Origin of the sequence: Pseudonocardia kujensis (assembly GCF_021283305.1) — a bacterium.
GTDB classification, from domain to species: domain Bacteria; phylum Actinomycetota; class Actinomycetes; order Mycobacteriales; family Pseudonocardiaceae; genus Pseudonocardia; species Pseudonocardia kujensis.
This window is the reverse complement of sequence record NZ_JAJSOK010000002.1, coordinates 1-226056: the sequence shown is the minus strand read 5'-3', so window position 1 is coordinate 226056 and position 226056 is coordinate 1. Positions and strand designations below refer to the sequence as shown.

Annotated in this window: 210 protein-coding genes, 5 tRNA genes, 1 other RNA gene and 2 pseudogenes (1 of these 218 only partly in view); 118 read left to right on the top strand and 100 right to left on the bottom strand. The window is 73.5% G+C overall.

Features of this window, described 5'->3' with window-relative positions:
• On the top strand, window positions 1-878 hold the final stretch of the coding sequence (locus LWC35_RS02715) for a gamma-glutamyltransferase family protein (protein WP_232868253.1). 958 nt of this gene lie to the left of the window's left edge; the window shows 878 of its 1836 coding nt (coding positions 959-1836); its start codon lies beyond the left edge, outside the window; the stop codon is at window positions 876-878.
• A 127-nt stretch (window positions 879-1005) separates the two neighbouring features.
• Here the strand turns inward: LWC35_RS02715 and LWC35_RS02710 are convergent, their stop codons facing one another.
• From LWC35_RS02710 to LWC35_RS02700, 3 genes are read right to left on the bottom strand one after another with little or no spacing between them, the layout of a single operon-like run.
• The gene (locus LWC35_RS02710; protein WP_232868252.1) at window positions 1006-1803 is read right to left on the bottom strand and encodes a YceI family protein; all 798 of its coding nucleotides are present in this window, start codon (window positions 1801-1803) and stop codon (window positions 1006-1008) included.
• The gene (locus tag LWC35_RS02705; protein WP_232868251.1) at window positions 1800-4619 is read right to left on the bottom strand and encodes an MFS transporter; all 2820 of its coding nucleotides are present in this window, start codon (window positions 4617-4619) and stop codon (window positions 1800-1802) included. Before LWC35_RS02705 ends, LWC35_RS02710 begins: the two co-directional genes overlap by 4 nt.
• Window positions 4616-5125 carry a MarR family winged helix-turn-helix transcriptional regulator gene (locus LWC35_RS02700; protein ID WP_232868250.1) on the bottom strand — a complete coding sequence of 170 codons (510 nt, stop codon included), beginning with the start codon at window positions 5123-5125 and terminating at the stop codon, window positions 4616-4618. Before LWC35_RS02700 ends, LWC35_RS02705 begins: the two co-directional genes overlap by 4 nt.
• 151 nt (window positions 5126-5276) lie before the next feature.
• Here LWC35_RS02700 and LWC35_RS02695 point away from each other — a divergent pair, with 151 nt between their 5' ends.
• From LWC35_RS02695 to LWC35_RS02625, 15 genes are all read left to right on the top strand, one after another.
• Complete coding sequence (locus LWC35_RS02695; protein WP_232868249.1) at window positions 5277-6524, top strand: cytochrome P450; 1248 nt, start codon at window positions 5277-5279, stop codon at window positions 6522-6524.
• A gap of 37 nt (window positions 6525-6561) precedes the next feature.
• On the top strand, window positions 6562-7092 hold the full coding sequence (locus tag LWC35_RS40075; RefSeq protein WP_232868248.1) for a cupin domain-containing protein: 531 nt from the start codon (window positions 6562-6564) through the stop codon (window positions 7090-7092).
• Between the two features lie 129 nt (window positions 7093-7221).
• The gene (locus LWC35_RS02685; RefSeq protein WP_232868247.1) at window positions 7222-7662 is read left to right on the top strand and encodes a hypothetical protein; all 441 of its coding nucleotides are present in this window, start codon (window positions 7222-7224) and stop codon (window positions 7660-7662) included.
• The gene (locus tag LWC35_RS02680) at window positions 7662-8543 is read left to right on the top strand and encodes an Fpg/Nei family DNA glycosylase (protein WP_232868246.1); all 882 of its coding nucleotides are present in this window, start codon (window positions 7662-7664) and stop codon (window positions 8541-8543) included. The genes LWC35_RS02685 and LWC35_RS02680 overlap by 1 nt, the downstream gene beginning before the upstream one ends.
• Window positions 8544-8548: 5 nt before the next feature.
• Window positions 8549-9754, top strand: a complete 1206-nt coding sequence (locus tag LWC35_RS02675; protein ID WP_232868317.1) for a sensor histidine kinase — start codon at window positions 8549-8551, stop codon at window positions 9752-9754.
• A gap of 98 nt (window positions 9755-9852) precedes the next feature.
• Complete coding sequence (locus LWC35_RS02670; protein ID WP_232868245.1) at window positions 9853-10749, top strand: S49 family peptidase; 897 nt, start codon at window positions 9853-9855, stop codon at window positions 10747-10749.
• Window positions 10750-10941: 192 nt separating this feature from the next.
• Window positions 10942-11820: a LytR/AlgR family response regulator transcription factor gene (locus tag LWC35_RS02665; RefSeq protein ID WP_232868244.1), complete on the top strand. Its 879-nt coding sequence runs from the start codon at window positions 10942-10944 to the stop codon at window positions 11818-11820.
• Between the two features lie 34 nt (window positions 11821-11854).
• Window positions 11855-13237: a hypothetical protein gene (locus LWC35_RS02660; RefSeq protein WP_232868243.1), complete on the top strand. Its 1383-nt coding sequence runs from the start codon at window positions 11855-11857 to the stop codon at window positions 13235-13237.
• Between the two features lie 35 nt (window positions 13238-13272).
• Window positions 13273-15000, top strand: a complete 1728-nt coding sequence (locus LWC35_RS02655) for a sodium/solute symporter (protein ID WP_232868242.1) — start codon at window positions 13273-13275, stop codon at window positions 14998-15000.
• Window positions 14997-16775: a sodium/solute symporter gene (locus tag LWC35_RS02650; protein WP_232868241.1), complete on the top strand. Its 1779-nt coding sequence runs from the start codon at window positions 14997-14999 to the stop codon at window positions 16773-16775. The genes LWC35_RS02655 and LWC35_RS02650 overlap by 4 nt, the downstream gene beginning before the upstream one ends.
• Window positions 16776-16916: 141 nt before the next feature.
• Window positions 16917-17252, top strand: a complete 336-nt coding sequence (locus LWC35_RS02645) for a DUF485 domain-containing protein (RefSeq protein ID WP_232868240.1) — start codon at window positions 16917-16919, stop codon at window positions 17250-17252.
• The gene (locus LWC35_RS02640) at window positions 17249-18862 is read left to right on the top strand and encodes a monocarboxylic acid transporter (RefSeq protein WP_232868239.1); all 1614 of its coding nucleotides are present in this window, start codon (window positions 17249-17251) and stop codon (window positions 18860-18862) included. The genes LWC35_RS02645 and LWC35_RS02640 overlap by 4 nt, the downstream gene beginning before the upstream one ends.
• A 156-nt stretch (window positions 18863-19018) precedes the next feature.
• Window positions 19019-19345 (top strand): rhodanese-like domain-containing protein, encoded by a 327-nt coding sequence (locus LWC35_RS02635; RefSeq protein ID WP_232868238.1) that lies wholly within the window; start codon window positions 19019-19021, stop codon window positions 19343-19345.
• Between the two features lie 10 nt (window positions 19346-19355).
• Window positions 19356-20348 carry a DUF4328 domain-containing protein gene (locus tag LWC35_RS02630; RefSeq protein WP_232868237.1) on the top strand — a complete coding sequence of 331 codons (993 nt, stop codon included), beginning with the start codon at window positions 19356-19358 and terminating at the stop codon, window positions 20346-20348.
• Window positions 20348-21286, top strand: coding sequence for a DUF5926 family protein (locus tag LWC35_RS02625; protein WP_232868236.1), 939 nt, complete (start codon window positions 20348-20350; stop codon window positions 21284-21286). The genes LWC35_RS02630 and LWC35_RS02625 overlap by 1 nt, the downstream gene beginning before the upstream one ends.
• 112 nt (window positions 21287-21398) lie before the next feature.
• Here LWC35_RS02625 and LWC35_RS02620 read toward each other — a convergent pair whose 3' ends face one another.
• Complete coding sequence (locus LWC35_RS02620) at window positions 21399-21932, bottom strand: ferritin (protein WP_232868235.1); 534 nt, start codon at window positions 21930-21932, stop codon at window positions 21399-21401.
• A gap of 24 nt (window positions 21933-21956) precedes the next feature.
• Entirely contained in the window at window positions 21957-22763 is an 807-nt protein-coding gene (locus LWC35_RS02615) for a CPBP family intramembrane glutamic endopeptidase (protein WP_232868234.1), read from the bottom strand.
• A 308-nt stretch (window positions 22764-23071) separates the two neighbouring features.
• On the opposite strand from LWC35_RS02615, the gene LWC35_RS02610 reads away from it, so the two are divergent.
• A complete protein-coding gene (locus LWC35_RS02610) occupies window positions 23072-23590 on the top strand; it encodes a hypothetical protein (RefSeq protein WP_232868233.1) in 519 nt (172 codons plus the stop codon).
• Between the two features lie 23 nt (window positions 23591-23613).
• On the top strand, window positions 23614-23970 hold the full coding sequence (locus LWC35_RS02605) for a DUF3817 domain-containing protein (protein WP_232868232.1): 357 nt from the start codon (window positions 23614-23616) through the stop codon (window positions 23968-23970).
• Window positions 23971-23988: 18 nt separating this feature from the next.
• Here LWC35_RS02605 and LWC35_RS02600 read toward each other — a convergent pair whose 3' ends face one another.
• Complete coding sequence (locus LWC35_RS02600; protein ID WP_232868231.1) at window positions 23989-24795, bottom strand: DUF2470 domain-containing protein; 807 nt, start codon at window positions 24793-24795, stop codon at window positions 23989-23991.
• Window positions 24796-24911: 116 nt separating this feature from the next.
• On the opposite strand from LWC35_RS02600, the gene LWC35_RS02595 reads away from it, so the two are divergent.
• The 3 genes from LWC35_RS02595 (at window position 24912) to LWC35_RS02585 (ending at window position 27842) form a co-directional block, all read left to right on the top strand.
• Window positions 24912-25814: a hypothetical protein gene (locus LWC35_RS02595; RefSeq protein WP_232868230.1), complete on the top strand. Its 903-nt coding sequence runs from the start codon at window positions 24912-24914 to the stop codon at window positions 25812-25814.
• Window positions 25815-26199: 385 nt separating this feature from the next.
• Window positions 26200-27159: a prephenate dehydratase gene (gene pheA, locus LWC35_RS02590; protein WP_232868229.1), complete on the top strand. Its 960-nt coding sequence runs from the start codon at window positions 26200-26202 to the stop codon at window positions 27157-27159.
• Window positions 27156-27842 carry a histidine phosphatase family protein gene (locus LWC35_RS02585; RefSeq protein ID WP_232868228.1) on the top strand — a complete coding sequence of 229 codons (687 nt, stop codon included), beginning with the start codon at window positions 27156-27158 and terminating at the stop codon, window positions 27840-27842. The genes pheA and LWC35_RS02585 overlap by 4 nt, the downstream gene beginning before the upstream one ends.
• Window positions 27843-27902: 60 nt before the next feature.
• Here the strand turns inward: LWC35_RS02585 and LWC35_RS02580 are convergent, their stop codons facing one another.
• Both LWC35_RS02580 and LWC35_RS02575 read right to left on the bottom strand, forming a co-directional pair.
• Complete coding sequence (locus tag LWC35_RS02580) at window positions 27903-29267, bottom strand: DHA2 family efflux MFS transporter permease subunit (RefSeq protein ID WP_308194443.1); 1365 nt, start codon at window positions 29265-29267, stop codon at window positions 27903-27905.
• Window positions 29264-29848 (bottom strand): NADPH-dependent FMN reductase, encoded by a 585-nt coding sequence (locus LWC35_RS02575; protein WP_232868227.1) that lies wholly within the window; start codon window positions 29846-29848, stop codon window positions 29264-29266. Before LWC35_RS02575 ends, LWC35_RS02580 begins: the two co-directional genes overlap by 4 nt.
• Before the next feature lie 64 nt (window positions 29849-29912).
• Here LWC35_RS02575 and LWC35_RS40070 point away from each other — a divergent pair, with 64 nt between their 5' ends.
• Entirely contained in the window at window positions 29913-30557 is a 645-nt protein-coding gene (locus tag LWC35_RS40070) for a TetR/AcrR family transcriptional regulator (protein WP_232868226.1), read from the top strand.
• A 15-nt stretch (window positions 30558-30572) separates the two neighbouring features.
• Here the strand turns inward: LWC35_RS40070 and LWC35_RS02565 are convergent, their stop codons facing one another.
• The gene (locus LWC35_RS02565; protein ID WP_232868316.1) at window positions 30573-30911 is read right to left on the bottom strand and encodes a metallopeptidase family protein; all 339 of its coding nucleotides are present in this window, start codon (window positions 30909-30911) and stop codon (window positions 30573-30575) included.
• Window positions 30912-30924: 13 nt separating this feature from the next.
• Window positions 30925-32157 carry a septum formation family protein gene (locus LWC35_RS02560; protein WP_232868225.1) on the bottom strand — a complete coding sequence of 411 codons (1233 nt, stop codon included), beginning with the start codon at window positions 32155-32157 and terminating at the stop codon, window positions 30925-30927.
• 257 nt (window positions 32158-32414) lie between these two features.
• On the opposite strand from LWC35_RS02560, the gene LWC35_RS02555 reads away from it, so the two are divergent.
• Genes LWC35_RS02555 through LWC35_RS02545 form a run of 3 tightly spaced genes read left to right on the top strand, consistent with a single transcriptional unit; the run spans window position 32415 to window position 34751 of the window.
• Complete coding sequence (locus LWC35_RS02555) at window positions 32415-33077, top strand: hypothetical protein (RefSeq protein WP_232868224.1); 663 nt, start codon at window positions 32415-32417, stop codon at window positions 33075-33077.
• A 3-nt stretch (window positions 33078-33080) separates the two neighbouring features.
• Complete coding sequence (locus LWC35_RS02550; protein ID WP_232868223.1) at window positions 33081-34247, top strand: glutathionylspermidine synthase family protein; 1167 nt, start codon at window positions 33081-33083, stop codon at window positions 34245-34247.
• Between the two features lie 57 nt (window positions 34248-34304).
• Window positions 34305-34751, top strand: coding sequence for a DUF350 domain-containing protein (locus LWC35_RS02545; protein ID WP_232868222.1), 447 nt, complete (start codon window positions 34305-34307; stop codon window positions 34749-34751).
• A gap of 6 nt (window positions 34752-34757) precedes the next feature.
• Here the strand turns inward: LWC35_RS02545 and LWC35_RS02540 are convergent, their stop codons facing one another.
• Window positions 34758-35402 (bottom strand): endonuclease, encoded by a 645-nt coding sequence (locus LWC35_RS02540; protein WP_232868221.1) that lies wholly within the window; start codon window positions 35400-35402, stop codon window positions 34758-34760.
• A 28-nt stretch (window positions 35403-35430) separates the two neighbouring features.
• Window positions 35431-36498 carry an FUSC family protein gene (locus LWC35_RS02535; protein WP_232868220.1) on the bottom strand — a complete coding sequence of 356 codons (1068 nt, stop codon included), beginning with the start codon at window positions 36496-36498 and terminating at the stop codon, window positions 35431-35433.
• 57 nt (window positions 36499-36555) lie between these two features.
• On the opposite strand from LWC35_RS02535, the gene LWC35_RS02530 reads away from it, so the two are divergent.
• Window positions 36556-37047, top strand: a complete 492-nt coding sequence (locus LWC35_RS02530) for a MarR family winged helix-turn-helix transcriptional regulator (protein ID WP_232868219.1) — start codon at window positions 36556-36558, stop codon at window positions 37045-37047.
• An 18-nt stretch (window positions 37048-37065) separates the two neighbouring features.
• On the opposite strand, the gene LWC35_RS02525 is transcribed toward LWC35_RS02530, so the two are convergent.
• Window positions 37066-38187 (bottom strand): nucleotide disphospho-sugar-binding domain-containing protein, encoded by a 1122-nt coding sequence (locus tag LWC35_RS02525; RefSeq protein WP_232868218.1) that lies wholly within the window; start codon window positions 38185-38187, stop codon window positions 37066-37068.
• A 76-nt stretch (window positions 38188-38263) separates the two neighbouring features.
• On the opposite strand from LWC35_RS02525, the gene LWC35_RS02520 reads away from it, so the two are divergent.
• The 3 genes from LWC35_RS02520 (at window position 38264) to LWC35_RS02510 (ending at window position 40780) form a co-directional block, all read left to right on the top strand.
• Complete coding sequence (locus tag LWC35_RS02520) at window positions 38264-39088, top strand: HAD family hydrolase (RefSeq protein ID WP_232868217.1); 825 nt, start codon at window positions 38264-38266, stop codon at window positions 39086-39088.
• 232 nt (window positions 39089-39320) lie between these two features.
• Entirely contained in the window at window positions 39321-39860 is a 540-nt protein-coding gene (locus tag LWC35_RS02515; RefSeq protein WP_232868315.1) for a phosphatase PAP2 family protein, read from the top strand.
• The gene (locus tag LWC35_RS02510) at window positions 39860-40780 is read left to right on the top strand and encodes a decaprenyl-phosphate phosphoribosyltransferase (RefSeq protein ID WP_232868216.1); all 921 of its coding nucleotides are present in this window, start codon (window positions 39860-39862) and stop codon (window positions 40778-40780) included. The genes LWC35_RS02515 and LWC35_RS02510 overlap by 1 nt, the downstream gene beginning before the upstream one ends.
• A 36-nt stretch (window positions 40781-40816) precedes the next feature.
• On the opposite strand, the gene LWC35_RS02505 is transcribed toward LWC35_RS02510, so the two are convergent.
• Window positions 40817-41998 (bottom strand): glycosyltransferase family 4 protein, encoded by a 1182-nt coding sequence (locus tag LWC35_RS02505; RefSeq protein ID WP_232868215.1) that lies wholly within the window; start codon window positions 41996-41998, stop codon window positions 40817-40819.
• A gap of 208 nt (window positions 41999-42206) precedes the next feature.
• On the opposite strand from LWC35_RS02505, the gene LWC35_RS02500 reads away from it, so the two are divergent.
• Window positions 42207-43403, top strand: coding sequence for a glycosyltransferase family 2 protein (locus LWC35_RS02500; protein ID WP_232868214.1), 1197 nt, complete (start codon window positions 42207-42209; stop codon window positions 43401-43403).
• 15 nt (window positions 43404-43418) lie between these two features.
• Here the strand turns inward: LWC35_RS02500 and LWC35_RS02495 are convergent, their stop codons facing one another.
• On the bottom strand, window positions 43419-45371 hold the full coding sequence (locus tag LWC35_RS02495; RefSeq protein WP_269803480.1) for an acyltransferase family protein: 1953 nt from the start codon (window positions 45369-45371) through the stop codon (window positions 43419-43421).
• 323 nt (window positions 45372-45694) lie between these two features.
• On the opposite strand from LWC35_RS02495, the gene LWC35_RS02490 reads away from it, so the two are divergent.
• Window positions 45695-46783, top strand: coding sequence for a glycosyltransferase family 4 protein (locus tag LWC35_RS02490; protein ID WP_232868212.1), 1089 nt, complete (start codon window positions 45695-45697; stop codon window positions 46781-46783).
• Window positions 46780-48021, top strand: coding sequence for a lipopolysaccharide biosynthesis protein (locus LWC35_RS02485; protein WP_232868211.1), 1242 nt, complete (start codon window positions 46780-46782; stop codon window positions 48019-48021). Before LWC35_RS02490 ends, LWC35_RS02485 begins: the two co-directional genes overlap by 4 nt.
• A gap of 66 nt (window positions 48022-48087) precedes the next feature.
• On the opposite strand, the gene LWC35_RS02480 is transcribed toward LWC35_RS02485, so the two are convergent.
• Entirely contained in the window at window positions 48088-48678 is a 591-nt protein-coding gene (locus LWC35_RS02480; RefSeq protein ID WP_232868210.1) for a class I SAM-dependent methyltransferase, read from the bottom strand.
• 31 nt (window positions 48679-48709) lie between these two features.
• On the bottom strand, window positions 48710-50686 hold the full coding sequence (locus LWC35_RS02475) for a DUF6541 family protein (protein WP_232868209.1): 1977 nt from the start codon (window positions 50684-50686) through the stop codon (window positions 48710-48712).
• Window positions 50687-50818: 132 nt separating this feature from the next.
• On the opposite strand from LWC35_RS02475, the gene glf reads away from it, so the two are divergent.
• On the top strand, window positions 50819-52012 hold the full coding sequence (gene glf / locus LWC35_RS02470; protein ID WP_232868208.1) for a UDP-galactopyranose mutase: 1194 nt from the start codon (window positions 50819-50821) through the stop codon (window positions 52010-52012).
• A 9-nt stretch (window positions 52013-52021) separates the two neighbouring features.
• Here the strand turns inward: glf and LWC35_RS02465 are convergent, their stop codons facing one another.
• From LWC35_RS02465 to LWC35_RS02455, 3 genes are all read right to left on the bottom strand, one after another.
• A complete protein-coding gene (locus LWC35_RS02465) occupies window positions 52022-52597 on the bottom strand; it encodes an isochorismatase family protein (RefSeq protein ID WP_232868207.1) in 576 nt (191 codons plus the stop codon).
• A gap of 2 nt (window positions 52598-52599) precedes the next feature.
• Window positions 52600-53913: an MFS transporter gene (locus LWC35_RS02460; protein ID WP_232868314.1), complete on the bottom strand. Its 1314-nt coding sequence runs from the start codon at window positions 53911-53913 to the stop codon at window positions 52600-52602.
• Between the two features lie 65 nt (window positions 53914-53978).
• Window positions 53979-54419, bottom strand: coding sequence for a MarR family winged helix-turn-helix transcriptional regulator (locus LWC35_RS02455; protein WP_232868206.1), 441 nt, complete (start codon window positions 54417-54419; stop codon window positions 53979-53981).
• Window positions 54420-54652: 233 nt separating this feature from the next.
• Here LWC35_RS02455 and LWC35_RS02450 point away from each other — a divergent pair, with 233 nt between their 5' ends.
• Together LWC35_RS02450 and LWC35_RS02445 are read left to right on the top strand one after the other, a co-directional pair.
• Window positions 54653-56116, top strand: coding sequence for a hypothetical protein (locus LWC35_RS02450; RefSeq protein WP_232868205.1), 1464 nt, complete (start codon window positions 54653-54655; stop codon window positions 56114-56116).
• 56 nt (window positions 56117-56172) lie between these two features.
• Window positions 56173-58173 (top strand): glycosyltransferase, encoded by a 2001-nt coding sequence (locus tag LWC35_RS02445; RefSeq protein WP_232868204.1) that lies wholly within the window; start codon window positions 56173-56175, stop codon window positions 58171-58173.
• Window positions 58174-58218: 45 nt separating this feature from the next.
• Here the strand turns inward: LWC35_RS02445 and LWC35_RS02440 are convergent, their stop codons facing one another.
• Both LWC35_RS02440 and LWC35_RS02435 read right to left on the bottom strand, forming a co-directional pair.
• The gene (locus tag LWC35_RS02440) at window positions 58219-60141 is read right to left on the bottom strand and encodes a glycosyltransferase (protein WP_232868203.1); all 1923 of its coding nucleotides are present in this window, start codon (window positions 60139-60141) and stop codon (window positions 58219-58221) included.
• A gap of 111 nt (window positions 60142-60252) precedes the next feature.
• Window positions 60253-63156: an arabinosyltransferase domain-containing protein gene (locus LWC35_RS02435; protein WP_232868202.1), complete on the bottom strand. Its 2904-nt coding sequence runs from the start codon at window positions 63154-63156 to the stop codon at window positions 60253-60255.
• Window positions 63157-63338: 182 nt separating this feature from the next.
• Between LWC35_RS02435 and LWC35_RS02430 the strand changes: the two genes are divergently transcribed.
• The gene (locus LWC35_RS02430; protein WP_232868201.1) at window positions 63339-65117 is read left to right on the top strand and encodes an arabinofuranosyltransferase AftB family protein; all 1779 of its coding nucleotides are present in this window, start codon (window positions 63339-63341) and stop codon (window positions 65115-65117) included.
• Here the strand turns inward: LWC35_RS02430 and LWC35_RS02425 are convergent, their stop codons facing one another.
• On the bottom strand, window positions 65118-68309 hold the full coding sequence (locus LWC35_RS02425; RefSeq protein ID WP_232868200.1) for an arabinosyltransferase domain-containing protein: 3192 nt from the start codon (window positions 68307-68309) through the stop codon (window positions 65118-65120). It abuts the gene before it with no gap.
• Between the two features lie 205 nt (window positions 68310-68514).
• On the opposite strand from LWC35_RS02425, the gene LWC35_RS02420 reads away from it, so the two are divergent.
• The 3 genes from LWC35_RS02420 (at window position 68515) to LWC35_RS02410 (ending at window position 72997) form a co-directional block, all read left to right on the top strand.
• Entirely contained in the window at window positions 68515-70680 is a 2166-nt protein-coding gene (locus LWC35_RS02420; protein ID WP_232868199.1) for an acyltransferase family protein, read from the top strand.
• A 64-nt stretch (window positions 70681-70744) separates the two neighbouring features.
• Entirely contained in the window at window positions 70745-71404 is a 660-nt protein-coding gene (locus LWC35_RS02415; RefSeq protein WP_232868198.1) for a class I SAM-dependent methyltransferase, read from the top strand.
• A gap of 93 nt (window positions 71405-71497) precedes the next feature.
• Window positions 71498-72997 carry a hypothetical protein gene (locus tag LWC35_RS02410; RefSeq protein WP_232868197.1) on the top strand — a complete coding sequence of 500 codons (1500 nt, stop codon included), beginning with the start codon at window positions 71498-71500 and terminating at the stop codon, window positions 72995-72997.
• 102 nt (window positions 72998-73099) lie between these two features.
• Here the strand turns inward: LWC35_RS02410 and LWC35_RS02405 are convergent, their stop codons facing one another.
• The 3 genes from LWC35_RS02405 to dprE1 are packed head-to-tail and all read right to left on the bottom strand — an operon-like array spanning window position 73100 to window position 75893.
• The gene (locus LWC35_RS02405) at window positions 73100-73753 is read right to left on the bottom strand and encodes a nitroreductase family protein (RefSeq protein WP_232868196.1); all 654 of its coding nucleotides are present in this window, start codon (window positions 73751-73753) and stop codon (window positions 73100-73102) included.
• Between the two features lie 20 nt (window positions 73754-73773).
• A complete protein-coding gene (dprE2, locus tag LWC35_RS02400; protein ID WP_232868195.1) occupies window positions 73774-74529 on the bottom strand; it encodes a decaprenylphospho-beta-D-erythro-pentofuranosid-2-ulose 2-reductase in 756 nt (251 codons plus the stop codon).
• Entirely contained in the window at window positions 74529-75893 is a 1365-nt protein-coding gene (gene dprE1, locus LWC35_RS02395) for a decaprenylphosphoryl-beta-D-ribose oxidase (protein WP_232868194.1), read from the bottom strand. The genes dprE2 and dprE1 overlap by 1 nt, the downstream gene beginning before the upstream one ends.
• Before the next feature lie 84 nt (window positions 75894-75977).
• Between dprE1 and LWC35_RS02390 the strand changes: the two genes are divergently transcribed.
• Genes LWC35_RS02390 through LWC35_RS02380 form a run of 3 tightly spaced genes read left to right on the top strand, consistent with a single transcriptional unit; the run spans window position 75978 to window position 78291 of the window.
• Complete coding sequence (locus LWC35_RS02390) at window positions 75978-77555, top strand: hypothetical protein (protein ID WP_232868193.1); 1578 nt, start codon at window positions 75978-75980, stop codon at window positions 77553-77555.
• Window positions 77552-77701 carry a hypothetical protein gene (locus LWC35_RS40065; protein ID WP_232868192.1) on the top strand — a complete coding sequence of 50 codons (150 nt, stop codon included), beginning with the start codon at window positions 77552-77554 and terminating at the stop codon, window positions 77699-77701. The genes LWC35_RS02390 and LWC35_RS40065 overlap by 4 nt, the downstream gene beginning before the upstream one ends.
• Window positions 77698-78291, top strand: coding sequence for a DUF1707 SHOCT-like domain-containing protein (locus LWC35_RS02380; RefSeq protein ID WP_232868191.1), 594 nt, complete (start codon window positions 77698-77700; stop codon window positions 78289-78291). Before LWC35_RS40065 ends, LWC35_RS02380 begins: the two co-directional genes overlap by 4 nt.
• Window positions 78292-78326: 35 nt before the next feature.
• Here LWC35_RS02380 and LWC35_RS02375 read toward each other — a convergent pair whose 3' ends face one another.
• From LWC35_RS02375 to LWC35_RS02350, 6 genes are all read right to left on the bottom strand, one after another.
• The gene (locus tag LWC35_RS02375; RefSeq protein WP_232868190.1) at window positions 78327-78755 is read right to left on the bottom strand and encodes a GtrA family protein; all 429 of its coding nucleotides are present in this window, start codon (window positions 78753-78755) and stop codon (window positions 78327-78329) included.
• 35 nt (window positions 78756-78790) lie between these two features.
• Window positions 78791-79714 (bottom strand): galactofuranosyltransferase GlfT1, encoded by a 924-nt coding sequence (glfT1, locus tag LWC35_RS02370; protein WP_232868189.1) that lies wholly within the window; start codon window positions 79712-79714, stop codon window positions 78791-78793.
• The gene (gene wzt / locus LWC35_RS02365) at window positions 79711-80517 is read right to left on the bottom strand and encodes a galactan export ABC transporter ATP-binding subunit Wzt/RfbE (protein WP_232868188.1); all 807 of its coding nucleotides are present in this window, start codon (window positions 80515-80517) and stop codon (window positions 79711-79713) included. The genes glfT1 and wzt overlap by 4 nt, the downstream gene beginning before the upstream one ends.
• Window position 80518: 1 nt before the next feature.
• Entirely contained in the window at window positions 80519-81391 is an 873-nt protein-coding gene (gene wzm / locus LWC35_RS02360; RefSeq protein WP_372462982.1) for a galactan export ABC transporter permease subunit Wzm/RfbD, read from the bottom strand.
• A gap of 88 nt (window positions 81392-81479) precedes the next feature.
• On the bottom strand, window positions 81480-82046 hold the full coding sequence (locus LWC35_RS02355; protein WP_232868187.1) for a bacterial proteasome activator family protein: 567 nt from the start codon (window positions 82044-82046) through the stop codon (window positions 81480-81482).
• Window positions 82047-82063: 17 nt separating this feature from the next.
• On the bottom strand, window positions 82064-83047 hold the full coding sequence (locus LWC35_RS02350; RefSeq protein WP_232868186.1) for an NAD(P)H-quinone oxidoreductase: 984 nt from the start codon (window positions 83045-83047) through the stop codon (window positions 82064-82066).
• 56 nt (window positions 83048-83103) lie between these two features.
• On the opposite strand from LWC35_RS02350, the gene LWC35_RS02345 reads away from it, so the two are divergent.
• Both LWC35_RS02345 and LWC35_RS02340 read left to right on the top strand, forming a co-directional pair.
• Window positions 83104-83754 carry a GNAT family N-acetyltransferase gene (locus LWC35_RS02345; RefSeq protein WP_232868185.1) on the top strand — a complete coding sequence of 217 codons (651 nt, stop codon included), beginning with the start codon at window positions 83104-83106 and terminating at the stop codon, window positions 83752-83754.
• A 95-nt stretch (window positions 83755-83849) separates the two neighbouring features.
• Entirely contained in the window at window positions 83850-84161 is a 312-nt protein-coding gene (locus LWC35_RS02340; RefSeq protein ID WP_232868184.1) for a DUF2695 domain-containing protein, read from the top strand.
• Between the two features lie 9 nt (window positions 84162-84170).
• Here the strand turns inward: LWC35_RS02340 and ypfJ are convergent, their stop codons facing one another.
• Window positions 84171-85115 carry a KPN_02809 family neutral zinc metallopeptidase gene (gene ypfJ, locus LWC35_RS02335; RefSeq protein ID WP_232868183.1) on the bottom strand — a complete coding sequence of 315 codons (945 nt, stop codon included), beginning with the start codon at window positions 85113-85115 and terminating at the stop codon, window positions 84171-84173.
• A 150-nt stretch (window positions 85116-85265) separates the two neighbouring features.
• Between ypfJ and LWC35_RS02330 the strand changes: the two genes are divergently transcribed.
• From LWC35_RS02330 to LWC35_RS02320, 3 genes are all read left to right on the top strand, one after another.
• Window positions 85266-85757 (top strand): MarR family winged helix-turn-helix transcriptional regulator, encoded by a 492-nt coding sequence (locus LWC35_RS02330; RefSeq protein ID WP_232868182.1) that lies wholly within the window; start codon window positions 85266-85268, stop codon window positions 85755-85757.
• Between the two features lie 39 nt (window positions 85758-85796).
• Window positions 85797-85884: transfer RNA gene (locus LWC35_RS02325), tRNA-Ser, on the top strand.
• A 160-nt stretch (window positions 85885-86044) separates the two neighbouring features.
• On the top strand, window positions 86045-86218 hold the full coding sequence (locus LWC35_RS02320) for a hypothetical protein (RefSeq protein WP_232868181.1): 174 nt from the start codon (window positions 86045-86047) through the stop codon (window positions 86216-86218).
• 103 nt (window positions 86219-86321) lie between these two features.
• Here LWC35_RS02320 and atpF read toward each other — a convergent pair whose 3' ends face one another.
• Window positions 86322-86933 (bottom strand): F0F1 ATP synthase subunit B, encoded by a 612-nt coding sequence (atpF, locus tag LWC35_RS02315; protein WP_232868180.1) that lies wholly within the window; start codon window positions 86931-86933, stop codon window positions 86322-86324.
• Between the two features lie 150 nt (window positions 86934-87083).
• Between atpF and LWC35_RS02310 the strand changes: the two genes are divergently transcribed.
• The gene (locus LWC35_RS02310; protein WP_232868179.1) at window positions 87084-88220 is read left to right on the top strand and encodes a pyridoxal-phosphate dependent enzyme; all 1137 of its coding nucleotides are present in this window, start codon (window positions 87084-87086) and stop codon (window positions 88218-88220) included.
• On the opposite strand, the gene LWC35_RS02305 is transcribed toward LWC35_RS02310, so the two are convergent.
• The 4 genes from LWC35_RS02305 to LWC35_RS02290 form a co-directional block, all read right to left on the bottom strand.
• Window positions 88187-88507, bottom strand: coding sequence for a YbjQ family protein (locus LWC35_RS02305; protein ID WP_232868178.1), 321 nt, complete (start codon window positions 88505-88507; stop codon window positions 88187-88189). The two genes, LWC35_RS02310 and LWC35_RS02305, sit on opposite strands and share 34 nt — an antisense overlap.
• A 214-nt stretch (window positions 88508-88721) precedes the next feature.
• Window positions 88722-90140 (bottom strand): amidase, encoded by a 1419-nt coding sequence (locus LWC35_RS02300; protein ID WP_232868177.1) that lies wholly within the window; start codon window positions 90138-90140, stop codon window positions 88722-88724.
• Window positions 90141-90181: 41 nt separating this feature from the next.
• Complete coding sequence (locus LWC35_RS02295) at window positions 90182-91519, bottom strand: MFS transporter (RefSeq protein WP_232868176.1); 1338 nt, start codon at window positions 91517-91519, stop codon at window positions 90182-90184.
• 102 nt (window positions 91520-91621) lie between these two features.
• Window positions 91622-92893, bottom strand: coding sequence for a M18 family aminopeptidase (locus tag LWC35_RS02290; RefSeq protein WP_232868175.1), 1272 nt, complete (start codon window positions 92891-92893; stop codon window positions 91622-91624).
• Window positions 92894-92911: 18 nt separating this feature from the next.
• Between LWC35_RS02290 and mftG the strand changes: the two genes are divergently transcribed.
• The 4 genes from mftG to LWC35_RS02270 all read left to right on the top strand — a co-directional run bounded on the left by mftG (window position 92912) and on the right by LWC35_RS02270 (window position 97961).
• Complete coding sequence (gene mftG / locus LWC35_RS02285; RefSeq protein WP_232868174.1) at window positions 92912-94381, top strand: mycofactocin dehydrogenase MftG; 1470 nt, start codon at window positions 92912-92914, stop codon at window positions 94379-94381.
• Window positions 94382-94457: 76 nt separating this feature from the next.
• Window positions 94458-94829, top strand: a complete 372-nt coding sequence (locus LWC35_RS02280; RefSeq protein ID WP_232868173.1) for a hypothetical protein — start codon at window positions 94458-94460, stop codon at window positions 94827-94829.
• 72 nt (window positions 94830-94901) lie between these two features.
• Window positions 94902-96920, top strand: a complete 2019-nt coding sequence (locus tag LWC35_RS02275; RefSeq protein ID WP_232868172.1) for a M3 family metallopeptidase — start codon at window positions 94902-94904, stop codon at window positions 96918-96920.
• Window positions 96921-97040: 120 nt separating this feature from the next.
• Entirely contained in the window at window positions 97041-97961 is a 921-nt protein-coding gene (locus LWC35_RS02270) for an MsnO8 family LLM class oxidoreductase (protein WP_232868171.1), read from the top strand.
• On the opposite strand, the gene LWC35_RS02265 is transcribed toward LWC35_RS02270, so the two are convergent.
• Entirely contained in the window at window positions 97954-99114 is a 1161-nt protein-coding gene (locus tag LWC35_RS02265; protein ID WP_232868170.1) for a benzoate/H(+) symporter BenE family transporter, read from the bottom strand. The genes LWC35_RS02270 and LWC35_RS02265 overlap by 8 nt on opposite strands.
• A 58-nt stretch (window positions 99115-99172) precedes the next feature.
• On the opposite strand from LWC35_RS02265, the gene LWC35_RS02260 reads away from it, so the two are divergent.
• Window positions 99173-99742, top strand: a complete 570-nt coding sequence (locus LWC35_RS02260; RefSeq protein ID WP_232868169.1) for a helix-turn-helix domain-containing protein — start codon at window positions 99173-99175, stop codon at window positions 99740-99742.
• 142 nt (window positions 99743-99884) lie between these two features.
• Entirely contained in the window at window positions 99885-100211 is a 327-nt protein-coding gene (locus tag LWC35_RS02255; protein WP_232868168.1) for a hypothetical protein, read from the top strand.
• Between the two features lie 18 nt (window positions 100212-100229).
• On the opposite strand, the gene LWC35_RS02250 is transcribed toward LWC35_RS02255, so the two are convergent.
• Window positions 100230-101669 carry a glycoside hydrolase family 16 protein gene (locus LWC35_RS02250; RefSeq protein ID WP_232868167.1) on the bottom strand — a complete coding sequence of 480 codons (1440 nt, stop codon included), beginning with the start codon at window positions 101667-101669 and terminating at the stop codon, window positions 100230-100232.
• Window positions 101670-101980: 311 nt separating this feature from the next.
• Here LWC35_RS02250 and LWC35_RS02245 point away from each other — a divergent pair, with 311 nt between their 5' ends.
• Window positions 101981-102643 carry a response regulator transcription factor gene (locus tag LWC35_RS02245; RefSeq protein WP_232868166.1) on the top strand — a complete coding sequence of 221 codons (663 nt, stop codon included), beginning with the start codon at window positions 101981-101983 and terminating at the stop codon, window positions 102641-102643.
• 88 nt (window positions 102644-102731) lie between these two features.
• On the opposite strand, the gene LWC35_RS02240 is transcribed toward LWC35_RS02245, so the two are convergent.
• Window positions 102732-103004 (bottom strand): GlsB/YeaQ/YmgE family stress response membrane protein, encoded by a 273-nt coding sequence (locus LWC35_RS02240; protein ID WP_232868165.1) that lies wholly within the window; start codon window positions 103002-103004, stop codon window positions 102732-102734.
• Window positions 103005-103311: 307 nt separating this feature from the next.
• Between LWC35_RS02240 and LWC35_RS02235 the strand changes: the two genes are divergently transcribed.
• Window positions 103312-103587: a GlsB/YeaQ/YmgE family stress response membrane protein gene (locus LWC35_RS02235; RefSeq protein WP_232868312.1), complete on the top strand. Its 276-nt coding sequence runs from the start codon at window positions 103312-103314 to the stop codon at window positions 103585-103587.
• A 73-nt stretch (window positions 103588-103660) separates the two neighbouring features.
• Here the strand turns inward: LWC35_RS02235 and LWC35_RS02230 are convergent, their stop codons facing one another.
• Together LWC35_RS02230 and hisC are read right to left on the bottom strand one after the other, a co-directional pair.
• The gene (locus LWC35_RS02230) at window positions 103661-104056 is read right to left on the bottom strand and encodes a DUF4870 domain-containing protein (protein WP_232868164.1); all 396 of its coding nucleotides are present in this window, start codon (window positions 104054-104056) and stop codon (window positions 103661-103663) included.
• Window positions 104057-104132: 76 nt separating this feature from the next.
• Window positions 104133-105182 (bottom strand): histidinol-phosphate transaminase, encoded by a 1050-nt coding sequence (gene hisC, locus LWC35_RS02225; protein ID WP_232868163.1) that lies wholly within the window; start codon window positions 105180-105182, stop codon window positions 104133-104135.
• 60 nt (window positions 105183-105242) lie between these two features.
• On the opposite strand from hisC, the gene LWC35_RS02220 reads away from it, so the two are divergent.
• The 4 genes from LWC35_RS02220 to LWC35_RS02205 all read left to right on the top strand — a co-directional run bounded on the left by LWC35_RS02220 (window position 105243) and on the right by LWC35_RS02205 (window position 108326).
• Window positions 105243-105929 carry a dienelactone hydrolase family protein gene (locus LWC35_RS02220; RefSeq protein ID WP_232868162.1) on the top strand — a complete coding sequence of 229 codons (687 nt, stop codon included), beginning with the start codon at window positions 105243-105245 and terminating at the stop codon, window positions 105927-105929.
• A 67-nt stretch (window positions 105930-105996) separates the two neighbouring features.
• The gene (locus LWC35_RS02215) at window positions 105997-107997 is read left to right on the top strand and encodes an acetoacetate--CoA ligase (protein WP_232868161.1); all 2001 of its coding nucleotides are present in this window, start codon (window positions 105997-105999) and stop codon (window positions 107995-107997) included.
• Window positions 107998-108086: 89 nt separating this feature from the next.
• Window positions 108087-108176 (top strand) — tRNA-Ser (locus LWC35_RS02210).
• 77 nt (window positions 108177-108253) lie between these two features.
• Window positions 108254-108326: transfer RNA gene (locus LWC35_RS02205), tRNA-Arg, on the top strand.
• A 317-nt stretch (window positions 108327-108643) separates the two neighbouring features.
• On the opposite strand, the pseudogene LWC35_RS40765 reads toward LWC35_RS02205, so the two are convergent.
• A pseudogene (locus tag LWC35_RS40765) lies at window positions 108644-108835 on the bottom strand (FadR/GntR family transcriptional regulator); the annotation flags it as partial.
• Between the two features lie 296 nt (window positions 108836-109131).
• On the opposite strand from LWC35_RS40765, the gene LWC35_RS02200 reads away from it, so the two are divergent.
• The 3 genes from LWC35_RS02200 (at window position 109132) to LWC35_RS40060 (ending at window position 111817) form a co-directional block, all read left to right on the top strand.
• The gene (locus LWC35_RS02200; RefSeq protein WP_232868160.1) at window positions 109132-110106 is read left to right on the top strand and encodes an LLM class flavin-dependent oxidoreductase; all 975 of its coding nucleotides are present in this window, start codon (window positions 109132-109134) and stop codon (window positions 110104-110106) included.
• Between the two features lie 281 nt (window positions 110107-110387).
• Window positions 110388-111242: an MBL fold metallo-hydrolase gene (locus LWC35_RS02195; RefSeq protein WP_232868159.1), complete on the top strand. Its 855-nt coding sequence runs from the start codon at window positions 110388-110390 to the stop codon at window positions 111240-111242.
• Window positions 111243-111274: 32 nt separating this feature from the next.
• On the top strand, window positions 111275-111817 hold the full coding sequence (locus tag LWC35_RS40060) for a cupin domain-containing protein (RefSeq protein WP_232868158.1): 543 nt from the start codon (window positions 111275-111277) through the stop codon (window positions 111815-111817).
• A 558-nt stretch (window positions 111818-112375) separates the two neighbouring features.
• On the opposite strand, the gene LWC35_RS02185 is transcribed toward LWC35_RS40060, so the two are convergent.
• A complete protein-coding gene (locus LWC35_RS02185) occupies window positions 112376-112573 on the bottom strand; it encodes a hypothetical protein (protein ID WP_232868157.1) in 198 nt (65 codons plus the stop codon).
• 637 nt (window positions 112574-113210) lie between these two features.
• On the opposite strand from LWC35_RS02185, the gene LWC35_RS02180 reads away from it, so the two are divergent.
• Window positions 113211-113570 carry a MerR family transcriptional regulator gene (locus LWC35_RS02180; protein ID WP_232868156.1) on the top strand — a complete coding sequence of 120 codons (360 nt, stop codon included), beginning with the start codon at window positions 113211-113213 and terminating at the stop codon, window positions 113568-113570.
• A gap of 738 nt (window positions 113571-114308) precedes the next feature.
• Here LWC35_RS02180 and LWC35_RS02175 read toward each other — a convergent pair.
• Complete coding sequence (locus tag LWC35_RS02175; RefSeq protein ID WP_232868155.1) at window positions 114309-114509, bottom strand: cold-shock protein; 201 nt, start codon at window positions 114507-114509, stop codon at window positions 114309-114311.
• Between the two features lie 582 nt (window positions 114510-115091).
• Here LWC35_RS02175 and LWC35_RS02170 point away from each other — a divergent pair.
• Genes LWC35_RS02170 through LWC35_RS02160 form a run of 3 tightly spaced genes read left to right on the top strand, consistent with a single transcriptional unit; the run spans window position 115092 to window position 117117 of the window.
• On the top strand, window positions 115092-115997 hold the full coding sequence (locus LWC35_RS02170) for an SH3-like domain-containing protein (RefSeq protein WP_232868154.1): 906 nt from the start codon (window positions 115092-115094) through the stop codon (window positions 115995-115997).
• 38 nt (window positions 115998-116035) lie between these two features.
• Window positions 116036-116746 carry a thiocyanate hydrolase subunit gamma gene (gene scnC, locus LWC35_RS02165; RefSeq protein ID WP_308194440.1) on the top strand — a complete coding sequence of 237 codons (711 nt, stop codon included), beginning with the start codon at window positions 116036-116038 and terminating at the stop codon, window positions 116744-116746.
• Between the two features lie 26 nt (window positions 116747-116772).
• Complete coding sequence (locus tag LWC35_RS02160) at window positions 116773-117117, top strand: hypothetical protein (protein ID WP_232868152.1); 345 nt, start codon at window positions 116773-116775, stop codon at window positions 117115-117117.
• Between the two features lie 27 nt (window positions 117118-117144).
• On the opposite strand, the gene LWC35_RS02155 is transcribed toward LWC35_RS02160, so the two are convergent.
• The gene (locus LWC35_RS02155; protein ID WP_232868151.1) at window positions 117145-118191 is read right to left on the bottom strand and encodes an HPP family protein; all 1047 of its coding nucleotides are present in this window, start codon (window positions 118189-118191) and stop codon (window positions 117145-117147) included.
• Window positions 118192-118487: 296 nt separating this feature from the next.
• Between LWC35_RS02155 and LWC35_RS02150 the strand changes: the two genes are divergently transcribed.
• Window positions 118488-118733, top strand: coding sequence for a hypothetical protein (locus LWC35_RS02150; protein ID WP_232868150.1), 246 nt, complete (start codon window positions 118488-118490; stop codon window positions 118731-118733).
• Between the two features lie 84 nt (window positions 118734-118817).
• The gene (locus LWC35_RS02145; protein ID WP_232868149.1) at window positions 118818-119258 is read left to right on the top strand and encodes an ATP-binding protein; all 441 of its coding nucleotides are present in this window, start codon (window positions 118818-118820) and stop codon (window positions 119256-119258) included.
• A gap of 9 nt (window positions 119259-119267) precedes the next feature.
• On the opposite strand, the gene LWC35_RS02140 is transcribed toward LWC35_RS02145, so the two are convergent.
• Window positions 119268-120824, bottom strand: a complete 1557-nt coding sequence (locus LWC35_RS02140) for an ArnT family glycosyltransferase (RefSeq protein WP_232868148.1) — start codon at window positions 120822-120824, stop codon at window positions 119268-119270.
• 139 nt (window positions 120825-120963) lie between these two features.
• Here LWC35_RS02140 and LWC35_RS02135 point away from each other — a divergent pair, with 139 nt between their 5' ends.
• The gene (locus LWC35_RS02135; protein ID WP_232868147.1) at window positions 120964-122604 is read left to right on the top strand and encodes a sigma-54-dependent Fis family transcriptional regulator; all 1641 of its coding nucleotides are present in this window, start codon (window positions 120964-120966) and stop codon (window positions 122602-122604) included.
• A gap of 56 nt (window positions 122605-122660) precedes the next feature.
• On the opposite strand, the gene LWC35_RS02130 is transcribed toward LWC35_RS02135, so the two are convergent.
• Window positions 122661-123773: an NDMA-dependent alcohol dehydrogenase gene (locus LWC35_RS02130; protein ID WP_232868146.1), complete on the bottom strand. Its 1113-nt coding sequence runs from the start codon at window positions 123771-123773 to the stop codon at window positions 122661-122663.
• Between the two features lie 225 nt (window positions 123774-123998).
• A complete protein-coding gene (locus tag LWC35_RS02125; protein ID WP_232868145.1) occupies window positions 123999-124460 on the bottom strand; it encodes a carboxymuconolactone decarboxylase family protein in 462 nt (153 codons plus the stop codon).
• An 84-nt stretch (window positions 124461-124544) separates the two neighbouring features.
• Here LWC35_RS02125 and LWC35_RS02120 point away from each other — a divergent pair, with 84 nt between their 5' ends.
• The 3 genes from LWC35_RS02120 to LWC35_RS02110 all read left to right on the top strand — a co-directional run bounded on the left by LWC35_RS02120 (window position 124545) and on the right by LWC35_RS02110 (window position 127389).
• Window positions 124545-125402 (top strand): sigma-70 family RNA polymerase sigma factor, encoded by an 858-nt coding sequence (locus tag LWC35_RS02120; RefSeq protein ID WP_232868144.1) that lies wholly within the window; start codon window positions 124545-124547, stop codon window positions 125400-125402.
• A gap of 194 nt (window positions 125403-125596) precedes the next feature.
• On the top strand, window positions 125597-126643 hold the full coding sequence (locus LWC35_RS02115) for a 2,5-dihydroxypyridine 5,6-dioxygenase NicX family protein (RefSeq protein ID WP_232868143.1): 1047 nt from the start codon (window positions 125597-125599) through the stop codon (window positions 126641-126643).
• Window positions 126640-127389, top strand: coding sequence for a maleate cis-trans isomerase family protein (locus tag LWC35_RS02110; RefSeq protein WP_269803436.1), 750 nt, complete (start codon window positions 126640-126642; stop codon window positions 127387-127389). Before LWC35_RS02115 ends, LWC35_RS02110 begins: the two co-directional genes overlap by 4 nt.
• 21 nt (window positions 127390-127410) lie before the next feature.
• Here the strand turns inward: LWC35_RS02110 and LWC35_RS02105 are convergent, their stop codons facing one another.
• Together LWC35_RS02105 and LWC35_RS02100 are read right to left on the bottom strand one after the other, a co-directional pair.
• A complete protein-coding gene (locus tag LWC35_RS02105; protein WP_232868142.1) occupies window positions 127411-128598 on the bottom strand; it encodes a cytochrome P450 in 1188 nt (395 codons plus the stop codon).
• A 23-nt stretch (window positions 128599-128621) separates the two neighbouring features.
• Window positions 128622-129230, bottom strand: a complete 609-nt coding sequence (locus LWC35_RS02100; protein ID WP_232868141.1) for a VC0807 family protein — start codon at window positions 129228-129230, stop codon at window positions 128622-128624.
• A 109-nt stretch (window positions 129231-129339) separates the two neighbouring features.
• Here LWC35_RS02100 and LWC35_RS02095 point away from each other — a divergent pair, with 109 nt between their 5' ends.
• Genes LWC35_RS02095 through LWC35_RS02080 form a run of 4 tightly spaced genes read left to right on the top strand, consistent with a single transcriptional unit; the run spans window position 129340 to window position 133399 of the window.
• The gene (locus LWC35_RS02095; protein ID WP_232868140.1) at window positions 129340-130044 is read left to right on the top strand and encodes a GntR family transcriptional regulator; all 705 of its coding nucleotides are present in this window, start codon (window positions 129340-129342) and stop codon (window positions 130042-130044) included.
• A complete protein-coding gene (locus LWC35_RS02090; RefSeq protein ID WP_232868139.1) occupies window positions 130041-131027 on the top strand; it encodes an ADP-ribosylglycohydrolase family protein in 987 nt (328 codons plus the stop codon). Before LWC35_RS02095 ends, LWC35_RS02090 begins: the two co-directional genes overlap by 4 nt.
• A 12-nt stretch (window positions 131028-131039) precedes the next feature.
• Window positions 131040-132494, top strand: a complete 1455-nt coding sequence (locus tag LWC35_RS02085; RefSeq protein WP_232868138.1) for a purine-cytosine permease family protein — start codon at window positions 131040-131042, stop codon at window positions 132492-132494.
• Window positions 132491-133399: a PfkB family carbohydrate kinase gene (locus tag LWC35_RS02080; RefSeq protein WP_232868137.1), complete on the top strand. Its 909-nt coding sequence runs from the start codon at window positions 132491-132493 to the stop codon at window positions 133397-133399. The genes LWC35_RS02085 and LWC35_RS02080 overlap by 4 nt, the downstream gene beginning before the upstream one ends.
• Before the next feature lie 256 nt (window positions 133400-133655).
• Here LWC35_RS02080 and LWC35_RS02075 read toward each other — a convergent pair whose 3' ends face one another.
• The 9 genes from LWC35_RS02075 to LWC35_RS02035 all read right to left on the bottom strand — a co-directional run bounded on the left by LWC35_RS02075 (window position 133656) and on the right by LWC35_RS02035 (window position 143081).
• Window positions 133656-134138: an FBP domain-containing protein gene (locus tag LWC35_RS02075; RefSeq protein ID WP_232868136.1), complete on the bottom strand. Its 483-nt coding sequence runs from the start codon at window positions 134136-134138 to the stop codon at window positions 133656-133658.
• A 324-nt stretch (window positions 134139-134462) separates the two neighbouring features.
• On the bottom strand, window positions 134463-135299 hold the full coding sequence (locus tag LWC35_RS02070) for an alpha/beta fold hydrolase (protein WP_232868135.1): 837 nt from the start codon (window positions 135297-135299) through the stop codon (window positions 134463-134465).
• Complete coding sequence (locus LWC35_RS02065) at window positions 135296-135934, bottom strand: isochorismatase family protein (RefSeq protein WP_232868134.1); 639 nt, start codon at window positions 135932-135934, stop codon at window positions 135296-135298. Before LWC35_RS02065 ends, LWC35_RS02070 begins: the two co-directional genes overlap by 4 nt.
• The gene (locus LWC35_RS02060; protein ID WP_232868133.1) at window positions 135931-136437 is read right to left on the bottom strand and encodes a (2Fe-2S)-binding protein; all 507 of its coding nucleotides are present in this window, start codon (window positions 136435-136437) and stop codon (window positions 135931-135933) included. Before LWC35_RS02060 ends, LWC35_RS02065 begins: the two co-directional genes overlap by 4 nt.
• Window positions 136434-138779, bottom strand: a complete 2346-nt coding sequence (locus tag LWC35_RS02055) for a xanthine dehydrogenase family protein molybdopterin-binding subunit (protein ID WP_232868132.1) — start codon at window positions 138777-138779, stop codon at window positions 136434-136436. The genes LWC35_RS02060 and LWC35_RS02055 overlap by 4 nt, the downstream gene beginning before the upstream one ends.
• Window positions 138772-139575: an FAD binding domain-containing protein gene (locus LWC35_RS02050; RefSeq protein ID WP_232868131.1), complete on the bottom strand. Its 804-nt coding sequence runs from the start codon at window positions 139573-139575 to the stop codon at window positions 138772-138774. The genes LWC35_RS02055 and LWC35_RS02050 overlap by 8 nt, the downstream gene beginning before the upstream one ends.
• Window positions 139572-140987: an MFS transporter gene (locus LWC35_RS02045; protein ID WP_232868130.1), complete on the bottom strand. Its 1416-nt coding sequence runs from the start codon at window positions 140985-140987 to the stop codon at window positions 139572-139574. Before LWC35_RS02045 ends, LWC35_RS02050 begins: the two co-directional genes overlap by 4 nt.
• 29 nt (window positions 140988-141016) lie before the next feature.
• Window positions 141017-142282 (bottom strand): FAD-dependent monooxygenase, encoded by a 1266-nt coding sequence (locus LWC35_RS02040; RefSeq protein WP_232868129.1) that lies wholly within the window; start codon window positions 142280-142282, stop codon window positions 141017-141019.
• Between the two features lie 310 nt (window positions 142283-142592).
• Complete coding sequence (locus LWC35_RS02035; RefSeq protein WP_232868128.1) at window positions 142593-143081, bottom strand: MarR family winged helix-turn-helix transcriptional regulator; 489 nt, start codon at window positions 143079-143081, stop codon at window positions 142593-142595.
• Between the two features lie 165 nt (window positions 143082-143246).
• Between LWC35_RS02035 and LWC35_RS02030 the strand changes: the two genes are divergently transcribed.
• Window positions 143247-144530: an MFS transporter gene (locus tag LWC35_RS02030; RefSeq protein WP_232868127.1), complete on the top strand. Its 1284-nt coding sequence runs from the start codon at window positions 143247-143249 to the stop codon at window positions 144528-144530.
• 13 nt (window positions 144531-144543) lie between these two features.
• On the opposite strand, the gene LWC35_RS02025 is transcribed toward LWC35_RS02030, so the two are convergent.
• Both LWC35_RS02025 and LWC35_RS02020 read right to left on the bottom strand, forming a co-directional pair.
• Window positions 144544-144882, bottom strand: coding sequence for a P-II family nitrogen regulator (locus LWC35_RS02025; protein WP_232868126.1), 339 nt, complete (start codon window positions 144880-144882; stop codon window positions 144544-144546).
• Window positions 144879-146249, bottom strand: coding sequence for an ammonium transporter (locus LWC35_RS02020; RefSeq protein ID WP_308194438.1), 1371 nt, complete (start codon window positions 146247-146249; stop codon window positions 144879-144881). The genes LWC35_RS02025 and LWC35_RS02020 overlap by 4 nt, the downstream gene beginning before the upstream one ends.
• A 378-nt stretch (window positions 146250-146627) precedes the next feature.
• Between LWC35_RS02020 and boxC the strand changes: the two genes are divergently transcribed.
• Both boxC and boxB read left to right on the top strand, forming a co-directional pair.
• On the top strand, window positions 146628-148331 hold the full coding sequence (boxC, locus tag LWC35_RS02015; protein WP_232868125.1) for a 2,3-epoxybenzoyl-CoA dihydrolase: 1704 nt from the start codon (window positions 146628-146630) through the stop codon (window positions 148329-148331).
• A gap of 4 nt (window positions 148332-148335) precedes the next feature.
• Window positions 148336-149745 carry a benzoyl-CoA 2,3-epoxidase subunit BoxB gene (gene boxB, locus LWC35_RS02010; RefSeq protein ID WP_232868124.1) on the top strand — a complete coding sequence of 470 codons (1410 nt, stop codon included), beginning with the start codon at window positions 148336-148338 and terminating at the stop codon, window positions 149743-149745.
• 95 nt (window positions 149746-149840) lie between these two features.
• On the opposite strand, the gene LWC35_RS02005 is transcribed toward boxB, so the two are convergent.
• Together LWC35_RS02005 and LWC35_RS02000 are read right to left on the bottom strand one after the other, a co-directional pair.
• Window positions 149841-150653: a crotonase/enoyl-CoA hydratase family protein gene (locus LWC35_RS02005; protein WP_232868123.1), complete on the bottom strand. Its 813-nt coding sequence runs from the start codon at window positions 150651-150653 to the stop codon at window positions 149841-149843.
• Between the two features lie 21 nt (window positions 150654-150674).
• Window positions 150675-151292, bottom strand: coding sequence for a TetR/AcrR family transcriptional regulator (locus LWC35_RS02000; protein WP_232868122.1), 618 nt, complete (start codon window positions 151290-151292; stop codon window positions 150675-150677).
• A gap of 100 nt (window positions 151293-151392) precedes the next feature.
• On the opposite strand from LWC35_RS02000, the gene LWC35_RS01995 reads away from it, so the two are divergent.
• Window positions 151393-154650, top strand: a complete 3258-nt coding sequence (locus LWC35_RS01995) for an ATP-binding protein (RefSeq protein ID WP_232868121.1) — start codon at window positions 151393-151395, stop codon at window positions 154648-154650.
• Between the two features lie 29 nt (window positions 154651-154679).
• Here LWC35_RS01995 and LWC35_RS01990 read toward each other — a convergent pair whose 3' ends face one another.
• Complete coding sequence (locus tag LWC35_RS01990; RefSeq protein WP_232868120.1) at window positions 154680-155339, bottom strand: hemerythrin domain-containing protein; 660 nt, start codon at window positions 155337-155339, stop codon at window positions 154680-154682.
• Between the two features lie 177 nt (window positions 155340-155516).
• On the opposite strand from LWC35_RS01990, the gene LWC35_RS01985 reads away from it, so the two are divergent.
• Together LWC35_RS01985 and LWC35_RS01980 are read left to right on the top strand one after the other, a co-directional pair.
• The gene (locus LWC35_RS01985; protein ID WP_232868119.1) at window positions 155517-156311 is read left to right on the top strand and encodes an IclR family transcriptional regulator; all 795 of its coding nucleotides are present in this window, start codon (window positions 155517-155519) and stop codon (window positions 156309-156311) included.
• A 32-nt stretch (window positions 156312-156343) separates the two neighbouring features.
• Window positions 156344-157519, top strand: coding sequence for a 4-hydroxybenzoate 3-monooxygenase (locus tag LWC35_RS01980; protein ID WP_232868118.1), 1176 nt, complete (start codon window positions 156344-156346; stop codon window positions 157517-157519).
• 49 nt (window positions 157520-157568) lie between these two features.
• On the opposite strand, the gene LWC35_RS01975 is transcribed toward LWC35_RS01980, so the two are convergent.
• A complete protein-coding gene (locus LWC35_RS01975) occupies window positions 157569-158402 on the bottom strand; it encodes an SDR family oxidoreductase (RefSeq protein WP_308194437.1) in 834 nt (277 codons plus the stop codon).
• Between the two features lie 53 nt (window positions 158403-158455).
• A complete protein-coding gene (locus LWC35_RS01970; protein WP_232868117.1) occupies window positions 158456-158824 on the bottom strand; it encodes a VOC family protein in 369 nt (122 codons plus the stop codon).
• Window positions 158825-158939: 115 nt separating this feature from the next.
• Here LWC35_RS01970 and LWC35_RS01965 point away from each other — a divergent pair, with 115 nt between their 5' ends.
• Window positions 158940-159713 carry an LLM class F420-dependent oxidoreductase gene (locus LWC35_RS01965; protein WP_232868116.1) on the top strand — a complete coding sequence of 258 codons (774 nt, stop codon included), beginning with the start codon at window positions 158940-158942 and terminating at the stop codon, window positions 159711-159713.
• 18 nt (window positions 159714-159731) lie between these two features.
• Here the strand turns inward: LWC35_RS01965 and LWC35_RS01960 are convergent, their stop codons facing one another.
• The 6 genes from LWC35_RS01960 to LWC35_RS01935 all read right to left on the bottom strand — a co-directional run bounded on the left by LWC35_RS01960 (window position 159732) and on the right by LWC35_RS01935 (window position 165544).
• Window positions 159732-160790: a 5-methyltetrahydropteroyltriglutamate--homocysteine methyltransferase gene (locus LWC35_RS01960; RefSeq protein WP_308194436.1), complete on the bottom strand. Its 1059-nt coding sequence runs from the start codon at window positions 160788-160790 to the stop codon at window positions 159732-159734.
• Window positions 160787-161749, bottom strand: coding sequence for a quinone oxidoreductase family protein (locus LWC35_RS01955; protein ID WP_232868115.1), 963 nt, complete (start codon window positions 161747-161749; stop codon window positions 160787-160789). The genes LWC35_RS01960 and LWC35_RS01955 overlap by 4 nt, the downstream gene beginning before the upstream one ends.
• 34 nt (window positions 161750-161783) lie before the next feature.
• The gene (locus tag LWC35_RS01950; protein WP_232868114.1) at window positions 161784-162644 is read right to left on the bottom strand and encodes a dioxygenase family protein; all 861 of its coding nucleotides are present in this window, start codon (window positions 162642-162644) and stop codon (window positions 161784-161786) included.
• A gap of 35 nt (window positions 162645-162679) precedes the next feature.
• Window positions 162680-163489, bottom strand: a complete 810-nt coding sequence (locus tag LWC35_RS01945) for a citryl-CoA lyase (RefSeq protein WP_232868113.1) — start codon at window positions 163487-163489, stop codon at window positions 162680-162682.
• Window positions 163482-164645, bottom strand: a complete 1164-nt coding sequence (locus LWC35_RS01940; protein ID WP_232868112.1) for a CaiB/BaiF CoA transferase family protein — start codon at window positions 164643-164645, stop codon at window positions 163482-163484. Before LWC35_RS01940 ends, LWC35_RS01945 begins: the two co-directional genes overlap by 8 nt.
• A gap of 80 nt (window positions 164646-164725) precedes the next feature.
• Window positions 164726-165544, bottom strand: a complete 819-nt coding sequence (locus tag LWC35_RS01935; protein ID WP_232868111.1) for an IclR family transcriptional regulator domain-containing protein — start codon at window positions 165542-165544, stop codon at window positions 164726-164728.
• A 204-nt stretch (window positions 165545-165748) separates the two neighbouring features.
• Here LWC35_RS01935 and LWC35_RS01930 point away from each other — a divergent pair, with 204 nt between their 5' ends.
• Window positions 165749-167182 (top strand): amidohydrolase family protein, encoded by a 1434-nt coding sequence (locus LWC35_RS01930; protein ID WP_232868110.1) that lies wholly within the window; start codon window positions 165749-165751, stop codon window positions 167180-167182.
• On the opposite strand, the gene LWC35_RS01925 is transcribed toward LWC35_RS01930, so the two are convergent.
• Window positions 167152-167601, bottom strand: a complete 450-nt coding sequence (locus tag LWC35_RS01925) for an SDR family NAD(P)-dependent oxidoreductase (protein WP_232868307.1) — start codon at window positions 167599-167601, stop codon at window positions 167152-167154. The genes LWC35_RS01930 and LWC35_RS01925 overlap by 31 nt on opposite strands.
• A gap of 139 nt (window positions 167602-167740) precedes the next feature.
• Here LWC35_RS01925 and LWC35_RS01920 point away from each other — a divergent pair, with 139 nt between their 5' ends.
• Window positions 167741-168907 carry a glycosyltransferase gene (locus LWC35_RS01920; RefSeq protein ID WP_232868109.1) on the top strand — a complete coding sequence of 389 codons (1167 nt, stop codon included), beginning with the start codon at window positions 167741-167743 and terminating at the stop codon, window positions 168905-168907.
• A gap of 9 nt (window positions 168908-168916) precedes the next feature.
• Here LWC35_RS01920 and LWC35_RS01915 read toward each other — a convergent pair whose 3' ends face one another.
• The 3 genes from LWC35_RS01915 to LWC35_RS01905 all read right to left on the bottom strand — a co-directional run bounded on the left by LWC35_RS01915 (window position 168917) and on the right by LWC35_RS01905 (window position 172936).
• Entirely contained in the window at window positions 168917-170500 is a 1584-nt protein-coding gene (locus tag LWC35_RS01915; protein ID WP_232868108.1) for an MFS transporter, read from the bottom strand.
• An 80-nt stretch (window positions 170501-170580) separates the two neighbouring features.
• A complete protein-coding gene (locus LWC35_RS01910) occupies window positions 170581-170781 on the bottom strand; it encodes a hypothetical protein (protein WP_232868107.1) in 201 nt (66 codons plus the stop codon).
• Between the two features lie 91 nt (window positions 170782-170872).
• Window positions 170873-172936, bottom strand: a complete 2064-nt coding sequence (locus LWC35_RS01905) for an NAD(+) synthase (RefSeq protein WP_232868106.1) — start codon at window positions 172934-172936, stop codon at window positions 170873-170875.
• A 340-nt stretch (window positions 172937-173276) separates the two neighbouring features.
• Here LWC35_RS01905 and LWC35_RS38855 point away from each other — a divergent pair, with 340 nt between their 5' ends.
• From LWC35_RS38855 to LWC35_RS01895, 3 genes are read left to right on the top strand one after another with little or no spacing between them, the layout of a single operon-like run.
• A complete protein-coding gene (locus tag LWC35_RS38855; protein ID WP_269803433.1) occupies window positions 173277-173399 on the top strand; it encodes a hypothetical protein in 123 nt (40 codons plus the stop codon).
• Window positions 173400-173413: 14 nt separating this feature from the next.
• Window positions 173414-173989 carry an alpha/beta hydrolase family protein gene (locus LWC35_RS01900; RefSeq protein WP_232868105.1) on the top strand — a complete coding sequence of 192 codons (576 nt, stop codon included), beginning with the start codon at window positions 173414-173416 and terminating at the stop codon, window positions 173987-173989.
• A gap of 38 nt (window positions 173990-174027) precedes the next feature.
• Window positions 174028-174756, top strand: a complete 729-nt coding sequence (locus LWC35_RS01895; protein WP_232868104.1) for a GntR family transcriptional regulator — start codon at window positions 174028-174030, stop codon at window positions 174754-174756.
• A gap of 27 nt (window positions 174757-174783) precedes the next feature.
• Here LWC35_RS01895 and LWC35_RS01890 read toward each other — a convergent pair whose 3' ends face one another.
• Window positions 174784-175740, bottom strand: coding sequence for an SDR family NAD(P)-dependent oxidoreductase (locus tag LWC35_RS01890; protein ID WP_232868103.1), 957 nt, complete (start codon window positions 175738-175740; stop codon window positions 174784-174786).
• Window positions 175741-175866: 126 nt separating this feature from the next.
• On the opposite strand from LWC35_RS01890, the gene LWC35_RS01885 reads away from it, so the two are divergent.
• Complete coding sequence (locus tag LWC35_RS01885; RefSeq protein WP_232868102.1) at window positions 175867-176463, top strand: TetR/AcrR family transcriptional regulator; 597 nt, start codon at window positions 175867-175869, stop codon at window positions 176461-176463.
• A 15-nt stretch (window positions 176464-176478) separates the two neighbouring features.
• On the opposite strand, the gene LWC35_RS01880 is transcribed toward LWC35_RS01885, so the two are convergent.
• A complete protein-coding gene (locus LWC35_RS01880) occupies window positions 176479-177438 on the bottom strand; it encodes an LLM class F420-dependent oxidoreductase (RefSeq protein ID WP_232868101.1) in 960 nt (319 codons plus the stop codon).
• A gap of 38 nt (window positions 177439-177476) precedes the next feature.
• Complete coding sequence (locus LWC35_RS01875) at window positions 177477-177944, bottom strand: DnaJ family domain-containing protein (protein ID WP_232868100.1); 468 nt, start codon at window positions 177942-177944, stop codon at window positions 177477-177479.
• Window positions 177945-178025: 81 nt separating this feature from the next.
• Here LWC35_RS01875 and LWC35_RS01870 point away from each other — a divergent pair, with 81 nt between their 5' ends.
• Window positions 178026-178550: a pyridoxamine 5'-phosphate oxidase family protein gene (locus tag LWC35_RS01870; RefSeq protein WP_232868099.1), complete on the top strand. Its 525-nt coding sequence runs from the start codon at window positions 178026-178028 to the stop codon at window positions 178548-178550.
• A gap of 374 nt (window positions 178551-178924) precedes the next feature.
• Here the strand turns inward: LWC35_RS01870 and LWC35_RS01865 are convergent, their stop codons facing one another.
• Both LWC35_RS01865 and LWC35_RS01860 read right to left on the bottom strand, forming a co-directional pair.
• Complete coding sequence (locus LWC35_RS01865; RefSeq protein ID WP_232868098.1) at window positions 178925-180487, bottom strand: long-chain-fatty-acid--CoA ligase; 1563 nt, start codon at window positions 180485-180487, stop codon at window positions 178925-178927.
• An 83-nt stretch (window positions 180488-180570) separates the two neighbouring features.
• On the bottom strand, window positions 180571-181698 hold the full coding sequence (locus LWC35_RS01860; protein ID WP_232868097.1) for an NDMA-dependent alcohol dehydrogenase: 1128 nt from the start codon (window positions 181696-181698) through the stop codon (window positions 180571-180573).
• 312 nt (window positions 181699-182010) lie between these two features.
• Here LWC35_RS01860 and LWC35_RS41215 point away from each other — a divergent pair, with 312 nt between their 5' ends.
• A complete protein-coding gene (locus tag LWC35_RS41215; RefSeq protein ID WP_308194434.1) occupies window positions 182011-182250 on the top strand; it encodes a hypothetical protein in 240 nt (79 codons plus the stop codon).
• 94 nt (window positions 182251-182344) lie between these two features.
• On the opposite strand, the gene LWC35_RS01850 is transcribed toward LWC35_RS41215, so the two are convergent.
• Window positions 182345-183421 (bottom strand): YeiH family protein, encoded by a 1077-nt coding sequence (locus LWC35_RS01850; protein WP_232868096.1) that lies wholly within the window; start codon window positions 183419-183421, stop codon window positions 182345-182347.
• A 163-nt stretch (window positions 183422-183584) separates the two neighbouring features.
• Between LWC35_RS01850 and LWC35_RS01845 the strand changes: the two genes are divergently transcribed.
• Together LWC35_RS01845 and LWC35_RS01840 are read left to right on the top strand one after the other, a co-directional pair.
• Window positions 183585-184949 carry an MFS transporter gene (locus tag LWC35_RS01845; protein ID WP_232868095.1) on the top strand — a complete coding sequence of 455 codons (1365 nt, stop codon included), beginning with the start codon at window positions 183585-183587 and terminating at the stop codon, window positions 184947-184949.
• A 44-nt stretch (window positions 184950-184993) separates the two neighbouring features.
• Window positions 184994-185980: a TIGR03617 family F420-dependent LLM class oxidoreductase gene (locus LWC35_RS01840; RefSeq protein WP_232868094.1), complete on the top strand. Its 987-nt coding sequence runs from the start codon at window positions 184994-184996 to the stop codon at window positions 185978-185980.
• Window positions 185981-185992: 12 nt separating this feature from the next.
• On the opposite strand, the gene LWC35_RS01835 is transcribed toward LWC35_RS01840, so the two are convergent.
• On the bottom strand, window positions 185993-186772 hold the full coding sequence (locus tag LWC35_RS01835) for a nucleoside phosphorylase (protein WP_232868093.1): 780 nt from the start codon (window positions 186770-186772) through the stop codon (window positions 185993-185995).
• A gap of 103 nt (window positions 186773-186875) precedes the next feature.
• Between LWC35_RS01835 and LWC35_RS01830 the strand changes: the two genes are divergently transcribed.
• Window positions 186876-187394, top strand: coding sequence for a VOC family protein (locus LWC35_RS01830; RefSeq protein WP_232868092.1), 519 nt, complete (start codon window positions 186876-186878; stop codon window positions 187392-187394).
• A 403-nt stretch (window positions 187395-187797) separates the two neighbouring features.
• Complete coding sequence (locus LWC35_RS01825) at window positions 187798-188817, top strand: LCP family protein (protein WP_232868091.1); 1020 nt, start codon at window positions 187798-187800, stop codon at window positions 188815-188817.
• Between the two features lie 45 nt (window positions 188818-188862).
• Here the strand turns inward: LWC35_RS01825 and ku are convergent, their stop codons facing one another.
• The gene (ku, locus tag LWC35_RS01820; RefSeq protein WP_232868090.1) at window positions 188863-189813 is read right to left on the bottom strand and encodes a non-homologous end joining protein Ku; all 951 of its coding nucleotides are present in this window, start codon (window positions 189811-189813) and stop codon (window positions 188863-188865) included.
• Window positions 189814-189886: 73 nt separating this feature from the next.
• Between ku and ligD the strand changes: the two genes are divergently transcribed.
• Complete coding sequence (gene ligD / locus LWC35_RS01815; protein WP_232868306.1) at window positions 189887-190810, top strand: non-homologous end-joining DNA ligase; 924 nt, start codon at window positions 189887-189889, stop codon at window positions 190808-190810.
• A gap of 241 nt (window positions 190811-191051) precedes the next feature.
• Entirely contained in the window at window positions 191052-191660 is a 609-nt protein-coding gene (locus tag LWC35_RS01810; protein ID WP_232868089.1) for a putative glycolipid-binding domain-containing protein, read from the top strand.
• A gap of 34 nt (window positions 191661-191694) precedes the next feature.
• Here LWC35_RS01810 and LWC35_RS01805 read toward each other — a convergent pair whose 3' ends face one another.
• The 3 genes from LWC35_RS01805 to LWC35_RS01795 are packed head-to-tail and all read right to left on the bottom strand — an operon-like array spanning window position 191695 to window position 195243.
• A complete protein-coding gene (locus LWC35_RS01805) occupies window positions 191695-192636 on the bottom strand; it encodes a prephenate dehydrogenase (RefSeq protein WP_232868088.1) in 942 nt (313 codons plus the stop codon).
• A 56-nt stretch (window positions 192637-192692) separates the two neighbouring features.
• A complete protein-coding gene (locus LWC35_RS01800) occupies window positions 192693-194006 on the bottom strand; it encodes an amidase (protein ID WP_232868087.1) in 1314 nt (437 codons plus the stop codon).
• A 31-nt stretch (window positions 194007-194037) separates the two neighbouring features.
• Complete coding sequence (locus LWC35_RS01795; RefSeq protein WP_232868086.1) at window positions 194038-195243, bottom strand: M20 metallopeptidase family protein; 1206 nt, start codon at window positions 195241-195243, stop codon at window positions 194038-194040.
• Between the two features lie 79 nt (window positions 195244-195322).
• Here LWC35_RS01795 and LWC35_RS01790 point away from each other — a divergent pair, with 79 nt between their 5' ends.
• The 4 genes from LWC35_RS01790 (at window position 195323) to LWC35_RS01775 (ending at window position 197571) form a co-directional block, all read left to right on the top strand.
• Window positions 195323-195841: a tRNA adenosine deaminase-associated protein gene (locus tag LWC35_RS01790; RefSeq protein ID WP_232868085.1), complete on the top strand. Its 519-nt coding sequence runs from the start codon at window positions 195323-195325 to the stop codon at window positions 195839-195841.
• Between the two features lie 82 nt (window positions 195842-195923).
• Window positions 195924-196388, top strand: a complete 465-nt coding sequence (locus LWC35_RS01785) for a nucleoside deaminase (RefSeq protein ID WP_232868305.1) — start codon at window positions 195924-195926, stop codon at window positions 196386-196388.
• A gap of 34 nt (window positions 196389-196422) precedes the next feature.
• Window positions 196423-196510 (top strand) — tRNA-Ser (locus LWC35_RS01780).
• 86 nt (window positions 196511-196596) lie between these two features.
• Window positions 196597-197571, top strand: coding sequence for an ornithine cyclodeaminase family protein (locus tag LWC35_RS01775; RefSeq protein ID WP_232868084.1), 975 nt, complete (start codon window positions 196597-196599; stop codon window positions 197569-197571).
• A 124-nt stretch (window positions 197572-197695) separates the two neighbouring features.
• Here the strand turns inward: LWC35_RS01775 and LWC35_RS01770 are convergent.
• A tRNA-Ser gene (locus tag LWC35_RS01770) sits at window positions 197696-197783 on the bottom strand.
• 73 nt (window positions 197784-197856) lie between these two features.
• Here LWC35_RS01770 and ffs point away from each other — a divergent pair.
• Together ffs and LWC35_RS01760 are read left to right on the top strand one after the other, a co-directional pair.
• Window positions 197857-197953: signal recognition particle sRNA small type (gene ffs / locus LWC35_RS01765), an RNA gene on the top strand.
• A 58-nt stretch (window positions 197954-198011) separates the two neighbouring features.
• Window positions 198012-199649: pseudogene (locus LWC35_RS01760) on the top strand (DNA polymerase III subunit gamma and tau); the annotation flags it as partial.
• A 2685-nt stretch (window positions 199650-202334) separates the two neighbouring features.
• On the opposite strand, the gene LWC35_RS01755 reads toward LWC35_RS01760, so the two are convergent.
• Both LWC35_RS01755 and LWC35_RS01750 read right to left on the bottom strand, forming a co-directional pair.
• Window positions 202335-204050: a S9 family peptidase gene (locus LWC35_RS01755; protein ID WP_232868083.1), complete on the bottom strand. Its 1716-nt coding sequence runs from the start codon at window positions 204048-204050 to the stop codon at window positions 202335-202337.
• 21 nt (window positions 204051-204071) lie between these two features.
• Complete coding sequence (locus LWC35_RS01750; RefSeq protein ID WP_232868082.1) at window positions 204072-204890, bottom strand: N-acetylmuramoyl-L-alanine amidase; 819 nt, start codon at window positions 204888-204890, stop codon at window positions 204072-204074.
• A 72-nt stretch (window positions 204891-204962) separates the two neighbouring features.
• Here LWC35_RS01750 and LWC35_RS01745 point away from each other — a divergent pair, with 72 nt between their 5' ends.
• A complete protein-coding gene (locus tag LWC35_RS01745; protein WP_081924365.1) occupies window positions 204963-205304 on the top strand; it encodes a YbaB/EbfC family nucleoid-associated protein in 342 nt (113 codons plus the stop codon).
• A 1-nt stretch (window position 205305) separates the two neighbouring features.
• Window positions 205306-205926: a recombination mediator RecR gene (recR, locus tag LWC35_RS01740; protein WP_232868081.1), complete on the top strand. Its 621-nt coding sequence runs from the start codon at window positions 205306-205308 to the stop codon at window positions 205924-205926.
• Here recR and LWC35_RS01735 read toward each other — a convergent pair whose 3' ends face one another.
• Complete coding sequence (locus LWC35_RS01735) at window positions 205927-206742, bottom strand: alpha/beta fold hydrolase (RefSeq protein WP_232868080.1); 816 nt, start codon at window positions 206740-206742, stop codon at window positions 205927-205929.
• Between the two features lie 220 nt (window positions 206743-206962).
• Window positions 206963-207160, bottom strand: a complete 198-nt coding sequence (locus LWC35_RS01730) for a hypothetical protein (RefSeq protein WP_232868079.1) — start codon at window positions 207158-207160, stop codon at window positions 206963-206965.
• A gap of 389 nt (window positions 207161-207549) precedes the next feature.
• On the opposite strand from LWC35_RS01730, the gene LWC35_RS01725 reads away from it, so the two are divergent.
• From LWC35_RS01725 to LWC35_RS01695, 7 genes are all read left to right on the top strand, one after another.
• Window positions 207550-208428, top strand: coding sequence for a helix-turn-helix domain-containing protein (locus tag LWC35_RS01725; protein WP_232868078.1), 879 nt, complete (start codon window positions 207550-207552; stop codon window positions 208426-208428).
• Between the two features lie 14 nt (window positions 208429-208442).
• Window positions 208443-208628 carry a DUF397 domain-containing protein gene (locus LWC35_RS01720; RefSeq protein ID WP_232868077.1) on the top strand — a complete coding sequence of 62 codons (186 nt, stop codon included), beginning with the start codon at window positions 208443-208445 and terminating at the stop codon, window positions 208626-208628.
• Between the two features lie 219 nt (window positions 208629-208847).
• Window positions 208848-210500 carry an ABC transporter substrate-binding protein gene (locus LWC35_RS01715; protein WP_232868076.1) on the top strand — a complete coding sequence of 551 codons (1653 nt, stop codon included), beginning with the start codon at window positions 208848-208850 and terminating at the stop codon, window positions 210498-210500.
• A 101-nt stretch (window positions 210501-210601) separates the two neighbouring features.
• Window positions 210602-211606: an ABC transporter permease gene (locus tag LWC35_RS01710; RefSeq protein ID WP_232868075.1), complete on the top strand. Its 1005-nt coding sequence runs from the start codon at window positions 210602-210604 to the stop codon at window positions 211604-211606.
• On the top strand, window positions 211603-212529 hold the full coding sequence (locus LWC35_RS01705; protein ID WP_232868074.1) for an ABC transporter permease: 927 nt from the start codon (window positions 211603-211605) through the stop codon (window positions 212527-212529). Before LWC35_RS01710 ends, LWC35_RS01705 begins: the two co-directional genes overlap by 4 nt.
• Window positions 212529-213530, top strand: a complete 1002-nt coding sequence (locus tag LWC35_RS01700) for an ABC transporter ATP-binding protein (RefSeq protein WP_232868073.1) — start codon at window positions 212529-212531, stop codon at window positions 213528-213530. Before LWC35_RS01705 ends, LWC35_RS01700 begins: the two co-directional genes overlap by 1 nt.
• Window positions 213527-214672, top strand: coding sequence for an ABC transporter ATP-binding protein (locus LWC35_RS01695; RefSeq protein ID WP_232868072.1), 1146 nt, complete (start codon window positions 213527-213529; stop codon window positions 214670-214672). Before LWC35_RS01700 ends, LWC35_RS01695 begins: the two co-directional genes overlap by 4 nt.
• A gap of 63 nt (window positions 214673-214735) precedes the next feature.
• Here the strand turns inward: LWC35_RS01695 and LWC35_RS01690 are convergent, their stop codons facing one another.
• Both LWC35_RS01690 and leuA read right to left on the bottom strand, forming a co-directional pair.
• Window positions 214736-215380 carry a DedA family protein gene (locus LWC35_RS01690; protein WP_232868071.1) on the bottom strand — a complete coding sequence of 215 codons (645 nt, stop codon included), beginning with the start codon at window positions 215378-215380 and terminating at the stop codon, window positions 214736-214738.
• Window positions 215381-215515: 135 nt separating this feature from the next.
• Window positions 215516-217306, bottom strand: coding sequence for a 2-isopropylmalate synthase (leuA, locus tag LWC35_RS01685; RefSeq protein ID WP_232868304.1), 1791 nt, complete (start codon window positions 217304-217306; stop codon window positions 215516-215518).
• Between the two features lie 295 nt (window positions 217307-217601).
• Between leuA and LWC35_RS01680 the strand changes: the two genes are divergently transcribed.
• On the top strand, window positions 217602-217904 hold the full coding sequence (locus LWC35_RS01680; RefSeq protein ID WP_232868070.1) for a hypothetical protein: 303 nt from the start codon (window positions 217602-217604) through the stop codon (window positions 217902-217904).
• A 19-nt stretch (window positions 217905-217923) separates the two neighbouring features.
• Here the strand turns inward: LWC35_RS01680 and LWC35_RS01675 are convergent, their stop codons facing one another.
• Window positions 217924-219243: a hypothetical protein gene (locus LWC35_RS01675; RefSeq protein ID WP_232868069.1), complete on the bottom strand. Its 1320-nt coding sequence runs from the start codon at window positions 219241-219243 to the stop codon at window positions 217924-217926.
• Between the two features lie 288 nt (window positions 219244-219531).
• On the opposite strand from LWC35_RS01675, the gene LWC35_RS01670 reads away from it, so the two are divergent.
• The 3 genes from LWC35_RS01670 (at window position 219532) to LWC35_RS01660 (ending at window position 222568) form a co-directional block, all read left to right on the top strand.
• The gene (locus tag LWC35_RS01670; protein ID WP_232868068.1) at window positions 219532-220800 is read left to right on the top strand and encodes an aspartate kinase; all 1269 of its coding nucleotides are present in this window, start codon (window positions 219532-219534) and stop codon (window positions 220798-220800) included.
• Window positions 220801-220803: 3 nt separating this feature from the next.
• Window positions 220804-221871: an aspartate-semialdehyde dehydrogenase gene (locus LWC35_RS01665; RefSeq protein ID WP_232868067.1), complete on the top strand. Its 1068-nt coding sequence runs from the start codon at window positions 220804-220806 to the stop codon at window positions 221869-221871.
• A 157-nt stretch (window positions 221872-222028) separates the two neighbouring features.
• Complete coding sequence (locus LWC35_RS01660) at window positions 222029-222568, top strand: beta-class carbonic anhydrase (protein WP_232868066.1); 540 nt, start codon at window positions 222029-222031, stop codon at window positions 222566-222568.
• Here LWC35_RS01660 and LWC35_RS01655 read toward each other — a convergent pair.
• Both LWC35_RS01655 and LWC35_RS01650 read right to left on the bottom strand, forming a co-directional pair.
• Window positions 222546-223631 carry an endonuclease/exonuclease/phosphatase family protein gene (locus LWC35_RS01655; protein ID WP_232868065.1) on the bottom strand — a complete coding sequence of 362 codons (1086 nt, stop codon included), beginning with the start codon at window positions 223629-223631 and terminating at the stop codon, window positions 222546-222548. The genes LWC35_RS01660 and LWC35_RS01655 overlap by 23 nt on opposite strands.
• A 228-nt stretch (window positions 223632-223859) precedes the next feature.
• Window positions 223860-224267 (bottom strand): thiol-disulfide oxidoreductase DCC family protein, encoded by a 408-nt coding sequence (locus tag LWC35_RS01650; protein ID WP_232868064.1) that lies wholly within the window; start codon window positions 224265-224267, stop codon window positions 223860-223862.
• Window positions 224268-224290: 23 nt separating this feature from the next.
• Here LWC35_RS01650 and arsC point away from each other — a divergent pair, with 23 nt between their 5' ends.
• A complete protein-coding gene (gene arsC / locus LWC35_RS01645; RefSeq protein ID WP_232868063.1) occupies window positions 224291-224656 on the top strand; it encodes an arsenate reductase (glutaredoxin) in 366 nt (121 codons plus the stop codon).
• A gap of 15 nt (window positions 224657-224671) precedes the next feature.
• Here arsC and LWC35_RS40050 read toward each other — a convergent pair whose 3' ends face one another.
• Window positions 224672-225739, bottom strand: coding sequence for a GNAT family N-acetyltransferase (locus tag LWC35_RS40050; RefSeq protein WP_232868062.1), 1068 nt, complete (start codon window positions 225737-225739; stop codon window positions 224672-224674).
• Window positions 225740-226056: the final 317 nt, after the last annotated feature.

Genomic DNA, 226056 nt, shown 5'->3' with positions numbered 1-226056 from the left:
AGGCCTGGTATGGCGACAGCGCCCCGGTGCCGATGGCCGACCTGCTGGCGAAGGACTACACGGCGGCTCGCCGCCGGCTGATCGGCGAGCTCGCCTCGCGCGCGCTGCGGCCGGGCTCGCCCGGCGGCCGCGACCCCCGGCTCGCCGCGCTGGCGACCGACCACGACCGGCCGATCGGCAAGGGCACCGAGGGCCCGGGCACCGGCGAGCCGACGGTGGCCCGGCTGGGTGCGGGCGCCGCCACCGGTGAGCCCGCGCCGAGCGAGCCGACGTTGACCGGGCAGGGTGTCGCCCGCGGGGACACGGTGCACATCGACGTCGTCGACGCGGCGGGGAACATGGTCTCCGCGACGCCGTCGGGCGGCTGGCTGCAGTCCTCGCCGACGATTCCCGACCTGGGGTTCTGTCTCGGGACCCGGGCGCAGATGTTCTGGCTGGAGGAGGGCCTGTCCAGCTCGCTGGTGCCGGGCCGGCGCCCGCGCACGACCCTCTCGCCCAGCCTCGGCCTCCGCGGCGGCGAGCCCCGCATCGCCTTCGGTACCCCCGGCGGCGACCAGCAGGACCAGTGGCAGCTGTGCTTCCTGCTCGCCCACACCCGGGCCGGGCTGGACCTGCAGGCGGCGATCGACGCCCCGGCCTGGCACACGACGTCGTTCCCGGCCTCGTTCGCGCCGCGCGGGTGGGAGCCGGCGGGGCTGGTCGTCGAGTCCCGGCTCGGGGCGGAGACGATCGACGAGCTCGCCCGCCGCGGCCACCGGGTCACCGACGCGGGCCCGTGGGCCCTGGGCCGGCTGTCCGCGGTCGGACGGGGGGACGACGGCCTGCTCGCGGCCGCCGCCGACCGCCGCAGCGGCGTGGGCAGTGCCGCCGCCCTCTGATGCCCTCAGACCCCCGCAGTATGGTTCCATGACGCTTCCGCGAGCCCTCTGAGAGCGCGTTGTGGTTCCACAACGCGCCCCGAGAGGCCCCTGAGAACGCGTTCTGGAGCCATACGGCGAGAGGATCTCAGCCCAGGACGGCCTGGATGTCGATGTCGATCCGCAGCGTGCGCCCGATCGCCAGCACGCCGGCGAGGACACTCTGGTTCCAGGAGATCGCGAAGTCGTCCCGGGAGATCTCGGTGGTGGCCGAGAACGCCGCCCGGGTGCCGCCCCACAGGTCCGGGCCGGTGCCGCGGTACTGGACGTCGAGCGTGACCGGTGCGCTCACGCCCTTGAGCGTGAGCACCCCGTCGACCCGCCAGTGCCGGGTGTCGATCCGGACGAGCCCGTCGGACTTGTAGCCGATCTCCGGGTAGACGTCGATGTCGAGGAAGTCGGCGCTGCGCAGGTGCGCGTCGCGGTCGGCGTCGTCGGAGTCGACGCTGCCCGGGTCGATCGTGACCTCGACCGAGCTGTTCTCCAGCGGGTCGGCCACCTGGATGCGGCCGCCGAAGCCGCGCAGCCGCCCGTGGATCCGGCTCATGCCCAGGTGCAGGGCGGTGGCGCGGATGCTCGAGTGGTGCGGGTCGATCGTCCAGGTCCCGGGCATGGGCAGGACGTCCCCGCCCACCTTGGCCAGCTCCAGCACGCCCATCGTGGAACGCTCGCCGGCCACCTGGACCGTGCGCGCGGCGGGCTCGTGCCCGGCCGCCGCGGCGATCACCGTGTACGGGCCCTGGGAGAGCCCCTCGATCAGGAACCCGCCGTCCTCGCGGCTCGAGGCGCGGCCACGCTGCACACCCGTCGCGTCGACGGCCGTCAGCGTGCCCCCGGTGACGGGCCAGCCGTCCGGGGTCATCAGCCTGCCGGTCACGTCGCTCATCGAACTCCCTCCGTCGTCCCGTTCTGCGTCGCCCCGGTCCCCACGGTGCCGTCCTGCGCACCGTTCTGCGCGGTGCCGTTCGCCACGGCACCGTTCCGGGTGGCGCCGGTCCGCGCGGGGGCCGGGAACTCGACGTCGGCCGTGGTCACCCCGCCGGAGCCCACCTGCACCACCGCCGCCACCGGCGCGTAGCCGCTGGCCGTGAGCGTGTAGGTCCCGCCGGGCAGGTTCTCGAAGACGAACGACCCGTCCGGGCCGGTCACGGTCGACGCGACCACGGTGCCCCGCCCGTCGATCAGGGTCGCGAGCGCCTCGCCGACCCCGCGCCCGTCGCTGGCGGCCACCACGGTGCCGACGAGGCGGGCCCGTCGGGGCAGCTCGACGTCGTGGTCGGTCACCGTGCCGGTCCGCAGCTCGACCGCCGCGGCGACCGGCGCGAACGTCCCGCCGGTGACGGTCAGTGTGTACCGCCCCTCGGGGACGCCCTCGAGCCGGTAGCGACCGCCGGCGTCCGGCCGGCCGGTGGCGGCGACGTCGCCCCGCGCGTCGATCAGGGTGATCGTCGCGTCGTCGACCGGCGTGCCCTCGCCGTCGCGGACGAGGCCGCGGACCGCGCAGGTGCCGGCGAGCGGGACGTCGTGGCGCACGGGCCGGTCGGCCACCGCCACCATCGCCGCGTACGGCTGGAAGGCGCCGGAGGTGGCGACGACGAGGTACGTGCCGCCGTTGGCCAGCGGGATGCGGTACCCGCCGTCCGGGCCGGTCACGGCGCGGCCCTCCTGGTGCCCGGCCGGGTCGGTGACGGTCACGACCGCCTCCGGCAGCCCGGTGCCGTCGGCGCGGTGCACGATCCCGTTGACCTCGGGACCGGGGCCGTACCCGGTGGACGCGCCCACACCGGCCGGCGCGGGAGCCGGTTCGGTCGGCAGCGGCGCGGGCTCGCCGGCGAGATGGTGCCGCCCGCCGTCGGGGCCCGCCGCCTGACCGGCGCCGTTGCGGGCGGCCACGGCCGCGCCGACGGTCCCGGGGCCGGCCGGGGCGTGCCCGTTGCCGGCGTGCCCGTTGTGCAGGGCCCGGAACTCCTCGATCGGCTCGACCGCCGCGGTCACGGCCGCGGGGGCGGGCGGGGTGCCGGCCTCCTCGGCCAGCCGGGCCTGGGCGCCGGACATGGTGCGCAACGGCAACTCCTTGATGAACAGCACGATGACGAACGCCAGCGCGATCACGCAGGCGGCGACCAGGTAGGTCAGCGTCATCGAGTCGGTGAACCCGACCAGGAACGGCCGGGCCAGCCGCGCGTCGATCTGCTGCAGGAACGCGGAGTCGTTCAGGACGCCGGAGGCGGCCGACAGGTCGCCGGACCGCGCGCCCTGCACGATCTGCTGGTTGGCCGGGTTCGCCACGAGCGCGGGGTCGGCGAGGGCGGAACGGAAGACCTGCCCGGCGTCGCCCCGGAAGGCGGCCGTGATCTTGTCGCCGACCGTCGAGAACATGATCGACAGGAAGATGGCGGTCCCGAGTGTGCCGCCCATCTGCCGGAAGAAGGTCGACGACGCCGTCGCCACACCCATGTCCCGCGCGGGCACGGCGTTCTGCACGGCCAGGACCAGGGTCTGCATGCAGCAGCCGAGTCCGAGGCCGAACATCGCCATGTAGAGGTCGAACTCCCACAGCGCGATGTCGACGTTGAGCCGGAAGTGCAGGATCACCAGGGCGCCGGCCATCAGCGCGGTGCCCAGGATCGGGAAGATCTTGTACTTTCCGGTGCGCGCGGTGACCTGGCCGGACACCACGGAGGCGCACATGATGCCCGCGACCAGCGGCAGCATGAGGAAGCCGGACTCCGTGGGGGTGACCCCGTGCACGATCTGCAGGAACTGGGGGAACAGCGCGATGCCGCCGAACATCCCCATGCCGATCACGACACCGGCCAGGCTGGTCAGGGTGAACACCCCGTTGCGGAACAGCCGCAGCGGGAGCAGCGCGTCGTCGCCGTAGAGGCGCTCGCACAACACGAAGGCGACGAGGCCGACGGCGCCGATGACGTAGCAGACGATCGCCGAGGTGGAGCCCCAGCCCCACTCCCGGCCCTGCTCCGCGACGATCAGCAGCGGCACCAGGCCGATGGCCAGGGTCAGCGCCCCCGGCCAGTCGATGCGGTGCCGGCGCGAGGTGTGCGGGACGTTGAGGACCTTCGCCACGACGACCAGGGCGACGGCCCCGATCGGCACGTTGACCAGGAAGATCCAGCGCCAGCCGTCGATCCCGGCGATCGTGGCCTGGCCGGAGAGCACGCCGCCGATGACCGGGCCGAGCACGCTCGACGTGCCGAACACGGCGAGCATGTAGCCCTGGTAGCGGGCCCGCTCCCGCGGCGGCACGATGTCGCCGAGGATCGTCAGGGCCAGCGCGAACAGGCCGCCGGCACCGAGGCCCTGCACCGCGCGGAAGCCCGCGAGCATGTACATCGACGTCGAGAACGTGCACAGCACCGAGCCGACGATGAAGATCGAGATCGCGGTCAGGAACAGCGGCTTGCGGCCGAAGATGTCGGAGAGCTTGCCGTAGAGCGGCGTGCTGATCGTGCCGGTGATCAGGAACGCGGTCGTGGCCCAGGCCTGCTGGGAGAGCCCGCCCAGGTCGTCGGCGATGGTGCGGATGGCGGTCGAGACGACGGTCTGGTCGAGCGCGGCCAGGAACATGCCGAGCATGAGGCCGATCAGGATCGTCACGATCTGCTTGTGCGACAGCTCACCGCCCTGGTCGGTCGGGGCGGCCGGCCGCGCGGGCGCGGTGGCGGCGGGTGGGCTGGTCATCGGGGGTCCCCCTCGGTCGTGCGGTGGAGATCGGCGACGAAGCGGCCGAGCAGGTCGGCGAACTGGCCGCGGGACTCGGGGGTCCAGTCGGCCAGGGCGTCGACGAGCTGGCCGGCCCGGCGCCGTCGTTCGGTGTCGAGGACCCGGTGGCCCTCGGTGGTCGCGGCGAGCAGGCTGGCGCGCCCGTCCTCGGGGTCGGCGCGGCGCTCGACGAGCCCGGACCGGACCAGGCCGGCGACCTGCCGGCTGATGGTCGAGGGGTCCGCGCACATCGCCGCGGCGATCTCCCCGGAGCGCTGCGGGCCCTCGGTGGCCAGCCGCGCGAGCAGCGGGAAGGACGCCGTCTCCAGCTCCGCGCCGCGGTAGGCCGGCCCGATCCGCTTGATCAGGCGCATGAGCATCACCAGCTCGTGCACCAGGCGGTCCGCGACGTCGATGTCGTGGTCGTCGACGGTTCGGCCGCCCCGGTCGACGAGCGGGGGCGCGCCGTCGATGTCGGCCGTCATGCCTGCTCCTGATGGTGTCTTTACCTTGACTTTGTGTGTATCACGCAACGAGTTGCTGTACGCAAGCATGGACCTGTGCGTGCCTCCGCGCAAAGCGATTACCCGCTCTACAGTGGTGATCCGCACCACGGCCCCGGGTTACCGTGCCCTCGTGGCGCGGCCGACGGTGGTGGAGAACGTCTTCGATCCCCGGGTGTTCGCCCGCGGCGTCCCGCACGAGGCGCTGGGCCGGCTGCGGGACGAGGCGCCGGTGTCCTGGCAGGAGGAGCACGAGGTCGGCATCTGGCCCGCCGGGCCGGGCTACTGGGCGGTGACCCGCTACGACGACGTCCGGCACGTGCTGCGGAGCCCGGCCGACTTCTCGTCGTCGCTCGGGGCCACCCAGATCCGCGACCCCGACCCGGCCGACCTGCCGTTCATCCGCCGGATGATCCTCAACATGGACCCGCCCGAGCAGGTCCGGCTGCGCACCCTCGTCACCGGCGCCTTCACCCGGCGCCGGCTGGAGCGGTTCGCCGCGACCGTCCGCGCGCGGGCGGCCACGCTGCTCGACGCCGTCGCCGGCCGGGGGAGCTGCGACCTGCCGGCGGACGTCACGGACGACTTCCCGCTGCAGAACCTCGCCGACCTGCTCGGCGTCCCGCCGGCGGACCGCGCGCAGCTGCTGCACTGGACGAACCGGGTGATCGGCTACCAGGACCCCGAGCACGCGCAGGTCGTGCTCGACGCCGACGGCCGGCCCGTCAACCCGCGTTCGCCCGCCCGGCTCGCGGACATGTTCGGCTACGCCGAGGAGCTGGCCGAGGCCAAGCGCCGGCACCCGGCCGACGACGTGATGACCGCCCTGGTGCAGGCGGAGGTCGACGGCGAGCGGCTCACCGACGCCGAGCTGAAGATGTTCTTCTTCCTGCTGGTCGTCGCGGGCAACGACACCGTCCGCAGCGCGCTGCCCGGCGGGGTGCTGGCGCTCGTCGAGCACCCGGGGGAGTACGCCCGGCTGCGCGCCGACCCCGGCCTCCTGCCCTCGGCGATCGAGGAGATGCTGCGCTGGCACCCGCCGGTGCTGACCTTCCGGCGCACCGCCACCCGGGACCTGGAGCTCGGGGGGCAGGCGGTCGCGGCGGGGGACAAGGTCGTCGTGTACCACGTCTCCGCGCACTACGACGAGCGCCGCTTCCCGGACCCGCACCGCTTCGACATCGACCGCACGCCCAACGACCACCTCGCGTTCGGGCAGGGCCCGCACCTGTGCCTGGGCGCCGCGTTCGCCCGGCTGCAGCTGCGGGAGTTCCTCGGCGCGTTCCTCACCCGGCTGCCCCAGGTGGAGCTCGAGGCCGAGCCGCGGCGGCTGACCTCGAACTTCATCAACGGCCTCACCCGGCTGCCGCTGCGCTGGTGACCCCCGTCTAGTCTCCGCCGCAGCGATCACGGGAGGCGTGCCAGTGGGTCGGACGGGCCGGATCGGGAGTGCGGTCACGGGGTTCGCGTTCGTGCTGGCGCTCGCCGCCTGCGCCCAGCCCGGGCAGCTCGGCCAGCCGGCGCCGACGCCCGCGGCGGCCCCGGCCGCGCCCGCGGCCCCCACGGGCCCGCAGACGGTCGGGCGCGGGGTCGTCGACGTCCCGTTGCGCTTCCGGACCCCCGCCCCCGCCGACTACGCCGTGCGGACCCTCGACCTCGCGCCGGGCGAGGCGCTCGGCTGGGAGACCCACCCCGGCACCGAGCTGACCCTGCTCGACTCGGGCCAGGTCACCGTGCAGGAGGCCGACGCCTGCGCCCCGCGGGTGCTCGCGCCGGGCCAGGTCGCCGTCGTGGGCGAGGGGGTGGCGCACGTCGTGCGCAACACCGGCACCGGGCCGGCCCGACTGGTGGTCACCTCCTTCCTCGCGCCGGGCGTGCCCGAGGCGACCCCGGTGCCCGCGGCCTGCCCCGACGAGCCCACCCCGCCCCCCGACCGGACCGCGGGCTGAGCACCGGGTCCGACGGGCGACGACCCCTCGGGACCCGTTCGGGAGGGGGCGTCGAAGGCCCCCGGTGTGGGACGATGGTCCGCGTCGGGGACCCTTTTCGACCGGGCGGAGTGCATGGCGAGGAAGACCGTGACCGCCAACGACGGGCGGACGTGGGAGGTCAGCAGGCGCATCGACTGGTCGCCGCCCGCCGTCGGCGACGAGTTCGAGCACGACGTCGACGGGGGCCGTGGGGCCGTCGTGATGGTCGTCTGCGCGCTGATCGTGTTCGGTGTGGCCATCGTGGCGTGGCCGCTGCTCGCCCAGTCCCAGGTGCACGTGCCGCTGGCCTACTGGTTCGCCGCGATCGTGATCCTCGGCTTCTTCCCGGTCCGCTGGTGGCTGCGCCGGCCGTGGAAGATCGTCGCCGAGACGGACGGGCACTACGGCTCCGACGCCGGCCGCGAGCACTGGGTGGGCAAGGTCCGCGGGGTCAGCCGCGCCCAGGAGGAGATGCGGGTGGTGGTGCTCTCGCTGCGCCAGCGCGGCACCCCCGGGCACGCCGACAGCCCCCTGCAGCCGGTCAACTGATGCCCGAGCTCCCCGAGGTCGAGGCACTCGCCCAGCACCTGCGCGACCACGCCCTGTATCGGCCGGTGGCGCGGGTCGACGTGGCCAGCATGAGCGTGCTGAAGACCTTCGACCCGCCGGTGTCGGCGCTGGCCGGCCGGGTGGTCACGGGGGCGAGCCGGTTCGGCAAGTTCCTCTCGGTGGACTTCGAGGACCGCCAGGACGAGCCGGGCCTGCACCTGGTCACGCACCTGTCCCGGGCGGGCTGGCTGCGCTGGCACGACCAGGCCGCGGCCACCCCGCCGAAGCCCAGCGGGCGGGGTCCGCTGGCCCTGCGGGTGCACCTCGACACCGTGGGCGGGCCGGGCTTCGACCTCACCGAGGCGGGCACGCAGAAGCGGCTCGCCGTGTACCTCGTGCACGACCCGCAGGAGGTCCCGGGCATCGCGAAGCTGGGGCCCGACGCGCTGGAGATCGACCGGGCCGGGTTCGGCGCGCTGCTCGCGGGGCGCACCGAGCGGATCAAGAACCTGATCACCGACCAGAAGGTGCTGGGCGGGATCGGCAACGCCTACAGCGACGAGATCCTGCACACCGCCCGGCTGTCGCCCTACGCGGTGGCCGGGCGGCTCGACGAGGCCAAGGTCGACGTCCTGTACGACGCGGTGCGCGGCGTCCTGGGCGACGCCGTGGACCGCTCCGTGGGGCAGCGCGCCGCCTCGTTGAAGGGGGAGAAGCGCTCCGGCCTTCGGGTCCACGCCCGGACCGGGCTGCCCTGCCCGGTGTGCGGGGACACCGTTCGGGAGGTGTCGTTCGCCGATCGGTCGTTCCAGTACTGTCCGACGTGCCAGACCGGCGGCAAACCCCTGGCCGACCGGCGGCTCTCCAGACTGGTGAGGTGACCACCGTGGCGGACGTGCTGGCCTCGCCGCTGGTGCTCGTCCTCGCGGCGGTCATCGTGGCACTCGTCGTGGTGATCGTGGTGCTCCTGGTGCGCCGGGCCCGCCGGCACACCTTCGCGAGCCCGCTCGAGCGGGCCACCTTCTCCACGCTGCACACCGTGGCGCTCGCCGCGCCCGCGCTGCGGGACGGGCTCAACCCCAACTCCGCCGCGTACGCGCTGCCCTACCTGCGCACGCTGCTGGACACCTGCGCGCTCACCATGACGGACGCCCGGGGCGAGGTCCTGGCCTGGGACGGCGACGCCGACCAGCACAAGCCCGACGTCGTGGCCCTCGCCGACCAGGTGATCTCCACCGGCCGCCAGCAGGTGCTCTCGCACTCGGCCATCGCCTGCCAGTACCCGAGCTGCGACGTCCGCGGCATCGTGGTGGTGCCGCTGGAGAGCGACGGCGCGATCATCGGCACCCTGGCCGCGCTCACCACGCTGACCGCGGGCCCGGTGCTGCTGCGGGCCACCGCCGAGGTCGCGCGGTACGTGTCCAGCCAGCTCGAGCTCGCCGAGCTCGACGAGTCGCGCGCCCGGCTCAACCGGGCCGAGGTCCGGGCGCTGCGGGCCCAGATCTCGCCGCACTTCGTCTACAACGCGCTGACCACCATCGCGAGCTTCATCCGGACCGACCCGGTGCGGGCCCGCGATCTGCTGATCGAGTTCGCCGACTTCACCCGGTACTCGTTCCGCACCGCCGGCGAGTACACGACGCTGTCGGACGAGCTCACCAACATCGAGCGCTACATCGCGCTGGAGAAGGCCCGCTTCGGCAACCGGCTCAACATCAAGCTGCAGATCGCGCCCGAGGTGCTCAACGTCGTGCTGCCGTTCCTCGCGTTGCAGCCGCTGGTGGAGAACGCGGTGCGGCACGGGCTCTCCGGCAAGCCCAACGGCGGCACCATCACGATCACCGCCGAGAACGCCGGCGCCGAGTGCGTGATCATCGTGGAGGACGACGGCGTGGGCATGGACCCCGCCCGCCTCACCGAGGACCTCGACGACGCCCACCTCTCCGGTGCGCACGTCGGCCTCGGCAACGTCGACGACCGGATGCGCTCGGCCTTCGGCGACGACTTCGGCCTGGTCGTGGACACCGCCGTCGGCGCCGGCATGAAGATCACCCTGCGGGTGCCGAAGTTCCGCGCGGGCATCCGGGTCTGAGGCAGCGGATCCGCGCGGCGGACCCGGCGCGCGGGACGGGCGCGCGGGGGCCCACGACGACCACGGCTGCGGCCGGTTCGGATCGGTAGCGTGAGCACATGGACGCCCTCCGCCTGCCCGACCGCCTGACCTCGCGCCTTCCCGGACGGCTCGGCGAGAAGGGCGACGCCCCGGTGGTCCCGCTCGTCCGGCTGCACGGCGTGATCTCGCCGCAGCCCGGTCCGGTGCCGCGCGCGGTGATCAACGCGGCGTCCACGGACAAGGTGCTGGAGCGGGCGTTCGGCACCGAGCGGGTCGTGGCCGTCGGGCTGCTGGTGAACTCGCCCGGCGGCTCGCCCACCCAGTCCGCGCTGGTCGCGGACCGGATCCGGGGGCTCGCGGACGAGCACGAGGTGCCGGTGCTGGCGTTCTGCGAGGACGTCGCGGCCTCGGGCGGGTACTGGCTGGCCTGCGCGGCGGACGAGATCTACGCCCACCCGACCTCCATCGTCGGCTCGATCGGCGTGATCAGCTCCGGGTTCGGGCTGGAGGGCTTCATCCAGCGCTTCGGCATCGAGCGCCGGCTGCACACCGCGGGCAGGTCGAAGTCCCGGCTCGACCCGTTCCTGCCGGAGAAGGACGAGGACGTCGCGTGGCTGCGCGGCCTGCAGGACGAGCTGCACGGCCTGTTCCGGGAGTGGGTCACCGAGCGCCGCGGTGACCGGCTGACCGGCGGTGACGACCTCTTCACCGGCGAGGTGTGGACCGGCGCGCGGGCGGTCGAGCTCGGCCTGGTCGACGGCCTGGGCACGGCGCGGTCCGTGCTCACGGAGCGCTTCCCGGAGGCGAAGCTGGCCCCGGTCGAGGGACGCAAGCCGCTGCTCGCCCGGCTGGGCCTGGGCGCCCCGGCCGCGGCCCGGCTCGGGGACCTCGGTGCAGGCGGTGCGGCGGACGCCGCGCTGGGGCTGGTCCAGGCGGTCGACATCAGGGCGACATGGGCGCGCTACGGTCTGTAGCCTCGCCGGCGGTGGGCGAGCCCGAGAGAACCCCCGGTCCTCACCCGTTCGATCAGTAGCCGATCGGTCGCAGATTGATGAGATGCCCTGGCATCCCGCACCGATCACCGTCACCATGGTCGGCAGGGCCGGGGGCCGCCACCGACGAGGTGCGCGCCCGGCCGCGCACCGGGAACGCAGGATGAGGAGATCGTGGACAGCACCGACAGCTCCGGAGGTCTGGTCGTCCTCGCAGTGGACGACGAACAGCCGGCTCTCGAAGAACTGGCGTTCCTGCTGAACGAGGACCCGCGGGTCGGCGAGGTGCTCAAGGCCTCGGACGCCACCGAGGCCCTCCGCATCCTCAATGCGCGCAGTTCCCGGGAGAGCGTGCACGCCGCGAACGCCGCCCGCGCCGCGGGTGCCCCGCACCCGGCCGCCGGCACCCGCGTGGCGGAGAAGACGGACGTCGACGTCGTCTTCCTCGACATCCGCATGCCGGGGCTCGACGGCCTGGAGCTCGCCCGGGTCTTCTCCTCGATGGCCCAGCCGCCGGAGGTCGTCTTCGTCACGGCGCACGACGACCGCGCGGTCGACGCCTACGAGGTCGGTGCCAAGGACTACCTGCTCAAGCCGCTGCGCGAGGAGCGGCTGGCGGCGGCCCTGGACCGGATCATCGCGAACCGCGCCACCGCGGCCCCCGTCGAGCACGCCCCGCAGGAGCGGGACGAGGACGAGGTCATCCCCGTGGAGCTGGCGGGTACCACGAAGCTGGTCCCCCGCTCGGCCGTCCGGTACGTCGAGGCCCAGGGCGACTACGCCCGGCTGCACACCACCGAGGGCAGCCACCTGGTCCGCATCCCGCTGTCCGTGCTGGAGGACCGCTGGCGCGACGCCGGGTTCGTGCGCATCCACCGCTCGTTCCTGGTCGCGCTGCCGCTGGTCACCGAGCTGCGGCTGTCCGGGTCGGGCTACGTGGTGCGCGTCGGCTCCGGCCCCGACACCGCGGAGCTGCCCGTCTCCCGCCGGCACACCCGTGAGCTGAAGGACCGCCTGGTCCGCGCGACGAAGCAGGCGTGGAGCCAGAGGTGAACCCCGACGACGCACTCTTTCCCGCGGAGGAGGCATGAGTGCTGCCGTCGACGGCACTCCGCCGTCGATGAGCCCCGACCCGGGGGACGGGGAGGGGTCCGACCGGCGCCGGCGCGCGCCGGCCGGCACCGAGGACTCCGGGCCGCTGTGGCTGCAGGAGGAGATGCGCCGGCGGATGGACGCCAACGCCCGCTCCGGCCGCGGCCGGCACGCGCGGGACGAGGCGGACACCGACCAGTTCGGCGTGAGCGAGCTGCGGGCGCGGTTCTCCCGCGACGCCGGGACGCCCGACTACACGGCCTACCCCGACTACGAGGACGACGACGCGGACGACGGCCCCTTCGACGACCCCGAGGTCGAGCGGTTCGAGCGCGTCCTGGGCCCGGCCAGCGTGCCCCTGCGGGTGCCGCCGCCCGAGGTCTACGACGACGGCCGGGGTGACCCGCGGGGCGACGGGCCCCGACCCGGCCCCCCACCGGACCCGCAGGGCCCGCCGGCCGGACCGGGCGGGATGCGGCAGAGCGGCGCCCCCGGCAGCCCGTTGTCGCGGGCGGGCCGGCCCGCGCTCGCGCCGGACTCCCTCGGCGCGCGGCCGCCTGCCGCCCGGCCTCCCGCCGGCGAGTACCCGGCGGCGTTCACCGGTGAGTTCACCCCGGAACCGCCGTCCCGTGCGCTTTCCGCGCCGCCCCCGGCCGCCCCCACGGCGCCGCCGGGCACCCACCCCGGGCTCCCGCGCCCGATGCCGGGCCCCCCGGTTCCGGGCCCCTCGATACCGGACACCGACGCCGAACGCACGGACGTCGGCGTCGTCCCCCCGGTCCCCGCCGACGACCCCGGGTACCCCGAGCCGCCGTTCGAGCAGGCCCGGGCGCCGCTCGCGGCGGCCGCGCCCACCGACGCCACGCCGGCCGTCGACCCCGCGAGCAGGCTCCCTCTCTCCGCCCGCACCGCCGGCGCCCCCTCGCCCGCCGTGGCGCCGACCGCGCCCACCGGCGACACCGGCCCCGGCCGGCCCGTCGGCGCGCGGTTCCGGCCGGTCGAGGAGGAGCAGCCCGAGGGCGTCCCGCGCCGCGTCCGCGTGGTGCTGTCCGAGCGCAAGGGCGTGGCCCGCACCGTCCGCACCGTGGTCGACGTCCAGGAGGGCACCGCCGTCGGCGAGCTGCTGCGGACGAACCTGATCGGCAGCCAGCTCGCGGTCGCGTTGCGCTACGGCGGCCTCGCCCTGCTGGTGCTCGGCGTGCTGCCCGTCCTGTTCGCCTTCTACCCCGAGCTGGGCCGGGTCGACGTGCTGGGGCTGCGGCTGCCCTGGCTGCTGCTCGGCGTGCTCGTCTACCCGTTCCTGCTGGCCCTGGGCTGGCGGCACACCAGGGCCGCCGAGCGGGTCGAGCAGAACTTCGCCGACCACGTCCAGGACTGACCCCCGCCCCCGCCCGTTCCCCAGAGAGCTCCCCGTTGCCCACCCCGTCCGTCATCGCGCTGGTCGCCATCGCCCTCGTCGGCGTGGCGTCCGTCGTCATCGGCTCGCTCGGCGTGCGCGTCGCCCGCAGCACCTCGGACTTCCTCGTCGCCTCCCGCACCGTCGGTGCGGTGCCCAACGCCGCGGCGATCTCCGGCGAGTACCTGTCCGCCGCCACCTTCCTCGGCATCGCCGGTCTGGTGCTGCGCGAGGGCGCGACCGCGCTCTGGTACCCGATCGCCTTCTGCGCGGGCTACCTGGCGCTGCTGCTGTTCGTGGCCGCCCCGCTGCGCCGCTCCGGGGCCTACACGATCCCGGACTTCGCCGAGGCCCGGCTGCACTCGCCGCGGTTGCGCCGGCTGTGCACCGCGCTGGTGCTGCTGATCGGCTGGCTCTACCTGCTCCCGCAGCTGCAGGGTGCCGGCCTCTCGCTCACCACGCTGACCTCGTTGCCCTCGTGGGTCGGGGTGCTCGGTGCGGGTGTGCTGGTGGTGCTGTGCGTGGTGGCCGGCGGCATGCGCTCGATCACCTTCGTGCAGGCCTTCCAGTACTGGCTCAAGCTGACGGCGCTCACCGTGCCCGCGCTCGTCGCGCTCGCCCTGTTCGTGGGGAGCGACCGCGAGCTCGACCGGCCGGTCGCGCCGCAGTTCCCCGAGGCGACCACGATCGACGTCCGCACCCCCGTGGACCTCGAGGTCGTCGCGGACACCCCGCTCGAGGCCCGGGGCGAGGTCGACGGCGCGACCGTCGACGGCCCGCTGCTCTGGTCGCCGGGCCTGCACACCGTCGAGGCCGGGACCGAGCTGCGGTTCGCCGCCGGCACCGGCGTCCCCGTCCCGGTCGGCACCCCCGCGACGGACCGCGCGTGGCTGGAACCGCGGTCCGGGCCGCTCGACCTGCTCGAGATCTACTCGATCCTGGTCGCCGGCATCGCGGGCACGATGGGCCTGCCGCACGTGCTGGTCCGCTTCTACACCAACCCCGACGGCCGGGCCGCCCGCCGCACCACCGTCGTCGTCCTGGCGATGATCGGCGGGGTGTTCGTGCTGGTCACGCTGATGGGGCTGCTGTCGCGCGCGTTCACCCCGCAGCTGCTGGTCGACGGCCGTACGGACGGTGCGGTCCTGCTCGTCCCGACCGCCGCGCTGGGCGACGGCTGGGCGGGCTGGCTGCTCGGCGGGCTGGTGTCCGCCGGGGCCGCGGCGGCCTTCCTCTCGACGTCGTCGGGCCTGGTCGTGAGCCTCGCCGGCGTACTGTTCACCGATGTGCTGAAGGGCAGGCTGCGGGACTTCCGGCTCGCCGCGCTGCTCTCCGCGATCGTCCCGGTGGCGACCGCCCTCCTCGTCGCGCGGCTGGACCTGGCTCTCACGGTGCCGCTGGTCTTCGCGGTCTCCGCCGCCACCTTCTGCCCGCTCCTCGTGCTCGGCGTGTGGTGGCGCGGGCTCACCCCGACCGGGGCCACGGCCGGCCTGCTCGTGGGCGGGGTGCTGTCCGCCGTCGGCGTCGGGTTCGCGCTGGCCGGGACCGTGCCGGAGGGGGCCGTGGGCGTGCTGCTGCTGCGGCCCGCCGCCGTGGCCGTGCCGCTCGCGTTCCTCACGATGGTCGTGGTCAGCCGGGCGACCCGGCGCGGCGTGCCGGTCGACGCCGAGCACACGCTCCTGCAGCTGCACGCCCCCGAACGCCTCGGCCTCACCCGCGACCGGGTGCTCCGGGAACCGTCGTGAGCGCGACGGCCGTCGCTGCGCTCACCGCGATCCTGCTGGTCGCGGTGGCCTCGACGGCCATCGGGATGATCGGCCACCGGTCCCGCCGGACCTCGGACTTCCTGGTCGCCTCGCGCACGGTCAAGCCGGCGGCCAACGCCGGGGCGATCTCCGGCGAGTACCTGTCCGCGGCGTCGTTCCTCGGGGTGGCGGGCCTCGTGCTCCGCGACGGCGTCGACGCCCTCTGGTACCCCGTCGGCTACACCGCGGGCTACCTCTCCTTGCTGCTGTTCGTGGCCGCCCCGCTGCGCCGCTCGGGGGCCTACACGGTGCCGGACTTCGCCGAGCTGCGGCTGCGCTCGGCGTCGCTGCGCCGGATCTGCAGCGTGTTCGTCCTGGTCATCGGCTGGCTCTACCTGCTGCCCCAGCTGCAGGGCGCGGGGCTCACGGTCGAGGTCGTCACCGGGCTGCCGCAGTGGATCGGCACGATGTCGGCCGGCGTGATCGTGGTGCTGACCGTGGTGTTCGGCGGCATGCGCTCGGTGACCTTCGTGCAGGCCTTCCAGTACTGGCTCAAGCTCACCGCCCTGGCCGTGCCCGCGGTGGTCGCACTGGTGTTCTTCCTCAACAGCGGGCACCACTTCGACCGGCCGGAGGCGCCGGACTTCCGCGAGCGGACCACCGTCGGCGTCGACACGGACGTGCAGCTCGAGACGGGTTCGCCGACCCGGGTGCAGATCGGTTCGGCGGGCGCCGTCGTCGACGGCACCGCCGTGCCGCCGGACACCGTGCTCACGTGGCAGGCGGGCACCCGGCACGAGGTCGACGCCGGTTCGGAGCTGGTCTTCCCCGCCGGCTCCCCGGTCCCGACGTCGGCGGGCCGCCCGACCACGGACGCCCGCTGGCTCACCCCGCTGGCCGGCGGCGGGCCCTACCAGCTGCTCGCCATCTACTCGCTGATCGTGGCGACCTTCCTCGGCACGATGGGGCTGCCGCACGTCCTGGGCCGCTTCTACACCAACCCCGACGGCCGGGCGGCCCGGCGCAGCGCTGTGATCGTGCTGGGCCTGCTCGGCGGGTTCTACCTGCTCGTCACGCTCATCGGCGCGCTCGCGCGCTTCTACACCCCGCAGCTGCTGGTGGCCGGCCCCACGGACGCCGCGGTGCTGCTGTTGCCCGAGGCGGTCCTGGGCAGCGGGCTCGCCGGAGCGATCCTCGGCGGCGTGGTCGCGGCCGGGGCGTGGGCGGCGTTCCTCTCCACGGCGTCGGGCCTGCTGGTCAGCCTGGCCGGGGTGCTGTCCACGGACGTGCTGCGCAACCGCGCGGTGGCCGCCGACCGCCGGATGGTCGGGCTACGCATCTCCACGGTCCTGGCCGGCGCGGCGCCGCTGGCCCTCACGCTCGGGGTGGCCCGGCTGGACTTCGCCGAGACCGTCGCCCTGGCGTTCGCGGTGGCCGCGTCGACCTTCTGCCCGCTGCTCGTGCTGGGCATCTGGTGGCGGGGCCTCACCGCGCGCGGCGCCGTCTCGGGACTGCTCGCCGGCGGGCTGCTCTCGGCGGGGGCGGTGTCGGTGAGCCTGGCCGGGATCGGCGGCAGCGGCTGGCTCGGCGTGCTGCTCTACCGCCCGGCGATCGTCACCGTGCCCCTGGCCTTCCTCGTGATGATCGTGGTCAGCCTGGCCACGCGGAAGCACCGGCCGGCCAACACGGACGCCCTGCTGCTGCGGCTGCACGCTCCCGAGCGGCTCGGGCTGTTCCGCGAGTCCGTCGAGGGCGGGCGCCGGCCCTCCGTCTGATCTGGGCGGTTTCACGCTCCGTCATCAGGATGACACGGACGGTTTCAGCGCGGAACCGTCTCGATCGGCGATCCGAGTCGTTCGCCCTGTAGTGGCACCGGCGCCGGAGGAGGGCGCCGGGCACGCACGGAAGGACTACTCATGAGCACCACCGGTGAGCGAAGCGCCGGGGGCACGATCTACCAGCAGGTCCAGGCGAGCCCCGAGTTCGGGGACCTGCGGCGCCGGCTGCGCCGGTTCGTCTTCCCGATGAGCGCGCTCTTCCTGATCTGGTACCTGGTCTACGTCCTGCTGGCCTCGTACGCCCCCGACTTCATGGCGATCAGGCTGTCCGGCAACTTCACCGTCGGCCTGCTGATCGGGCTGCTGCAGTTCGTGTCGACGTTCCTGATCACGACGCTGTACGTGCGGTTCGCGGACCGGACCCTGGACCCGGCGGCCGAGCGCATCCGCCACGAGATCGAGGGGGAGGCGTGACGGTGCAGCTCGCCCAGACCCAGGGCACGGTCGGCAGCGTCGGCCTGAACATCGGCATCTTCGCGGTGTTCGTGCTGCTCACGCTGGTGGTGGTGTACCGCGCCAGCCGCAGCAACCGCACCGCCTCGGACTACTACGCCGCCGGCCGCTCCTTCAGCGGCTCGCAGAACGGCATCGCCATCTCCGGCGACTACCTGTCGGCGGCGTCGTTCCTCGGCATCGCGGGGGCCATCGCGGTCTACGGCTACGACGGCTTCCTCTACTCGATCGGCTTCCTCGTCGCATGGCTGGTGGCGCTGCTGCTGGTCGCGGAGCTGCTGCGCAACACCGGCAAGTTCACGATGGGCGACGTCCTGAGCTTCCGGATGAAGCAGCGCCCGGTCCGGGCCGCCGCGGCCACCTCGACGCTGGTCGTGTCGTTCTTCTACCTGATCGCGCAGATGGCGGGCGCGGGCGGGCTGATCGCGCTGCTGCTGCAGATCCCGAACTCGAACAAGCTCGGGCAGAGCATCGTGATCGCCGTCGTCGGCCTCGTGATGATCGCGTACGTGCTGGTCGGCGGCATGAAGGGCACCACCTGGGTGCAGATCATCAAGGCCGCGCTCCTGGTGGTGGGCGCGTTCGTGATGACCTTCTGGGTGCTCGGCAAGTACGGCCTGAACTTCTCGGCCCTGCTCGGCGGGGCCGTGGAGAAGTCGTCGAAGGGCGAGGCGCTGCTGGCGCCCGGCCTGCAGTACAAGAACAAGATCGACTTCATCTCGCTCGGCATCGCGCTGGTGCTCGGCACCGCAGGCCTGCCGCACATCCTGATGCGCTTCTACACCGTCCCGACGGCCAAGGAGGCCCGCAAGTCGGTGGTGTGGGCGATCTGGCTGATCGGCATCTTCTACCTGTTCACGCTCGTCCTGGGCTACGGCGCCGCCGCGCTCGTCGGGCCGGACGTGATCACCAAGGCGCCGGGCGGGGTCAACTCGGCCGCGCCGCTGCTGGCCTTCCAGCTCGGCGGCGAGGTCCTGCTCGGGCTGATCTCCGCGATCGCCTTCGCCACGATCCTCGCGGTCGTCGCCGGGCTGACGATCACGGCGTCGGCCTCGTTCGCCCACGACGTGTACGCCAACGTCGTGAAGAGGGGTCAGACCACGCCGGGTGCCGAGGTGCGGGTCGCGCGCCGCACGGCGCTGATCATCGGCATCGTCGCGATCGCCGGGGGCATCCTGGCCAACGGCCAGAACGTCGCCTTCCTCGTGGCGCTGGCGTTCGCCGTGGCGGCGTCGGCGAACCTGCCGACGATCCTGTACTCGCTGTTCTGGAAGCGGTTCAACACCATGGGCGCGCTCTGGAGCATCTACGGCGGGCTCGCCGTCTGCCTGGTGCTCATCGTGTTCTCCCCGGCCGTGTCCGGCAGCGAGACCGCGATGATCAAGGGCGCGGACTTCGCCTGGTTCCCGTTGTCCAACCCGGGCATCGTGTCCATCCCGGTGTCGTTCCTGCTCGGCGTGATCGGCACGTTCGTGGGCCGTCGCGAGCGGTTCAACTCGGAGAAGTACGCCGAGATGGAGGTCCGCTCGCTCACCGGCGCCGGGTCGGAGAAGGCCACCGTCGACGCCTGACCCGCCCCTCGCGAACGGCACCCCTGCAAGCGGCGGGGGTGCCGTTCGTGCTTCTCGCCCCGCCGCCGGCCCGCCGGGCGCGTCGCCGGCGACCGGATCGGGCCGGTCCGGGGCCTTTCACCGGCCCGTCACGGGGCCGGGTGCCATCATGGGGGCATGACCAGCGTTCCGTCCGTGCCCGTCGCGGACCTGCCGGCCGACGCCGCGATGCTCGACGTCCGCGAGGCCGACGAGTGGGCCGCCGGCCGGGCCCCCGGCTCCCGGCACCTGCCGATGTCCGAGCTCACCCAGCGCCTCGCCGAGATCCCCGGCGACGAGCCGCTCTACGTGGTGTGCCGCTCCGGCGGCCGCTCCGCGCGCGTCGTCGCCTACCTGGCCCAGCAGGGTTACCCGGCGGTCAACGTCGACGGCGGCATGCAGGCGTGGGCGGGTTCCGGCCGCGAGATCGTCGCCGACCCGGACCGGACCCCCGAGATCATCTGAGCGGGAACGTGTGAGCCCCACCCCGCCGGCCCGCGCCACGGGCGGAACCCCCGCCCGGCCGCCGGCGTGCTCGCGGTGCGGACGGGTCGCGCCGCCCGGGTCCGGGCCGTTCTGCCCGTACTGCGGCCGCTACCTCGCCGCCCTGGCGTGGGTGGCCGAGCCCCCGCCGGACGGGAAGCCGCGCCCGCCGGTGCGGCCCCGCTTCCGCTACACCGGCCCGCCCCGCTACCGCGAGGTGCCGCGCTGGGGCTTCCCGCCGCTGCCGTGGCGCGCCGAGCCCGAGCCGGAGCACGTGTCGCCGCTGGAGCGGGCCCGCCGGATCGCGCACCCGCTCGACGTGCTGCTGCGGGTCACGGCCGGCGTCGCCGTGGTGGCCGGGCTCGCCGAGATCCTCCGCTACGTCCTGCTCGTGCTGAGCCGGTCCGACGCGCTGCCCGCCGGGCCGGTCGCCTTCTCCGACGCCGCCGTCGCGTTCGGCGGCTGGGCCTCGCTCGCCGGGCTGGTCGGCTGCGGGGTGCTGATCGTGCTCTGGACGCTGCGCGCCCGCGAGGCCGCCGCCGAGCGGACCGGTACCGTGCCGGACCGGCCCGCGGCCGCCGTCGTCGCCGGGTGGGTGGTGCCCGGGCTCAACCTGTCGCTGCCGGGCTCGCTGCTCGCCGAGATCGAGCACGCCGGGCTGGACCGCCCGCCCGCGGAGCGCCCGCGCCCGTCGCGGCTGCTGCTCGCGTGGTGGGCGATGTGGGGCGCCGGGGTGGTGCTCGGCGTCGTCGCGTTCCTGTGGTCCTTCCGCGGCGGCGTGCAGGCCATGGCCGACGGGGTCGTCCTGCACGCGGTGCTCGACCTGCTCGCCGCGGCGACCGCGCTGGTCACCGTTCGGGTGCTGCGTCACCTCATGGCCCTGCTGGAGCCGCCGCGCCCGGTCCGGCGCGAGATGCTCGTGGCCGTGCGGGCCCCGGGACCGGCGGCGGAGCGGGCCGCGGGCGGCGCTACGGTGGCGCCCTGATGGCGAAGAAGAACCGCGACAAGAACAGCACCGCCGCCGGCGAGAACCCGCGCCGCCCCTGCCCCTGCGGGTCCGGCAAGCGGTACAAGGCGTGCCACGGCGCCGGCGACGACGTGATCGTCACCCGGCCCTTCGAGGGGCTCGCCGCCGAGCCGGACCTCGTCGCGATGCGCGAGTTCCTGCCGTCGGCCGTCGCCCCGCTCCCGTTGCGCGAGAGCGGCGAGCGCCCGGTCCGGCTGGCCACGGTGCTGCCCGGTGCCTCGGCCGCGCTCGTCCGGCCCGACGGCGAGATCCTGCTGGGCATGCAGGTGCAGACCCGCTCGGGCGACCTGTCCGCCGACCTCGCGAAGGCGCTGCGCTGGGCCGAGGCGGCCGAGCCGGGGTCCGCGCTGCCCGTCGTCGGGCCCGGGGTGGGCGAGGGCGAGCTCGTCCGGTTGCAGGACCTGCTGGTCGCCGACGCCGAGCTCGACCTCGAGCTGCACCAGGACTTCGCCTGGTGGCTGCCCGCGGACGGCGAGGAGCCCGGCGCCGAGATCGCGGCGACGATCGAGCGTGCCAACTCCGTGATCATGCCGACCGAGGCGCTCGGCGGGGAGGGCGTCCGTGCCGCGTACTGGGTCGACACCGGCACCAAGGCGCACGTGCGCTGGGTGCGCCCGGAGGCCGAGGACGCGCTCATGGCGGCCCTCGCCCGGCTCCACGCGGCCGGCGAGCTCGACCTCGGCGAGGGCAGCCGCTACGCCGGCGCCTTCCGTGCCCACGGCCTGCTCGTGCCGGTGTGGGACGTCGACCGGGAGATGCACGCCAAGGAGTGGTCGGCCCCCGCGGTGGCCTTCGCGACGCGCCTGGAGCACGCGCTGGCCGCGACGGTCGAGCTGTCCACCGCCGAGCGCAGCGCCCGGGACGCGCTCGCGGGCAAGCAGGTCACCCTCCGCTGACCGCGGCGGGAACCCTCACCCGCCGCATTCGAGCCGAAATCTGGCGCATTATGGTTCCATAACGCGATTCCTGGGCCGGATTTCGCGCATTATGGTTCCATAGCGCGGGTTCTCAGACGCGGCCGCCGGCGACGGGCGGGGCGGAGGGGTCCGCCGCCTGGCCCTTCGTGAGCTCGCGGGCCACGAAGTCCTCGATGTGGAAGAGGTTGTCCCCGGCCCGGCGCACCACGGTGAGCAGCGTCGACATGGAGGCGACCTCCTCGACCTGTTCCTTGAGGAACCACTGCATGAACTGCTCGCCGAGGTAGTCGCCCTCGTCCCGGGCGGTGCGGGCCAGCGTGGTGATCTGCTCGGTGACCCGCTTCTCCTGCTCGAGCGCCAGCGCGACGACGTCCTCGACGGTCGCGAAGTCGTTCCGCACCTCGTCGATCCCCGGGATCTGCACCTGCTCGTGCGTGTCGAGGATGTACTGGACCATGCTCATCGCATGGTTGCGCTCCTCCAGCGCCTGGGCGTAGAAGTGCGCGGCCAGCTGGGGGAGGTCCTCCCCGTCGAGCCAGACCGCGACGGCCGTGTACTGCTGCGAGGCCGTGAACTCGCTGCGGATCTGGTCCTTGAGCAGGGCGAGGAACTTCGAGTCGGACACCCGGGAAGGGTACCCTCAGGACCGCTAGGGGCGAAGGCTCGCGGGCAGCAGGGCGTACCCCACGAACGCCACGACATCGATCAGCGCGTGCGCCCCCACCAGCGGCCACAGGCGTCCGGTCCGCTGCCACACCCGCCCGAACACCAGCCCCATCACCAGGTTCCCGACGAACCCGCCCAGCCCCTGGTAGAGGTGGTAGGCCCCGCGCAGCACCGCGGCCGCGAGCACCGAGCGGTCGGCGGACCAGCCGAGCTGGCGCAGCCGGGTCAGCAGGTACCCGATCATGACGATCTCCTCGGCCCAGGCGTTCGCCGCCGCCGAGAGGAGCAGGACGGGGGTGCGCCACCAGACGTCGTCGAGCGTGCTGGGGGCGACGTCGAGGCTCACGCCGAGCGCCCGGACCAGCAGGTACAGGCCGAGCCCGGGGACGCCGATCAGCGCGGCCAGCCCGACGGCGCCGAGGGCGTCGCGCCCAGGGCGCGTCCGGTCGAGCCCGATCCGGGCGAGCGGGAACCCGGCGCGGAGCAGCAGGTACGCCGCCAGCGCGCCCCAGCCGACGAGCTGCAGCACCCGGACCAGCTGGAGCGCGAGATCGACGAGGTCCGCCTGCGCCGCCGGCGCGTTCAGCGCGACCTGCTGGTCGGCCAGGGGAGTGGGGGCGAGAAGCGCGTCGATCAGGGACAGGGCGCTGCGCAGCGCGGAGAGCCCGAGCGTCACCGTGAGCACCACGGCGATCTCCAGCCCGATCAGCCGGCGCTCCCGGGGATCGGCGACCTCCGCGACGTCCGACGGCGGGGCCGCGAGCCACCGCCCGACCCGACCTCCCGCCACGCCGCCGACGCTACCGCTCCCGGCGGCGTGGGGTCCCCCGCCCGTGATCGCCGTCCGGGACCGCAGGCGGCCGGATGTGGCGCCGAGCTGTCCCGAGCGGTGATCACGGAGTGGGGCGACCGCACGCGTCCGCCGACGTGCCCCCCATGATCTCCGTCCGGGACCGTCGAGTGCCGGATGTGGCGCCAAGGTGTCCCGAACGGTGATCACCTCGGGTTGGCCGGTGTGCCGCTCGCGCACCTCGGCCCGGGCGGTACCGGCGGCGACGACGGCCGGGGCCCGTCGCCGGGCCGCGTATCCTGGTCGGCGTGTGGCGCGTGGTCCTGTCCCCCCGCTGGATCCTCTGGCACCTGCTGGCGATCCTCGCGGTGGCCGGCTGCGTGATCGCGGCGATCTGGCAGTGGGACCGCGCGGGATCGGCGATGGGGTCCGCGCTGAACGTCGGCTACGGCATCCAGTGGCCCATCTTCGCCGTGTTCTTCGCCTACATGTGGTGGCGGTTCCTGCGCCTGGACCTGCTCGAGCACCGGGGCGCCCCGGCGGCCGGTGGCCCCGTGCTCCCCGCCCCCGCGACGACCGGGAACACCGCGGAGAGCAGGACCCGCCCCGAGCCCGCGCTCGCCGCCGAGGCCGACGACACCCCGCCCGACACCCCGCCCGACACCCCGCCCGACACCCCGCTGCCCTGGGACGCCTCCCCGTTCACCCGCAGCCCGGTCGCCGCGCCGTCCCCCGTCACCGACAGCGAGGCGCCCGGGCTGGCCGAGTACAACCGGATGCTCGCCGGGCTGGCCGCGCGCGACCGGGAGACCGCGGACGAGCGGTGAGCCGGCGCGGTTAGAGTCGAGGCGTGACCAGCCCCAGGACGTCCACCGCCCAGCGCCCCGTCGGGTGGCGGCTGCCGCTGTACCGCGTGTTCGCCTACGTCACGGGCGTCGGGCTGCTGCTGCTCGTGTTCTACGCGATGCCGATGAAGTACTTCGCCGGCGACCCGGGGCCGGTGGCGCTCATCGGCATGCTGCACGGCTTCCTCTACATGGCCTACATCGTGGCCACGCTGGTGCTGGCCGAGCGCGCGCGGTTCACCCCGGTGTTCGCGCTGCTGGTGCTGCTCGCCGGCACGATCCCGGTCTGCTCGTTCATCGCCGAGCGCAAGGTCACCCAGCGGGTGCAGGCGCGGGAGCGGGCCCTGCAGCAGGAGAGCTGACCGCGTACCCGGGGCCGATCAGGCCTCGTCGACCTGCGCGTGCGCGTCGCCGCCGACCTGGCGGAACGGGCACCCGACCAGCAGCCCGAGCTGCACGCGCAGCTCGTCGGCCGTCGTGGCTTCCTGCGGCCACGCGAGCCGGACGTCGTGGTCGCCCTCCGGCGTCTCCACCCGCAGCCGCAGCCCGCAGCGGTCCACCCCGAGCGGCCGGACGCGCGCGCCCAGGGTGCAGCGCAGCGACGCGGGCAGGTGGCGTGCGAGCGCGTCGAAGACCTCGGGGTGGGCCTCCTCGAGGTGCGAGAGCCAGTGGTTCTCCATCCGACAGAAGGGGTCCGGACGGGCGGCGGCGAGGTCGACGGGCGCGAGCGCGGCCGTGCCCTCGGCATCGGCCAGCACGGCCGAGCTGGGGGTGAGCTTGACCAGCGTGGCGCCGTGGCCGAGGTCGAGCAGCCGCGGGTGCGGGGCGACGTCGGCGACCTGCACGGCGGCCCGGCGGGCGGACGTGGGGTCGGGCAGCCGGAGCCAGCCGCTGATCCACAGCAGCGCGCGCACCGGCTCGCGCAGCTCGACCGGCGCGCGGTCGGTCAGCTCGAGCATGACCGGGATCTCGCCGCGGTCGGCCGTGCGGATCGCCTCCAGGACCGGCGACTCGTCGGGCAGCAGCACGACGGCCGAGCCGTCGGCGTGGACGTGGTGCACGAGCGGCACGACGGGCTCCGGTCCGCCCGTCCCGACCAGTGCCGCCTCCCCGCCGCGCGCCGCGACGCTCCGGGCGCGTTCGGCGTCCGCAGGTGCCGGCGGACGCCGGAGCCGGGTCTGTCCCACGTAGCTCACCTCCGAGTTAGGTGAGGCTAAGTTAGCTGCTGGGCGACGGGCCTGTCCAGGGCGGAGCGGACACCCCTTGTCGGGCCCGGGTGAACGGCGGGTTAGCGTGCGTACCCGTGACGACCGTGCCCTCGGGATCCTCCGCCGACCCGTGGCCGATCCGTCCCCTGCTCGCCGGGCTGGTCGACGACGCGAGTCTCGTCCAGCCGCGGATGGTCGCCCCGAGCATCGACGCGGTGGTGGCCCGCTACCTGTCGGCCCGCGACGGGGCCTACGGGGGCATGATCGGTCACCTGGTCTGCCCCGTCTCCCGGCTGCCCGCCCTGGTCACCGAGCTGGCCCGGTCGGCCCCGTCGCGGCCCGTCGACCTCTCGCTGGTCGTCGACACCGGGCTGGGGGCCGTGCCGAAGGCGCTGTCCACCGTCTTCTCCCGGTCCAGCCTGCTGACCCCGCGCACGGTCGAGACCGCTGCGCCGCCGGACGTCGACGCCGTCTGGCTCGAGCGCGTCTCGGAGTTCGTGCCGGACGAGGTCACGCCGGTCGTCGAGCCGCGGCGCCCGCTCGGCGGCAGCGCGGACGAGATCGACGCGTGGCTCGACGCGGTGCAGCGGGTCGCCGAGCACGGCTGCACCCCGAAGCTCCGGTGCGGCGGCCCGCGGCCGTCGGACGTGCCGTCGGTCGCCGAGGTCGAGCGGTTCCTGCAGGTCACCGTCGGGGCCGGGCACGGGTTCACCGCGATCGGGCTGCGCGAGGCGGTCCGCCCGGCGCCGGAGAACGAGACCGACCGGGGCCGCCACGGCGTGCTCAACCTGCTGCTCGCCGTCGCCCGCGAGCTGGGCACCGGCGGCGAGGGCACCGTCGGCGACGCCCTCCGCGAGACGGACGGGCAGGCGCTGGTCGGCGCGGCCGAGGCGCTGTCCGGGCGCACGGTCGACACGGTGCGCGGCCTGTTCCCCTGCTGCGGGATCGACCCCGACCCGATGTCGATCAGCGAGTTCGCCACCCTCGGCCTGCTGTAGGCGCGGCGGGTCGCCGGACCCCGGACGCGGTGTCCGGCGACCCCGGGGCGGCCGGTGCCGAGGATCCCCCGCTCCCCTCGGAGCGCGGCGCCCCGACCTGACGTACGGGCCGGGCGCGCCGTCGGTTCGCGCGGACCGCGAAGTTCCTCCCTCCGGCCCGTCGCGTTGGTCGGGACGGGGCAGCGCGGCGGCCGCCGGCGGCCCGACTAGGCCGTGTCTCCCAACCCGCCACCACCGCTCCCGGCGCCCACGCCGTCCCCGCCGGCGTTGCCGGGCCACCCGAATACGCCCGGTATGAGGGCGGCCCGGCTGCCTTGCCGGGAACGACGTGGATCACCGGGCCCGGCGGCGCCGGATTGAGAGACACGGCCTAGGCTGGTCGATCGTGCCCCGTCCCCGATCCCGCATCGGTTTCCTCGGCCCGCACGCCACCTTCACCGAGCAGGCGTTGCGCACGCTGCCGGAGTCCGAGGACGCGGAGCTGGTGCCGCTGCCGGGTAACCCCGCCGTGCTCCGCGCCGTGCGCGAGGGCACCGTCGAGGCCGGCTGCGTGCCGATCGAGAACAGCGTCGAGGGCGCCGTACCGCCCGTGCTCGACGGGCTGGTCGAGGAGCCGCCGCTGGTGATCGTCCGCGAGGCCGTCATCCCGGTGAAGTTCGTGCTGCTCGGCCGCGCCGGCACGACGCTCGCAGCCGTTCGCTCCGTCGCCTCGCACGGGCACGGCATCGCCCAGACCCGCGGCTGGATCGCCGCGAACCTTCCCGAGGCCGAGGTCCGGGTGGCGACCTCGACCTCCGAGGGCGCGGCGCAGGTCGCGCGCGGCGAGGTCGACGCCGCCGTGTCGTCGCCGCTGGCCGCCGAGCAGCACGGGCTCGAGGTCCTGGCCGACGACATCGCCGACAACGCCGGCGCGGTCACCCGCTTCGTGCTCGTCACCCGGCCCGGCACGCCGCCACCGGCCACCGGCCACGACCGCACCACCCTGGCCCTGACCACGGAGAACCGCCCCGGCTCGCTGCTCGGGCTGCTCACCGAGCTGGCCGTGCGCGGAATCGACCTGACCCGCATCGAGTCCCGCCCGATCAAGGACCGGCACGCGGACTACTGGTTCCACCTCGACTGCAGCGGGCACGTGGCGGACCCGGCGATGGGGGAGGCGTTGGCCGCGCTGCACCGCCGCTGCGACCGCGTCCGCTTCCTCGGCTCCTACCCGCGGGCGGTCGGTGCGCCCGAGCCGGTGGAGGGCGTCGGGGCGCCCGCGGTCCCGCTGCACGGGGCCGACGCCGCGGCGTACCGGGCGGCGCAGGAGTGGCTGACCGGAGTGCGGAACGGAGAGTGGACATGACCCCCGAGGAGCCCGAGCAGGACGAGCTGCGCCTGGTCCTGCTGCGGCACGGCCAGACGGACGCGAACGTCGCGCGGGCGCTGGACACCGTCCCGCCCGGGGCTCCGCTGAACGAGACGGGCCGGGCCCAGGCGTCGGGCGTCGCCGAGCTGATCGCGGACTGGCCGATCCGCGCGGTGCACGCCTCGCGCGCGATCCGCGCCCGGCAGACCGCCGAGCCGGTCGCGCTGGCCCACGGGCTGGGCGTGACCGTGGTCGACGGGGTGCACGAGATCTTCGTGGGCGAGCTCGAGGGCCGCTCGGACAAGCCGGCCCGCCGCGAGTTCGACGAGGTGTACGACGCCTGGTGGGGCGGCGACCTCGCGCGCGCCCTGCCCGGCGGGGAGTCGGCGCTGGACCTGCGCGCGCGGTACCTGCCCGCGGTGGACCGGATCGTCGAGCAGACCGAGCGGGCGCACGGTCCGGGCGGGATGGTGGTCCTGGTCAGCCACGGCGCCGCGATCCGGCTCGCCGCGGCCGCGCTGCTCGGCGACACCGCCGAGACCCGCTACGTGCCCAACGCCGGCCGGGTGGTGCTGCGCCGCGACCGGTCCGTCGAGACCGGGTGGGCGCTGGAGCTGTGGGACTCCGGCCCCGCGCTGGTCGGCGACGTGACGGCGGGCGCGGCCCCCGAGGCCCACTGACGGTCCGGCGCCGTCCCGACGGCCACCCCCGGAGGCCGTCGGGGCGCGCGCTGCAGGTACTCAGCCCTGCGGGACCGGGTCCCGCCGCCGGGCGAGGAGGAGCGCCGGGACCAGCGCCACCACGCCAAGGCCCGCGAGCAGCCAGAACACCGCGGCGAAGGCCGGGCCCGCGCCCAGCGGCAAGAGCGTGGCCAGGGTGGTGGCGACCAGTGCGCCGCCGACCGCCCCGCCGATCCGCTGGAGGGCGTTGAGCTGGGTGGTCGCGTCCGGCAGCTGCTCCCGGCGCACCGCGGCGTAGGCGGCCACGGTCGGCGGGATGGCCGCGAAGCCGATCGCGATCCCGCGCAGCACCAGCAGCACCTGGACGAGCCCGGGTCCCGGGTCGGCGACCGCGAAGGGGACCGCGGTGAGCGCCAGCCCCGCACAGCCTGCGACGGCCACCCTCCCGCCGCCGAAGCGGTCGGTGAGCCTGCCGGCCAGGGGTGTCGAGGCCGCCGTCGCGAGCCCGTAGGAGAGCAGCGCGAGGCCGGTGCCGGCGGAGTCGGTGCCGCGGCCGAGCTGCAGGAGCAGCGGGAAGACCAGCACGGTCCCGAAGAGCGAGGCACCGGTGAGCGTGCTGCACAGGGTCGCGGTGGCGTACCGCCGGTCGACGAACAGCCGCAGGTCGGTGAGCGGGTGCGCGCGGTGCAGCGAGTGCACCACGAACAGGGCGAGCGCGATCCCGCCGCCGAGCACCGTGCCGCCCACCACCAGCGGCGCGCCCTGCTCGCCCCACGCCGTCAGGCCGTACACCAGCGCGGACAGCCCGACGCCCGCGAGGAGCATGCCGACGACGTCGAGCGTCCCCGTGCGCGTGGCTCTCCCGCGCGGCAGCACGCGCATCCCCGCGACCACCCCGACCAGGCCGATCGGCACGTTGACCAGGAACAGCCACGGCCACGACGCCACCTCGAGCAGCACGCCGCCCACGACCGGGCCGAGCGCCGGGCCGAGGCTGACGACCGCCCCGAGCACGGCCATCACGCGGCCGAGCCGCTCCGGCCCGACGGCCTGACCCAGCAGCGCCTGCCCCGTCGGGACCAGGAAGCCGGCGGCGACCCCCTGCAGAACCCGGGCCCCGACGAGCAGCGCGAGGGTCGGCGCGGCGGCGCAGAGCACCGACGCCACCGTGAAGCCGGCCAGCGCGAGCACCCAGAGCCGGCCGGCGCCGATCCGCCTGCCCAGCCACCCGCACGCGGGCAGGGCCACCGCCAGGGCGAGCAGGTAGGAGTGCGCGATCCACTGCGCCGCCCCGAGGCCGGCGCCGAGGTCGCGGGCCATCGACTCCAGCCCGAGCGCGACCACGGACGCGTCGAGCATCGACAGCAGCGCCCCCAGCACCACGACCGCGGCGATCCTCCGGGTTGCCCGGTCCCACACCGTCACGCGGACACCCGCAGGCCTCGCAACGCGCCCGCCCAGGCCGTGACCTCGTCGAGCATCCGGCGCAGGGTGTCCTCCCGGTGCGTGGCCGGGGCGATGCGCCCGACGTCGGTCGGTCCGGTGAGCACGAAGTCGCTCATGAGGTCGACGCAGACCTGGGTGCGGACGTCGGCGATCCCGACCTCGGCCAGCACCGGCCGCAGCGCCTCGACGGCCCGCACGCCGCCCTGCACGCCGTAGCCGACGAGGCCGGCGGCCTTGTCGTTCCACTCGGCGAACAGGTAGTCGATCGCGTTCTTCACCGCGGCCGGGAAGGAGTGGTTGTACTCCGGGACCACGAAGACGAAGGCGTCGCAGGCGGCGACGGCCGTGGCCCACCGCAGGGTGTGCGGGCGGGTGTAGGTGGCGTGGAGGGCGGGGCTCGGCTCGTCGAGCAGCGGGAGGTCGAAGTCGGCCAGGTCGAGGAGCGCCACGGTCGCGCCGTGGGCCTCGGCGACCTGCTGCACCCAGTCCGCCACGATCGCGCCCCGCCGCTGCGGGCGTGTGCTGCCGACGACGATACCGATCCTGATGTCGCTGTTCACGGGCCGTAAAGTACAACGTGCATGGCAAAGTGACAACGCTCGTTGTCTCGGGTAGGAAGTCGGGGTGACGACCGTCGGGAGCCAGCCGCGGCGGGGGCTCGCGGACAAGCGGCGCGCCATCCTCCGCGGTGCGCTCGCGGTGTTCGCGCGCGAGGGCTACACGCGCGCGAGCATCGACCTCATCGCGCGCGAGGCCGGGGTCTCCACGCGCACGATCTACAACCACTTCCGCGACAAGGCCGCCCTGTTCGAGACGGTGATCCAGGAGAGCGCGCAGCGGGTCGCCGAGGAGCAGATCGGCGAGATGGAGCGCCACCTCGGCCAGGTCGCCGAGGGGCCGGAGGCACTGGGGGCGGCGCTGCTCGCCTTCGGCCGGGCGCACGCGCAGCCCACCGCCCGCGAGCACTTCGCGCTGGTCCGGCAGATCCAGGCCGAGGTGCTGCACATCCCCTCCGAGGCGCTCGAGGCCTGGCAGGAGACCGGGCCCCGCCGGGTGCAGCAGGCGCTCACGGGACACGTCGCCCGGTTCATGGCCGAGGGCCGGCTGCGGGAGGCGGATCCGCACCGCACCGCCCGCCACCTCGTGCTGCTGGCGGCGGGCGAGGTGACCAGCCGGTCGTTCCACGGCGCGCTCCCGCTGCCGCGCGAGGAGCTCGACGCGATCGTCGCCACCGGGGTCGACGCGTTCCTGCGCGCCTACGCCCCCTGACCGGCTCGGCGCAGCTCAGCCCCAGCCGAGCTCGTGCAGCGTGTGCTCGTCGATCCCGAAATGGTGGGCGATCTCGTGCACCACGGTCACGGCGACCTCGTGCACGACCTCGTCGTCCGTCGCGCAGACCTCCAGCACGGCGTCGCGGAAGATCGTGATGCGATCGGGCAGGACCCCGCCGTAGTCGCTGGTCCGGTCGGTGAGCGCGACGCCCTCGTACAGGCCCAACAGCTCCGGGTCGTCGGGATGCCGGTCCTCGACCAGCACCACGACGTTGTCCATCGCCGCGGTGAGCCTTCGGGGGATCGTGTCCAGGGCATCGGACACCAGCTCGTCGAACCGGGTCCGGCTCATCTCCACCACGACGTCAGGGTGCCGGAACGGGCACCTCGGGCAGCGGCGCGGCGGGCGGGCCCGCCGACTCCGACGCCGACGGGGGCGCCTCGGCGCTCGGCGGGGCCGGCTCGGACGACGACGGCGGGACGCTCGGGTCCGTGGTCGGGGCGCCGGACTGCGTCGGCGGGGCCGGCACGCCCGGCTTCGGCGTGGTGGTGGCCGGCGGGGCGGGCTGGTCGCCCACCGACACCGCCCCCTTGACCGGCCCGGTGACCGGCGCGAACCCGCTGCGGTCCGGCAGCAGGGCCGCCAGGTTGCAGTTGACCTTGCGGGTGCCCGCGTTCCAGGACTCCTCGGTGATGTTGTCCCAGTACACGGTGAGCTTCTTGTCCGTGATGACCTGCGGGCCGCCGGCGTAGTCGCCCGCGATCCGGCTGCACTCGGGCTGCAGGAACCCGTCCTGGTCGCCCACCGCCGGGAAACCGCCCGGGAACTTCTGGGAGAGGTCGACGACGCCGACCGTCTCCACCGCGTGCGGCCCGGCGCAGTCCGTGGGGTCGCCGACCCGCGGCCCGTCGATCGCCAGGCAGGTCCCGGGCTCGTAGACCCCGGACTGGTCCTGGTCGGCGGCCTTCCCGCTCAGCGGGTACAGCGCGCCGGAGCGCGAGGCGCTCTGCACGCCGCAGCGCAGCTCGCGGTCCCCCTCGTCCCACTTCTTCTGCGACGGCTTGAGCGCGCCCACCCGGAACTTGCCGTTCGGGTCGAACCTGCCGCCGAGGTACTGCAGCACGACCGGCGTGCACCGCTCGTTGACGAGCTGGCGCATGGTCGCGTCGTCCGGCAGGGTCTGCTGGTCGGTGAGCTGGACGGTCCCCGACTGCTCGAACAGGTGCGGCTGCGCGCAGTCGACGACGGCGGTGTCCGCGGCGTCGGCCCGGGCCCAGTTCAGGCAGGTGCCGGGCGTGGTCGGCGGCGGCGGGATGTCCTCGACGTCGGCCGAGGTGCCGTTGGGCGAGGGGAGCGCGGCCAGCGAGCCGAGGACCGGCACGGTGGCGCCGGCGACCGTGTCGAGCGTGGCCACGCCGAGCATCACGCCGGCGCCCACGAGGACGGCCGCGACGATCCGCCGCGCCTGGCGGCGGCCCGGCAGGCGCGCACCCCGGCGGGGTGCCGCCGGCGGCGGGCTCGTCCGCGGGGAGCGGGCCGGGCGGTCGGCGACGGCGAGGGGGGAGCGGCCGCCGGACGGGGTGGGGAGCTCGTCCATGTCGCCGACCATCTTGCCGTCCCCGTCCGGGCGACCCCGATCCGGTGCCGCCGTCGCTCGGTCATCGGTCGGGAGCGTGCTGCGAGGTGTCGTCGGGGGACGACGAGGAACCCCGATCCGGTGATCCTGCGCGGCGGGAGGGCTCCCGGGTCGGGTGAACGGTGTCACGATCTTGGTCGGGTCGATACCGAGCCGAGACCGAGGGCGGTTCCGCACGTACGCCCGGAGCGGATACGGTGCGCGGCGGGGGTGGACGCATGACGGAGCACGACGGCCGGGACCAGCCCGGGCCGCCGGACGAGACCGGGGAGACCCGGCCCGTCGAGAGGGTCCGCGGCCGGATGACGGAGCAGGACGCGTCGACCACGCCCCGTGAACCCACCCTGGCCGAGAAGCGCGCCCGCGAGCAGGGTGCCCGCCGCCGCGCCGAGGAGGCCCGGCTGGCCGAGGAGGAGGCCGGGCGCAAGAAGAAGCGCAAGCGGATCCTGATCGGCTCCGGCGTCGTCGTCGGCGTGGTCGCGCTGATCGCCGTCGGCTACGCCGTGTCCTCGGACGACGAGGAGGTCCAGGCCCGCTGCGTCGACGACAACAACGTCGTCGTCGACGACGCGAACTGCGTCACCCCGGCCTCGGCCAGCAACAACACCTACTACGGGGGCGGCGGGTTCTTCCCGATCTTCATCGGGGCCGGCGGCCGCCAGTACCACTACAACTACGGCGGCGCCGGCAACATCGGCCAGGTCGCCACCGGCGGGACCACGACCGTGCCCCAGAACGCGACCGTCCGCACGCCGTCGGGCAAGACGATCTCGCGCGGCGGCCTCGGCGTGAGCAGCGGCTCGTCCTCCGGCGGGTCGAAGGGCACGTCGGGCGGGTCGTCCTCGTCGGGCGGGAAGTCCGGCGGAAGCAGCGGGAGCTGAGCGGTGCGCCGTGAACGCGGGGCCGCGCGCCCCGGCTGGCAGCAGATCGTCCGTGACCAGGGACTCGTCTACGACGCCCCGGGCCGGGACCGGAACGGGCTCGCGCGGCCGTACTGGGACGAGTCGGTGCACTACGTCTTCGAGATGGACGAGATCCTCTCCCTCGAGGCGGACGTGGAGCTCCTGCACTCGATGTGCCTCGAGGCCGTGGACCACGTCGTGACCACCGAGCGGTTCCGCGACTTCGCCCTGCCCGAATGGGCGTGGGAGAAGGTCGCGGCCTCCTGGAAGCGGCACGACCCGCACGTCTACGGCCGCTTCGACCTGCGCTACGACGGCTCCGGCCCGGCCAAGCTGCTCGAGTACAACGCCGACACCCCGACCACGCTGCTCGAGGCGTCGATCCTGCAGTGGTACTGGCTGAAGGACACCCACCCCGACGACGACCAGTGGAACTCGCTGCACGAGCGCCTGGTCGAGCGGTTCGGCGAGATCAAGGGCGCGCTGCCCAGCTCCGAGGTGCACTTCACCTGGTCCGGCGGCGACGCCACGGGGGAGGACCACGTGACCGTCGGCTACCTGCAGGAGACGGCGGCCGAGGCCGGCCTGGACACCGTGGGCCTGCGGATCGAGGACATCGGCTGGGACGTCGACCTCGACCGCTTCGTCGACCTGGCCGAGGCTCCGATCGCCTCGGTGTTCAAGCTCTACCCCTGGGAGTGGATCCTCACCGAGGAGTTCGGCAAGCACGTCGTGCGCAGCCTGCCCGAGACGCTCTGGCTCGAGCCGCTGTGGAAGACGCTGCTGTCGAACAAGGCGATCCTCGCCGTGCTGTGGGAGATGTACCCCGGCCACCCGAACCTGCTGCCCGCGTACCTGAACGACCCGGGCCTGCTCACCGAGTACGTGCGCAAGCCGCTGCTGGGACGCGAGGGGGCCAACGTCGACATCGTCTCGCCCGGCTCGCAGGTCTCGACCGGCGGCGTGTACGGCGAGGAGGGCTACGTCTACCAGCTCTTCGACCCGCTGCCGGAGTTCGACGGCTTCCGGCCCGCCCTGGGAGCGTGGATCGTGGGCGACGGCTCGGCCGGGCTCGGCATCCGCGAGACCGCGGGTCTGGTGACGGACGACGGCGCCGCGTTCGTGCCGCACCGCATCCCCGAGGACTGACGCCGCGCTCCCCGCCCCGGACCCCCGCTCCCCGTCCCCTTCCTCCCGGAGGACCCCATGACCCTCGCCCTCGATGCGGTGTACTTCGCGAACATCGGCCGCGGCGTCGGTGCGATCCTGCTCTACGCGCTGCTCGGCGCGCTGCTCATGCTCATCGGCTTCTGGGCCATCGACATCACCACGCCCGGCAAGCTGAACCGGCTGGTGCGCGACGGCCGCCCGGGCGCGGTGCTGGTGACGTCCGCCGGGATGATCTCGATGGCGTTCATCGTGGTCGTCGCGATCTGGAGCGCCTCGGGGCTGCTGGCCGAGGGGTTGCTCGCGGCGCTGATCTTCGGCCTGGTCGGCATCGTCGCGCAGGTCGTGGCGGTGCGGCTGCTGGAGTGGGTCACCGGCATCCGGATCGGTGAGGTGCTGGCGGCCGAGGAGCTCGGCGCCGAGGCGTGGGTGGTCGCGGCCGCGCACGTGGCGCTCGGCCTCGTGGTGGCCGTCGCGATCATCTGAGCCGGGTCAGGCGGGCCCGCGGACCTTCTCGACGACGTCCGTCGCCAGCGCCGCCCGGGTCAGCGCCGCCGCGAGCCGGGCGAGCCCGTCGTCGGGGACGAGGGCGGCGAGGTCGTCCGGGTCGGTCGGCAGGCCGAGCTCCTCGGCGCCCTGCCGCGCCTTGCCGTCGAGCGCCGGGCGCAGCTCCGGCCACACGGCCTGCGCCTCGCGGCAGAAGATGTCGGCGCCGGTCGGCCCGAGCCGGGGGAACTCCGTGAGCAGCTCGCGGATGCGGTCTGCGTCGCCGCGGCCCTCCTCCCGCAGCCGGCGCAGGTCGCCCTTCCACCGGTCGAGCAGCAGCTCGGCACCCTCGCCGAGCGCGGTGGCGGTGCTCTCGTCGTAGCGCGCGTAGCGGGCGCGGCCCAGGGCGTCGACGCGGTCCTGCCAGCTCGCCTCGCGCATCTTCTCGGGCGTGCCCATCCCGGAGCGGACGAGCTCGCGCGCCGCGTCGACGGCGATGTCCGCCCGGATGCGGGTCGACAGCAGCACCGCCAGCACCAGCAGCCGGTACAGCGGCGCGGGCGTGTCCTCGAGCGTGATCCCGGCCTGCTCGGCGTAGGTCTCGCCGGCCTCGTCGAGCAGCGCGGTCACGGTGTCCTGTGGCGCACCCATACGGTCGGGTACCCGCGGTTCGGGGCCCTTACGCGGCGAAGGAGCCGGTCTCGGGCGCGGCCGGGAGGACGGCGACGGCCCGGTCCCGGGACCGGCGGCGGCGGGCGCGCAGGCCCAGGACGGCCAGCGCCACCAGCACCCCGACCACCGTCGAGACGAGCCGGTCGGCCAGGAGCGTGGCGGTGGGGACCGGGTGCATGGTCGTACCGACCACCAGGGCGAGGGGCGTGATGAACAGCAGCGCGACGGCGTAGTTGCGCATCACCAGCAGCTCCGCCGCGGTCTGCAGCACGACGGCGGCGACCACGATCGCCCAGCCCGGCAGGTGCAGCGCCAGCAGCGCCGCGGCGACCGCGAGCCCGCCCAGCGTGCCCCCGATGCGCAGCACGCCGCGGTTCACCCGGGCCCGCGAGCCCGCGACCGACAGCGGGACGACGGCCGCGACCAGGGCCCAGTACAGGTGGCCGACGCCCAGGAGCACGGCGAGCGGAGCGGTGACCGCGCAGGCCAGCAGGACCTCGAGCACGATCTCCCGGCGCGCCGCCTCGCCGAGCGGGAGCCTCACCAGCGGCGCCCGGCGGCGGACGTGCCCGGGCAGCAGGGCCCCGGCGCTCCCGACCAGCACCGCGAACGCCGCCGAGCCCGCGGCCACGGCCACGACCTGCAGCGCGGCGGCGAGGCCGAGCGGGTGGGCGCCGGCGAACGCGCCGGCGGCGAACACGAAGAACAGCGGCCCGCCGGGCTTCCACCCGACGACCTCGCCGCCGATCGTGCCGGCGACGGCCACGCCCACCAGGACGAGGAGGGCGAGCCAGGGCGAGGCGGGCAGGTGTGCGGCGAGCAGCCCGACCGCGACGCTCGCGACCAGCCCGAGGCCGGTGACCGCCTGCACCTGGGTGCGCGCCGGCACCGTCAGGTTCCGGCCGTAGATCGCCGCGAAGGCGCCGAAGGTGGCCGCACCCAGCAGGTCCAGCCGGCCGAGCACGAGCAGCGCCAGCATCGGGACGCCCACCGAGACCCCGCACCGCAGCGCGGGGCGGTGCGCCCCGGCGTGGGCCTCGAAACGGACCAGTTCACGGGCCAGCGTCCCCTGCACGCATACTCCTTTCACTGGTGTACAAATTACTTCACCGGTGTACGAAAGGGGAAGCCGGTGGCGGCGAACCGTGACGCGATCGACGACATCCAGGCCATCTGGGCGGTCCGGCGCCCGGACCTCGACACCGGGCCCCTCGCCGTCGTCGGGCGGATCCTGCGGGCCGCGCGGTTCCTGCAGCAGGCCGCCGACGACTGGCTGGCCGACGCCGGGGTGACGCGCGCGGAGTTCGACGTCCTCAGCCAGCTGCGGCGCACCGACGCGCCGCTGCGCCCCGGTGACCTCACCGCCGGCGTCGTCGGCTCACCGGCCGCGACCACCAAACGGCTGCACAAGCTCACGGCGGCCGGCCTGGTCACCCGCACCCCCGATCCCGACGACGCCCGCGCCGCCCGGGTCGCGCTGACCGGGGCCGGGGAGCGGCTGGTCGACGAGGTCCTCCCGCGCCAGATCGCGGCCGAGGCCGAGCTGCTCGAGGTCTTCACGACGGCCGAGCGTGAGTCGTTGGCGGCCCTGCTGCGGACCGCGTTGCTGGCCTGGGAGCCGTGAGCGGCCGCGCCGGCCTCCTCATCCCAGGGCGGCGACGTCCGGCACGCGGGCCTCGGGCGGCGGCATCGCCTCCAGCTCGGAGCGCACCTCGCGGGCGTTGGCGGCCAGCTCGCCGTCGGCGACCAGGCGGCGCAGCGCCTCGGCGGTGACCTTGCCGGACAGGCCCGCCCCCCGCCGGGCGATGAGCTCGGCGTTGTGCCGGCGGTCCCCGGCCCCGGGCACCGCGAGCTGCGGGATCCCCGCGGACAGCGCGCCCATCGCGGTACCGGAGCCGCCGTGGTGGACGATCGCCGCGCACAGCGGCATGCCGTCGACGAGCGGGACCCAGCCGACCGTCCGCACCCGGTCCACCGCGCGCGCCCGGCGCTCGATCCGCGGCTCCGGCCGGACCAGCACGATCTCGGCGTCGACCTCCGCGGCCGCGGCCAGCGCCGCCGGCATGGGGTCGGCGCCCGGACCGGGGGCGGTGCTGCGCGAGACGAGGATGCGCGGCCGGTCCGCCGCGTCCGAGGGCACCCGCAACCAGGCCGGGATCTCGCCGCCGCCGCGCTGGACCGGTCGCATCGGCATCCCGGCGCGCTCGCCCACCACGCTGCGCGGCGCCGTCGTCAGCACCACCTCGGGGGCCGGGAGCCCGCGCTCCTCCAGCCCGTGCCGGCGCAAGGCCCGCCGCATGATCTTCGACGCCGCGGTCACCCGGACCAGTGCGGGGCCGTCGAACAGCGAGTTCTCCAGCAGCACGGTGGGCAGGTCGTACCGGGCCGCGGCCACGGCACCGGCGACGGCGAGCGGCTCGTGGACCACGACGTCGGGCCGCCACTGCTCGACGACGGTGACCAGCCCGTCCGTCAGCTCCTCGTTCACCGCCCCGAACAGCCGGGCGACCATGCGCGTGCCCGCCGTGCCGGTGAGCTCGGCGCGGGCGTCGAGGGGGTGTGCGGCCATGTTCCGCGCGGCGATCCAGGCGAAGGAGACGTCGCGTGCCACGTCGATCACCGGGAGGTCGCCGGTGTCGGCGTTCATCGCGTCGCCGCCGGTGGCGACGAGCACGTCGTGCCCCGCCTCCCACAGCGCCTCACCGAGGGGCAGCATCGGCAGCAGGTGCCCGGTGAGCGGAGCCGACACCAGCAGCACGCGCATACGGGCACGCTAGCGAAGGAGATCGCTCCCACGCTGCCCGTACGCTGGGGGCGTGTCCGGACGGGTGGAGTAGCGCATGGAGGCCCCGCGCCTCGTCGCGAGCGACGTCGACGGCACCCTGCTCGGCGAGGACCACGAGGTCAGCCCGCGCACCGCGGCCGTGATCGGCAGGCTGGTCGCCCGCGGCGTCCCCTTCGTGCTGGTGACCGGGCGGCCGCCGCGGTGGATCCCGCCGGTGGCGACCCAGCTTGGTGTGGTCCGGTACGCGGTCTGCGCCAACGGCGCGGTGCTCTACGACGTCGAGGCCGACCGGATCGTCGGCTCCCGCCCCCTGCACCCGGAGGACCTCGTCCGGCTCGAGCAGGCGGTCGCGGAGGCCCTGCCCGGCGCCACCCTCGGGGTCGAGCGGGTCGGCGAGCACGCGTTCGACGACCAGGTGGCCCAGTTCGTCGCCGAACCGGACTACGAGCACGCCTGGCCGGGCGGCGGCCCGCCGACCGAGGAGCGCGAGCGGCTGCTGGCCCACCCCGCGGTGAAGCTGCTGGTCCGGGCCAAGGGGATGTCGAGCGACGCCATGGCCGCGGTCCTGGAGCCGCTGGTCGGCGACACCGTGGACATCACGTTCTCGCACCCGGGCGGGCTGATCGAGGTGGCGCCGGCGGGCGTGTCCAAGGCCACCGGGCTGCGCGACCTCATGGAGCGCACGCCGGAGTTCGCCGGAATCGCGGCCGACGAGGTCGTCGCCTTCGGGGACATGCCCAACGACGTCGCGATGCTGCGCTGGGCCGGGCACGGCGTGGCGATGGGCAACGCGCACCCGGAGGTGGTCGCGGCGGCGGACGAGACCACGGCGACCAACGTCGACGACGGCCTCGCCCTCGTGCTGGAGCGCTGGTTCTGACCCCGGTCCCGGCCGCGGATCCGGCGTCGGGCTGACCAGCGCGGACGGGCGGCCCGGCACGCCGGACCGGGCCGCGGGCGGCCGCCGCGTAGCATGGCTGCGCCGTACACCCCGCAGATCGGCGCCCGCGGAAACCCCGCCGCGCGCGCGAGGAGGCCTGCCCGTGACCGACCGGTCGCTCGACGTACCGGCCGCGCCGGACGCACCCACGGTTCCCGCCGTACCCGCTCCTGTGCCGTCCGAACCCGTCGCACCGGCCTCGCCCGAGCTGCAGGTCCTGTCCGCCGTGCAGCGCGGGATCGCGCGGCCCCGGACCGTGTCCGTGGCCCGCGGCATGTCGCACTTCGGCGAGCACGCGGGGGGCTGGCTCGCGCTGGGTCTCGTCGGTGCAGCCGTCGACCGGCGCCGGCGCGCCGAGTGGCTGTGGTCCGCCGCGGCCGTCGCCTTCGCCCACGGGGCGTCCATCGGGGTCAAGCGCGTGGTGCGCCGGCCCCGTCCCGAACACCCGTCGGTCGAGGTGCTCGTGGGCACCCCGAGCCGGCTGTCCTTCCCGTCCTCGCACGCCACCTCGACCACCGCCGCCGCCGTGCTCTACGGCCGGCTGCTGCGCTCGCGCGCGCCGCTGGCCGTCGTGCCCGTGATGGCGCTGTCCCGGCTGGTCCTGGGCGTGCACTACCCGACCGACGTGGCGACGGGATCGGCGCTCGGCGCCGGCGTCGCCCTCGCCGCCCGGCGCGTGATCCCGCGCCTGATCCACAGGAAGAAGCGCTGATGACCAGCACGGACGTACCCCCGGCGGTGGAGGCTCCGCAGCGGACCCCGATCGGTCTGGCGGCCGGCGTCGTCAGGACGATGCGCCCTCGCCAGTGGGTCAAGAACGTCCTGGTCCTGGCCGCCCCGTTCGCCTCCGGCGACCTGTTCCAGGGCGCGGTGGCCGTCAAGCTCGCCATCGCGTTCGTGGCGTTCTCGCTGGCCGCGTCGGGCGTCTACCTGGTCAACGACGCGAAGGACGTCGAGGCCGACCGCGCCCACCCGACCAAGCGCAACCGGCCCGTCGCCGCCGGCATCGTCCCGGTCCCGGTGGCCTACGCCGTGGCCGCCGTGTGCTTCGCCGCGGCCATCGCACTGTCCCTGCTGGCCTCGGTGCAGCTGCTGATCGTGCTCGGCGTCTACGTCGGCGTGCAGCTGGCCTACTGCTTCTGGCTCAAGCACCAGCCGGTCCTCGACATCTGCATCGTCGCCTCCGGCTTCCTCATGCGCGCCATCGCCGGTGGCGTCGCCGCGGCCATCCCGCTGTCGCAGTGGTTCCTGCTCGCGGCCGGCTTCGGCTCGCTGTTCATGGTCGCCGGCAAGCGCTACGCCGAGATGATGCTCGCCGAGCGCACGGGCGCGAAGATCCGCAAGTCGCTGGAGTCCTACTCCCCGTCCTACCTGCGGTTCGTGTGGGCGCTCTCGGCCACCGTGCTGATCATGACCTACGGGCTGTGGGCCTTCGAGATCCGCGAGGCGCACCACAACTCGGTGTGGTCGGTGATCTCCATCGTCCCGTTCGTGGTCGCGGTGCTGCGCTACTCCGTCGACGTCGACAACGGCGACGGCGGTGAGCCCGAGGAGATCGCCCTCGGCGACCGTGTCCTCCAGGTCCTCGCGATCGCGTGGGTGGCGATGCTGACCCTGGCGGTCTATCTCTAAGTCCGCCCGGGTCCGGCCCGGCCGTCGATCTGCGCCTCAGGGCGCGGCTGAGCGTCGCGTGCGCCCGTCGACCTCGGCTTCGAGCCGGGCGACGAGTGCCGCCGCCGCTGCGCGGATCGTCTGCGTCCGACTCACCAGCTCGAACCAACCGCGCGTCGCCCGTCGCAGGCTCACATCACCCCGAACGGCTCGGACGATCGCTGCGCCGAGCTCGGCGGGGTCACACGAGCGTGCGATCGTGCCGTTGACCCCCTCGGCGACGAGTTCCAGGGATGCGTTGTCGCCTCCCTCGACGAGGACGACCGGAGTGCCGAAGGCGGCGGCTTCGACGACCACCAGGCCGTAGCCCTCTCGCGCCGAAGGGTTCACCAGGCAGTTCGCCGTACGCACCCCGCCCTCGAGCTCGTCCTGTGACACGAAGCCCGGTAGGCGCACGACATCGCGGAGGTCGAGCCGGTCGATCTCAGCTTTGACCGCGGAGTGCGAGGGGCCGTCACCGAAGATCGTGGCGGTTAGGCCCGGCAGCTCCGCCCGGGCGGCCGAGATGGCCGCCGGAAGTGTCTCGACCCGCTTGTCCGGGATGTGCCGCCCCACGTACACCACTGTCGGGGGAGCGGCGGGTTCGAGTTCAGGTTCGCCGAAAGGGCCGTCGGGAATGAGTCCAGGGCTCACGAGCGGATCACGGCGGAGACCCGCCGCCCGGAGGCGGCTCGCGACGAGCGCGGAATGACAGCTAGCGAGAGGCCCGCAGCAGATCGCGAGCCGCTGAACGAGACCGGCGACGCGGCCGACGACGCGACCGGAGTACGCCCTCCACTGCTCCGGGCGGAAGACCTCCAGCCAGTCGACTGCGAGTACTACGCGAGTACCCACCAGGGCAGCGCGCGCGGCCGGTACGTTGGTAGCTGGCGTGGCGCTGACCAGCACCGCATCGTAGTCACGGTGGTGGCGCCGCAGGTGGACGGCGAGACCGTAGGCGAAGCGGACCGCCGGACCGACCGTTCGCGCACCGTGTGCGTCGTAGATCTCGCGGTCCTCGCTCACGGTGACGACGCGGATCCCCTCCAGCTCCGGAGCCGGACCGTCCCACTGACGACGGGTGAGATAGGTGATCTGGTGTCCCGCAGCGGCGAACTCCTCCGCGAAGACACGGTACTGGCGTTCGCCACCGCCGACCGAGAAAGGGAACAAGCAGTCGTAGGCGATGGCGATGCGCACTCGGAACCTTCGTGGTCGACGGGCTGACGGCCTGGCTCAGGGGCGAGTCCCTGGGCGGTCAAGCGTAGACCAGGCCTCGGACAAGTGGCGGGTCGGCGACGCGCCGCGGTCGTGTGCCGCCTCGGCCCTCACGCTCGCTACCCTGCACGGGTGTTCGTGAGGCCGTGTTCGCCTCCGACAGACCGAATCCGGACGCGATGGGGGCACGATGACGTCGATCTCGATGGCGCAGGAGGATGCCGCCGCCGAGTCCGTGATCCTCGAGCTGACGGTGGTCCTGCCGTGTCTCAACGAGGCGGAGACGTTGGAGACGTGCATCCGTAAGGCACGCGCGTCGATGGCAGAGCTCGGAGTCGCCGGCGAGGTCGTCGTCGCGGACAACGGCTCGACGGACGGCTCGCAGGAGATCGCCGTGTCGTCGGGGGCTCGCGTCGTCGACGTGCCGAAGCGTGGATACGGGGCGGCGCTGACAGCCGGCATTCATGCGGCCAAAGGTCGCTTCGTGATCATGGCGGATGCCGACGACAGCTACGCCCTCGAGGACCTGGGAAGGTTCCTCGAGGGCCTGCGGGGCGGCGCCGACCTCGTGATGGGTAACCGTTTCCACGGCGGGATCGAGCCGGGCGCGATGCCCTTCTTGCACAAGTACCTCGGGAACCCGGTGCTGTCGATGCTCGGGCGGCTGTTCTTCCGGATTCCGATCGGCGACTTCCACTGCGGGATCCGCGGGTTCCGTCGCGAGCGGGTCCTCCAGCTCGGTCTACGCACGTCCGGGATGGAGTTTGCCAGTGAGATGGTGGTTCGTGCGTCGCTGGCGCACTTCCGGATCACGGAGGTACCGACAACTCTGCGCCCCGACGGACGGAGCCGGTCGCCGCACCTGAGGACGTGGCGCGACGGTTGGCGACATCTGCGTTTCCTGTTGGCGTTCAGCCCGCGCTGGCTCTTCTATTACCCGTCCATGACACTTCAGATCATCGGACTCGTCGGGGTAGTCTGGCTCGCATTCGGTCCTCAGCGGATCGGCGGTGTCGGCTTCGACATCCATTCGATGGTCGCCTTCGCGACGATGTTCATCGTCGGCATGCAAGGAGTCGGCCTGGCCGTCATTGCCCGCTCGTACGCCGCCCACCTCGGGCTGCTGCCGCCTCCCTCCGAGAAGGCCGAGCGGATTTTCGCTCGACTCACCCTGGAGAAGGGCCTGGTCGTCGGCGGGCTCCTGATGCTGCTGGGAGTCGCCTGCTTCCTGGTGGCGCTCACCCGCTGGGGCGTCCTCGGATTCGGGGCGCTCGACGTGGTTCAGTCCATGCGGGTGCCCATCGTCGGGATGGTTCTGGCCGTCGCCGGGTTCCAGTTGGTCATCGTGAGCTTCGCCCTCAGCCTGACCCGGATCGGAGAGGACTGAGGCGGCCTCAGGCGCTCAGCGCAGGAGGGCGTCCAGGCGGGGTCCAAGCAGCGGGGCCAGCGAGGTCATGTACGTCGCTGATACGTGGTTGAAGTCCATATACACGAGCACGTTGCCCACCTCGGCCGGGCACAGTTCCGCGTTGCAGAGCAGATCCGCGGTGTCGATGAACGACACAGTAGGCGGAACGCCGACGGCCGAGAGGTACGAGGGCTGGGCTGGGTAGACCTCGGCCCGCTCGAATCCGCAGGCTCCGTCTGCTCGGCGGTGCTCCAGACAGTCTGCGGGGTTGTAGCCCGGGTCATGACGGGGGTTGTCACGCGCCGCGATCACGGGGATCCCGAGGTCGGCGAGGCGCTGCCACTGTGCGACGAAGCCAGGAGGTGTCGACTCGGTGAGCCCGGGCCGTACGTCGTGGCTCGCGAGCGTGAAGACCGCGTCGGGCCGGAGTTCGCTGATCTCGGCGAGAGCGGCCTGGTTGAAGTCGACGCAGGTCTGGCTCATCGAGCCGTCCGGCGGAGGAGCGGAGAACGCGCAGCCGCCCAACGTCATACTGATGATCTGCCAGTTCCGGTCCGCAGCAACCGGGCCGAGGGCAGCGAGGAACTGGGCGGCGTGGGAGTCACCGACGACCACGATCCTCTTCGCCGGGAGCACGGCAGGACCCGGCAGAGGAGAGCTGCACGTCGGATTGGACGGAAGGTGGTCCATCGGACGGCAGTCCCACGAAGTGACGCTCGCGAAGTCCTGAGGCGCGTCGACGAGGGGTGGAAGGAGGTCGGCGTCCCCGCTGCTCCCGCTCGCGAGGGCAGCCGCGCCCGGATGATTCGGATCGCCCAACCAGGCGTTGTCAGCAGCTCGAGCGTGCAGCAGGAGGCTCCAGCACAGGCTGGTCACCAGTACGACGGAGATCAACCCGCCACAGAGACCGAACCGTCGCGCGTCGCTCAGCTTCAGCCTGCGGAGCGGCTCCTCAACGAGATGGTGAGTCAGCACGGCAAGGAGGACGGACATCGCGACGACGGCGAGCCCGCCGCGCAGGCCGACCGCGACCTGGTCACGCAACGCCAGGTAGAGAATCAGAACCGGCCAGTGCCAGAGGTACAGGCAGTAGCTGAGGTCGCCGAGGTAGCGAACCGGGCGCGACCCGAGGAGGTGGTCCGCGGCCAGAGTGGATCCGGTGGTACCGGCGATGAGGACGAGGCTTGCCGCGAGCGTCGGCCACAAGGCCACGAACCCCGGGAAGACGGCGTCGACATCGAGGAGTGCCCCGCACGCCACGAGTGCGACGACGCCGGTCCAGCCGAGCACGATGCGTACTCGCATCGGCGGGGCGAGCGCATCGATCACGAGGGCGAGCAGGCCACCGAGAGCGAACTCCCACCCTCTCGTGAGTGAGTGGAAGTAGGCGAGGGGCTGGTTGCTGATCGTCAGCGTGATGGAGAAGGTCAGCGAGGCAACGCCCACGCCGACGAGGGTCAGGAACAGGCCCAGCCGAAGTCGGCCGTAGGCCCGGCCAGCCACGGCAGCGACGACCGCGACCAACAGGGGCCAGACGATGTAGAACTGGACCTGGATCGAGAGCGACCAGAAGTGTTGAACTATACTCTGTGTGTTGTGCTGGGCGGCGTAGTCGATCGAATCTACGGCCAAACGCCAGTTCTCAAGAAAGAATGCCGAGGCGACCGTCTCGCGTAGGGTCTGGAGCCACCGTGCCTCCGGGAGGAGCACCATCCCCGCCACCGCGCTCGCCACGAGGACCACCGCGGCCGACGGGACCAGGCGAACAGCCTGCCGGGCCCAGGTGCTGCGGAAGCGCAGGGTTCCGGCTTCGGCAGAGCGGGACAACGCACCCGTCACTAGGAAGCCGGAGATTAGGAAGAAGACGTCGACCCCGCCGGACACCCGGCCGAACCAGACGTGGTAGGCGACCACGAGGGTGACCGCGAGCGCCCTCAGTCCTTGCAGCTCCGGCCGGAAGCGACTACGCGTCGGTGAGGCGAGGTGAGCATCCCGGCCAGCGAACCTGGAGAAGGTCCGGTCCGGTGCCGAAGGCGTGTGCAACGTCCGTCACCGGTCCTTCCACAGCTGGTAACTCGAACTCGTCCGCCGCAGAAGGGCGGAGACGCCGCTCGGGGAGGAAGCGGCATCCGTACGTCGGGACGATGGAAGGAATCTAGATCACGCCTTGCCGGTCGCTGACCGAGGGCGATCCGGCACAGGTCAGCGCCGAGACGGGCCGCGGCCGGGTTGGAAGGGGAAACGCACGGACCCTTCCCTACTATTGCCTGGTGTCGCTTCGTGTCGCCGTCGACCTCCTCTACTACACGGGGAGAAAAGGCGGAACCGAGAGCTACGCCCGCGGGCTGTTCGCCGCGCTGGCGGGCCACGACGACCTGACGTTCGTCGGCCTCGGCAACGCGGAGCTGCGTCGAGACCCTCCCGACTGGTTCCCGGGGGAGATCGTGGCGTTGCCGGTCTCGGGGGAGAACCGGGTGGGGTGGGCAGCCGCTGAGGCGCTTGCGGTCGGTCCTGTCGCCCGGCGAGTCGGAGTCGACCTTCTCCACTGTCCTTCCAACTTCGGGCCCGCCGTACGCCTGCTACCGACCGTCGTCACCGTGCACGACATCCTCGCGGAGCGACACCCGGAGTGGGTTCCCGAGGGGCGAGCGCGCGGCGTCCGTCTGCTTCATCGCGCGACGGTCCGCGCCGCCGATCATGTTGTCAGCGTCAGCCGGGCGACTGCAAACGATCTCCACCAGTTGCTCGGGGTGCCGGTCGACAAGGTGACGGTGGTGCCGCCGGGCGTCGAGGTCACCGCCCGCGCCGACCGCAGGGTTGCAGATGATCGCCCGTTCCTGCTCACCGGCGGTAACCGTATGCCGCACAAAAACTTCGAAGGTCTACTTCACGCGTGGGCGCTCCTTCCGAACGCCGACCGGCCGAAGCTGGTCGTCACAGGAGGCCGCGGTGTCGACCCTCTGGGCCCCCTCGTTCGCGAGCTCGGGCTCGAGCACGACGTGGAGCTCCGGGACTGGGTCGACACCGCCGAACTGGAAGACCTCTACCGGCGGGCGACGGCATATGTCTTCCCCACCCTCTTCGAGGGTTTCGGTCTACCCGTCCTCGAGGCAATGGCACGCGGCTGCCCGGTCGTGGGGTCCGACATCCCCGTTCTCCGGGAAGTTGGCGGCGAGGCGATGGTCTATGCGGATCCGCACAACCCGGCGTCCTTGGCCGAGGCGGTCCGGAAGGTGACGGCTGAGGCGGACCTGCGAGATCGCCTAGCGGAAGCGGGACGAGCGCGAGCGTCCGACTTCACCTGGCCCGCAACTGCGCGGTCGATCGCGGCGATCTATCGCTCGGTGGTCCTGGCGTGATCGGCGCCCGGATCCGCACCCCTGCGACGCTGGTGCTCGCAGCCAGCTTCGTCGGGCACGGCGGGAACTACCTCTTCTACTTGGTCGCGGCCCGCATGGTGGCACCGTCCGAGTTCGCCGTCGTCTCGGCGCTCATCGCGTTCGGCACGATCGCGATGATGCCGCTGAACGGCATGCAGTCCGCGGTTGCCCGCGATGTCGCGGTGCTGCTCGCCTCGGGCGGCGAGGCCGAACTCTCGGCATACCTGCGACGAGTCCTCACGCGGACGGCGTGGACGAGCATCGGCATCGCGGTACTGCTGGGCGGCCTGTCCCCAGTAGTCGCGAACTGGCTGAACCTCGGCTCGCAGGTCCTCGTCGTCCTGGCGGGCGTGTGGCTGGCGGGAATGGCGATCCTCCTGGTCCTAACCGGGGTCGCCCAGGGGGCCGAGCGCTTCCCGTTGGTCGCGTTCGCCCTCGGCGGCCCGCTCGGCGCGCTGCGCCCGCTGTTCCTGCCGCTCTGCATCGTGGCGGCAGGTGTGGCCGGAGGGATGTGGGCGATGCTCGCCGCGACAGCAGTGGGAATCGTCGTGTTGGCCAGGCCCGTGCTCCGACTGGCCAAGGTGCGGCCGGCGAACGCGCCACGCGTGGCCAGCACTCCCGTCACCATGGCCACCCTGCTGCTGTTCTCCTCGCTCACGAACGCAGACCAGCTGGTGTCCCAAGCGGCACTGCCGGTGGCCGACCGAGGGGTCTATGCCGGCGCTGTGCTGCTGGGGAAGGTCGCGCTGTTCGCGCCGTCGGCCCTTGCCATGGTGCTGCTGCCCCGCGCCTCCGCTGCCATCGAGCGCGGTGAACGAGCCGACGCCGCCGTGCTGAAGACGATCGGTGTCACTGCTCTGTGCGGCTTGGCGGTCACCGGGGCCCTCTGCGCCATCCCCGCGTCCATGCTTGCGGCGACGTTCGGCCCCGCGTACGTCGGGTCCAAGCCCTACTTGGCTCCGCTTGCCCTCGTCATGACCGCGGCTGCCGTGCTGTGGGTGCACGTGACCTTTGCCATTGCGCGACGAAGCCGCGCGATGGCGTTCGGTCTCGCGCTTGCAGCCGCCTGCCACTGGTCCCTACTCGGGCTCTTCCACGCGTCGCCGGGGCAGGTGATCGCGGCCTCGGCGACTGTGATCGGGGCAACTCTCATTGGAGTCGAACTGTTTTCGTCCGGCGGGGTAGCGCGGATGCTCGTACGCGGCCGGGCTTCCTGAGGGGCCATCGGCGATCGAGGTCGTCTTGCTGCACGCCGGTCGGGTTTCGGAGCGCCTCAGCGCGCCTCAGCCACGCTCGGCCAGGATCCAGACATTGCGGCGCACGACCGGAAGCCAGGCCGCGACACGCAACGGCAGTGGTCGTCGGTGCGAGGGCAGGCGGGCTGCAATGACAGAGGTTCCAGGCATGACCGACTCGTAACCGACCGTGACCGGTTTCAGGCCGTGGTCGGTGAAGAGGCGACGAAACCCCTTGCGAGTAAAGGGGCGCACGTGGGTGTAGTCGTCCCAGACCCATTTCTGCGCGTCCGGGGAAGAGGCGAACACCCGCCCGCCCGGGCGCAGGACGCGGTTGATCTCTCGGACGACCTCGCCGGGTCGTTCGACGTGCTCGAGGAGGTCCTTAGCGATGACACCGTCGAACGTCGCGTCCTCGAACGGAAGCCGCTCCTCGACACTACCTTGGATCACCGTGATGCCACGTTCGGCAGCCGCTTCGACCGCATCACCCGAGGCATCGAGACCGGTGTAGTCCTCGTAGTGCTCGCCGAGCCAAGCCGCGCCGCACCCGAGATCGAGGAGCCGTGTGGAGCTTGGGAAGTGCCGGGTGATGTCGCGGAAGTACCCAGGGGCGCCGTGCCAGTCGAAGTAGCCCATGCGGCGGACCCTATCGGCGGGCGTTCTGAGGTCAGTCCGTCGCCTCCTGCAGCTTGTAGAGCTGCACCTCGGAGTTGGAGTAGACAAGGCGAGCCGAGTGCATGTCGGCCACGTGGACGAGTCCGGGCGCTCGCCTCTGTGCGTCACCACGGATGAAACCCTGGCAAAGCATGACCCAGCGAACGTCAAGGCCTTCCGCCGCAGAACGGACGGTCGGGTCCCAGTCAAGGGTGTCGAAACGCTCGAACAGCGCCTCGCGGTCGTACCCCTGGTCGCCCCAGTCGAACGGTCCGGTAAGTGGGGTCGGGAACACCACGTCCGTTCCGTCGAGCGCGTAGGCCCAGCCACAGCCGTCGTGAGGGTCGTTCATGACTGCGCCCCCGCCGTCCGCTCGCACCCAAGCCGAGGCCTGGTCGACGCCGAGCCGCTCAGTGGGAGACAGAGTCGGGCCGGCACCGTAGGCCTTGGCGACGGTCGCCTCGGTCGTCCGATGGTAGCCGCCGTGCGTGACCACCGCGCCGAGCAGTAGACCGGCGGACAGCAGCGCAACGGGCATCAGCCGAGGTTTACGCCCCGCGAGAGCCCGCCGAAGCGGGCCGCGCCTCAGGGCCGAGGCGACGAGGTCCCGCAGCGCCACCGCGCCGACGACGGCGAGGAGGTAGGCGAGCACTGTGAACGCGGTCCCCAGCCGGTGCCGGTCGTTCCACCACAGCGATGTCACCAGGAGCGAGAGGTCGGTGTCGTAGGCACCGGCGAGCACATAGAGCCAGACGACCACTGCCGCCGTCGCGAGCACAGGAAGCAGAACCCGCAACGTCGGTGCGGCGAACACCGCAAGGACACCGACAGCCAAGAGCGGGGCGAAGGCCACCTGCCGCAATCCCGTGGCGTTGAAGAGGAGCAGGTCGCGAATGGCGCCGCCCGGCGTCGTGTAGGCCGGCCAATCGATCGCGGCCGCAGTGCCGCTCGCTGTCGAGGGAAGAAGAGAGACGATCACCTGGAACGACGCTGCTGCGGCCACCGTGATGAGGACAACCGTGCCGCCGAGCAGCGCGAGGCGGGCTTCGCGTCGAATGACCAGTTGTCGGACGAGCATCAGGAAGCCGACGAGAGCCGCAGGCACCGCCACTTGGGGGTGAGTGTTTAGGAGGGCTGCGGCACCGAGTCCGCTCGCGATACCGCGCCACCACGTGGGCGCTCCGAGGAAGCTGCCGAGCAACGCCAGGAACCCCGGGAACAGGACGACGGCAAGGCCGTAGGGAAGGAGGGCGCCGTAACCAGTCATCTGGTACGGCACCGACGCCAGCGAAGCCGAACCTGCGGCCGCACATAACGCGTGTGCAGGGCGTCCCGTCAGGACGCGGAAGACGCCGACACACCCGACACCGAAGACGAACGGCAGCAGTGCCGCGATCGCGTTGACGACCTCGGGAATGCTTGCGCCGGTCGAGCTCAGGATGAGGGCGCCCGCGACATGGTAGGTGTCAGGCGCGAAGTAGGTCTGCGAGTGGGGTGCCGCCACCGCGGCTAGTGACGCCGGCCGCGGATCCCCTGTCTCGGAGATGTGGCGGATAGCTCCGGCATGGTAGAAGGCATCCCAGGTCTGGTTGACCACCTGCAGACCGCCCGTTGCCCGCGAGACGACCACGACGCCGAGCAATCCGGCGCCTATCAGCGCGATCACGATTGCGCCATGGTGGTAGCGACTCCACGGCGCGCCCCCAGGGCCGCCTTTCGGGGGAGTCGGCGTCCACGCCCGGGTGGCTAGGGTCGTGAGCCCGGTTGCCACGAGGGTCACCAGCAGTACTGCGATCGGAGTCCAGGCGATGTGGGCAATCGGGAGGACGGGAGTTGCGACGGCGAGGAGGCCGAGGGTCAGCAGGGGGGCGGCAGAGGCCAACAGCCACCCGCGGAGCCGCAGCGCGAGCCCCAGCGCGAGACCCGGCCCGAACAGCCACGCCAGCGTCGTGACGAGGAGGGCCGTCACCGCGGCCTCCTCGACAGCCACCTGTACAGCCTCACACCGTTCCTTCCCCGCGACCGCTCGGCAATACTGCCCTGACGGCTCCGCCGCGCCAATTCGCCATACCGATACGGCCGGGTCAGGGCTCCCGCCGGAACCTCGCTACCCTCGGTGCCCGTGACTGACGCACAGTTCGATCTGGTCGTGGTGGGCTCGGGCTTCTTCGGGCTGACGATCGCGGAGCGGGCCGCCGCCGAACTGGGCAAGAAGGTCCTGGTGCTGGAGCGGCGCCCGCACATCGGCGGCAACGCCTACTCGGAGCCCGAGCCGGAGACCGGGATCGAGATCCACCGGTACGGCGCGCACCTGTTCCACACCTCGAACAAGCGCGTGTGGGAGTACTGCAACCGCTTCACGGAGTTCACGGGCTACCAGCACCGTGTGTTCGCGCGGTACCGCGACCAGGTCTACGCGTTCCCGATGAACCTGGCGCTGATCAACCAGTTCTTCGGGAAGTCGCACACGCCCGACGAGGCGCGGGCGCTCATCGCCGAGCAGTCCTCCGAGTTCGACACCGCGAAGGCGGAGAACCTGGAGGAGAAGGCGATCTCGCTGATCGGCCGCCCGCTGTACGAGGCGTTCGTCAAGGGCTACACAGCCAAGCAGTGGCAGACGGACCCGACCGAGCTCAGCCCGTCGATCATCACGCGGCTGCCGGTCCGCTACACCTTCAACAACCGCTACTTCAACGACACCTACGAGGGCCTGCCCGTCGACGGGTACACCGCGTGGCTGGAGAAGATGGCGGACCACCCGAACATCGAGGTCCGCCTCGACACGGACTACTTCGCGGTGCGCGACGAGCTGCCCGCCGGGATCCCGACGGTCTACACGGGCCCGCTCGACCGCTACTTCGACTACAGCGAGGGCGAGCTCTCGTGGCGCACGCTGGACTTCGAGACCGAGGTCCTGCACGACACCGGTGACTTCCAGGGCACCTCCGTCATGAACTACAACGACGAAGAGGTCCCCTTCACCCGGATCCACGAGTTCCGGCACTTCCACCCCGAGCGGGACTACCCGACGGACAAGACCGTCATCGTCCGCGAGTACTCGCGCTTCGCCGAGTCGGGCGACGAGCCGTACTACCCGGTCGGCACGCCGGAGGACCGCGCCAAGCTGGAGCGCTACCGCGAGCTGGCGCGCAAGGAGACCGCGAACCGCAACGTGCTCTTCGGCGGGCGTCTCGGCACCTACAAGTACCTCGACATGCACATGGCGATCGGCTCCGCGCTGACCATGTTCGACAACCGGCTCACCCCGCACTTCGCCGAGGGCAGGGCGCTGTCCGGCACCGAGAGCGAGGACTGAGCCCCGCACTCAGCCGGCGAGCCGCGCGAGGACCTCGTCCGTCGTGGCGGTCTCGCCGAGGCGCGGGAAGATCCGCTCGACGGAGTGCCGGTGCAGGTCGGCGTCCCGGTCGGCCATCGCGTCCGTGACCGTGGTGACGTGGTAGCCGTGCTCGTGGGCCGCCCGGGCGGTGGACTCGACGCCCGCGCTGGTCGCGATCCCGGTGAGCACGATCTGGGTGATCCCGCGCCGGCGCAGCTGCAGGTCGAGGTCGGTGCCGTGGAAGGCGCCCCAGTTCCGCTTGGTCACCACGACGTCCGCCGGGTGTCCCGCGAGCTCCGGCGCGATCTCGTCCCAACCCGTGGGTGGGGTCCGGAGGAGGCGTCCCACCTCGGTCCGGCCGGGAGTGGTGTCCGACCCGTCCGGGCGGAGCGAGACCCGCACCAGCACCACCGGGCGGCCGGCCGCCCGGAAGGCCTCGGCGAGGCGGGCGGTCCGCGCCACCACCTCGGTGGCGCCGTGGGGTTGCGTCGACACCCCGACGATCCCGTTCTGCAGGTCGATCGCGACGAGTGCCGACGTGCGGTCGAGCGCGGTGAGGGCCATGGTCAGTCCTTTCCGGTGGTCGCGCCGATCCGGCGCAGTGAGCGGTCGGCGAGGGTGACCGCGAGGAACGCACACGCCACGACCAGCAGGAATGCCGCGAGGTGGTGCAGGCCTGGCGTGTCGGCCCGGTCGGCGAGGAAGGCGCCGTTGCCGACCGAGGCGACGATCGCGCCGAGGTAGCCGAAGGTCCGCAGCAGGCCGGCCGAGGCGCCGGTCCGCTCGGGGTCGGCCTGGTGGTAGAGGGCGTTCTGGTTGGCCAGGCTGACCAGGCCCTGCGGGATCCCGACGAGGATCGCGAGGCCGACGATCAGCCAGAGCGGCGTGGCGCCACCGAAGGTCAGCAGCGCCGCACAGGCCAGGACCTGCGCCGCGGCCCCGACCAGCAGCTTGCCGCGCACCTCGGGTCGCCGGCCGGTGAGCGCGGAGACCGCGACGGCCGTGACGGACATCGGCAGCAGCATCAGCCCGGCGACCGAGGCCGACAGCCCGCGGCCCTCCTCGAGCCACTGGGTGTAGCCGTAGAGGAAGGCGTAGGCGACGACGTAGCTCAGCAGCGTCCGCCCGTACGTCGCGAGCAGCGGGCCGTTGCCGCCGAAGATGCGCAGGTCGAGGAACGGATCGGCGGTCCGGAGCTCGCGCGCGGCGAACCCCGCTCCGGCCGCGACCGCGACCGGCAGGAGCCACCAGCGCGCCGGCTCCATGAGGAACAGGAGCACAGCGACGAGCGTGGCCGCGAACAGCACGATCCCCGCCACGTCGATCCGGGGCGCCGGTCCCGTCCGCGGGGTGCGGGGCAGGCGCCTCGCCCCCAGGACGAAGGCCACGACCGCAAGCGGAACGTTCACGGCGAACACCGCCCGCCAACCGCCCGCGCCGATCAGCAGCCCGCCCAGTGTCGGCCCGACGACCGAGATCGTCTGGGTGGAGACGGACAGCACGGTGAGGATGCCGGCCGGGCTCGCCAGCCCGGTGCGCCGGGACTCGCTGCGGATCAGGTACATCGCGGCCGGGTAGCCGGCGCAGGTCCCGAACCCGAGCAGCACCCGGGCCAGCACCAGCACCCAGAGCTGCGGCGAGAGCGCGCCGAGCAGCCCGGCGAGCCCGACGAGCGTGGTCCCGGCGAGGAACAGCGGCCGCGGCCCGTAGGTGTCGACCAGCCTGCCGACGACGGGCTGGCCGATCGCCGTCGCGAGGTAGAGCCCGGAGACCAGCCACGCCGTCTGGGCCGGGGGCGCGCCGAACGCGATCCCGATCGGCACCAACGCGACCGCGACCATCGACGAGTTGATCGGGTTGAGGACCGCGCCGAGGATCATCGGGGTGATCAGCCGGCGGTCGAAGGCCCCGTCGTCGCGCCGGCGCAGCCGTTCGACCAGGGCACTCACCGTTCCACCAGCCTCTCCAGGAGGGCTGCCGCCTCGATCAGCGTCTGCCGCTCCCGCTCCGTGAAGTCCTCCTGCAGGCGCCGGGCGAGCCATTCGACGCGCGCCGCCCGGTCGCCGGCCGCGCGCTCGCGCCCCGCGGCCGACAGTGTGATCAGCTGCCGGCGCCCGTCCTCGGGGTCGGGGCGGCGCTCGATGAGTCCGTGCCCGTCGAGCGCGGCGAGGATGGTGGCCATCGACTGCGGCCGGACGCCCTCGGCGGCGGCGAGCACGCTCGCGGACGAGTCCCCCTCCTTGGCGAGCCGGGTGAACACGGCCGTCTGCGACGGCGTCAGCCCCGCACCCTCGGACGCGACCTCGCGCAGCCTCCGGCGCAGCCGTCCGACGACGGTCCGCACGTCCTGCGAGGCCCGCAGTGCCGACTCCGAGATCTCGTCCATGTCGTCGACGGTAGAACTCGACAGCCGAAACTGTCCAGTTTGAGCTGTGTAGTTGTGACTGACGAGTCAGGTCGCGCCGGGTTCGTCCCGGTCCGCCGGCCGGTCGTCGATCGTCAGCGGCCGTTGCCCGACGACGGCCGCTCGGCCGCGCGGGCACCGGCCGAGATCCGTACGGTCGTTCGTATGGCGGTTCATCGGACGTCCACCCGCCGTCGACCGAGCGGTCACCCGCGGTGAGCGCGGCGCGGCTGCGGGCCCTGCGCGCGTTGCCCCGCCGTGCCCGGGCGCAGTTCCGGCGGCTGCGGGAGCTGCCGGTGCAGATGCGGGAGCTCGACCGGCACCTGTCCGCGATCGACGCGGAGCTGCACCGCACCCTCGAGGAGCTGGGCGCGGTCCGGTCGCGGCTCGACGAGGTCGGCTCGACGGTCGAGGGGGCTCCCGACCGCCACGCGGAGCTGCGCGACTCCATCCACCTGGTCGCCCGCCGCGCGGCCCTGCGCCGCACCCCGATCCGGGTGCTGTTCCTCGCGCACGTCCTCGGTTCCTGGGACGCCACGCACCCGCTGGTCGAGGCGATGGAGGCCAGCGAGGACTTCGAGCCGGTGGTCGCGTCGATCCCGCGCCGGTTCCGCGGCTCCGCCGGCTTCTCCGGCGAGCAGGACGTGCACGATGGGCTCACCCGCCGCGGGGTGCCCCACCTCCGCCTCGCGGCCGACGGCGAGCAGGACCTGTTGCAGATGGTCAAGGCCATCGAGCCGGACGTCATCTTCCGGCAGTCCCAGTGGGACGCCGACGTGCCGGAGGAGTTCGCGACCGAGCGCCTCGGCTTCGCCCGGACCTGCCTGGTCCCCTACGAGACGATGAACATCGTCCACAACGTGCCGGACCCGCGCACGCCCAACACGGCCGTCGACGCGCCGTTCCACCGGTCCGCCTGGCTGGTGTTCTGCGCCAACGACCTGATGCTGCAGACGGCGGTCCGCGACGGCGCCCGGGCGGGCGCGCAGTTCCGGGTCGTCGGGCACCCCAAGGCGGACCAGCTACGGGCCGCCTCGCCGCAGTGGCCGCTGTCGGGGGACGGGCCGGGCCGTCCGGGGCGGGTCGTCTGGTCGGCCCACCACACGATCGCGCGGGGCTGGACGGACTTCGGTGCCTTCCATCTCATGCAGGCGGAGATGCTGGAGTGGGCCGCCGGCAGCCCCGGGACCGAGTTCGTGTTCATGCCGCACCCGGCCCTGCTGCCCCTCCCCGACGCGGCCGAGTCCCCGATCAGCCGAACCGAGTTCGACGACTGGATGCGGGCGTGGTCGTCCCTGCCCAACACCGCGGTGCTGTCGGAGACGGAGTACGGCCCGACGCTGGCCGCGTCCGACCTCATGCTCACGGACGGGCTGTCGATGCTGGTCGAGTACCAGCTGTTCGGGAAGCCGCTGCTGTTCCTGGAGCGCGAGGGCCATCGCCCGTTCAACGAGATCGGCCGCCGGGTCGTGCGCGGGGTGCACACGGTGCACGCCGTCGACGAGGCGCGCCGGCTGGCGGACAAGTTCCTCTCGGGCCACCCCGATCCGTTGTCCCGCGTCCAGCGGCGGAACGTGGACGAGCTCTTCGGCGCGGGAAACAGCGCCCAGCGGGTCCTGGCCGTGCTCCGCGAGGAGATCGCCAGGGAGGCGGCCGGTACCCGGTCGTCGGCGTCGTGACGCGGCGTGGCTACCCTCGCCGGTGCCCCCGCCGGTAGCGAGACACCGAGGACCGAGTGACGACCACTGTGCCCACGACCACCTCGGCTGAGAAGCCCGCCTCCGTGCCCTCGCGCGGGGGGACCGCCGACACGCTGTTGCAGCGTGTCATCCTGCCCCGCCCGGCCGACCCGCTGGCGGTGCGCGCGCTCTACGTCGACGAGCGGACCGGCACCGCGCTGGCGCCGACCGACCCCGCGCCGGGCTCGCAGGAGAAGCCGATGACGCTCACCGTCTCGGCGAGCACCGGGCGGGCGCTGCGCGTCACCTCCCGGACCTCGGCCGTGCTGCCGGCGCAGAGCGAGGTGTCCTTCGGGGCGTACTTCAACGGCTTCGCCGCGGGCTACTGGCGGGCCTGGTCGACCCTCACCGACATCCGGCTGCGGCTGGCGCTGGAGGGGTCGGGCCGGGTCGACGTCTACCGGTCGAAGGCCGACGGCTCGCACATCTACGTCATCGGGCAGCGCGTCGAGGGCCGGCAGGAGCTGGAGCTGGCACTGGACCTGCGTCCCTTCGAGGACGGCGGCTGGTACTGGTTCGACCTCACCACGGACGACGGCGAGCTCGTCCTGCACGAGGGCGGCTGGCACGCGCCGACCGCGGCCCCGGGCCGCGCGGCCGTGACCATCGGCATGCCGACCTTCAACCGGCCGGCGGACTGCGTCGCGACCCTCACGGCGATCGGCGAGGACCCGGCCGTGCTCGCGGCCGTGACCGCGGTGATCCTGCCCGACCAGGGCACGCAGAAGGTCCGCGACCAGGCCGGCTACGAGCAGGCCGCGGCCGTGCTCGGCGAGCGGCTGCGGATCGTCGACCAGCCGAACCTCGGCGGGTCGGGCGGTTATGCGCGGGTCATGTACGAGGCGCTCGGGTCGACCGACTGCGAGCAGATCCTCTTCATGGACGACGACATCCTGCTCGAGCCGGACTCGATCCTGCGGGCCGTCGCCTTCTCCCGGTTCTCCCGCGAGCCGATGCTGGTCGGCGGGCAGATGCTGTCCCTGCAGGCGCGTTCGCAGCTGTCGACCATGGGCGAGGTCGTCGACCGCAACCAGTTCCTGTGGCGGGTCGCGCCGGACACCCACCCCCACCACGACCTGGCCGAGCAGACGCTGCGCCGGACCCCGTGGCTGCACCGCCGCGTCGACGTCGACTACAACGCCTGGTGGATGTGCCTGATCCCGCGTGTCGTCGCCGAGGACCTGGGCCTGCCGCTCCCGCTGTTCATCAAGTGGGACGACGCGGAGTACGGCCTGCGTGCCCGCGGCCGCGGCTACCGCACGGCGACCGTGCCGGGCATCGCGATCTGGCACATGTCCTTCATCGAGAAGGACGACTCCAGCGACTGGCAGGCGTACTTCCACTACCGCAACCGGTACGTCGCCGCCGCGCTGCACGGCCCGGACTCGCCGAAGGCGCTGCTCCAGGAGTCGTTCAAGCGCACCCTGCGGCACCTGATGCTGATGGAGTACTCGGCCGTCGCGCTGCAGATCAAGGGACTGAAGGACTTCCTCGCGGGCCCGGAGGCGCTGTTCGCGAAGCTCCCGGTGGTGCTCGGCGAGATCCGGGCCGAGCGCGCGGAGTACGACGACGGTCGCCCCCTGCAGTCCGCGACCGAGGTGCCGCTGTCGCGCCTCGACGCGCTCGGCGCCCAGCTGTTCCCGGAGCCGCCGGTCGGCAAGGTCAAGGTCGGCCTCGGCCTCGCGAAGGGGGTGCTGCGCAACCTCAAGTCGCCGAACCCGGCGCACGGCGAGGTGCCGCAGCGCAACGTGCCGTGGAAGCAGGCCCAGTGGTTCGTGCTGGCCGGGCTCGACTCCGCCACCGTGTCGACGCCCGACGGCCGTGGGGTGACCTTCCGGCGGCGGGACCCCGAGCTGTTCCGGCGGATGGTGAAGGAGTCCTTCGAGCTCCACCGCGAGGTCGCCCGCCGCTGGCCGCTGCTGCGCACCCGCTACACGGACGCGCTGGCCTGGCTGACCAGCGGGCAGACGTGGTCCGAGGAGATCTTCGACAAGTAGGACGCGGGTCCCGGCCGCCCCGGCGAGGGGCGGCCGGAACCCCGATCAGTCCGCCTTCTCCTCGAGCCCGTAGAGCCGGGCCCAGTTCTCCCGGCTCGTCAGCTCCGGCACCGCGGCACGGTAGCGCTCGGCCACGCCCGGGCCCTCGGTGTGCAGCCGGCGCATCGCCTGCAGGCCGCGTCGGGCCAGCGCGATCAGCTTCGCCTTGTCCCGCTGCCGGATGCGGACACCCTGCTCGCCCATGTCCGTGACGACGGCGCGCTCGAACAGTCCGACGTGCCACCAGTGCGCGTCGCCGGCGGGGATGAAGCCCATCGGGTACGGCGCCTTGCCGAGCAGCTGGTAGACGACCCGCTTGACCCAGGTCAGGCTCTCGTTGCTGGGCTCGCCGCCGGCTCGTTGCACGGTGAGGGCCCGGAAGTCCTCGGGCAGGTCGGTGAGCTTGTGGACCGTCGTCTCGGGGTAGTCCGCGCGGACCCGGCGGATCCGGGCCGCGGAGCCCACCGAGCCGTCGCGCAGGATCTCCGGGCCGTCGAGGAAGTCCTCCACGGCCTGCAGCAACGTGGCCGACAGCCCGTAGTGCATGCCGATCAGGTACACCGACAGCAGGTGCCGGACCCGGGCGACGATCGTCTTCGTGGAGAAGCCGGTGTGCAACGCCGCCATGATCAACCCGTTGCGCAGGTTGAAGTAGCGGTGCCACTCGTCCCAGTCCTTCCAGCCGAAGTCGCCGTGCCACACGCCGGCGCCGGGAAGGGAGACGGTGGGGAAGCCGGCGGCGCGGGCGCGGTAGCCGAACTCGACGTCGTCCCACTGGAAGAAGATCGGCAGCGGATAGCCGATCCGGCGGACGATCTCCGCCGGGATCAGGCAGGACCACCAGCCGTTGTACTCGGTGTCGGTGCTCCGCTCCTGGTTGATCGGCAGCAGCCGCTCGTCCAGGCCGAGGAGGTAGGCCTCCTTCAGCGAGCCGGGCGTGGCCAGACCGTTGATCAGATTCTCGGGATCGGCCCGCTCCCCGGAGATGTGCAGGTGCGCCGGGTGCAGCAGGTTCAGCATCTGCCCGCCGACGATCGTCGGCTGCGGTGTGCAGGCCGCGAACGAGGTCAGCCGGATCAGCAGTTCCGGCTCGAGCATCACGTCGTCGTCCATGAGCAGGACGTCGTGGTCCTCCTCCGGCGCCCCGGCGGTGGCCTCGTAGAGCCCACGGGTGAACCCGCCGGCGCCGCCGAGGTTGGGCTGGCGGAGGTAGACGAGCCGGTCGCCGAGCGCCTTCGAGACGGCCGCGAAGCGGTCCCGCGACTCCAACGGGTCGCTGCCCTGGTCGACCACCCGGACCACGCCGATGACCGCGAGGGCCTCGGGGTCGTCCGCGAGCGCCTGCATCGTGTCGAGGCACTCCTCGACCCGGTTGTACGTGCAGATCACGATGTCGGTCGGCGGCACCGCGCGCGGGGACAGCACGCTCCAGCGCACCTCCGACACGGTGAGCTCGCCGGTCTCGGTCGTGATCTCCAGCCACATGCCGCCGCCGTCGAGGAAGCGGTCGATCGGCGCCGACAGCCGGATCTCGCACGTCTCGGGCCCGGCCGCGGTGCCGACCTCGACCGCGTCGACGATCCGGGAGACCTTGTTGGTGTCCGAGGCGAACAGCCGGACCCGGCCCTCGCCGGCGGCGACCGCCGTGACCTCCACCCGGTCGACCGCGGTCCAGCGCTGCCAGTAGGTGGCGTGGAGCCGGCCGAAGTAGGTGTTGGTGCCGACCCGGGTGCCCGGGAGGAGGTGGACCCGCCCGCGTTCGCGGCGCGCCACGCCCTTCTCCACGACCGAGTAGAGGTCCTCGGGGGCCAGCGCGGACGGCCCGAAGAAGAGCCCGCGCTGCACGGTCAGCCGCACCGGGCCTTCCGCGCGACGCTCCGGGGACGCCGGGTCGGCCAGGGGTTCGTCCGGCGTCTCTGTGCGAAGCATGGGTGCGGCTCAGTCCTCCGGTGCGGGGTCGGACCGGCCGGGGCCGGGCCGAGGGGCGTCGGTGAGCCCCATTGTGAGGTATGACGTGCGTCGCAGGTGGGCGGGCGCGCCTCAGCCGACGGGATCGAGACCGGGGACACGGGTGCGCCCCGTGTGCACCCAGCCGCCGACAGTGCGATCGGTGACCTGCGGCGTCGCGGTGGCGAGCGGCCGGACGGGGACCCAGCGGTAGACCTGGGCGGCGTCGCGGGTCGGGTCGCCGGCGAGATAGGTCGCCATCCGCTCCTCGATCACGAGGGTCCGGGCTGCGGCGAACGGTCCTCCGTAGCTCGGCGCGTACGTGATCCCGGCGGAGTCGTCGCTCTGCGGCGGCGCGACCCGCCACTGCGGCAGGGCGGTGGTGCCGAGGGGCAGCGGCGCAGGCGTCAGGCACGGGAACACGAAGGCGACGGGCCAGTCGAGGATCGCCTCGGTCCCGGCCGGGAGGACCTGGTCCATCGGCGTGAGGCGCGGGACCCGGGGCAGGGTCGCGACGGCGGGGGTGTCGGCCGGCTCCCGCACGTCGACGACGAGCCGGACCCGCGTCGCGCCCTCGGGTGCGAGCAGCCGGACGTCGCGCGGGGTCTCGCCGTCTGGTCGAAGTGCTGTGCGGGCGAGGGGCTCGCCGTCGTCGCCGGCGAACTCGGCGGCCAGCGTGTCGCCGGGGCGCAGCGCGCCCGCGACCGTCACGACGACCGGCAGCGCGCGCGACCGCTGGACGAGGTCGAGGGCGAACCAGGCGGTGGTGCCGGAGCCGAGCGCGCGGATCCCCGGCAGTTCGGTGCCGCCCGCGTCGACGGGCTCCGGCGGGAGGTCCGACGGACCGGGGAGGGCGGGAAGCAGCCCCGCCGCCGGGTCGGTCTCCACGGAGAGCCGTTCCTGCAGCCCGCACGGGGCACCGCGAGCGGTGGACACCGCGTCGGACAGGAGGGTGTAGCTGTCCCGGTGCTGCCAGCCGGTGCGCGCGAAGGACCCGACCTGCAGCAGCACCACCGCCACGAGCAGCACGGTCGTGACGGCGGCCGGGCTCGGCAGCCACCGCGGCAGTCGCCCGGTGCGGCCGCCCGAACGTCGCCAGGCCAGCACCAGCAGGGCCGCGGCGACCAGCACGAGCCCCAGCACCAGCCAGACCGGCGCGAGCTCGACGCCCGCCACGACCGGCGGGAGCGTGCTCCAGGTCAGGCCCCACCAGTTCGAGACGAAGGGCCACACGTTCTGCCCGGCCAGGACCAGGGAGCCGGCGACGGCGAGCGCGCCGAGCGCGGCGAGCCACGGCGCCGTCCGGCCGGCCAGGGCGCGTCGCCCCACGGCCACGATCCCGACGAGCAGCACGGCCGCACCGATCCCGGCGAGGTCGCCGAAGTGCTGGGTCCACTTGGTCGGGGTGGCGGTCATCGACGCGAGCCCGAGCAGGAACACCACGGCGATCCGCCGCGTCGGCCCCGGCGGGATCCGGCGTCCGCATGCCGACAGCACGGCCCACAGCGCTGCGACGGCCGCGAGGAGCGTGAGCAGCACCGGCGCGCGCTTGGCCAGCGAACCCTGCATGTCGTCCTGCGTGAGCAGCAGGGCGTAGCGGCTGTACTCGTCGTACCAGGGCTGGCCGCCGCCGATCAGCGTCCGGACCCGGGTGGCCTCCAGCAGGGCAGCAAGGCTCTGGTCGGACACCATGAGGAACACCGCGGCGGCCGGGCCGGCGAGCAGGACGAGCACGAGCGACACCGGGCCGAGGCCACTGCGGCGCAGCGTCCGCAGCACCGGGACCAGGCCGGCGACGACGGGGGCGAACGCCATCAGTCCGCCGGGCGTCACCGCCGTCGTCACCCCCGCGACGAGCAGGGCCAGGACCAGCGGCGTCACCCGGCGCAGCGCGACCGCGCGCTCCACGCCGACGAAGGCCAGCACCGTCCCGACCGCGACCCACGGCTCGGGCCGCAGGCCCAGCGTGTAGGGCAGCCACCAGGCGAGGAAGGTCGGCGCGGAGAGCCAGGCGACCCCGCGGCCGGCGCGCGGCAGCAGCCGGGGCACCACGCAGCGGGACAGCAGCACCCAGGTCACCAGGCCCAGCAGGATCGACGGCAGCCGCATCCAGACCGTCGACGCGGAGACCTGGGACCAGGCGTAGTAGAGGTCGTAGAACCAGCTGAACGGCGCCTCGGGGGCGTTCAGCCACCGGTAGACGTTGCCGACGAACCCGCCGCTGCCGCGGTCGCGGACGATCCCGGCGATGTAGCCGTCGTCGACGGTCACCGGCCCGGACAGCCACCAGAGCGCGAGGGCCGCGGCCACGGCGAGGTCGGGGAGCCGGGGCCGCCACCAGCGGCGGGGCGCCACCCGGACCCGGCGCCGCCGCTCGCCCCGGGCCAGCACGACCACCATCGCGACCAGCGCCAGCACCCCGACGGCGGCGATCGCGGCCTTGAGCGCGGTGATCGAGGTCTGGAAGCGGGTGTCGGCGGTGAGCTGCAGGCGCAGCCCGGACGGGTCGGGGGCGTCGCTGAGGATCGCGGCGACGGCGGGCCGCAGGTCACCGGGGCGGGAGACGACCGGTGCGCCGTTGAGCAGCAGGGTCGTGGCCGAGGTGTCGCTGCGGAACTCGACGGTGCACGTCCCCGCCGGCAGGGGCAGGGGGTCGAGCTCGACACCGGCCGTGGTCACGCGCAGCGACCCGCCGGCCACCGCCATCCGCAGGCCGTCGAGCGGGGTCGCGCGGGGATCGGGCGCGGCGGGGGTGGTCGCGAGGAGCGTGCCCTCGCCGAGCGCGCGGGCGGTGTCGCACGTCGTCGAGGCCGTGAGCGCGACGGGCTGGTAGGGCATCAGCGGCAGCGCGGTCGGCACGGCCCCCGGGCCGCCCCAGTCGTACCGGACCTCGGGCTGGACCACCGGTGCGAACGGGAAGGCGACCGCGCAGACCAGCACGACGAGCCCGAGCAGGGCGGCGAGGACCCCGGGCCGCCGCGGCGGGGCGACGGGCACCGGTGGGTCCTCCCGCCTCGCGTCGGGGGCGGGGCGCGCGGGGGAGACCACCCGGACACAGTGCCAGCCCGGCCGCGACACGCCGCGTTCCGGGGCCGAAGGTCGGTCACGATTCGTGATCGATCCGCCAGAATGTCGCGGCCTGCCCGGGGGAAGGCTCGTTGAGTACGCGTACGCGAGTGATGAGGAGCAGGTCCATCGACACCGTCGCACCGGTCCAGCACGCCCCCGTCGGGCTCCCGCCCGTCCGCACCGACCGCCGGATCCGGCCCGGCCTGTGGAACGGCGCCGTCCTCGTCCTGCTGCTGGTCGTCTTCGCGGCGCTGGTCTGGAACCGCCGGTGGATGAGCGACGACGGCCTGATCGTGCTCCGCACCGTGCGCAACCTGCTGGCGGGTGACGGGCCGGTGTTCAACGCCGGCGAGCGGGTCGAGGCCAACACCTCGACCCTCTGGACCTCCCTCCTCGCGATCCCGGGCCTCGTGCCCGGGATCTCGCTCAACTGGACCGCCGTCGTCCTCGGGCTGCTGCTGTCCGTGGCCGGGGTCGGGTTCGCGGTCGACGCCGCCCGCCGGCTGCACCGGGCCCGCCTGATCCTGCCGGCCGGCGCACTGGTGGTGCTGGCGCTGCCGCCCTTCTGGGACTTCGGGACCTCGGGCCTGGAGACCGGGCTGATCACCGGCTGGCTCGGGCTGGGGTGGTGGCTGCTCGTCCGGCGGCTGCAGGTGCGCCGGGGCGGGGCGGCCGGGAGGGCAGGGTCGGCCGTGCCCCTCGCCGTCGTCGTCGGGCTGGCGCCGCTGGTGCGGCCGGACCTCGCGCTCGCCGGGATCGTGCTGGGCGCCGCGTTCGTGGTGCTGGAGTGGCGCCGGGGCGTGGTCCGGCTGCTCGGTCTTGCCGCCGTGGCGGCGGTGGTGCCGGTCGGCTACGAGATCTTCCGGATGGGCTACTACGGCCTGCTCGTGCCGTCGACGGCGCTGGCCAAGGAGGCGAGCGACTCCCGTTGGGACCAGGGCGGCTGGTACCTGCTGGACCTGCTGCAGACCTACGAGCTGTGGTTCGCGGGGGCCGGTGCGGCCCTCGTCGCGCTCGCGCTGCTGAGCCGGCGCGGCCGGACCGGCCCGGTCCCGTCCGGCACCCGGGGTGCGACGGCGGTGGTGGCACTCGCTCCGGTCGTCGCCGCGCTGCTGTTGGGCCTGTACGTCACGCGGGTCGGCGGTGACTTCATGCACGGCCGGATGCTGCTGCCCGCGCTGTTCTCGCTGCTCCTGCCGGTCATGGTCGTCCCCGCCACACGCTGGGCCCTGGTCCCGGTGCTCGGGACGCTGGTGTGGGCGGCGTTCTGCCTGACGTCGCTGCGCCCGGCCTACGGCGAGCACCTCGGCCCCCACTGGATCGCCAACGAGCGGCTCTACTACGTGCTGCTGCTCGGCAACCCCCACCCGGTCACGGCGGCGGACTACTCGACGCACCCGATGGTCGGCGAGGGCGCCGCACGGCTGGCCGCGGCGCCCGGGCCGTCGCTCGCGATCGTCGGCGGCGGGCAGTGGTACGTCTACCCGGCCGCCGGCGAGCGGAGCACGCTGGTCTGGCTCAACCTCGGCGTGGCCGGCGAGCTGGCGCCCCTCGACGTCCGGGTGCTCGACGGCGTCGGGCTGGTCAACCCGGTCGCCGGGCACGCCACCGGGGTGCCCGGCGGGCGGATCGGGCACGACAAGGACCTGCTGCCGGAGTGGTTCCTCGCCGACGCCGGCGTGCGCGGCGACACCGGCTTCGTCGGGCCGGCCTTCGTCGACGACGCCCGCCGCGCGCTGACCTGCCCGGCGACCCGCGAGATGCTGGCCTCCTACCGGGACCCGCTCACCGCCGACCGGTTCCGGCAGAACCTGATCGGGGCGGTCGAGCGGACGTCCTACCGGTACCCGCGGGACGCGGCGGCCGCCGCGTCCCGCTGCGGGGCCTGATCAGGGCCGGTCGAGCGGCGGGTCCGCCGGGGCCTCGCCCAGCTCGCCCACCTTCTGCCAGCCCCACGTCGTGCGGGTGCCCCGCTCGACGTCAGGGGCGCCCGGCGTCGGGGACCACGGCTCCAGCATCCGCAGCTGGCCCCAGTCGAAGTCCCACTGGCCCTGCAGGTAGGTCGGCAGCACCCGCTGGCGGGCCACGTGGTCGATCCAGCCCTGCGGGCCGCCGGTCGAGGGGAAGCCCCAGTTGTCGCCGACCTCGCGTTGCTGGGTGTCGGCCAGGATCCGGTAGCCCGGCATCTCGGCGACGCCGCGGTGCACCCCGAAGGGACGCAGGCACGGGCTGGGGAAGGCGGTCGGCCAGTCCGTGTAGCCGGCCATCCCCGCGGTCACGGTGGTGAGCGGGGTCAGCCGGGGGACCCGCGGCTCGGCCACGGCGATCCAGCCGTCCTGGCCGAGGGCCCGGTCCGTCGCGACGACCCGCACCGCGTCGGCGGTCGCGGCCGCCCCGTCGAGCGGCAGCCGGACGTCCCGCCAGCCCAGCCCGGACGCGGCGGTGCCGAGCGGGTCGGCCGTGGCGGTCACGGTGCCGGACGCGCCGTCCGGCTCGATCCGGTCGACGACCTGGCCCCCGCGCGCGAACTCCAGGGTCAGCGACGTGCCGCCGCCGACCTGCCCGGCGATGCCGAGGACCAGCGGGACGGAGCCGTCCCGCGCGGCCTGCGGCAGGGCGTACCAGCCGCTGCGGTAGTCGCCGATCGCCTGCGGGTCGGTGCTCCAGCTGCCGGACACCCGGCCGCCGTGCGGCCCGGTTCCGGTGATGCCCGGATCGTGGTTGCCGCGACCGTCGGTGTCGCGCAGCGAGCCGGGCCCGGACGGCGGGAGGCCGTCCGGGGTGAACCCGACGGCCTCCGGGGGGCCGCCCGGCCCGGTCGCCGGCGGGAGTACGCCCGCCTCGGGATCGGTCTCGACGAGCACCCGCCCGGCGAGCCCGCACCGCGACCCGGTCGGGTCCCCGACGATGTCCGCGGCCAGCGAGTAGGTGCCCCACTGCTTCTGCACGCCCTTGGCCAGCGACGCGATCTGGAAGACCACCATCAGCGCACAGATCACGGCGATCGGCGCGTTGTTCAGCCGCGGGCCGCGGCCGTCGGCCGCCAGAGGGCGCGGGATCGCGGGCCCGCGCAGGTGCTCGACCAGCGCGTAGAGCAGCGCGAGGGCCGCCGCGACCAGCAGCAGCGACGTGGCGGAGATCCCGTTCACCGACGGCGGCTTGTCGAACCACGGCACGCCCCAGTTCGAGACGTACCACCAGGTGTTCGGGCCGGCGAAGGCCAGCGCGGTCGTGCCGAGCAGCGCCGCGACCAGCAGCGCCTGGTTGCGCCTCGACCGCAGCACGCTGGTGCCGGTGGCCAGCGCGGCGATCGCCGCCATGCCCGCGCCGAGCGCGGCGAAGGCGCCGAAGTGGTGCGTCCACTTGGTCGGGGTGAACGCCAGCACGACGAAGGCGAGCAGGCTACTGCCGATCAGCCGCCGGGACACGCCCAGGGCGGCTCCCGGGATCCGTCCGCGGCGCAGCAGCACCGCGATGCTGACACCGAGCAGCAGCAGGAGCAGCAGCACCGGGAAGCGGCGCATGAGCGAGCCGTCCCGGCTGTCCGAGAACAGCAGCTGGTAGCGGGAGAGCTCCTGGTACCAGGGCTGGTTCGGGCCGATCTCGGTGCGGACGCGGGTGGCCTCGGCCACCGAGGCCCAGGTCTGGTCGTCGAACACCGCGACCAGCACGATCACGCCGGCGGCCAGCAGCGGCAGCAGCACCACCAGCCAGCCGGCCTTGCGGGCCCGTCCGGCGAGCAGCCGCAGCAGCGGGCGGGCCGCCGCGAGCAGCGGCGCGAAGGCGATGAGCCCGGTCGGCGTGGCCGCCACGGCGAAGGCACCGGAGACGAGGGCACCGGCGATCGGCAGCAGGCGCTGCGTGACCAGGGCGCGCTCGAGCAGCACGAGCGACAGCAGCGCGGCGATCACCACGACCGGCTCGGGGCGCAGGCCGTTGTCGAAGGGGATCCAGAAGCAGAGGAACACGCCGGCCGCGGCCCAGCCCGCCGAGCGGCTCCGGCGCACCCGGGTGCCGAGCCGGGGCAGCAGCGCGCGGCTGATCAGGAACCACGACGCGACGCCCATTGCGAAGGCCGGGATCCGCAGCCACAGGACCGCGTCGCTGACCTCGATCCACTTCGAGTACAGCTCGTAGAACCAGCCGAACGGCGCCTCCGGGACGTCGTACCAGCGGTAGTAGTTCCCGACGTAGCCCGAGGTCCAGGTGCCGCGGGCGATGTTGAGGATGTAGCCGTCGTCGGGCGTCATGCTGCCGAAGACGGTCGCGCCGCCCAGCAGCACGACGACCGCGGAGTCCCGGATCCAGTCGTGCCCGCGCAGCCGCCCGGACAGCCGGCCGGTGTGCACCAGGCGGCGGCCGTCGCGGTCGTCGAGCCGGCGGAGCACGAGCAGGCACCCGAGCAGGGCCGCGACGGCGAGCACCCCGGCCGCCACCTTGAGCCCGGACGGGGCGCTGTCGAAGCGGTTGTCGGTGGCGAACCGGACGTCCGTGCCGGCGACCGGGTCCAGGTTCCGGTCCAGGTCCGACCAGACGCCGACGACCTGCGGCCGGCGGTCGTCGTCGAACGCGGCGAGCTGCCGACCACCGACCGTGACGGCGGTGCTCGCCCAGTCGGAGTGGACGACGAGCGTGCAGTCGCCCGGGGCGAGGTCCGCCTCGGCGATCCGCTCGCCGCGGTCGTCGACGGCGAGCCGGCCGGCGTCGACGCTGACCCGCATGCCCACCGTGGCCCCGTCGGGGGCCCCGGGCGCGGTCGTCGTGAAGACCGTGGCCGCCTGCGGACTGCGCGCGTCGAGGCTGCGCACGGCGGGACAGGGGACGGTGGCGTCGAAGCTCTCGGGGCGCAGGGCGACGAGAGGGGCGGTCACGGGGGCGGTGCCGCCGTCGGCCGTCGGCCAGCTGAGCTGGGCGGTGTTCTGCGACACGGGCAGGAACGGGATCGCGATCGCCAGCACGGCCGACAGCAGGCCGAGTCCGGCGGCGAGCCGTCGCAGACCGGGACGGTGGTGTGGGGGAGCGGAGTCACGCCGGGGAGGGGAGCTGCGGCGTGCCTCGTCCACCGTGTCGGTGGTCAGCACGACGCCCGAGGCTAGCTCCCGCCCCGGCGCGTCGCTCGACCCGTCTCCACGGGTGATCCGGCACACTGTCGTCCGGCTGTCATCCGGTCCGGGCATCAAGAACTACATCCGTGTAGTTCCGCCACTGTGCGTAAGGCATTGGGCCGTTCGGGCGCAGTGTGGGGGACGCCCGTGACGGCTACTCGGGGGCATCGTTGTGGCCGATGTGACCACGACCGCCGAATACGCGACCGTGTCGGACGCCCCCTCCAGCACGGCGCCGAGCCCGGGGCCGGCCCCGGGTTCGCCCCTGGCCGGAGGCGGCGAGCTGCGGGCCCTGACCGGGCTGCGTGCCGTCGCCGCCGCGTGGGTCGTGCTGTTCCACTTCCACTTCACCGCGTTGCCGGGCGTCGCGCTCGTCAGCGGGCTGCTCGGCCCGTTGGTCACGCAGGGTGCCCTCGGTGTGGACCTCTTCTTCGTGCTCAGCGGCTTCGTGATCGCCTACACCTACCTCGAGCAGCTCGGGCCGCGGCTCTCCGCCGCGCGGACCGGCCGCTTCGTCTGGGCGCGGGCCTGCCGGATCTGGCCGGCGTACGCGCTGGTGTTCCACATGTTCGGGATCTGGCTGGTCGCCCGCGCCGTGTACGGGAGCGACCCCGACATCGCCTTCCAGGCGGTGCAGCCGGTGCTGAGCCCGGGCGAGTGGCTGCAGCAGATGGTCATGGTGCAGATGTGGGACAACCCGTACCTCGACGGCGCCTCGTGGGTCGGGTCCACCTGGTCGATCAGCGCCGAATGGCTCGCCTACCTGCTGTTCCCGCTGGTCGCGGTGATCTTCCACCGGATGCGCGACCTGCCGGTCGTCGTGCTGGCCGGCGGCGCCCTGGCGCTGATGACGCCGATCGCGGCGGCCTACCTGACCACCGGGAGCCCCTACTACCCGTGGAGCTGGGTCGTCCGCATCCTCTGCGGGTTCGGGGCCGGGATCCTGACCTACCTCGCCGTGCGCCGGCTGCGGCACCGCGCCGACGTCCGCCGCGCCGCCTCCGTGGTCGCCTCGGCCGTCCCGGTGCTGATCGCGGTCGGCCTGCTGGCCGGTGAGCGCCTCGGTCCCGGCCGGGGCGGCGCCGTCCTGGTGCTCTTCCCGGTGCTGGTCGGCGCCCTGGCGCTGGCCGACGGAGGCGTCCACGGCGGCGTCGCCCGGTGGCTCTCGCGGCCGGCGATGGTGCACGGCGGCCGGATCTCCTACGCGCTCTACCTGATCCACATCCCGATCTTCGAGGTCTTCTGGCTGGCCCTGCGCCGCTACGGCGGCTTCGGGGGCAGCTCCCTCCTCGCGCCCGACGGAGTGCTCGCGCACGTACTCGCGGTCGTCGTGCTGGTCGCGACCGTGCCCGCCGCCCACCTGCTGTTCCGGTACGTCGAGGAGCCGGCGCGCGCCGCGATGAAGGAGCAGCCGGCCGTGTGGCGGCGGCAGCTGGCCGACGTCCGGGACCGGCTGCCCGGGGCCCTCGCCCGTCTCGTTCCCGTCGTGCCGGCCGGGCCCGCGGTGGCGCTGGCCGGGCCCGTGGCGCCCGCGCCGCGCCGGGCGGGGGAGCAGGGCTGCGTGCGCGTCGGCGGGATGCCCGTCCCCCTCGTGCCCCCGGCCCGGACGGCATCGGACCCGCGGGCCGTCGAGCCCGCCCCCGTTCCCGCGGCACCCGACGGGCCGCGTTCCGCTCCCGCCGTCGATCCCGACCCGGAGGAGGCCGTCATGCCGTCCGTCCCGACCGACCCGCAACCGGCCGCCGCCGACGGTCCCGACACCCCGGTCGCGCCGCGTACCGCACCGCTGCCGGCCGTGCCCGCCGTCGACCGCCCCGGGCCGGGCGTGCCGATCGACACCGACGCGGCCCGGCGCGACCCCGTCACCGCGGTCCTGCCGGCGGTCGCGCTGGAGCCGGAGGTCGCGATCGGGCTGAGCGGAGCCGGCTCCTGGCCGGAACGGCCACGGCTACGTCCGCGCCCTGCACCCGCCCCCCGACCCACACCGGCGCCCGAGCCCGCCCAGCGTCCCGCGGCGCTCGGACCGATCGACACCACGGCGGCCCGGCGGGACCCGGCCGCCCGGGCGCTGCCGACCGTCGTCCCCATGGTGCTGGTCGAGCCGCCGACCCAGGTCTTCCCGGCGGTCGCGCCGCTGCCCGCGCAGCCGAGCCCCGTGCGCCGGCTCCTCGACGCCCGCAACGCCGACCTCCGGTCGCCGCACCCCGAGCTGGCCGAGGAGCTGGCGCACCAGCTCGTCGGCGCGCGGCTGGCCCGTGGCAAGCACCGGGTGAAGAACGCCCGCCCGCACGCTGCCCCGCACATCGCCGGCCAGCGTGGACCGGAGCGCCAGGGCCGCGCGCACTGACCGACCACCCGCGCGCCGGAGGGCGGCGGTCTGGACCCTGGTCGCCTGATGCCACGATGCACGGGTGCACGCCGAGCAGGTGACGGAGCCCGTCGATCGGGAGCGCGACCGTGCGCCGCTTCGCTGGTACGTGCGGCTCGTCCTGCGGTACGCAGGTCGCGGCCCGTACCTCGAGGCCGCCGGCGACGGCCGGCTGTTGCGCCGGCTCGCCGAGTACGGCCCTGCGTCTGGTGTCGCCTCGTCACCGGCAATAGCCGCACGGGTCAGGGCCGAGGCCCCCGGGTGTCCCGTCCTTCCCCTCGCCGAGGTCCCCAGCGGATCCTTCCGGTGCCTCGTCGCGATCAACGCACTCGGCCGGACCGACGATCCCGAGCGAGACCGGTCCGATGTCCGCGAGTGGCGGCGGGTGCTGGTCCCGGGCGGACGCGCGGTCGTCCTGGTTCCCGACGCCGCGGGCCGCGGCGCCCGGCTCGCCGGCGAGGTCGAGGCCGACGCCGGATCGTCCGGGCGGTCGCACGCAGACTGGCTCCGGCTCTTCGCCGACGCCGGCCTGTCCGTGCACCGGGAAGGGTCGGACGGCCTGAGCCGGGGTCCCTACGGTCGGATCCCCACCTGGCTCGATCCCCGCACCCTCCCGGCACGGGTCCAGCAGAGGTTCGGTTCCCTGTTCCTGAATCCCGGCGAGGGCGAGAACAGCGTCTTCGTCCTCGAGCGCCCGGGCTGATCGGCACGCCGTGTACTGGACGTTCAACGTCGACATTCGTCACACGATCGGGTTGCTGCATTCCGGGTCGCCCTAGACTTCACGGTCCGCGCTGTGTCCCCTGTGCAGATCGGCGAGGCCGTGACCTTGAAGGATCCTCCGGCTGTACCGGCCGGCTCGACGTTCCTGGTCCGGTCCGGTCGGCGTGCCGACGTCGGCGTCGCGCTCGGAGGAGCGGTGGCGGGTCTCCTGCTGTTCCTGCTTGCCCGTGACGCGCTCATCGACGACGCCTACATCACCCTCGACTACGCGAGGTCGCTCGCCCTGGACGGAGACTGGGCCCTCGAGCCCGGACACCTGGCCAACACAGCGACATCGCCCCTCAACGTCCTCCTGCTCGCCCTGGTCACAGTCGTGACCAGGACTCCGTTCGTCGCCGTCGCGGGGGTGCTGGCAGGGTCGCTGGCGGTTCTCGGTCTCGCCGTCTCGAACATCTGTGCGCGGTTGGGATGGCGCCGGTGGCCGGCCCTCCTTGCCCTGCTGATCGTGGTGGCGAACCCGCTGCTCGCTGCCACGGTCGGCATGGAGACCTACCTCGCGGTGGCTCTGATCGCGTGCCTCGGTTGGGCCGCCATTGCCGGTAGGCCCGGTATGGCGGGTCTGGTCATCGGGCTCCTGGTCCTCACTCGGCCCGACCTCCTGATGTTCGGCCTGGCCTCCGTCGCCGTCCCGTCACTCGCCCGGCGGCCGCATGTCCTTGCGGGAAGCGCGGTAGGGGTCGCGTTGCCGTGGTTCGCGATCAGTTGGTGGGGTCTGGGTTCCGCGTTGCCGGACACCGTGCTGTTGAAGGTCGGTGATCACTGGGGGCCCTGGACGTTCGTGAACGGGCTGCAGTTGTACTTCGGTGTCTACCCGACCGCCGTGGTCCTCTCGGTGGTACCCGCTGTGTGCGGCGCCGTGGCCGCCGCTGTCTGGGTCGTGCGCTGGCTTGCCAGGTTCGCCGTCGGCGGTGCGGCGCTGGCGATCGTGTGGGGAGCGGGCGCAGGCCTGCACGCTCTACTGTTCGTCGTCCTCGGCACGGCGCCCTACCACTGGTATTACGGACCGTCGATCGGATCACTGACGCTTCTCGGCGTGCTCAGTCTCGGCGCGGCGCCAACCGTGATGCGCATGATCGGTCTGCTGGCCGGGGCGGTCTGGCTGGTCGTCACCGTCGCGTTCCTGGTGCAGCGCCCGTGGTCGACGGCTCCGATCACCACCAACTGGGCGACGGCACAGCAGTATCGCGAGGCGGCTCGGCTGGTGCCCGAGGGTGTGGTCGTCCGCTCGCCGGGCGAGATCGGGACGCTGGCGTACTACTGCGACTGCACCGTCGTCGACGGGTTCTCCGATCGGGCGCTGATCAGCCCGTTGATCCAGCAGCGGATCGACCGCAGCGGCTGGCTCGGCAGACGTCTCCTCGAGATGAACTATGCGCGGTTGCGCATCGGGCCGCCCGTGGAACCCGCGCTGCAGTTCGTGGCCGCCCCGGACGGGGCCGGCGTGACCATCTCGACGCCATGGCGTCCTTCCGCGGTACTGCGGGTCGAGCCGGTAACGCCCGACCCGGCGTGACGGTCTTCGCGCTCGCACACCGGACTCGTCGTGCGTGGTCCTCTCGTCGTTGGAGTGCTCTGCGCGACGATGCTCCGACGCGTACAGGGACGAGCAATCTGCTCACCAGCCGTCCACGTGCAGCACCTCGTCGAGGGGCTGCCGCGGAGCCGGCTTGAAGTCGGTGCCCTTGGTGTAGGCGACGGGCAGCAGCACACCCTGCTTCACGGTCGACGGGATGCTCAGCGCCTCGGCGACCTCCTTCTCGTACCGGAGGTGCAGCGTCGTCCAGGCGCTGCCGAGCCCGCGCGCGCGCAGGGCGAGCTGAAGACTCCAGGCCGCGGGCAGGAGCGAACCCCACAGCCCGGCCTGGTTCCCGGCGGGCAGGTCCTCCGTGCCCGTCTCGATCGCCCCGATGACCAGCACCGGGACCTCGGCCATCACCTCGGCGAGGTACTCCGCGCTCGACGCGACGCGCTTCTGCGTGGCCTCCCGGTCGGCGTCCCCCGACGAGTCGTTGGCCGCGTAGCCCGCCGAGTTGCGGTACAGGTCGAAGGAGCGGGCGTAGTGCTCTGCCACGACCTTCCGCTTTGCCGGGTCGGTCACCACGATCCAGTGCCAGCCCTGCTTGTTGCTTCCGCTGGGGGCCTGGAGCGCGACCTCGAGCGATTCACGGATGACCTCGAGCGGCACCGGGCGTTCGAGGTCCAGGCGCTTGCGAACCGAGCGCGTGGTGGTCAGCAGTTGGTCGGGGTCAAGCGGGAGCAGCTCTGCCATCCCCCGACTCTAGATCGCTCCTACAGCGGAAGCCTACGGAAGACCGGGCGCGGGACGTGCCGGAGCGCCGACATCACGAAGCGCAGCGGGGCCGGGGCCCACACCAGTTCCTGCTTGGTCCGCACCGCGTGGACGATGACCTCCGCGACCGCCTCCGGGGTGGTCGACAGCGGGGCGGGCTTGAGGCCCTCGGTCATCTTGGTGTGCACGAACCCGGGCCGGACCACGGTCACCGTCACCCCGAAGGGCCGCAGCGCCTCGGTGAGGCCGGTGTAGAAGGCGTCCAGCCCCGCCTTGGTGGAGCCGTAGACGAAGTTCGACCGGCGCGCCCGCTCGCCCGCGACCGAGGACAGCGCCACCAGGGAGCCGTGACCCTGCTGCTTCAGCCGGTCCCCGAGCGCGACCCCGACGGAGACGGCCGCGGTGTAGTTGACCTGCGCCAGCTCGACGGCCTTCGCGGTGTCCGTCCAGGCCTCCTCGTTGTCCCCGAGCAGGCCGAACGCCACGATCGCCACGTCGACGTCGCCCTCGGCGAACGCCTTGTCGACGATCGCGGTGTGGGTGTCGAGCGCCTTCGCGTCGAAGTCGACGGTCTCGACGGCGCAGCCCTTGGCCTCGAGCCGGGCCTTGGCGTCGGCCAGCCGCTGCGACGGCCGCGCGGCCAGCACGACGCGCATCGGCCGGTCCGAGGCGAACGCCTCGACCGCGGCGAGCCCGATCTCCGAGGTCCCGCCCAGCAGCAGGATGCTCTGCGGGTTGCCCACGGCATCGATCATCAGATGAGCTCCAGTCGTCGTGCGAGGTCGGAGGCGAAGACGCCCGCGGGGTCCACGGCGGTGCGCACCGCGCGCCACTCCTCGAGCCGCGGGTAGCCGCGGCGGATCGCCTCGGGGGTGGTCCGGGACTCCTTGGCCAGGTAGTGCCGGCCGCCGGCGTCGAGCACGATCCGGTCGAGCTCCTCGCAGAGCTCGTTCAGGCCGGGCCCGATCGGGATGTCGACGCAGAGCGTCCAGCCGGGCTTGGGGAAGGACAGCGGGGCGCGGTTGCCCTCGCCGAACCGCTTGAGCACGTTGAGCGCCGAGACCTGCCCGGCCTCGGTCATCCGCTCCAGCACCGTGCGGATCACGTCGCCCCGCTCCGGCGGCACCACGAACTGGTACTGCAGGAAGCCGTGCGGGCCGTACCCGCGGTTCCACTCGCCCGCGATGTCGAGCGGGTGCAGGAACTGCGTGATGTTCTGGATCGCGCCCAGCTTCGTGGGGGACTTGCGGTACCAGAGCTCGCTGAACAGCCTGCCGGTGACCCGGTTGAGCATCCCGGGCGGGAAGACGTCGGGCACGGTCAGCAGCTGCGGCGCGTCGAACTTGAGCGGGTTCTTCCGCTGCTTCGGGGTCAGGTCCGCCAGTGTGGCGTGGTTCGCCCTGGTCAGCAGGCCGCGGCCGAAGTGCTCGCCCGTGGTGACGGCGTCGAACCAGGAGACCGACTCGGCGTACTTCTCGTCGTCGCGGGTCTGGCGCTCCATGAGCTCGGCCAGGTTGTCGATCTGCTCGGTGTCGACCTTGAAGTACGCGGTCTCGACGTGGTGCAGTTTCAGCCGCGCCCGCACGATCACGCCGGTCAGGCCCATGCCGCCCACGGTGGCCCAGAACAGCTCGGCGTCCGGTCCCTCGGGCGTGAGCTCGCGGATCGAGCCGTCGGCCAGGACCAGCGTCATCGCCTCGACGTGGTTGCCGAAGGAGCCGACGACGTGGTGCGCCTTGCCGTGGATGTCCGCGCCGATCGCCCCGCCGATGGTGACCTGCCGGGTCCCGGGCAGGACCGGCACCCACAGGCCGAAGGGCAGCGCCTGGCGCATGAGCGTGTCGAGCGAGACACCGGCGTCGAGGTCGACGACGCCCGAGTCGGCGTCGATCGAGTGGATCCGGGCGAGCCCGGTCATGTCGAGCACGGTGCCACCGGCGTTCTGCGCGGGGTCGCCGTAGGACCGGCCGAGGCCGCGGGCGATGATCCCGCGCCGCCCCGCGGCCTTCACCGCGGCGGCGACCTCCTCCGGTGTCCGGGGTGTGATCACCGTGGCCACGGTGGGCGCCGTGCGCCCCCACCCGTGCAGGGTCCGGGTCTCGCTGGCTGGGCTGGTCATCGGGAGCCAGGCTACCGACGGGGTGAACGACGCGGACTCGTGGGCGTCCGCGATCCGGCCCAGCACCTGTGCCACCCTGCCGCCGTGTCCGCCCCGCCCCGTGTCGCGCCGGCCCTCGCGGTGCGGGCGACGTGGTCGAGCCGGCGGTGGCTCGGCCTCGCGGCGTTGATCTACCTCGGGATCTCGCTGCTCCTGCAGCGCCGCGTGCTCGGTGACCTCGCCGGCAGCGCCGTCGGGCGGGTGTCCACCGACGCCACCGGCTTCACCTGGTGGCTCGCCCACACCGCACACGCGCTCACCGCCGGGGTGGACCCGCTGGTCACGGACCTGCAGCACGCTCCGGTCGGGGTCAACGCCCTGTGGAACACCGCCGTCCCGCTGCTCGGTGTGCTCCTTGCGCCGGTCACGCTGACGGCGGGTCCGACGGCGGCGTTCAACGTCGGGATGGTCCTCGGGCCGGTGCTCTCGGGGGTGGCCGCCGCGGCCGCGCTCGGCGGGATCGTGCGGTCCCGGGCGGCACGCGTCACGGCCGGCGCCCTCTACGCCTTCTCCCCGTTCATGGCCGCCCACCTGCAGGCCGGGCACCTCAACCTCGTCTGGGCGGTGCTGCCGCCGGTCCTGCTCGCGCTGGCCCACCGGCTGTTCGTCCGCGACCTGCGGCGGCCCTGGCTGCTCGGCGCCCTGACCGGGCTCGCGCTGGCGCTGCAGGCGTGGCTCTACACCCAGACGCTCGCGATCGGCGTCCTGATGCTGGTCGTGCTCGCCCTGGTGCTGGCCGCCCGCCACCCGGGCCACGCGGCCGACCGGCTCCCCGCGCTGCTGAGGGCCGCGACGGCCTGTGTCCTGGTGTTCGCGGTCCTCGCCGGATACGCGATGTACTTGGTCCTCGCCGGGCCCGCCCGGCCGCAGGGCCCGCTGCGCTCGCCCGAGTACGGCAGCGCCGACCTCGTCAACACGGTCACCCCCACCTGGCTCACCGCGCTCCGGCCGGTGCCGGCCCCGCCCGAGATGCAGGGCAATCTCGGGGAGCAGGGTGGTTACCTGGGCGTCGCGGTCCTGTTGCTGGTCCTGCTGGCCGTGTGGACGTGCGGGACCGCGGCCCGCGTCGCCGCGACGACCGGTGCCGTCGCCTGGGGGCTCGCGCTCGGGCCGCAGCTGTTCGTGGCCGCGGAACCGACCGGCTTCCGCCTGCCGTGGCGGGCGCTGCTGGGCGTGCCCCTGCTCGGCGAGATCGAGCCCACCGCCTGCAGGTGGTGGTCGCGCTGGTCGTCGCGGTGCTGGTCGGCCTCGCACTCGACCGCTTCCCGCGGCCCGTCGCGCTGGTCGCGATCCTCGCCGCGGTCTCCTGGCTCCCGGCCGACGCCCAGCGCACCACGCCGGCGTCCGCGCAGGCCTTTCCGCAGCTCGTGGGGCAGGTGGTGGAGACGTGGCCCCGGATCACCAGCGACTGGTACGGCGGCGCGGACCCGCTCCGCGCGCAGATCGCGTCGGACTTCGGCTATCGCCTCACCGGCGGCTACTTCCTCGGCTCCGACGCGGAGCATCCCGTGCTGCTCGAGTCCCCGTGGAACCGCTACCAGGCCGGCGCGGCGCTCGCCCAGGACTGGCGGGGGCTCGCCGCCCCGCCGGAGCCCGAGGCCGCGGCCCGCGACCTGCGCGTGACGGGGGTGACCGTGGTCCTCGTCGTGCCGCCGCCGGGCCGCGATCCGGCCCCGGTCCTCGACTGGACCCGCCGCGTCACCGGATCCGAGGGCGTCCCGCTGGAGGGGGCGTGGGCGTTCCCGCTGGCCGCTACCCTGCAGAGGTGACCGTTCCACCCCGCCCGGAGATCAGGATCTCCGACGCCGACCGGGAGCGGGCCGCGGTCCGCCTCCACACGGCGCTGGGCGAGGGCAGGATCACCGTCGCCGAGCTCGAGGAGCGCCTCGCGGTGGTCTACGCCGCGCGGTACGCCTCCGACCTGGTCCCGCCGCTCGCGGACCTCCCCGGCGAGCCGCTCGACGTCATGCAGCCCACCACGCTGTCCACCCCGGTCGGCCCGCCCATGGTGCTGCGGACGGGGATGGGCACGCTGCGCCGCACCGGCCGCTGGGTCGTGCCCGCGCGGCTGCGCGTGCACAGCACGATGGGCTCGGTGCTGCTCGACTTCACCGACGCCGAGCTGACCCACCCGGTGATCGAGGTCGAGCTGGAGCTCGGGGCGGGATCGGCCCGGTTGCTGGTCCCGGACAACGCGAGCGCGGACGTCGACGGCCTGGTCGCCGGCATGGGCACGATCCGCAGCAAGGTGTCGGCCGCGGCGCGCCGGGGCGCCCCGCACTTCCGGGTCTACGGGCGCGCGGGCATGGGATCGGTGACCGTCCGGCGCCGCTACCGCCTGGGCAACTACAGCTTCTGAACGCGGCGGGTCGGTGGCCCGCCGCGGTGAGGGCCTCAGCGGGCCCGGAACACCACGGTCCGCAGCATCACGAAGTTGATCGCGGTGGCGGTGCCCTGCGAGATGACCCAGGCGATCGACGCCTTGTACCCGACCTCGGGCAGCAGGTACAGCGCCAGCGCGTTGACGCCCACCGCGATGCCGAAGGTCGTGGCGTAGAGCAGCACGAACCCGGCCAGCCGGCCGCGGCCGCCCGCGGCGTCGCCGAAGGTGAACCGCTTGTTCAGCAGGTAGGCCGTGGTGGTGCCGCAGATGAAGCTGATCGCACGGGCGAGCCAGGTCGGCGCGTCGAGGGCCAGCAGCAGGTGGTAGATGCCGAAGTCGACCGCGGCCGACAGCACGCCGACCACCCCGAACCGGACCAGCTGGCCCACGAGTCCGTGGCCGGCTGGGGCGGGGGTGGCCTCGGGCTCGGTCGCGGTCACGCGTCGAGGGTAGCGACGCGCGCCCGGGCCGGCGTTCAGGGGGCGCGGTGGAAGCGCTCGGCGCGCCCCTGGTTGAGCAGCCGCAGCCAGTCCCGGAAGCCGCGCGGGTCCTTCTTCGTGACGAGGAAGTACCAGGCGAACCGGGGCAGCTCCAGCAAGCCGATGCGGCGCATGCCCGGCTGACTCATGAGGAACCCACGGTTGCGGTAGGTGTAGTACCGCTTGGTGGGGTCCTCCGGATCCTGCGCGTGCAGCCGCCCGCCGAGCATCGGCTTGAACTCCTCGCCGCCCTGCGGGTGCAGGTAGGTGGCCTGCAGGGCGGTGCCGAAGGGCAGCCCGGAGCGCACCATGCGGCGGTGGGTCTCCACCTCGTCGCCGCGGACGAACAGCCGTAGGTCCGGCACGCCCACGACGTCGAGCGTCGAGGCCCGGAACAGAGCCCCGTTGAAGAACGACGCGATGCCCGGCAGCAGCTCCTGGTCGCCCTCCGGGTCCGCGGCGAGCAGCGCGGGACGGGTGCGGTGCCACGTCAGGCCGCGGCGCAGGGGGAAGGCCAGCCGGTCCGGCTCCGCCTTGTCCGCGACCACGGGCGAGACGGCGGCGAGCCCGCGCCGCTCGGCCAGGTCGAGGAGGGTGGCGAGGGCGGACTCGTCGCCGGCGTGCCCGTCGTCGTCGCCCAGCCAGACCCAGTCCGCGCCCATCGCGAGCGCGTGCAGGATGCCCAGGGCGAAGCCGCCGGCGCCGCCGAGGTTGTGCCAGGAGGGCAGCCAGGTGGCCGGCAGCCCGCAGGCCTCGACCACCTCGCGCGCGGGCCGGTCCGGCCCGTTGTCGACGACGACGAGGTGCGCGATCGGATGGGTCTGTTTGGCCAACGCGGCCAGTGAGTCGACCAGCAGCTCGCTGCGGTGCCGGGTGACGACGACGGCGACGACCGAACCCGGCGGCAGCGGCTCGCTCACGAGGCGGCGTCCTCGTGGGCCGGCTTGTGCAGGCCGTGGACCGGGTGGTCGGCGAGCACGTCCCGCCCCTTGTAGTGGTGCAGCACGTCGCGCAGCGGCCCGAACTCGCGGATCGTGCCGTGTTCCATCCAGATCGCGGTGTCGCAGAGGTCGGCGAGGAACTCGTCCGAGTGCGAGGCGAACACGAGGATGCCGGAGCGCTCGACCAGCTCGTTGAGCCGGTCGCGGGCCTTGGCGAGGAACTCGGCGTCGACCGCGCCGATGCCCTCGTCGAGCAGCAGGATCTCCGGGTCGATGCTGGTCACGACGCCGAGCGCGAGCCGCACCCGCATGCCCGTGGAGTAGGTGCGCAGCGGCATCGACAGGTAGTCGCCGAGCTCGGTGAACTCGGCGATGTCGTCGACCCGGGCCTCCATCTCCTTGCGGGTCATCCCGAGGAAGAGCCCACGGATGATGATGTTCTCCAGGCCCGAGATCTCCGGGTCCATCCCGACGGCGAGGTCGAAGATCGGCGCGACCTTGCCGCGGACGGCGGCCCGGCCCCGGGTGGGCTCGTAGATGCCGGACATCAGCCGCAGCAGCGTGGACTTGCCGGCGCCGTTGTGCCCGACGAGCGCGACGCGGTCGCCCTTGCGCAGTGCGATCGTGATGTCCCGAAGCGCCTCGATGATCGGCACCTTGGCCTCGGTGCCGATCCGCCCGCCCGCGCGGCCGAGGACGGACTTCTTCAGCGACCGCGTCTTGGCGTCGAAGATGGGGAAGTCGACGCAGGCCGCGTCGAGGTCGATGCTCGGCTCGTTCATCTCACACCCAGTACGCCACACGGGCCCGGTAGTTGCGCATGCAGACCAGGCCGACCGCCCAGCCCACGACCGTGATCGCCAGGACCACGTACCAGTACCGCCACACGGTCTCCTGGCCCAGCAGCGGGCGGCGCAGGATCTCCAGGAAGTGGAAGACCGGGTTGAGCTCGACGAGCCGGGCGCGCTCCTGCACCCCCGGGTTGTTGCTGAGGAAGTCCACCGACCAGACGATCGGCGTGAGGTAGAAGACCAGCTGCACGACGCTGCCGATGATCGGCGGGATGTCGCGGAACCGGGTGGCCAGGATGCCCGACAGGATGGCGATCCACCCGCCGTTGATCGCCAGCAGCGCGAACGCGGGGATCGCCAACAGCAGCGACCAGCCCAGCGGGTGCGGGAAGACGATCATCAGGATCACCCAGATGACCATGTTGTGCAGGAAGAACAGCGTCTGCCGCCAGACCAGCCGGTACACGTGCAGGGACAGCGGCGCCGGGAGGAACTTGATCAGCCCCTCGTTGGCGATGAACACCTCGCTGCCCTCGAGGATGCAGCCGGACACGAAGTTCCAGATCAGCAGCCCGACCGCCACGTGCGGCAGGAACTCCGCGAGCGGCACCTGGAACAGCAGCGAGTAGAGCAGCCCCAGGCCGAGGGCGATCACACCCATGCTGATGCTGATCCACAGTGGGCCGAGGACCGAGCGCCGGTAGCGCTGTTTGATGTCCTGCCAGCCCAGGTGCCCCCAGAGCGCCCGCTGCTGCCAGCCCTGGCGCAGGTCGCCGAAGGCGCGCGCCCAGCTCCGCGAGCCGGGCGCGTCGGCGATCACCGGGCGCGCCCGCCCGGCAGTGCTGTCGTCCACGGTCACGGCCACCCGACGAGGGTACCGACGGGTGAACGGTCGGCCGCGAGCGGTGGGCCACCGATCGCGACCTGCACGGACACGGTTCCGGGAGGTGGCCCTAGAGGTACTGGCCCGTGCCGCGGCCGCCGCCCTCCGGCATCTGACCCGGCACCTGGCCGCCGATGCCCGGCGGCAGCCCACGGCGCATCTGCTCGAGCTGCGCACGCGCGGCCATCTGCTGGGCGAACAGCGCCGTCTGGATGCCGTGGAACAGACCCTCCAGCCAGCCGACCAGCTGGGCCTGCGCGATGCGCAGCTCACCCTCGCTCGGGGTGGCGTCGTCGGTGAACGGCAGCGAGAGACGGTGCAGCTCCTCGCGCAGCTCCGGGGCCAGGCCCTCCTCGAGCTCCTTGATCGAGTTCTCGTGGATCTCGCGGAGCCGGGCGCGGGAGGCCTCGTCGAGCGGTGCGGCACGCACCTCCTCGAGCAGCTGCTTGATCATGGTGCCGATCCGCATCACCTTGGCCGGCTGCTCGACCATGCTGCCGATCCCACCCTGCTCGCCGTCGTCGCCGTCGGCCTGGCGGATCTCCGACTGCGACACGCTGGCCATGCCGACCGGGCGCCCGTCGGGTCCGATCACCATGACCTGCTGCTGTCCGTCGTTGTCCTCTGGTGCCGTCATGCCCCCATCATGCCCGCCTACTCGGCGACCAGCAGCAGCTTGCCCACCACGCCGCCGGCCTCCAGCGTGCGGTGCGCCTCGGCGGCCTGCGACAGGGGGAAGCGGGCGTGCACGACCGGCGTGACACGGCCGTCGCCGAACATCGGCCAGATCTGCTCGCGCACCCCGGCGACCACCGCGGCCTTGCCGTGCGCGCCCTCGACCGGGCGCCCGCGCAGTCCCATCGCGGAGACGCTGCCCCGCTTGGCCAGCAACGCGCCGATGTTGATCTCCGCCTTGACGCCGCCCTGCATACCGATGATCATCAGCCGGCCGTCGGACGCGAGGGCGGCCAGGTTCGCCTTGAGCCCCTTGGCGCCCATGTTGTCGAGGATGACGTCGGCGCCGTGCCCGTCCGTCGCCTTCTTCAGCTCCTCCGGCACGTCGGCGTCGTAGTCGATCACGATGTCCGCCCCGAGCTCACGGCAGACGTCGAACCGGGCCGGGTTGGCCGTGGCGGCGACGCGGGCACCCAGCGCCTTCGCCACCTGGATGGCGTGGGTGCCGATGCCGCTGCTGCCGCCCTGGACCAGGAAGGTCTCGCCCTTCGCCAGGCCGGCCCGGTCGACCACGTTCGACCACACCGTGCAGGCCACCTCGGGCAGGCTCCCGGCGGTCACCAGGTCCACGCCCTCGGGCTGCGGCAGCAGCTGGGGCGCCGGCACCACCACCTTCTGCGCGTACCCGCCCCCGGCCAGCAGGGCGCAGACCTCCTCGCCGACCGACCAGCCGGTGACGCCCTCGCCGAGCGCGGCGATCCGCCCGGAGCACTCCAGCCCGAGGATGTCCGACGCCCCGGGCGGCGGCGGGTAGTTCCCCTGCCGCTGCAGCAGGTCGGCCCGGTTGACCGCCGTGGCGACGACGTCGAGCTGCACCTCGCCGGGCCCGGGCTCCGGGTCGTCGACCTCCGTCCACCGCATGTTCTCCGGGCCGCCCGGCTCCGCCACCGTGATCGCGTACATGTCCGGGAACGCTATTCCGTCGTGGCCGCGGACGCAGTCCGGCAGGCTGGTGCGCCATGGTGGGAACGATCCGGCACTGGCCGCAGCGCGATCTCGTCCTGCGCACCCCGCGGCTCGAGCTGCGCCCCGACGACGACGCCGGCCTGGCCGAGCTGGTCGAGGTCGCGTACGCGGGGATCCACCCGCCGGAGCGGATGCCCTTCCTCGTGGCGTGGACGGACGCCGATCCGCGGTACATGGGCCGTGGGACGTTGCAGCACTTCTGGTCCGAGCGGGCCCGGTTCGCACCGGAGGCATGGGCGTTGCACCTCCTCGTGCGGCACGAGGGCCGGGTGATCGGTGTGCAGAGCCTGACCACCACGCAGTTCGCCACCCGCCGCGAGGTGGACTCCGGCTCCTGGCTGGGCCGCGAGCACCAGGGCCGCGGGTTCGGGACGGAGATGCGGGCGGCGGTCCTCGGCTACGCGTTCGACCATCTCGGTGCCCGCCACGCCCGCTCCGACGCCTTCACCGACAACGCGGCCTCGCTGCGGGTGTCGGAGAAGCTCGGCTACGCGCGCGACGGGATCTCGATCGTGGCGCCGCGCGGGGAGCCGGTGGAGAACGTGCGGCTGAGGCTGACCGCGGAGCGGTTCGTGCGGCCGGGCTGGAAGCTGGTCGTCGAGGGGCACGGGCCGGAGCTTGCCGGGCTGCTCGGGGCGGCGTGAGGACCTGTCCACAGGCCCGGGATCCTGTGGACAACTCGGTCGTGGTCCCGGTCCGGACCGCCGGGAACGTCGGTGCCGCGGCCGAGCGTGCGCCCATGACCACTCACGACCGCGACCCCGAGCCCGACCGGACCTCCCTCCCCGGGCACAGGTCCGCCGGCGCCCCTCCCACCTCGGCCTGGCAACGCGTCGTCTGCGTGGTGCTGGGCATGGGCGCCGGACACGTCGCCGCGCTGCGCAGCCGGCTCGCCGCCTGCCTCGCCCTGCGCCGCTGCGACGGCTCGCTGCGCGAGGCGCGGCGGTGGGCCCGCACGCACCGCGTCCCCTGGGACCCGCTGGAGGCCGGTCTGCGCACCCTCGGCGCCCGGTGCGACTGCGAGGCGCTGGAGGTGGTGGAGCGGGAGTGACGGCCGGCCTCAGCCCAGGTTGTTGGTGCTGATCGTGTCGCAGCGGGCGGGGTCGCCGGTGCGGTAGCCGGTGGTGAACCACTTGTCCCGCTGCGCGGACGTGCCGTGCGTGAACTGGCTCCGGTCGACGCGGCCGCCGCCGAGGTTGCTCTGGATGTAGTCGTCGCCGATGCGCGAGGCGGTGTCGAGGGCGGCGGCCACGTCGGCGTCGGTCACGTCGGTGATCAGCGGGCGTCCTGACGCCGTCGGGGTCGTGGTGGCGTGCTTGCCCCACACCCCGGCGTAGCAGTCGGCCTGCAGCTCCAGCCGCACGGAGCCGGAGGTCGGGCCGCTGTCGCCCCCGCGGACCTGGCGGTTGGTGCCGAGGAGGTTCTGGATGTGGTGCCCGTACTCGTGCGCGATCACGTACGCGCGGGCGAAGGGGCCGCCCTGCGCGCCGAAGCGCTGCTCGAGCTCCTGGAAGAAGGAGAGGTCGATGTAGACCTCGGAGTCACCGGGGCAGTAGAAGGGCCCGACGTCGGAGGTCGCGCTGCCGCAGCCGCCGGTGCTGACCCGGCCGGAGAAGAAGTTGGTGCGGGGCGCGGTGTAGGTCTGGCCGGAGCGGGCGAAGGCGTCGGACCAGTAGCCGTCGAGCGAGTTGACCACCGCGGTCACCTCGCAGTCGAGGTTGGAGTTGGCGTCGGCGCCGGTGCGGCAGCTCTGGGCGATCTGCGTGTTGTCGGCGGTCTGGCCGGAGGAGAGCCCGGACAGCCCGCCGGGCAGCGCGGACCCGCCCGAGGTGCCGCCGCCCCCGCCGCCCAGCGAGGACAGCACGAAGAAGAGGATCAGGCCCACGATCCCGAGCCCGCCGCCGCCGAGGGCGACCCGCCCTCCCAGAGCGCCGCCGCCCCCGCCGGACCCGCGCAGGTCGTCGATGTTCGACGTGTCCAGGTCCGCGTTCTCGTCGAACCGCATCCGTGCTCCTCCCCCGGGGCCCGGCGGGCGACCCGCGGACCGACGACGAGATCCCACCACACCGGGCCGCTCCGGGCGACACCACGCGCGGCTCCCGGACGGGCGGCGGCGCGGCCACCGCCCCGAGGTCCCCCAGTAGGGTGCGCAGCCGTGACGGATCATGCGTCGGAAGAGCCGGAGACGTCCTCGACCCCGTGGCTGGACGAGAGCGAGCAGCGCTTCTGGCGGGCGTGGATCCTGTCCTCGACGCTGCTGGAGAACCGGCTCAACCGGGACCTGCAGGAGGGCCACGGGCTCTCGCACGGCGACTACGGCGTGCTGGTCGTGCTGTCCGAACAGGACGGTCACCGGATGCGGATGAGCGCGCTCGCGGACGTGCTGGCGTTGTCGAAGTCGCGGCTGTCGCACCAGATCTCGCGGATGGAGAAGGCGGGCCTGGTCCGCAGGGACGGCGACGTGTCCGACGGTCGCGGCATCTTCGCCTGTCTCACCCCGCAGGGCTACGACCGGCTCGTCGCCGCCGCGCCCACGCACGTCACCGGCGTGCGCAAGTACGTCGTCGACCTGCTCGACGCCGAGGAACGGGCCCAGGCCGCCGTCTTCCTGGAGCGCGTCGCCGCCGGCCTGCGGGAGTGCTCGTAGCCGCGGCCGGCCCCGGGGGCAGCCGCTAGGCTGCCCGACGGAAGCGTGGCAGAGCGGCCGAATGCACTCGCCTTGAAAGCGAGAGACACGAGAGTGTCCGGGGGTTCGAATCCCTCCGCTTCCGCCAGGTCGGAGCCTCCCTCGCCGCTCGTCGTCCGCTCACCTGCGTCGACAGCGACCGCGACGGCGACAGCGACAGCGGACGGCGACGTGGACGGGAGGGCGGGCTTTCCGGGCTAGCCACGCCGAGGGCCGCTGAGTCCGTCGAGGATCAGGCCGAGCATGGGTTGGGAGCGGTCCTCCGGTCCCGTCGACGCCCTCTCGCCATCGAGCTCGACCCCGAGGAGCTCGCCGCCCTCGAAGCTCCCTATACCCCCCGGTACGACTTCCAAGGCGTCTCGGACGAGTCCGAGATGCAGAAGATCCGGGACCGGATCCCCGGGTACGCCACCTCCGCGTGAAGGGCTGCCCGCTCGCTCGACCCGCCTGCCTTTCCTCCGCGTGGGCCGAGAACGACCGGACCCCGCCACAGTCAGGTGCGGCGGGGTCCGGCGACGAGCAGGCTCAGTTCGTGGCGGAGCGCTGCGAGCCCTCCAGCTCGGCCAGGTGGCGGTCGATCGCGGAGGAGCCGCGGGCCGACAGCGTGCTGCCCAGGATGCGCTCGGCCATCTGCGTCGAGAGCGCGCCCAGGTCGGCGTACAGGGCCTGCGCGGCGGTGGCCCGCTGCGCCGCGATCTCCTCGGCGGCGCGGGCGCGGATGGCGGCGGCCTCCTGCTCGGCCTGCGCCCGCAGCTCGGCCTTCACCTCGGCCCCCTCGGACCGGGCGGTGTCGCGGATGCGCGCGGCCTCGGCGCGGGCGTCGGCGAGCTGGTCCTCGTACTGCTTCTTGAGCTCCAGCGCCTCGGCACGGGTGTCCTCTGCGCGGGCGAGACCACCCTCGATCCGCTCCTCGCGCTCGGCGTAGAGCTTCTCGAACTGCGGGAAGACCAGCTTCGTCAGCAGGAAGTAGAGGGCCCCGAAGCAGACCAGGCCGACGATCACCTCGGTGAGGTCGGCACCCAGCGGAGCGCCGAAGCCGGTGATCACGAACACCAGCAGGGCGAGCAGCGCGACCGCCACGATGGCGGACACCACCGTCGCCACGGCCGAGTGCCGGCCCGAACCCTGCGATGACATGCGGCCCCCTGAGGTCGTCGATCCGGGTACGACGTTATGTTGCCCCATCCGGTTCGCGCCACTCCGCACCGGGTCGGGTTCGGGCGGGCACGCAGCCCTGCGGTGTGTTCTCCGACTCACGCGCACCGCTGTGCGGGAGGATGACGGGCGATGCTCCTCGACAGGTCCGGCCGCCGCTACCCGCTCGACGAGCCGCGGTGGCGAGGCGACGACGGCTCCCCGCTGATGGTCGAGCCGTTGCCGGGCATCACCCGCGACCAGGTCGACACCACCGTCCGGTCGCAGTGGCGCTACGCCGCCGCCCTCCCGCGCCCGCTGGACCCGGTGACGCTCGGCGAGGGCACGACGCCGCTGCTGCCTCATCACGTGGACGACCTAAATCTCGGCCTCAAGCTGGAGTGGTTCAACCCCACGGCCAGCTTCAAGGACCGCGGCAGCTCCGTGATGCTCTCGCTGCTGCGCACACAGGGCGTTCCCGCGATCCTCGAGGACAGCAGCGGCAACGGCGGATCGTCCGTCGCCGCCTACGCCGCGGCGGCCGGGATCGCGGCGACGATTCTCGCGCCGGAGTCGACCTCACCCGCCAAGATCCTCCAGAGCCGCGCGCACGGGGCGAGGGTCGAGCTCGTCGCCGGTTCCCGGCAGGCGACCGCCGACGAGGCGGTCCGCCGCTCCGTCGAGGTCTTCTACGCCAGCCACAACTGGCACCCGTTCTTCCTGCAGGGCACCAAGCTGCTGGCCTACGAGATCTGGGAGGACCTCGGCTTCGCCGCGCCCGACGCCGTCGTCCTCCCGTGCGGCGCCGGCAGCCTCGTGCTGGGCTGCCACCTCGGCTTCGGCGAGCTGCTCGCCTCCGGCGCGATCGACCGCCGGCCGCGGCTGCTGGTCGCGCAGCCGGAGCACTGCAGCCCGCTCGTCGCGGCCTTCGAGGCCGGGGAGGACGCCGTCGTGCCCGCCGCCTGGTCCCGCACGATCGCCGAGGGCACGGCGATCACGCAGCCGGTGCGCGACCGCGAGGTGCTCGCGGCCGTGCGCGCCTCCGACGGCGCGCTGGTGGCCGTGCCGGAGGAGGAGATCGGCCCGGCGACGCTCCATCTCGCCCGTCGCGGCCTCTACGCCGAGCCGACGAGCGCGCAGGTCCTCCCCGCGGTCCGTGCGTTCCGGGCCCGCGGCGCCCTGCACCCCGGCGAGCGGGTCGTCGCCGTGCTGACCGGCTCGGCGCTCAAGGCCACCGACGCCGTCGCGGACCTGCTTCAGGCGGGCTCCACGGAGCAGGCGGTGCCGTAGGCGCACACCTCGGACCAGGTGTCGCCCATCTCCGTGGTGTCGAAGCGCATCGCGACCACGGCGTTGGCCCCGTGCGCCTCGGCGGCCCGGGTGAGCCGGTCGATCGCCTCCTGGCGGCTGGACTCGAGGTTCTTCGTCATGCCCTTGAGCTCGCCACCGGCCAGTGACTTGAAGGCCGCGCCGAGCTGCGAGCCGACGTTGCGCGACCGCACCGTGAGTCCGAAGACCTCGCCGTGGACCTGCGTGATCCGGTGCCCCGGCACGTCGTTCATGGTGGTGATCAACATCGTGGCCCCCTGCAGGATCGACGGTCACCCTAGCGCCGCCGGCCCTCCTCAAAGTTGTGTACGCACCTTTCCCACCTGGTGCCGGTTCCGGCTGGGGTTCATGCTGCTCGGGAGCTCGAAGCCGCCGTGCCGAGCTCCGCAGCCGCCGCGTCAGGGGGAGCTGACGCGAATCTCGCCGCCCCCGGCGCCCCACGGGCGCCGGGGGCGACGCACGTCAGGCGACCGGTGGGGGCCTGCGTTCGCCGACCCGGGTGGCCTGCTCGAAGGCGTGGGCGGCCTGCAGCAGCGCCGCCTCGCCGCGGTGCGCGCCCACCAGCTGCAGCCCGACCGGCAGCCCGTCGGACGTGAAGCCGGCGGGCACCGAGATCGCCGGGTGGCCGAAGCTCGAGATCAGGTAGGCCGAGCGCATCCAGTCGAGGTAGGACCCCTGCGCGACGCCCGCGATCTCGGTCGGGTACTCCATCTCCACCGGGAACGGGGGCACCTGCGAGACCGGCAGCGCGAGCAGGTCGTACCGCTCGTAGAACCGTCGCATGCGCTGGAAGAGGGCGGAGTGCAGGATCTCGGCGCGGGCGACGTCGGCGCCGGTGAGCCGCCGCCCCTCCTCGATGTTGCCGACGAGCGTCGCCTTCATCCGGTCCCGGTGCCGGGCCAGCAGCGGCCCCATCGACACCGCGAAGATCCACGCCCGCAGCGTGCGGAACACCTCGTCGGCCCCGCGGAGGTCCGGGTCGGCGCGCTCCACCGTGGCGCCGAGCTCCTCGAGCACCCGCACCTGCGGCTCCAGTGCGGCGGTCACGGCCGCGTCGACCGGGATCGAACCGCCCAGGTCCGGCGACCACGCCACGCGGAGCCCGGTGAGGTCCTCCCGCTCCAGGGGCGCGGCGAACACCGAGCCCGGCTCCTCGATCGCGATCGGGCTGCGCGGGTCCGGCCCGGCCATCACCGACAGGAGCAGGGCGACGTCGGAGACGGTGCGGGCCATCGGTCCCTGCACGTTCACCGTCGAGTAGGCCAGCTCGGCCGGGTAGGACGGCACGCGGCCGGGCGCGGGTCGCAGCCCCACGACGTTGCAGAACGAGGCCGGGTTGCGCAGCGAGCCACCGACGTCGCTGCCGTCGGCGAGCGGGTGCATGCCCGTGGCCAGCGCCGCGGCGGCGCCCCCGGAGCTGCCGCCGGCGCTGCGGCCCAGGTCGTAGGGGTTGCGGGTCACGCCGAAGAGCGGGTTGAACGTGTGCGAGCCGGCGCCGAACTCCGGCACGTTGGTCTTCCCGAGGGTGATCGCGCCGGCCGCCCGGATCCGCTCGATCACGAGCTCGTCCTCCGTCGGCACCTCGTCGGCGAGGATCGGCGAGCCCTTGCTGGTGCGGATCCCGGCGGTGGCGTGGGTGTCCTTGTGCGCCATCGGGATGCCGTGCAGCGGCCCGACCGGCTCGCCCGCCGCGAGCCGGTCGTCGGCCGCCGCGGCCTCGGCGAGAGCACGCTCCGCGACCAGCGTGACGACGGCGTTGACGGCCCCGTTGCACGCCTCGATCCGGTCGAGGTGGGCCCCGACCAGCTCGCGGGCCGAGGTCTCCTTGCGGCGCAGCGCCGTTGCCATGCCGCGGGCGGTCTCGAAGCAGACATCCGTCACGACCACGGACCGTATCCCCCCGGACCGGGGCGGCCCCGCTCCTACCCCTGCTGGACGGCGGCCCGCACCGACCCTGCGTCGACCGACGACGCCCGGCGCGGCATCAGCACCAACGCGATCATGGCGAGCACGCAGCAGATGACGATGTACCAGGCGATCCCCGTGCTGGACCCGGTGTTCTTCAGGATGTACGCGGCGATCAGCGGGGCCGGCCCGCCGGCGATCACCGACGCCAGCTGGTAGCCGATGCCGGCGCCGCTGTAGCGGATGTTCGTGCCGAAGCTCTCCGCGATCAGCGCGGCCTGCGGGCCGTACTGCATGTCGTGGAAGACCAGCGAGATCACGATCGCCAGCAGCACCAGCCCGGCCACCCGCGTGTTGAGCAGGCCGAAGTACGGGAAGGCGAACAGCGCGGTGCACACGATGCCGATGCCGTACATCATCTTCCGGCCGATCTTGTCGGACAGCCAGCCGAAGAAGGGCACGCTGACCAGGCCGACGGCGGCGGCGACGAGCGTGTCGTTGAGCAGCCCGGTCCGTCCCAGCTTCAGCTGCTGGGTGCCGTAGGTGAGCACGAACGTGACGAACAGGTAGAAGGGCGCCTGCTCGGAGAGCCGCACGAAGGCCGAGGTGAGGATCTCCCGCCACTGCGTGCGGAAGGCGTCGACGACCGGCATCTTCACCACGGTCTGCTTCGCCTTGACCTCGGCGAACTCCGGGCTCTCCAGGACGCGGAGCCGGACGTAGAGGCCGACGCCGACGAGCACGAGGCTCGCCAGGAACGGCACCCGCCAGCCCCAGGTGAGGAAGGCCGGACCGGTGGTCGCGGACATGAGCTGCACCAGCCCCGTGGAGATCAGCAGCCCGAGCGGGACGCCGAGCTGCGGCCAGCTCGCCATGAGCCCGCGCTGCTTCGCGTGACCCCATTCCATCGCGAGCAGCACCGAGCCGCCCCACTCCCCGCCGACCGCGACACCCTGCACGATCCGCAGGATCGTCAGCAGGATGGGTGCGGCGAGGCCGATCGCGGCGTACGCGGGCAGCACGCCGATCAGCGCGGTGCCGATCCCCATCAGCAGCAGGGTGATGATCAGTGTCGACTTGCGGCCGATTCGGTCGCCGTAGTGCCCGAAGATCGCCGCGCCGATCGGCCTCGCCGCGAACCCGGCGAACTGGGTCCCGAAGGCCAGCAGGATCCCGACATAGGGGTCCTCCCCGGGGAAGAAGAGCTTCGGGAAGACGAGCGCGGCCGCCGTCCCGTAGAGGAAGAAGTCGTACCACTCGATCGTCGTGCCGACGGTCGAGGCGAACACCGCCCGCCGCCGCTGCGACCGTCGGATGGCCTCGTCGTCGCGTGGGCCGCCCACCGTGCTGGTCATCGGTCTGCTCCCCGTCGTCGTCGTCGCGGATAGACGAGGCCGACGGTGACGCGCGGTAGGTGCGCCGTCAAACGGAAGTGTGACAGGAGACCGGTAAGTCGGTTATGCCGGATCAGCGAGGAAGGCCGCGCCCGCGGCGGCGAGGTGTCCGGGGTCGTCGACGCCGCAGAGTTCGCGTGCCGAGTGCATCGACAGCACCGGGATGCCGACGTCCACGGTGCGGATCCCGAGCCGCGTCGCCACGATCGGCCCCACGGTGGTGCCACAGGGCACGGTGTTCTTGCCGACGAAGAACTGCGTCGGGACGCCGGCGCCGCGGCAGGCCCGCTGCCAGGCGGCGGCGCCCGGGGCGTCCGTCGCGTAGCGCTGGTTGGCGTTGACCTTGAGCGTCGGCCCGCCGTTGGGGATGCTCCGGTGCCCCGGGTCGTGTCGCTCCAGGTAGTTGGGATGCGCCGCGTGGGTGACGTCCACCGAGAGGCAGCGCGAGGCCGCGAACGCGCGCGCCCGGGCGTCGAACCCGCCGGCGAGCCGGGTCAGCAGGGTCTCCAGGAGCGGGCCCGCCGCGCCCGTCGCGGTGCCGCTGCCGATCTCCTCGTGGTCGAAGCCGACGAACACCGGGATCACGCCGGTGCCCGAGCGCGACGCCGCGAGCAGCGCGGCCAGCCCCGCGTGCACGGACGCCAGGTTGTCCAGCCGCGGGCAGGCGAGCAGCTCGCCCTCGCGGCCGAGCCGGGCCGGCGGGGTGAGGTCGTGGACGACCAGGTCGTGCGCCGCGACCTGCCGCGGGTCGATCCCCGCCTCGGCGGCGAGGAACTCGACGAGATCGCCCTCCCGGACGTCGCCGATGCCCCAGACCGGCAGCAGGTGCTGCTGGGAGTCGAGGGTGAGGCCCTGGTTGACCTGCCGGTCCAGGTGGATCGCCAGCTGCGGCACCCGCAGCAGCGGCCGGTCGACGTTCACCGGCACCACGGTCCCGTCGAACAGCGCGAGCCGGCCCGCCAGCCCGAGGTCGCGGTCCAGCCACGAGTTCCACAGCGCGCCGCCGTAGACCTCCACGGCGACCTGCCGCCAGCCCGCCACCCCGGTGTCCGGGCGCGGCTTGACCTTCAGCGTGGGGGAGTCGGTGTGCGCGGCGAAGATCCGCAGCGGCGAGCCCGGCCGCGCGCCGTCGCCGACGTGCCACGCCAGCACCGTGCCGTCGCGCACGAGGAACCGCCCGCCGGGTGCGGTGTCCCACTCCTCCGTCTCGACCTGCTCGGTGAAGCCCGACTCGCGCAACCGGCGGACGGACTCGGCCACGGCGTGGTACGGGGTGGGGGAGGCGGAGACGAAGTCGGCGAGGTCGCGCGCGGCACTGCTGTCCCGGGGGCTCACGTGCGGCATCCTCGCACCGTGACCGACCCCGGGTACGACGTGGTGGTGGTCGGCGCGGGCTCCGCCGGGTGCGCGCTGGCCGGCCGGCTGGCCGAGCGCGGCGACCGCACCGTCTGCCTGGTGGAGGCCGGTCCGGCGTCCCGGCTGCCCGACGTCACCAGCGCCGCGTCGCTCGCCGCCACCGCGCCCGGACACCCGCTGAACTGGGAGTACACCGCCCGGCTGGTGCGCGGCCGGATGGTCTCGGTGCCCCGCGGTCGGGTGGTCGGCGGCTCGTCGGCGATCAACGGGTCGTACTTCGTGCGGGCCGTGCCGCAGGACTTCGCGGACTGGGCGGTCCCCGGCTGGTCCTACGACGACGTCCTGCCGTACTACCGGCGCTCGGAGGCCGACCTCGACGTCGACGGGCCCCGGCACGGCAGGGCCGGGCCGTTGCGGGTGCGCCGGCCTGCGGGCACCCTGCTCGCCCCGGTCACCCCCGCCTTCCTCGCGGCCTGCGAGGCGCTGGGCTACCCCGAGGAGCCCGACAAGAACGCCGGCGGCCCGCCCGGGGCGGGGCCGATCCCGTCGAACGCCGCCGAGGGGGTGCGGATCAGCACGGCGACCGCCTACCTCCCGCCGCCGTGGGGTGCCGCGCCGGAGGCGCCCACCCTGACCGTGCGTCCGGAGGTCCGCGCCCTGCGGGTGCTGCTCGACGGGGACCGCGCCCTCGGCGTCGCGACCACGGCGGGGACCCTCCGCGCCGGGGAGGTCGTGCTGGCGGCCGGGGCCGTCGGCTCGCCGCATCTGCTGCTGCACAGCGGGATCGGACCGGTGCCGGTGCTGGAGCAGGCCGGTGTCCCGGTGCGGGCGGAGCTGCCCGTCGGGCAGGGGTGGTCGGACCACCCGAGCGTCTACCTGCCCTTCCGTTGGCCCGGCCCGCCCCCGCACCCCGACGCGGTCGCCGGGCAGGCGGCCCTGAACCTCGACTCCGGCTCCGACCCGGCCGGCGACCTGGAGATCCTGCTGTTCGCGCGGCCGTTCACCGAGGAGGGCGACGTACACCTGATGTGCGCGCTGCAGCGCCCCGAGAGCCACGGCGCCCTCACGATCACCTCCGCCGACCCGCTCGCGCCGCCGCTGCTCGACTACCGCTACCTGCGCACCGAGGCCGATCGACGACGGCTGCGCGCCGCCGTCCGTGTCGCGGCGGACCTGCTGCGGGTCGCCGACCTCGACCGCGCGGCGCCCGAGGGCTGGGTGCTGGGCAACGACGTGCGGCTCGACGGCTGGATCCGGGACGTGCTGACCACCTCGGTGCACCTCTGCGGCAGCGCGGCCCTCGGCCGGGTCGTCGACCCCGACCTGCGGGTGCGCGGGTTCGCGAACCTGCGGGTCGCCGACACCTCGGTGCTCCCCGCGGTCCCCCGTCGGGGCCCGGCCGCCACCGCGGTCATGGTCGGCGAGCGGGCCGCGGACCTGCTGGCCCCGGTACGCACAAGTACGTAGTGCCCGCCGGCGGCGGGGCGCGTATCCCGGGGGCACGTCCCGCCGCCGGGCGGGGCCGCCCCCGAGGAGGACACCGATGCCGGAGACGGGCAGGACGAACATCGTCGTCATGTGGACGGTCGGCCCGGACGACGTGGCGGAGGGCGACCGCATCTTCGCCAGCCACGCGGAGTTCATGACCGGGCACCCGCGCAAGGGCGAGGAGGCGCTGCTGTCGTACCAGATCTCCAAGGGGCCCGAGCTCTCCGATCCGGTCGACCCGAACTCGGCGCCGACCGGGAACACGATCTTCGTCCTCGACGAGATCTACCAGGGCCCGGCCGGCGTGCCGGAGCACTGGCGGCTGGCGGTCCAGGACTGGGCGGACCTTCCGGCGTTCATGGAGTGGAGCAAGCGGAACAAGGTCTCCACCCTGCACGACGGCGTGGTGGTCCAGTCGCTCTGGTGACCAGGGCCGGCGGGCGTGCCGAGCGCACGTCGTCGGCCCTCCGCCGCCCCGGGCCCGGGCTAGCGTGAGGGGATGGCGAACCCCTTCCTCGCGCCGAGCGAGCTGCCCTACGGCCTCCCGGACTTCGCGGCGATCACCGACGAGGACTACCTGCCGGCGTTCGAGGCGGGGATGGCGGAGCAGCGCGGCGAGGTGCAGGCGATCCTCGACTCCGGCCCGCCGACCTTCGCGAACACGATCGAGGCGCTCGAGCTCTCGGGTCGCACGCTCGACCGGGTCTCGCGGGTCTTCTTCAGCCGCGCGGGGGCGCACACGACCCCGCGGATCGAGGAGGTGCGCGCGGCCGTCGCCCCGATGCTCGCCGCCCACGCCGACGCGATCGCCCTGGACCCGCGGCTGTTCGCGCGGATCGCCGAGCTGCACGGGAAGCGGGAGGAGCTGGGGCTCGACCCGGAGTCGCTGCGGCTGCTCGAACGTCACCACCGCGACGCCGTCCGGGCCGGGGCGGAGCTCGGTGAGGCCGACAAGGAGCGGCTCAGCGCGATCAACGCCGAGCTGTCCTCGCTGTCCACGACCTTCAGCGCCCGGCTGCTCGCCGGGGCGAACGCGGCGGCGGTGCACGTGCACGACGTCGCCAAGCTCGACGGGATGTCGCCGACGGCGATCTCGGCCGCGGCTGCGGCGGCGAAGGACCGCGGGCACGGCAGCGGCTTCCTGATCACTCTGGTGCTGCCCACCGGGCAGCCCGTCCTCGAGTCGCTCACCGACCGCGCGCTGCGCCGCGAGATCTTCGAGGCGTCGATCGGGCGCGGCGCGAAGGGCGACGAGAACGACACCCGGGACGTCGTGCTGCGGCTCGCGGCCCTGCGCGCGGAGCGGGCGCGGCTGCTGGGCTTCCCGAGCCACGCCGCCTACGTGATCGACGACAACACCGCCGGCACGGTCGACGCCGTCGCCACCATGCTCGCCGATCTCGCCCCGCCCGCGATGCGCAACGCCGACGCCGAGGCCGCGGACCTCGCCGCGCTCGCCGGGCACGCGCTCGAGCCGTGGGACTGGGCGTTCTACGCCGAGCGGGTGCGGCGGGAACGGTACGAGGTCGACGCGGCGCTCCTGCGCCCGTACCTGGAGCTGGAGCGGGTCCTGCAGCACGGGGTGTTCCACGCGGCCGAGGAGCTGTACGGGATCCAGTTCCACGAGCGGCACGACCTGCCCACCTACCACCCGGACGTCCGGTACTGGGAGGTCTTCGACGCCGACGGCACCCCGCTCGGCCTCTACGGCGGCGACTACCACGCCCGCGAGTCCAAGCGCGGCGGCGCCTGGATGAACGCGCTGGTGCCGCAGGCCGGGCTGCTCGGCACCCGGCCCGTCGTGATGAACACGCTCAACATCGCCAAGCCGGCCGAGGGCGAGCCCACGCTGCTGACGATCGACGAGGTCCGCACCCTGTTCCACGAGTTCGGGCACGCGCTGCACGGGCTGTTCTCGGCCGTCCGCTACCCGACCTTCTCCGGCACGTCGGTGCCGCGGGACTTCGTCGAGTTCCCGTCGCAGGTCAACGAGATGTGGTTGGAGCGCCCAGAGATCCTCGGCCGATACGCGCGCCACCACGAGACGGGCGAGCCGCTGCCGCCCGAGCTGCTGGAGAAGCTGCTGGCCAGCCGGGCCTACGGCGAGGGCTACCGGACCACCGAGTACCTGGCGGCCTCGCTGCTGGACCAGGCCTGGCACACCCTCAGCGTCGACGACACGGTCGAGGACGTGCTCGCCTTCGAGGCCGAGGCGCTGCGCAAGGCCGGGATCGCGCACCCGCTCGTACCGCCGCGCTACCGCAGCACCTACTTCAACCACGTCTTCGCGGGCGGGTACTCGGCCGGCTACTACTCCTACATCTGGTCGGAGGTCCTCGACGCCGACACCGTGGAGTGGTTCGCGGAGAACGGCGGGCTGCGCCGCGAGAACGGCGACCACTTCCGGCGCGAGCTGCTGTCGAAGGGCGGCAGCGACGACGCGAGGGAGGCCTACCGCGCCTTCCGGGGCCGCGACCCCGAGATCCGCCCGCTGCTGGAGCGCCGCAACCTGACCTGACCCCCGCGAGTCGGCACTTCCGCGCGACCGAACCGCACATCCCGGGAGCTGCCGGGATGTGCGGTTCGGTGACCGAATACCGCGGACTCGCGGGGTGTTGGCAGAAGTGTGCGTCTGTCGTTGCTGGATCGGTCCCGGACCCGGGCGGGCGAGCCGGACTCCGCGGCGGTGCGGCACACCGTGGACCGGGCCCGCCGGGCCGAGGAGCTCGGCTACCACCGGTTCTGGGTGGCCGAGCACCACGCCGTCCCCGGCATCGGCTCGGGAGCCCCGACGGTGCTGATGGCCGCCGTCGCCGCCGCGACCGAGCGGATCCGCGTCGGGTCGGGAGGGGTGATGCTCCCCAACCACCAGCCGCTCGTCGTCGCGGAGCAGGTCGGGGTGCTGGCCGCCCTGCACCCCGGCCGGATCGACCTCGGCGTCGGGCGTTCGCTCGGTTTCACCGCGCCCGTCAGGCGGGCCCTGCGCAGCGCCAGCACCGACACGTTCCGCGAGGACCTCGACGAGCTCCGCGCCTTCCTCGACGGCACCGCACCCGTCACCGCCCGCCCGCGGCTCGACGCGCCGGTGCCACTGTTCGTGCTGGCCACGGGCAAGGGCCTGGCGGTGGCCGGGGACCTGGGGCTGCCGGTCGTCGTCGGCGGTCCGGTGCTGGACGACACCCCGGCCGGAGCCGCGGCGCTCGCCGACTACCGCGACCGGGCCGGGGAGCGGGCCTACGTCGTCGTGTCGCTCGACGTGCTCGTCGGCGACCCGGAGCTCGCCCTGCCGGAGGCCTGGGCCCTGGCCGCCGCGGGCAGCACCGGGGAGTTCCCGCCGCTCGAGCCGCCGGCGCCGGACCGGCCACTGACCGACCGGCAGCGCACCACGGTCGAGGGCGCGCTGCGGCGCACGATCGTCGGCGACGAGGCGACGGTCGCCGCGCGGCTCGACGCCCTCCTCGCCCGCACCGCCGCCGACGAGCTGCTCGTGAGCTCCTCGACCTTCGACCGCGCCGCCCTCGCCGGGTCCGACGCCCGGCTCGCCGCCCTGCTCAGCTGACCGCCCGGGCGCGGCGGCGGTGCAGGAGCAGCATCGCGCCGCCCGCGAGCAGGCCCCAGAACGCCGAGCCCAGGCCGAGGAAGGACACCCCGGCGGCGGTGACCACGAACGTCACGATCGCCGCCTCCCGACCCGCCGGCTGCGCGACGGCCGAAGTCACCGCTCCGGCCAGCGCGCCGAGCAGGGCCAGCCCCGCCACGGCCTCGACCAGCACCGGCGGTGAGAGCAGCAGCAGGGCGGTGGCCAGTCCCGCCCCGAGGCCCAGCACCGCCAGACCCAACCCGGCGGTGACCGAGGCGATCCAGCGACGGTCCGGGTCGGGATCGGCGTCGGGCCCCGCGGCCAACGCCGCGCTGATCGCGGCGAGGTTCACCGCGTGCCCGCCGAAGGGGGCGGCGCCGAGCGTCGCCAGCCCCGTCGCGACGAGGATCCCGCGCAGCCGCGGCACGAAGCCGTACTGCGCCATCACCGCCATGCCCGGTACGTTCTGCGAGGCCATCGTGACCAGGAACAGCGGCAGCCCGATCCCGATCAGCGCCGACGGCGTGAACACCGGCGCGGTCCATTCCAGCCGCGGCGCGAGGTCGATCCCGCGCAGGCCGGGTCCGGTGAGTGCGATGCCCGTGATCGCCACGACCAGCGCGGCCGGCACCGCCCACTGCCGGGCGAACCGGGCCACCAGGGCCCAGACGACGATCACGGGGGCGGCCAGCAGCGGGACGTCGTGCAGGGCCCGGACCGGTGCGAGGCAGAGGTCGAGCAGCACCCCCGCGAGCATCGCGGCCGCGATCGGCCCGGGGATGGCGGCGATGAGCCGGCCGAGCGGGCGGACCAGCCCGGCGACGACGATCAGCGCGCCGCACAGCAGGAACGCGCCCACGGCCGCCGGGAACCCGCCCTCCGGCACTCCCGACGAGAGCAGCAGCGCCGCCCCCGGCGTCGACCACGCGATGCTCACCGGCATCCGGGTCCGCAGGCCCAGCACGAGCGCGACGACCCCCGAGCCGACCGCGACCGCCAGCAGCCCCGACGCCGCCTGCGCCTCGGAGGCGCCCGCCGCCCGGAGCCCGGTGAGCACCACGGTGAACGAGCCGCCGAAGCCGACGATCGCCGTCACGACTCCCGCCAGGACCGGTCGTGCGATCCCGCGCATCGCGCCTCCTCCCGATCGTTCCGTTTACGGAACGCGCGCGGGATGGGACGATAACCGCGTGGACGCGACGACGGCAAGCGAGTCGGGGATCGGCACCGGGCCGGCCCTCCCCGGCGGCGCCGCCCACGTCGGCCCGCGCGTGCGGGCGCTGCGTACGGAGCGGGGGATGTCGCTGTCGGAGCTGGCCCGCCGCGCGTCGGTCGGCAAGGCCACGCTCTCCGGGCTCGAGGCCGGTACCCGCAACCCCACCCTGGACACGCTGCATGCGGTGGCGGCCGCGCTCGGCGTGGCGCTGACGGCACTCGTCGCGGGCGGCGGCAGCCCGCGCATCCGCGGCGCGGCCGTGGACATGGAGCTGCTGCGGGTGTTCGACGACGGTCCGGCCACCTACGAGCTCTACCGGATGCGGATCCCGGCCGGGGCCGAGCAGACCTCGCCGGCTCACCATCCCGGGGTGACGGAGCACGCGACGGTGTTCGCCGGCGAGCTCCGGGCCGGGCGGCTCGACGCCCCGGGCGTCGTGGGGCCGGGCGGGTATCTCGAATGGGCCGCCGACGCTCCTCACGGGTACGCCGCCGTCGGATCCGGGGACGTGCACGCCTCGCTACTGATCCGCTACCCCACGTAGCGCCACGACACCCAGCGGAGCGGCTCCCTCACGCTAGGTGGAACGGGTGATCAGAAACGCCCGTTCGGCCCAGTGCGACGGCTAACGCGGACAGAGATCTGCTCGACAGAGTGATGACCGACCCGCCGCCGGAGGGACCGCCATGAGCCTGCAGCCGACCTGGACCCTCCCCGACGACAGCCCGACGGTCCGCCTCCCGTTCCAGCGGCCCGCGCACCGGGCCGTGCGGGTGGCACGGCGCACCCGTGGGCCGCGGACCTGGGCGGAGTCGGCGGCGCGGCGCCGTCGGCGGATCCGCAGGGCCCGGTTCGGCCGGCTGCTGCTGGTCCTGGTCGCCCTCGCCGCGCTGACCGGGGCGGCCGTGATCTGGCAGCTCGCCGACGGGCGGCCCCTGCATCTGCTCCGGGACGGCTGGGCACTGCTCGAACCGCACGTCGACGAGGTGGTCCGGCTGATCCGCCGGCAGTGACTCACGACGGGCGGTGGCTCACGAGTAGATGCGCAGCCAGTCGACCTGCATCTCGGTCGGGCGCGGGGAGCCGCCGTCCGGGAAGTAGTCGAGCTGGATGGTCGGGTGCATCTTGCTCGGCGGGAGCGTGCCCGGGTCGGTGCTGGAGAACCACTGCTGCCCGTCGAGGTAGCCCGTGATCCCGTTCGGCGTCCACTCCACGGCGTAGTTGTGCCACTGGGTGATGTCGACCTTCCGGTTCGCGGACTTCTGGTTGTTGTCCGCGCCGTAGTGCAGGAAGAACGACACCCCGTTCGAGGCGCTGTCCGTCTCGGCGAAGTCGATCTCGCCGCCCCGCGGCCACTCGACGTCGCTCGGCCACAGGAGCAGCACCGGGTGGTACTGCGAGTCGCCCGCCGGGAACTTGGCGCGCATCTCGTACCGGCCGTACCGCCGGCTGTCGTTGAACGCCATCCCGCCCGTGTTGCCGTTCGAGTCGCCGCGGATCGTGAGGATCCCGCCCGCGGTGGAGACCGCGTCGGGGGTGCGCCGGCCGTTGCCGCCGTGGCCCGCGCCGTCGTAGAGGCCCCACTTGTCGAGGCCGCCGGAGAACTCGTCCCCGCCGATCGGCGTCCAGCCCAGCCGGCCGGCGGCCGTGGAGCCGTCGCCCGCGGCGACCGGACCGCGTGACCGGGCCGTGCCGGTCGCCGGGTTCGCCGGGTTCGCCGCCACCGGCGGCCGCGTGGTCGTGGTGGCGTGCCGGCGCGCCGAGTCCACCGCCTGGCTCAGCGCGCCGGGGGCCGGGACGGCCGCGACCCCGGTCGAGGGTGCGTCCGGCGGGCCTTGCGCCGTGTCCGCGGAGGTCAGCGACGCGGCCAGGTCCGGCCCCTGGTCGGAGACCGGGCGCAGCAGCCAGGCGACCGCCGCCGCGACGAGGACCGCGGCCAGTCCCACCGTGAGCGGGGCCCACCGGCGTAGGGCCGAGCGTGGGGCGCGGCGGCGACCGCGGCGCGGTTCGGGGGCCTCCCGCTCGATGTCGGTGGCGTCCCCGGAGCACCCCGAGCCGGGGCCGTCCGGCCCGCTGTCGTCGGGGGCGCTGTCGTCTGGGCCACCGTCGTCCGGGCCGCCGGCTGGGCCCAGGACGGGGCCCGCGATGACGTCGGCCGCCGTGATCACCGGCATGCCGGTCATCGGGCTGATCGGCGGCGGGCCGGCCCCCTCGGGGTCGAGCCCGACCGCGGGGAGCGACGACGTGTGCGTCAGCAGCGCGGGCTCGCGCGGGAACTCGCCGGGACCGGGGTCGGGACCGGGACCGTCGGCGGAGCGCGGCGCGGGGATCGTGGCCGTGGCGCCGGCGGCGTGCCGCCCGTGCGCCGAGCGGCCCGGCCGGCCGGCAGGGGAGCCGTGCTCCGCGGAGAGTCGGGCGATCAGCTCGCGGGGGTCGAGCCGGTCCTCCGCGGCGGAGGGTTTCCGTCGCATGATCGATGACCATATGGAGCAACGCCCTGACGACCGGGTGAAGCTGAGAGCCGGGGTTGCCTCAGCGCGCCGACAGGTCGCCAGGAGGCGCCGGAGCGCCCCGTTCTGCGCGGAATCCCCGGGGCGGCTGCTCCGTTCGGAGCAGTGCGGCTCTCAGGGAGCGCCGCTCGTCGGGTCGGCACACGCCGTTCGAACTGTTGACGGATTGTGATCGGGGAGCTTTCCCGTCAAGCTTGTCCCCGATGCTCCCCGCTGCTCCCCCGGGGGGTGCGTCCGTGTTCGTGCCGTCTCAGGCGACGGCTCGAGCGTCCGTGCCCCCGTACGCCCCCGTCCTCGTGGCGCTGCCCCCGACCGCCGCGTCGGCCTCGGTGCTGCGCTCCCTCCGTGCGGAGGGGATGCGCGCCGACCTCGCCGGCGACGGCATCGCCGTCCTCGACACGATCCGTGCCGCCCCGCCGGCCCTCCTGGTGCTCGACGTCGACCTCCCCGGGCCCGAGCACGCCGCCGTCCTCGCGGCGGTCCACGCCGAGTCGCCGAGCGTGCCGGTGGTGGTGCTCACCCCGCGTGAGCGCCGCAACGCCGTGATCGCCCAGCTGCGCAGCGACCGGGACGACTACGTCCTGCGCCCCTTCTCCGTCGACGAGCTGTCCGCGCGGATCCGCCTGCGGCTGCGGCTCACGGGTGCCCTCGGGCACACCCTGATCCGCCGCGGCGAGCTGGTGGTCGACACCGAGCTCGGCGAGGTGACGGTGGACGGCACCCCGGTGTCCCTGTCGCCCACGGAGTTCTCGCTGCTCACCGCCCTGCTCGCGGAACCGGGGGCGACCGTGTCGCACGAGGAGCTGGCGAACCAGGTGTGGTCGGAGCCGGCGTCGCCCAATCTCGTGCAGGTCTACATCTCCTACCTGCGGCGCAAGATCGGCCCCGAGCGGATCCGCACGATCCGCGGGGCCGGGTACGTCCTCGAGGGCTGAACCGCCCGCGCGACACCCGCACGCGCGACGGCGCCCGTCCCCGGGGTTCTCCGGGCGGGCGCCGTGCGTGCGTCGTGCGACGGGCGGGTTACGCGTGGGTGCGCGAACGCCGACCGACGACGAGCCGGTAGATGCCGAGCAGCACCAGCGACCCGATCAGGGCGATCACCCACGTGCGCAGGTCGAAGAAGCTCCCCGTGTCGACGCCGAACAGGGCGGAGCTGATCCACCCGCCCAGCAGGCCGCCCACGATGCCGATGATGCAGGTGACGATGATGCCGCCCGGGTCCTTACCCGGCATGATCAGCTTCGCGAGGGCGCCGACGATGAGCCCGACGACGATCCAACCGATGACACCCATTGCTTCCTCCTGCGCTCGCGCCGGGTTCCTCCGGAGCGTGTCCGATGTGGTCGAGGTGCAAGTGCCCGGTGATCGGGAGCCGTAAACGGACGGTGACGATATTCGTCCCGTTCGGGCCGTCCGACAGGGCCGCAGGGCCGACCGTGGTCATCCGTCCGGGTGTACCTCCTGACCTGCGACGGAACGGGAGATAACGCTTCGGTCCCGACCTTTCCGACAAGAAGCTGACGGGACGGCGCTGTGCTAGGCAGGGGCCCCACGGGCAGCCGAGGGGAGCTGCCCTTCCACCATGAGGAGCGCCGTGAGCATCTCGTTCTGGGGCATCATCTGGACCATCATCATTGGCCTCGTTTTGGGTGTTCTGGGCAGGCTCATCCTGCCGGGGAAGCAGAACATCCCTATGTGGCTCACGATCCTCGCGGGCGTCGTGGCGGCCGTCGTCGGTCTGTTCATCGCTCAGGCGCTCGGCGTCGCGAGCACGAACGGGGTCGACTGGATCGAGCTGATCATCAAGATCGTGCTGGCTGTCGCGGCGGTGGCCGGTGCAACCGCGCTGTACAACAGGCGTGGCGTGACACGCTGACTTGCTCGAGCGCGACGGGCCCGGACCAAGCGGTCCGGGCCCGCCCGCGTCCCTCCGTCAGTGGACGACGCTGTCAGTGGACGAGGCGCAGCGTGAGCGGGTAGCGGAAGTCCACGCCCTGCGAGGCCCGGACCGTCCCCATCACCACGCAGGCGACGTAGAAGACCCCGTAGAGCGGCAGCAGGACCAGGCCGATCCCCACGAAGATCAGCAGGCCGAACACCACCGTCCAGATCAGGGCGTTGATCTGGAAGTTCAGCGACTCGACCGAGTGCCGGCGCACGTAGGCCGAGTCGCCGCCCTTCACCAGCAGGACGATCAGCGGCGCGAACAGGCCGAGGGCGAACCAGGCGGACACGAAGCTGAGCACGTGCGCGGCCATGGCCCAGTTGCGCTCGTCGTCGCGCGGCACGAGCGGGGCCCGGCCGGACTGGTCGCCGGGGTACTCGTACGGCGAGTTGCTGCTCATACCGGCAGTGAACACCCGCGTCGCGGCCCCGACATCGGGGAAATGCCCGGAGATGCCGGGTCGAAGGACCCCGGGGTCAGCCGAAGCTGCGGGCGGCCTCGAGGAACCGGTCGTCCTCCTCGGGCGTGGTGACCGTGACCCGCACGCCGTCGGGGTGGAACGGCCGGACCACCACCTTGTGCTCCAGGCAGTGCGCCGCGAACTCCGCGGTCCGCTCGCCGAGGGAGAGCCACACGAAGTTCGACTGGGTGTGCGGCACGGTGAATCCGGCCGCGAGCAGCGCCTCGCGCACCCGGACCCGCTCGCCGACGGCCTCCTTGCACGCCGCCAGCAGCTCCGTCGCGTGGTCCAGGGCCGCGACCGCTCCCGCCTGGGCCACGGTGCTGACGCTGAACGGCGCACAGACCTTCTTCAACGCCGTCGCGATCTCCGGCGCGGTCACGGCGTAGCCGACCCGCAGGCCCGCCAGCCGGTAGGCCTTGGAGAAGGTCCGCAGCACCACGAGGTTCGGATAGCGGTCGACCAGGGGCAGCCCGTCCACGGCTTCCGGGTCCGTGACGTACTCGTGGTAGGCCTCGTCGAGCGCCACGACGACGTCGGGGCCCACCGCGTCCATGAACCGCTCGAACTCCCCCCGGTGCACCACGGTGCCGGTGGGGTTGTTCGGGCTGCAGACGAACACGAGCCGGGTGTGCGGGGTGACGGCCGCGGCCATGGCGTCGAGGTCGTGCCGGAAGTCGCCGTCGAGCGGCACGGTGACGGCGCGGGCGTTCCCGATCTGGGTCACGATCGGGTAGGCCTCGAAGGAGCGCCAGGCGTAGACGACCTCGTCCGTGGTCTCCCGGCAGGTGATCTGCACGAGCTGCTGGCAGAGGCTGACCGACCCGCAGCCGACCGCGATCCGGTCCGGGGTGACGTCGAGCTCCGAGGCGAGCCGCTCGCTCAGCGAGACGACGGCCAGGTCGGGGTACCGGTTGCCGGCCGCCGCGGCCTCGGCGATCGCCGCCAGCACCGGCGCGGTCGGCGGGAGCGCGACCTCGTTGCTCGCCAGCTTGATCGCCCCGGGGACGGCCCGGCCCGGAACGTAGGCGGGCAGGGAGTCCAGGTCGGGACGGATCGGCGTCATGTGCGTCACGGTAACCCGCCCCGCCCCCGGCGGGCGCCGCAGTCGTGGAAGGCTGTCCACATGAGCGAGATCCGCACCGAGGCGGTGCCCCTGGTCGACGGGTCCGACCTGCGCCTCACGGTCGCGGAACCCGAGGGTCCGGCCCGCGGCGGCATCGTCGTGCTGCACGAGGCGCGCGGGGTGACCGACGCGGTGCGCCGGCTGGTCGAGGGGATGGCCGGCGACGGCTGGCTGGTCGTCGCGCCCCACCTCTACCACCGCGACGGGGCCGACGAGCTCGACGGCGCCGAGGACCAGGTGGCCGACCACGTCGCCCGCCTCGACGGCGAGCAGGTCATGGCGGACACCGACACCGCCTTCGGCTGGCTCGCCGACCACGACGTCCCCCCGGACCGGATGGGCGTGATCGGCTTCGACCTCGGCGGCAGCGTCGCGCTGCTGGTGGCGGCGCGGCGCACCCTGGGGGCCGCGGTCACCGTGGCCGGCGGCGGGATCGACGAGCCGATGGGCCCGCTGCCCGCGCTGGTGTCCGCCGCGCCCGGGCTGACCTGCCCATGGCTCGGCATCTACGGCGACCGGGACGACGAGGGGAAGCTGGACCGGCTGCTCGACGCCGCCCGCGAGTCCGAGGTCGCCACGGACCTCGTCACCTACCCGGGGTCCGGGCACCGTTTCGACGACGACCCCGCGACGGCTGCCGACGCCTGGCAGCGCATGCTCAACTGGTTCGACTCCCACCTGCGCTGACCTCCGCACCACCGCCCTGGTCACACAAGGGTGGCCCCGCTCCCGCGGCGTCGGCGACGATGACGCCATGACTCTCGACGCCGACGTCCCCGACGTCCTCTGGTCCCCGTCGCCGGAGCAGGCCGGCGGCACCGCGATCGCGGAGTTCGCGCGGTGGGTGCAGGAGCACCTGGGCGTCGAGCTGGGGTCGGACACCGACTACGCCGCCCTGCACGCCTGGTCGGTGCGCGACCTGGAGGGCTTCTGGGCCGCGGCCGCGGACTTCCTCGGGGTGATCTTCCGGGACGAGCCGACGGCGGTGCTGGGCTCGCGGGAGATGCCGGGCGCGCAGTGGTTCCCGGGCGCCACGCTGAACTACGCAGAGCACGCGCTCACCCCCGGCCCCGGGCGTGAGGCCGCCGACACCGCGGTGGTGTTCGCCCGCGAGGACGGTGTGGAGCGCACCGTCACCCACGCCGAGCTGCGCGAGCAGGTCGCGCGCGCCCGGGCCGGGCTGGTCGCCGCGGGCGTCGGGGTGGGGGACCGGGTGGTGGCGCTGGCCCCGAACTCGGTCGAGACGCTGGTCATGTTCCTGGCGGCGGCTTCGCTGGGCGCGGTGTGGTCGTCCTGCTCGCCGGACTTCGGCGCGCGGGCGGTGCACGACCGGTTCGCCCAGATCGAGCCGGTGGTGCTGCTGGCCGTGGACGGCTACCGCTACAACGGCAAGGCCTTCGACATCCGCGAGACCGTCGCGGCCCTGCAGGAGCAGCTGCCCACCGTGCGGCGGACCGTGCTGGTGCCCTACCTCGACCCGGAGGCTCGGCTGGAGGGCACCACGCCGTGGGTGGAGTTCACCGCGGAGGCCGGGCCGCTGGAGTTCGAAGCGGTGCCCTTCGACCACCCGCTGTGGGTGCTCTACTCCTCGGGCACCACCGGGCTGCCGAAGGGGATCGTGCACAGCCACGGCGGGATCGTGCTCGAGCACCTCAAGGCCCTGCGCCTGCAGAACGACCTGGGGCCGGGGGAGACCTTCTTCTGGTTCACCACCACCGGCTGGATGATGTGGAACTTCCTGGTCGGCGGGCTTCTCGTCGGGTCGACGATCCTGCTGTTCGACGGCAACCCGGGCTTCCCCGACCTCGGCGCGCTGTGGGCGCTGGCCGAGAAGCACGGCGTCACCGTGTTCGGGGTGTCGGCGCCGTTCGTGCAGTCCTGCCTGAAGAAGGGCCTGCGGCCGCGGGAGAGCTACGACCTGTCCCGGATGCGGGCGCTGGGCTCCACCGGCTCCCCGCTGTCCGTGGAGGGCTTCCGGTGGATCGCCGAGGCCTGCGGCGAGCACATCCAGATCTGCTCGGTGTCCGGCGGCACGGACGTCTGCGCGGCGTTCGTGTGCTCGGCGCCGACGGTGCCGGTGTGGCTGGGCGAGCTGTCCGTCGCGGCGCTCGGGGCGGACGTGCACTCGTTCGACGAGCGTGGTGAGGATCTCGTCAGTGCCGATCCGGTCGAGGTCGGGGAGCTCGTGATCACCCAGCCGATGCCGTCCATGCCGGTGATGTTCTGGAACGACCCGGACGGGTCCCGGCTGCGCGAGGCCTACTACGAGATGTACCCGGGCCTCTGGCGGCACGGGGACTGGGTGCGGGCCACCCCGCGCGGCTCCTTCGTGATCTACGGCCGGTCGGACTCCACGCTGAACCGCGGCGGGGTCCGGATGGGCACCGCGGACTTCTACGCCGTGGTCGAGGGCTTCGAGGAGGTGGCCGACTCCCTGGTGATCGACACCACGGCGCTGGGTGCGAAGGAGGAGGGGGCGCTGCTGTGCTTCCTCGTGCTGGCCCCGGCGGCGTCGCTGGAGGACGTCGAGCCGCGGCTGCGCAAGGCGCTGCGCAGCGAGCTCTCGCCTCGGCACGTGCCGGACCGGTTCGTGGTCGTCGACGCCGTGCCGCGGACCCTGAACGGCAAGAAGTGCGAGGTCCCGGTCAAGAAGATCCTCGCCGGGGTCAGCCCGGACAAGGCCGTGAGCAGGGGCGCGCTGCAGAACCCGGACGCCCTCGCGCCCTTCCTCGACCTGGCCGCCACCTCCCGCTGACGGGCCCCCGGCGCGCGGACCCGGGGTGGGGTGCGAACCCCCTCCGGGCCGTGTGTACTCTTGGACCCGCTGGAGGCCGAGAGGCCCCGGGAGGCTTCGCCTAGTCTGGTCTATGGCGCCGCACTGCTAATGCGGTTTGGGGTAACCCCCCATCCCGGGTTCAAATCCCGGAGCCTCCGCACCGGCAGGGCCGACTCCCGGGTCGGTTCGGCCAGGCTGTACAATTGAAAACGGCTGTGTCGCACGGACACGGTAGGCGCCCGTAGCTCAACGGATAGAGCATCTGACTACGGATCAGAAGGTTAGGGGTTCGAATCCCTTCGGGCGCACAGCACGGAATCGGGCCCTGACCAGCAGATATGGTCAGGGCTCGACTCGTTCCAGGTCGGCGAAGTGGATCACGATCCACGAAGGTGTGTGTCGGAACGCCTCGCCGGCAGGTGTGCCGGCATGAGAGGGACGGTCGGCGTGGGTGCCGCTCGTAGGCTTGACCGGTGGCAGTCGGCACGGGACCGGCGCCGGTCAGGGCGTCGGTCCAGGCCACGGGTAGGCCGAGCGCGTAGGCGTACGTACGGCGGGTGCCGGCGTTGGCGTACTGGATGAGCAAGCCCGCCACGACCGGGCCGCCCGGCTCGGGGCATCGGGTGATGACGTTGCCGGTCTCCAGCAGCCGCAGCGCCTCCCGGATGGTGGAGCGGCCGACGTCGAAGCTCTCGATCATCTCCCGCTCGGTGGGCAGGAGGCTCCCGGCAACGAGCTCGGCCTCCACGATGTGGTTCGCCAACTCGCGCGCGATGACCTCCGAGATCCTCGGTCCGAGCCGGCCGCTGCCCTGCATACCGGTTCTCATGGTGGTGCCCCTGCCGTGGAGAAAGGGAGGTCCGCTCCGCCCGCGGCGATGTGGAGACGTCGCGGGGTGGAGACGTCGCGGGGTGGAGACGAGGCGTTCGGCCTGTTCTCCCTCGTCGTCTCCCTCGTCGTCCGGTGCCCGGTACTTCGGCTGTGTCGCACAGTCGGACACGTCCGCCCCTCACTGCGGCGCTAGCGTTCCCGATCAGGAGATCTCCTGACCTTCCGGTCCGACCCGGTCATCACTGCATTGGTCACTATTCCGTGTCCTGAGTTGGAGGCCTCGTGAGGATTTCATGCGCGTTCGCGACGTCGTTGGACAGTCATGAGCACGCCCGAATCGCCGAGAACCTGGGTTATGAGCGCGCATTCTTCTACGACTCGCCCGCTCTCTATCCCGACGTCTGGGTTCAGCTCTGCCGCGCTGCCGAACGCACCGAGCGAATCACCCTTGGTCCCGGTGTATTGATTCCGAGCCTGCGTCATCCGATGGTCACCGCATCGGCCATCGCGACGCTGGTCTCGGTGGCAGGCGCCGAACGCACGATGGTCGGAGTCGGCTCCGGTTTCACCGGGCGCCTGTCCATGGGGAAGCGGCCCCTCCCGTGGGCCAAGGTCAAGGAGTACGTGCTGGTGGTGTCGGCCCTGCTGCGGGGTGAGGAGGTCGAGTGGGACGGCGGAATCATGAAGATGCTGGCGCCGGACGACCGGTACGCCCCCGCCCGCCCGATCGAGGTTCCGTGGGTGGTCGCCGCCAACGGGCCGAAGGGTTACGGGGTGACCCGCGACCTCGGCGCCGAGGTCCTGACCGTGCTGGTACCGAACGCGGACTTGGCCTCGAGCGTCATCCTGGATTTCGGGACCGTGCTCGAGGACGGTGAGGATCCCGGCTCGGCAAGGGTGGTCGACGCGGCCGGACACGGGCTGAGCGTCGTCCTGCACTGGGCCGTCGAGCACGGCGTCATTGACGAGCTGCTGCCTGAGCGGGGCTCCGAGTGGGCCGCCGCCTACGACGACATTCCGAAGGAGAGGCGGCACCTGGCCCTGCACGACCGGCACCTGGTGGCCGTGAACGAGCTCGACCGACCCTTCGTCACCGGCGAGCTGATGGTCAAGGGCGGGCTGGCGCTGTCACCGTCCGAGTGGCGGGACAAGCTCGCCAAGCTGGAAGCGGCCGGGAGCACCGAGATCGCATATCAGCCCGCAGGCCCGGACATCCCGCGCGAGCTCGAGGCCTTCGCCGCCGCTGCGCGGGCATAGGCGCGCGGGCGACGAGTCGGCGATGGCTGCCCGACGCACCTCAAGGAACAGGTGACCGCCGGCGCGGTGCGCTTGGCGGGCCCCTTCGACGACGGCACCGGCGGCATCCTCGTCGTCGAGGTCGGCGACCGGACCACCGAGTTGAAGTCCCTGCTCGACGGCGACTCCTACCTCGCGCAGGGCGTGGTCGTGGAAACCCAGATCCACCGTTCGAGCCGGTGCTCGGGGCCTTGGCCGGCTGACGGCTCTCCCGCCGCACCCACAGATCAGAGAGGACGACCATGTCCGCACGACCCGCACCCCTCGAGTCCATCGACGTGGGTGACATCAAGGTGACCTACCTGCCCGACGGCGACGCCACGGTCGAGGCGGGCACGGTCTTCCCGGCCTCGAACGAGGCGCTCTGGGAAGCCCATCGAGAGCTGTTCGACGCCGAGGGGAAGCTGTTGCTCACCCTCGGCGGGTTCCTGGTCGAGACCGGCGACCAGAAGATCGTCGTCGACCTGGGCTTCGGGGACATGACGGTCCCGTTCCCCCCGGTGGGCGGCGTGTTCCGCGGCGGTCAGCTGCTGTCGAGCCTGCGCCAGGCCGGCGTCGAACCGGCCGATGTCGACGTCGTGTTCTACACCCACCTGCACCTCGACCACGTCGGCTGGACCGCACAGAACGGCGAGCTGACCTTCCCCAACGCCCGGTACGTCGTCGGCGAGGGCGAGTTCGAGTTCTGGCAGGGCGTCACCGACGAGCAACTGGCCGTGGTCGGGCCGCACCCGGAAGCGGTCCAGGCGCCGCTGGTGAACCGGATCGAGTCCGTGGGTGACGGTGCGCTCGTCGCCTCGGGGGTCAACGTGCTCGCGAGCCCGGGGCACACGCCCGGGCACTGCTCGGCGGTGATCTCCTCGGGTGCGGACAGGGCGATCATCCTTGGCGACGTCGTGCACTGCCCCCTGCAGCTGGCCGACGGTGACCTGCGGATCATCTTCGACGTCGATCCGGAGACGGCCGCCCGCACCCGGGACAAGATCGCCGCGGAGCTCGAGGGGGACTCCGAGGTCCTCGCCGCCGACGGGCACTTCAGCGGCTCGGCCTTCGGCCGCATCGTCCGCGGAACCGGCAGGCGATGGGTGGGTCTGTAGGGCACGCCGGTCACGACGTCAGGAGGAACACGGTGGCATTCGAGGTCAGCAAGGTCGTCACGGACCGAACCGCCGACGGCAAGTCGGTGTTCGCGGAGGAGAAGTCCGTCGAGCCGGGAACCGTTCTCGGCCTGGACATCTTCAACATCTGGGGCACCGCCGACGGCCTCCCGTCCGTCGGCGCGGGGGACAACCCGGCGACGGTGCCGTTCCCGTTCTTCCCCGGGCCCGGTGGTTCGCGGTTCATCGTGGTGCGTTTCCCTCCCGACTCCGCCGCAGCGGAGCAGGGGGACGCGGACCCCGAGGAGGCCGCGGCGCAGGCGGAGCGGACCCAGCCCGGTCTGATCGGGGTGTTCGAACCCGACAGCCCCGGTATGCACACCACCGACAGTGTCGACTATGGCGTCTGCGTAGAGGGCGAGGTGTACCTCGAGCTCGACGACGGGGCCGAGGCGCACGTCACCCCGGGAACCTGCGTCGTGCAGCGGGGCACCCGGCACGCCTGGCGGAACCGCAGCGACTCGCCCTGCACGATGGTCTTCGTCCTCGTCGGCGCGCAGCGTAGGACCGGCTGACGACGGCCGGCGTCCCCGGCCGTCTCCTCCGCATCCGCGACCGGGGACCCGCCCGCCCAGGCCGGCGTCCCCGGTCGCGGCGTTCCGCCGCGAGGTCCGCGGGTGTCCTTGCGCAGCTCGCGGGATTCCCGGCGCGCGACCGAGTGCCGCCGCGCCGCGGCCGGTCGGACCCGCGGAGTCGAGGCGAGGACGCGCACGGCTTCGGCGACCGCGGCGCGGCGTTCCGTGGCGGTGCCAGTCCGTGATCCCGAACAGCCGCTGTCGCAGCGAGAGTCCCGTCGTGCCGTAGCCCAGGGAGGAGACCACTTCGGCGAACTCACGGCCGATGATGGCCGGGCGGGATCGTGACCGGAGCGATCGAACTACGTCACGGGCCGCCCGGCCGGCCCGGCCAGCTCGACGCGGGGCCTTGGAGGCGGTAGACGCCGGACACGGCCGGCGCGGATTCCGCGTCCAGCAGAGTGAAGTGGATGCGGCTGCCCGGGGGAGACCGTGGCTGCCCCACCATGCACACGACCCCGACGGGCCGGATCCTCCCGGCGGAGCGCGGTGAGCGGGTCAGCCTGCCCGGTGGTCGTCGGCCCCCAGTCCGAGCATGTCGAGCAGCTCGCGACAGTCGGCCGCGTCCGTGGCCCGATCGGCAACGATCCGCGCCGCCCTGACGCTCTGCCTCCGGCACGCGACCTCGTACGCAGCGGTTTGCGCCGCCCACTCGCTGGGTTCCTTCAGGGAACGGTCGGTTCCGAGCCGCGTCATGGGTACTCCTCGAGCCGGCTCAGCACTCGCCGAGCGCGCGGAGCGCGACTCTTGGCGACGGAGACCTGTGCGGTGAGTCCGACCATGGTCCCCGTGCTGTCCGACCTGACCACGTCAACCTAACGCGTCCCGGAGGGATCGTCACGGGCCTGGACCCAGATCGTCCCCAGATCACCGTTCAGCCGCCCGCCTGTGACCGAAGGCAGGGAGCGGGCTTCACGGCCCGGGGCGCTGGCGCACCTCGCGTACCCGAGAAAATCTCACCCCCCCGAGGTAGACATCCGCGCACGGCTGTGTGTAGTCTCCTCCGCGTTGAAGAGAGAGAAGATCAGCACGGGAGATGACGTAACTACCCGTGAAGCAACACCAGCAAGTCGCAACACCAGCAAGTCGCAACACTGAGGAGAAGGGAAAGCAGCTCACTGTCAGACCCGCTACCGGCCGTGTGGCCAGTGGGTATCGTCTCGTCGGAACGGAAGGTGATTCTCGGTTATTACGCGGATGCGTTTTCCCGCAGAAGTTGGTTTCAGTGTCCTGCGGGTCGAGAAGACCGACGTTCGAGTCGGTTGATGGTGTGAAGAGCTAACCCTGGGGCCCCGGTGCGACTGCACCGGGGCCCCTCGTCTGTGGAGGTGGAATGACCCGAGACCCGAAAATCGGGGCTGACAAGTTCGACGACGAGCACTACCCCGCCTACACGATGGGTCGAGCGGCGGAGATGCTCGGTACCACGCCCGGGTTTCTCCGCAGCCTGGACGAGGTGAAGCTGCTCGTCCCGCAGCGTTCGCCCGGGGGACACCGTCGCTACTCCCGGTACCAGCTGCGGTTGGCCGCCCGGGTCCGGGCGCTGGTCGACGAGGGCATGGGCGTGGAGGCGGCGTGCCGCATCATCATCTTGGAAGACCAGCTCGAAGAGGCGCGGCGCATGAACACCGAGCTGAACCAGCGCGTCCAGGCGAGCGGGTTCACGGTGACCCGCGCTTCCGAATCGCCCTGATCCGGTGACGTCGACCTCGACCAAGACCCGCGCAGATGTTCGGCCTGTCGCGGCCGGGCCGCTCACCGTCGCGTTCGCGTGCCGCAGGCGTCGAGTAGGTCTCGGGCAGATGACTGTCGTCAGTGATCGAGCACGCACCTGACAGCGGCCGGCGCGGGGCACGCCCGCGGCCGATCCCCTGGTCTGCGGCTGTGGGCGGCGGCGGAGTGGGTTGAGTGGCGTGAGGGCTGCCAGCGGAATCAGTGGGCTCGACCGGTTCCCACTCGTCGCTGACCGGCTGCTCGGTCGCCCGAGACCGTTCCTGAGCAGGTCGCCTGGCTCGACGCGCTGCCCGCGCGCCCAGCCTTGGGCTGATCTTTCAGCCGCGCACGGTGTCAAATGGTATGCGAGGGCCGCGCGGGGCGGGCTTACTGCGCTCCACGGAGGAAGGGTCGCTCGGCGGCGTGTCGGCCGGCTCGGCTCCCCGGAACTGGTCCGCTTGCAGCTCATCGCAGCGAACCCCACTCGATTCAGGGACGGCGCACGGACGCGACGAGGAAACGACGCGACGACGCTGCGGGCGAACGCACGCGAGGGTCGCGGCGCCGGGCTGGGAACGGTGTCGAGCGGAGATGAAAGGCTCCTCGCCGGTTCTCTCAGGTATCGGTGACGATCACGTGCTGAAGGCAAAACAGGTCCGGCGATGGTGCCCGCTGGACGCGGGGCACCACCGCCGGGCGAGAGGCGCTTGGTTCCGACTCAGATGAGCACGGTGGAAGCCTGCGGCCCCTTGGCTCCCTGGGTGACCTCGTAGGACACCGCCTGGTTCTCGGTCAGCTCCCGGAACCCGGACGAGTCGATCGCCGAGTAGTGAACGAACACGTCGGCGCCGCCGTCGTCCGGGGCGATGAAACCGAAGCCCTTTTCGGCATTGAACCACTTCACAGTTCCACGGATCATGTGGTGCTCCTTGTCGCGTAGCGTTGGACGGAACAACCACGCCCGTGGCTGCCCGGGTCAAAGTGATTCCCAGACGGCAGCCAACTTCAGCTACACCAAAGACAGCGAATCCGCCCGCATCATCATCCTGCGAGCGCGCCCTAAAACACGAACATCAGAACTACGGTGACCGAGATCAACGCTACACGCCCGCCGCCCCACCACCAAGCCCAGAAGCGGGATACGCGGACCCGCTCGGCCACCGACCGTGCCCCCATGCCCTGCCGGGGCGAGCCGCAGTCGGCGGAGTGAGCAGCACGTTCGCCCGACCTCAACTGTGGTCGAGCACCCCACACCCAGACTGACAGTGACGGCCCTCACGCCGTCCGGGGACTACCGGGGCGCATCGAGCCCGACGCCGTTGACCCGTCGACCCAGGCGATCGGCCCGTCCACCGGCAAGCCTCGTCCACCCGAGGTCATGCCACGCCGCACCCTGACCTGGTCGTCCAGCTGGGCAGGGGGTCACTGGGTGAGCCGAGCGAGTACACATTCGAGTGAACGACAGCGAATTGGCTCACTCGTAAGCTCACCGAAAGGTCGGGTGCTCGAAGAACGGCCGGCACGGGTCATGAGTCAGCGCAGGTTCGGACTCCGGGGAGAAGCCATCGTGAGCACTGCAGCCGATCGTGCCGCCCAACTGGATCTCGTGTCCAGGTTGAGGTCGGCCTACCCGGAACTTCCCGATGCGCCCCCGCCGGATCTGCTCGACCACGATCGCTTCACCGCGTACATGAAACCGGTGCACGACGTCGGTGGTGAGCCGGACGTGCCCATGAGGTACGAGAACAAGGAATACGAGCATTGGGAGCACATGACGTACGTCATGTGCGAGGTACTGGCCTGGCGCGGTATCTGGCTGTCCGAGGAGCGGCGGCGCATCGGGAACGTCGACGTCGGCCGCGCGGTCTATCTCGGCTTTCCCTACTACGGCCGCTGGCTGCTGGCGGTGGCCCGCGTACTGGTCGAGAAGCACCACCTCGGGCTGACGGAGCTCGCCGAGCGGATGGCAGAGGTCCGACGGCGTTACGACGGCGGCCTGGCCGGGAGGACACTGACGGCCGAGCCCGCGTTCGAGGGCGACGGAACGCAGGTGAAACGCAACAGTCACATCGTGCATGCGCTGGGCAAGGGCGACCCTCAGGTGTACGCGGGCAGAGCGGGGGAGCCGAGGTTCGCCGTGGGTGATCCGGTGCGGGTCCGCGAACTGCCGGTGCTCTTCTACACCCGCACCCCGGAGTACGCGCGCGGCGCCACGGGCCGGATCGCCGCTGTCGCCTACGAGAGCCCGGCGCCGGAGGACGAGACCTGGGACCGACCGGCCGCCGAGCCCGAGTGGTTCTACGTCGTCAGCTTCACCATGGCCGAGTTGTGGCACGGCTACAACGGCACCGCGACCGACACCTTGCGCACCGAGATCCCGGAGCGCTGGCTCGAGCCCGTCGACTGACGGATCCGCCGGACCGTCCCGCGCAGAAACGGAAGACAATGGCCGACCACGACCACGACCACGACCACGACCGAACCGTCAAGCCGATGGTCGACGAGGTCACGGACTTCGAGGTGCTGGAGATCGCGTTGCGCGAGCTGTGCATCGAGAAGGGCATCTTCACCGCGGAGGAGCATCGTCGCTTCACCGAGTTCGCCGAGCAGATCGGGCCCACGCCCGCCGCGCGCCTGGTGGCCCGGTCGTGGCTCGATCCGGATTTCAAGGCTCTGGCGGTCGCCGATCCGATGGCGGCCAGCAAGGAGGTCGGCGTCGACTGGCTCGAGCCCACCGGCTTCGGAACGCCCAGCGACTTCACCGCTTTCGAGATCCTCGTCGACACCCCCACGGTGCACCACGTCATCGTCTGCGCCCTGTGTTCGTGTTATCCGCGGCCCATCCTCGGCAACTCGCCCGAGTGGTACCGCACACCCAACTACCGCCGCCGGCTGGTCAGGTATCCGCGCCAGGTGCTGTCCGAGTTCGGGCTGTACCTGGACGAGGACGTCGAGATCCGCGTTCAGGATTCCAACCAGAAGCACCGCTTCATGGTGATGCCGATGCGGCCGGAGAACACGGACGACTGGACCGAGGACCAGCTGACCGAGATCGTCACCCGGGACTGCCTGATCGGCGTTGCGCTCCCTCGGGCCGGCGTGACGACCAATGTCGTCGTCGCCACCCGGCCGGCTTTGCATCCGGTCGGTGAGTGATGGCCGCGGAGGGCGGGGGCTCGTCGGTGCCCGACACCGACGTCGCAGTGCTGCGGGAGATCGTCACACAGAACCAGGTGTGGCCGAGGATGGCGGCGAAGTACGGCGTCGACAACCCGGTTCCGCCGTGGAAGACCAGCTTGGACGGGCTCTGCGACGCACTCGACCACTGCGCCTCCGACGCGGATGTCCCTGATTTCCGGGCTCGCCGCGACGAAGAGGACGCCCTGTCCGCGACCCTCTATTCCGGCTTGCCCTATCCGGAGAGTCAGTTGGTGTCGTTGGCGCATTCGCTGGTCCGTCGCGGCGTCATCACGGAGCCCGAACTGATCCAGCGGCTGTCGGCGGTCCGGGCACGCCTCGAGGGCTGAGGGCTCCGGAACCGGTCGCCCTCGAGGTCACACCGGGTCGGTCAGGGCCCGGCAGAGCGCCACGATCAGGTCGGTCTGGGTCACCATGCCGCACAGCCCGCCCTCGGTGTCGAGGATCACGGCGGCGTGGGCGCGGCCGTCGCTCAGGGCGCGGCTCAGCGCCAGCGCGGGCAGGTCCACCGGGGCCGTCAGGGGCGGCGAGGCCAGCTCGCCGACGCAGGTGGCGGGACGCACGAGCTCACGGAGCCCGACCGTGCCGACGACGGCGCCGTCGGGTCCGAGCACCGGCAGCGTGCGGAGGTCGTGGGCGAGCAACAGGGCGCGGGCGGTCTCGGGGGTGTCGTGCATCGTCACCCGGACGACCTCGCGCGACATCACGTCGCCCGCCGTGAGCTCACCGTGCCGCCGGACGAGGGCCTGGGTCTCCACCTCGCGCAGCAGGACCCCGAGGTCCTCGCGGCTGATGTCGAACGCCTCACCGACCTCGGCCAGCGCCCGGTCGACGTCCTCGGCGCGGAACCGGCTGCGGCGCTCCGCGGGATCGGTGCGCGGTGCCCGGTGCGGGTAGGCGTGGCCGGCGAGCCGGTGGAACAGCCAGCCCATCGCGACGAGGACGACCGAGTTCAGCCCGACGGGGACGAAGGCGAACAACGGGCCGGCGGCGGAGACCACGCTGCCGCCGATCACGGTCGTCAGTGCCGCGGCGCCCCCGGGCGGGTGCAGGCAGCGGAACAGCGACATCGCGGCGATCGCCCCGCCCACCGCGAGCCCGGCCGCGAGGAACGGGTCGTGGACGAACGCCAGCACGCCGAGGCCGACCAGCGTCGAGAGCACGTTGCCGCCGACGACCGACCACGGTCGGGCGAGCGGGCTCGCGGGCACCGCGAACACGAGGACGGCCGACGCTCCGACCGGCGCGACGAGGAACGGCAACGCCGCCTCGGGTCCCACGACGACGTAGCCGAGCAGCGCGGTGACACACAGGGCGGCGAGCGCCCCGCCGCAGGCGTACAGGCGGTCGCGGAGCGTGGCCCCGGCCAGGATCGGACGGAAGCGGCGGGGGATCCGGCCCATCCGCGCACCACCCTGCCCGTCCCGTGCCGTCGCGACCTGCCGGCGACGGGCCCACGAATGTTACGGGCGGATGACGCCGCAGCTCACCGTCGGACCGGGCCGTCCTTTCCCCGCCGACAGGCCCCCTCCGACCGGGGTGGGCGCGCCCGTCGCGCAGGTGAGGCTGGGTTTCCGGCGGGTGCCGGGGGCACACTGGACGGACCTCGGTACGCCCGCCGGGGTGTCGCGCCTCTCGTGAGCCTGATCTCACAAGGGGTACGGCCGAACCGGACGAGGGCGTTCAGGGGGTGCGAGGCATGGTCTCCAGACAACCGCCGGCCGAGCGGCAGACGTGGACCGCGGACGAGCAGGCCGAGCTGAGCCGGCGGGCGCGGGCCCGCCGCCGGGTGCTCGGTCTGGCCGAGACGCCGGCGGACGCCGACCTCGACGTCGTCGGCGGTCCCGAGCTCGTCGACGTGGTCGGACCCGAGGCCGCCGGGATCCCGGCGCCGGCCGCGGAACCGGTCGTCGTGGACGTCCCGGAGCCACGCCTGCCCACCTGACGCCCCGGATACCCCCCGCCCGATGATCGGCCGGCGTCCGGCCAGCGGTCGCGAAGGGCCCCGGGCTTCGTCATCCTCGGGGGTATGGCGGACGACTCGGGCTTCTACAGCATCCGGTTCGGCGCGGACCCGGTGCAGCTCGCCTTCTTCCGGGCAGGGCTGGACCGCTGGCTCCAGGCGCTGGAGTGGCCCGAGGCCGAGCGCGTCGACGCGATCCTCGCCGTGAGCGAGGCCTGCACGAACGCGGTCAAGCACGCCTACGCCGGGGGCGTCCCCGGGGACGTCGAGGTCGTCGGCCGGCTGGTGGCCGGCCCCGCGAGCCGCCAGGTCGTCGTGACGGTGCGGGACGAGGGCGTGTGGCGCCCGGACCACGGCGAGAAGGGCTACGGCATGAGCGTCATGCGCGGCTGCATGGAGCGGGTCTCGATCCGCCGCGACGACGCGGGCACGACCGTCACCCTCGTCAGCGTCCCCGTGCCGCTGCTCGGCGCCCCGGACGGTTCCGGGCTGGCTGCCGCGGAGTGAGGAGCCCGGTCAGGGCGTGCGGAGGGCCCAGACGTCGCAGCCGTCGAAGGCCGTGGTGCGGACCTGGTCGGCGTTGTCGCGCAGCCAGCTCGCCAGCGGGCCCGTGAGCTCCGCGGGCACGGGGTTCACGAACCAGCGGGCCCCCTGCGCCTGCATGCTCGCGAGCCGGTCCGGGTCGTACTGGTCGGCGGCCAGCACCCACCCGTACCGGTCGGCCCGGTAGAGGATCACCGGCTCCTGGTAGTTGTTCGCGACGCCGTCCTCGGTCGTGGTGCTGTCCGTGCCGACGACCACCAGGTCGCCCGGCGCGGACACCGCCGCCAACTGGGTGGCGCACGTGCCGAGGGCGCCGGCGTCGGGGTCGAACGACTGGCGGAACACGTTGAGCGACTGGGCCCCCAGCGCGAGCACGGCCACGACCCCGAGCACCGCGACGAGGCGCGGGGCGACCCGCCCACGCAGCAGCCGCTGTGCCGCGACCACACCGATCCCGATCGCGGTCGCGGCGTAGGGCAGCGAGTACACGTGGTACTGGATGCCGAGGTCGGATCCGCTGTAGCGGCCGACCGCGAAGTAGTAGACGACGAGCGCGACCGCGCCGGCCAGCAGGAAGGGCGCGGCCGGCGCCCCGCGCCGGTGCCGCCACAGCCACACCGCGCCCAGCAGCGCGAGCGGGACCCCGACCACGCCGTAGACGAACAGCACCTCGCTGCGCAGGTTGCCGAGGTAGAAGTCGGCGCCCAGCCACATGGCGAGGTTGCCGAACTTGTCGTCGCCCCCGGAGATCACGCCGAAGGTGTTGCCGTAGGTCTCGTAGAGGCCCGAGGCGTGCCGCAGCCACAGCACGGGCAACACGAGCGCCGCGAGCCCGGCGAGGTAGACCGAGGGGCGGCGCAGGCGGTCGCGGGCCGCGAGCAGCAACCAGAGCGCCATCACCAGCCCGACGTGCAGCGAGGTCGGCTTGGCGAGCCCGGCCAGCGAGACCGCCCCGGCCGCGGCCACCAGCCACACCGGCCGGTCCTCCTGCAGCCAGCGGCAGAAGAAGAGCAGGGCCAGCACCGTGAAGGCGAGCACCGTCGCCTCGGGCATGAAGGCCGTGCCCCAGCGCATGAACGCCGGCGAGACCGCCCAGGCGATCAGAGCCCAGCGGGCGGCCGCGGGCGGCAGGATCCGCTTCGCCAGCCCCCAGAACGCCGCGGTCGCGACGAGCATGAAGGCCAGCGACACCAGTCGGCCGAGGAACTCGTGCTGGCCGAAGAGCGTGTAGAGGACGCCGGTGAGCCACGGCATGATCGGCAGCTCGGACTCGACGTAGCCGGGACCGTTCCCGCCCCAGTTGATCTGCGGCATGAACAGGTCGAGCCCGTGCTCGGCGTAGTTGCGGGCCATCGACGCGGTGTCGGACTGGCGCCAGATGTCGCCCGGGTACGTCAGCGGGCCGAAGGCACGGACCACGGACAGGACCGTGACGACTCCGAGCACGAGCAGGGCGGCGCGACCCAGCAGGTCCGGTCGCGGGCGCTCGGGGGTCACGCCCGTCGGCGACCGGTCGATGTCGAGCTGCACCCGTCACATCGTGCACGCGTCCCCTGTGGGCAACCTGAGGACCCCTCGGTTCGTCCGCTCGGAGTCGACGGATGCGTCACGCGGCATAGGATCCGTGTCGACTCCCACCGTCGGATCCCGCAGCGAGGAGGGTCCGGGCATGTCCGCGCTCCGTCCCGAGATCGCCCAGTCCTGGCAGCGACTCTCGTCCGCCGGGCTGGATCCCGCCGCGTGCCTCGACACCGGCGCGGCCGTCGAGCCCGACCCCGGCACGCGGCTGCGCCGCGCGGCGGGTCCGGTGCTCACCGCGCTCGAGGGCCACCTGCGCGGCTCCCGGTTCGCGCTCGTCCTGGCCGACCGCGAGACGCGGCTGGTCGACATCCGGCTCGGCTCGCCCGAGCTGGAGCCGGTGCTGCAGTCGGTCGGGGTGGTGCCCGGGATGCTGTTCACCGAGCGGGTCAGCGGCACGAACTCGGTGGCGACCGTCGCCGAACTGCGCCGGGGGATCGCCGTCGTGGGCGCGGAGCACTACCTGGAGTCGCTGAAGCGGTTCGCCTGCTACGGGGTGCCGATCCGGGACCCGCTGACCGGGCGGCACGCGGGCGTCCTGGACATCACCTGCCTGACCGCCGACGCCAGCCCGCTGCTGCGGCCCTTCCTGCTCGGCGCCGCACAGCAGATCGCCGACGGGATGCTGGCCGAGGCCCGCGGCTCGCACCGGCGGGTGCTCGCGGCGTTCGAGGCGGCGCGGCTGCGGGCGACGGGGCCGCTGGTGGCCTTCGGGCCCGACCTCGTGCTGACCAACGACGCCGCGGCCGACCTGCTGCAGCCCGTCGACCACGCCGCCCTGCAGGCCCTGCGGCACGGGCGGCCGGGGCCGGTGCGCACCGAGGTCGAGCTGGCGTCGGGCGAGGGGATGGTCGCCCGCGTCGAGCCGGTCGGCGCCGGGGGCTTCCTCGTGGAGCTGGAGCGGCCGGAGCGACCGCCGGCCGTACGGGCGGCGGCGCCCGTGCCGGACCGGGACTGGCACGCCGAGCTGCGGCCGCGGATCCGTCGCTATCGCGCCGAGCAGGCGAACGTGCTGGTGCTCGGCGAGCCCGGCACCGGCCGGACGACGGCCGCGACGGAGCTCGCCGGCGCGGGGGTGCCCGTGCTGGCCGGTGCGCACGTCACGGTGGCCGACACGGACGTGCCGCTGGCCGAGGCGACCGGCGGGGGCACCCTGCTCGTCGAGGACGCCCACCTGCTCGCACCGGCCGTCGCGGCACATCTGGCGCGCGAGGTGGACCGGCGGGGCGTGCGGCTGGTGCTGACCGCGGGCCTCGACGGGCTGACGGCCGGGGAGACGGCGGCGTTCGCGGCCCGGTGCCCGGTCCGCCTCGAGCTGCCGACCGTGCGCAGCCGGCGGGACCGCGTCCCCGCCCTCGCCGGGGCGCTGCTGCGGGAGCGCGCCGGTCCCGCCGTCCGCTTCACCACCGGAGCGCTGCGGACCCTCGCCGCCCACGACTGGCCGGGCAACCTGCGCGAGCTCGCCACGGTCGTCGGGTACGTCGCCGGGCGCCGGTCGGCGGGCGACCTCACCGAGGCCGACCTGCCGCCCGGCTACCGGGAGGGGCCGCGCGAACCGGTCCCGGGCGCCCTCTGGCAGGCGGAGCGGGATGCGATCGTCCGCTGCCTGGAGAGTTGCAGGGGCAACAAGGTGCACGCCGCACGCCGGCTCGGGATCAGCCGCACCACGCTCTACCGCCGGATCCGCGAGCTGCACATCGACCCGGAGGCGCTGCGCGAGCGGCCGGCGTGAGACGCCGTCCTCGGCGGGGCCGGGTTCTCCCGGCCCGCCGAGGACGGGGTTCCGACTCAGTGCTCGTGGACGAGCACGCCGCGGACGTTCTTGCCGTTGAGCAGGTCCTCGTAGCCCTCGTTGACCTGCTCGAGGGAGTACGTCCTGGTGATCAGCTCGTCGAGCTTGAGGTCCCCGGACTGGTACAGGCCCAGGATCTTCGGGATGTCGGTGGTCGGGTTGCAGTCGCCGAACAGCGACCCCTTCACCGTCTTCTTGAACAGCGTCATGATCGAGCCGGGGATGTTGACGTTCTGCACCGACAGCTTGTTCAGCCCGGTCAGCACGACGGTGCCGCCCTTGCCGATCGCGTCGAACGCGCCGGTGACGATCTCCTCGGTCACGAGGCCCGCGGTCACGACGGCCTTGTCGGCGCCGTTGCCGTTGGTCATCTGGCGGGCGAGGTCGGCCGCCTCCTCGATGGTGCCCACGGCGTGGGTCGCGCCGAGCTCCATCGCCTTCTCGCGCTTGTTCTGCAGCGGGTCGACGGCGATGAGGTTCTTCGCGCCGGCGTAGCGGGCGCCCTGCACGGCGTTGATGCCGATGCCACCCACACCGGAGACGATCACGGTCTCGCCCGGGCGGACGTCCGCGGCGTTGACGGCCGAACCCCACCCGGTGGGCACGCCGCAGCCGACGAGGACGGCCTTGTCGAGCGGCAGGTCGTCGTCGACCTTGACCACCGAGTTCTGGTGGATGGTGGCGTACTGGGAGAAGGTGCCCAGCATGCACATCGCGCCGTAGTTGCCCTTGGGGCCGGTGAACGGGAAGCGCTCGCCGGGCAGGTAGCCCTCGAGGATGGTGGCGCCCATGTCGCAGATGGCCTGCTGGCCGGTGGCGCACCAGCGGCAGACGCCGCAGTTCGGGATGAACGAGCAGACGACGTGGTCGCCCGGCTTCACGCGGGTGACGCCCGGGCCGACCTCCTCGATGATGCCGGCGCCCTCGTGGCCGAGCACCATCGGCAGGCGGGCCTCGAGGTCGCCGTGGGAGATGTGCACGTCGGAGTGGCACAGCCCGGCGTAGGTGTAGCGGATCAGGACCTCGCCGTCCTTGGGGCCGTCGAGCTCCAGCTCCTCGATCTCGATCGGCTTGCCGGTCTCGTAGACGACTGCGGCCTTGGTCTTCATGCGGGGATCGACTCCTTCGTCGTTCTCGGGGAGGCTGCTGCCGCCACCTTCCCCGAACCTTCCCCGTGCGAGGTGTTTCATGTTTGGACACCCCATGACCAGCCTGTCCGGGTGACCCTCGTTGCGCTCGACCTCCCCACCCCCACCGAGATGCACGGCCGCTGGGCCGCCTTCGCCGCGATCTGCGCCACTGGTCCCGCGCCCCCTACGAGAGGTCCGACGGGTTCACGAGCGCTCGTAGGCGCCGGCGACCTGCCGGGTGGTGGCGTTGAGCCGGTTCCACAGGTTGATGTTCGCGATCGAGAGGACGAGCGCGCCGAGCTGCTGCTCGTCGTAGTGCGCGGCCGCCTCCTCGAACACCTCGTCCGGCACCGGGTCGGCGCGGTCGGCCAGCCGGGTCACGGCCTCGGTCAGGGCCAGCGCCGCCCGTTCCTCGTCGGTGAAGAAGCGGGCGTCGCGCCAGCCGGCCACGGTGTCGATGCGCTCGTCGGGCTCGCCGGCCTTGCGCAGGGCGCGGGCGTGCATGTGCAGGCACACCGCGCAGCCGTTGATCTGGCTGGCGCGCAGGTGCACCAGCTCCAGGACGGTCTCCGGGATGCCGGTGGCCTTCTCCGCCTCGCCGAGCGCCAGCAGGGCCTCCAGGGCACCGGGGACGACCATGGCGGGGTTGGTCATGCGTGCGGACATGTCGGTCTCCTTCCGTCCCGCCGTCACATCGGCGGGTTCTCGTGGGTCATCACCTCGACACCCGCCGACGGGAGGATGTGACGGATGGATCCGGTGACGGACTTCGAGGAGCACCGGCCGTACCTGCGGCAGGTGGCGTACCGGGTGCTGGGCTCGCTCAGCGAGGCCGACGACGCCGTGCAGGAGGCCTGGATCCGCCTGCACCGCGCGGACCCGGCACACGTGGACAACCCGCGGGCCTGGTTGACCACGGTCGTCGCCCGGGTGGCGCTCAACCAGCTGCGGGCCCGCCGGACCCGCCGCGAGCAGGCCTTCCCGGACCACCTGCCGGACCCGGTCGTCCGCCGCGACGACGCCGGTGACCCCGAGTACGGCGCGGAGCTCGCGGACTCGGTCGGGCTCGCGCTCCTGGTCGTGCTGGAGACCCTCGCACCGGACGAGCGGCTGGCCTTCGTGCTGCACGACATGTTCGGGCTGCCGTTCGACGAGATCGCGCCGCTCGTCGAGCGCACCCCCGCCGCGGCCCGCCAGCTCGCCAGCCGCGCCCGCCGCCGGGTCCGCGGGGCCGAGCCGGCGTCCCGGTCGGACCGCGGTGCGCGCCGCCAGGTGGTCGACGCGTTCCTCGCCGCGGCCCGCGAGGGGGACATCGAGGGCCTGGTCGCGGTGCTCGACCCGGACGTCGTGCTGCGCGCCGACACCGGCACCGGGCTGCGCGCGGTGCACGGGGCGCGGGCGGTGGCCGGCCAGGCGGCGGCCTACCGCAGCGAGGACCAGGTCCGGCACCCGGTGCTGGTCAACGGCGCGCCCGGAGTGCTCGGCACGGTCGACGGCCGCCCGGTCGCGCTGCTGGCGTTCACCGTCGACGGCGGGCGGATCACGGAGATCGACATCCTGGCCGACCCCGCCCGGCTCGCCGGGCTCGACCCGGAGCTGCTCCGCTGACCGGAGGGCGGACCGACCCCGAGCCCGGTGCGCTGCGGACCCGGGCCGGCCCGCCGGGAGCGTCTCGTGACCGGTTCAGATCTGGCCGATCCGGCATTTCGTCACCCGGATGTCACATCCTGCGCTTGACGCAGCGGCCCGTAGCGGCAATCGTCAGTGTTCGGACTATCTCGGGAGCCGAGGCCGGAGGAGCCATGGACCAGAACCTGTTCAACGAGATCTGCCTGCAGCAGCTGACCCTCTCGGCGGTGCACGAGGGCGAGACGGTGGCGGTGCTGACCCGCGGGAACGAGCGGGCGGAGTACGCGGATGCGTTCTTGTGGGCGATCGGCAAGCTGGGTGCGCAGGGTTTCCACCTGCGGCTGCCGGCGCCGGTGACCGCGTCGGGGGCGTGGGCGGTGGGTGATTCGGGGTTGGCGGGCAACCGGCTGGCGGTGGAGGCGCTCAAGAGCGTGGACATGGTGGTGGACTGCACGTTCCTGTTGTTCAGCCCGGAGCAGTTCGAGATCCAGGCCGCGGGGACCCGGATCCTGACCGCGGTCGAGCCGGCCCCGCTGCTGGCCCGGCTGATGCCCACCCGTGAGTTGCGGGAACGGGTGGAGATCGGGGCGGAGCTGCTGGCCAAGGCGCAGACCATGCGGATCACCAGCCCGCACGGCACCGACGTGACCTACAAGCTCGGCGTGTACCCGACGTTGAGCGAGTACGGCTACACCGACCAGCCCGGCCGCTGGGACCACTGGCCGGCGGCGTTCGTGTTCACCGGCGGGGCGGACGACGGGGTGGACGGGAAGATCGTGCTGGCGCCGGGGGATGTGTTGTTGCCGTTCAACACCTATGTGCAGACCCCGGTGGAGATCACCATCGAGGCGGGGTTCATCCGCGACATCCGCGGCGGCGCGGGTTCCTCGGGGCTGGACGCGGACCTGCTCAAGAGCTATATCGAGTCGTTCGACGATCCGCGTGGCTACGGGATGTCGCACGTCGGGTGGGGGCTCGATGAGCGGGCGCACTGGCACGGGCTGACCCAGTTCGGTGGTGGCATGGGGATGGAGCTGCGCAGTTTCTACGGCAACGTGATGTTCTCCATCGGGCCGAACAACGAGCTCGGCGGGCCGAACGACACCGCGTGTCACTTCGACATCCCGATGCGCGGCAACAGTCTCTATCTCGACGACGAGCTGATCGTCGACGCCGGCGAGCTGACCGTCCCGGAGATGCGGCCGGTGGACAAGCGATGAGCACGGACCACCACATCGGGATGATCGTCCCGAGCTCGAACCTCACGATGGAGACCGAGCTGCCGCGGATGCTGCGTGCACGCGAGGAGGTCGACCCGGAGCACCGGTTCGTCTTCCACTCGGCGCGGGCCCGGATGCAGCACGTCACCCCCGAGCAGCTGCGCGCGATGAACGCGCAGGCCGAGCGGGCGGCGACCGAGCTGGCCGACGCACGGCCCGACGTCGTCGCCACCGCCTGCCTGGTCGCGATCATGGCGCAGGGCCCGGGGTACCACTGCACCGCGGAGGAGTCGATCACCGCGGCGCTCCGGGCGGAGGGCTCCCGGGCGCCGGTCGTGTCCAGCGCGGGCGCGCTGCTCGACGGCATCGCCGCCCTCGGCGTGTCCCGGGTCGCGATCATCACCCCGTACATGAAGCCGTTGACCGAGGCCGTGGTCGAGTACCTCGAGGCGGCCGGGGTCGAGGTCGTCGACTCGCTGTCGCTGGAGGTGCCGGACAACCTCGCCGTCGCCCGGCTCGACCCCGCCGACCTGCGCAAGCACCGCCAGGAGCTCGACCTGGCCCGGGCCGAGGCGCTCGTGCTCAGCTGTTGCGTGCAGATGCCCTCGCTGCCCTCGATCCAGCCGGTCGAGGACGAGCTCGGCATCCCGGTGCTCTCGGCCGCGACCGCGACCATCTACCGGATCCTGCAGGAGCTGGGCCTGCCGCCGACGGTGCCGAACGCGGGTCGCCTCCTGGCCTCGTGAACCGCTGCACCCGGGCCGGGCCTACGACCAGGTCACGGGCAGGGCGTCGAGGCCCCCGGTGAGCAGGTCCGCCCGCAGCGGCAGCGCGTCGACCGGGCGGTCGAGGCGCAGGTCGGGGAAGCGGGCCGGGAGTGCGGTGAACACGGCCTGCAGCTCGACGCGGGCGAGGCTCGCCCCGATGCAGTAGCGCGGGCCGTGGCCGAAGGAGAGGTGGTTGCGGCCGTCGGCGCGGCCCGGCTCGAAGCTCTCGGGGGCGGGGAAGGCCCCCGGGTCGCGGTTGGCCGCGGCCGGGGCGAGGACCACGCAGTCGCCCGTCCGGATCGTCACCCCGCCGATCTCGACGTCGGTGTGGGCGTAGCGGGGCAGGCCGCTGCCGCCGGGCGCGGCCAGCCGCAGGATCTCCTCGACCGTGTCCGGCACCAGCGTGGGATCGGCGGCCAGCGCGGCCCAGTGCTCCGGGTGCTGCAGCAGGAGGACCGTGCCGACGTCGATGCGGGTCACCGTGGTCTCGTGTCCGGCGAAGAGCAGGGCCGCGGCCAGGGAGGCGCTCTGCCAGTCGTGGTCCGGACCGGAGGCGGCGAGGTCGCTGAGGACGTCCTCGCCCGGTTCCTCGCGCTTGCGCGCCACGAGGCCGTGGACGTAGGTGACCAGGGCCTGCAGGGACTGCTGGGCGGCCCCGTGGTCGTCGAGCCGTCCCGCACCCTCGGACCAGGCACGGAACCGGGTCCGGTCCTCGTACGGCACCCCGAGCAGCTCGCAGATGACGAGGATCGGGACCGGCAGGGCGAGGTGTTCGTGCAGGTCGGCGGGCGGTCCGGCGGCGGCGAGGGCGTCGAGCGCCCGCCCGACCAGCTCGTCGACGTGATCGCGCAGGCGCAGCATGCGCCGGGCGGAGAAGGCCGGGGCGAGCAGGCGGCGCATCAGCGCGTGCTGCTCCCGCTCGGTCTCCGGGTCGCCCATCATCGGGCCGCCCAGGATCGCCGAGCCGGAGACGCGGGAGGCGCGCTCGGGATCGGGGTGCGACCGGCCCAGGCGCGGGTCGGCGAACAACGCCCGGCACTCGGCGTGCCCGGTGACCAGCCACGCCGGGTCGCCGGTCGCGGTGCGCACCGCGCAGATCGGGGTGCGCTCGCGCAGCTCGGCGTAGAGCGGCGCGATGTCCAGCACGCCGGGCCGGGTGAAGGGCAGCTGCGGGACGGTGGTGGTCATGTGCTCCTCCTCGGGGCGGGTCGTCAGGCGGGAACGGGGACCGGTGTGCGCCGCAGGGCGGACCGGCGGCGGGCCGTCCACAGCGCGACCGGACCGAGCACGGCGGCCGCGAGCAGCGGCGAGGCGATCATCAGCACCCCCGGTGGCACGAGCAGGGCCAGGACCACGCGCAGGCCCGCCTCGGCGAGCAGCGCGCACCCCCACACGATCGTGATCCCCCGCAGCGCGCGACGGAACCCCGGATCGGCCCAGCGGGTCTCGATCACCTCCGCCGCCCCGGGCCGGCCGCGCAGCAGCACCACGGGCAGCGGGCGCCGGGCGAGCAGCGAGCCCAGGAAGGCCAGCCCGATCACGCCGGTCACGAGCGACTCCTTGACCAGCAGGAACGTCGTGCTGTGCAGGAGCAGCCCGCCGGTGAGGCTCACGGCGATCGCGCCGAGCGAGAGGGCGGCGAGCACGTCGACCCGCCGCCCGCGCGCGATCCCGATCAGGACGCCGGCCAGCGGGAACAGTGCCCCCCAGGTCAGCGCGGTCAGGTCGGACGCGCCCAGCCCGGTGAGCACCCAGTAGGCGGCGATCGGGGCCACGATCCCGAGCAGCAGGTCGGGTCGGCCCGTCGGACGTCGAAGCATGCCGACCACGCTAGGAACCGGGCGCGTCCGGGGCGTCCACCTGCGGGTGGGACCTCGGATCTCCACCCGGGGGTGGACACCTGATGTACAGGACTGTACAAGTAGGGACATGACTGAACAGGTCGGCCACTCGAAGCGGTCGCGGCTGGTCGAGGACCTCGCCGCGCACATCCGCGCCGGCCGGCTCGCCCGCGGTGAGCGCCTGCCCGGGGAGAACCAGCTCGCCGCCCGGTACCGCGTGTCCCGCGGCACCGTGCGCAGCGCCCTGGCCGAGCTGCAGCGCCGCGAGCTGATCACCACGGAGACCGGCGTCGGTTCCTTCGTGACGTTCGACGGCGTGCCCCTCGACCAGGAGATCGGCTGGGCGCGGGCGCTGTCGGACTCCGGCGCCGAGGTCACGACCGAGCTGCTGGGCATCGCGGCGGGCGGCGACCCGGCCGTCGAGGAGCGGGAGGGGTCGCTGGTCACCGTCCGCCGGCTGCGGCGGTCCGCGGGCCGCCCGGTGTCGGTCGAGACGGCGTCGTTGCCGGCAGTCGGCCTGCTCGCCGCACTGCCGACCCGCGGCCTCGTCGACGACTCGATCACGGCGACCCTGCGCGCGGCGGGGCTGCACGGGGTCGCCGGCGACCAGTGGATCTCGGTCGAGCCGCTCGACGCCGCCGACGCCGCCCTGCTCGAGCGCGAGCCGGGCGCGCCCTTCCTGCGGGCCGTGCGCGTGACCCGTGGCGCCGACGGCGGCCTGGTCGAGCACGTCGTCAGCCTCCTCGACCCGCAGCGGTTCCGCTTCCACCTGACCTTCGGCGGGTCCCGATGATCCGGGACCGTGCGCTCGGCGCCCTGTACGGCCTCGCGCTCGGCGACGCCCTGGGGATGCCGACCCAGTCGCTGTCCCGCCCCGAGATCGCGCACCGCTACGGCGTGGTCGACCGCCTCCTCGACGGTGCCCCCGACCAGCCGATCGCCCCGAACCTGCCGGCCGGCACCGTCACCGACGACACCGAGCAGGCCCTGCTCCTCGCCCGGCTGCTGATCGAGGGCGACGGGACCGTCGACCCGCACGCCTTCGCGGCCGCCCTCGAGGACTGGGAGGAGGACATGATCCGGCGCGGGTCCCTCGACCTGCTCGGACCGTCCACCCGGCGCGCGCTGACCCGGCTGCGCGAGGGCGAGTCCCCGGACAAGGCGGGGCGCGACGGCACCACCAACGGCGCCGCCATGCGCGTCGCCCCGGTCGGCATCGCCGTCGCCGGTCCCGGTCTGCTCGACGCCGTCGTGGAGTCGAGCCGGGTCACCCACCACACCGGCCTCGGCATCGGGGCGGCCGCGGCGGTGGCCGCCGCGGTGTCCGCGGGCGTCGCCGGCGCGGGGCTCCCTGCCGCGCTGGACGCCGCCGAGCGGGCCGCCGAGTCCGGCGCCCGCCGCGGGCACTGGGTGGCGGGCGGTGACATCGCCGCCCGCCTCCGGTGGGTCCGCGGCTGGGTGCCGGGGCTCTCCCGCAGCGTGCTGACCGACGCCCTCGCCGATGTCGTCGGCACCTCCGTGGCGGCCAACGAGTCCGTGATCGCCGCGTTCGCGCTGGTCGAGGCGCTCGGCGCGGACCCGCGGGCCGCCCTCACCACCGCCGCCTCCCTCGGCGGCGACACCGACACCGTCGCCGCGATCTGCGGGGCGGTGCTCGGCGCGCAGCACGGCGTCACCGGGCTCCCGGCGGACCTGCTCGCGCAGGTCCGCACGGTCAACGCCCTCGATCTCGAACCCGTCGTCGACGGGTTGCTCGCCCTCCGGTCCCGCTCCTAGAAGGAGGCCACGATGGCCACCCGCACGACCGGCACGACCCCCGCCGAAGCGTCCACACTGGAGACACGTGGCATCGAGCCCGTGCCCGCCGAGGAGCGGAAGGGCCGCCCCGGCCAGCTCTTCTGGGTGTGGTTCGCGGCCAACATCTCGATCCTGGGCCTCCCGCTCGGGGCGACGCTCGTCGCGATGGGCATGACCGTGTGGCAGGCCGTGGTCGCGGCCGTGCTGGGCGCGGTCGGCTCCTTCGCCATCGTCGGCGCCGTCTCGATCGCCGGGCGGCGCGGCGGCGCGCCGGGGCTCACCCTGTCCCGGGCCGTCTTCGGCGCGCGGGGCAACATCGGCCCGACCCTGGTGTCGCTGCTCTCCCGCCTCGGTTGGGAGACCGTGAACACCACGACGGCGGCGTTCGCGCTGCTCTCGCTGGCCACGATCCTGTTCGGCACCAGCCCGCAGGCGAAGGAGCACCCGGTGCTCACGATCGTCTGCATCGCGGTGTTCGAGGCGCTCACCGTGGTGGTCGCGGGACTCGGGCACGCCTTCCTGGTCGCCGTGCAGCGGTGGGCGACCTGGGTGTTCGGCCTGCTCAACCTCGTCGTCGGCGGGTTCCTCGTGGCGACCATCGACTGGGCGGCGGTCGGTGCCGCGTCGCCCGCGCCGATCGGCGTCGTCGTGGCCGGGGTGGGCGTGATCGCCGCGGGGACCGGCATCGGCTGGGCCAACGCCTCTGCGGACATGTCCCGCTACCAGGCCCCCGCCGTGCGGGCCGGCTCACTGGTGCTGTCCGCCGCCGCCGGCGCCGGCATCCCGCTGGTCCTGCTCATCTCGCTCGGCAGCATGCTCGCCGCCGGCGACCCCTCGCTGGCCGAGGCCGGCGACCCGGTCGCCGCCCTCCGCGCCATGCTCCCGACCTGGATGGCCGTGCCGTACCTGATCGCGGCGTTCGGCGGGCTGCTGCTGTCCAACCACCTGTCGGTCTACTCGGCGGGCCTCACCACGCTGACCCTGGGCATCCGCGTGCGACGGGTGTGGGCCGTGGTGGTCGACGTCGTGGTGACCTTCCTCGGCGCGATCTACTTCATCCTCGTCGCCGACGGCTTCTACACGCCCTTCATCGCCTTCATCAGCGCGCTGGCGGTGCCGATCACCGCCTGGGTGGGGGTGTTCACGGTCGACATGCTGAAGCGACGACACTACGACCCCGTGGCGCTCGTGGACACGTCGCGGACCAGCGCGTACTGGTACCGGGCCGGGGTGGAGCCGCGGGCCTTCGGGGCCTGGGCGGCGGCGATCGTCGTCGGGTACCTGTTCACCACGGCCGGCCCGTCCGACGACGCGTGGTTCACCGGCCCCCTCGCGGGCACCTGGTTCGGGGAGAACGGCCTGGCCTGGGTGATCACGTTCGTGGTCGGCGCCGGGGTGTACGCGGCGCTGGGCGGGGCCCGGACGGCCGCGGGGCGCCCGACGTGACCGGCCGCCTCGTCCACACCGGACAGGTCGTGATCGACCTGGTCATGCGGGTGCCGGCCCTGCCTCCCGCGGGCGGTGACGTCCTGGCCTCCGACACGTCGACGCACGCCGGCGGCGGGTTCAACGTCATGGCCGCGGCCGCGCGGTCGGGTGCGTCGGTGCTCTACACGGGCGGCCACGGGCGCGGCCCGCACGGCGACCTCACCCGGGCCGCGCTCGCCGCCGAGGGGATCGCCGTCGCGCAGCCGATGGCGGAGCAGGACACCGGCGTGTGCGTGGTGCTGGTCGACGACACCGGTGAGCGGACGTTCGTCACCGGCAGCGGCGCGGAGACAGCGGTGGCGGGAGCGCTGCCCGCGGTGAGCGCGGCCGACGTGGTCTACGTCAGCGGGTACAGCCTGCTCGTCCCGGCCAAGGCCGAGCAGATCCTGGCGCTGTCCGGCGGCGCGGTCCTGGTCGACCCGGGCCCGCTCGCCGCCGAGATCGAGCCCGGGTTGTGGGCGCGGATGCTGAGCCGGACCTGCGTGCTGAGCTGCAACGCCCGCGAGGCCCGGCTGCTGTCCGGTGAGCCCGACCCGGCGCGCGCCGGGCTCGCGCTGGGCCGGCGGCTGCGGGACGAGGCGGTCGTCCTGGTCCGCGACGGCGCCGCCGGGTGCCTGCTGGTCCGCGGTGGGGAGGTCGAGCACGTGCCCGGGGTGCGGGTCGAGGCGGTCGACACCAACGGCGCCGGCGACGCCCACTGCGGCGTCCTCGCCGCCGAGCTGCTCCGCGGTGCCACCGTGCCCGAGGCCGCCCGCCGCGCCAACGCCGCCGCGGCCCTCGCGGTCACCAGGCCCGGCCCCGCCACCGCCCCCACCCGCGCCGAGCTCGACGCCTTCCTCACCACCCACCCCACCCCCACCTGAGTCCGCCCCGCGAGTCGGCGGTTCGGGTAGCGCGAGTCGGCGGATCGGAGTGACCGAGTTGCGCCTGCTCGTGGCCGACTCGCGGACGGGCGAGGCACCCGAGCCCATCCTCGTCGTGGCGCCGGGGCTCTGTCGCTATCGCGGGGGCCCGTGGGACCCGCTCGCGACCTTTCCCTTCGCTCCGTGATCACCAGGAGCTCGTGGTCGGGGACGCTTGGTCATCCGACCCCGAGCTCCTGCTCGACGACCGGCGCCGTCAGCGCACGACCTCTTCGACGAACGCCGTGGCGCGCTCGCGCAGGCCGGCGCGCCGCTCGTCGACGGACAGGCCCGGCGGGGGCCGCAGCGCCGCCGTCGCCTTCTCGACCCGGATGTGATGGCGGCAGCCGAGATCGGCACACACGTACGTACCGACGGTGTTCCCGTTGCGTCCCTTGCCTCCGCGGCGGGCAGCGGTGAACAGAACGGTGCCCCCGGCGCTGTGGGTGGTGCGGCAGAGCGCGCACATCGCCGTCGTGCCCACGGCGTTCGACGCGGCGCGGAGCAGTACCGCGATCGGCTCGTCGGAGCCGGGGACCAGCAGCACGGCGCGGTCCGGGGCCTTCGCGTCCCGCCAGCCGACGACGTCGTCGAGCGCGTCGAGGTCGAGCTCGCGGACCTCGGGAGGCAGGGCCAGCCGGCCGGCCTCGCCCTTCGAGCAGTTGGCCAGGGCGCGGCGGATACGGGCGTCGGTGGTCATCGTGCGGTCCGTGGTCTCGGGGAGCAGGGCGTGATCACGTTAGGCACCGGGCCCGGCGAGGCGCATCCCTATTCCCGCGCGGAGGCCTCCCGACCTGTGTAGTTCGATGACCGGAAACTGCCGACTCGCGGTGCCACAGCTCGCGACTCGCGGTGCCACAGCTCGCGACTCGCGGTGCCACAGCTCGCGACTCGCGGTGCCACAGCTCGCGACTCGCGCTGCCGGAAGTCGCGACTCGCGCTGCCGGAAGTCGCGACTCGCGGTGCCGGAACGCGCGACTCGCGCCGGGGGGCGGGGGGCGGGGGCACAGCGCGACACGTGGGGTCACACGAGGGGGTGCAGGGCGTCGCGGAGGAGGCGCAGGGCCTCGGGCGGGTTGTCCCAGAACACCATGTGCCCGGCGTCGGGGATCTCGACCAGGGCTGCCGCGGGGTTGGTCGTCGCCGCCTCCTTGGCACCCTCGGGCGTCACGACGGGGGAGTCGGCGCCGTGGAGAAGCGTGGTCGGGGCCGGGACCGAGGGCCAGACCTCGAAGAAGTCCTCGCTCTCGAAACCGCGGTGCGTCTCGGCGATCGCCGTGCGCGCGCAGCTCGACAGCCACCGCGCCCGCAGCTCCTGCTCCCGCCGCGGCCAGCGCGGCCACGAGCGAGCGACCTCGTCCGCCGTCGTCCCGCGCACGGCCTCGTCGAGCTGGCCGAGGAAGGCCTCGAGCGTGGTCGGGTACGGACCCCGGCCGGGCCCGCTCATGGGCGGGTCGACCAGCACGGTGCCCCGCAGCGGCCGCCGCACCGCCGTCGCGGCCGCGATCCGCGCGCCCATCGAGTGCCCGACGAGCACCGGGTCGTCGAGCCCGTCGAGCACGGCCAGGGTGTCCGAGGCGTAGTCCGCCAGCGTGTACGCGTCCCCGGTGTCCGACAGCCCGCGCCCGCGGACGTCGACCACGATCGGCCGCCCCAGGTCGATCAGCGCGCGTGCGACGAAGTCCATCGTGATCGCCGGGCTGGTGATCCCCGGGATGATCACGATCGGGACGCCGGTCCCGCCGTAGTCGAGCAGGTGCAGTCGGACGGCTCCGTTGCGCACCCACCGGGACCTCGCGGGGACGTCCGCGAGATCCGCGAGGGCGTCCTGCCGGACACAGCGCACGTCGGGTGGCGTCACTTGAGTCCTCCCACGTAGGCCAGGGCGTCGTCGAGCGGGATCACGTCGCCGTACTTGGCCTGGATGTCGAACAGGTTCGCCTCGGCGGGACCGTCGGCCCGGTCGCCCACGCACTCCCGCGGCACGAGCACGGGGTAGCCGGACTGCAGTGCGTCGACGGCGGTGGCGCGCACGCATCCGCTGGTCGTGGCGCCGCACACGATCACGGTGTCCACCCGCAGGGACGCCAGCAACGCCGCCAGCCCGGTCCCGAAGAACGCCGACGCGCCCTTCTTCAGGATCAGGTGGTCGGCGTCCGAGAACGGCAGCCGGGCGTCGATCTCCACCGCCTCGGAGCCCACGGCCAGCGCCCGCATCCCGGGTGCCTTGTCCAGCCAGGTGACGGTGTCCATCTCCGCGGGCGTGTAGCCGATCGTCGTGTAGACGACCGGGACGTCCGCCGCGGCGGCCTCCGTGACCAGCCGGGAGGTCGCCGCGACGACCTCGGTCAGGTCGGCGCCCGTCGGGTACGCGGGGTCGGTGAACCCCTTCGTCAGGTCCACGACCACGATCGCGGGCCGTTCGCCGCGGCGCACCGGCGCCCCGAAGCCCGCCCGCTCGTAGGTCGCGTCCGTCGAAGATCCGTGCACACTCATGACGCACTCCTGTCGAGCCGGTCCTGGAACGCCGCCCGGCGGCGGGTGGCGCAGTCGTCGATCGCCTCCACGATCGTCTGGTAGCCCGTGCAGCGACAGAGGTTGGAGGCGACGACGTCGCGGATCTCCTCGGTCGTGGGCTCGGGCTCCTCGGCGAGGTAGCCCTCGGCCAGCATGAGCATGCCCGGCGTGCAGAAGCCGCACTGCAGGCCGTGGTGCTCGGAGAAGCACTGCTGGAGGTCGTTGAGCGTGCCGTCCGGCGCGGCCAGCGACTCCACCGTCCGGATCTCCGCGCCCTCCACCTGCGCCGCGAAGATCAGGCACGCCCGCGCCGGCGCGCCGTCGACCAGCACCGTGCAGGCCCCGCAGATCCCGTGCTCGCACCCGACGTGCGTGCCCGTGAGACCCAGGTCGTGCCGCAGGACGTCGACCAGGGTGCGGCGCGGCTCGATCGCGAGGTCGTGCCGCTCGCCGTTCACGACGAGCTCCACCAACTGGATCATGAAACCTCCAACGCGCGGAAGATCGCCTCGCGGGGGATCGGGGTGTCGTCCAGCTCGACGCCGGTGTGCCGCAGGGCGTCGTTCACGGCGTTCAGCACCGCGGCCGGCGCCCCGATCGTTCCGCCCTCGCCGGCGCCCTTGGCCCCGTTCTCCGTGAACGCGCACGGCGTCTCCAGGTGCTCGATCCGCACGTCCGGGATCTCCCTCGCGGTCGGGACCTTGTACTCCATGAAGCTCGGGGCGAGGGGCTGGCCCGCGTCGTCGTACCGGACCTCCTCGAACAACGCCCCCGCGATGCCCTGCGCGATCCCGCCGCGCGCCTGCCCCTCCACCACCTGCGGGTGGATCGCCACCCCGCAGTCCTCGACGCAGACGTACCGCAGGATCTCGACGCCGCCGGTGCCCGGGTCCAGCTCGACGACGCAGCCGTGCGTGGCGTTGGAGAAGGTCCCGTCGCCGCCGACGTCGAAGCTCGCGGTGGCCGCCAGCCCCGGCCCGACGCCCTTGGGCAGCAGGTGCGCCTTCAGGTACGCCACGTCGGCGATGTCCGCGTACGAGAGCCACGACGAGCCGACCCGCACCCCGCCGTCCTCGAGCACGGCCGACTCGACGTCGCCCCCGAGGAGGTGCGCCGCGATCTCGCGCAGCTGGTCGCCGAGCTTCACCGACGCCGCCGCGACGGCACTGCCCCCGATGGTGATCGACCGGGAGGCGAAGGAGCCCCACCCGTAGGTGATCCGGTCCGTGTCGCCCTGCACGATCTTCACGCGGTCGTACGGGACGCCGAGCCGGTCGGCGACGATCTGCGCCATCGTGGTCTCGTGGCTCTGCCCGTGCGACAGCGTGCCCGTCGTGACGGAGACCGTGCCGTTCAGGTCCATCCGGATCTCGGAGATGTCGAAGCCCGGCACGACCTGCATCTTCCGCTGCGCGAAGGCGCCGGAGCCGTAGCCGGTCCGCTCGGAGAAGCAGGCGAATCCGATCCCGATCACCCTGTTCTCGTCCGAACGACGAGAGAACCAGCCCTCGTCGCGCAACGTCTTCTCGCAGAGGTCGAGCGACTCGAGGTAGGAGCCCGGATCGTAGGTGATGTTGTTGACGCCCGTGTACGGGAAGACCGTGATCAGGTTGCGGCGCCGCAGCTCCACCGCGTCGATCCCGAGCGCCCGGGCGGCCTTCTCGAACACCCGCTCGACGACCATGACGTACTGCGGCCGGCTCACGCCGCGGTACGGCGCGGTGGGCGCCTTGTTCGTGGTGACCGCCCGCCCGCGCACGCGGTACGCCGGCACACGGTAGACGCCCGGCATCTCGGCGGAGGCCATCAGTGGCTCGATGCCCGCCGTGAACGGGTAGCAGGAGTAGGCCCCCATGTCGCAGACGACGTCGGCGTCGAGGCCGAGGATCTCGCCGTCGGCGGAGAAGGCCGCGCGGACGGTGTAGCGCTGCTCGCGGGCGAGGAACGCGGCGGTGAGCGCGTCCCGCCGGTCCTCGATCCACTTGACCGGCCGGCGCAGGCGCAGCGCGGCCGCCGCGGCGGCGATCTCCTCGCGCCCGACCACGCACTTCTGCCCGAAGCCGCCGCCCATGTCCGGCACGGTGACCCGGACCTGCTTCTCGTCCAGCCCGACGCACCGCGCCAGCACCGTGCGCACCTGGTGGGGGACCTGGGAGCAAGTCTGCACGCGCAGCTGCTCGTCCCGGTCGTCCCAGTCGGCGACGACGCCGCGGGTCTCGAGCGGGAGCGCGTTCTGCCGCCCGGTCTTCGTGCGCACCTCGACCACGGTGTGGGCCTCGGAGAACACGTCGTCGATGCCCTCGGTGGCGAAGAGCGAGACGTCGACGAGCGTGTTGCGGGGGGCCCCGGCGTGCACCAGCGGGGCGCCCTCCGCCAGGGCCCCGAGATCGCTCACCACCGGTTCGAGCGGCGCGTACTCCACGACGGCCGCCTCGACGCCGTCCTCGGCCGCGTACGGGTCCTTCGCGACGACGACCGCCACCGGCTCGCCGACGTAGCGCACCGTGTCCCGGGCGAGGACCGGCATGGCGGTGGGCACGAACTCGTGCGCCGGGCGGTCGAGCAGCGCGGTGATGTCCGCCAGGTCCAGGTCCGCGGCGGTGTAGGCGGCGACCACGCCGGGCACCGCGCGGACCTCGTCGAGGTCGACGGCGAGCAGCCGGGCGTGCGCCTCGGTGCTGCGGACGAACTGGGCGTGCAGCATGCCGGGCAGGGTGATGTCGTCGACGAACCGGCCGCGGCCGGCCAACAGGCGCGGGTCCTCGCGGCGGGGCACGGAGGCGCCGACCCAGGCGCCGTCGCGTCGGAACCTCGGCTCAGCCACGGGCAGCCTCCTCGTAGGCGCGTTCGACCAGCGTGCGGACCAGCCCGCGGCGGTAGTGCGCGCTGATCCCGGGCTCGTCCCGCAGGTCCAGGGAGTCCGCGGCCGCCGCCGCGCGTGCGCGGGAGGCGGCGCCGGAGGACCACCCGCCGCGCACGACGGTCGGGACGGGGCCGACCCCACCGAGCACGATCCGGTCCGTGTCGAGGTCGACAGCGGCCGCGACCAGGGCGAAGTCGCCCTTGCGGTCGGCGTACTCGGTCAGCGCGGCGCGGGGCGCCGGGTGGGGGAACACGAGCTCGACGATCAGCTCGTCGGGCTCCAGGGCGGTGGTGAAGGGGCCCAGGAAGAACTCCTCGGCCGGGATCTCCCGCCGGCCCGCCGGCCCCTCGGCCACGATCCGGGCCTCGAGCAGGACGGCGAGCAGGCACCACTCGGCGGTCGCGTCGGCGTGCGCGATGCTGCCGCCGACCGTGCCGCGGGTGCGGATCGGCAGGTGGCCCACCCAGCGCATCGCGCGGGACAGCACGGCGAAGTCACCGAGTTCCGCCTTCTCGACGGTCCGGTGCGTGGTGAGCGCGCCGACGCGCAGCGTGTCGCCCTCGCGCCGGATCTCGGCGAGCCCGTCGATGTGCGTGATGTCGACCAGGTGCTCGGGGCGGGCCAGCCGGAAGTTCATCATCGCGACGAGGCTCTGTCCCCCGGCGACGACCTTGGCCTCGTCGCCGAGCTCGGTGAGGAGCCCCACCGCGCCCGCCACGGAGCGGGCGCGGTGGTACTCGAAGGCGGCGGGCTTCACGAGCGGACGGCCCCCGCGGACGGAGCGGGCGCCTCGGCCCCGGTGACCTCCTCGGTGCCGGTGATCCGGTCGAGCTCGCGCCCCTTGGTCTCCGGTGCGCCGAGCGCCATGTAGAGCACGGCGCCGAGCACCACGACCGCCATCAGCGCGAACGTCAGCGGCAGGCCCAGGACCGGCCAGAGCACGCTGCCGAAGATCAGCGGCACGAAACCGGTGACCGCCCGGCTCATGGACGAGGCCCAGCCGAAGCCGCTGGCGCGCAGCTCGGTCGGGTACAGCTCGGAGACGTAGGCGTACATGACCGGGATGACCACCAGGGCGAAGAACCCGAACACCGCGATCATCACGATGGCGGCCGTCGACGAGCCCAGGACCAGCGAGAACACCACCAGCGCGATCGCGGCGAGCGGGGCGGCGACGCCGATGACCCACTTGCGGCCGACCACCTCGACGAGCAGCACGGAGGTGATCACGCCCAGGATGCCGACCGCGTTCATGACCGTCGTCGAGCCGAAGGCCGCGACCTCGCCCATGCCCTGCGCCCGCAGGATCGAGGGCATCCAGGACAGGGCGGCGTAGTAGACGACCATCACCGAGATGAACAGCGCCCAGGCCACGCCGGTGACGACCGGGTTGTAGGCCCACACCAGCCGGAGCTGGTCGAAGGCGGCCGACAAGCCCTTCCTGCGCGACGCGGCGGCCTCCGGCACCACGGCCGGGATCTCGTACTGCTCGGGCGTGGCGCCGGTCCGGCGGACCATGTCGTCGATCACCTCGCGGGCCTCGGCCTCGCGGCCGGTGCGGGCCAGGTAGAGCGGCGACTCGGGCACCCCGCGGCGGATCCAGAACAGCAGGATCGCGGGCAGCACCATCAGCGCGAGCATCCAGCGCCAGTTGCCGCCGACGGGCACGAGGAACGTGGCCGTGACGCCGGCGAGCGTCGTCCCGATCGGCCACCAGCCGTCCATCGCGGCCAGTACGCGGCCGCGCTGCTTCTTCGGGGAGAACTCGCTGACGATCGCGTAGTCCACCGGGATGCAGCCGCCCAGGCCGACGCCGGCCAGGAAGCGCAGCACCAGGAAGACCTCCCAGCTCGGCGACAGCGCGCCCAGCACGGAGAACAGCGCGAAGATCATCAGGGTGATCGAGAAGGCCTTCTTGCGGCCCATCCGGTCGGCGATCGTGCCCCAGGCGATGGCGCCGACCGCCATGCCGATCAGGTTGGCCGTCGCGACGAGGCCGCGCTGGCCGGTGGAGAGCCCGAACTCGGTGCCGAGCAGCGGGGTGAGGAAGCCGTTCAGGGAGACGTCCCAGGCGTCGAACATGTACCCGAGACCGCCGATGACGAAGATCCTTCCCTGCACCCCCCACTTCCACGGGAGGTCCTGGACGACCTGGTCGCCTGTACGCATGGTGTGCTCCGGTTCCGGTGGGGGGGCGGTCAGCGGGCGAACGGATAGGAGTGGGACTCGGTGTCGGGGTCGTTCAGCGGCGAACCGCCCCAGAGCCAGTCGTACGAGACGTCCGACTCGCCCCGGAAGTCGGCCAGCTGCGCGTCGCGTTCGCGCTGCTCCGGGCCGTCGGGCAGATGGTAGAAGCGCATGTTCTCCAGGGAGGCGTCCTGGACCATGCCGGCGTGGGTGGCCCGGCGGTTCACGTAGCGGATCAGCGCCGCGTCGATGCCGTCGCGGGTCACGCCGCCGAGCTCCTCGGCCAGGACGGCCGCGTCCTCCATGGCCTGCGACGCGCCCTGGGCCTGGTACGGCAGCATCGCGTGGCAGGCGTCGCCGAGCAGGGCGACCCGGCCGTCGACCCACACCGGGTCCCGGCGGCGGCGGAACAGCGCCCACTTCGACGCGTCCCCCTCGGCCTTGGACAGCATCGCCGCGACCCGGTCGTCCCAGCCGGGGAAGGCGTCGACCAGCTCGTCCGCCGTCGCCGGGAGCGTCCAGGCGTCGGTGGTGTCGAGCGTGTTCGGGACGACCGCGACCACGTTGAGGTGTTCCCCGCCGCGGACGAAGTAGTGCACGAGGTGTCGGTCGGGCCCGTACCAGATCGTGGAGTGGAAGCGGTCGAGCAGGAAGCGGGTCGCGGGGTCGGCCGCGATCTTGTCGCCGGGGATCAACGCGCGATAGCACATCTCCCCGGAGAAGACGAGCGTGTCGTCGAAGCCGGCGGCGTCGCGGACCCGTGAGCGGATGCCGTCGGCGCCGACCAGGACGTCGCCCACGAAGCGCCGGCCGTCGGCCGTGACGGCGACCGGGCGGGTGGGGTCGGAGCGGTCCAGCTCGGCGACCGCCGAGTCGGTGTGGACCTCGGTGACCGGCCCCGGGCCGTCCGGGTCGAGACAGGCGTCGAGCAGGATCCGGTGCAGGTCGGCGCGGTGGTAGTGCCAGTACGGAGCCCCGTACTCGCGCACCACGCGCTCGCCCAGCGGCAGCGAGGCGATGATGCTGCCGTCCTGCCAGCGCCTCCGCACCTGGTCGGTGGGGGCGGTCCGGATGGCCTGCATCTGCTTGCGCAGGCCGAGCCCGAAGAGGATGCGGCTGGCGTTGGGGGCGGTCTGGATGCCCGCACCCACCTCGCCCAGCTGGGCCGCCTGCTCGAGGACGACCGTGCGCAGCCCCCGCCGGCGCAGGGCGAGCGCGGTGGTGAGACCACCGAGCCCGCCGCCGACGACGGTGACCGTGAACGACTGGCTGGCCACGTGTCCCTCCCGGGATAGATCCATTCTGGACGGTGCGCCGTCCCCGCCGGGCTCCCGCGATGCGGCAGCTCAGAGCGGTCTGTGCGCCGCCCGGCGGAGATAATCCGAACACTGACGATCCCGGAACGCAAGGGGTGGAGCAAGCTGTAACGCGTCAGAAACCCGGAACACGGACCGGCAACACCCGCCCTCGGATGCGCGAACCCTGCCGTGACCTGCGCCACCGTGGCGCTACCGGATCTCGCGACTCGCGGGAGTACGGGGCGCGACTCGCGGGAGCTCGGGGCGGGGCTCGCCCCCGTCCTCACTGTCAGTCGTCGACCAGGGACTCCCAGTGCTCGGCGATGCCGTTGAGCCGCGTGAGGAGGGCGGTCTCGTCGTCGCGCCCGATGCCGCGCATGAGCAGCATGTCGAGCGCGCGGGCCTTCTCGTAGGCCTGCGCCAGGGTGGCCGAGCCCGCCTCGGTGAGGTGCAGCAGCCGCTTGCGCCCGTCCTCGGGCGGGGTGACCCGGGTGATCAGGTCGCGGTCCTCGAGCCGGCGCACGATGCTCGCCATCGTGGACCGGTCGAGCGCGACGGCGCGGGCCAGCGATCCCTGCTCGACGCCGGGGTAGGCGTCGACCGCGGTCAGGACCGCGAACTGCGGGCCCGTCAGCAGCGGGTCCACGTAGCGCTGCCAGGCGGCGGTGTAGGCGTGGTGCAGCCGCCGGGCGACGTACCCGGGCGCGGCGAGGAGGGCCTCCGGAGCCGGCAGCTGCTCCGGGCCGGCCTGTCCGCGCTCGTCACCCACGACGTCCATTCGACCACGTGCCGTGCGCCGACCGCCGACCGCCCCGAACGGGCTCTTCCGCCCTTTCGGGTAGTCGCGGCGGAATGCGGGAGAAAAGGGACTCCGTCCGGGCGGCACCACTTTCCCGCGCGTAGCGTCCGCGCCGGGCCCGGGGGTGCGGTGGAAAGGGACGGCATGGTCGGTCGGTCGGGATCGAAACACACTCCGCTCACGGCGGACCAGCGCAATTCCTTCGTCGCCGCCCTGCTGGGCTGGACGATGGACGCGTTCGACTACTTCATCGTGGTCCTGGTCTACGCGGACATCGCCAAGGAGTTCCACGTCTCGCTCACGACGATGGCCTTCCTGACGACGGCGACGCTGATCATGCGGCCGGTCGGCGCGATCATCTTCGGGCTCTGGGCGGACCGCCGGGGGCGGCGCATCCCGCTGCTGGTCGACGTCAGCTTCTACTCCGTCGTCGGTTTCCTGTGCGCCTTCTCGCCGAACTTCACCGTGCTGCTGGTCCTGCGCCTGCTCTACGGCATCGGAATGGGCGGCGAGTGGGGGCTCGGCGCGGCGCTGGCCATGGAGAAGATCCCCGCGAACCGGCGCGGCTTCTTCTCGGGCGTGCTCCAGCAGGGCTACTCGCTGGGCTACCTGCTGGCCTCGCTGGCCTCGCTCGTCGTGCTGTCGTGGTGGGACCTGGGCTGGCGCTGGCTCTTCGCGCTGTCGGTGCTCCCGGCCCTGCTCAGCCTGCTGATCCGCACCCGGGTCAAGGAGTCCGAGGTCTGGGAGGAGACACGGGAGCGGATGCGGGTCACGCAGTCGTCGCTGCGCGACGTGTTCCTCAATCCCGCGGTGCTGCGCCGCTTCGTCTACCTGATCCTGCTGATGACCGCCTTCAACTGGATGAGCCACGGCACGCAGGACCTCTACCCGACGTTCCTGAAGGCCCACGACAACGGCGGCGCCGCGCTGTCGGAGACCACCGCCACGTGGATCGCCGTGCTCTACACCGTCGGGGCCACGATCGGTGGCGTCGTCTTCGGGTCGCTCTCCGAGCGTTTCGGCCGCCGGTACACGATCGTCTTCTGCGCGGTCCTCGGCCTCCCGATCGCCCCGCTCTTCGCGCTGGCGCCGACCGCGGGCTGGCTCGCGCTCGGTGCCTTCCTCATGCAGGTCGTGGTGCAGGGCGCCTGGGGCGTGATCCCGGCGCACCTGACCGAGATGTCGCCGGACACCATCCGCGGCTTCTACCCGGGCGTCACCTACCAGCTCGGGAACTGCCTCGCGGCCTTCAACCTGCCCCTCCAGCAGGCTCTCGCCGCCAAGCACGGCTACCCGTTCGCGCTGCTCTGGACGATCGTGCCGGTCCTCGTCGCGGTCGCCCTCCTGACGCTGCTCGGCAGGGAGGCCAAGGGGATCGAGTTCGGCGGGCGGCTCGGGACGGCCCGCACGGAGGCCACCGCCCGCTGAACGAGCCGGGCACTCAGACCGCGTCCTCGCCCCGCTCCCCGGTGCGCACCCGGACGACGTGCTCGACGGGGGTCACCCAGACCTTGCCGTCGCCGATCCGGCCGGTCCGCGCCGCCCCGGCGACGGCGTCGAACACCTTGTCGGCGAGGTCGTCGCCGCAGACGACCTCGATCTTCAGCTTCGGGATGAGGTCGACGTCGTACTCCGCGCCGCGGTAGATCTCGGTGTGTCCCTTCTGCCGGCCGTAGCCCTTGACCTCGGTGATCGTCATGCCGAGGATCGCCAGCTGCTCCAGCGCGTCGCGGACCGGGCCGAGCGTGAAGGGCTGGACGACGGCGGTCACCAGCTTCACGAGGAGCTCTCGACCCGGGTCGCGGTGTCGCCGGCCGCGGCGTGCATGCCGTTCGGGCCCCGGCCGCCCGTCAGGGCGGAGTAGTCGTAGCCGGTCTCGGCGTGTTCGGCCTCGTCGACGCCGGTCGCCTCGGACTCCTCGTCGACCCGGAAGCCGAGGGTGGCCTTGATGACCAGCCCGAGGACCGTCGCGACGACGAACGAGTAGAGCAGCACCGCGCCCGCCGCGAGCGCCTGCCGACCGAGCTGGAGGAACCCGCCGCCGTAGAACAGGCCGTTCTCGCCGAGGGCGGCCGCGTTGACGTCGTTGTCGCCGAAGAAGCCGATCAGCAGGGTGCCGACCAGCCCGCCGACGAGGTGGACGCCGACGACGTCGAGCGAGTCGTCGAAGCCGAACCGGAACTTCAGGCCGACGGCCAGGGCACACAGCGCACCCGCGATCAGCCCGATCGCCAGCGCCCCCATCGGCGCCACGTACCCGCAGGCCGGGGTGATGGCGACCAGGCCGGCGACGGCGCCGGACGCGGCGCCCAGGGTCGTCGGCCTGCCGTCGCGGATCTGCTCGACGAGCAGCCAGCCCAGCACCGCGGTGCAGGTGGCGAGCGTGGTGTTCGTGAACGCGACGCCGGCCAGGTCGCTCGCGCCGAGCGCCGAGCCCGCGTTGAACCCGTACCAGCCGAACCAGAGCAGGCTCGCGCCGAGCAGCACGAACGGCAGGCTGTGCGGCCGCATGCGCTCGCGCGGCCAGCCCTTGCGCCGCCCGAGCACGATCGCGAGCGCCAGCCCGGCCGCGCCGGCGTTGATGTGGACGGCGGTGCCGCCGGCGAAGTCCTCGGCCTTGAGGGTGTTGGCGATCCAGCCGCCGACGTTGTCCGGCCCGGTGAACCCGTCGAACGCGAACACCCAGTGCGCCACCGGGAAGTAGCAGAGCGTGGCCCAGCCGGCGACGAAGAGCGTCCACGACCAGAACTTCGCGCGGTCCGCGATCGCGCCGGAGACCAGCGCCGGGGTGATGACCGCGAACATCAGCTGGAACATCACGAAGGACAGGGCCGGCAGGGCGTCGGTCCCGGGCCACGGCGCGGTGGCCGAGGCGACGCCGACGAGGTGCCCGATCGTGTTCGCCAGACCCGCGAACTCGCCGTCGCCGACGAGGCCGCCGAACTTGTCGTTCCCGAAGGCCCAGCTGTAGCCGAACAACGCCCACAGCACCCCGACCACGGCGAGGCAGATGAAGTTCATCATCAGCATGTTGAGCACGCTCTTGCTGCGCACCATGCCGCCGTAGAAGAAGGCCAGGCCCGGTGTCATCAGCATGACGAGTGCCGCGCTCGCGAGCACCCAGGCGGTGTCCCCGGTGTTGATCACTCCTGCCTCCGCTCCCCGTCGACCGGTCGGGGCGGAATGCTTCGCGGGATCTGTTTCCGGCGGCACTCCGCCGCGGTTTCCGGGCGATGAACGGGCCTCACGAAAGGTGTTCCGGGGACGAATCGCGCTCGGGCATCGGGGCGATATCGGAAGAACCGCGCGAACCGGGGCGCGTCCGATTTCGAGAATAGTCGATCTCCTTCGCCGGAGGTGTCGGAGGTGCCGGAGGTGCCGCCCGCCCCGTCCGGGCCGCGCGGGGCCTCCGCGGCGATCGACGTTCCACAGATCGTTGACGCTAAGCCTCAGTGTTGTAGAGTGTCGGGTGCCACCGCACGAGGTATCCCTTCCCGACCTGCAGCGACGACAGGAGGCCCCGGAATGAGCGACCCGTCCGATCCGGCCGGCGAGGAACAGGTCCCGGAGGTCTCCTTCGCCACGTCCCCGGCGGAGTACCGGCACTGGAGGCTCGACGTCGACGGTGAGGTCGCCACGCTGACCCTCGACGTCGACGAGACGGCGGGCATCGTGCCGGGCTACGAGCTGAAGATGAACTCGTACGACCTGGGCGTGGACATCGAGCTCTACGACGCCACGCAGCGGCTGCGGTTCGAGCACCCTGGCGTGCGCGCGGTGGTGGTGACCAGCGCGAAGGACAAGAACTTCTGTGCTGGCGCGAACATCCGGATGCTCGCGCAGTCGAGCCACCCGTGGAAGGTGAACTTCTGCAAGTTCACCAACGAGACGCGCAACGGGATCGAGGACGCCACCGAGAACTCGAATCAGACCTGGATCGCGGCGGTCAACGGCACCGCGGCCGGCGGTGGCTACGAGCTGGCCCTGGCCTGCGAGCAGATCCTGCTGATCGACGACAACTCGTCGGCGGTGTCGCTGCCCGAGGTCCCGTTGCTGGGCGTGCTGCCGGGCACCGGCGGGCTGACCCGGGTCACGGACAAGCGGAAGGTGCGCAAGGACCGGGCGGACGTGTTCGCCACCCGCGCCGAGGGGATCCGCGGCAAACAGGCCGTGGAGTGGAAGCTCGTCGACGAGACGATCCCGAAGCGGGTCTGGGCCGAGACGGTCGCCGAGCGGGCGAAGGCGGCGGCCGCCGCGTCGTCGCGCCCCACGGACGCGCAGGGTGTCGCGCTGCCGCCGCTGGAGCCGACGGTGACGGCGGACGGAATCACGTACCGGCACGTCAAGGCCGAGTTCGAGCGCGGGCGCGGGCTGGTGGAGATCACCGTGTCCGGCCCGGACGGCGGCGTGCCGGAGTCCCTGGAGCGGGTGCACGAGCTGGGCGAGGCGTTCTGGCCGCTGGCCATGACCCGGGAGCTCGACGACCTGATCCTGCGGTTGCGGTCGAACGAGCTCGAGCTGGGCACCTGGGTGATCCGGACGCGCGGCGAGGTCGAGGACGCGCTGGCCTTCGAGCGGCTCATCGCCGAGCACTCGGGCGACGACTGGCTGGTCAACGAGATCCGGCACTACTTCAAGCGGGTGCTCAAGCGGCTCGACGTGACCTCCCGGTCGTTGATCGCGCTGATCGAGCCCGGGTCCTGCTCCGCCGGGGCGCTGCTGGAGCTGGCGCTGGCCTGCGACCGGCAGTACATGCTCGACGGCACGCTGGACGAGGACGACTCGGAACAGGGTGACGAGGCCCAGATCATGCTGTCCGCCAGCAACTTCGGGACCTTCCCGATGGGCAACGGCCTCTCCCGGCTGGCCAGCAGGTTCTGGGGGGACGCGGACCACGTGACCAAGCTGCGGCAGGAGACCGACCGGCGGATCGAGGCCCGGGAGGCCCTCGAGCTGGGCCTGGTCACCGACGCCCCGGACGACATCGACTGGGAGGACGAGATCCGGATCATGCTGGAGGAGCGGGCGTCCTTGTCCCCGGACGCGCTGACCGGGATGGAGGCCAACCACCGGTTCGTCGGCCCGGAGACGATGGAGACGCGGATCTTCGGGCGGCTGACCGCCTGGCAGAACTGGATCTTCGTGCGGCCCAACGCCTCCGGCCCGGAGGGGGCGTTGCGCCGCTACGGCACGGGACGCAAGGCGGAGTTCGACAGGAAGCGGGTCTGAGGCAATGTCGATCGACTACAGCGAGAAGATCCCCAACAACGTCGATCTCGCGGGTGACCGGAAGCTGCAGCGGGCGCTGGAGTCCTGGCAGCCCAACTTCCTCAACTGGTGGAAGACGATGGGCCCCGCCGTCCCCACCCAGGACGTCTACTTGCGCACGGCGGTCGACGTCGGCAAGGAGGGCTGGGCGCAGTTCGGGCACGTCGCCATGGAGGAGTACCGGTGGGGCGTGTTCCTCGCCGAGCGCGGCGACGACCGGCGGATCGCCTTCGGCGAGCAGAAGGGCGAGCCGGTCTGGCAGCAGGTCCCCGGTGAGTACCGCGCCGACCTGCAGCGGCTGATCGTGATCCAGGGCGACACCGAGCCGGCCTCGGTGGAGCAGCAGCGCCGCCTCGGCGAGACCGCGCCCTCGCTGTACGACCTGCGCAACCTCTTCCAGGTCAACGTGGAGGAGGGCCGGCACCTCTGGGCGATGGTCTACCTGCTGCACGCCTACTTCGGGCGCAACGGCCGCGAGGAGGCCGAGGCGCTGCTGCAGCGCAACTCCGGCGACCTGGACTCCCCGCGCATCCTCGGGGCGTTCAACGAGGAGACGCCGGACTGGCTGTCGTTCTACATGTTCACCTACTTCACCGACCGGGACGGCAAGTACCAGCTCGGCACGCTGAAGGAGTCCGCCTTCGACCCGCTCTCGCGCACCTGCGAGTTCATGTTGAAGGAGGAGGCGCACCACATGTTCGTGGGCACCACCGGCATCGACCGGGTGGTCACGCGGACCTGCGAGCTGATGCACGAGCACGACACCTCCGACGTCGCCCCGCACGGCGGCATCCCGCTGGACGTGATCCAGAAGTACATCAACTTCCACTACTCGGTGTCGCTGGACCTGTTCGGCTCCGAGCAGTCCACGAACGCGGCCAACTACTTCACCGCCGGGCTCAAGGGCCGCTGGCAGGAGGAGCGCCGCCGCGACGACCACAAGCTCACCGAGGACGCCTTCACCATCGACACGGTCAAGGACGGCCGGATGAGCACCGACGAGGTGTCGGCGCTGCTGGCGCTCAACCTCGACCTGCGCAACGAGTACGTCAAGGACTGCCAGTCCGGGCTCAAGCGCTGGAACCGGATCCTGGCCAAGAACGGCTTCGCCGAGTCGCTGTACCTGCCGCACGTCGGCTTCAACCGGCAGGTCGGGCTGTTCTCCGAGTACCACGTCACGCCCTCGGGGGAGGTGGTCGGCGCGGACGCGTGGAAGGCCAAGGAGGACTCCTGGCTGCCCAGCGCCGGCGACAAGGCCCACGTGCAGAACCTGATGCGCCCGGTCTACGAGCCCGGCAAGATCGCCGGCTGGATCGCCCCGCCGACCAACGGCATCAACGGCCAGCCCTTCGACTACGAGTACGTCCACTTCTGATCCCGTGGGGGCGGCGGCCGCCGCCCGTCACAGGGGGCGCGGGCGTCCCACACCCCCTCGGGTGTCCGGGTGGCGGTATCCGGGTTCGCCGAGGTCTAGTCGCGGTAGACGGCGGGGCGGCGCTCCCTGGCCGCGGCCAGGGCTTCGTCGAGGTCGGCCGAGACCAGCATCCCCGCGTTCCAGGTGGCGACCTGGTCCAGCGCGTCGGCCACGGTGTGGTCGCGCGCGTAGGTGATGGCGTGCTTGGTGCCGCGCAGCGCCAGGGGCGGCTTGGCGGCGAGCGACGCGGCCAGCTCGGCGACCCCGACCGCGAGGGCCTCGGCGTCGGGGTACACGCCGTTGACCAGCCGGAGGCCGAACGCCTCGCCGCCGCCGACGGTCCGGCCCGTGTAGGCGAGCTCGCGGGTCACGCCCTCGCCGACGATCCGCGGCAGCCGCTGCAGGACGCCGACGTCGGCCACCACGGCCATGTCGATCTCCTTGATCACGAACCGGGCGTCCTCGGTGCTGTAGCGCAGGTCGCAGGCCGAGGCCAGGTCCATTCCCGCGCCCACGCAGGCCCCGTGCACGGCCGCGACCACCGGGACGCGGCACCGCTCGACGCCGGTGATCACGTCCTGCAGGTCCAGGATCGTGCGGCGCAGGGTTTCCGCCGCCCGGCCCGCGCAGTCCGCCGACGCGCCCGCCCGGAGGCTGCCGAGCATCTCCAGGTCGATGCCCGCGCAGAAGTGCTTCCCGTTCCCCGAGAGCACGATCACGCGGACGGTCGGGTCCTCGTCGAGCGCGTCGACCGCCGCGCGCAGCTCCGACCACATCGCCCGGTTCAGCGCGTTGGCCTGCGCCGGCCGGTCGAGCCGCAGGTGCGCGACGCCGTCTTTCGCCTCGACGGCGATCGTCTCGAACTCCATGGTGTCCTCTCGCGGTACCGGTCAGGACCGACCGTCGGTGAGCATCTGTCGTGCGGTGCGCTTCCACAGCTCCAGGTGCGGGTCCGTGGTGGGGTCGCGCGGGTCGATCGCGTAGGTCAGTGCCACGCCGCGCATGCTGGTGAACAGCAGCTCCCGCACGTCGTCGAACGCCGGATGGGTCGAGTGGACCGGCCCGAACAGGGCGGCCACCACGTGCTGGATCGCCAGGCCCAGCCGGCGCTCCTCGGGCAGGAGCTCGGCACGCAGGGTCTCGTCCGTGCGGGCGGCCGTCCACAGCTCCATCGCGGCCCAGAAGTAGGGCTGGCGGAAGGTGCTCCAGAGCAGCTCCACCGCCCGGTCGATGCGCTCGGCGCCGCTCTCCGTGGCGTGCGGCCAGCTCTCCATGTCCGTGATCCGCTCGACGGCGAGGTGCTGTGCGGCGGCGACGAGCAGGGCCGAGCGGGACGGGAAGTGGTGCAGCAACCGGCCGCGGGAGACCCCGGCGCGCTCCTGGATGGTCACGGTGGTGGCGCCGGAGTAGCCGTCCTCCACCAGGCTGCGGACCGCGGCGTCGAGGATCAGGGCGTGGCTGCTGGCCCGCCGCTCGCCCTGGGTGCGACGCGGGGTCGGTGCGGCCATGCCCGGGAGGGTAGTCGGCCCGGGCCGGGTTTCCCGGCACCACCGACTGTTTTCCTGCCCGATCTGGGCGGATCGGCGAAGATCGGGTTGACTGGGCGCCGTGGTGGTCCGGGTCGCGGTGCTCGGCCCGGTGCGGGCCGAGGTTGCCGGCGTGCCCGTCGACCTGGGCGGGCCGCGGCAGCGCGCCGTGCTGGCCCGGCTCGCCGTGGCCGGCGGCGAGGTCGTCTCCACCGACCTGCTCGTCGACGACCTGTGGCGCGGCGAGCCCCCGCCGCGGGCGCTGGGCGCACTCCAGGTCCATGTCTCGCACCTGCGGCGGGTGCTCGAACCGCACCGGCGGCCCCGCACCCCGGCGTCGGTGCTGGTCAGCGAGCCGCCGGGGTACGCCCTGCGGCTGCCGGCCGACGGCCTGGACTCCCGCCGCGTCGGCGCGCTGCTCGACGCCGCCGCCGTCGCCCCGCCGGACCGGGCGGAGGAGCTGCTGGCCGAGGCGTTGCGCTCCTGGTCCGGGCCCGCCTTCGCCGAGTTCGCCGACGAGCGGTGGGCCGCCCCGGAGGCCGCCCGCCTGGGCGAGCTGCGCCTGGTCGCGACCGAGCGGCTCGCCGAGGCGCGGCTGGCGCGCGGCCGCGCCGCCGACGTCGTACCCGACCTCGAGGTCCTGCTGCGCGACCACCCGCTGCGCGAGAACGCGGTCCGGCTGCTCGCGCTCGCCCTCTACCGCACCGGCCGCCAGGCGGACGCGCTCGGGGTGCTGGCCCGGGCGCGGGCCCGGCTGGCCGAGGAGCTGGGCGTCGACCCGGGGCCGGAGCTGCGGGCGTTGGAGCAGGACGTCCTCACCCAGGCCGAGCACGTCCGGCCGGCACCGCGCCCGGTCGCGGCGGAGTCCGGGCCGGCCATCGTGGGCCGCACCGCCGAGCTGCAGCGGCTGCTTTCCGCGGCCGAGCGGGCCCGGTCCGGTGTCGCCGTCGTGCTCGTCGAGGCCGACGCGGGCGGCGGCAAGTCCGCCCTGGTCGAGGCGTTCCGGGCGAGGCTGTCCGGCTGGACGACGGCGCTCGGGCGGTGCCCCGAGGTCGACGGCGCCCCACCCGGCTGGGCCTGGACGGAGCTGGTCGAGGAGCTGGCCCGGGCCGTGCCGGTGCCGGACGACCTGGCCGCACGGCTGGCCCCGCTGCGCGCGGCCGGGCCCGGCCGCGCGGCGGTCGGCGAGACGTTCTGGCTGTCGCGGGCGGTCGTCGAGCTGGTCGGCGGCGCCGCGGCGGGCGGGCCCGTGCTGCTCGTGCTCGACGACCTGCACCGGGCCGAGGACGAGACGTTGCAGCTGCTCCGGGCGGTCGTCGGCGGGCTCGGGGCGGCGCCCGTGCTCGTCGTCGGGACCCTGCGGCCGGCCGAGGTCGGCCCGGACCTCGCGGCCACCCTGGCGGCCCTCGCCGGGCCGGTCGCCGACCGCATCACGCTGGCCGGGCTGACCGGGTCCGAGGTGCGCGCGCTGCTGACCCGCCAGGGCGTCGCCGACCCCGCCGAGCACACGGTCGCGCTGGTCACCGCCCGCACGGACGGCAACCCGCTGTTCGTCCGCGAGACCGCCCGCCTGATCGCGGTGGAGGGGCCCGCGGCCGCGGCCGACGCGATCCCCGCCGGGGTGCGGGACGTCCTGCGCCGCCGGGTCGCGCGGCTGCCCGCGCAGGCCCGCACCGTGCTGGGCCAGGCCGCGGTGCTCGGGCGCGAGGTCGACATCGACACCCTGGTGCGGCTGTCCGTCGGGGCGGGCGGGACCGAGGACGGGGTGCTCGACGCCCTCGAGCTGGGCGTGCTCGCGGGCCTGCTGACCGAGCCGGCACCCGGGCGGGTCCGGTTCGCGCACGCCCTCGTGCGGGACACGCTCGACGCCGACCTGCCCCGCCTGCGGCGGACCCGGCTGCACGCGGCCGCGCTGGCCGCCGTCGAGGCCGGTGCCGCCGATCCCGCGGCCCTCGCCCGGCACGCGCTCGAGGCGGGTCCGGCCGTGCCGCCGGCGATCGCGCTCCGGCACGTGGAGGCCGCGGCGCACGAGGCCGCGGGATTCGGGGCGCACCGCGACGCCGCCCGGCTCTGGGCCGCCGCGGTCGGCCTGGCCGGCCCGGCGGGTGTCGGCGTCGAGCACGAGGTCGGGCTGCGCTGCGGGCACGTCTCCGCGCTGGCGCACGCCGGCCAGGTCGCGGCCGCCGTGCGCGCCCGCCGCGCCGCGGTCGACCGGGCACGCGGCACCGCCTCCCTCGTCGCGGCGCTGACCAGCTACGACGCGCCGGTCTCCTGGACGATCCGGCAGGACGTCGCCGTCGACACGGACCTCGTGGGCCTGCTCGACGGTGCCCTCGCCGACAGCCACCTCGACCCGGCGACCCGCTGCAGGCTGCTCGTCGCCCTGACCTTCGAGCTGGAGACCCACGACGACGTCCGGGTCGGGGAGCTGACGGCCGAGGCCATGGAGCTGTCGGCCGGACTCGGCGACCCGTTGCTGCGCTGCCGGGTCCTCAACGCCCGCTCCTTCGCCGCGCTCGGCCCCGACCTCCGGCACGAGCTGGCGGGAGTGGGGCACGAGCTGCTGGAGACCGCCGAGCGGGCCGGGCTGGCGGGCTACCGCTCCGAGGGCCACCACCTGCTCTTCATGCTCGCCTGCGAACGCTTCGACCTCGACGCCGCGCAACGGCACGCCGACGCCGCCATCGCCGCCGCGTCGGGCGGGCAGCTGGGCGTGACGCTCGCCTGGGCGGCGATCTTCGCCGCGCTGCGCGCCGTCGTCGTCGGGGACTTCGCGAGCGCCGAGCAGGGGTACGCGGCGGTGCAGGCCGCGATGGAGAGCGTCGGCGCGATCAACGCCGACACGCTCGGGCTGTTCTGCCTCTTCGGCGTCCGGCACGCGCAGGGCAGGCTCGCGGAGCTGGCCCCGGCCTTCGCGGCGTTGCAGGCCCGGATCCCCGACAGCGTCAGCGACCCCACCGCCCGGGCGTTGATCGCGGCCGGGCGCATCGAGGAGGCCCGTGCGGTCTGGCGGCCCGACCTGCACCCGCCGCGGACCTACTACTGGCTGCTGTTCATGGGGCTGCGCGCCGAGGTCGCCGTTGCGCTGGGCGACCGGGCGGCCGCGGCGGCCTGCCTGGCCGAGCTGGAGCCGTGGGCCGACCAGCTGGCCGGCCTCGCCAGCGGCACGGTCACGCTCGGCCCGGTCGCGCAGCACCTCGGCGAGCTCGGTGGGGTGCTGGACCGGCCGGTGGCCGAGCGGCGCGCCCACTTCGCGCACGCCCTCGCGATCGCGCGCCGGCTCGGCTCGCCGCACTGGGAGGAGCGGGCGGCCGAGGCCCTCGCCGCGCTCGAGCGCTGACGCCGCCTGCGCGGCTCATCGGGGCCGCTTCACCCGGTGCCGAAGACGAGGCGGACCCGCCGGGCGTGCCGGGGGCGGAGCAGCGCGAGCAGGAGCACCAGCGGCGCGCCGGCCTCCGCCTTGATCGCGGCGAGCTCCTCCGGGGTGCTGACCTCGGCCATCCGGGGCAGCACGAAGCCCGTCGGCGGGCCGCCCTTGCGGATCGCCTTCTCCATCTCCTGCCAGTCCGCGGCCGCGACGTAGCGCTCGATCACCGGGAAGAGCTCGGCCTCCTCGTTCTCGATGTGCTCGTCGAGCTCGTCGCGCACCCGGGCGAGGGCGTCGGCGAGGACGGCGGCGCGTTCCGGGTAGATCGGGGCGTCGAGGAACCCGGCGGCGGCGCGGCGCAGACGGTCGAGCAGCGGGTCGAGTGCGCGGTGGTCGTCGGACAGCACGGTGAGGTCCACGGCCGTGCCGGCGCTGCGCTCGATCAGCGGCCAGGTCAGCTCGTCCTCGACGGTGTGGTGATGGTGGATCTCGTCGGCCAGCGTGGTCACCCAGCGGGTGAGGGCCTTCGCGCGCCGGGCGTCGCAGGGCTCGCCGGCGGCCAGGCGCTCCGCGGTGGCGGTCAGCCGGTGCAGGTCGCCGCGCATGATGCGGTGCGCCAGGCGCATGCCCAGCAGGTCGGGGGAGGTGGCGGGGACGGTCATCGCTTCTCCTTCTCGGGGGATGCCTCACCCTGCGCCGGCCCGCTTAAGCGGGACCTGTCGCCGACTTGTCGGCCCACTTGTCGCGGGTCGCGGCCCGGGGAGCGGAGGGCGCGACCCGCGGGAGCCCAGAGCGCGGCTCGCGGGTGTGGCGATTCCGCTCAGTGGGAGGATCGGGCGGTGGCGGGCAATCTCTCGACCCCCGGGGCCAGCGTGGCGTCGCGGGTGTTCGCGCTGCTCGGGGCGTTCGACGCCGAGCACCGGGCGCTGTCGCTGACCGCGCTGGCCGAGCGGGCCGGGCTGCCGCTCGCCACCGCGCACCGGTTGGCGGGCGAGCTCGTCGGGCTGGGCGGGCTGGAGCGCCGCGGCGACCGGTACGTCGTCGGACGGCGGGTGTGGGACCTCGGGCTGCTCGCGCCCGTGCAGGCGGAGCTGCGGCAGGTCGCCGCCCCCTTCCTGCACGACCTGTACGCCGCCACGCACGCCACGGTGCACCTCGCCGAGCGTGCGGGCGCCGAGGTCCTCTACCTCGACCGGCTCTCGGGCCGGGCGACGGTGCCCGTGGTCAGCCGGGTCGGCGGGCGGCTCCCGCTGCACACGACGGGTGTCGGCAAGGTGCTGCTCGCCCACGCCCCGGACGACGTGCAGCGGGCCGTGCTCGCCGCCCTCCCGCGCGTCACGCCGTACACGATCACCCAGCCCGGCCGGCTGTGCGAGCAGCTGCGCCGGGTGCACCGCGAGGGGTTCGCGCAGACGGTCGAGGAGATGAGCCTCGGTGCCTGCTCCGTCGCGGTCCCGGTGCGCGGGCCGGACGGGGAGGTCGTGGCCGCGCTCGGGCTCGTCGTGCCCGACCTGCGGCGCGGCCGCGCGCGGCTGGTCACGGCCCTCCAGGTCGCCGCGGCCGGCATCGGGCGCTCGCTCCCCGCCGAGTCGTCTTCCCCGGGCGAGCTTCCACTGAGTGAAAGCTCGCGCTAGGCGGTGAGCGGCCGGGCGGCCACACTCCTCGCATGCGCACCCAGGTCGCCATCGTCGGCGCCGGCCCCGCCGGGCTCCTGCTGTCCCACCTGCTCGACCGCGCGGGCGTCGAGTCCGTGATCGTCGAGACCCGTTCCCGCGAGTACGTCGAGGCCCGGATCCGGGCGGGGATCCTCGAGCACTCGACCGTGCAGCTGCTGCACGAGGTGGGGCTGGGGGAGCGGCTGGCCCGCGAGGGCGACGAGCACCGCGGCATCCACCTCCAGTGGCCCGGCGAGCGCCACCACCTCGACTTCGTCGACCTCGTGGGCCGCAGCGTCACCGTCTACGGGCAGACCGAGGTGACCAAGGACCTCGGGAGGGCGCGCGCGGCCGCGGGCCAGGAGATCCGGTACGAGGTCACCGACACCGCGGTGCACGACCTGGAGACCGAGCAGCCGTACGTCACCTTCACCGGCCCGGACGGCACGGCCGAGCGCCTCGACGCCGACGTGGTCGTGGGCTGCGACGGTTCCTTCGGCCCCTCGCGTGCCGCCGTGCCGGACTCGGTCAAGCAGACCTGGGAGCGCGTCTACCCGTACTCCTGGCTCGGCATCCTCGCCGACGTCGCACCCTCGACCGACGAGCTGATCTACGCCTGGCACCCGGACGGCTTCGCGCTGCACTCCATGCGGTCGGAGACCGTCTCCCGGCTCTACCTGCAGGTCCCGAACGGCACCGACATCGCCGAGTGGTCCGACGACCGGATCTGGGACGCGCTGGGCACCCGGCTCGGGCACGGCCAGGACGGCTGGACGCTGAACCCCGGCCCCGTCACCGAGAAGTCCGTGCTGCCGATGCGCAGCTTCGTGCAGCAGCCCATGCGGCACGGGCGGCTGTTCCTCGCCGGCGACGCCGCCCACATCGTGCCGCCCACCGGCGCGAAGGGGCTGAACCTCGCCGTGGCCGACGTCGCGTTGCTCGCCCCGGCCCTGGCCGCACTGCTGCGCGACAAGGACCCGGCCCTCGCCGACGCCTACTCGGACACCGCCCTGCGCCGGGTCTGGCGCTGCACCCACTTCTCCTGGTGGATGACGACGATGCTGCACCGGTCCGGCGACCCGTTCGACGCGCAACTGCAGCTCTCGCAGCTGCGCTGGGTGGCGAGCAGCGAGGCCGGGAGGACCGGCCTCGCCGAGAACTACGCCGGTCTGCCCATCGGCTTCTGACGCGGCTGTGTGCGGTCGGTGGTGCCGCGGCACCACCGACCATCCACGGTCAGCTCAGCTCGTCGACGAAGAAGTCGAGCTCGGGGTCGTCGCCGCCGCCGTAGCGGGTGAAGTCGGTGACCCCGGTCTCGCGCAGGATCTGCACGTCGATGAAGGTCTCGCCGCTGCGCTCCGGCGGCAGGGACAGGACGGCGACGGCGGCGTCGGCCATGATCTCCGGATCGCGCGAGCGGTCCACCGTGTCCGTGCCGCCGAGCAGGTTCTGCACCGCCGCGGTCTTGATCGCGGTCTCGGGCCACAGGCAGTTCGCGGCGATGCCGGCGTCGGCGAACTCGGCGGCCCAGCCCAGCGTCAGGATCGTCATCCCGAACTTCGACAGCGCGTAGGCCGGGAACCTCCCCAGCCAGTGCGGTGCCATCGTGACGGGCGGGGAGAGGGTGAGCACCCGCGGCCGGTCGGACTTGCGCAGGTGCGGGAGGGCCGCTTTGAACAGCAGGAACGTGCCGCGCGAGTTGATCTGCTGCATCAGGTCGTAGCGCTTGACGCTGAGCTCCTCGGTACCGGTGAGGTTCAGCGCCGAGGCGTTGTTGACCACGATGTCGATCCCGCCGAACCGCTCGACGGCCTGCGCGGCGGCGCGCTCGACGTCCTCCTCGTTCCGGACGTCGCCGACCACGGCGAGGGCCTGTCCGCCGGCCTGCTCGATCTCGGCGACGGCGGTGTGCACCGTGCCGGGCAGCCGCGGGTCGGGCTGGTCGGTCTTGGCCAGGATCACGACGTTGGCACCGCGCCGGCCGGCGGCGACGGCGATGGCCAGCCCGATGCCGCGGCTGCCGCCGGACATCAGGATCGTGCGGCCGGCCAGGGTGTCCTGCTCGGTCACGGGCTCCTCCTCTGCGCTGGGGTCGCCCGGACAGTAACAGTCAGACCTGACCGCTACTGGGTGATCTGCACCACGACGAGCACGTTCCCGTCCGGATCGCGCAGCGTGAACATGGGCGGGGCGTGGTCGCCCATGCGCAGCACCTCCGCGTCGACGTCGACGCCACGCCCGCGCAGCTCGGCGTGCGCCGCGTCGGCGTCGGGAGTGGCCAGCCGGACCGCCGTGCCCAGCCCGCCGGCCGCGGGCTCGCGGGCGACCAGCGCGATCGAGGTCGCCGAGCCGGCCGGGGCGACCTCGATCCAGCGGCCCTCGCCGAACGGGGCGTCCAGCCGCTTCTCGAGGCCGAGCGCCCCGACGTAGAACTCCAGCGCCTCGTCCTGGTCGCGCACGGTGAGCGCCACGGTGTGGATGCCGCTGATCATGGTGTCCTCCTCGGGTCGACGGGCGGTGGACCGCGCCCGGCGCCGGAACTCATCGGCCCGGAGAACTCACCCGCCCGGGGATGTCCGTCCGCAAGATCGGGAGCACGATGGCGGCATGACCGCTCCCGTCCGCATCGGACTGCAGCTGCAGCCCCAGCACGCCGACTACGGCCGCATCCGCGACACCCTGCTCGCCGCCGAGGAGGCGGGCGCCGACGTCGTCTTCAACTGGGACCACTTCTTCCCGCTCTACGGCGACCCCGACGGCAAGCACTTCGAGTGCTGGACCATGCTCGGCGCCTGGGCCGAGACCACCAGCCGCGTCGAGATCGGCGCGCTCGTCACGTGCAACTCGTACCGCAACCCCGAGCTCCTGGCCGATATGGCCCGCACGGTCGACCACATCTCGCACGGCAGGCTCATCCTCGGGATCGGGTCCGGCTGGTTCGAGAAGGACTACGACGAGTACGGCTACGACTTCAAGACCGCCGGCCGCCGGCTCGACGACCTCGGTGCGGCCCTGCCCCGCATCCGGGACCGCTGGTCGAAGCTCAACCCGGGCCCCACCCGCGACATCCCGATCCTCATCGGCGGCGGCGGGGAGAGGAAGACCCTGCGCCACACCGCCGAGCACGCCACGATCTGGCACGGCTTCGGCGACGCCGACACCGTCCGGCACAAGTGCTCCGTGCTCGACGGGCACTGCCGCGACATCGGCCGGGACCCGGCAGAGATCACCCGGTCCTGCGGCGTGCAGGCGCCGCCCGGCGAGACCGCCCAGGAGCTCCTCGACGCCGGGGTCTCCCTGTTCACCGTGGGCGTGGGCGGGCCGGACCACGACCTCTCGCTGCTCGAGGAGTGGATCGCCTGGCGCGACGCGCGGGACTGAGCCGGGCCCGGGTCGCGGTCACGCGAGCTCCTCGCGCAGCAGGGCCGCGGCGCCCGCCATCGCCCGCATCTTCCCGACGGCCGAGTCGCGCGGCAGGTACTTCATCCCGCAGTCCGTGGCGATGACGATCTGCTCCGGCGGGAGGCGGTCGAAGGCGCGCCGCACCCGCCCCGCGACCGTCCCGACGGACTCCACCGCGTGGTCGGACAGGTCGATCACGCCGAGGAGGATCGTCTTGTCCTTCAGGTCTTCGAGCACCCCGAGGTCCAGCCCGGACTGCGCGGTCTCGATGGAGATCTGGTCGGCGGTGCAGCCGGCCAGCTCGGGCAGGAACGAGTAGCCCTCGGGCCGTTCGTGGATGATCGCCGCGTAGCCGAAGCACAGGTGCACGACGGTGGTGCCGGCCACGCCCTCGAGCGCGGCGTTCAGCGCGGCGAGCCCGTAGGCGCGGGCCGCGCCGGGACGGGCCTGGAGGTAGGGCTCGTCGATCTGGACGACGTCGGCGCCGGCCGCGAACAGGTCCTTGATCTCGGCGTTCACGGCGGCGGCGTAGCCCATCGCCGCGGACTCGAGGTCCGGGTAGTGGTCGTTCTGCGCCTGCTGGGACATGGTGAACGGACCCGGCACGGTCATCTTCACCGTGCGGTCCGTGTGCGCCTTCAGGAAGCGCAGGTCGTCGACCTGCACGGGGCGCGGTCGGGAGATCGGCCCGACGATCCGCGGCACCGGGTTGGGGTGCCCGCTGCGGTCCAGCGCCGTGCCCGGGTTGTCGACGTCGACGCCCTCGAGCGCCGTGGCGAAGTGGTTGGAGTAGCTCTCCCGCCGGATCTCCCCGTCGGTGACGATGTCGAGCCCGGCCTCCTCCTGCTCCCGGATCGCGACCCGGGTCGCGTCGTCCTGGGCCTCGGCGAGGTGCTCCGGCGGGATCCGCCAGAGCTCCCGGGCGCGGACCCGGGGCGGGAACCGGCCGGCCAGGCGGGCGCGGTCGATCAGCCACTCGGGCTGGGCGTAGCTGCCGACCAGGGACGTGGGCAGCAGCGGCAACATCTTCGGCACGTGCTCCTCCGGGACTGTCACGACGCGGACGGGTGTCGGACGACGAGCACGACCCGGCCCTCGGCGGCGCCCGCGGCCTGGCGTTCCCAGGCCGGGCCGGCGTCCGCGAGCGGGACGGTCTCGTGGGCGACGGTCAGCTGCTCCTGCCCGGCGAGGTACGCGACCGACTCGGCGCGCTCCTCGCGGGTCAGGGCGTTGTTGGTGTAGCCGAGCACCCGCAGGGACCGGCTGCGCAGCGTCGAGGAGTCGAGCGGGCTCGTCTCGCCGGCCGAGCTGCCCAGGTGGACGAGCCGCCCGCCCGTGCCGAGCGCCCGCGCCGCCGCGGCGGCGGGCACGCCGTAGAGCGGGTCGAGGACCAGGTCGGCTCGGCCGCCGGCGGCCTTCGTGAACCGGTCGGCCAGCTCCGCGACGTCGTCGGTGTCCAGCGCGACCACGGCGTCGGCCCCCGCCGCACGGGCCCGCTCCTGCGCCGCCGCCGACCGGGCGCCGGCCACGACCCGCGCCGCCCCGGCGAGGCGCGCGAGCTGCACCGCGGCCTGACCCACCACACCACCCGCGCCCAGCACGAGCACGGTCTCACCCTCCGCCAACCCGCCCGTGCCGGTCAGGGCCCGGTGGGCGGCGACCGCGGACAGGCCGAGCGCGGCCAGGCGGACCGGGTCGACGCCGGCGGGCAGGGGGACGAGATCGGCCTCGGGCACGCACGCGACCGCGGCCATGCTGCCGTCGCCCGGGGCCATCCCGGCCGAGGTCGGGAACCACACCGGGCGCCCGTCGACCGTGCCGACGCCCTGCACGCCCGGCACGTACGGGGTGTGCGGCACGCCGAAGTACGAGGTCCCGGAGGCGCACAGCAGGTCGAGCGGGGTGATCGGCGCGGCGAGGACGTCGACGAGGACCTGGCCGGCCCCGGCCTCGGGCGGCTCGCGGTCGGCGACCACGGGCGGTCGGCCGGGCTCGGGGATCAGGGCGGCGCGCACGGGCCGGTGTCCGTGTTCGCTCGGCGAGCTGCGCTCATGCGGGCTGCAGGCGGAAGTCGTACCGGGCCTCGAGCCAGGGCACCTCCGACTTGCCGCCGTCGGGCGTCGGGCCGGGCTCGCGCTCGACGAACGCCACCACCAGCTCCTGCTTCGTGCCGAACACCACGTCGCTGTCCAGGAACTCCGCGCCCTCCTGGAACAGGTGGGTGATCAGCGGGGCGTACCCGTCGACGGCGAGCAGGAAGTGCACGTGGGCGGGCCGGAAGTGGCTGATCTCGGTCCTCCGGATCAGATCGCCGACGGGCCCGTCCATCGGGATCGAGTAGCCCTTCGGCGCGATCGTGCGCACGCAGTAGGAGCCGTCCGCGCGGGTCCGGTACTTCGCCCGCAGCCGGGCCTCGTCGACGTCGGGCAGCTGGGCCTCGTAGACGCCGTCGGCGTCGGACTGCCAGACGTCGAGCACCGCGCCGCCGACGGGCGTCCCGTCGAGCGCCGTGACGGTGCCGCTGACGTAGAGCGGCGTGCCGGGCAGGCCGTCGGACATGTCGCCGCCGAAGTCCAGCTCGGGCGAGCCGTCGATGTGGAACGGACCGAGCACCGTCGCCGGGGTCGCGGCCGGGTCGAGCCGGTTGTTCATCTGCACGACCAGCATGGACAGCCCCAGCACGTCCGAGGCCAGGATGAACTCCTCGCGCTTCTCGTCGCTGATCTGCCCGGTCGCCGTCAGCCACTGCATCGCGGCCATCCACTCGGCCTCGGTCAGCCGGACCTCGCGGGCGAAGTCGTGCAGGTGCCGGACCAGGGCGGTGAGCACCTCGCGGGTGCGGGGATCACGTGCCGTGGCCCAGCGCTCGACCGCGAGGTCGGTGATGTTCTCCTCGGTGACCAGCTTCATCGCTGCCTCCCGCGTTCGTCAGAGGTCCCGCACCGTCAGGACGGTCGGTAGGGGTCCGGGTCGACCGGCCTGTTGTGGAGGTCGACGGACAGGAAGATGTCGTTGCCCACGGGGTGCCGGAGCTCCTCGGCGAGCTGGCCGATGAGCCCGGCGGTGCGGGCGAGCAGGGCGAAGCCGCGCAGCAGCTCCAGCGGCAGGCCCAGGTCGGCCAGCGCCGCGCCGCAGACGCCGGCGCCGTTGAGCGGGAGGGTCCTGCCCAGGACCTGCGGGTGGACGCGGCCGATCGCGGCGAACAGCTCCAGGTGCGGCCCGACCAGGTCCTCCTCGCGGGCGATCGCGTAGAGCCGGCGGGTGCGGGGGTCGCCGTCCTTGTGCACGTGGTGCCCCAGCCCGGGCACGAACCGCTTCGCCTCGCGCTGCTCCCGCACGATCTGCAGGGCGATCTCGTCCCAGCCCGACTCGTCCGCCGGCAGCCGGTCCGGCAGCCGCTCGTGCAGGAACCGCCCGCAGTCCTCGGTCACCCCGAGGAACCGCGACCCGCCGCCGAGCAGGCCCGCGGCGAGCGCGCCCTGGACGGAGTCCGGGGCGGACAGGTAGGTCAGGCGGGTGACGATCGCGGTCGGCGTGAAGCCGTGGTCGGCCAGCGCGGCCAGCACGGCCTCGAAGACCCGGGTCTCGCCCTTGCTCGGCCGGCGCTGGGTGGCCAGCCAGAAGGCGAGCTCGCCGAACCCGACCTGGCCCATGACGTCCTCGGCCAGGTCCTGGCCGAGCAGGGTGATCTTCTCCCGCGACGCCGCACCGAGCGCCGTCGGGTACTCGCGGACCGGTTCGTGCTGGTCAGGCATCCTCGCTCAGCCACTTCCTCAGTTCGGCGCCGTGCTCGTCGAGCTCCGGCGGGGGGAGCCGGTAGACCGCGGGCGTGGCGGAGAACCGGATCGGGTGCCGGGTGGTGGGCACCGCACGATCACCCTCCCCGACGGGGACGACGGGGTCGAGCCCGAACCGCTCGGCCATCGCGAAGCCGCCGTCGATGGTCTGGATCGGCCCTGACGGCACGCCGGCGGCGGTGAGCAGGTCGAACCACTCCACCGCGGTCCTCTGCCGCAGCCGCTCGACGAGGAGCGGCCGCAGCTCCTCGCGGTTCGCGGTGCGGTCGGCGTTGCGGGCGAAGCGCGGGTCGTCGGCCACCTCGGGGATGCCGAGCACGCCGCAGAGCTTGCGGAACTGGGGGTCGTTGGCGGCGGCGACGATCAGGTCGTCGTCGGCGGTCGGCAGCGGCTCGTAGGGGAAGACGCTGGGGTGGGCGTTGCCCATCCGGTAGGGCACGGTGCCGCTCGCGACCCAGGCGGAGCTGTGGTTGACCAGCCCGGTCAGCGCCGAGGACAGCAGGTTGACCTCCACGTGCTGGCCCTCGCCGGTGCGGTCCCGGTGGCGCAGCGCGGCGAGGATGCCGATGGCGGCGTGGTTGCCGGCCATGACGTCGAAGACGGAGATCCCGGCCCGGTAGGGCGGGCCGTCGGCGTCGCCGGTCAGGCTCATCAGTCCGGACATGGCCTGCACCATGAGGTCGTAGCCCGGCACGTCCTTGCCCGGGCCGGAGCCGAACCCGCTGATCGACGCGTAGACGACGCCGGGGTTCGACTCCCGGACACGGGCGTAGTCGAGCCCGAACCGGGCCATCCCGCCCGGCTTCAGGTTCTCGATCACGACGTCGGCGCGCCGGGCGAGCTCGCGGGCGGCGGCGAGGTCGGACTCGTCGCGCAGGTCCAGGGCGATCGACCGCTTCCCGCGGTTGATCCCCAGGAAGTAGGTCGACACGCCCTCGCGCACCGGCGGCATCCAGGTCCGGGTGTCGTCGCCGGCGGGGCCCTCGACCTTCACCACCTCGGCGCCCATGTCCGCCAACAGCATGGTGGCGTACGGCCCGGCGAGGATCCGGGAGAAGTCGGCCACCAGCAGCCCGGCGAGCGGGCCACCCGTCGTGGGAGCGGGCGTGGTCATCCGGATGCCCTCCTGCCCTCGTGTCCGCTGCACGGACATCCGTCCGCCGCTGAGGATTCTTCGTCCTGCCGCAGGCGGCGTCAAGCGGGTCGGGAGGAGCCCGGCACCGTCACGTGGGGCACGGTCTCGAGTCGCGCGAAGTCCGCGCTGATCTCGCCGGCCGTGTGCAGGAGCAGCGGCAGGTGGTGCTCGCGCAGGTACTCGACGGAGGTCTCCGCGGCGTGGCAGTTCACGTTCACGCCGGCGATCACCCGGCCCGACCCGTCGCGCAGCGGGGCCGCCACCGAGCGGATGCCGGGCGCGAGCTGCTCGTCCGTGAGTGCCCAGCCGCGGGCGCGCACCTCGCGCAGCACCGCGTCCCGCTCCGCGCGGTCGGGCTGCCAGCGCGGGACCAGGCCGGAGCGGGTGGGCTCGGCGAGCACGCGTTCCAGCTCGTCGGGCGGGAGGGCGGCGAGCTGGACCTTGCCCAGCGACGTCTGCAGCGCCGGGAAGCGCGTGCCGATCTGCACGGCCAGCGACACGATCTTCGGTACGGACACCCGTGCGACGTAGACGATGTCCGAGCCGTCGAGCCGGGCGATCGAGCAGGACTCGTTCGTCCGCTCGACCAGCCGCTCGAGGTGCGGGCGGGCGACCTCCCACAGCCCGGTCGACCGGACGTAGGCCACGCCCAGGTCCAGCACCCGCGGGGTGAGCGCGAAGCCGCGCTCCTCGGCACGGACGTACCCGAGCTCGGCGAGGGTGAGCAGGATCCGCCGGGCCGTCGGCCGGGCCAGGTCCGCGGCCGCGGCCACCTCGGCCAGCGACATCACGGGCCGGCCGGGGCGGAACGCGGTGATGACGTCGAGCCCCCGGGCCAGGGCCTCGATGAAGTCCGGACCCGTTCCCTCGCGTGGCATGCGTCCCCCCGTCCCGCCGAGTGCGGCGCCCACCGTAGCCCGGCCGCGTCCGCCCGCCGGACGGCGCGGTCCCGGGGCGGCCCGCGGCCCGGGACCGGGGCGACCGACGGTGATTGACACCGCCCACGGGCTCGACCACAGTAGCCCGCACACGGTGCTGACCGACAGGCGGACGTTGGTCCGAAGATCGCGAGGAGCGAGCCGATGAGCGAGTCGACCGACGGGCGCCCGATCGTCCTCCGGGGCGGGACCGTGCTGACGATGGACGCGGACAGGCGCGTCCTCGCCGGGCAGGACGTGCTCGTCGGCGGCGGCCGGATCACCGCGCTCGGCCCGGACCTCGCGGTGCCCGAAGGCACCGTCGAGATCGACGCGACCGGCGGGATCGTCATGCCGGGGATGATCGACACGCACCGGCACATGTGGCAGACGGCGATGCGCGGCTACGGCGCCGACTGGACGCTGACCCAGTACTTCGTCTGGTACTACCTGGAGTGGGGCAAGGCCTTCCGCCCCGAGGACGTGTACGCGGGCAACCTGCTCTCGGCGCTCGAGGCGCTCGACGCCGGCGTCACCACCACCGTCGACTGGTCGCACGGCCTGCAGACCGTCGACCACGCCGACGCCGCCGTCGACGCGCTGCAGGCGGTGCCGGGACGGTTCGTGCTGGCCTACGGCAACATCCAGCAGGCGCCCGCCGAGTGGACCGCGGCGCCGGGGTTCCGGGACTTCGTCGCCCGCCGCCGCCACGACCTGTTCGGCTTCCAGATGGCTTTCGACGTGACCGGCGACCCGGCGTTCCCGGAGAAGCCGGCGTTCGAGGTGGCCCGGGAGCTGGGCGCGCCGGTCACCACGCACGCCGGGGTCTGGGGCGCCACGAACGACGACGGCATCCGGCTCATGCACGAGCACGGCTTCATGACCCCCGAGACGGTCTACGTGCACGCCGCGACCCTCGCCGCGGACTCCTACCACCGGATCGCCGCCACCGGCGGCTCCGCGTCGGTGTCCACGGAGAGCGAGCAGAGCGCCGGGCAGGGCTACCCGCCCACCTGGGCGCTGCGGATGCACGGCATCCCGGTGTCGCTGTCGATGGACACCTCCGTGTGGTGGAGCGGCGACCTGTTCTCGGCCATGCGCACCACGCTCGGCGCGGACCGCTCGCGCGAGCACCTGGAGGCGCACGCCAAGGGCGACACCGTCACCCACGCCGCGCTGCGTGCCGAGCAGGTCGTGGAGTGGGCGACGCTCGGCGGGGCCCGCGCCCTGGGCCGTGAGTCCGAGCTGGGCAGCCTCGAGGTGGGCAAGGCCGCCGACGTGGTGCTGATCCGCAACGAGCACTCGCCGGTGATGTTCCCGCTGCTCCACCCCTACGGGCACGTGGCTCTCCAGGCGCAGCGCGGCGACGTCGACACGGTGCTGGTGGGCGGCCGGATCGTGAAGCGGGCGGGCCGGCTGGTCGACGTCGACCTCGCCGCCGCGCGGGCGACGGTGGAGCGGACCGTCGAGCACCTGCGGTCGACCCTCGGCGAGCAGGCCTGGGCGCAGGGCCTGAACCCCGACGTCCCCGAGACGAAGATCCTCGACAACCCGTACACCTACACCGACTACCAGTCCGCCGCGACGCACGGCGGGTGAGTCACGCCGGTCACGCCGGCACCGGGAGCGCGACGCCGGTGAGCCGCTCGGACTCGGCCCAGAGCCGGGCGGCCAGGTCGGCGTCCCGCGCCCGGCGCGGCGTTGTCGACCAGGGTGTCGACGGGCGTGCCCGCGGCGAGCAGGTCGGCCGCGAACTCCTCGACGGACACGAGGTCGGCCAGGTCGACCCGGCGGACCTCCAGCTGCGCCGCGGGGTGCTCGCGCAGGATCTCGGCCTTCGCGGCCTCGCCCTTCTCCGGCGTCCGGACAGCCAGGACCATTCGGGCGCCGGCCCCGGCGAGCCGCCGTGCGGCCTCCTTGCCGGTGCCGCTGTTGGCCCCGGTGACGACGACGAGCTTCCGCGCTACTTCGACTCCCGCGAGGCCGTGCTCCTGGAGCCGCTCGTGGCCGAGTGGCAGGCGCTGCTCGCCGACCTCGCCGAGCGCCTGCCGGCCGCGGTCACCGCCGACGACAGGGCGGCCCGCCGGGAGGAGCTCGCGGGCCTCGCCGCGCGCGGCGGGTGACCGGTACGCCGCGCAACGGTCCTAGATTGGACGGGTGCGCGTCCTGATCTCGAGCATCGCCGCCCACGGGCACACCTACCCGCTGCTGCCCTTCGCGATCGCGGCGCGTGCGGCCGGGCACGAGGTGTCCTACGCGACGGCGCCGAGCTTCCACCCGCTCGTCGAGCGGCTCGGGTTCCGGCCGGTCGCGGCCGGCGGCGAGATCCGGGAGGCGTTCGGGCAGGTGTGGGCGCAGTCGGGCAAGGACCCGAGCGCCCGGTTCACCACCCCGCCGGACGAGGTGATGGCGATGGCCGGGCGGGTCTTCGGCGAGGTGCTGCCGCGCCGCACCGCCGCGGACCTCGCGCCGGTGCTGGCGGAGCTGCGCCCGGACGTCGTGGTGCACGAGGCGGGCGACCTCGGCGCCGGACTCGCGGCGAAGGTGGCGGGCGTGCGCGGGCTGTGCCACGGGTTCGGCCGGGTGGCGGGCGGGAAGCTGCTCGCCCGCGCCGGCGACCACGTCGGCGGACTGGCTGCGGAGCTGGGCCTGGACCCCGCGGCCGTCGCCGGGCCGGGGCTCGGCGACCCCTTCCTCGACATCTGTCCCGGGTCGCTGCAGGACCCGGACTTCCTGGCCGCGTTCACGCCGGACCGGGCGCCCCGGGTGCCGCTGCGTCCGGTGCCGTTCGCGGAACCCGCGCCCCTGCCGGACTGGGTGGGCGAGCCGGGTCCTCCCCTGGTCTACCTCACCCTCGGCACGGCGTTCGCCGAGGGGAGCGTGCTACGGACGGCGATCCGGGCGCTCGGGCGGCTGCCCGCCCGGGTCCTCGTCGCGGCGGGGCCGATGATCGACGCCGCCCTGGTCGACGACCTGCCCGCGACCGTGCGTGTCGAGCAGTGGGTGCCGCAGGCGGACCTGCTGCCGTACGCCGCGCTCGTCGTGCACCACGGTGGGTCGGGCACCACGCTCGGCGCGCTGGCGAACGGGGTGCCGCAGCTGGTCCTGCCGCAGGGCGCCGACCAGTTCGACAACGCCGGGGCCGTGGTCTCCGTCGGCGCCGGCCGGCGGCTGCTGCCCGGCGAGGCGACGACCGAGGCCGTCGCCGAGACCGCGTCGTCGCTGCTCACGGACCCGGAACCCCGGGCCGTCGCCGCAGCGGTGGCCCGGGAGATCGCCGCGATGCCGTCGCCCGCCGAGGTCGTCGCCGCCCTGCTGATCTGACCCATCTGGTCAGGCCGGACAGGGCTCGGGCTGCGGCGCGGGCACGCCGGACGCGGTCTGCTCGGCCGGCCGCGCGTGCCGGAGGGCCACGCCCGCGACGACGGCGATGACCACCGCGAGGCAGCCGGCGGCGAACGAGGTGACCTGCATGCCGGTCACGAACGCCTCGCGGGCCACCCCGAGCAGCGCGCCGCCCACGGGCGCCGGCAGCTCGGCCGCCACGCGCGCGGCCCCGCCCAGTGTGTCCTCGGCGGCGGCCGCCGCCTCGGCGGGGACCCCGGCCGGGAGCGCCCCGGCGATCCCGCCGCGGTAGAGCGCCACGCCGATGCTGCCCAGGACGGCGATCCCGAGCGCCCCGCCGAGCTCGGCCGCGGTCTCCGAGATGCCCGAGGCCGCGCCCGCCTTCTCCTCGGGCGCCGAGCCGACCACCATCTCGGTGGTCAGGCCGAACACCGGTCCCATTCCGAGCGAGATGACGACCGAGGCGAGGACCAGCGCGCCCAGGCCCTGCTGCGCGGTGACCGTGGTGAGCACGAACATCCCGGCGGCCGCGCAGGCCAGCCCGCCCGCGACGACGTATGCCGGCCGGGCCCCGCCGAGCACGCGCGGCGCCAGCTGGGAGGCGAGCACGAAGGCGGCGGCCGACGGCAGCGACCACAGCCCGGCCTCCAGCGCCGCCTGGCCGAGCACGAGCTGCAGGTACTGCGCGACGAAGAGGAAGTAGCCGATCATCACGAAGATCGCGAGGAAGTTGACCGCCAGCGCCGCGGTGAACCGGCGGTTCCGGAAGAGCCGCACGTCGATCATGGGCGCGGTGAGCCGGCGCTGCCGGCGCACCCACAGCGCCCCGACGAGCAGGCCGGCGGCGATCGCCCCGAACGCCCCGACGCCCGGCCCGTGCTCGGCGATGCGCTTGACGCCGAACACCACGGTGAGCAGCGCGACGACGGACAGGGCGGCGCTGAGCACGTCGAGCCGGCCGGCGGCGGGGTCGCGGAACTCCGGGAGCACGCGGGGGCCCACGACCAGCAGCGCACCCATCACCGGCAGCGCCAGCAGGAACACCGAGCCCCACCAGAAGTGGCCGAGCAGCACGCCGCCCAGCACCGGGCCGACGCCGCTGCCGGCCGAGAAGGCGCCGATCCAGATCCCGACGGCCAGCGAGCGCTCCCGCGGGTCGCGGAACATGTGGAAGATCAGCGAGAGGGTGGAGGGGGCGATCGTCGCCCCGGACAGGCCCAGCAGGGCGCGGCTCGCGATCAGCATCTCGGGCGTGGTGGAGAAGGCCGCGAGCACCGAGGTGAGGCCGAAGGCGGCGGCGCCGACGAGCAGCAGCCGCCGGCGGCCGATCCGGTCGCCGAGGGTGCCCATGGTGACGAGCGCGCCCGCGACCATGAACCCGTAGACGTCGACGATCCACAGCAGCTGGCTGCTCGACGGCCGCAGGTCCGCACTGAGCTGCGGGAGCGCGAGCTGCAGCACCGTCAGGTCCATGACGTAGAGCAGGCAGGCCAGCGCGAGCACGGCCAGGCCGGTCCACTCCCGGCGGCCCGCCCGGGCGGGCACGGAGGGCGGCGTGGTCGGCGTGCTCATCGGGGGTCTCCTTCCGCGTGGGCTACGGAAGGGGGACCGCGGCGCGGCCCGGAACTCATCGCCGGCCGCCGCCGGGCGGGTCAGAACAGGTGGAGGACGCCGTAGGAGTACGCGGTGCCCGCCAGCAGGACGCTCAGCACGGCGAGGACGACCAGGGAGGCCCGGCCCGCGGACCCGCGCTCCTCGGCGGCCGGCTCGGCGGTGAACCTCGGCGGCGCCCAGGGCTCGCGGGCGTTGAACCCCCAGCCGGAGGCTCCCCACGCTGTGTGACGGTCGGGCACGACGACTCCCTCGAACGGATGACTCCCGCCTCTGTAGTCGTCACCGACCGCCCGGCGTTACGCCGTCCGGCGCAGTGGTCGTCACACTCGATCAGCTTTCCGGCACCGCGCGGCGGATCTCGTCGAGCCAGATCCGCGCGGACATGTCCGACGGCGCCCGCCAGTCCCCGCGCGGGGAGAGCGACCCGCCCGCGGAGACCTTCGGGCCGTTCGGCAGCGCGCTGCGCTTGAACTGGCTGAACGAGAAGAACCGCTGCGCGAACACCTCGCTCCAGCGCCGGACGTCCGCCATCGAGTAGCTCGGGCGCTCGTCCTCCGGGAACCCGGGCGGCCAGGGGCCCTGCGCCGGGTCGTGCCAGGCGTGCCACTGCAGGAACGCGATCTTCGACGGCCGCATCCCGTAGCGGAGGGTGTAGAAGAGCGTGAAGTCCTGCAGGGAGTAGGGCCCCACCTTGGCCTCGCTGCTCTGGACCTCCTCGTCCTCGCCGGTCGGCACCAGCTCCGGGGTGATCTCCGTGTCGAGGACGTCGGTGAGGACCGCGCCCACCTCGTCGTCGAACTGCTTCGACGAGACGACCCAGCGGATCAGGTGCTGGATCAGGGTCTTCGGCACGCCGCCGTTGACGTTGTAGTGCGACATCTGGTCGCCGACGCCGTAGGTCGACCACCCGAGGGCGAGCTCGGAGAGGTCGCCGGTGCCGAGCACGATCCCGCCGCGCTGGTTGGCCGCCCGGAACAGGTAGTCGGTGCGCAGGCCGGCCTGGACGTTCTCGAAGGTCACGTCGTAGACGGGCTCGCCGGAGGAGAACGGGTGGTCGAGGTTGCGCAGCATCAGCCGCGCGGACTCGGTGATGTCGATCTCCTCGAAGGTGACGCCCAGGGCCTCGGCCAGCCGGTAGGCGTTGCCCTTCGTCCGGTCGCCGGTGGCGAAGCCGGGCAGGGTGAACCCGAGGATGTCGCTGCGCGGGCGGCCGGCCCGGTCCATCGCCCGTGCCGCCACGATCAGCGCGTGCGTGGAGTCGAGGCCGCCGGACACGCCGATGACGACCTTGGGGTCGCCGATCGCCCGCATCCGCTGCTCCAGCCCGGAGACCTGGATGTTGTAGGCCTCGTAGCAGTCCTGTTCGAGCCGGGACTCGTCGGCGGGCACGAACGGGAAGCGCTCCACCTCGCGACGCAGGCCGAGGTCGCCGCGCGGGGGGTCGAGCCGGAACTCGACGCGCCGGAAGGCGCCCGTGCGGTCGGCGTGGTGGCGGCGGTTGTCGTCGAACGTGCCCATCCGTACCCGTTCGGCGCAGAGGGTCTCGAGGTCGACGTCGGCGACGGACTGCCGCGCCCCCTGCGGGAAGCGTTCGGTCTCGGCGAGCAGGACGCCGTTCTCGTAGATCATCGTCTGGCCGTCCCACGCGAGGTCGGTCGACGACTCGCCCTCGCCGGCGGCGGCGTAGACGTACGCGGCCAGGCAGCGCGAGGAGGCGCTGCGGCTCATCAGCTTCCGGTCCTCGGCGCGGCCGACGGTGATCGGGCTGCCGGAGAGGTTGGCCAGCACCGTCGCGCCGGCCAGCGCGGCCTCGGCCGAGGGCGGGATCGGCACCCACATGTCCTCGCAGATCTCCACGTGCAGCACGAAGCCGGGCACGTCGGAGGCGGCGAAGAGCAGGTCGGGGCCGATCGGCACGTCCTCGCCGCCGATCCGGACCGTGCCGGTGACGTCGTCGCCCGCGCCGATCTGGCGGCGCTCGTAGAACTCGCGGTAGGTCGGCAGGTAGGACTTCGGCGCCACCCCGAGGACCCGTCCCCGGTGGATCACGACGGCGCAGTTGCGCACGCGCTGGCGGTGCCGCAGGGGTGCGCCCACCACCAGCACCGGCAGCAGTTCCGCCGAGCCGGCCACGACGTCGTCGAGCGCCGCGGCCGCCGCGTCGAGGAGCGTGTCCTGCAGGAGGATGTCCTCGATCGAGTAGCCGGTCAGCGTCAGCTCGGGGAAGACCGCGAGGCCGACCCCGTCCTCGGCGAGTGCGCGCGCCGTCTCCAGGACGGCGGCGGCGTTCGCCGCCGGGTCGGCGATCGTCGTGTGGATCGTGCAGGCGGCCGTGCGCAGGAAGCCGTGCCGGTAGGCCGAGTAGAAGTCCTCCACACCGGCAGTCTGCCCCACGTGATCGGCCGGTAATCCCGCCGGGGACATCGGTTCGACGACGAGGGGTGGCCGGCCGGGCCCGCCGGCGCCCGACCCTGCCCGTCCGTGCCCGCGGAACGACCCGCGGCTCCGGCATCCGGGCGATCGACCGTCCTCCGGAACCGCCCTACGCTGCGGCTTCCGGCCATCCACGGAGGACACCCGTGTCGATCCCCGCGCCCGCCCCGATCCCCGTCGTCCTCGTCCACGGACTCTGGCTGCACGCGACGAGCTGGACGCCGTGGCTCGAGCTGCTCACCGAGCGCGGCTACGCGCCCGTCGCCCCGGGCTGGCCCGGCGAGGCGCCGAGCATCGAGGAGTGCCGGCCGATCCGGAGGCGGTCGCGAACCGCGGCCTCTCCGTGGTCACGGACCACTTCGCGGCGCTGATCTCCGAGCTGCCGGACCGGCCGATCGTGATCGGCCACTCGTTCGGCGGCTGATCGCCGAGAAGCTGATGGGCCAGGGCTGCGCCCGGGCGTGCATCGCGCTGTCGCCGGCCCAGTTCAAGGGCAACCTGGTGCTCCCGCCCGCGCAGCTGAGGACGGCGTTCCCGGTCCTCGGCAAGCCGCGGCTGCGCACCCGGAGCTGGATCCACTCGAAGGACTCCTGGCACGCGGGCTTCGCCAATGCCGTCGGCCGGGAGGAGTCCGACGCCCTGTACGACGCCTACGCCGTCCCCTCGCCGATGAAGCCGCTGTTCCAGGCCGCGACCGCCAACTTCGCGCTGCACAGCGAGGCCTCGGTCGACGTGCACCGCGACCGCGGGCCCCTGCTCGTCGTCGGCGCCGGGAAGGACCGGACGGTGCCGCAGGCGACGAGCCGGGCCGCGTACCGGATCCTCTCGCGCAGCCCCGGCGTGACCGAGTGGGCCGCGCTCCCCGGGGCCGGCCACTCGTTCGTCGTCGACTCGACCTGGCGGCAGGCCGCGGACCTGGCCCTGGACTTCCTCGCCCGGCACGGGATGGGAGCGGCGAGCCCGGCCGGGCCCGCCGGCGCCGCGCCCGCGCCGGCCGACCCGGCCCCCGCCTGATCTCCGGCGCGGCGCCGGGGGCCCCGTAGGCTGCCGGGATGGCGATCCCGGTCGGGACGGAGCGACGCCAGCTGTCCGAGCACGTCGCGATGGTCGTGCGCGAGGCGATCATGTCCGGGGAGCTCCGCGGCGCGGACTACCTGCGTACGGAGCAGCTCGCCGAGCGGCTCGGGGTGAGCGCCACGCCGGTCCGCGAGGCGCTGATGGTGCTGCACAGCGAGGGCGCGGTGCGCTGGGAGCCCCGGCGCGGGTTCCGGGTGGTGCCGCTGACCGAGCGCGACGTCGTGGACATGTTCGCCGTGGCCGCGTTCATCGAGGGTGAGCTGGCGGCGCGGGCCGTGGACCTGCTCCCCGACGCCGAGGTGGGCCGGCTGCACGAGATGCAGGGCGTGCTGGCCGACGCCGCCCGGGCCGGCGATCTCGACGAGGTGTTCCAGGTCAACCACGAGATCCACTCGGCGATCAACCGGCCGGGCCTCTCCGCGCGGCTGCAGACCCAGCTCACGATGTCGCTGAAGTACCTGCCGCGCAGCCACTACGGCCGGGTCGACGGCTGGGTCGAGGCCTCGGTGCGCGACCACGGCCCGGTGCTCGCGGCACTGGCCGCCCGGGACGCGGAGGCGGCCCGGGCGGCCATGCGCGACCACATGCTGCACATCGGCGAGCTGCTGCGGGCCCACCTGGACCGGGTCGGGGTGTTCGGCGCCGGAGGCGGAGCCGACCCTCGGTCCGGAGGCGAAGCCGACCCTCGGTCCGGAGGCAGATGATCCTCGATCCTGAGCCGGAGCCGAGCGTCAGACCCTGATCGTCGCCATCGAGACGTCCCACAGCCGCTCCGCCGACTCCGGGTCCACGGCGTAGTCCGCGACGCCCCGGTAGGTGCCCGGCACGTGCCGCCCGGCCTCCGCGCAGTCCTCGAAGTAGCGCCCGCCGATGCCCTCCACCAGGGGCGATGCGGCGAGCAGCACCGAGGTCGCGGCCCCCTGCTCGGGCGTCTTCCAGCCCGTCGCGGCGCCCCGTTCCTCCAGTGCGACGCGGTCCGCCGGGCCGAGGTGGCGCTGCAGGTTGGTCCGGATCCCGCCCGGGCTGAGCGCGTTGACGTGGATGCCGTCCCCGCCCCACTGGCGGTTGGCCTGCACCGCGAACAGCACGTTCGCGGTCTTGGACTGCCCGTAGGCGGTCCACGGGTCGTAGGCGCGGCCGTGGAAGTGCACGTCGTCGAACACGATCGGCGAGCGCAGGTGCGCCGCCGAGGACACCGACACCACCCGCGCCCCGTCCGCGGCGACGAGCGCCGGGTGCAGGCCGGTGGCGAGGGCGAAGTGCCCGAGGTGGTTGGTGGCGAACTGCAGCTCCCAGTGGTCGGCGGTCCGGGTCAGCGGCGCGGCCATGACCCCGGCGTTGAGGACCAGCATGTGGAGCGGGCCGTCCCAGTTGGCCACGAAGGCCCGGATGGACGTGCGGTCGGTGAGGTCGAGCCGGGCGACCGAGACGAGCTCGTTGCCGGTGGTCCGGGTGATCTCGGCGGCGGTGGCCGCGCCCGCGTCGAGATCGCGGACGGCGAGGGTCACGCAGGCGCCGGCGGAGGCGAGCGCGCGGGCGGTCTCCAGCCCGATGCCGGAGGCCCCGCCGGTGACGACGGCGCGGCGGCCGCCCAGGTCGAGGCCCGCGACGACCTCGGCGGCGGTGGTGTCGGCCCCGAACGGGCCGGTGAAGGGGCGGGAGATCGAGGGGGTGAACGTGACGGTCATGGGAACCCCTTCCGCGAGGATCGTGGCACGCCCGGCCCGAGGCCCGGACGCGTACAGTGCAACCGGAGCTGCCTCCGGTCCGAACCCGGGTGAACCGGAGGCTGTTCCGGTTGGCAGGAGACAGTGATGCAGGTCACAGCAGGAGGCGGCGCGGTGGCGGAGTCGGGACGGCCGCTGCGCGCGGACGCGCGGCGCAACCGTGAACGGCTGCTCGAGGTGGCCGTCGAGGCCTTCTCCCAGCCCGGCCGGGACGTCTCGCTGGAGGGCATCGCCAAGGCGGCGGGCGTCGGGATCGGCACGCTCTACCGGCACTTCCCCACGCGGGAGGCCCTGGTCGAGGCCGCCTACCGCAGTGAGGTCGCCCGGCTGTGCGACGCGGTCCCGGGCCTGCTCGAGGCCGAGCCGCCGGACCGCGCGATGCGGACCTGGATGGACCGCTTCGTCGACTACATGACGGCCAAGCGCGGGATGGCCGACACCCTGCGGGCGATCGTGGCGACCGGCGGCAACCCGTACGCCGAGACGAAGGCGCGCATGCGGGAGGCGGTCGGCAGCTTCCTCGAGGCCGGCGCGAAGGAGGGCACCCTGCGCGCCGACGTCGACCCCGGGGACGTGATCGCGGCGCTGTCCGGGATCACGCTGTCGGCGGGCGCGCCCGAGCAGCGCGAGCAGGCCGGCCGGCTGCTCGACCTGGTGATGGACGGGCTGCGGCCCCGGAGCTGAGCCGGCGGCGCCGCCCTACCGCGGCGCCAGGGCCTCGACGGTCGCGACCGGGTCCCCACCGCCCAGCGGCGCCAGCACGGGCGTGGTCACTCCCGCCTTCACATAGGCCTCCACCTGCTCGCGCACCGCCGCGGCGGGGCCGTGCAGCACCAGCCGGTCGACGACGTCGTCGGGGATCGCCTCGACCGCCCCGCGCCGGTCCCCGTCCGCCCACAGCTTCCACATCGGCCCGAGCTCGGTGCGGCCCAGCCACTGGTGGAAGGCCTTGTAGACCGGGACGTTGAGGTACGCGGCGGTGAGCCGGCGGCCGATCGCGCGGGCCTCGTCGGGCTCCATGCCGGGCGCCACGAAGATCCGGGCCACGATCTCGGCCTCGGGCTTGCCGTACTCGCGCACGTGCGGCGCGACGGCCCGGACGTCGTCGGCCGTGAGCCAGTTGACGATCGCGCCGTCGCCCTCCCGCCCGGCGAGCCGCAGCATCCCGGGCCGCAGGGCGGCGACCAGCACCGGCGGCACCTGCTCGGGCACCTCGCCGAGCCGGAACCCGCGCACCCTGAACGACGCCCACTCCTCGGACACCCGTTCGCCGGTGAACGCCGCGCGGAGGAAGCGCAGGACGTCGCGTACCCGGCCGTACGGCTCCGTGAAGGGGATCCCGTTCCAGCCCTCCACGATCACGTCGGACGAGCTGCCGATGCCCAGCGCGAACCGGCCGGGCGCCAGGTTGGCCAGGGTGGCCGCCGACTGGGCGAGCAGGGCGGGGCCGCGGGTGAAGGCGGGCACGATCGCAGTGCCCAGGCGCAGGGCGGGGGCCCACTGCGCGGCCAGGACCAGCGGCGTGAACGCGTCCGTCCGGTCCGCCTCGGCGCTCCAGGCGTCCGTGTAGCCGAGGTCGGGGAGCCGTTCGAGCACCGCGCGCTGCTCGCGGAGCGGGAGACCGGAGAGCGGCAGGGTGATGCCCCAGCGGTCGGGCACGAGGTACCTCCACGAGCGACGGTGATCTTTTCCGGACGCTAGTTCGCCCGGGCCCCCCGGCGCCACCACCGCTGGCGTCGCGGCGCGGGTGGCTCCTCGGTGCGGGCGCGGCGGAGGGACTCCGAGCGCGCCGCCCGGTGGGCCCGCCAGGCCTCCACGACGGCCGCGGGGTCGGCGCGGCGCAGCGGGACCCGCGGGCCGTCGGGCGCGCGCAGGTAGGCGGCGACGCGGGCGTCGAGCTCGGCGACGAGCTCGCGCACGGCCTTCTCGGTGGGCAGGTCCCGGACGGTCTCCGGCAGCCGCTCGATCTCCTTGCGGAGCCGGATCGGGGTGGGCAGCAGCACGTCGGACGGCACGCCCTCTCGCCGCAGGTAGCCCTTGATCCACCAGTTCTCGTCCGCGTCGGCCAGGTTCGGCAGCGGCTTGCCCTTGCCGGGCAGGTCGTCGAACTCGCCGCGTTCCACGGCCTCGCGGATGGCCTTCTCGACGGCGGACTCGTACCTCATGGAGCACCCCCGCCCCCACGGTAGGCGATGAGTTCCGGGTCCGCGGGCGGTCCACCGCACGACGACCCGAGGAGGCCCGCCATGACCCGCACGCTCGAGCCCGTGACCGAGTTCGACGGCCGCTACAGCGAGCCCGCCGCGCAGCCGACGCCGTGGAGGACCACCCGGGCCCGGCTCGCCGACGCGCCGCTGTACTGGGTCTCGACGATCCGGCCCGGGGGCCGCCGTCCGCACGTCACGCCCTTGATCGGGGTCTGGCACGAGGGCGCGCTGCACTTCTGCACCGGGGCGGGGGAGCGCAAGGCCCGCAACCTCGCGCAGACCCCGGGGTGTGTGGTGACGACCGGCTGCAACGACCTGGACCGCGGGCTCGACGTCGTGGTCGAGGGCGAGGCCGTCCGCGTCACGGACACCGCGGCGCTGCAGGCCGTGGCCGACGCCTACGTGGCGAAGTACGGCGAGGAGTGGCACTTCGACGTCGCCGGGGACGACACCGACGGGGTCTTCGTCGGCGACGGCGGCCCGGCGCTGGTGTACGCCGTGGCGCCGGAGGCGGTGTGGGCCTTCGCGAAGGACACCTACGGGCAGACCCGGTACCGCTTCTGAGGGTCCGGGCGCGGGGACCAGGGTAGGGCGGGGCGGGTCAGGAGAAGGCGTCGGCCACGGCCTGCGGCCGCCGGTATCCTCGGCGGGGGCCGCAAGGAGATCGGACGCGTCATGGAACCATAACGCGCTCAGCGGCCTCGAGTTCAAGCGTTATGGAACCATAACGCGCTGAGGGGTCGAGCGATCGAGTGTCATGGCTCAGAGTGCGCTCACCTAGACATCGGCGCGTCATGGAACCATAACGCTTACAGGAGACCCGGATCGGAGCGTTATGGAACCATAACGCTTACACGAGCCCCAGATTTGGGCGTTATGGAACCATAACGCGGTCTCGGCTCCCGGACTCGCGCATGATGGCTCCATGATGCGCAAGCTCAGCGCACCTGCTGGCGCAGCACCGGCTTGAGGACCTTGCCCGAGGCGTTGCGGGGCAGCGCGTCGACCACCAGCAGCCGGGTCGGCTTCTTGTACGAGGCGAGGCGGGTGCGGCACCACTCGGCGAGGTCGTCGAGCGACGGCGGCGCGGCGGGGTCCAGCGGCACGACCACGGCGACCGGGGTCTCGCCCCACTTCTCGTGCGGGGCGGCGACCACGGCGACGTCGGCCACCGCGGGGTGCCCGGCCAGGACGTTCTCCACCTCGGCGCAGTAGATGTTCTCCCCGCCGGAGATGATCATGTCCTTCTTCCGGTCGACGACGTAGAGGAACCCCTCCTCGTCCTCGCGCACCAGGTCGCCGGAGTGGAACCAGCCGCCGGCGAAGGCCTCCTCGGTCGCCTCGGGCAGGTTCCAGTAGCCGGACATGAGGTTCGGGCCGCGGTAGACGATCTCGCCGATCTCGCCCTGCGCCACGTCCTTCATCTCGTCGTCGACGATCCGGATGGCCACGGCCGGCACCGGCCGGCCCACGGAGCCGATCTTGCGGATCGCGTCCTCGCCCTCCAGCACGGTCGTGACCGGCGACATCTCGGTCTGGCCGAAGGTGCACACGTTGGGCACACCGGGAAAGGTCTCGGCCATCCGCTCCAGCAGGGTGACCGACGCCGGGGCCGCACCCCAGCACATCACGCGCAGGTGCGCGGCCCGCTTCCCGGCCTCGGGCACGCCGACCACCGCCTGCCACTGCGCGGGGACGAGGAACACGTGCGTGACCCGCTCGCGCTGCAGGACGTCGACCAGCCCGTCGGGGTCGAACTGGCCGCTGGGCAGGATCACCGTGGTGCCACCGGTCGCGATCAGCGGGGCGATGCTGCCGATCGCCGCGATGTGGAACATCGGCGAGGCGCAGAGGTTGACCTCGTCCTCGCGGTAGAGGCGCCAGTAGCGGATCAGCGTCTGGGTCTGCACGGACAGGTTGAGGTGGCTGAGCACCGCGCCCTTGGGCCGCCCGGTGGTGCCGGACGTGTACATGATCAGCGCCGGGTCGTGCTCGTCGATGTCGACGTCGTGCAGCGGGCGTTCGGGCCCGGCGGCCAGCTCGTCGAACGGCAGGGAGCCGGGGCCCGCCGCGGCCGGGTCGGCCCCGGTGACCAGCACGACACCGGGACCGGCGAGCGTGCCGCGGACCTGCGCCGCGAGCGGGGCGAGGTCGGCGTCGACGGCCAGCGCGACGGCCCCGCTGTCGCCCAGGATGAACGCGACCTCCTCGGCGGAGAGCCGGAAGTTCACCGGCACCGCGATGGCGCGCAGGGCGTTCGCGGCGAGCACGGCCTCGATGAACTCGGGCCGGTTGCTCATCAGCACCCCGACCCGGTCGCCCTCGCCGACGCCCTGCTCGGCCAGCGCCCCCGCGAGTGCGCGGACCCGGCCACGCAGCCGCGTCCAGGTGATCCGCTCGCCGCGGAAGACGAGGGCGGTCCGGTCGGGCATCTGGTGGGCGTGCCGATCGATCTGCGCGATCCAGTGCTGGCCGCTGCCGGGGAGTCGCGAGGACGTCATCGTTCTCCTGAGGTCGCCTGGACGTGGTCATCCTCCGGCGGCGGGACGTCCCGCCGCCGGAGGAGAGCTTGCCTGACCGCGGCCTACCAGTCGGCCTCGCCGTAGCGGACGACTCCTCGCAGGTTCTTCCCGTCGCGCATGTCCTGGTAGCCCTGGTTGATCTCGTCGAGCGTGTAGGTGCGGGTGACGAGCTCGTCGAGCTTGAGCCGGCCCGCGCGGTACTCGTCGAGCAGCTTCGGGATCTGGGTGCGCGGGCTGATCCCGCCGAAGATCGCGCCCTGGATCCGCTTCTGCAGCAGGGCCAGCTCGAACAGCCCCACCTTGGCGTCGATCTGCTGCATGTCCGCGATCGCCGTGACGACGACCTGGCCGCCCTTCGCCGTGAGGTCCAGCGCGGGCTGGATCATGTCGCCCTCGAGCTCGCCGACGGTCAGCGCCACGGTGTCGGCCATGGTGCCCCAGGTGAGGTCGCGGAGCGGCTCGAGCGCCTCCGACATGGAGGAGAAGGTGTGGGTGGCGCCGAACTCCATGGCCCATTCGCGCTTGTAGGCCACCGGGTCGACGGCGACGACCATCCGGGCGCCCGCCGCGGCCGCACCCTGCACCGCGTTGATGCCGACGCCGCCGACGCCGACGACCACCACGACGTCGCCGGCCTTGGTGCCGCCGATCGAGGCGGTGGAGCCCCAGCCGGTGGAGACCCCGCAGCCGAGCAGGGCCGCGGTGGCCAGGTCGACGTCCTTCTCGATCTTGATCACGGACGACTGGTTGACGCAGACGTACGGGGAGAACGTGCCCAGCAGGCACATCGGCGACACCGGGTTGCCGGACGCGGTGATCCGGAAGGTGTCGTCGGCGATCGCCTTGCCGGTCAGCAGGTTCGCGCCCTGGTCGCAGAGGTTCTGCATGCCCTTCGAGCACGGCCGGCAGACGCCGCAGGCGGGGATGAAGCCGAGGACGACGTGGTCGCCCTCCGCCAGCCCGACGACGCCCGGGCCCACCCGGGTCACCACGCCGGCGCCCTCGTGCCCGCCGAGGACGGGGTACACGGGCACGGTGTTGGCCCCGGTGCGGACGTGCTCGTCGGAGTGGCAGAGGCCGGTGGCGGCGAGCCGGACCTGGACCTCACCCGCGACCGGATCCCCGATCTCGATCTCCTCGACCTTCCAGTCGGTGTTCGGCTCGTACAGCAGGGCACCCTTGGTCTTCACGCTTCCTCCGACGGTGGGGGTCTGACGGCGACGGCGCGAGTCTCACATGACGACGACGTCACTCTCAAGGAGGGGCTGATCGATCGTTCAGCGCCGGTCGGCGGCCGGGCGGGCGCCGGTCGCACGCCCCGCCACAGCCTCCGCATCCTCGCCGACCGCTGCCCGGTGACCACCTGTGAGGCCGCTCGTGTCCCGTCCCGACCCGTTCGGCATTCCTGTGGCCGCATCCGTCCTGTCCGCGTTCGCGCGGCCCGTCGTCCTGCGCAACGAGGTGCTGTCCGGCCTGGTCGTCGCGCTCGCCCTGATCCCGAGATGGTCGCCTTCTCGATCATCGCGGGCGTCGACGCGCGGATCGGGCTCTTCGCCTCGTTCACCACGGCCGTGAGGGTCTCCCTGGTCGGGGCCGGCCCCGCGATGATCTCCGCCGCGACCGGCGCCGAGGACCCCGCGCAGATCACGATCGACCTCTCCGGCGCGCACGTCTGCGGCGCCTCGACGGTGGCCGCGCTCGACGCCGTCACGCAGAAGTACGCGGTGTGGGGGACGCGGTGACGATCACCGGGATGAACGCCGACAGTGCGCGCCGGCACGAGGCCCTGGCGAGGCGGCCGGGCGTCGCCCGAGGCCGCTCGGGTCGCCGTCCAGGTCACAGGGCGCCGGTGACGGCCTGCAGGCCCAGACTCGTCGCGGCCACGGCGACCCACAGCAGGCCGCCGAGCAGCAGCGGGCGGAACCCGGCGGCGCGCATGTCGGCGAACCGGAGGGTGAGCCCGATGCCGGCCAGCGCCGTCGTCAGCAGGAAGGTGCCGAGCAGAGCGAGGGCGTCGTGCCATCCCGCGGGAACGAGCCCGAGGCTCTGCGCCCCGGCGGCCAGCAGGAAACCGACCAGGAACAGCGGCACGACCTTCCGCCACGGCACCCGGCGGGTACCGCCGCCGCTCCGGCGCCCGTGCAGCAGGGCCAGCGCGAGGACGACCGGCACGATCATCAGGGTCCTCGTCAGCTTGACGACGACGCCCTCCTGTGCGGCCTGCGGCCCGTAGGAGACGGCGGCGGCCACCACGGACGACGTGTCGTTGATCGCCGTGCCGGCCCACAGCCCGAACGCCGCCTGGTCCATCGCGAGCGCGTGCCCGACCACCGGGAAGAGGAGCACGGCGGCCACGTTGAAGGTCACGATCGTGCCCACGGCGTAGGCGAGGTCGGTCCGGCGGGGCTCGATCACGGACGCGACCGCGGCGATCGCCGAGGCGCCGCAGATGCCCGTTCCGACCGAGACCAGGGCCCGGGTGTCGCCGCTGACGCCGAGCAGCCGGCCGAGCAACCAGCCGCCGCCCAGCGCCACCGCGAGCGTGCCGAGCATGACCGGGAGCGACCCGAGCCCGACCCGCACCACCTGCTGCAGCGAGATGCCGGTGCCGAGCACCACGATCGACGCCTGCAGCAGCGGCCGGGCTGCCACGGCGAGCCCGGGGGCCAGGATGCGCCCCGGCCGGATCACCGCCCCCGCCGGCGCGCCCAGCAGGATCCCCAGCACCGGCCCGCCGAGCACCGGGAGGAGCCGGCCGAGGCCGGTCGCCACCGCGGCGACCGCCAGGGCGAGCGCGAGCCCCGGGCCGGCTCCGCGCACGACCCGGCCGGCACGCCCCAGCCTCGCGGTGGTGGCCCGGAGGAGCCCGACGCCCGGCAGAGCGGGTGAACCGCTGACCGGCCAGGTGCTCATCGTCTCTCCCCTCGGGATGACTGGAGAGAAATGTACGGACATTCAGCCTCGACGGCAAGGCCCGGAAGGAGATCGCAAGGTGATCCACCCTGCGTGAACTACTTCGCGGTGCAACACTCCTGCGCACCACGCCGCCGGACCGGGAGAGGCCGCCATGGCCACCATGGGTTCACAGAACGCCACCGCGGAACGCGTCGCGGGGGTGAACGCCCGACTCGACCGACTTCCGGCCTTCGGGCTCTCGCCAGTGGTGTTCGTCGTGGTCGGGGCGTCGTACTTCTTCACCTTCTACGACATCACCGCGATCGGGGTCACCCTGCCGGTGCTGGAGGAGCGCTTCCGGCTCAGCGGCGCCGATCTCGCACTGCCGGTGACGACGAACCTGTTCGCCTACATCGTCGGCGCCTACGTCCTGTCCAGCCTCGCCGACTACATCGGCCGGCGCCGAGCCCTGGCGCTGTCGGTCGTGCTGCTGTCCGTCGGGGCCGTCCTCACCGCGCTGTCCTGGAGCGTGACCAGCCTCGCCGTCTTCCGCGCCGTCACCGGCCTGGGCATGGGCGCGGAGATCGCGCTGGCCGCGACGATCATGACCGAGCTGTCCCCGCCGCGGCTGCGCGGGCGCGGGGTGGCCCTCAACGTGTTCTGGGGCGGCGTCGGGCTCGCGGCGGCACCGTGGATCGGGCTCGGCCTGATCTCCTGGCTGCCCGCGGACATCGGCTGGCGGGTGGTGTTCGCCCTCGGTGCCCTGGCGATCGTCGTGCTGATCTTCCTCAACGACCGCTGGGTGCCCGAGTCGCCGCGTTGGCTCGTGCTGCACGGCCGGTCCGACCGGGCGGACGCGCTGCTCGACCGCATGGAGACCCACGTCCGGGCCCGGGGGCACACGCTGCCCGCACCGCGACCTGCCGAGGCCGAGGCCGACCTCACCACCTTCCCGACCTGGGAGCTGCTGCGCCCGCCCTATCTCAGCCGGGTGATCGTCGTCTTCCTGTTCTGGTTCTTCAGCTACATGGCCGCCTACGCGTACCTGGCCTACCTGCCCACGCTGCTCAAGGCGATGGGCGTCTCGGAGAGCCTGCTCTACAGCGCCATCGGTGACCTCGGGTTCCTCGTCGGCGGGCTGGGGTCGGTGCTGATCATCGACCGCTGGAACCGCAAGCACTCGGCGGCGGCGGCCGGCGTCGTCGGCATGGTCGGCATCGCCCTGATCGCGCTCAGCCACGGGCCGGGGCTGCTGATCGCCGGCGCGTTCCTCGCCGGGATCTGGATCATGGCTCCGGCGCTGGGCTACGCCTACACCTCGGAGGTGTTCCCCACCCGTGCCCGCGCCTCCGGCATGTCCATCGGCGACGGCCTGGGCCACCTGGGCGGCGCGGTGCAGCCCTACATCGTGGTCGCCGGGCTGGCGGCGTTCGGCCCGCGCGGCACGTTCGGGCTGATGATCGGGATGATCGCGGTCGCCGCTGCGATCATCCTGTTCGGCGGCATCCGGACGGCCGGCGACTCGCTGACGCACCTGGCGCGCTAGCGGTCGTTGACCGGTGTGGCGGGCGCGGGGCAGAGTCGGACCCCGTGAAGATCGACGCGCGGTTGCGGGACGGCCTCGAGCACGTGGCGGAGGACGCCCGGACCGCCGAGGAGCTCGGTTTCGACGGCGCCTGGAACAGCGAGAACAGGGCCGACGCGTTCCTGCCGATCGCGGTCGGCGCCGAGCACACGACCCGGCTGGAGCTGGGCTCCTCGGTCGCGATCGCCTTCGCCCGCACCCCGATGACCGTCGCGTACCAGGCCGTGGACCTGCAGCGCTTCTCCCGCGGCCGGTTCGTGCTGGGCCTCGGCAGCCAGATCCGCCCGCACGTCCAGCGCCGGTTCTCGATGCCGTGGTCGAAGCCGGCGGCGCGGATGAAGGACTTCGTGGTGGCGCTGCGGGCGATCTGGCACGCCTGGGACACCGGCGAGCGGCTGCACCACCGCAGCGAGTTCTACGACCACACGCTGATGACGCCGAACTTCGTGCCGCCCGAGAACCCGTACGGGCCGCCGAAGGTGTTCCTCGCCGCCGTCGGGCCGCACATGCTGCGGACCACCGCGCAGGTCGCGGACGGGCTGTTCACCCATCCCTTCCTCACCGAACGGTACCTGCGCGAGGTGATCCTGCCCGAGGTCGAGGCGCACCGCGGCGAGGGCCTGGCGCCGCTGGAGATCGCGCTCTCGGCGTTCGTCGCGCTCGACGACGCCGACGTCGAGGCCGTCCGCCGGCAGATCTCGTTCTACGGCTCCACGCCCGCCTACCGGCCCGTGCTGGAGCTGCACGGCTGGGGCGACCTGCAGACCGACCTCAACACGCTCTCCAAGCGCGGCAGGTGGGAGGAGATGGTCCCGCTGGTCACCGACGAGATCCTGGAGGCCATGTGCTCGGTCGGGACGGAGAAGGAGGTCGCCGCCGACCTACGCTGCCGCTACGGTTCCCTCGCCCACCGGGTCCGCTTCAACCGCCCCGGCGACACCTCCGGTCCCGTCCGCTTCGCCGGCCTGGTGGAGGCCCTGCGTGCAGCGTGACGCGGCCGCCCTTCAGGAGCCCTGACGAGCTGCGGGGGCGTCGAGGCGCAGGGCGGCGTCGGCGGCCAGCTCGAACAGGGCGGCACGGACCTCGGCGGCGGTGGTCCAGCCCCGGTGCTCCCAGTCCTCGCCCGCGAGGGAGTCGCCGGCGAAGAGCAGATGGGCGAGACGGATCCCGCGGTACCGGGCCACCGCGATCAGCGCCGACGCCTCCATGTCGACCACCGCGCAGCCCTCGGCCGTCCGCCGCGCGACCCGGCCGCGGGTCTCGCGGAACAACCCGTCCGTGGTCCAGGCGCGGGCCGTGACGTAGGGGACGTCGGCGGCGTCGAGCGCCCCGGAGAGGGCGGCGACGCCGGCGGGGTCGGCCTCCACGATCCGCCCGGCGGGCAGGTAGTGGAAGGAGGTGCCCTCGTCGCGCAGGGCGCTGTCGACCACGACCGCATGCCCGACGGTCAGCTCCGGCACGAGCGAGCCCGCCCCGCCGACCGCCACCGCCGCCCGCACACCGAGCGCGACCAGCTCCTCGAGGAAGATCGCGGACAGCGGCGCCCCGACACCGGGTTGGATCACCGCCAGCCGCCGCCCGTCCCGCTCGATCTCGTGCACCGGCCACGGGCCGAGCTCCGACGTCAGGTGGACCGTCCGCACCGCCGGCAGTGCGGCCACGACCTCGGGGAAGAAGCAGAGCACCGCGGCCTCCGGCAGCCGCACCCGGCGTGGCACGACACGATGCGGTTCGAGCACCCCCGGATCGGTCAGGTCGTCCTCGCACAACGGCAGCGGATCCACGGGCCGATCATGCCGCGCGGCGCTACGGTTTCCGGGAGCGGGCACGGAATGTTGCACGCTCAACAATCGTTGGACGGGGCACCACCGACGGAAGGGGAGTCCGATGCCGCAGCCCGAGGGAGCCGAGCTCGAGGCCATCCGCGCCCGACGCGCCGACCTGCGCGGGAAGTACCTGCAGGCGCCCGCCGACCGTAAGCCGACCACCGTGCAGGGCGTCCATCACCTCGCTCTGATCTGCAAGGACGTCGAGGAGACCATCCGCTTCTACCAGGAGCTGCTGGGCTTCCCGCTCGTCGAGCTCGTGGAGAACCGGGACTACCGGGGCTCCAGCCACTTCTTCTTCGACATCGGCCAGGGCAACCTGCTGGGCTTCTTCGACTTCCCGGGCCACGACCACCCGGACTTCAGCGAGACCATCGGCGCGGTGCAGCACCTCGCCCTGTCCACCACGCCGGAGGAGTTCGAGCGGGCGAAGGCGCGCCTCGACGAGGCCGGCATCGACTACCTCGGCCCGGACCGGGGCGTCGAGAACAGCCTCTACATCCGTGACCCCAACGGCGTCGGGCTCGAGTTCTACCGCGAGGAGCTCGGCAGGTTCGAGGGGCACGAGCTGCTGAAGTGAGCGGCCCACGCTGATCCGTCCGGCCCGCCGCCGGCCCCGGCCGGCGCGGGTTCCGGCCCGTCGCGCAACCTCGCCCCGTCCCGTGCGTCCCAGGGGTGAGGGACCGCTACGGCCCCTCGCTACCGTGGTCCGCGGAGCGAGCATCGCCTCGAGCGGGGCTTGCGGAGCGAGCATCGACACCGACGGGACGGTGCAGGGACGGATGAACGGTGACCGACGCGGCCCGTCCGGGCCGCCGCCGGGCAGGGGCGCGCCGCCCCCGCGGCGCGGCGGCGGGCCGGGCTGGACCGCCCAGCCGCAGCGCCGCCCCGGGCCGCCGCCCGGGGGCCGTCCGCCGCCGCCCCCGGGCCGGCCGGTGGGGCCGCCCCCGCGGCAGGGCCCGCCACCGCCGCAGAACACGCGGATGATGCCGTCGTCGGCCCCCGCCGCGGAGACGTACCGCCCGCCGGCGCGCACCCGCCCGCCGAAGCAGCCCCCCACCCGCCGTCCCGGGCGCTGGGGTCGGCGGATCAAGATCGCTCTCGCGCTGGTCGTCATCGCCCTGATCGGCTGGGGCGTCTACCTCGACCAGAACCTCAACCGGGTCCAGGCCCTGCCCGCCGACAGCACCGCGGAGTCCTCGGGCACGAACTGGCTCATCGTCGGCTCGGACAGCCGCGCCGACCTCTCCGCCGAGGACGAGGAGCGGCTCGGCACGGGCGACGCCGCCGGCCAGCGCACCGACACGATCATGCTGCTGCACTCCGGCAGCTCCGGATCGGTGCTGGTCAGCCTGCCGCGCGACTCCTACGTCCCCATCGCCGGGCACGGCAGCAACAAGCTCAACGCGGCCTACGCCTTCGGCGGCCCGCAGCTGCTCATCAGCACCGTCGAGGCGGCGACCGGGCTGCACATCGACCACTACGCGGAGATCGGCTTCGGCGGGTTCGTCGACGCCGTCGACGCGGTGGGCGGCGTGAACCTCTGCGTGCCGAAGGCCATCACGGACCCGAAGGCCGCACTCGACATCCAGGCCGGCTGCCAGGAGCTCGACGGGCAGACCGCGCTCGGCTACGTCCGCACCCGGGCGACGGCGGGTTCGGACTTCGACCGCGTGCAGCGGCAGCGCGAGTTCCTGTCCGCGCTGATCGCGAAGGCGACGAGCGTGGGCACGCTGGTCAACCCGTTCCGGGTGATCCCGCTGGCCGACGCGATGACCGGCCTGGTCACCGTCGACGACAACGACCACATCTGGAACGTCGCCCAGCTCGGCCTCGCCATGCGTGGCGTGACCAACGGGGGCATCGCCACGACCGCGCCGGTCGGGAGCACGCCCACCATCGGCGGGCAGTCGGTGGTCCGGTGGGACAAGACCCGGGCGAGCGCGCTGTTCGGCTCGCTGCAGAAGGACCAGACGCCGGCGCAGAGCTCGCTCGGCCCCTGACCGCACGTGCGTGCCCACCGTCCCGCGGGACGGTGGGCACGCCCGTCAGGCGGTGCGACGCTTGCGCGTCGTGGTCTTCTTCTCGGCCCCGTCCTCGCCCTCGTCGGCCTTCTTGCGACGCGTGGTCGGCTTGCGGCGGGCCGGCTTCTCCTCCGCCGGCTCCTCGGCCTCCTGCGGGTCGGGCCCGGCCTTCGTCGCCGGCTTCCTGCCGGACGAGCCGCGCGCGGCCTCGACGCTGGCCTGCAGCGCCGAGAGCAGGTCGGTCATCGAGTCGCCCTCGTCCTCGCGCTTCTGCTCGACCGGGGCGGGCTTGGTGTCGCCGTGCTCCTTCTTCGACTCGATCAGCTCGACGACGGCGTCGCGGTACTCGTCGTGGAACTCGGACGGGTCGAAGTCCGCGCCCATGCTCTCGATCAGGGACGCGGCCATCTGCTTCTCCTGCGGCCGCAGCTCGATGTCCTGCTCGAGGATGTCGAAGTCCGGCTCGCGCACCTCGTCCGGCCACAGCATCGTCTGCAGCACGATCGTCCTGTCGCGCACCCGCAGCAGCGCCAGGCTCTCCCGCTGCCGCAGCGCGAACCGCACGATCGCCATCCGGTCGGTCTCGGCCAGCGCCTCGCGCAGCAGCGCGTAGGGCTTCGCGGCCTTCGTCTCCGGCTCGAGGTAGTAGCTCTTGTCGAACAGCAGCGGGTCGATCTGGTCCGCCGGCACGAACTCGACCACGTCGATCTCGTGCCCGCTGGCCACCGGCAGCGAGTCCAGATCGGACTCGTCGAGCGTGATCAGCTCGCCGTCCTCGGTCTCGTAGCCCTTCACGATGTCCGCGTACTCCACGACCTCGCCGCACACCGTGCAGGTCCGCTTGTACCGGATGCGGCCGCCGTCGGCGCCGTGCACCTGGTGGAAGCGGATGTCGTGGTTGGTCGTGGCCGAGTACAGCTTGATCGGCACACTGACCAGTCCGAAGGACACCGCGCCGCTCCACATCGCGCGCATCGAGGCCCGTCCCTTCCGCACCGGTTGCCGTCCGTGACGGCTCGTCGGGTGACAGCATGACGGTGTGCAGCCCATGCTCGCCACTCCCGGACCGCTCCCCACGGGGGCGGAGTGGGTCTACGAGGTGAAGTGGGACGGCATGCGGCTGCTCGCCGAGGTCACCGACGGTGAGGCCCGCCTGGTCACGCGGGCGGGCCGGGACGTCACGGCGACCTTCCCCGAGCTGGCCGGGCTCACCGCGATCGCGCCGGACGTCGTGCTCGACGGCGAGGTCGTCCTGCTCGAGGACGGCGTCCCCAGCTTCGCCGCGCTCGCCGACCGGGTGCACCGGCCGGTCTCCCGGACCCGCGCCCTGGCCCGGCCCGTGACCTTCATGGTGTTCGACGTGCTGCGGCTCTACGGCGTCCCGTTGCTGGAACGACCGATGCACGAGCGCCGCGCGACCCTCGAGCGGCTCGACACGGCCTCGGTGCCCACGCTGCAGCTCTCGCCGCTCTACACGGACGGGCGCGCGCTGTTCGAGGCCACCGGGCGGCGCGGGATGGAGGGCATCCTCGCCAAGCGCCGCGAGTCGGAGTACCGGCCGGGCCGCCGGAGCCCCGCCTGGGTGAAGGTGACCCACCGGCACACCCAGACCTGCCTGATCGGCGGCTGGCGGCCGGAGCGGTCGGGGCAGGGCACCCGCGTCGCGGCCCTGCTGCTCGGGATCCCCGACGGCGGCGACCTGGTCTACGCGGGCCGGATCCCGGTGAGCCTCGCGGGGGCCGTGGTCCAGCGCGTCCTCGGCGAGCTCGTCACGGACCTGGAGACGGACGCGTCGCCCTTCCGCGGGCGCCCGCCCCGGGCCGAGGCCGCCGGGGCGCACTGGTGCGAGCCGGTCGTCGCGGTCGAGGTGGCCCACCACGGCTGGACGTCCGACGGGCAGCTGCGCCAGCCGGTGTTCCGCGGGATCCGTGCCGACGTCGACCCCTCCGAGGTGCGGCGGGAGGACCGGTGAGGGTCGACATGTCTGGAAACCCGCGCCACGGGGGTGTTGGATGACGCGGACGGCGATGCTCGAGAAGGGGGCACCCACCGTGGACATGCACCAACCGGCGGGCCGGGCACCGGCCGGAGCCGACGAGCGGCCGAGGTCCCCGGTCGCGCCGACCGGGGACCGCGCGCTACCGCCCTCCCTGTAGATCACCTGCTCGCCGACGGGCGTCCCGCGTCCGTCCCCGCTCCCTACGGTGGTGTCGATGACGACAATGCTCACCTGGCAGGCCGACGGCCGCCCGGGCCTCGAGGGCACCCGCGTGCACTTCGGCCCCGGTCCCGCCGGGTTCCGCGCCCACGGCCGGATCGTCCGGCCGGACCCGGAGGGCGACTTCACGGCGTCGTACAGCCTCGTCGTCCGCGAGGACGGCACGCTCGGGCGGCTCTCGCTCAGCGCCGCGACGACCGGGTTCGAGAGGCACCTCACGATCAACCGCACCGAGGACGGCTTCTGGCTCTTCGACGACGGGTCGGGCAGCGCACGCCGGGACTACGACGGCTCCGACGTGGGCCTGGCCTTCAGCCCGCTGTTCAACGCCCTGCCGATCCGCAGGCTGAACGCGCACCGCGGGCGCGTCGACGTCGAGCTCCCGTTGGTGTTCGTGTCGCTGCCGCACCTCGAGGTCAGCACGACGACGCAGCGGTACCGGACCGTCCGGCCGGCCGAGGGGAACTCGCCGGCGGTGGTCGAGTTCTCCTGGTCGGGGACCCGGGCCGAGCTGGAGGTCGACGCGGAGGGGTTCGTGATCTCCTACCCGGGTCTCGCCGCGCTGGTGTCGAACGAGCGCGCGGAGCCGGCCGGCCAGAGCTGACCCCGGGGCCGCGGCCGGGCCGAGCTGGGGCGGGCTACTTCCAGCCGCCGACCACGTCCCCGCGGCGGCCGAGCTCGCGCAGCTCGGCCAGCGCGTCGGGGCCGTCGAGCGAGACCTCCAGGGCCAGCGGCTCGCGGGTGGAGGCCCAGCGTTGCCGCGCGAGGTACCCGGACTCGACGGTGGCCCTGAGCCCACCGGTCGAGGCGAGGGCCCCCCGCATCGCGCCGAGCCGGCCGAGCGCCTCGTCGACCGCGGCGAGCAGTGCCGACCGGTTGCCCTCGCACATGGCCAGGGTCAGCTCGGGGCGGGTGCCCGCGACCCGGGTGCCGTCGGCGAAGGAGCTCGCGGAGAGGGCGAGGGCCAGGTCGTCGTCGGGCTCGCCGGCGCCGACCGTGGCCAGCACCGCGGCGAGCAGGTGCGGGAGGTGGGAGATCCGGGCGACCGCGAGGTCGTGCTCGTCGGCGGCCGCCGGGACCACGCGCGAGCCGCAGGCCCAGGCCAGCTCGGCCACGTCCTTCCACACCTCGAGGTCGACGCCGTCGTCGGCGATCACCACCCAGGCCGCGCCGTGGAACAGTGCGCCGTCGCCGGCCGCCCACCCCGACTCGGCCGTGCCGGCCATCGGGTGCCCGCCGACGTAGCGGGCGCGCGGGGCGAAGGTGGCGACGGCGTCGGCCACCGCGACCTTGACGCTCACGGCGTCGGTGAGCCGGACCGTCGGCGCCACCGCGTCGACCCGCGTCAGCACGCCCTCGACCGCGGGCAGCGGCACCGCGACCAGCACCAGCGCGTCGGCCTCGCCGGCCCGGCGCAGGGCGTCGTCGAGGTCGGTGGTGACGTCGAAGCCGTCCTCCCGGGCCGCCTCGGCGGTGCCGTCGGACGCCGCGACGCCCCAGCACTCCCGGCCCGCCGCCCGCGCCGCGCGCAGCAGCGACCCGCCGATCAGCCCGGTCCCCACCACGCACAACGCTCGCATGGGCGAGCAGGCTAGCCGACCCGCGGTCCCCGGCATCCCCGCGCCCGGCAGGGCACTCAGCCCCGTTCCAGCGCCCCCGCCACCCGCAGGATTCCGCGCTCCTCGAGCCGGATCCCGGTGATCTGCACACCCGCGGGCAGTTCACCCGCGGCCACGGGCGCCGGGACCGACACCGAGGGCCACGTGGTGAGGTTGAACGGGCTCGTCAGCGCCAGCATCGACGACCGGACCGGCACGCCGTCGACCTTCCGCTCGCCGATCCGGGTGGCGCGCAGGCGCGTGGTGGCGCTCACCAGCACGTCCATGTCCGACACGGCCGCCCGGAACTCGGCGGTGAGCCGCTTCCGGGTCCGCTGCGCCGCCACGTACGCGTACGCGGGTCGGTCGGCGACCATCTCCAGCCGCTCGGCGGTCTCCGGCTGGTAGTCCTGCCGTCGGGTGGCGAGCCACTCGCGGTGCGTCGCGTAGGCCTCGGCCCCGACGATCTCGGCGTAGACCCCGGCCAGCTCGTCGATGAAGGGCGTCCGGACCTCGAAGACCTCCGCGCCGGCCTTCTCCAGCAGCCGCACCGACTCCCGCACCGCCTCGGCCAGCACCGGGTCGGTGGCCTGCCAGTAGTCGTCGACCAGGACGCCGACGTGCGCGCCACGGATCCCGGGCGGCTGGATGCCGCCGCCGGTGCCGTCCGGGCGGGACAGGACGTCCCAGGCGACGGACGCCGAGTGCACGTCCGCGGCGAGGATCCCGACGGTGTCGAGCGTCTCGGCCAGCGGGAACACCCCGTCGGCGGAGAGGGTGCCGAACTCCGGCTTGAGCCCGACCACCCCGCAGAGCGCCGCGGGCGTCCGCACGCTCGCCCCGGTGTCGGTGCCGAGCGCGATCGGCAGGTGCCCGGCGGCGACCGCCGCGGCCGAGCCGGACGAGGAGCCGCCGGTGATCCGCGTGCGGTCGTGCGGGTTGCGGGCGGGGCCGGTGGCGGAGACGTCGCCGGTCGGGCCGTAGGCGAACTCGTGCGTGGCCAGCTTCCCGACGATGATCGCCCCCGCCTCGCGCAGCCGCGCCACGACCGGGCCCTCGGTGGTCGCGGCCGGCGCGTCGGCGAGCACCGCCGAGCCCGCGCGGGTGGGCAGTCCGACGACGTCGAACAGGTCCTTCACCCCGACCGCCACGCCGTGCAGCGGGCCGCGCCACTCGTGCCGGGCCAGTTCCGCGGCGCGCTCCTCGGCGGTGGCCAGGGCGCGCTCCGCGTCGAGGGTGACGACGGCCGCGTGCTCGTCGGCGGCGAGCCGGTCCAGGACGTCGCGGACGTGCTCGACGGGCGAGAGCTCGCCGGAGCGCAGGGCGAGGGAGAGATCGCGCAGGCTGGTCACCCGTCCCAGCCTGCCACTCCGTCGGAGTCGTTCAGAGCAGGGCCAGCGCCGCGTAGAGGGCGGCGCCCGCGGGGAGCACCGCCTCGTCGAACCGCACGCGGTTGGAGTGGTTGGGCGGGGCGTCGTGCGGCGAGGCCCCGGGCGGGCAGGCGCCGAGGAAGGCGAGGGCGCCGGGCACCCGTTCCAGCACGTAGGCGAAGTCCTCGGCGCCCATGATCGGGGTGGCGAGGGTGCCGACCCGGGCGTCGCCGAGCAGCCGCCGCGCGACGTCGGACAACCGCGTGGTGGCGGCCGGGTCGTTGACGGTCACGGGGTAGCCCGGCTCGATCTCGACGCGCGCGGTGCAGTCGTGCGCGAGCGCGGTGTGCGTGCAGACCCGCTCGATCTCGGTCCGCACCGCCCGGCGCACGCCCTCCGACATCGTCCGCAGGGTGCCCTCGAGCTCCGCGGTCTCCGGGATGACGTTGTCGGTCGTCCCGGCGCTGATCCGGCTCACGGTCAGCACGGTCGGGTCGTGCGTGTCCACCTTCCGGGTGATCATGGTCTGGAGGGCACCGACCATCGCGGCGGCCGCCGGCACGGGGTCGACGGCGTGGTGCGGGGCCGACGCGTGGCCGCCACGCCCCGTGACCGTGACCCGGACGACGTCGGCCGCCGCCATGATCGGCCCCGGCCGGGTGTGCACCTCGCCGCTCGGCATGGTGGCGCTGACGTGCAGGGCGTACGCGGCGTCGGGCCGGCCGCCGGGACCGCGGCGCTCCAGCAGCCCCTCCTCGATCATCTGCCGGGCGCCGTGGAAGCCCTCCTCGCCCGGCTGGAACATCAGCACCACCCGGCCGGTGAGCCGGTCGCGCCGCGCGCAGAGCAGCCGGGCCGCCGTGGCCAGCATCGCGACGTGCAGGTCGTGGCCACAGGCGTGCATCACGCCGTCGACCTCGGAGCGGAACGGGCCGGGCACGTCCTCCGGCAGCGGCAGCGCGTCCATGTCGGCGCGCAGCAGCACGGTGCGGCCGGGCCGCACCCCCTCCAGCACCCCGACGACCGAGCTCAGCCCGCGGCCGAGGTGCAGGCGCAGCGGGAGGTCGGCCAGGTCGGCGAGGAGGGCGTCGCGCGTGTGCGGCAGGTGCAGGCCCACCTCGGGCCTGCGGTGCAGGGCCCGGCGCAGCGCCACGGCGCGGGGTTGCAGGGACCGGGCGGCGCCCAGGAGGGTGGCGGGGGCGGTCGCGAGGTCGGGCACGCTCCCGATCCTGGCACCGCGCCCACCTCCACCCGAATTGTGGTTTGTGACACAGCGCGAACACGCCTACCGTGGTCGTATGCCGGTGCAGACGGTGGAGGCGCCCACGGAGGCGCGCGGTTCCTCGCTGCCCGGGTTCGCGGTCGCCGCGATCCGGGAGGAGGGGCGTTGGCGGTGCGTGCGCCTGGATCCCGACGCCCTGGTCGATCTCGACGCCGCGATCACCGAACTGCGCGGGCTGCGGTCCACCGGCGCGGTCGTCGGGCTCCTCGACGTCGACGACGAGTTCTTCGTCCTCCTCCGCCCGGTGCCCAACGGGGTGTCGCTCATGGTGTCCGACGCCGCCGCGGCGTTGGACTACGACGTCGCGGCCGACGTGCTCGACCTGCTGCGGGTGGAGCTCCCGCCCGACGAGGACGCGCTCGACGACGACCCGTGGCCCGAGGGCGACCTCGCCATCCTCGCCGACCTCGGGCTGCCGGCCGAGGAGCTGGGCGTGCTCGCCGGCGAGATCGAGCTGTACCCGGACGAGCAGCTGGCCGCGATCGGCCGCCGCTGCGGGTTCGCCGAGGAGCTGGCGAAGCTCGTCGGCAGCTGAGCGGGGCTTGCGGGGCGGGCATCGGCGCTGAGCGGAGCTTGCGGAGCGGGCGTTGGCGCTGAGCGGGCACGATGGGCGGGTGCTGCCCACCTCGGCCGACGACGTGCTGCTCGGCCGCGCCCTCGACGTCGCGGCCGGTGCCCTGCGGACCGGGGACGTGCCGATCGGCGCGGTCGTCGTCGACGCGGTGGGTCGCGAGCTGGCCGTGGCCGCCAACGCCCGGGAGGCCCTGGGCGACCCCACCGCCCACGCCGAGATCCTCGCGCTGCGCGAGGCCGCGCGGGCCCGGGGGGAGTGGCGGCTGGAGGGCTGCACGCTGGCGGTGACCGTCGAGCCCTGCACCATGTGCGCCGGCGCGCTCGGCCTCGCCCGTGTGCAGCGGGTGGTGTTCGGGGCGTGGGAGCCGAAGACCGGGGCGGCCGGATCGCTGTGGGACGTCCTGCGCGACCGGCGGCTCACCCACCGCCCCGAGGTGGTGGGTGGGGTCCGGGCCGCCGAGGCCGCGGCGCTGCTGGAGGCGTTCTTCGCGGGGCACCGGGGGGCCTGAAACGTCGCGGGACCCGGCTTGTAACCTTGTTCCCGGTAGCGTGTCCGAGCGGCCGAAGGAGCGCGCCTCGAAAGCGCGTGAGGTTCACGCCTCCGTGGGTTCAAATCCCACCGCTACCGCCAGACCCGCCGGGCGGGCCCGCAAGGGCCCCCCGGCGTTCGTCGTTCCGGGCGTTGACGGCGGCCGGGCCCGTCAGCACCATCGTCCGATGCGCCTGCTCGACCGAGCCGCCGTCCGGGCCCTCCTCGACCCGGACGCGCTCCTCGACGCGGTCTCGACGGCCCTGGTCGACCTCAGCACGGGGAGAGCGTCCGTCCCGCCGCGGATCGCGGCGCAGGTCGGCGAGCTCGGCATCCTCGCCGCGATGCCGGCGTACAGCGAGACGCTCGGCGTGGTCGCCGCGAAGCTGTTGACCCTCTACCCCGGGAACGACTCGCTGGGCCTGCCGACGCACCAGGCCCTCGTCGCCGTGTTCGCGCCGGAGGACGGCACCCTGCGGGCGCTGATGGACGGCGACGTCATCACGGCCGACCGCACCGCGGCGGCGTCGGCGCTGTCCGTCCGGGCCCTGGCCCGGCCCGACGCCCGTGTCCTCGCCGTGCTCGGCACCGGACCCCAGGCGCAGGCCCACGCGCGCTACGTCGCACGGATGCGCCCGTTCGAGGAGATCCGCATCGGTGGGCGCGACCCGCACAAGGTCGCCGCGCTCGTCGACTCGCTCGCGGCGGAGGGCGTCACCGCCCGGGTCTGCACGATCGAAGGGGCGCTGCACGACGCGGACGTGGTATGTGCGGCCACCAGCACCCTCCGGCCGCTCGTCGGGCCGGACGGCCTGCCGGACGGGGTGCACGTGGCCTCCGTCGGCTACCGCCCGGAGGGACGGGAGGTGGACGCGGCCCTGCTCACCCGCGCGCAGATCGTGGTCGAGCACCGCGCGACCACCCTCGCCCCGTACCCCGTCGGCTCGAACGACCTCGCCGAACTGCTCGAGCGAGGGAGGATCCACCCCGACGTCGTCCTCGAGCTCGGGGAGGTCCTCGGCGGCCTGCGCCCCGGCCGGGCCTGGGACGAGCAGCCCACCGTCTACAAGTCGGTGGGGGTGGCGGTGCTCGACGTGGCGGCCGCGGCGGTGGTGCTGGACGCGGCCGAACGGGCGGGAGCGGGGCTCGAGACGGCGCTGTAGCGGGCGCTGTCGTAGGCGCTGTAGTGGGCGCTGTCGCAGGCACGGTGGAGGGGACCGCGCCGACGACGCCGGAGAGGCCCGAGAACGACGAACGCCGGGCCTCGACCCGGCGCTCGTGCTCGCGTGGCGGAGGATAGGGGATTCGAACCCCTGAGGGATTGCTCCCAACACGCTTTCCAAGCGTGCGCCCTAGGCCACTAGGCGAATCCTCCGGCGGGAACGATACGCGACGCGTGTTCCGACCCCCGCCCCGGGACCCTCCCCGACGGATGTGGCTACACTCGGCACCGGACCCCGCGCGGCGTCCATCCTGTGAACTCCCCCAGGGCCGGAAGGCAGCAAGGGTCAGCGGGCTCTGGCGGGTGCGCGGGGTCCCCTTCGTTCTCTCCCCGCTCCGCCCCTTCCCGGTCTTGTCGGGGGTGGTGGGTAGCCTCGATCGCGTGGCGCTGGCTCTGTACCGGAAGTACCGCCCGGCGAAGTTCGCCGAGGTGGTGGGGCAGGAACACGTCACCGAACCCCTCGGTACGGCACTCGCGGCCGGCCGGATCAACCACGCGTACCTGTTCTCCGGCCCGCGGGGCTGCGGCAAGACGTCGTCGGCGCGGATCCTGGCCCGTTCGCTGAACTGCGTCGAGGGGCCCACCCCGGATCCCTGCGGCGTCTGCTCCTCGTGCATCGCACTCGCGCCCGAGGGGCCGGGGAACATCGACGTCGTCGAGCTCGACGCCGCGTCGCACGGCGGCGTGGACGACGCGCGCGAGCTCCGCGACCGCGCCTTCTACGCGCCGGCCGAGTCGCGGTACCGGGTGTTCATCGTCGACGAGGCGCACATGGTCACCACGCAGGGCTTCAACGCCCTGCTCAAGATCGTCGAGGAGCCGCCCGAGCACCTCGTCTTCGTCTTCGCGACCACCGAGCCGGACAAGGTGCTGCCCACCATCCGGTCGCGCACGCACCACTACCCGTTCCGGCTGATCCCGCCGGGGACGTTGCGGTCGCTGCTCGAACGCATCTGCGCCGACGAGGACGTGCACGTCGAGCCCGCGGTGTACCCGCTGGTCATCCGCGCGGGCGGCGGCTCGGCGCGGGACACGCTCTCGGTGCTCGACCAGCTGCTGGCCGGCGCGGGGCCGGAGGGCGTCACCTACGAGCGCGCGGTGGCGTTGCTCGGCGTCACGGACGTCGCCCTGATCGACGACGTGGTCGACGCCCTCGGCGCGGCCGACGGCGCCGCCGTCTACCAGGCGGTGGACCGGCTGGTCGAGGCCGGCCACGATCCCCGCCGCTTCGCCTCGGACCTGCTGCAGCGCCTGCGCGACCTGATGCTCCTGCAGGCCGTGCCGGAGGCCGCCGAGCAGGGACTGGTCGAGGCGGCCGCGGACGAGGTGTCCCGCATGGTCGAGCAGGCCGCCCGGCTGGGCCCGGCCACGCTGACCCGGTACGGCGAGATCGTGCACGCCGGGCTCACCGAGATGCGGGGGGCCACCGCGCCGCGTCTGCTGCTCGAGCTGTTGTGCGCGCGGATGCTGCTGCCCGCGGCCACGACGTCCGACGCCGGGCTGCTCGAGCGTCTCGAGCGGGTCGAGCGGCGGCAGGCCATCGCGCCCGAGCCGGGTGGGGCGGCGCCGTCCGCCGGTGCGGCCCCGGCTGGTGGTGCGGGTGATACGGCATCCGCCCGGCCCCGTGGCGCGGCTCCCGCCGCGTCGGGTGGGGGAGCCGCCGGCGCGGAGGGCGCGCCGCGGTTCGTCCGGCCGTCGCAGCGGGCGCAGGGGGGCGCAGCGGCGCCCCGGACCGCGCAGCCGGGCGGTGCGCCCGAGGTCGACGGGGCCCGCCGTGCACAGGTGCCGGAAGGCGCCGCGAGCGGACAGGAACCCGCTGGCCGCGAGGGTGGGTCCGTGGAGGACCGCGCGCCGTCGGCCGATGTGGTCACCTCACCGGCCGCGGGCGGGGGCGACGAGGTTGCAGGGCCGAGCCCGTCCGCTGCTCGCTCCGGCGCGCCCACGCACGGCGACCCCGGCGCGTCGGGCGGCCCTTCGGCGGAGGGCGACCCGGAGGCCGACGGAAGGACGTCTGCCGCCGCCTCCGGTCCCGAGGCAGCCGGACACGGCGGAGGTTCGGCACAGGGTTCGGACCTCGGGGTGGAGGCGTCCGGCCGCGAGGCGGCCGGTCGAACGGACCCGGGCCGTGAGGCGCCGGGTCGTGGAGCTGTCGCGGGTCGGGCCACCGAGCGCGATGACGTGGCAGGCGAGGCAGGCACCGGGCGCGAGGGTTCCGCCCGAACGGACGCGACGGCTGACCAGATCCCTGCCGGGCCCGGGGCTGCCGGCCCGGGGACGACCGAGCATGGCGCCCCGTCGGGCGAGGCCGCGGGCTCCGAGCCGGCCGACCGGGGTGTCGCGGAGCGCGGGCCTGCCGGTGCGGAGTCCGCCGGCCGCGGTGCCCCAGGGCGTGCCGATCCCGAGCCTGCCGGCGACGGAGTCGCGGGGCGCGAGCCTGCTGGTGCTGAGCCTGCCGGCCGCGGCGACGCGGCGCCTCAGGCCGTTGGCGCCGAGCCCGCCGGCGGGGGTGGCGCAGGGCGTGAGACCGACGATGCCGGCCGCGGCGCCTCGCGGCAGGAGCCCGCTGCTCCTGAGCCCGCCGGTCGCAGTGGGCCGGGACGCGAGGGTGCCGGTTCGGAGCCCGCCGTCCCCGGTACGCCGGGACGTCAGGGTGTCGATTCGGAGCCCGCCGTCCCCGGTACGCCGGGACGCCAGGGTGTCGATTCGGAGGACGCCGTCCGCGGTACCTCGGGGCGCGGGTCTGCAGGCGACGACGCCGCTGGCCGGGGTGGTGAACCCCTGCGCCGCGAGGCGTCGACCAGGGCTCCCGCGCGGGCCGAGGCACCGGCGCAGCCGGCGGCCCCGAGCCGTCCTGCGTCCGCGGCGGAGCCCCTCGCGGAGCCAGCCGCCGCAGCCACTGCCGCTCCTGCGGGCCATGGCCTCGACGCGAGCGCCGTCCGGCGCGTGTGGTCGGAGATCCTCGCCGCGGCACGGCAGCGCAGCCGCAGCACCGAGGCGCTGCTGGTCAACGCGACGGTTCGCGCGGTGCAGGAGGACACCCTGGTCCTGAGCATCGCCTCGCCGCCGCTGGCCCGGCGGCTCTCGGACCAGCGGAACACGGACGTGATCGTCGAAGCACTGCGCGCGGTGCTGGGCGTGCAGTGGCGCGTCCGCTGCGAGACGGGCGAGGGCGGCGGTCCCGCCCAGCCACCGCCCCGTCAGGCGTCGCAGCGGCCCGCGCCACAGCGCCCGTCGCGCCGCGAGGCCCCGGAGCCGGAGCAGCCGCGTCCGGAGCCGACGCGACCGGAGCGCCCCGAGCCGCGCCGCCCGGCGCCGCAGCGTCCCCGTGGTGGGGGCGGTACCGACGACGGCATCCCGCTCCCGCCGGAGCCGCCGTCCGACGAACCGCCGCCGGACGACGAGGAAGCCATGTTCGCCGAGGCGGACGCGTCCCGCGCGGAGCGCAGCGTGCGCCGCGACCCCGAGGAGGTCGCTATCGAGCTGCTCTCCTCGCAGCTCGGCGCCCGCGCCTTCGACCAGCGCTGACCGCCCGCACACCCGCGCGATCCGGGACCGCCTGCACTGTTCTTCCGGAGGAGCACGGTGTCCGCGACCGCGAGCGGCCTGGTGAGGGCTCAAGATCGTTTCGAGTGTCACGGGAGCGCGGGGTGGGGAGCAGTAGCGTGTCGCTCGGATCGATCATCTGCTGAGTTGGCGGCGTGAGCGTCACGGGACTGTCGCTCTCGCAGCAACAGCGTCACCCTCGGATCGATCACGGTCCTCCAGTAGTTGTGCCGGCCATCGGATCTCTCTCGCGGAGCGGCGGACGACCGGCATCGCGTTCCCAGGATCGCGGGTCGAAGGGATCGCGGTGCCTCGGCGACCGTGAGTCGGCCTGGTGAGAGCTCAAGATCGTTTCGAGTGTCACGGGCGCGGGGGGTGGGGAGCAGTAGCGTGTCGCTCGGATCGATCATCTGCTGAGTTGGCGGCGTGAGCGTCACGGGACTGTCGCTCTCGCAGCAACAGCGTCACCCTCGGATCGATCACGGTCCTTCGGCGCATCTGCCGGCCCTCGGATCGCGGCGGGGCCGTGTGCACCGGCATCGCGTGTTCCCATGATCGCGAGTTCAGGAGCGGCCGCCGCGCTCACCGCGGTCAGCGCTCCACATCCGGCGATCATCGTGGACCGCTGCGCACCATGTGGTGCTTGAGCCGCCCGACAGCGCGCTGCCGCACCACGACGCAGGCACGCCCCGACTCGGGAAGTGCCGGGCCCGAGTCGCGGAAGCCCAGGGCCCGACTCGGGGAGCCGGACTTCCGACTCGCGCAAGCCCAGGCCCGCTCGCGGGAGCTCACAGGCCGACTCGCGGGAGCTCACAGGCCGACTCGCGGGAGCACACAGGCCGACTCGCGGGAGCACACAGGCCTTCTCGCGGTGTCAGAACGCCCGACTCGCGGGAGCGCACAGCCCGACTCGCGGGAGCACACAGCCCGACTCGCGGGAGCACACAGCCCGACTCATGGGAGCACACAGGCCGACTCGCGGGAGCACACAGGCCGACTCGCGGGAGCACACAGGCCGACTCGCGGGAGCACACAGGCCGACTCGCGGGAGCACACAGCCCGACTCGCGGTGCCAGAACTCCCGACTCGCGGTGCCAGAACTCCCGACTCGCGGGAGCGCACAGCGCGACTCGCGGGGCGGGGCTCTCGGCTCAAGGAGGTTCAGAGGTGGGCGAGGAGGTCGAGGCCCCGGGTGAAGGCGGTGATCTTGTTCTCCCGCTTGTCGGGACCGTGGCCCTCGTCGGGGAAGACCAGCAGCTCGGCGCCGGTGGCCTCGGCGATCTGCCGCGCCTCGGAGACCGGGACCCGCGGGTCGTGCTCCCCGTGCACCACCAGCAGCGGCGCGCGGATCTCGTCGGCCCGGGTGAGCGGCGACGCCGAGGCGAGGAACGCGGGGTCGTCGCCGTACTCGCGCGCCCGGAACGCCCGGCGGTGCGGGGCGGTGTTCTGCAGGAACGTGACCAGGCTGGAGATTCCCGCGATGTCGACCCCCGCCGCCCACCGCTCCGGCTGGAACGCCAACCCGAGCAGCACGAGGTAGCCGCCGTACGACCGGCCCCACAGCGCCGCCCGGGCGGGATCGCAGCCCAGGCCAGGCAGGGCGTCGTGCAGCGCGGCGAGATCGAGCAGGACGTCGAGGCGCCGCTCCCGGTCGTCGGCCGAGTACCAGCGCTTCCCGAACCCGGTGGACCCGCGGACGTTCGGCACCAGCACCGTGTGCCCGGCGGCGACGAGCAGCTGCACGACCGGGTCGAAGCTGCGCACCGCCTGGCTCTCCGGTCCGCCGTGCAGGACGACCACCGCGGACCCGTCGGGCGAGGCCGGCCGGTAGACCGCGCACGGCACCTGCTCGCCGTCCGCCGCCGGCACCCGCACGTCCACCGGATGCACGAGGGGCGGTCCCTCCCACGAGGCCACGGTGTGGGTCACCGGCGAGGCCTCGCCGGACCCCAGGTCGAGCAGCACGACGTCGCCGGGCGTGTCGGGGGCGGTGAACGACAGCGCCGCGTACCGCCCCGACGGCGAGAACACGGGCGGGTTCCGCGTGACGACCCCGTCGACCGGCAGCGCGACCGTCGTCCGCGGCTCCCCGGTCGCCGCGTCGTGCAGCCGGAGCGTGTCGACACCCTCGGCCGACCGCACCACCAGCAGCGTGGCGCCGTCCGGCGCGAGGAGGCCGAGGAGGTCGGCGTCGTCGTCGGCGGCGAGCCACGAGCTGCCGAGCAGCGCGACGCCGATCCGGTCCCGACGCGCGTCCGTGCTGACCACGACCTCGTCGCCGGCGAACTGCGGCCGCACGAACCGCGCGCCCTCGGCGAGCACCTGCACCCGCCCACCCTCGGTCTCGGGCATGAGGTCGACGGCCAGCAGCCGGTCCGTCATCGCCGCCTCGCCGGGCACCGTGACGAGCAGGCGGCGCCCGTCCGCGTCGGCCGCGACCTCACCGATCGGCCCCAGCCCGGTCAGCACGGTCTCCTCGACCCCGGCGTCGACACCGTGGATCACCAGGTCGAACCCGACACCGTCGTCCCGGTTCGTCATGTAGACGACCCGCCCGGGCAGCACCGTGAGCAGCAGGTTCACGTGCTCCGGGTCGTCGACGAGCGGGACGAGCTCGCCGGAGGCGAGGTCGAGCAGGCTGAGCTGGGCACGCTCGTTGCCGTTCCGGTCGTGCTCGACGACGACCCGTCGCTCGCCCGGCAGGTACCGCCCCCGGCAGGAGCTGTCGAAGGTGGTCAGCGGGGTGGCGGTGCCGTCGGGGGCGAGTTCGACGAGCTGGACGGAGCCGGAGGCGTCGCCGCCGGCGAGGACCCGGGCGGCGTCGTCGACGTCGAAGGCCCGCCAGGTGGGGAGCGCGAGGAGCTGTTCGGCGTGCACCGCGGCGACCCTACGAAAGGATCAGCCCGGCAGCGCGCCGAGGAAGTTCCGGATTCCCGTCGCGATCGCGGCGGCGTAGCGCTCCCGGCCCTCGGCCGACGAGACCACGGCGGCCTCCTCGGCGTTGCGCATGTTCGCGCACTCCACCAGGGCGGCCGGCACCGTCGCGAAGTTCAGCCCGCCCAGGTCGGGCCGCGGGGACAGGCCGTCGCGGCCGACGTAGGTGCTGGTCGGGAAGCCGCCGCCGTGCAGGGCGTCGCGCAGGTCACGGGCCAGAGCGACGGCGGGGCCGGACTGCGCCGCGTTGAGCGGCGGTGAGGAGTAGGCGACGTGGAAGCCGTGCCCGGCCGCCGTGGCCCCGTCGGCGTGCAGCGAGACGAGCAGATCGGCGCCCGCCTGCTGGCCGGCCTTGCCGCGCTCGTCGACGCAGGGGCCCACACCGTCGTCGGAGGTCCGGGTGAGGACGACGCCGACGCCGGCGGCCTCGAGGTGCGCGCGGACCCGGCCGGCCAGGTCCCAGGTGAAGGCGTGCTCGGGGTAGCCGGCGTCGGTCGACGTGCCGGTGGTGTTGCAGGCCTTGGTGCCGCCGCGGCCGTCGGGGACCTGGCGGGTGATCGCGGCGCGGGCGGAGCCGTTGCCGCCGTTGTGCCCGGGGTCGAGGACGACCGTCCGCGTCGGCGCAGGCGTGGCTGTGGGGGAGGCGGGGGACGCGACGACGCTCCTGGTGGGGACGGCCACCGACGGGGCGGGCGGGGCGGGCGCCTCGGGCCGGGCGCTCGCGCAGGCGACCAGCAGGAGCAGGGCCGGCGTCAGGACGAGGGCGCGACGCGGGGCGGACACGGCGGACAGCCTGTCACGGCTACCCTGGGCCGCGAGACCGCACACGCGGGCGAGACCTCGAGGAGTGTTCTGGTGCAACCGGGTGGTCAGCCGGACATGTCGATGATCCTGCAGCAGGCGCAGAAGATGCAGGAACAGCTCATGACGGCGCAGCAGGAGCTCGCCGAGGCCGAGGTGACGGGCCAGGCGGGCAACGGGCTCGTGCGCGTCACCCAGACGGCGGCGGGCGAGATCCGCCGCGTCGAGATCGATCCCAAGATCGTGGATCCCGAGGACGTCGAGACCTTGCAGGACCTGCTGGTCGGGGCCATCCAGGACGCCTCGCGCGCCGCGCAGGAGCTGCAGGCCGAGAAGATGGGCCCGCTGACCGGCGGCCTGGGCGACCTCGGCGGGTTCGGCCTCCCCGGCGTCTGACGTGTTCGAGGGACCGGTCCAGGACCTGATCGACGAGCTGGGCCGGCTGCCCGGCGTCGGTCCGAAGAGCGCGCAGCGCATCGCGTTCCACCTGCTCGCCGCCGACGCCGCGGACGTCACCCGCCTCCAGGAGGTCCTGCAGAAGGTCAAGCAGGGCGTGCAGTTCTGCGAGGTGTGCGGCAACGTCTCGGAGAAGGAACGCTGCCGCTACTGCTCCGACGCGCGCCGCGACCCGACGGTCGTCTGCGTGGTCGAGGAACCGAAGGACGTCCTCGCGGTGGAGCGGACCCGCGAGTTCAAGGGCCGCTACCACGTGCTCGGCGGCGCGCTGGACCCGCTGGGTGGGATCGGCCCGGAGTCGCTGCGGATCCGCGAGCTGCTCGCGCGGCTCGGTGGCACCGGCCCGGCGACGGACGAGGGCGACATCGGGGAGGTCATCATCGCGACCGACCCGAACACCGAGGGCGAGGCGACCGCGACCTACCTCGTCCGGCTGCTCAAGGACTTCCCCGGGCTCAGCGTCACGAGGCTGGCCTCGGGCCTGCCGATGGGCGGCGACCTCGAGTTCGCGGACGAGATGACCCTCGGCCGCGCCCTCGCAGGCCGCCGCGCCCTCAGCTGATCACCCGGTCAGCACCTTCGTCAGCACCTCGGCGAACTCCACCGGGGCGCCGAGGAAGCCGCCGTGGTCGCCGGGGAAGAGCGTCGGCGCCAGCCCGAGCCGCTCGGCCAGGGCCGTCGACGTCGCGTGGGTCAGCAGGTGCCCGGAGTCCGCGCCGAGGCCGACGACGATCCGGGTCGGCGCGGCCCGCAGCGCCTCGACGTCGGGCACGTACCGGGTCGTGACCATGAGGTCGTGGGCCAGGAAGCGCTCGGCGTCGCGCAGGTCCTGCTCCGACGGCGGCGGGCCCGGCGGCGGCTCGGCCGGGGCTCCGGCGTCGTCGCCCCCGAAGCCAGCAGCGGCCATGAACTTCGCGAAGGCCGGGCCGGGGCCCTCGGCGTGGAAGGTCGCCACGACGTCCTCGCTCGCGGCGATCCGGGCCTCGCGGTCCGGCAGCAGCTCGATCAGCGGCGGCTCGTGCGCGACGAGGGTGCGCAGCCGCTCCGGGTGCCGCGCGACGAGCGCGAGCCCCGTGGTCGCACCGCCGCTGGACCCGAACACGTCCGCGGTGCCCGCGCCGAGGGCGTCGAGAATGGTGACGACGTCGTCCGCCCGCTGCTCGACGGGCACGTCGACCGTCGGGTCCTCGAGCGGGCTGTTCGCGATCCCGCGCGGGTCGGTGGTGACGACGGCGTGGTCCGCGGCGAGGGCGTCGGCGAGCGGGGCGAAGTGCGCCGCCGACATCGGCGACCCCACGACGACCAGCAGCGGGCCGGAGCCGCGCACCTCGTAGTGCAGGCGCGCGCCGGGGACGTCGAGCGTGTGGACCTCTGTCACGGTTCCTCCTGGTCATCGGGGCCGGCAGGGGAGTGACCGTGGAGCGGGCGAGAACTCATCGCCCGCGATGCAGAAAGGCCCGGCGCCGCGGTGCGCGACGCCGGGCCGAAGGTCCGGACCCGGTCCGCCCGGGGCGGACCGCCTTCCCGGTGGGCCGGTGGGGGCGCCGGTCCCGCTCGAGCGGGACCACCGTGCGCAGGAACCCCCCGGCACTGCGCAGTCAGTCGCCGTCGTCGTCGCCCCAGGAGCCGTGGTCCGACCCGCCGATGGCGGCCTGCCGGACCTCCCAGTTGCGACGGCGCTCGGCGGCGACCCGCCGCCACGCGCGGGCCTGTGCGGCATCGAGGATGCCGACGACCACGCCGATGACGGCCAGAACACCCAGCCCGACCAGGACGATGGCGATGGGGACGATCACGGGGACCACCTCCCGGAACGGCGGCGGGCGACCTTGCTGGACGGGGATCCGGCGCGCGTGCGAACGGCTCGGATGTGGTTCATCGGGGACTCACCTTCCACTCGGGGTGCTGCCCGGCGGGCGCCGGGAGACGAGGGGTCCCGCGCTGCGGGACCGGGTCCGCAGGGCGGCCGGTGCGACGGGCGGGGCGCGGGCCGGTCGGGGAGATCACGGGCGCCTCCTTCCCTCGGGAACCCCGGGTGGAGGTGAGGCGAACCACTCGGGGTCCAGCTGTGCTTAGATTGCCCGACGGGATGTCCTCGTGCAATTGCACTGATGCGGCGGCGTGTGAATCACTCGCTCGGAGCAGCCGGCCGGTTCCGTCGGGTGAGCGACGGGGGGAAGGTGGAATGGCGCCACAGCAGGGGCCCGCGGGGCCGCGCCGACGGCTGGGCGCGGAGCTGCGGCGGCTGCGGCTCAACGCCGACATGACCCTGGACGAGGTCGCCGAGCGGATGACCTGCTCGACGTCGAAGATCAGCCGGCTGGAGACGGGCAAGGGCATCCCCAAGCTGCCCGACGTCAACGAGCTGATCCGCATCTACGGCGTCGTGTCCGACGCCGAGCAGGACATGCTCCGCCGGCTGGTCCGCGAGGGCCGGACGCAGGGCTGGTGGGAGCCGTACGTCGAGGGCGTGCACCCGGAGCGGTTCGTGCTCGACTCGCCCGGGCGGTACCCGGCGTTGGAGACCGAGGCGGTCGTCGTGCGGCCGTTCACCACGACCTTCCTCCACGGCCTCCTGCAGACGCGCGAGTACGCCACGCTGCTGATGGCGGAGATGCTGCCGCACCACACCGCGGCCGAGATCGAGCGGCTCGTGGAGATCAGGATGCAGCGGCAGCGCGCCCTGGTGCGGGCGGACGAGCCCCTGCGGCTGGCCGCGGTGCTCGACGAGGCCCTGCTGAACCGGCAGGTGGGGGACCGCGAGGTCATGGGCCGCCAGCTGCGCGTCCTCGTCGAGCTGGCCGAGCGCGACACCGTCGACATCCGCGTGCTGCCCTTCGACGCCGGACTGCACCGCGCCCTGGCGGGCCCCTTCACGGTGCTGGAGCTGCGGGACCGGCTGGCCGACGTCGTCTACATCGAGGGCGCGGCGGGCGACTCCTATCTGGACTCGCCGGCGGACGTGAAGCTGTACAAAGAGATTCACGCCGACGTGTCGGCGCGTGCCGCGGACCCCGAGGCCTCCCGTGGCCTGCTGCTCCGCTATCTTCGCCGCCACACGTGACGAAGGGGCGGGCGTTGACCGAGTTCAGGACCAGCAGCTTCTGCAGTCTCGGCGACTGTGTCGAGATCGGACGGTCGGCGTCGGGCGAGATCCTGGTGCGGGACAGCAAGAACCGCGACCAGGCGCCGCTGGCGTTCACCCGCGAGGAGTGGGCGGCGTTCGTCGCGGGCGTGAAGAACGGCGAGTTCGAGGCGTCCTGAGAGGACCACTCCACGGTGGATCCGTCGTGCGCGTGGGTCCGCCGAACGGGCGGAGCCCGCGCCACGGAGCGTGAGTCCGTTACGCCCGCCTCACGCATTTGAGGTGGATTTGAGGGAGCTGTTCCCCAACTGTGACGTTGCGGGCTACCGGCGGGTAAACGTCGTGACTAGCGTCTCCGGGCATCGCTCGAACCCCGACGACCTCGAGGTGCCCAGAGAATGCCCACCACACGACGTCTGCTCGCCACCATCGCCGCTGGCGCGCTCGCCGTCTCGCTCGCCGCGTGCGCGACCTCCGAACGAGGTGGCAGCACGCAGGCCGGCGCGACCGGCGGGACGATGGTCTTCGGCGCAGCCGGCGCCCCGAAGAACTTCGACCCGATCTTCAACGACGACGGTGAGAGTTTCCGTCCGATCCGTCAGATGTACGACACCCTGATCACGTACAAGGCGGGCACCACCGACCTCGCGCCGGGTCTGGCGACCGAGTGGTCGTCCACCCCGGACGGCAGGACGTGGACGTTCAAGCTCCGCCAGGGTGTGAAGTTCCACGACGGCACCCCGCTCGACGCCGCTGCCGTGTGCACCAACTTCGACCGCTGGGCCAACACGACCAGCGAGGCCGCGCAGAGCAACATGATCTACTACGCGGACGTGTTCGAGGGCTTCAAGAACTCGGGCGGCATCTACGAGAGCTGCCAGGCCACCGACCCGGGCACCGCGGTCATCTCGCTGTCGAAGTACAAGGGCGCCTTCCCCGCCGCCTTCGGCCTGACCTCGCTGTCGATCTCCAGCCCGGCCGCGCTGAAGCAGTACGACGCGGACGAAGTCAGCCAGAGCGGCGACTCGTTCTCCTACCCGGCCTACGCCACGGACCACCCGACCGGCACCGGCGCGTTCAAGTTCGAGAGCTACGACCGCACGGCCAACACGATCACCCTCGTCCGCAACGACGACTACTGGGGTGAGAAGGCCAAGCTGGACAAGCTCGTATTCAAGATCATCCCGGACGAGAACGCCCGCAAGCAGGAGCTCACGGCCGGCACGATCGACGGTTACGACTACCCGTCGCCCGCCGACTACAACGCCCTCAAGCAGGCCGGCCAGCAGGTGCTGATCCGCCAGCCGTTCAACGTGCTCTACATGGGCATCAACACCAAGAACAACCCGGCGCTCAAGGACATCCGGGTCCGCCAGGCGCTCGCCTACGCGATCGACCGGCAGGCGCTGGTGCAGACCAAGCTCCCCGAGGGCGCCGAGGTCGCGACCCAGTTCATGCCCAAGACCGTCGCCGGGTACGCCGACGACGTCCAGCAGTACCCGTACGACCCGCAGAAGGCGAAGGACCTGCTGGCCCAGGCCGGGGCGTCGAACCTGACGCTGAACTTCTACTACCCGACCGAGGTCACCCGGCCCTACATGCCGAACCCGACCGACCTCTTCCAGCTGATCTCGGAGAACCTCAAGCAGGCCGGGATCACGGTCAACGCGGTGCCGCGGCCCTGGAACGGCGGCTTCAAGGACGACGTGCAGACCGCAGGCAAGCAGGACCTGCACCTGCTCGGCTGGACCGGCGACTACAACGACGCCGGCAACTTCATCGGCACCTTCTTCGGCCGCGAGAAGCCGGAGTTCGGTCCCGAGGACCCGGCCATGTACGCGCAGATCAACGCCGCCGACGCCGAGCCCGACCCGGCCAAGCACGCCGCGGCGTACCAGCAGGCCAACCGCGACCTGATGGCGAAGTACCTGCCGGCCGTGCCGATCAGCAGTAGCCCGCCCGCGATCGTCGTCTCCGGGGCGATCCAGGGCCTCGTGCCCAGCCCGCTGACCGACGAGCGTTTCAACACCGTCAGCAAGACGCAGAGCTGATCCGACCGAACTGCATTATGGAACCATAATGCGCGAAACCGACCGCCCTGAGCACGTTATGGAACCATAATGCGCTCAGGGTGGCGGTGTGAAAGGCAACCATGCTGCGCTTCATCGTGCGGCGGTTGATCCAGGTCGTCCCGACGCTCCTGCTGCTGTCCATCCTCCTGTTCGCCTGGCTGCGCTCGCTGCCCGGCGGACCGGCGGCCGCGCTGCTCGGCGACAAGGCGACCCCGGAGAAGATCGCCCAGCTCAACACCGTGCTCGGGCTCGACCAGCCCGTCCCGGTCCAGTACTTCCGCTTCCTCGGCCGCGCCGTGACCGGCGACTTCGGCAACTCCCTGATCACCGGGGAACCGGTGACCACCGAGATCGCCCGGGCGCTCCCCGCGACCATCGAGCTCTCGATCGCCGCGCTGCTCCTCGCCGTGGTGCTGGGAATTCCGCTCGGCTACGTCGCGGCGCGCTACCGCGGCCGACCGCTCGACACCACCACCGTGATCGCGACGCTCGTGGGTGTCGCCGTCCCCGTGTTCTTCCTCGGCTACCTGCTCAAGCAGTTCTTCGCCGTGGACCTCGGCTGGTTCCCGCCCTCGGGACGGCAGGCCGTGGACATCGACGCCACGCACGTCACCGGCTTCGCCGTCCTCGACGGCCTCCTGACCAGGGAGTTCGACGCGTCGTGGGACGCCCTCGTGCACCTGGTCCTGCCCGCGGTCGCCCTGGCCACGATCCCGCTCGCGGTGATCGTGCGGATCACCCGGGCGTCCGTGCTCGACGTCATGGGCTCGGACTTCGTCCGCACGGCCAACTCCAAGGGGCTCGCACCCGGCACGGTCCGCCAGCGGCACGTGCTGCGCAACGCGCTGCTCCCCGTCTCGACGACGATCGGCCTGCAGACCGGCCTGCTGCTCGCGGGCGCGGTGCTCACCGAGAAGGTCTTCGTCTGGGGCGGCCTCGGCACGCTGCTCGCGCAGGCGATCGAGCGCCGTGACTACCCCCGGCTGCAGGCCGTGGTCCTGCTCGGTGCGCTGGTCTACGTGCTCGTGAACCTGCTCGTCGACCTGTCGTACGCGATCATCGACCCGAGGGTGAGGGTGCGATGACGTCCCTCCTGGAGCGCCGCCGCAGGCGCGTCGACGAGCTCGCCGAGGCGAGCGGGCGCAGCCTCACCGCCGACGCCTTCCAACGGCTGCGGCGCAACCCGGTCGCGATCGTCGGGGCAGTGCTCGTCGGGCTGTTCGTGCTGGTCTCGATCCTCGCGCCGTGGCTCGCCCCGCACGACGCCGCGACCGCCTTCCCCGAGCTGCAGCGCACGCTGCGGCCGGACTCGATCCCCGGAGCCCAGCCCGGCTTCCCGCTGGGCTCGGACCAGAACGGCCGGGACTTCTTCTCCCGCATGATCCTGGCCTCGCGGCAGACGCTGCTGGTCGGCGTCCTCGCGACGTTGATCGGGCTCGTGTTCGGGGTGCTGATCGGCGCGCTGGCGGGCGCCTTCGGCGGGTGGGTCGACACCGTGCTCATGCGCGTCACGGACGTCCTGCTGTCCATCCCGTCCCTGCTGCTGGCGATCTCGATCGCCGCGCTGGCCGCCAAGCCCAGCCAGACCACGGTGATCATCGCGGTCGCGCTGGTCAGCGTGCCGGTGTTCGCGCGGCTGCTGCGCGGCTCGATGCTCGCGCAACGGGAGTCCGACCACGTCCTCGCCGCCACCTCGCTGGGGGTACGGCGGCGGGCGATCGTGCTGCGACACATGCTGCCCAACGCCATGGGTCCGGTGATCGTGCAGGCCACGCTGACCCTGGCGACGTCGATCCTCGACGCCGCCGCGCTGTCCTTCCTCGGGCTGGGCGACGGCGACCCGGCCCGTGCCGAATGGGGGCTCATGCTCGCGAACGCCCAGTCCTACCTCGACGTCCGGGCGGCGCTGGCGTTCTGGCCCGCGATCGCGATCATCCTGGTCGCGCTCGGGTTCACGCTGCTCGGCGAGGCCCTGCGCGAGGCGCTCGACCCGAAGGGGAGGCGCTGATGAGCAGCGCCCTGCTCGAGGTCGAGGACCTGCGGGTCGCGTTCACCCGCCGCGGCGAGCCGGACACGGTCGCCGTCGACGGGGTGAGCTTCGACGTGGAGCCCGGCGAGATCGTCGGACTGGTCGGCGAGTCGGGCTGCGGCAAGTCGGTGACCTCGCTGGCCGTGATGCGGCTGCTGCCCGAGCGCGGCAACCGGGTCACGGGCTCGATCCGGATGGACGGCGAGGACCTGCTGGCCCTGTCCGACTCCGCGATGCGCGAGCGCCGGGGCCGCGACCTGTCGATGATCTTCCAGGACCCGCTGTCCTCGCTGAACCCGGTGATCCCGGTCGGGCTGCAGGTCACCGAGGTGCTGACCCGGCACCGCGGGATGAGGAAGGACGCCGCGCGCCGGGAGGCCGCGGAGCTGCTGGACCGCGTGGGGATCCCCGACCCGACGCGGCGGCTCGACTCCTACCCGCACCAGATGTCCGGCGGCATGCGCCAGCGGGCCCTGATCGCGATCGCGCTGGCCTGCACGCCCCGGCTGCTCATCGCCGACGAGCCGACCACGGCCCTGGACGTCACGATCCAGGCGCAGATCCTCGACCTGCTCGAGCAGCTGGTGGCGGAGACGGGGACGGCCCTGGTGATGATCACGCACGACCTCGGCGTCGTCGCCGGACTGTGCGACCGGGTCAACGTGCTCTATGCGGGCCGGATCGTGGAGCGGGCCGACCGGCACGAGCTGTTCCGGCAGCCCCGGCACCCGTACACGCACGGCCTGCTCGGCTCGATCCCGCGGCTCGACGGACCGCCGGGGGTGGACCTCGCGGCGATCCGCGGCTCGGTCAACGACAACCTGCCCTGGGCGGCACCGGAGGGCGGGGCCTGCGCGTTCGCTCCGCGCTGCCCGCGGGCGCTCGACGTCTGCGCCGAGGTGGCCCCGGCGGCGGAGCGGGCCGGGACCCGGCTGCTGCGCTGTCACAACCCCGTCCCGGTCACGGAGGGAGCGGCATGAACGAGGAGACGAACGGCGCGGCACCGGCGCTGCTGGAGGTCGAGGACCTCGCCGTCCACTTCCCGATCACCCGGGGGGTGTTCCGGGGCCGGACCGTGGGGCACGTCTACGCGGTCGACGGCGTCTCGCTGACGGTGCGCCGCGGCGAGACCTACGGACTGGTCGGCGAGTCCGGCTGCGGCAAGTCGACGCTCGGCCGGGCGATCCTCAAGCTCACCGAGCCGACGCGTGGCCGGGTCCGGTTCGACGGCGAGGACATCGCCGGGCTGAAGGGCGAGGAGCTGCGCCGCCGGCGCCGACGCTTCCAGATGGTCTTCCAGGACCCGATGTCGAGCCTCGACCCGCGGCAGTCCGTCGAGTCGCTGCTCAGCGAAGGCCTCGAGGCGCACGGGTTGTCGAAGGGGCCGGAGGCGGACCGACATCGGCTGCGGGAGCTCGTCGACGCGGTCGGCCTGCCGAAGGGGGCGCTGCGCCGCTACCCGCACGAGTTCTCCGGCGGGCAGCGGCAGCGGATCGGGATCGCGCGTGCGCTCTGCGTCGAGCCCGACCTGATCGTGGCCGACGAGCCGGTGTCCGCGCTGGACGTCTCGGTGCAGGCCCAGGTGCTCAACCTGCTGTCCCGGCTGCAGCGCGAGCTCGGGCTGACCTACCTGGTCATCGCGCACGACCTGGCGGTGGTCCGGCACGTCAGCGACCGGGTGGGCGTGATGTACCTGGGCGGGATCGTCGAGGAGGCGCCGTCGGCGGCTCTCTACGCCGACCCGCAGCATCCCTACACCCGCGCGCTGCTGTCGGCGGTGCCGTTGCCGGACCCGGAGGCCGAGGACCGGCGGGAACGGATCCTGCTCGCCGGCGACCTGCCGTCGCCGGCCGCTCCACCCCGCGGCTGCCGGTTCCACACCCGCTGCCCGTGGAAGCAGGCCGAGCGTTGCGACACCGAGCGCCCCGAGCTGCGCGGGCTCGAGGGTGCGGCGCCGGGACACCGGGTGGCCTGCCACTGGGCCGAGGAGATCCGGGACGGCCGGATCCGCCCGCACCACGTCGACGCGGACATGGTCGACAGTGCATCCGGCGCTGCGGCGAACCTCGCCGTCGGTGCCCCGGAGCACGCGTCGAGCGTCCAGGAGATCCTCGGCCGCTGACGCGCCGAGCGCGGTGGACCGTGTGCGGTGCCTCGTGCCGGGGCGCCGGTCACCGCGCACGGCTCACGTGGCCAGGGGACAGGCCTCCTCGTGGCGCTCCGGCTCGCGGCTGAGCGGGGTGGGCCCACAGACACACGGGTCGGCCTCCCCGGTCCGCGCGGGCGCGACACGCCGCCTGACCAGCAGCCCGACCACCAGGGCGGCCGGGACGGCGAGGGCGAAGCCGAACCACGGGTTGCCGGTGACGGTGGCGCCCAGGTGGCCGAGGCCGACGAAGACGGTCGCCCAGATCAGCGCACCCACGGCGGAGCCGAGCACCACGCTGCGCAGCCGCATGCGCAGCGCGCCGCAGGCGATCGTCGAGGCCACCACGCCGAACGGCACGAAGTACGACGGCGCGATCACCATCGGGCCCGACACCGCGAGCCGGGACTCGATCCACGCGACCGCCCGAGCCCCGGCCGGCCGCCGGGCGATCCGCCGCAGCACGGCGGGTCCGGCGGCGCGGCCGAGGGCGTACTTCGCCAGGTCGCTGGCGAGCGAACCCGTGGCGGCGGCCAGGATGGCGAGCGGAAGGACGAGGCCCCCGGTGCCCGCGAAGGCGCCGCCGGCGAGCAGGACGGGTTCGGCGGGGGCGAACGGCACCGCGGACCAGAACAGCAGGAACAGGTACGCGGCGAGCGGGGCGACCGGTAACGGCACGGTCACGACGGTAGGGGATCAGCCCTGTTCCGCCGCATCGGCCGCTGTGAGCCCGCTGAGCGTGGGCGGGCTCCGCCGGGTCGCGGCCCGGCCCGGCCCGTGGGTCGCACGGGCGGGCCGGTCACCGCCGGTTCGCGCGGGTCAGCGCAGGGCGCGGTTGATCGCCGAGACCAGCGCCTTGAAGGACGCGGCGACGATCGAGGAGTCGATCCCGACGCCCCAGAGGACCTTCTCCTCCACGGCGCACTCGACGTAGGCCGCGGCGCGGGCGTCGTCGCCGCCGCCCATCGCGTGCTCGTGGTAGTCGAGGACGCGGACGTCGAACCCGATGCCGGCCAGCGCGTCGACGAACGCGGCGAGCGGACCGTTGCCGCTGCCGGTGATCTCGTGCAGCTCGCTCTCCACCCGGACGGTCGCGACGATCTCGTCCCGGCCCTCGCCGTCGCTGGTCAGCCGGTGCCGGATCAGCTTGAGCGGGGTCTCGCGGGTCAGGTACTCGGTCTCGAAGACGTCGCGCATCTCCTTGGGCGAGACCTCGCCGCCCTCGGAGTCGGTGACCTCCTGGACGACCTTCGAGAACTCCATCTGGAGCCGGCGCGGCATGTCCAGCTGGTGCTCGGTCTTCATGATGTAGGCGACGCCGCCCTTGCCGGACTGCGAGTTCACCCGGATCACGGCCTCGTACGTGCGGCCGATGTCCTTGGGGTCGACCGGCAGGTACGGCACCTCCCACGGGTGCTCGTCCACGGTGTGCCCGGCGGCCTCGGCGTCGACCTTCATGGCGTCGAAGCCCTTGTTGATCGCGTCCTGGTGCGAGCCGGAGAAGGCCGTGTAGACCAGGTCGCCGCCCCACGGGTGCCGCTCGTGCACCGGCAGCTGGTTGCAGTACTCGACGGTCCGACGGATCTCGTCGATGTCCGAGAAGTCGACCTGCGGGTCGATGCCCTGGGTGAACAGGTTCATGCCCAGGGTCACCAGGTCGACGTTGCCGGTGCGCTCGCCGTTGCCGAACAGGCAGCCCTCGATCCGGTCGGCACCGGCCTGGTAGCCCAGCTCGGCGGCCGCGACGCCGGTCCCCCGGTCGTTGTGCGGGTGCAGCGAGAGGATGATGCCCTCGCGGCGCGCCAGGTGGCGGTGCATCCACTCGATGCTGTCCGCGTAGACGTTCGGGGTGGCCATCTCGACGGTCGCCGGCAGGTTGACGATCATCGGCTGCTCCGGCGTGGGCTGCCAGATCTCCGAGACGGCGTTGCAGATCTCGACGGCGTACTCCAGCTCGGTCCCCGTGTAGGACTCCGGCGAGTACTGGAAGCGCCAGTCCGTGTCCGGGTACTTCTCGCCGAACTGCTGGACCAGCTCCGCGCCGTCCGTGGCGATCTTCGTGATGCCGGCGCGGTCGGAGCGGAACACCACGCGGCGCTGCAGCACCGAGGTGGAGTTGTACAGGTGCACGACGGCGCGCGGGGCGCCCTCACAGGCCTGGAAGGTGCGCTCGATCAGCTCGGGGCGGGCCTGGGTGAGGACCTGGATCCGGACGTCCTCCGGGATGGCGTCCTGCTCGATGATCTCGCGGACGAAGTCGAAGTCCGTCTGGCTGGCGGCCGGGAAGCCGACCTCGATCTCCTTGTAGCCCATGCGGACCAGCAGGTCGAACATGCGGCGCTTGCGTGCGGGGCTCATCGGGTCGATCAGGGCCTGGTTGCCGTCGCGCAGGTCGACGGCGCACCACAGCGGGGCCTTCGTGATCCGCGTGGAGGGCCAGGTGCGGTCGGGCAGCGAGACCGGCTCCACCAGCTCGTGGAACGGCTTGTACCGCCCGATCGGCATGTGGGAGCCCTTCTGGGGGTTCCAGACGGGCTGGTCCGCGGGCGCCGGTACGGAGGGCGTGCGGATCCTGCTGGCCGAGGAGGCGGTGTAGGCGTCGGGCGACATGGACACGGGAATCGTGCTCCTTCTGGGGTGCTACCGGGAGGTGTCGACCGGCGGCACGCCAGAACCCGCGACGAGGGGCCGGTCGGTCAGACCCCGCCGCGGCGGCGAAGGAGCAGGCGCGCCATGGATCCGACTGTAACCCCCCGCCCCGGGTCGTCGGCAACCCCGTGCCCGCCTGCGATGACGCCGGCCACACTTCGTGACGCGGGGCCACCCGATAGGGGGAGCGCGCCGACCCCCCGAACGGCCCCCGGTCTGAGAGGATCGCCCCAACTCGTGCCGTGGAGGGAACACAATGGCGGTGGGAACGACCGTGCGTCGCGGGGCAGGCCTGCTGGCCTCCCTGGTCCGGCTCGTCGGGATGCTGATCGTGGCCGTCCTGGTGATCCACATCGTGCTGACCCTGCTCGACGCGAACCCGGACAACGGCTTCACGATCTTCATCCGCGACCTCGCCGAGTACTTCAACCTCGGGCTCGGGAACCTGTTCCTGCCCGCGGAACCGAAGCTCGCCGTGACGCTGAACTACGGCACCGCGGCGATCATCTGGGGCGTCATCACCGCCGTCGTCACGCGCCTGATCCGCCGGGTCGGCTGAGCCTCCCGCCCGGAAGGGCTCAGATCGCGTACGGCCAGTCGACCAGGGCGTAGGCCCCGAACCAGGCCGCGACCAGCACCGCGGCCACCAGCACGGACACGCGTGTGCCCGGCCTGCGCTTGGCCAGGCCCACGGCCGGCGGCAGCAGCAGGGTGAACGCCGGCACCAGCAGCCGCGCCTTGGAGCCCATGAGCCCGTTGCTGCCCACGTCCATGAGCAGCACCACCGCCGAGTAGGCGACGAGCGGCCACGGCATCCAGCCGCGCACGGCCTGCCCCACCGAGACCGCCAGCAGCGCGACCGCGCCGAGCAGGATGCCGACCGTCGCGACCTCCATGACCGAGCGGCCGTCCGCCAGCGCCGCCGCGGCGAACGACGCGGTGGCCCGGCCGCCGTCGAAGCGCGAGTCCCAGCCGCGCTGCTGCAGCGCGAACCACCCGGTGAGCGAGCCGGTGCGGCTCGCGACGTAGCCGAGGTAGGCCAGCAGCCCGGCGGCCGCGAGCGGCCCGCCCAGCCACGGCCGCCACCCGTCACGCCGTGCGACCACGGCGACGAGCGCGGCCAGTCCCACGGCCGCGACCAGCGCGGCCGCGGTCGGCCGGACCAGCCCGGCGGCGGCCGCCGCGAGCCCGGCCCCGACCCACTGCCCGCGCAGCAGGAAGACCAGCGCCCAGGCGGCTGCCGCGCAGAACAACGCCTCGGAGTAGGCCATCGAGAACACGACCGCCATCGGTGTGCTCGCGAACAGCACCACCAGCACCAGGCCCACCCGGCGCGAGCCGCCGGGGACCAGCTCGCCCAGCCGGGCGACGCCGTAGGCGGCGACGACCCCGGCCAGGGCCGTCGCCGTGAGCGCCGCCGGCAGCAGCGGCAGGCCCGTGACGAAGCGGACGACGGCGACCGAGGCCGGGTAGCCGGGAAAGAAGGCCAGCGGGGTCTCGCCGCTGCGGTGGCCGTACGCGTCGCCGAGCCCGATCGGGACGCCGTCGTAGCCGCCCTGGGCCAGGCCGAGGAACCACTGCCCGTCCCAGGAACCGAGCTCGTCGGCGAGCCGGGTGCCCTGCCGGGTCGCGACTATGGCGAGCACCACGATCCCGACCGTGCGGACACCGAGGAACAGCGCAGCCGGCAGCAGGGCGCGCCCGATCGCGGCCCACGGGACCGGGCGGCCGCGGCTCCGGACGGCGGCGAGCGGCTCGGTCGGGCCCTCGGGGGCGCGCTCGTGCGGCGGCCCGCCGGGCCGCCCGATCGGCAGGTCGGCCGACGGTCGGGCCGGCAGCGCACCGGGAACCTGGTCCCGGACCGCCTCCGCCCCCCGGTCGCCGCCCGCCGCGCTCATCGGTCCATGATCTCCTGCCGGAGCGCCTGCGCGGCCCGGCCCCGCCGACCGGCACCCGACCGAGCGGTTTCGCCAGGCTCGACGCACGGCCGGCCGCCGGTTCGCGCGTGGTGCCCCGGTGCCTCGGGCCCCAAACGTGGCGTGGGCCTCTGTGGCATCGGTCAAACACATGAACCCTGCACGTCGCAGCCGGTATCCTCGGCTCCCGACCAGCGCCCGGAGAGCGGTGCGAACACGCCCCGAGGCGGAGGACCAGGGCGCCGGACCGGCGCCGGACAGGAGGTCGGAGTGGCCCTCGTCGTGCAGAAGTACGGCGGATCGTCGGTCGAGAGCGCGGAGCGGATCAAGAAGGTCGCCGAGCGCATCGTCCGCACCCGCAAGGAGGGTCACGACGTCGTCGTCGTCGTGTCCGCCATGGGCGACACGACGGACGAGCTGACGGACCTCGCCGAGCAGGTCTCCACCGGGGCCCCGCCGCCGCGCGAGATGGACATGCTGCTCACCGCGGGCGAGCGCATCTCCAACGCCCTCGTCGCGATGGCGATCCACTCGCTGGGCGCCGAGGCCCGCTCGTTCACCGGCTCGCAGGCCGGCATGCTCACCACCTCCAAGCACGGCGACGCGCGGATCGTCGAGGTCAACCCGCACCGGCTGCGCAGCGCGCTGGCCGAGGGGCACATCGTGCTCGTCGCCGGGTTCCAGGGGATGAGCGAGGACTCGAAGGACATCACCACGCTCGGCCGCGGCGGCTCGGACACCACCGCCGTCGCGCTGGCCGCGGCGCTCGAGGCGGACGTCTGCGAGATCTACACGGACGTCGACGGCATCTACTCCGCGGACCCCCGGATCGCCCCGAAGGCGCGGCACCTCGAGACCGTGACCTACGAGGAGATGCTCGAGCTGGCCGCGTGCGGCGCGAAGGTGCTGCACCTGCGGGCCGTCGAGTACGCCCGCCGCTACAACGTCCCGCTGCGCGTCCGCAGCTCGTACAACGAGAAGCCCGGCACGCTCGTGGCCGGCTCGATCGAGGAGATTCCGTTGGAGAACCCCATCATCACCGGGGTCGCGCACGACCGGTCCGAGGGCAAGATCACCGTGACGGGCGTCCCGGACACCCCCGGCATGGCCGCCCGGATCTTCCGCGTCGTGGCCGATGCCGAGATCAACATCGACATGGTGCTGCAGAACATCTCCAACCAGTCGGACGGCAAGACCGACATCACCTTCACGCTGCCCCGCGCCGACGGCCCCAACGCCGTCGCCGCGCTGGAGAAGGCGAAGGAGCAGATCGGCTACGCCGAGCTGATCTACGACAACGAGGTCGGCAAGGTCTCGCTGGTCGGCGCCGGCATGCGCAACCACCCGGGCGTCACGGCCAGGTTCTGCGAGGCGCTGTCCGACGCCGGGATCAACATCGAGACCATGAACACCTCGGAGATCCGGATCTCCGTGATCTGCAAGTCCGCGCAGCTCGATGACGCCGTCCGCGCGCTGCACGCCGCGTTCGAGCTCGACTCCGAGGAAGAGGCCGTCGTCGCGGCCGGGACGGGGCGCTGAGACATGGCGGACAACACTGCCGGACCCGTGCTCGCCATCGTCGGCGCCACCGGTGCCGTCGGCACCACCATGATCGAGATCATCGACGCCCGCGAGTCCGTGCCGTGGAGCGAGATCCGGCTGGTCGCCTCCGCCCGCTCCGCCGGCAAGGTGCTGAAGGTCCGCGGTGAGGACGTCACGGTGCAGGCCCTCGCGCCCGAGGTGTTCGACGGCGTCGACATCGCCCTGTTCGACGTCCCGGACGAGATCTCCGCCGAGTGGGCTCCCGTCGCCGCCTCCCGCGGCGCCGTGGCCGTCGACAACTCCGGCGCCTTCCGGATGGACCCCGAGGTGCCGCTGGTGGTGCCCGAGGTCAACGCCGAGGCCGCCGCGAACCGGCCCAAGGGAATCATCGCGAACCCCAACTGCACCACGCTGTCGATGATGGCCGCGATGGGCGCGCTGCACCGCGAGTTCGGCCTCGAGGCGCTGGTCGTGTCCTCCTACCAGGCCGCGTCGGGTGCGGGGCAGCCCGGCATCGACCGGCTGCAGGCCGAGCTGTCCGCCGTGGCGGGCAAGGACGTCGGCAAGAAGGCCGGCGACGTGGCGGAGGCCGTGTCCGGCCTCGGCGGCGACTCGCCCTTCCCGGCCCCGCTCGCGCTGAACGTGGTGCCGTGGGCCGGCTCGCTCAAGGACGACGGGTGGTCCTCCGAGGAGCTCAAGGTCCGCAACGAGTCGCGCAAGATCCTGGGCATCCCGGACCTGCGGGTGTCGGCGACCTGCGTGCGTGTCCCCGTGATCACCACGCACGCGCTGGCGGTGCACGCCACCTTCGCGCGCGAGGTCACGGTCGAGGCGGCGCACAAGGTGCTGTCCACCCAGCCCACGATCGTGCTCGACGACGACCCGGCCGCCGGCGTGTGGCCGACGCCGGCCGCCGTCGTCGGGCAGGACCCGACGCACGTCGGCCGGGTCCGTCAGGCGCTGGACTTCCCGAACACGCTCGAGCTGTTCGTCTGCGGCGACAACCTGCGCAAGGGCGCCGCGCTGAACACCTACGAGATCGCGGAGACGATCGCCGACCAGGTCTGATCGGGCCTTCTCTGCACGAACGGCGCTTCTGTACGAACGGCACTCCTGGGCGGACCCACCGCACAGGGGTGCCGTTCATCGTTCCGGCACGTGAGCTGTGCCCCAAGGAGGCCGTCCCGACCTGCCGGTCCCGGACTCGTCCGCGAGTATTGGCGCCGTGAGCTACGACGAGCTGATTTCGCGGTACGAGGCCGGTGGCGGGCGCCTGGCGAGGGCCAACGCGGAGGGCCTGGCGGTGCCGCCTGCGCTGCACACCGCGGTGGTCACCTGCATGGACTCCCGCATCGACGTGTTCGCCCTGTTCGGGCTGAAGCTCGGTGAGGTGCACGTGCTCCGGAACGCCGGCGGCGTCGTCACCGACGACGTGATCCGCTCGCTGACGATCAGCCAGCGCAAGCTGCACACCCGCGACGTGCTGCTCGTCCAGCACAGCGGCTGCGGCCTGAACACCTTCTCCGACGAGGACTTCACCGAGGAGCTCGCCGACGAGACGGGGATGCGCCCGTCGTGGCGGACCTTCGCGTTCAAGGACGTGGCCACCAGCGTCGCGCGCGGGATCGCCCAGCTCCGGCACGACCCGTTCCTGCACCCGGAGACACGGGTCCGCGGTTTCGTGCTCGACATCGAGCGGTTCGTGCTCGACGAGGTGTTCGTGGCCGACGAGGCGAGCGAGGTCAGGTCAGCCGCAACGTCGTGAGGACCGCCCGGTGGTCGCTGCCGGGCAGGTCCAGGACCTGGAACGACTCCGAGGTCGCACCGTGGTTGGTGAAGACGTGGTCGATCTCGGCGCCCAGCCAGCGGGGCAGCATCGCCGGCCAGGTCGCGGTGAGCGCGCTGCCGCGCTGCGCGGCCGCGTCGCCGCAGTCCGCGGTGGCGGTCCGCAGCACCGAGTGGTCGAGGGTGGCGTTGAAGTCGCCGGCCACGATCGCGGGCGAGGCCGCGGTGCACCACCGGCTCACCCCTGCGAGGTCCTCTCGCCACTGGCCGACCGAGCCCGCGGTGGGCGCGACCGAGTGGAAGGCGACGAACGTCAGGTCGCCCATCCCGCCCCCGGACACCTGGACGTACGGGAAGGGCGAGTCCGGGGTGATCTTCCCGATGTCGAAGGTCACGTCGCCGAACCGCGGGGACACCGCCGCCACGACGCCGTTGACGTCCTGCGAACGGCGGTCGACCGAGGCCTCCGTGCGGTAGCCGAGGTCCTCGATCAACGGCGCGAGCTTCTGCCGGTAGCGCTCCCCGGCCTCGGGCAGGGCGATCAAGTCGGGGCGCTCGCGGTGGATGACGTCGGCGAGCGCGCGGACGTCCGCATCGCCCGTGTAGACGTTGAAGGACAACACCTTCACGGGCGTGCCGCCGGTCGGGACCGGATCGGCGACGAGCCGCGGGGCCATGGTCGACGCCGTCACCGCGACCACGACCAGCATGGCCAGCGGGAAGGGCCAGGCGCGCCGCATCCCGAGCGCGACCAGCAGCAGCGCGAGGGCGATCACCGCGACGACCACCAGCAGGATCGCGCGGAACGCGACGATCTGGGTGAAGGGGCTCCACCGGTCCAGCCCGAACCACAGGTCCGGCACGGTGAACACCGACGCGGCCCCCGCGAGCAGGACGGCGCCGAGCAGGCGGCCACCCGCACCCCGCCGCGGCCGCCGGCCGCCCCCGCCGTACCCCGGCTCGGGCGTGCGGGGAGGCGGCGGGCCGGAGCCCGGACGGGCCGTCGGGACGGTCGGCGGGTGGGGCCCGGGGGGCGCGCTCACCGCGACCCGCCGGAGCGGTGCGGAGACGGGATCTCGCTCATCGCGCACCAGTCTGCCCGAGCACGGGCGGCGCCCGGAGTGCTCACTCAGCGTGGCTTCAGGTGCGCGCCGAACCCGAGTCCGCCCCTATGAGCCCGCCCCGGCGCATGATGGTTCCATAACGCGTCGATCATGGCCATTTCCGCGCGTCATGGTTCCATGACGCGAAAATGGCGGCTTTTCCGCGCGTCAAGGTTCCGTAGTGCGGCTCGACGCCGCGCACAGCTCGGGGTACCGCTCGCACCAGGGCGTGGTGCCCGGTAGCCGCCCGCGGTGGCGCGCGGCCCAGGCGTAGACACGGTCCTGCAGGGGCGCGGTGCGGGAGTAGACCCGCTCCGGCAGGTCCGTGCGCAGGGCCACGCCCAGCGCCGCGTTGACCGCCGCCGCGCCGGTGACGGTCCGGCCGCCGGCGGCGAAGTGGACCTCGTCGGCGCAGGCGGCGGCCGTGGAACCGGCCTTCTCCGGGGCGCCCGCCTGCTGGTACGGGAGCGTGGTGACCCGCGCGTCCCGGTCGAGCAGCCGCAGCCAGCCGACCGTGCGGGTGCAGAACCCGCAGCGGCCGTCGAACACCAGCACGCCGGTGGTGGGAGGCGTCATGCCGGTCAATCTAGGCTCGGCACATGACCGACGCCGCGCCACAGGACGCCGTCACGATCTGGCACAACCCGCGCTGCTCGAAGAGCCGCGGCGCGCTGGCCCTGCTCACCGGGCGCGGCGTGGATCCCGCCGTGGTGCGCTACCTCGACGACGCGCCCGACCGCGCCGCGCTGGAGCGGGTGCTCGCGCAGCTCGGCACGGACGACCCGCGCGCGATCGTGCGGACCGGCGAGACGCTGTACAAGGAGCTCGGGCTCGCCGACGCCGACCGGGACACCCTGCTCGACGCGCTGGCCGCCCACCCGATCCTCGTCGAGCGGCCGATCGTGATCGTCGGCGACCGGGCGGTGGTCGGGCGCCCGCCGGAGAAGGTCCTCGACCTGCTCTGACCCGGTTCGGCCGGGTCAGCCGACGCGGCTGACGACCGGGCTCAGCGGGGCGCGGACGTGCAGCATCCCGCCGGTGATCTCCGCGGTCGGCCGCAGCCCGGCCCGGCGCAGCAGCTTCACCACCTGCATGTTCTGCGTGGGCGTGGTGGCCACCAGCTCCTCGCCGCCCTGCTCGGCGGCCGCCTCGGCCGCGCGGCGGACCAGCGCGGTGCCCAGGCCGCGGTCCTGCCAGGCGTCCTCCACGACCACGGCGAACGAGGCCGCGGTCGCCGCGGTGCGTTCGACGTCGGCCATCCCGACCGCGCTGCCCCCGTCCGTGGTCAGCGCGAGGATCGTGCGCTTCGCCCCGGGGCCGAACGCGGTGTGCGGGATCCCCACGAGCGTGTCGAGCTCGTCCGGGTCGAGGCGCGGGGCGGCCGAGAGGAACCGGGCGCTGCGCGTGGCCGGCGAGCAGCGGGCGTGCAGGGCGGTGACCAGCGGACGATCGGCCGGGGTGGCGGTGCGCACCCGCACCTCCGACCCGTCGACCAGCAGCAGGACGGGGTCCGGCTGCGCGGCTCTGCGCGCCGGCTGCCCGCTGAGCGAGAGCTGGGCCGCGAGCTCGAGCAGCGCGGCGGCGCGGGAGAGCTCGGTGGCGGTGAACGGCCACGACCGGCCCAGGTGCACCTGCGCGGTGCCGACCCGCAGCGGGTGGACGTGTCCGGTGCCGGCGGGCGCGCCCGGCTCCACGATCCGCGCCCGCAGCAGCGTCGCGACGGCCCGGGGGGCGCTGCCCGGGTCGGCCGCGACCATCCGGGCCAGGGCGAGCGCAGTGGTGGCGGTGTCGGCCAGCTCGGTCGCGTCCGCCCGGACGAGCAGGGTGCACGGGATTCCCGCGCGTTCCACCGCGGCGGCCATGCCCGCGGGTTCGATCCCGCCCGGGACCTCGACCAGCAGCTCGTCGGTGACCGACCCGTCGTCGGCCGGTTCCCCGACCACGTGCAGCGAGAGGATGTTGCACCCGGACCCGCCGACCGCGGTGGCCAGCTCACCGAGCCGGCCGGGTCGATCCTCCAGCTCGACGTGCACACGCCAGAGCGCCACCGCGACCGCCTCCTCGCCGATTCGCCCCCCATCGTGGCGGCGGCGGGTTACGGGCTCGCTACGCCCGCATGACGCCTAGGAGACTGCTGAAAAGCTCGGGTGTCGGACCGCCAGTCGATCTCGGGCCGCTGGGACGATGCCCGTGTGCAGGGTCGGTCTGATCCGCAGCGTGAGCTGCTCGATGTCGAGTGGGAGTGTCCGATCTTCGGTGTAACTGGTCTGTAGCTCCGGGCGTGTCCCGGGGGAAGGACCAGCGATGACCGACACGATCGAGCCCATGCCGCGGGCTCGGATTGATCACCAGCAGTTCGCTCAGC

Excerpts from the sequence above, each read along its gene's own strand:
- LWC35_RS02710 (WP_232868252.1), bottom strand. The coding sequence starts at position 1,803 with ATGAGCGACGTGACCGGCAGGCTGATGACCCCGGACGGCTGGCCCGTC.
- LWC35_RS02705 (WP_232868251.1), bottom strand. The coding sequence starts at position 4,619 with ATGACCAGCCCACCCGCCGCCACCGCGCCCGCGCGGCCGGCCGCCCCG.
- LWC35_RS02700 (WP_232868250.1), bottom strand. The coding sequence starts at position 5,125 with ATGACGGCCGACATCGACGGCGCGCCCCCGCTCGTCGACCGGGGCGGC.
- LWC35_RS02680 (WP_232868246.1), top strand. The coding sequence starts at position 7,662 with ATGCCCGAGCTCCCCGAGGTCGAGGCACTCGCCCAGCACCTGCGCGAC.
- LWC35_RS02670 (WP_232868245.1), top strand. The coding sequence starts at position 9,853 with ATGGACGCCCTCCGCCTGCCCGACCGCCTGACCTCGCGCCTTCCCGGA.
- LWC35_RS02660 (WP_232868243.1), top strand. The coding sequence starts at position 11,855 with ATGAGTGCTGCCGTCGACGGCACTCCGCCGTCGATGAGCCCCGACCCG.
- LWC35_RS02645 (WP_232868240.1), top strand. The coding sequence starts at position 16,917 with ATGAGCACCACCGGTGAGCGAAGCGCCGGGGGCACGATCTACCAGCAG.
- LWC35_RS02635 (WP_232868238.1), top strand. The coding sequence starts at position 19,019 with ATGACCAGCGTTCCGTCCGTGCCCGTCGCGGACCTGCCGGCCGACGCC.
- LWC35_RS02625 (WP_232868236.1), top strand. The coding sequence starts at position 20,348 with ATGGCGAAGAAGAACCGCGACAAGAACAGCACCGCCGCCGGCGAGAAC.
- LWC35_RS02585 (WP_232868228.1), top strand. The coding sequence starts at position 27,156 with ATGACCCCCGAGGAGCCCGAGCAGGACGAGCTGCGCCTGGTCCTGCTG.
- LWC35_RS02565 (WP_232868316.1), bottom strand. The coding sequence starts at position 30,911 with ATGAGCCGGACCCGGTTCGACGAGCTGGTGTCCGATGCCCTGGACACG.
- LWC35_RS02560 (WP_232868225.1), bottom strand. The coding sequence starts at position 32,157 with ATGGACGAGCTCCCCACCCCGTCCGGCGGCCGCTCCCCCCTCGCCGTC.
- LWC35_RS02555 (WP_232868224.1), top strand. The coding sequence starts at position 32,415 with ATGACGGAGCACGACGGCCGGGACCAGCCCGGGCCGCCGGACGAGACC.
- LWC35_RS02545 (WP_232868222.1), top strand. The coding sequence starts at position 34,305 with ATGACCCTCGCCCTCGATGCGGTGTACTTCGCGAACATCGGCCGCGGC.
- LWC35_RS02540 (WP_232868221.1), bottom strand. The coding sequence starts at position 35,402 with ATGGGTGCGCCACAGGACACCGTGACCGCGCTGCTCGACGAGGCCGGC.
- LWC35_RS02525 (WP_232868218.1), bottom strand. The coding sequence starts at position 38,187 with ATGCGCGTGCTGCTGGTGTCGGCTCCGCTCACCGGGCACCTGCTGCCG.
- LWC35_RS02520 (WP_232868217.1), top strand. The coding sequence starts at position 38,264 with ATGGAGGCCCCGCGCCTCGTCGCGAGCGACGTCGACGGCACCCTGCTC.
- LWC35_RS02510 (WP_232868216.1), top strand. The coding sequence starts at position 39,860 with ATGACCAGCACGGACGTACCCCCGGCGGTGGAGGCTCCGCAGCGGACC.
- LWC35_RS02500 (WP_232868214.1), top strand. The coding sequence starts at position 42,207 with ATGACGTCGATCTCGATGGCGCAGGAGGATGCCGCCGCCGAGTCCGTG.
- LWC35_RS02480 (WP_232868210.1), bottom strand. The coding sequence starts at position 48,678 with ATGGGCTACTTCGACTGGCACGGCGCCCCTGGGTACTTCCGCGACATC.
- LWC35_RS02465 (WP_232868207.1), bottom strand. The coding sequence starts at position 52,597 with ATGGCCCTCACCGCGCTCGACCGCACGTCGGCACTCGTCGCGATCGAC.
- LWC35_RS02460 (WP_232868314.1), bottom strand. The coding sequence starts at position 53,913 with ATGATCCTCGGCGCGGTCCTCAACCCGATCAACTCGTCGATGGTCGCG.
- LWC35_RS02455 (WP_232868206.1), bottom strand. The coding sequence starts at position 54,419 with ATGGACGAGATCTCGGAGTCGGCACTGCGGGCCTCGCAGGACGTGCGG.
- LWC35_RS02440 (WP_232868203.1), bottom strand. The coding sequence starts at position 60,141 with ATGCTTCGCACAGAGACGCCGGACGAACCCCTGGCCGACCCGGCGTCC.
- LWC35_RS02430 (WP_232868201.1), top strand. The coding sequence starts at position 63,339 with ATGAGGAGCAGGTCCATCGACACCGTCGCACCGGTCCAGCACGCCCCC.
- LWC35_RS02405 (WP_232868196.1), bottom strand. The coding sequence starts at position 73,753 with ATGGCAGAGCTGCTCCCGCTTGACCCCGACCAACTGCTGACCACCACG.
- dprE2 (WP_232868195.1), bottom strand. The coding sequence starts at position 74,529 with ATGATCGATGCCGTGGGCAACCCGCAGAGCATCCTGCTGCTGGGCGGG.
- dprE1 (WP_232868194.1), bottom strand. The coding sequence starts at position 75,893 with ATGACCAGCCCAGCCAGCGAGACCCGGACCCTGCACGGGTGGGGGCGC.
- wzt (WP_232868188.1), bottom strand. The coding sequence starts at position 80,517 with ATGAACGAGCCGAGCATCGACCTCGACGCGGCCTGCGTCGACTTCCCC.
- LWC35_RS02355 (WP_232868187.1), bottom strand. The coding sequence starts at position 82,046 with ATGACGGCACCAGAGGACAACGACGGACAGCAGCAGGTCATGGTGATC.
- LWC35_RS02350 (WP_232868186.1), bottom strand. The coding sequence starts at position 83,047 with ATGTACGCGATCACGGTGGCGGAGCCGGGCGGCCCGGAGAACATGCGG.
- LWC35_RS02345 (WP_232868185.1), top strand. The coding sequence starts at position 83,104 with ATGGTGGGAACGATCCGGCACTGGCCGCAGCGCGATCTCGTCCTGCGC.
- LWC35_RS02340 (WP_232868184.1), top strand. The coding sequence starts at position 83,850 with ATGACCACTCACGACCGCGACCCCGAGCCCGACCGGACCTCCCTCCCC.
- ypfJ (WP_232868183.1), bottom strand. The coding sequence starts at position 85,115 with ATGCGGTTCGACGAGAACGCGGACCTGGACACGTCGAACATCGACGAC.
- atpF (WP_232868180.1), bottom strand. The coding sequence starts at position 86,933 with ATGTCATCGCAGGGTTCGGGCCGGCACTCGGCCGTGGCGACGGTGGTG.
- LWC35_RS02310 (WP_232868179.1), top strand. The coding sequence starts at position 87,084 with ATGCTCCTCGACAGGTCCGGCCGCCGCTACCCGCTCGACGAGCCGCGG.
- LWC35_RS02305 (WP_232868178.1), bottom strand. The coding sequence starts at position 88,507 with ATGTTGATCACCACCATGAACGACGTGCCGGGGCACCGGATCACGCAG.
- LWC35_RS02295 (WP_232868176.1), bottom strand. The coding sequence starts at position 91,519 with ATGACCAGCACGGTGGGCGGCCCACGCGACGACGAGGCCATCCGACGG.
- LWC35_RS02280 (WP_232868173.1), top strand. The coding sequence starts at position 94,458 with ATGCCGGAGACGGGCAGGACGAACATCGTCGTCATGTGGACGGTCGGC.
- LWC35_RS02275 (WP_232868172.1), top strand. The coding sequence starts at position 94,902 with ATGGCGAACCCCTTCCTCGCGCCGAGCGAGCTGCCCTACGGCCTCCCG.
- LWC35_RS02265 (WP_232868170.1), bottom strand. The coding sequence starts at position 99,114 with ATGCGCGGGATCGCACGACCGGTCCTGGCGGGAGTCGTGACGGCGATC.
- LWC35_RS02255 (WP_232868168.1), top strand. The coding sequence starts at position 99,885 with ATGAGCCTGCAGCCGACCTGGACCCTCCCCGACGACAGCCCGACGGTC.
- LWC35_RS02250 (WP_232868167.1), bottom strand. The coding sequence starts at position 101,669 with ATGCGACGGAAACCCTCCGCCGCGGAGGACCGGCTCGACCCCCGCGAG.
- LWC35_RS02240 (WP_232868165.1), bottom strand. The coding sequence starts at position 103,004 with ATGGGTGTCATCGGTTGGATCGTCGTCGGGCTCATCGTCGGCGCCCTC.
- LWC35_RS02230 (WP_232868164.1), bottom strand. The coding sequence starts at position 104,056 with ATGAGCAGCAACTCGCCGTACGAGTACCCCGGCGACCAGTCCGGCCGG.
- hisC (WP_232868163.1), bottom strand. The coding sequence starts at position 105,182 with ATGACGCCGATCCGTCCCGACCTGGACTCCCTGCCCGCCTACGTTCCG.
- LWC35_RS02220 (WP_232868162.1), top strand. The coding sequence starts at position 105,243 with ATGAGCGAGATCCGCACCGAGGCGGTGCCCCTGGTCGACGGGTCCGAC.
- LWC35_RS02215 (WP_232868161.1), top strand. The coding sequence starts at position 105,997 with ATGACTCTCGACGCCGACGTCCCCGACGTCCTCTGGTCCCCGTCGCCG.
- LWC35_RS02195 (WP_232868159.1), top strand. The coding sequence starts at position 110,388 with ATGTCCGCACGACCCGCACCCCTCGAGTCCATCGACGTGGGTGACATC.
- LWC35_RS02185 (WP_232868157.1), bottom strand. The coding sequence starts at position 112,573 with ATGACGCGGCTCGGAACCGACCGTTCCCTGAAGGAACCCAGCGAGTGG.
- LWC35_RS02180 (WP_232868156.1), top strand. The coding sequence starts at position 113,211 with ATGACCCGAGACCCGAAAATCGGGGCTGACAAGTTCGACGACGAGCAC.
- LWC35_RS02175 (WP_232868155.1), bottom strand. The coding sequence starts at position 114,509 with ATGATCCGTGGAACTGTGAAGTGGTTCAATGCCGAAAAGGGCTTCGGT.
- scnC (WP_308194440.1), top strand. The coding sequence starts at position 116,036 with ATGGCCGACCACGACCACGACCACGACCACGACCGAACCGTCAAGCCG.
- LWC35_RS02155 (WP_232868151.1), bottom strand. The coding sequence starts at position 118,191 with ATGGGCCGGATCCCCCGCCGCTTCCGTCCGATCCTGGCCGGGGCCACG.
- LWC35_RS02150 (WP_232868150.1), top strand. The coding sequence starts at position 118,488 with ATGGTCTCCAGACAACCGCCGGCCGAGCGGCAGACGTGGACCGCGGAC.
- LWC35_RS02145 (WP_232868149.1), top strand. The coding sequence starts at position 118,818 with ATGGCGGACGACTCGGGCTTCTACAGCATCCGGTTCGGCGCGGACCCG.
- LWC35_RS02135 (WP_232868147.1), top strand. The coding sequence starts at position 120,964 with ATGTCCGCGCTCCGTCCCGAGATCGCCCAGTCCTGGCAGCGACTCTCG.
- LWC35_RS02130 (WP_232868146.1), bottom strand. The coding sequence starts at position 123,773 with ATGAAGACCAAGGCCGCAGTCGTCTACGAGACCGGCAAGCCGATCGAG.
- LWC35_RS02125 (WP_232868145.1), bottom strand. The coding sequence starts at position 124,460 with ATGTCCGCACGCATGACCAACCCCGCCATGGTCGTCCCCGGTGCCCTG.
- LWC35_RS02120 (WP_232868144.1), top strand. The coding sequence starts at position 124,545 with ATGGATCCGGTGACGGACTTCGAGGAGCACCGGCCGTACCTGCGGCAG.
- LWC35_RS02115 (WP_232868143.1), top strand. The coding sequence starts at position 125,597 with ATGGACCAGAACCTGTTCAACGAGATCTGCCTGCAGCAGCTGACCCTC.
- LWC35_RS02110 (WP_269803436.1), top strand. The coding sequence starts at position 126,640 with ATGAGCACGGACCACCACATCGGGATGATCGTCCCGAGCTCGAACCTC.
- LWC35_RS02105 (WP_232868142.1), bottom strand. The coding sequence starts at position 128,598 with ATGACCACCACCGTCCCGCAGCTGCCCTTCACCCGGCCCGGCGTGCTG.
- LWC35_RS02100 (WP_232868141.1), bottom strand. The coding sequence starts at position 129,230 with ATGCTTCGACGTCCGACGGGCCGACCCGACCTGCTGCTCGGGATCGTG.
- LWC35_RS02095 (WP_232868140.1), top strand. The coding sequence starts at position 129,340 with ATGACTGAACAGGTCGGCCACTCGAAGCGGTCGCGGCTGGTCGAGGAC.
- LWC35_RS02090 (WP_232868139.1), top strand. The coding sequence starts at position 130,041 with ATGATCCGGGACCGTGCGCTCGGCGCCCTGTACGGCCTCGCGCTCGGC.
- LWC35_RS02085 (WP_232868138.1), top strand. The coding sequence starts at position 131,040 with ATGGCCACCCGCACGACCGGCACGACCCCCGCCGAAGCGTCCACACTG.
- LWC35_RS02075 (WP_232868136.1), bottom strand. The coding sequence starts at position 134,138 with ATGACCACCGACGCCCGTATCCGCCGCGCCCTGGCCAACTGCTCGAAG.
- LWC35_RS02065 (WP_232868134.1), bottom strand. The coding sequence starts at position 135,934 with ATGAGTGTGCACGGATCTTCGACGGACGCGACCTACGAGCGGGCGGGC.
- LWC35_RS02060 (WP_232868133.1), bottom strand. The coding sequence starts at position 136,437 with ATGATCCAGTTGGTGGAGCTCGTCGTGAACGGCGAGCGGCACGACCTC.
- LWC35_RS02045 (WP_232868130.1), bottom strand. The coding sequence starts at position 140,987 with ATGCGTACAGGCGACCAGGTCGTCCAGGACCTCCCGTGGAAGTGGGGG.
- LWC35_RS02035 (WP_232868128.1), bottom strand. The coding sequence starts at position 143,081 with ATGGACGTCGTGGGTGACGAGCGCGGACAGGCCGGCCCGGAGCAGCTG.
- LWC35_RS02030 (WP_232868127.1), top strand. The coding sequence starts at position 143,247 with ATGGTCGGTCGGTCGGGATCGAAACACACTCCGCTCACGGCGGACCAG.
- boxC (WP_232868125.1), top strand. The coding sequence starts at position 146,628 with ATGAGCGACCCGTCCGATCCGGCCGGCGAGGAACAGGTCCCGGAGGTC.
- boxB (WP_232868124.1), top strand. The coding sequence starts at position 148,336 with ATGTCGATCGACTACAGCGAGAAGATCCCCAACAACGTCGATCTCGCG.
- LWC35_RS02005 (WP_232868123.1), bottom strand. The coding sequence starts at position 150,653 with ATGGAGTTCGAGACGATCGCCGTCGAGGCGAAAGACGGCGTCGCGCAC.
- LWC35_RS02000 (WP_232868122.1), bottom strand. The coding sequence starts at position 151,292 with ATGGCCGCACCGACCCCGCGTCGCACCCAGGGCGAGCGGCGGGCCAGC.
- LWC35_RS01990 (WP_232868120.1), bottom strand. The coding sequence starts at position 155,339 with ATGACCGTCCCCGCCACCTCCCCCGACCTGCTGGGCATGCGCCTGGCG.
- LWC35_RS01980 (WP_232868118.1), top strand. The coding sequence starts at position 156,344 with ATGCGCACCCAGGTCGCCATCGTCGGCGCCGGCCCCGCCGGGCTCCTG.
- LWC35_RS01970 (WP_232868117.1), bottom strand. The coding sequence starts at position 158,824 with ATGATCAGCGGCATCCACACCGTGGCGCTCACCGTGCGCGACCAGGAC.
- LWC35_RS01965 (WP_232868116.1), top strand. The coding sequence starts at position 158,940 with ATGACCGCTCCCGTCCGCATCGGACTGCAGCTGCAGCCCCAGCACGCC.
- LWC35_RS01950 (WP_232868114.1), bottom strand. The coding sequence starts at position 162,644 with ATGAAGCTGGTCACCGAGGAGAACATCACCGACCTCGCGGTCGAGCGC.
- LWC35_RS01945 (WP_232868113.1), bottom strand. The coding sequence starts at position 163,489 with ATGCCTGACCAGCACGAACCGGTCCGCGAGTACCCGACGGCGCTCGGT.
- LWC35_RS01940 (WP_232868112.1), bottom strand. The coding sequence starts at position 164,645 with ATGACCACGCCCGCTCCCACGACGGGTGGCCCGCTCGCCGGGCTGCTG.
- LWC35_RS01935 (WP_232868111.1), bottom strand. The coding sequence starts at position 165,544 with ATGCCACGCGAGGGAACGGGTCCGGACTTCATCGAGGCCCTGGCCCGG.
- LWC35_RS01930 (WP_232868110.1), top strand. The coding sequence starts at position 165,749 with ATGAGCGAGTCGACCGACGGGCGCCCGATCGTCCTCCGGGGCGGGACC.
- LWC35_RS01915 (WP_232868108.1), bottom strand. The coding sequence starts at position 170,500 with ATGAGCACGCCGACCACGCCGCCCTCCGTGCCCGCCCGGGCGGGCCGC.
- LWC35_RS01900 (WP_232868105.1), top strand. The coding sequence starts at position 173,414 with ATGGGCCAGGGCTGCGCCCGGGCGTGCATCGCGCTGTCGCCGGCCCAG.
- LWC35_RS01895 (WP_232868104.1), top strand. The coding sequence starts at position 174,028 with ATGGCGATCCCGGTCGGGACGGAGCGACGCCAGCTGTCCGAGCACGTC.
- LWC35_RS01890 (WP_232868103.1), bottom strand. The coding sequence starts at position 175,740 with ATGACCGTCACGTTCACCCCCTCGATCTCCCGCCCCTTCACCGGCCCG.
- LWC35_RS01885 (WP_232868102.1), top strand. The coding sequence starts at position 175,867 with ATGCAGGTCACAGCAGGAGGCGGCGCGGTGGCGGAGTCGGGACGGCCG.
- LWC35_RS01875 (WP_232868100.1), bottom strand. The coding sequence starts at position 177,944 with ATGAGGTACGAGTCCGCCGTCGAGAAGGCCATCCGCGAGGCCGTGGAA.
- LWC35_RS01870 (WP_232868099.1), top strand. The coding sequence starts at position 178,026 with ATGACCCGCACGCTCGAGCCCGTGACCGAGTTCGACGGCCGCTACAGC.
- LWC35_RS01865 (WP_232868098.1), bottom strand. The coding sequence starts at position 180,487 with ATGACGTCCTCGCGACTCCCCGGCAGCGGCCAGCACTGGATCGCGCAG.
- LWC35_RS41215 (WP_308194434.1), top strand. The coding sequence starts at position 182,011 with ATGGTCGCCTTCTCGATCATCGCGGGCGTCGACGCGCGGATCGGGCTC.
- LWC35_RS01850 (WP_232868096.1), bottom strand. The coding sequence starts at position 183,421 with ATGAGCACCTGGCCGGTCAGCGGTTCACCCGCTCTGCCGGGCGTCGGG.
- LWC35_RS01845 (WP_232868095.1), top strand. The coding sequence starts at position 183,585 with ATGGGTTCACAGAACGCCACCGCGGAACGCGTCGCGGGGGTGAACGCC.
- LWC35_RS01830 (WP_232868092.1), top strand. The coding sequence starts at position 186,876 with ATGCCGCAGCCCGAGGGAGCCGAGCTCGAGGCCATCCGCGCCCGACGC.
- LWC35_RS01825 (WP_232868091.1), top strand. The coding sequence starts at position 187,798 with ATGATGCCGTCGTCGGCCCCCGCCGCGGAGACGTACCGCCCGCCGGCG.
- ku (WP_232868090.1), bottom strand. The coding sequence starts at position 189,813 with ATGCGCGCGATGTGGAGCGGCGCGGTGTCCTTCGGACTGGTCAGTGTG.
- ligD (WP_232868306.1), top strand. The coding sequence starts at position 189,887 with ATGCTCGCCACTCCCGGACCGCTCCCCACGGGGGCGGAGTGGGTCTAC.
- LWC35_RS01810 (WP_232868089.1), top strand. The coding sequence starts at position 191,052 with ATGACGACAATGCTCACCTGGCAGGCCGACGGCCGCCCGGGCCTCGAG.
- LWC35_RS01805 (WP_232868088.1), bottom strand. The coding sequence starts at position 192,636 with ATGCGAGCGTTGTGCGTGGTGGGGACCGGGCTGATCGGCGGGTCGCTG.
- LWC35_RS01790 (WP_232868085.1), top strand. The coding sequence starts at position 195,323 with ATGCCGGTGCAGACGGTGGAGGCGCCCACGGAGGCGCGCGGTTCCTCG.
- LWC35_RS01775 (WP_232868084.1), top strand. The coding sequence starts at position 196,597 with ATGCGCCTGCTCGACCGAGCCGCCGTCCGGGCCCTCCTCGACCCGGAC.
- LWC35_RS01725 (WP_232868078.1), top strand. The coding sequence starts at position 207,550 with ATGGCGCCACAGCAGGGGCCCGCGGGGCCGCGCCGACGGCTGGGCGCG.
- LWC35_RS01715 (WP_232868076.1), top strand. The coding sequence starts at position 208,848 with ATGCCCACCACACGACGTCTGCTCGCCACCATCGCCGCTGGCGCGCTC.
- LWC35_RS01710 (WP_232868075.1), top strand. The coding sequence starts at position 210,602 with ATGCTGCGCTTCATCGTGCGGCGGTTGATCCAGGTCGTCCCGACGCTC.
- LWC35_RS01705 (WP_232868074.1), top strand. The coding sequence starts at position 211,603 with ATGACGTCCCTCCTGGAGCGCCGCCGCAGGCGCGTCGACGAGCTCGCC.
- LWC35_RS01700 (WP_232868073.1), top strand. The coding sequence starts at position 212,529 with ATGAGCAGCGCCCTGCTCGAGGTCGAGGACCTGCGGGTCGCGTTCACC.
- LWC35_RS01695 (WP_232868072.1), top strand. The coding sequence starts at position 213,527 with ATGAACGAGGAGACGAACGGCGCGGCACCGGCGCTGCTGGAGGTCGAG.
- leuA (WP_232868304.1), bottom strand. The coding sequence starts at position 217,306 with ATGTCGCCCGACGCCTACACCGCCTCCTCGGCCAGCAGGATCCGCACG.
- LWC35_RS01680 (WP_232868070.1), top strand. The coding sequence starts at position 217,602 with ATGGCGGTGGGAACGACCGTGCGTCGCGGGGCAGGCCTGCTGGCCTCC.
- LWC35_RS01675 (WP_232868069.1), bottom strand. The coding sequence starts at position 219,243 with ATGAGCGCGGCGGGCGGCGACCGGGGGGCGGAGGCGGTCCGGGACCAG.
- LWC35_RS01665 (WP_232868067.1), top strand. The coding sequence starts at position 220,804 with ATGGCGGACAACACTGCCGGACCCGTGCTCGCCATCGTCGGCGCCACC.
- LWC35_RS01650 (WP_232868064.1), bottom strand. The coding sequence starts at position 224,267 with ATGACGCCTCCCACCACCGGCGTGCTGGTGTTCGACGGCCGCTGCGGG.
- arsC (WP_232868063.1), top strand. The coding sequence starts at position 224,291 with ATGACCGACGCCGCGCCACAGGACGCCGTCACGATCTGGCACAACCCG.